The following is a 195,871-nucleotide window of genomic DNA, read 5'->3' as shown; positions in this document are numbered from 1 at the left end:
ACCCACGCCCTCATCGCCCTCGCCAAACTCCACCTCGGCGGCTACAACATCGACCTACCAGGCCGCACCTAACCCACACATCCACCCGGAGAGCCGGAAAGTCGTGCAAGATCCGCGGGCGGCGATCCGGAGGCGGCGGAAGCGAAGGCGCTACGACCGAGGAGACGTTGCGACCGAGGCGCTGCCGACAGAAACGTTGCGACCGAGGCACGGCCGACAGAGACGACGCAGCCGAGGAGACGTCGCGGCCGAGACGATACCGGCAGAGACGACGCAGCCGAGGAGACATTGCGGCCGAGACGATACCGGCAGAGACGTCGCAGCCGAGGAGACGTCGCAGCCGAGACGCCGCCGACAAAGACGACGCAGCCGAGGAGACGTTGCGACCAAGGCGCTGCCAACAGAGACGTCGCGACGAAGGAGACGTTGCGGTCGAGGCCTTGCCAGCGGAGACGTTGCCCGCAGACGGGATGCCATCCGCCTGAGGCTGCCCCCTCTCAAGCTGAGGTTGCTGCGCAGAAGACTCCGCAGCGGCACAACCCCGCAAGATCATCGCCGCCAGGACGGCGCGACCTCGCGAGATCGCGTCAGCTCCGGGTTTCGATCTGGGCGCGCAGTTTCGGGAACTCGGCCTTGATCTGCTTGGCCTTCTTGGAGTGCCACATGATCATGCCGATGCTGCCCTCGTCGGCCCAGCTGCAGATGGCCACCGGCACACCGTCACCGTCGGCGTCACCGCACTTGGCGGCGCCGCCGTACTTGCCGGTGGCGGCGTCGGTCAGGTTGGTGACCTCGAGCCCGCCGCCGCCGATGCCGGTGAAGATCCCGCCGAGCGCCACCCCGGGCAGCGGCACCTCGGTCTCGACGGCGACCGCGATGACGATGTTCTCCTTGGCCGGGTCGCCGTAGAACGCTCCGAACGAGTCACCGGCGGTCGGGTCGGAGGCGATCTCGGCCCGGAACTCCTCGGTGATGTCGTCGAACTCCTCGCCGGTGAGCTTGGGGCGCCCGCCGAGCTTGGCCGGCTCGGTGATCTTGATGGTGGCCTTGGGCGCCTGCGTGGTCGGGTCGATCGCGGGCTCGGCGGTGGTCTCGGTGCGCTTGTCACCCGAGGCGTTCACCGCGTCCTCGGCGTCGGAGGCGTTCTTGCCGATCAGGTAGAGCGAGGTGACGACACCGACGCAGAGCACCAGGAAGAGCGCCACGACGCTGATCACGATGGGCGTGTTCTTCGACTTGCGCGGCGGCTGCGGCGGCGGAGGGAAAGCGCCGTACTGCGGGACCGCGCCGTACGGCTGATTGGGGTCGTATGCGGGCGGCGGCGGCGCCGGGTAAGGCCGGGTGGGATCGGGCTGCTGCCCGTAAGGCGGCGGCCCCCAACCGGCGGGGTTGTGCTCACCGTGGTGCGGCGGGTACGTCATCGACGCTCCAGAAATCGTGAAGTCGATGGATCTTATCGGTGCTCACGGGCCTTACACGGTCCCTCGTCCGGTGACTTCACACACCGGTTCGGCTGGTCCTCGATTTTCCGTTCAGTCCTGGTTTGCCGGGTCGATGATGACGTACGGCCCGCGAATGTGACCTTTTCTCGGAGCCCCTGGCCGCTACTAGTTACTGGCGAGTAGCATTGCCGACACATTTGGGTTCACGCCCGCAAGGAGGCTTGCTGTGCCCCGTGAAGTACGCGAGGTCGTCTTCGTCGACGGCGTCCGCACCCCGTTCGGCAAGGCGGGCGGCATGTATGCCGAGACCCGCGCCGACGACCTGGTGATCCGCTGCATGCGCGAACTGCTCAAGCGGAATCCCAACCTCCCGCCCGAGAAGGTGGAGGAGGTCGCGATCGCGGCCACCACCCAGATCGGCGACCAGGGCCTGACGCTCGGCCGTACCGCCGCGCTCCTCTCCGGCCTGCCGAAGACCACCCCCGGCTACTCCGTCGACCGGATGTGCGCGGGCGCCATGACCGCCGTGACCAATGTCGCCGGCGGCATCGCGATGGGCGCGTATGACATCGCCATCGCCGGTGGCGTCGAGCACATGGGCCGGCACCCGATGGGTGAGGGCGTCGACCCCAACCCGCGGATCCTGGCCGAGAAGCTGGTCGACCCGTCCGCCCTGGTGATGGGCTCGACCGCGGAGAACCTGCACGACCGCCTGCCGCACATCACCAAGGAGCGGGCCGACGCGTACGGCCTCAACTCCCAGATCAAGACCGCCAAGGCGTACGCCGATGGCAAGATCCAGCCGGACCTGGTGCCGGTCGCGATCCGCTCGGCCGAGCTGGGCTGGGGTCTGGCCACCGTCGACGAGGCCCCGCGCCAGACGTCGCTGGAGAAGCTGGCCACCCTGAAGACCCCGTTCCGCCCGCACGGCCGGGTCACCGCCGGTAACGCCGCGGGTCTGAACGACGGCGCCACCGCGGCGATCCTGGCCGACGAGGCGACCGCCCGTGAGCTGGGCCTGCCGGTCGCGATGCGGCTGGTGTCCTACGCGTTCGTCGGTGTCGAGCCGGAGGTCATGGGTTACGGCCCGATCCCGTCGACCGAGAAGGCGCTGAAGAAGGCCGGCCTCACCATCGACGACATCGGCCTGTTCGAGCTGAACGAGGCCTTCGCGATCCAGGTGCTCGCCTTCCTCGACCACTACGGCATCGCCGACGACGACCCGCGGGTCAACCCGTGGGGTGGCGCGATCGCCATCGGCCACCCGCTCGCGTCCTCGGCGATCCGCCTGATGACGCAGCTGGCCCGGCAGTTCGCCGAGCGCCCCGACGTGCGCTACGGCATCAACGCCATGTGCATCGGCATCGGCATGGGCGGCACCACCATCTGGGAGAACCCGTACTGGGAAGGCGCGGCCAAGTGATCGAGAACCCGAACGAGGTAGTCACCAAGGCGATCGTCCGCCTGGTGCAGGTGCCGGGGCTGGCCAAGCCGGCGGCGCTGATCACCCTCGACAACGGCTTCGACTACAAGAAGCCGAACAGCTTCGGCCCGGGCGGCCTCAACTCGCTGGACGAGGCGATCACCACGGCCACCGCGGCGGACCCGGCGTTCATCGCGGTGACCGGCAAGCCGTACATCTTCTGTGTCGGCGCCGACATCACCGGCATGCCGCTGATCAACTCCCGTGAGCAGGCGGTGGCGCTCGGCGAGCTGGGCCACCGGGTGTTCGCGCGGCTGCGGAACAGCGAGATCCCGACCTTCGCGTTCATCAACGGCGCGGCCATGGGTGGCGGTCTCGAGGTGGCGCTGCACGCCCACTACCGGACCGTCTCCACCGGCGCGGCGGCCCTGGCGCTGCCCGAGGTCGCGATCGGCCTGATCCCCGGCTGGGGCGGCTCGCAGATCCTGCCGAACCTGATCGGCATCATCAACGCGGCCACGGTCATCCTGCAGAACCCGCTGACCCAGAAGACGCTGCGCCCGAAGCAGGCCAAGGAGTGGGGTGTCGCGGACGCGCTGTTCGAGGCGGCCGACTTCCTGGAGGACTCGCTGGCCTGGGCGGCGAGTGTGGTCAAGGGTGACATCACGGTCGAGCGCCCGGAGATCGAGCGCAAGGACTGGGACGGCGTCCTGGAATTCGCCAAGGCGGTGCTGGACGAGAAGCTGCACGGCGCGGTCCCGTCCGCCAACAAGGCGCTCGAGCTGCTGGCCCTGGCCAAGACCGCGTCCTTCGAGGACGGCACGGCGGCCGAGACCGAGGCCCTCGCCGACCTGATCATGGGCGACGAGGCGCGGGCCAGCCTGTACTCGTTCGACCTGGTGCAGCGCCGGGCCAAGCGCCCGGTCGGCGTGCCGGACAAGTCGCTGGCCCGCAAGGTCACCAAGGTCGGCATCATCGGCGCCGGCCTGATGGCCTCGCAGCTGGCTCTGCTGTTCCTGCGCCGCCTCCAGGTGCCGGTGGTCCTCACCGACCTCGACCAGGAGCGGGTCGACAAGGGCGTGGGCTACGTGCACGCCGAGATCGACAAGCTGGTGTCGAAGCGCCGGATGGACGAGGGCACCGCCGCCAAGCTGCGCCTGCTGGTCAGCGGCTCGGTCGACAAGTCCGTCTTCGCCGACGCCGACTTCGTGATCGAGGCGGTCTTCGAGAACCTCGACCTGAAGAAGCAGATCTGGGCCGAGTTCGAGAAGATCGTCAAGCCTGAGGCGATCCTCGCGACCAACACCAGTTCGCTGTCGATCAGCGAGATGGCGGCCGACCTCGAGCACCCCGAGCGGGTCGTCGGCTTCCACTTCTTCAACCCGGTCGCGGTGCTCCCGCTCCTGGAGATCATCCGGGGCGAGAAGACCGACGACGCCACGCTGGCCACCGCGTTCGAGGTCGGCAAGACCCTGAAGAAGTCGTCGGTGCTGGTCAAGGACGCCCCGGCGTTCGTGGTCAACCGCCTGCTGACCCGGGTCACCAGCGAGATCTTCCAGGCCGTCGACGCGGGCACCCCGCTGGACGTGGTGAACGTGGCGATGGACCCGCTGGGCCTGCCGATGCGCCCGATCGCCCTGCTCCAGCTGGTCGGCCCGGCCGTGGCGTACCACGTGGGCGAGACCCTGCACGCCGCGTTCCCGGACCGGTACGTGGACTCCGCGAACCTCAAGCGGATCGTCGACGCCAAGCTGCCGGTGATGGTCGACAAGGAGATCAACCCCGAGGTCGTGGCGCTCCTCGAGGTCGGCGACGCCCCGCTGACCGCCGACGAGGTACGCCAGAAGGCGCTCGACGGCCTGGCCGAGGAGATCCGGATCATGCTCGACGAGGGTGTGGTCGCGGAGGCGCAGGACATCGACCTGTGCATGATCCTCGGCGCCGGGTACCCGTTCCACCTGGGTGGCGTCACGCCGTACCTGGACCGCAGCGGCACCGCGGAGAAGGTGACCGGCAAGCGGTTCCTGGCCGACGGGGTGGCGAACCTCCGCGCCTGACGCAGATGGTGCACAAATGAGTGCCCCCGCACCTCGGCAAAGGTGCGGGGGCTTCTCGTTTTCACCCGGTCAGCGGTCATCGCGGCGACGGCTTCGCCGGTACGATCCTCCGACACACAAGCTCTGGAGCATCGATGACGTACCCTCCTCACTCCGGTGAGCCCCAATACGGCCAGCAGCCGCCGCCGTACGGCCAGCAGCCGCCCCCGTACGGGCAGCAGCCCCCACCGCAGTTCGGGCAGCAGCCGCCCCCGCAGCAGCCGTTCGGCGCGCCCCCGCCGCCGCCCGGTTTCGGGGGTTTCCCGCCGGCGCCGATGCCGCCTCCGCGCAAGTCGCGGGTCCTGCCGATCGTCCTGATCTCGCTGGGCATCGTCGCGGTCCTCTGCATCGGCGGGTTCACCGCGCTCTACCTGGTCGGCAAGAACGCGGTCGACGACCTCGCGGCGGTCACCATCACCGAGCCGGCGACGCTCGGCGGCCGGCCGAAACTGGAGAGCCAGGAGTTCGCCGCGATCACCGCGGACATGGAGAAGAGCCTGTCCGCCTACCCCGGGGCGGAGAGCTCGTTCGGCGCCATCTACGGCGACCCGAACAAGGAGGACATGGTCGCCGCCCTGGCCACCAAGGCCCTGATCGCGAACCCGCAGAAGGAGCTGGACGCCTCGTTCGACACGTTCGGCAAGGACGCCCCGGTCAGCGGTCTGACCGCGGCCGACACCGGCACGCTGGGCGGGGTCGCGAAGTGCGGCACCAGCTCGGTCTCCGGCATCGACGTGGCGGTCTGCGGCTGGGCCGACGAGGGCAGCGTGGGCATGGTCATGTGGTTCTTCAAGAAGGCCCCGGACGTGCAGGCCGAGTTCCCGAAGGTGCGCGCCGAGATCGAGACGAAGACCAAGACCAACTGATCCCGGGTACGCAGCGGGGCTGCCCCGGACGCACCGGAGCAGCCCCGTCAAGCGTCGATCAGGTGCTGGACAGCGTGTTGAACTTCGAGTACAGGCTGGTGCCGAGCGGGCACTCCCGGGAGGAGATCGACCCGACCTTCTTCCAGGGACCGGTGAACCAGTTCACCCCGGCGATGCCCTTACAGGCGATGGTGATCTGGTGCGAGCCGGTGCCCCCGGTGCACCTGCTGTAGGCCCCGACCTTCACACCGTCCTCGACGATGTCCGGGGTGGAGCACCCCGACGGGAAGGCGAAGGCCGGCGCGGCGGCGATGCCGATGCCGCCGGTGGCGAGCATGGCGACGGTGGCCATCCGAGCCATCGACCGGCTGACCCTGGTGTTCGTGATTCGCATACAACTGTTCCCCTCGTGAATAACGCCGAGGCCCCCATGAGCACGTTGTTAGCGATCACTATACATTCCGATGCCTCGATGCATTGCCCCGTAACGGTGCTGCTTGAAGGCAGGTTTGCTTTCAGTTCCGGGCGCGGGGAACGCTCGCCGACCCGGCCACCACAGGCGTCGTGTCGGCGGCCGGCAGGGTCACCGTGACCTCCAGCCCGCCGCCCTCCTGGGCCACCGCGCGGACCGTGCCGCCGTGCGCGTCACAGACCGCCCGCACGATCGACAGCCCCAACCCCGAACCCCTCGATCCGGTACGTTCCCAGCCGCCCCGCCGGAACGGCTCGAACAGCCCCGGCACGTCGGCCGGCTCGACCTCGTAACCGGTGTTGCCGACGATCAGCATGGCCCGGCCGCCCGACGACTCGGTCCGCAGCCACAGCCGGCCCAGCAGGTGGTTGTAACGGATCGCGTTCTCGATGAGGTTGCCGGCCAGCCGGTCCAGCAGGCTCGGGTCGCCGACCACCGGGGCCGGCCCGAGCTCGGTGGTGACCTCCAGTTTCAGCCGCTCCGCCTCGGCCTTCACCGCGGACAGCGCGTTCTGCACGCTCAGCGACAGGTCGGCGGGCACCTTGCGGACCAGCCGGCGGCCGGACTGCGCCTCCGACCGGGCCAGCACGAGCAGCGCGTCGACCAGGCCGTTGGCCCGCTCCGAGGCGTTGCGGACCACCTTGGCCATCCGCCGGAACTCGGCCACATCGGCCTCGTCGTCGCTGAGCGTCACGTCGATCTCGGTCCGCATCACCGCGAGCGGGGTCCGCAGCTCGTGCGACGCGTTCGCCACGAACCGTTTCTGCGACTCGAACGCGGCCGCCAGCCGATCGAGCATCGCGTCGAACGTGCGGGCCAGCTCGGCCACCTCACCGTCCGCGCCGGAGTACCGGATCCGCTGGTCGAGCGTCTCCTCACCGAGCCGCTGGGCGGTCTGGGTGACGTCCCGCAGCGGGCGCAGCGCCCGGCCGGTCACCGCGTAGGCCAGCGCGATCCCGACGATGCCGACGGCGGCCAGCGCGCTGAACCCCTTGATCAGCAGCTCCCGGGAGGCCTGCGCGACCATGTCGTCCTGCCAGGCCATCGCCTCGACCGAGGTCCCGTCCCGCAGCGTCACCACCGAGCCCTCGCGCAGCTCGTCGACCGGGTGCAGCGACTCGCTGACCAGCAGCCAGGCCAGCAGCACCAGCACCGCACCGGCGCCGACCAGCAGGATCCCGTTGAGCAGGGTGAGCCGCAGCCGCAGCGTGGGCCGCACGTCGAACCGCAGGCCGCGACTACGGAGTCCGGGGTAGACGGTCACGAGGCCACGACCGGCTCGGGCACCCGGTAGCCGGCGCCGACCACGGTCTCGATCAGCGGCGGATCGCCGATCTTCTTGCGCAGCGTGTTGATGGTCACCCGGACCGTCGTGGTGAACGGGTCGGTGTTGGCGTCCCAGACCCGTTCCAGCAGCTCCTCGCTGGACACCACACCGCCCTTGGCCTTGAGCAGCTCCTCGAGGACGCAGAACTCCTTGTTGGTGAGCTCCAGCGTCACCCCACCCCGGGTCGCCACCCGGCGCGACTGGTCCAGCACCAGGTTGCCGACGCTCAGCACCGGCGGCGCGACCGGGGTGGCCCGCCGGCCCAGTGCCTGCACCCGGGCCACCAGCTCCTTGAAGTCGAACGGCTTGGCCAGGTAGTCGTCGGCGCCCAGCTCCAGGCCCTCCACCTTGTCCTCGACCGAGGAGCTGGCGGTCAGCATCAGCACCCGGGTCAGCGCGCCCGACTCGACCAGGGCGGCGCAGATCTCGTCGCCGTGCATGCCCGGCAGGTCCCGGTCGAGCACGACCACGTCGTACCGGGTGACATACGCCATCTCGTGCCCATCGAGGCCGTCGTAGGCGACGTCCACCGCCATCCCCTTGCGGCGCAACCCCCGGACAATGGCGTCGGCCATGTCCCGTTCGTCTTCCACCACCAGCACCCGCACCGCGACCTCCACACTCGTAGGTGCAGGTTACGTCAGAGGCGCCAGATCGCGATCGACGAATCCAGCTGCCGGCAGACCAGCGCGTTCGCCGAGAACTGACAGTCCCCGGCGATCCGTTCGGCCTGCCCGCGGATCCACACCCGGCCGGTCGTGACGTCGAGGATCCCGTACCTGAGGGCGTATCCGACCGCCTGGTGCCGGTAGACCCAGGCGGTGCCGGGTCTCGGGCCGGGACCGCCGCTGACCCACGGCCCGGCAGCCGTGGTCCGTCCGGTTCGCGGGTCCAGCACGGCCAGGACCGGCGCGGTCTGGCTGGCCTGGGAGACCAGCACCCGGCCGTCGATCACCTCGGTCGCGTCGTACCCGTCGACGTTCGCCACCTCGCGGCCGTCGGCCGGGTCGACGACGCTGAGCCCGTTCGGGAAGCTGATCAGGCAGATCATCGGCCCGCAGTCCTGCGGATACCCGCCCTCCGACAGCACCTCCCCGGTCCGCCGCCAGCGTTCGGCCATGGTCACCTCGTCGTAGGCGATCGTCTCCTCAGCGCCGTACCCGGCCACCAGGAGCCCGGCCGTCGCCCAGAGCACGAAGCCCTCACCCGGTGGCCGCGGGAGCCGGGCGGTTGCGGTGACCGCGCCGGTGTGCCCGTCCCGCACCTCGATCAGCCCGTCGTCGCGCACCGAGAAGAGCCGCGCCGGGTAACCCTCCCAGTAGGCGCCGGTCGACAGCGTCACCTGGCCGCTGCTGCCCGGCTGGTCGAGCGACCAGCGCACGGCCCCGGTCCGCGAGTCGAGGGCACGCCAGATCGACCGGTCCGGTTCGGCGTCGTCCTCGATCAGCACCAGGCCGGTGTCCTGATCGATGCCGTACAGCGATGCCGGCCGCTCCCACAGCGGCTCGCCGCCACCCACACGTGACGCCAGCAGGCCGGACCGGGCCAGCTGCATGTCGTTGTAGGCCACGAGCAGCACGTCGTCACCGATGGCGGAGAAGGTGTAGATGTCCCCGGGCACGGTGGCCCGGAATTCGCCGAGCGGCGTCACCTCGGGCAGCTGGTAGGTCCGGATGACGTAGGTCCGCATCACCGTGCCGATCGGCCCGGCCAGCCCGGCGACGTAGAGCCGGTCGCCGGCGACCTGGAACCGGTCACCCAGTTCGATCGGGAGGACCACCGGGCCGGACGACGGCGGCGGTGGTCCGGCGCCGCCGAGCAGCGCGGCGAGCACGACCGCCAGAAGACCGAGGATCCAGCGGTACGACGGCAGCGGCGGCCGTGGCAGCGCGGACGCCGGTTCCCCGGACGGCACCTCGCCGAGATCGATCAGGGCATCCCGCAACTACCGCCCCCATGTGCACCGGTGCCGGACTCAGATCCGGTAGGCCCAGACCCGCAGACCCCGGACATCCCGACAGACTACGTATCGATCGTCGCCCCCGCAGTCCCCGCCCAGCCCGTCGGCCGTCCCGAGGTACCGCACCTCGGTGGCCCCGGGCAGCACCGCCCCGAACGCCCGGCCGCCGTCCTTCTCGGCCCGCCACAGCAGCAGGGCGTGCGTGTCGAAGCCCTCCACCTCGCCGGTCCAGCCGGACAGGTCGGCGCGGGGCGCCCCGGTCCGGGCGTCGACGAGCCTCTCCGGCCCGTCCGGGTCCGGGCCGCTCATCAGCACCGAACCGGTCCGGGACGCCAGCTCGGCGGTGGCCGGCGCCGACCAGAGGGCCCGGCCGGTCCGCCGGTCCAGCACGCTGACCTCGCGGTCGCCGCCGGTGCAGAGCAAACCCGCGCAGTTGTCCGGTTCCCCTTCGGTGTGCAGGTCACGGGTCCAGAGCCGGTCCAGGGTCCGTACGTCGTACCCCACCTGGAGCCCGGCCTCCGGATAGCCGATCAGGGCCACGTCGTCGAGCACGTCGCTGGTGCCCGGCCCGGCGCCGGCCTCCTCGGGCAGCCCGGTCTCGCGCAGCACCGCACCGGTCCGGGCGTCGCGCAGGCTCAGCCGGTCGGAGGCGGTGATCAGGACGGCCGGCGGGCCGTCACCGGGGGCCGCCTCGGCGGTCACCGAGCCACCGGGCGTGGCGGTCCACAGCACCTCGCCGGTGGCCAGGTCGAGGCCGCGCACCTCGGTCCGGACCGGCGGCTCCACATGCGGCTGCCCGTCGGCCGAGAAGTAGAGCATCCCCGGGTCGCCGGACTCCTGGTCGTAGAGGGTGCCGGGCCGGAAGATCCGGTCGGTGAGAACGGCCAGGCCACCCGGCACCGGGGTGATCCGGTTCGGGGTGGTCCACCGGATCGCCCCGGTGTCCGGATCGAGGATCGTGCTGGACAGTCCGGCGCCGACCAGCAGCAGGCCGCCGATCCGCTGCACCCGGATCGGCCCGAACACGCCCTTCGCCGGGTCGAAGGTGGCGCTGATCGGCACCTCGGCGCTCCACAGCCGGTGCGGGGACGGCTGCGGGTCCCACGCGGTGAGGGTGCGGCTCTGCCCGGCGAGCACGATGGTGAACACCCGGCCGCCGGCGATCTGGATCGTGGACTCGGCGCCGGCCGGTGCCGGGATCAGCCCGAGCGGCCGCCAGAAGGTGCCGCCGGCCGGGGACGCGCCGGCCGCGGCCAGCAGCAGGAGCACCGCCACGGCCAGGCCGAGATGCCGGTAACGCCACGGGGGCGGGGCGCCGCGCCCGGCGAGCCGATCGGGTGGGGCGTCCAGATCCAGCTCGATCAGCGCCACGCCACAACCTTCCCGAGGATCACGCCGGCTCGGCCCGGTAGGCCCAGACGACCAGTTCGCCGTACATCGACCGGCAGATCAGCCGCTGCGCGGCGGACTGGCACTCCCCGGTGCCGGCGGGCAGCTCGGCGAGCACCCGTGGCCGGGACAGGCGCGGGGCCGCGACCGCGACCATGGTACGCGGATCCGCCCCGATCTCCCGGATGACCAGCACCTCCCCGTCGGCGGTGGCCCCGCCGAGCGGCCGCCAGCCGGTCAGGTCGACCAGCACCCGGCCGGTCATCGGGTCGACCAGCCCGGTCGGCGACGCCGGGCCGTCCGCGTAGGCGATCAGCCGCCGCCCGATCGTCTCGATCGACCGCCAGCCGGGCCGGTGCCAGCGCAGGTCGCCGGTCGCCGGGTCGATGGCCCGCACCCCGTCCAGGCCGATCAGGCAGGCCAGCGGGCCGCACGCCTGCACCTCGCGGGTGGTGCCGGCCGGTTCGGTCCACAGCGGCCGCAGCGTCGCCGGGTCGAAGGCGGACACCTCGATGCCGGACGGCCCCGGGTGCCGCAGCAGGATCACTCCCCCGGCCACCAGCGGATTGTCCGGGTCGTAGTTGGCGGCCGGCACCGTCCGCTGCGCGAGCAGGGCACCGGTCCGTCCGTCGTACAGCAGGGCGGTCAGGTCGTCGCGGACCATCAGCATGCGGGCCGCCCCGCCGCCCTGGCCGGGCACCGCCAGCAGGACCGCGGTCGACGGCACGTCGACCCGCCAGCGGGTCTGCCCGGTCTCCGGGTCGAGCGCCACGACGGCCCGTTCCACCCGGCGGCCGGTGCCCGACGACTGGCTGCGCACGCCCTCGACCGAGAACACCAGCCCGGTGCCGTCGAAACCGATCACACTGCGGGTGTTGTGCCATCGCTGGTCGCCTGTCGCCAGAGAGACCGCGGTGGTGCCCGGCTCGGTGCTGCCGGCCCCCCACGGGCGCAGCAGCAGGAGCCCGTCGCCGGACCGCAGCCGGTAGACCGGGACCTTCTGGTCGACCCGCCACTGGAGGTCGCCGGTCGCCAGGTCGTAGGAGGCGAGCACACCGACCGACTGGACCACCAGCTGGCCGGTGCCGGTCACCAGGTACGGGTCGCCGGATCCGATCTCGACCCGGGTCAGCGCGCCCAGCAGCGGGGGCGGCGGCGGGCCGGACGCGGTGAGCGAGAAGAGGACCATCGCCAGGACCACGGCCGGCACCAGCCAGGACGGCATCGTGCGCCGCCCCGGCCGGTCGTACGTGATCGGCTCACCCCGGTCGTAGCCGAGGTCGATGACCATCGGCCCGCTGACGGTGTCCGCACCCATCCGCCAACGGTAACTTTTCAGTAACGAAGTTGCCCAGTCCCTCAGACCCGGATGTCAGGCTCCGCGAGACGGGACACGAAACCGACCACCTCACGGGCCACGTCCTGCGACGTCAGGCCCAGTGCGGAGAGGATCTCGGCACGGGTGCCGTGCGGATGGAAGCCCACCGGCACACCGAAGTCACGCAGCGGCGTGTCCACCCCCGCGTCCCGCAGGGCGCTCGCCACCGCGTCACCGACCCCGCCGGCCCGCACACCGTCCTCCAGCGTCACGACCGCCCGGTGCTGGGCGGCCAGGCCGGTCAGCTCGATCGGCACGGGACGGACCCAGCGCGGGTCGACGACGGTCACCCCGTACCCCTGCTCGGTGATCTTCTCCGCCGCCTCCAGGGCGAGGCCGGCGAACGAGCCCACCGCGACCAGCAGGATGTCCTGCCGCTCGCCCTCGCGGAGCACGTCGATCTGGCCGACCCGGCGGATCGCCGGGGTCTCCGGCGCGACCGCGCCGGTCGGGAAGCGCACGATCGTCGGACCGTCCTCGACCGCGACCGCCTCGCGCAACTCCTCCCGCAGCGTCGCCGCGTCGCGCGGCGCGGCGATCCGCAGCCCCGGCACCACACCGAAGACGCTCATGTCCCACATGCCGTAGTGGCTCGGCCCGTCCGGCCCGGTGATCCCGGCCCGGTCCAGCACGAACGTCACCGGCAGGCGGTGCATCGCCACGTCCAGCAGGACCTGGTCGAAAGCCCGGTTCAGGAAGGTGGCGTAGACCGCGACCACCGGATGCAGCCCGCCCATCGCGAGACCGGCGGCCGAGGTCGCCGCGTGCTGCTCGGCGATGCCCACGTCGTAGGTGCGCTCCGGATATTTCCGGGCCAGCTCGGCGATGCCGGTCGGCTCGGCCATCGCGGCCGTGATCCCCACCACGTCGAGCCGCTCGTCGGCGATCCGGACCAGCTCGTCGGCGAAGACCGCGGTCCACTTCAGCGACGGCTTGGCGGTCAGCGCGCCGGTCTGCGGATCGAACGCGCCCGGACCGTGCAGACAGTCCGCCTCGTCCTGCTCGGCCGGCCGGTAGCCGTAGCCCTTACGCGTCACCGCGTGCACGATGACCGGCGCGTTGAAGCCCTTGGCCCGCCGCAGCGCCGACTCCATGGCCTGCTGGTCGTGACCGTCGACCGGCCCGATGTACTTCAGGCCCAGGTCCTCGAACATCGGCTGCGGGCTGACCGCGTCCTTGATGCCCTTCTTGACCGCGTGCAACACCTCGAAGACCGGCTTGCCCACCACCGGCGTCTGGCCCAGCGCGTCCTTGACCAGGTCGAGCACCTTCTCGTAACCCGGGTTGAGGCGCAGCGTGGACAGGTGGTCGGCGAGGCCGCCGATGGTCGGCGCGTAGGAGCGGCCGTTGTCGTTGACCACGATCACCAGACGGTTGCGCGTGGCGGCGATGTTGTTGAGCGCCTCCCAGCACATGCCGCCGGTCAGCGCGCCGTCACCGACCACCGCGACCACGTGCCGGTCCTCACCGCGCAGCGCGAACGCCTTGGCCAGACCGTCGGCGTAGGACAGCGCGGTCGAGGCGTGCGAATTCTCGATCAGGTCGTGCTCGCTCTCCGCCTGGCTCGGGTAGCCGGTGAGGCCACCCCGCTGGCGGAGCAGGTCGAAACCGTCCTGACGGCCGGTCACGATCTTGTGGACATACGACTGGTGGCCGGTGTCGAAGAGGATCTTGTCGCGTGGGGAGTCGAAGACCCGGTGCATGGCCAGGGTCATCTCGACCACACCCAGGTTCGGCCCGAGGTGGCCCCCGGTCCGTGACACCTTGGCGACGAGGAAGTCACGGATCTCGGCCGCGAGCAGGGTCAGCTGCTCCGCGGTCAGTCGCTTCAGATCACCCGGAGTGGTGATGCTGGTCAGCAGGCCGGCCGGGGTCGAGGGGGAGTCGCTCATGGAGGAAGAGTCTATCCAAGGGGCGCCCGCACGCGACTTGAGCGAACGGACCGTCACCATTCCTCCACACAATCGCGACCTCCCCCGACCGGTGTACAGCCGCACCCCGGGTGGGCAGCGGGCGGAGCCGTCCGGCATCCTGGAGGGAACGCAGCGACTGGCGGCACAGGGATGGTCGAACCATCGGGGAGCTCGTCACGAGGAGTCGACCGCCTGGGCTCCCGGCTGAGGAGTCACACATGTCCACTGCTCGTCTCCTGCCCGGCGCTCCGGTCGCCGAGGCGGTCCTCGACGACGTCAAGGCCCGGGTCGCCAAGCTGAAGGACCGCGGCATCCGGCCCAGCCTCGCCACCATCCTGGTCGGCGACGACGACGCCTCCGCCGGCTACATCCGGATCAAGCAGAAGCAGGCCGCCGAGCTCGGCTTCGAGTCCCCGCACGAGCACCTCAGCGGCGACGTCACCCAGGCCGACCTGCTCAAGGTCATCTCCGGGTACAACGACGACAAGGATGTGCACGGCGTCCTCATCCAGTACCCGATCCCGGCCCACCTGGACTACGACGCGGCCCTGCAGACCCTCGACCCCGACAAGGACGTCGACGGCATGCACCCGCTCAACATGGGCCGGCTCGCCGTCGGCCTGCCCGGCCCGCTCCCCTGCACCCCGGCCGGCATCGAGGCGCTGCTCGCCTTCCACGGCGTCGAGGTCTCCGGCCGTGAGGTGGTCATCCTCGGCCGTGGCGCCACCCTCGGCCGCCCGCTCGCCATGCTCCTCGCCCAGAAACGGCCCACCGCCAACGCCGCGGTCACCGTCGTGCACACCGGCGTCAAGGACTGGCCGCGCTACGCCCAGCGCGCCGACATCCTGATCGCCGCCGTCGGTGTCCCCGGCATCGTCAAGCCCGAGCACGTCAAGCCGGGTTCGGTCGTGATCGGCGCCGGCGTCCGCTACGAGGGCCGCCGCCTGCTGCCCGACGTCGAGGAGTCCTGCGCCGAGGTCGCCGGAGCCATCACCCCACGGGTCGGCGGCGTAGGCCCGACGACGGTCGCGATGCTCTTCCGCAACGCGGTGGCCGCCGCCGAAAGAGCCAACCCCTGATCCGGTACGCCCCAGGCGCCCCCACCCGCATCCCACGCAGCCCCGACCGTGCCCCGCGGCGGGGCTGCCCGCTCAAGGCCTCCAACGCGCCCGCCGGGCTGAAGCGACCCAAGACCACCAGCCGTCGCTGACAACGGTAAACCCACACCCGAAACCACCGTGAACGACGGCCCAGACCGCCAGCCGTCGCCCACCACCGCAAAACCACACCCGAAACCACCGTGAACGACGGCCGGGGCCGCCAGAGACCACCAGCCGTCGCTCACGACGGCAAAACCACACCCGAAACCGCCGTCAGCGACGGCCGGGACCGCCAGCCGTCGCTCACGACGGCAAAACGCGACGCGAAAGCGTCGTCAGCGACGGCTGGCGGTCTGGGGTCAGGTGGGGAGCAGGTGGGCTACGCACTCCACGTGCTGGGTCATCGGGAAGCAGTCGAACGCTCGCAGCTTCTCCAGGCGCCAGCCCAGGGAGGCGAACGTCTTCAGGTCACGGGCCAGGGCCGCCGGGTCGCACGCCACGTAGGCGATCGCCCGTGGGCGGGCGGCGGCCAGGGAACGGACCACCCGGGCGCCGGCGCCGGCCCGTGGCGGGTCGAGCACGACCAGGTCGACCGGTCCGGCCACCCGTCGCCGGGCCAGCGCCACGTCGACCCGGGCCTCGACGATGTCGGCCTGCGGGCGGCCGTCCGAACCGATCAGGCCGGCGAGGTTGGCGCGGGCCGCGGCCACCCCGGTCGGGGACGACTCGACGACGGTGACCCGGCCGCCGGTGCGTTCGGCCAGGGCGGCGGCGAACAGCCCGGCACCGCCGTAGAGGTCCCAGACGGTCTCGCCGACGGCCGGCCGCAGCATCTCCAGCACGGCGTTGACCAGGGTGTCCGCGGCTGACGGGTGGACCTGCCAGAAGCCCTGCGGCGGGATCCGCCACGCGCGGCCGGCGGCGAGCTCGATCACTTCGGCCGGGCCGGAGAGCCGGAACAGCGCGCCGCCTTCCGGGGCTTCGGTGAGGTCGTCGCCGGCGGCCGGGCCGGCTGATCCGGACGGGCGGCCGAGGACCGCCACGTCGCCGCCGGTGGATGCGATCGCCTGGAGGGCGTCGACGTTGGGCCAGTCGTTGGCGAGCACGTCGAGATTCTGGATCGCCGGGTGGGCGATCCGGCAGCGGTCGATCGGCACGACCTGGTGCGACCGGTGCTGGAGCAGTCCGGGGCGGCCGGCGGCGTCGATCGCGTACCTGATCCGGCTGCGCCATCCGAGGAGCTGACCCGGGTCGTCACCCGGGCGGTCCAAGGGTGGCGGCAGGGCTTCCACCCGTACCAGATGATCGGGGTCGAGGCCGGCCAGCCGGACCAGCTGTTCCCGGACCACCTCGGTCTTCCACCGCAGTTGTGCCTCGCCGGAGGCGTGCTGGAGGTCGCAGCCGCCGCAACCGCCGGGGCGGGCGTGCGGGCAGGGTGGGGTGACCCGGTCCGGGGAGGCCTCGTGGATCTCCACGGCATCGGCCCGGAGGTAGCCGCGATGGATCTCGGTGATCTCGGCGGTGACGCGTTCGCCGGGCAGCGCGTGCCGGACGAAGACGACCCGGCCGTGCGGGCCGCCGATCCGGGCGACGCAGTGGCCGCCGTGCGCGGGCGCGCCGACGACGACCTCGACCCGGTCGCCTTCGATGAGATCGGCGTCGGCCGAAAAAGACGAAGGGGCGAGGCTCACGACCGGTCACCGTCCTCGGATTCGAGGCCGCCCTGGACGCGGGGGCCACGGGCGGGCGCCTGGCTGAGCACCCGGTCGAGCTTGTCGAGGTTGCGGTCCTGGCTGGAGCGCAGCTGCCAGGGCACGCTGACCACCATCACACCCTGTTCGAAGAGCAGCCGGCCCTTGATCCGCAGGGCGCTCTGGTTGTGCAGCAGGTTCTCCCACCAGCGGCCGACCACGTACTCGGGGACGAAGACGGTCACCACGTCGCGCGGTGAGGCACGGCGGGTGTTCTTCACGAAGTCGATGATCGGTTTGGTGATCTCCCGGTACGGCGAGTCGACCACCGTGAGCGGCACGGGCAGCTGCCGGCGCTCCCATTCGGCCTGGATGCCGCGGGTGTCGTTGTCGTCGACGTTCACGGTGACCGCGGTGAGCGTGTCCGGCCGGGTCGCCTGCGCGTAGGCGATCGCCCGCAGGGTCGGCTGGTGAACTTTGCTGACCAGCACGATCGCGTGGTTGCGGGAGGGCAGGACGGGCCGCTCGTCGGTCGGTTTGAGCTCTTCGGCGACGCGGGTGTAGTGCCTGTGGATGGCCACCATCAGACCGTAGATGACGATCATGGCGGCGATCGCGATCCACGCGCCGAGCAGGAACTTCGTGATCAGCACGACGATCAGGACGGCGCCGGTGAGGACCATGCCGAAGGTGTTGATCGCCCGGGAGCGGACCATCCGGCGGCGGCGTTGCGGGTCGCGCTGGGTACGCAACAGCCGGTTCCAGTGCCTGATCATGCCGAGCTGGGAGAGCGTGAACGACACGAACACGCCCACGATGTAGAGCTGGATGAGCCGGGTGACCTCGGCCTCGAAGGCCACGATCAGCACGATCGCGGCGACCGCGAGGAAGAGGATGCCGTTGCTGAACGCCAGCCGGTCGCCGCGGGTGTGCAGCTGCCGGGGCAGGTACCGGTCCTGGGCGAGGATCGAGCCGAGCACCGGGAAGCCGTTGAAGGCGGTGTTCGCGGCCAGGAACAGGATCAGGGCGGTGACCGCGCCGACCAGGTAGAGCAGGATCGACCCGCTGCCGAAGACGGTCTCGGCGAGCTGGGTGGTGACGGTCTTCTGGACGTATCCCTCGGAGACCGCGTTCGGGATGATCTGGAGGGTCGGGTTCTCCACGAACTTCAGGTGGGTCGCCTGGGCCAGCAGGATGATGCCGTAGAGCATCACGATCGACAGGCCGCCGAGCAGCAGCAGGGTGGTCGCCGCGTTCTTGCTCTTCGGCTTCTTGAAGGCGGGCACCCCGTTGGAGATCGCCTCGACGCCGGTGAGCGCCGCACAGCCCGACGAGAACGTCCGCAACAGCAGGAACGCGAAGGCGATCTGGGTGAAGTGGTCCTCCTCGGCCACGATCGTCAGGTCCGCGCTGGGCGCCCGCAGATCGTCGCCGAGGATGAAGACCCGGACCAGCCCGGTGAGGATCATCCCGACGATCACGACGATGAAGAGATAGGTGGGTACGGCGAACGCCGCCCCCGACTCCCGGAGCCCGCGCAGGTTGAGCGCGCTGAGCAGCACGATCGCGATGATCGCGATGATCACCTTGTGCTCGGCCACCCAGGGGACCACCGAGCCGAGGTTGCTGACCCCGGACGAGATCGACACCGCGACCGTGAGGATGTAGTCGACCAGCAGCGCGCTGGCCACACCGAGCCCGGCCTTGGGCCCGAGGTTGACCGTGGCCACCTCGTAGTCGCCGCCGCCGGACGGGTAGGCGTGCACGTTCTGCCGGTAACTGGCGACCACCGTCACCATGACCACCGCCACCGCGAGCGTCACCCAGGGCGAATACATGTAGGCGGCCGCGCCGGCGATCGAGAGGGTCAACAGGATCTCGTCGGGCGCGTACGCCACGCTGGAGAGCGCGTCGCTCGCGAAGACGGGCAGGGCGATCCGCTTGGGCAGCAGCGTGTGCTGAAGCTTGTCCGAGCGGAACGGCCTGCCCAGGAGCAGCCGTTTGGCTAGAGAGGTGGTACTTGCCACGAGTGCCAAGCGTACGGGCGGACCTTTCGGCGTGTGGTCCGCCCCGGACAGCGTCCACGCGCGGGGCATGGCAGGCTCACACTCGTCCGTACAGATTCGGGAGGGCACGAACCGTGCACGTGGTCATCATGGGGTGCGGCCGGCTCGGTTCGACGCTGGCCCAGAAGCTCGACGCCCAGGGCCATCAGGTCGCCGTGATCGACCGCGACGCGGAGGCGTTCCGCCGGCTCGGCGACGGTTTCGGCGGCGTCACGGTGAACGGCATCGGCTTCGACCGGGATGTGCTGCGCGCTGCCGGGGTGGAGCGGGCCGACGCGTTCGCCGCCGTCTCCAGCGGCGACAACTCCAACATCATCTCGGCCCGGCTGGCTCGTGAGACGTTCGGTGTCTCCCGGGTGGTGGCCCGGATCTACGACTCCCGGCGCGCGCAGGTCTACGAGCGCCTGGGCATCCCGACGATCGCCACGATCCGCTGGGCCGCCGACCGGATGTACCGGTTCCTGGTGCCGGATCAGCGCATCGAGGTGTTCCGTGACCCGACCAGCGTGGTCAGCATCGTGGAGACGCCGCTGCACCGGGACTGGATCGGCCGCACGGTGAAGTCGCTGGAGGACCGGACCGGCGCGCGGGTCGCCTATCTGGCCCGGTTCGGCATGGGCACCCTGGCCCAGCCGTCGGCTGTGCTCCAGGACGGTGACCAGGTCTACATGCTGGTCACCGACGAGACGGTCGACCAGGTGCTGGACGTCGCTCAGGGCGCCGACAAGGAAGGGAACTGACCGTGCGGATCGCCATCGCGGGAGCCGGCAATGTGGGCCGGTCCATCGCCCAGGAGCTGATCGGCAACGGGCACGAGGTCATGCTGATCGAGCGGCACCCGCGGCAGCTGTGCCCGGAGCGGGTGCCGGAGGCCCGCTGGGTGCTCGCCGACGCCTGTGAGCTGAGCAGCCTGGAGGAGGCCGATCTGGCCGGCTGTGACGTGGTGGTCGCGGCGACCGGCGACGACAAGGCCAACCTGGTGGTGTCGCTGCTGGCGAAGACCGAGTTCGCGGTGCCCCGGGTGGTGGCCCGGGTGAACCGGGCGGAGAACGAGTGGCTGTTCACCGAGCAGTGGGGCGTCGACGTGGCGGTGAGCAAGCCGCGTCTGATGGCCGCCCTGGTCGAGGAGGCGGTGACGGTCGGCGACCTGGTCCGGCTGATGACCTTCCGGCAGGGCGAGGCGAACCTGGTGGAGATCACCCTGCCGAAGGACGCGCCCTACGAGGGCCAGCCGGTCCGGTCGGTGCCGATGCCGCGGGACGCCGCGCTGGTCGCGATCCTGCGCGGCAAGCGGGTGGTGGTGCCGACGCCGGACGACCCGCTGGAGGCCGGCGACGAGCTGATCTTCGTATGCACCAGCGAGGTCGAGGACCAGGTCCGCGCGGTGGTGCTAGGTGACCGGGGTCTCCCGCCGCTGGGCTGACGTCACCCGGTGGATGGCCCAGATCGTGAAGGCGAAGGTCGCGGCGTAGATCGGCCAGCTCACTAGGATCCGGACGATGCCGATCGCGTTCGCCTCGCCGATCTGCCACAGCACGAACTGGATGCCGGCCCGCACGGTGAGCGACACCGCCCACAGCACGGTCAGCCACTGGAAGGTGCGGAACAGCCGGGAATTCTCGAACCAGTCCTGTTTGCCCTTGTTGGCCATGATGCCCCAGGCGTACCCGATGAGGGGTTTGCGGAAGGCGACCGAGACCAGGAGCACCGCCGCCTGGCCGAAGGTGAGCAGGATGCCGGGGAGATAGAAATTCTTGGCATCTCCGGTACGCCACGCGAGCCAGGCGCCGAGCGCGATGCCGAACAGGCCGTTCACCGCGTGCCGGATGGGCTGCCGGCGGGCCAGCCGGACACCGCCGATGGCCAGCGCCGAGCCGACCGAGCCGATGATCGCCCAGAGCAGCGCCTCGCGTTTCTCCAGGCCCAGCGCCTCGAGGCTGAGGATCACGTTGAGCAGCACGAAGGCGAGAACCGGGACGCTCGACTCGATCAGGCCGCGCACACCGCCGAGCTGCTCGGCGATCTGCTCGCTCATCGACGGGAGCTCGTCCTCGTCGTCGGGCTGCTTCACCTCGTGGAGATCCTGCTCCGCGATGATCTCCGCGGCGAGCTTCTCCTCGACCTCGCCGAGCACCCCGGACAGGCGTTCCTCGACCGACTCGTGCGCGACGTGGCGTGGCTCGGTGCCACTCACCGGGGCGCCTCCAGCTCGTAGTAGGGGTTGTAGATCACCTTGCGGTCGTCCCGGATCGCGATCCGGCCTCGCGCGGTGAGCTGACGCCCCGGTTCGATGCCGGCGATGGACCGGCGCCCCAGGAAGACCAGCGTGACCACGTCACTGCCGTCGTAGAGGTCGGCCTCCAGGGTCGGCAGGTTGGTGCGTGGAGTGTACGCCACCGTGCGCAGCCGCCCGGAGACCGAAACGACCTGCCCACGGCGGCACTCACCGGCCGGGACGGCGCCGCACTTGGCGCTGTCCCGCTGGAGCTCCTCCGCGTCCAGCTCCGAGTCGGTCGCAGTCAACCTACTCAGGAACCGCCGTAATCCGGTGCGCTCTTCGGTCGTCATGACTTCGCCGTCACCCTTCGTCGACGTGACGCAGTGTGCGCGTGTATTCGACGACCACGCTACGCCCGAAGCGCCCCGGTGATCTAGGTCACTGAAGCTGATTGCCGTTGGCGCCCTGCTGCGCCGCGGCCTGGCCCTGCTCGGCCATCTCCTTCGGCAGGCGCATCGGCAGCGGCTCGCGCACCGGCCGGGGCTCGTTGTCACGGACCACGACGAGACCGGACAGCACCTCGCCGAGCACGCCCTCACGGCCCGGGTCGGAGGCGGCCGCGCCCTGGTAGAGCGCCCGCACCATCCACCGCGGGCCGTCCACGCCGACGAACCGGACGTCGGCCGGGCCCTCCGGGGTGTTCACCCGGGCGATGAGCTCCACGCCGTACCGCCCGTCGACCTCGCGCGGGCTGACACCGTCGGCGGCCATCGCGCCGGCGATCTCCTCGCGCACCTCGCCCCAGATGCCCTCGGTCTTCGGCGCGGCGAAGACGCCCAGCTGGAGGGCGCTCTCCCCGTCGACCAGGACGACCTGCTCCACACCGCCGTCCGGGTTGGCCTGCACCCGCACCTCGACGCCCTCGATCGCGGGGATCTGGAGGCTGCCCAGGTCGAGCCGCTGCACACCCTCCGGGGCGTACCTGACGTCCCACGGGCCGAACTCGGGCGCCGGCGGGAAACCGTCGGAGGCGAGGCTGTCGGCGAGCGCCCTGGAGGGCGGCGCGTCAGCCGACCGGACGTGCTTCGCGGCACCGCGCTTACGGGAGAACATCACTGCCAGCCTTTCCTTTTCGCAAAGCTCATAGGGCCTGGTGGCCGCCGGTCGAACCGTGGCCGCCCGTGCCGCGCGCGGTGTCGCCGAGGGCGTCCACAGCGTGGAACGCCGCCCGTTCGACCCGCTGGATCACGAGCTGGGCGATCCGGTCGCCCCGGGAGATCTTGACGGTGTTCTCCCGATCGTGATTGATCAGGTTCACCTGAATCTCGCCACGGTAACCGGCGTCGACCGTACCGGGCGCGTTGAGGACCGTCACCCCCAGTCGCGCCGCCAATCCGGAGCGCGGGTGAACCAGGCCCACGAAGCCGTCCGGGAGAGCGATCGCGACACCGGTGCGGACCTTGACGCGGGCGCCCGGGGCGATCTCCGCCTCCTCGGCCGCGACCAGGTCGGCGCCGGCGTCCCCGGGGTGCGCGTAGGCCGGCAGGGGCAGATCCGGGTCGATCCGGAGGACCTGGACGATCACATCGGTCACGGCGGGTGTTCCTTCACTGGGTACTACGGGCGGGGGTACTGCGGGCGGCACCTACCCTGCCATCCTGCCGCGCCCGGCCATGGAGGCGCGCCGTACCCTTCGAGGGTGACACCCGAGTCCCCGGCCCGCACGGTTGCGGCCCATCAGGAACGGCTGAGTCTTCCGTGGTGGGCCTGGCCGGCCACGCTCGTGGCCGGCGCGATCCTGGCCACCGAGCTGATGCTGGGGGTCCCCGAGGTGCCGGTGTGGCTGCCCTACGCGGTGCTGCTCCCGCTCAGCCTGCTGATCCTGGCCCCGCTGGGCCGCTGGCGGGTCGAGGTCACCCCCGGCGAGTTCCGCGCCGACGACGCCCGCCTCCCGGTCGAATTCATCTCCGGCGTGGTCGCGCTGGACGCCGCGGGCAAGCGGGAGGCGCTCGGTGTGGGGTCGCACCCGCTGGCCTTCGTGGTGCAGCGCGCGTGGATCGGCCCGGCCGTGCAGGTGCTCCTCGACGACCCGGACGACCCGACACCCTTCTGGGTGGTCAGCACCCGCCGCCCGGTCGAGCTGGCCACCGCCCTGCTGGAGGTCAGTCGCCGAGCTCGCGCCGAGCGGGCGTGATCAGCTCCGGGGCCGGCTTGCGCAGATCGGCGTGGACGCTCTCGCCGACCTGCCGGGTGGCCCGCCGGTTGAGGTAACTGGCGACCGCCGCCCCGGTGAGCATCGGGCCGAAGGTGGTCAGGTTGCGCCCGAACCGCTTCATCAACGACTTCTGCAGCTCCTTGCGGGCCGCCGTGCCCAGCACCGTGGCCACCCCGACGCCGGGGACCAGCGGGTTCACCCCACGGCGGCCGGACCACGCCTCGACCAGTCGCAGGGCCCGCTCGCCGACGGTCCCGGTGATCGGCCGGCGGTAGATCTCGTGCAGCTCGCCGATGAGCTTGATCTCGATCGCCACCACGGCCACCGTCTCGGTGGCCAGCAGCACGGGCGCCGACAGCAGGGCCGGTGTGGCGACCCACTCGACCGCGGCGATGCCGCCACCGGCCGCGCCCACCCCGGCCGTGGCCCGGGCGGCGTTGCGGATCAGGCGCTCGGCCAGCTCCGTGTCGTCCAGGCCGGGGAAATGCCGGCGCAGGGTCTCCCGGTCCCGGACCGGGATGTGCGGGGCCAGTGCGGTCACCTGGTCGGTCACCCACTGCACGGCCGCCTTCGGCCGGAACAGCCGTCCGGCGCCGCTGCCGCGGACCTGCCCGGCGAGCCGGCCGAGAAGCCGGCGCCGGCCACCGGGCTCCAGGTCGTCCGCGGTGAGGGCCGCGACGGTGCGGCCCGCCTCCGTCGGTGCGGGGGTGGTCTCAGCGGGCACGATCTCGGCACCGGGTTCGGTCGCGCGGTCCGGCTGGCTCATCGTCGTCCTTCCCGTGGTCGTCACCGGCATCTGTGCCCGGTCCAGACCCAGGGTCAAACCCCCTGTCAATCCCCCCGTGAACGCCTTACGCCCGACCGCGGCTACCGCGATCGGGTGATGTGGCGCGCTGCGCGCGAGTGCGCTCAGGCGCACTCGCGGCAGATCAGCTCCCCGTTGCGTTCCACCGCGAGCTGGCTGCGGTGATGCACGAGGAAACAGCGGGAGCAGCGGAACTCGTCGGTCTGCATCGGCAGCACCTTGACGGTGAGCTCCTCGTCGGCGAGGTCGGCGCCGGGCAGCTCGAAGCTCTCCGCCACCTCGACCTCGTCGACGTCCACTGCGCCCGACTGTGAGTCGGCGCGGCGGGCCTTGAGCTCCTCGAGGCTGTCCTCGCCGAGGTCGACCTCATCGCGACGCGGGGCGTCGTAGTCGGTGGCCATCGGTCTTCACTCTCCTGTATCGATGTGTCACTTGGCGTTTGTAACGCCATTGGCAGGGTTTCGGTTCCCGGTTCCGCCGGCCGATTTCTGACACCCCTTCGGGCCTCAGGATCTGCCCCGGTGGGCGCGGAACATTACCGCTGACGCGGCAGGCTTGTACGCACTCCGGCGGCACATTGTTCCCGATGTGACCGAGGCGACATCAAAGTAGGGGCCCCAGCCACTGGATCATCGTCAACGCGCCGGAAGCATTCCCTGTTTCCGCGCCCCTGGCGGACAGACGTTAACCTCTCGACAGGTCCGGGCACCTTACCCGGGTCCGTCCCCCGATCCTGGAGCCGACCCATGAGCTTTGCCCGCGTCCGAGCGCTGGTAGTCGTCGGTGTGCTCGCCGTGGCCGCGGTGGTCTTCGTCGTCGTCACCCTCTTCCGGGACACTCAGCGTGGCAGTGTGAACGGCAGCAACTGCCCGGCCGGGGCGCCGCTGGCCGACATCCGGCTCCCGAACGACCCGGCCGTCGTCAAGATCAAGGTCTACAACGGCACGAGCAAGGCCGACCTGGCCGAGCAGGTCACCAACGAGTTCGCCAACCGGCGCTTCGTCGTCGAGAAGCCGGGCAAGAGCAAGACCAAGGTCGAGGGCGTCGCCGAGATCCGGTACGGCCCGGACACCGTCGGCAAGGCCCAGCTGCTCCGGGCGTACTTCCTGGCCCAGTCGACGATGGTCTACAACGCGAAACGCAAGGGCGACGTCATCGACATCATCATCGGCGACAAGTTCCAGGCGCTGGCCACCACGACCGAGGTGAACCAGTCGCTGGGCGCCGAGGGCGAGCCGACGCTGCCGCCGGGCGCCTGCCTCAAGCCGGTCACCGAGACCACCGAGCCCGAGACCGAGTGACGCGGTCGCGGCCGGCTCCCTCACGGGCCGCCGGCCGCGTCCAGCTCGACCAGCGCGTCGTGCAGCACCGGGAAGATCGCCGGCGGGGCGGCCACCAGCATCCGGTCACCGGCCGGCGCCCCGGAGAGACCCGCCACGATCAGGCCGGCCTCGGTCGCGATCAGCCCACCGGCGGCATGGTCCCAGAGGTTGAGACCCTTCTCGAAGTACGCGTCCAGCGAACCCTCCGCGGTCAGGCAGAGGTCCAGCGACGCCGCGCCGAGCCGGCGAATGTCACGCACTCGGGTGATCAGTTGCGCGAACACCGCCCCCTGATGGGCCCGCCGCCGCGCGTCGTAGCCGAACCCGGTGCCGACCAGGCACTGGTCCAGAGTGGTCCGCTCCGAGCCGCTCAGACGGCGTCCGGCCCGCCAGGCGCCGCCGCCCAGGGTCGCCGTCCACTCGTCACCCGTGGCCGCGTTGACCACCACGCCGGCCACCACCACGCCGTCGCGCTCGGCGGCCAGCGACACCGCGTACTGCGGCAGGCCGTAGAGGTAGTTCACGGTGCCGTCGATCGGGTCGAGGATCCACCGGACGGCGCCGGGCGCCACGTCCAGCGAGTCGCCGTACTCCTCGCCGAGGACGCCGTCGCCAGGTCTCTCCGCCTCCAGGGCCTCGACCACCTGCCGCTCGACCGCCTTGTCGGCCGCGGTGACCACGTCGGTGTCGGTGCTCTTGGTCTGGACGTCGCCGATCGCCTCGGCCCGCATCCTGCGGGCCGTCACAGCCGCCTCCCGGGCGATCCGCACCGCCACGGACAACAACTCGCCGGGTGTCGATACCACCGGAATCTCGCTCACGTATGGGTCCTTTCCGCCGATAGCATTCTCGCGTCAGGCGTCTCTGACGAGGTCGTCGGCCCCCGGCGGCGTGCTGTGGGCGGAGGATCTCGGTAAGCGGCGCTACAATTCACCCCTGCCCACCGCTTCACGGACACGCCACCGGTACGGTCCGTGACCCGGGGGCCCCCACAAACCGACTCCGGCGACGCTCGCCCCCGCGTGCTGCGCTGGACGTGGCCGTGCCCAACCTCATCGCCTCCGGAAGGTCATTCGTGACAGAAGCCCACCAGAACGGTGCCGACGTTCGCTCTCTCACCGAGGCCTTGATCACCCATGCCCAGGGTGCGGGCGGGCAACTCACATCGGCCCAGGTCGCGCACACGCTCGAGTCCGCCGCGGTGAACCCGGCGCAGGCCAAGAAGATCCTGCGCGGGCTGGTGGACGCCGGCATCACGGTCGTGGTCGACGGCTCCGCCAGCACGCGCCGGCCGAAGGTCGCCGCCGCCCGCTCCACCACCCCGGCGTCCCGGGCGACCACCGCCAAGACCGCGCCGGCCAAGAAGGCGGCGCCCGCACCCAAGCAGGCCGCGCCGGCTGTCGGCGGCGACGCCACGCCCGCGCCGGCCAAGAAGGCGGCGCCGGTCCGCAAGGTCGCCGCGGCCAAGGCCGCCGTGCCGGCCAAGAAGGCCGCGCCGGGGAAGGCCGCCGCACCCGGCGAGGAGGGCCCCGGCGAGGAGATCGATCCCGCGGAGCTCGCCGCCGCGGTCGACGACGTGGTGATCGAGGAGGCGCCGGCGATGGTCGCGGCTGCCGCCACCGACGCCGCCAGCTCGGCCACCGACGGCGACTTCGAGTGGGACGACGAGGAGTCCGAGGCCCTCAAGCAGGCCCGCCGTGACGCGGAGCTGACCGCCTCGGCCGACTCGGTCCGTGCCTACCTCAAGCAGATCGGCAAGGTTCCGCTGCTCAACGCGGAGCAGGAGGTCGAGCTGGCCAAGCGGATCGAGGCCGGCCTCTACGCCGCCGAGCGGCTGCGCGCCGCCGACGAGGGTGAGGAGTCGCTCGAGCGCAACTTCGAGCGTGACCTCAAGTGGATCAACCGGGACGGCGAGCGGGCCAAGAACCACCTGCTGGAGGCCAACCTCCGGCTCGTGGTGTCGCTGGCCAAGCGCTACACCGGCCGCGGCATGGCCTTCCTCGACCTGATCCAGGAGGGCAACCTCGGCCTGATCCGCGCGGTCGAGAAGTTCGACTACACCAAGGGCTACAAGTTCTCCACGTACGCCACCTGGTGGATCCGGCAGGCCATCACCCGCGCCATGGCCGACCAGGCCCGCACCATCCGTATCCCGGTGCACATGGTCGAGGTCATCAACAAGCTCGGGCGTATCCAGCGCGAGCTGCTCCAGGACCTGGGCCGTGAGCCCACCCCGGAGGAGCTGGCCAAGGAGATGGACATCACGCCGGAGAAGGTGCTGGAGATCCAGCAGTACGCTCGTGAGCCGATCTCGCTGGACCAGACGATCGGCGACGAGGGCGACAGCCAGCTCGGTGACTTCATCGAGGACTCCGAGGCGGTCGTCGCGGTCGACGCGGTCTCCTTCTCGCTCCTTCAGGACCAGCTCCAGCAGGTTCTGCAGACGCTCTCCGAGCGTGAGGCGGGTGTGGTCCGGCTGCGGTTCGGCCTGACCGACGGGCAGCCGCGCACGCTGGACGAGATCGGCCAGGTCTACGGGGTGACCCGGGAGCGGATCCGGCAGATCGAGTCGAAGACGATGTCCAAGCTGCGGCACCCGTCGCGGTCCCAGGTCCTGCGCGACTACCTCGACTAGGACCTTTGGTCAACTTTCAGTGTCTAATTGGTCACCACCCGTACATCAACGGGTGGTGATCAGACCGTTGTGCAGAAGTGATCGTTGACGTGGCACCCTTGGATCACGGCACACTAGCTGGAACCACGGTGTGATCCCGGTCCCCCCGGGGCACTCTGGGAAGGCTGCAACGGTGCAGGGTGTTGCACGATGTGTGAGCAGTAGCCGAGGAACATGTTCATCGGTGACGAACAGAGGAGGAAGGCGATGACCCCGACTCTCACGCCGTCGGCAGGAAGTCTGGCCGGCCCCGCAGCCGATGAACGGTGCGACCGCTGCAATGCAGCAGGGAAGCTCCGTTTGACCCTGGCGGGTGGCAGTGAACTCGTTTTCTGTGGCCACCACGCCAACCGGTACGCCGAGGACCTGGTGAAGATCGCGGTTCAGTACGCGGCTGACCCCGAGTTCACCTGGCGCGGCGCGGACATGATGTCGAACTCCAGCAACTAGCAGCGGTCCCCCAACCGATACGTGTGACAAGAGCGGGCGCTCCCCCTGCAGGGAGCGCCCGCTCTGCGTGTCAGGCCGCCAGCGCCGCCTCGTCCTCGTCACACAGCCGCACACCGTCGCCGCCGGCCCGCTTGACCGCGTACATGGCCTCGTCAGCGCGTTCCAGAGCGGCCGGCAGCTCGTCGGCGGCCGCCACCGCCACCCCGATGCTCAGGGTCGCCGGGCAGTCCGGGATCGCCCGGACCGCCTCCACCATGCGCTCGGCGACATCCGCGGCGGCGGCCTCGTCGCAGCCGTGGAGCAGTGCCGCGAACTCGTCGCCACCCAGACGTGCCACCAGGTCCTCCGGGCCCGCCTGGGCGCTCAGAGCGGCCGCGATGGCCCTCAGCGCCTCGTCGCCTGCCGCGTGACCCCGGGTGTCGTTGATCTGTTTGAACCCGTCCGTGTCGATCAGCAGCACGGCGCTGCGGCGGCGGGCCGCCTCCGGGGCCGTCCGGGCCTGGTCCAGGGCGTGGTCGAAGGCCCGCCGGTTCGCGATGCCGGTGAGCGCGTCCAGGTCGGCGTCCCGGGCCATCTGCTCGTGCTGGAGGCGCAGCGCCTCCAGGTCGTGCAGGCTACGGGCCGCGTGCAGGGTGTTCTGCCGCTGACGCCAGAGCGCGGCGGCCAGCGAGTCGCCGTACGCCAGGGTCGCCTCGGCGTCGGCCGAGCCCAGGTTCGCCATCAGCACCGCGCGGGTGCGGTGGGTGCTCGCCACGGCCAGCCAGTCCGCGTCCGGCGGCAGGTCGCGGACGGCGTCGGCCATCACCCGCAGCGCCTCCTCGGGGCGGCCGGACCGGCTCAGCGCGACCGCGTAGAACGGCTTGCCGATGGTCATCGCGGCCGGCATGAACCCGCGGGCCTCCAGCCGGGCCAGGTAGATCTCGATGTCGACGGCGGCGCCGGCCGGGTCGTCCCGGTCCGCCCGCGAGCAGGCGGCGTAGAGCAGGGCGTTCTCCCGCCACGCGTCGGCGTCGTCGCCCTGCACCTCGTCGGCGGCCCGCATCGCGTACCGCTCGGCCTCGGCGGTGTGCTCCTCGGCCTCCTCGACCTGGGAGATCTGGTACAGCTCCAGCGCCCACCCCAGGTGCATCTCGGCCAGGTTGAGCAGCCACATGGCCCGGTTGCCGTTCTGGCCGTCGTCGGCGCGGCTCATCTCGTACGCCAGCTCGAACTGAGGTGCGGCCAGCTCGTAGAGACGCAGCTCCCAGTAGCCGATCGCGACCCCGACCAGTGAGTTGACCGCGGCGATCGGCTCCCGCTCCTGAGCGGCCAGGGCCTCGGCGGCCACCAGGTCGCGCAGCACCCGGTCCACGTCGTTCTCGGCCGGGTCCATCTGACCCAGCCGCAGACGCTGCCAGGCCCGGCTGGCCAGGGCGCAGGCCTTCCAGCCGGCGCTGCCCTCCCGCTCGGTGGACGGCAGCATCAGGTCGGCCGCCTCGACCGCGGAGGCCGGGTCCGCCTGCGCGATGAACGACACCAGCCGGACGAAATGCATGCAGGCCGGCCCGTCGACGAGGTCGCCGGTGACCGAACGGAGCACCTCCTCGGCCCGTTCCCGGGCCGCGGCGGCCTCGCCCGTCTGCGCGCGTTCCAGCAGACGTGCCGCCTCGAGCGTGATCTCCCGCATCGGTCCCCTCCCCCGGCGGCATATCGGCCCCGGCGAGACGGATCGGAGAGAAACCCGGTGACCTCAGAACGACTGGATCGTAGCGATTCGCTCCTCGAGCTGCTCGATCGTCGCCTGTGCGCTGGGCGGGCCGCCGCAGATCCGGCGCAGCTCCGCGTGGATCTTGCCGTGCGGCAGGTTCGTCCGGTGGTGGTGGGCCGCCACCAGCGTGTTCAGCTGACGGCGCAGGCTGTTGCGCCGCTCCCCCGCGCTCATCGGCACGACCGGTTCCGGCCGGACCGTCTCGTCCGGCTTGGGCTCCTCCGCCTGACGCCGTTTCTGGGCCGCCATCTGGTCGGCCTGGCGCTTGTTCAGCAGGGTGGTCACCTGGTCCGGGGTGAGCAGGCCGGGCAGCCCCAGATAGTCGGCCTCCTCGGCGGTGCCGGTCCGGGCGCCGGTGCCGAACGACGTGCCCTCGTAGATGACCTGGTCCAGCTCGGCCGTCGCGGACAGCGCCTCGAACATCTTGTCCAGGTCGCCGAGCGCATCCTCGGTCTTCTGCGCGCGCTCCAGGACGTCGTCGTCGAGCCCGTCCTTCTCCTTCGGCGCGCCGATCACGTGGTTGCGCTGCGCCTCCATCTCGCTGGCCAGGCCGAGCAGATGCGGGACGCTGGGCAGGAACACGGTGGCGGTCTCGCCGGGCACCCGGGACCGCACGAACCGGCCGATCGCCTGCGCGAAGTAGAGCGGGGTGGACGCGCTGGTGGCGTAGACGCCGACGGCCAGGCGCGGGATGTCGACACCCTCCGACACCATCCGGACCGCGACCATCCAGCGTTTCTCCGAGGCGGCGAACTCGGCGATCCGGCCCGAGGCGCCCTCGTCGTCGGAGAGGACCACGGTGGCCGCCTCGCCGGTCAGCTCGTGCAGCAACTTCGCGTACGCCCGGGCGGACTGCTGGTCACTCGCGATGACCAGGCCACCGGCGTCGGGCATGCCGTGCTCGCGGATCTTGGTGAGCCGGGCGTCGGCGGCCCGCATCACCTGCGGCATCCAGTCGCCCCGGTGGTCCAGGGCGGTCCGCCAGGCCTGCGCGATCAGGTCCTTGGTCATCGGCTCGCCCAGGCGGGCGGCCAGCTCGTCACCGGCGTTGGTACGCCAGCGGGTCTCACCCGAGTAGGCCATGAACAGGACCGGGCGCACGACCCGGTCCTTCAGCGCGTCGGCGTAGCCGTACACCGAATCGGCCTTTGATCTTTGAATGCCGTCCTGCCCCCGCTCGTAGGAGACGAACGGGATCGGATTCTCGTCGGACCGGAACGGTGTGCCGGTGAGCAGCAGGCGCCGCTCGGCCGGCTCGAAGGCGTCCTTGACGCCGTCACCCCAGGTCCGCGAGTCACCGGCGTGGTGGATCTCGTCGAGGATGACGAACGTGCGGCGGGACAGCGTGCGCCGCTTGTGCACCGCCGGCGCCATGCCGACCTGGGCGTAAGTGAGCACCGCGCCGTGGAAGTCACGCGACGAGTGCACCTCGGAGTTGCGGAATTTCGGGTCGAGCTGGATGCCGACCCGGGCCGCCGCAAGCGACCACTGCGTCTTCAGGTGCTCGGTCGGGCAGACCACGGTGACCGCGTCGCACGTGCCGTCGGCCAGCAACTCGGCCGCGATCCGGAGCGCGAACGTGGTCTTGCCGGCGCCGGGCGTCGCCACGGCCATGAAGTCCTCGGAACGGCGACGGAGATAGGTCACCATCGCCTTACGCTGCCAGTCCCGCAGCGGCGGAAAGATCTCCAGGTTCGGCACAGGCGGGCTCAAGCTGCGGTGATCCCTTCTCCCAAGGAAAAACCCCCGCGATGAAGGGGCGCGGAGGCGGGATCCAGCATAGCCATGGAATGTTGCCGGGTGCCGTCACGGCACCGCGACGGGAGCCGACCATCGCCGGCGCAGCGCGATCAGCCGGACGCCGGTCATCGTGACCGCGGCGATCGCGAGCGGGATCACACCGGTCTGGCCGATCCGGTGCAGGACGGCCACCAGCACGGCGCCGCCCAGGGCGACCACCGCGTAGATCTCTCGTTGCAGCACCACCGGGATCTCGCCGGTGAGCAGGTCGCGGGTCAAGCCTCCGCCGATCGCTGTGAGCATCCCCACCAGGCAGGCGCCGACCGCCGGCACACCGGCTTCGATCGCCTTCAGCGTGCCGGTCACGGTGAACAGCCCGAGCCCGGCGGCGTCCAGCGCCAGCACCGTACGCCGCACCCGGTGCAACGCCGGGTGCAGCCAGAACGCCGCGATCGAGGCGGCCACCGCGGTCACCGCGTAACGCCAGTCGGCGAACGCCAGCGGAGGCGCGGCGCCGATCACCAGGTCACGCAGGATGCCACCGCCGAGCGCGGCCGCGAAGCCGACGAACGCGACACCGAACAGGTCGAGTCGTTTCGCGACGCCGGCCGAGGCGCCCGAGGCGGCGAACACCGCCACACCGATCAGATCCGCGACGAGCAGCGGATATCCGCCCGTCACGCCCCGATCAGGCCTTCATGGCTTCGTAGATCTCCTTGCACTGCGGGCAGACCGGCGATCCGGGCTTCGGCGACTTGGTCACCGGGAACGTCTCGCCGCAGAGAGCTACCACGAAGTTGCCCATGACCGCGCTCTCGGCGATCTTCTCTTTGCGGACGTAGTGGAACATCTCGGGACCGGTGTCGGCGTCCTTGGTCTCCGGACGCTCCAGGATCTGGGTGCTCACGGTTATCTGCCCTTCATGAAATAAGCCAAGCTCCAGCCGACAAGTCTGACACCTCACGCCGGACCGGTCCAACGACAACGCGACCGGTCTCACGTGCGGTCCCGGGATCATGACGACGGCCCGCACCGTACGGTTTACCCCGTGACTGACTTCGCGATTCGATACGGCGAGCACGTGACCCGTGCCCGGCGGGACGGCCGTCCGGTGGTGGCCCTGGAGAGCACGATCATCTCGCACGGGCTGCCGCACCCCGACAACATCCGGGTGGCACGGGAGATCGAGCAGGCCGTCCGGGACAACGGCGCGGTGCCGGCCACCATCGGCATGATCGACGGCGAGGTGATCGTCGGCCTCGAGGACGCCCAGGTGGAGCGGCTGGCGTCAGCCGAGGCGGTGGCCAAGCTGTCGGTGCGCGACCTGGCGATCGCAGCGGCCCGGCGCTCCGACGGCGCGACCACCGTCGCGGCCACCAGCGCGATCGCCGCGGCGGCCGGGATCGGCGTGTTCGCCACCGGCGGGCTCGGCGGGGTGCACCGGGAGGCGAACGTCACGTATGACGAGTCGGCCGACCTGACGGCGCTCGCCCGTACCCCGATCGTCGTGGTCTGCGCCGGGGTCAAATCGATCCTGGACGTAGGCGCCACCCTGGAGCGGCTGGAGACGCTCGGCGTCTCCGTCGCCGGCTACCGGACCCGCCGCTTCCCCGGCTTCTTCATCACCGACGGCGGCTTCGACCTGGACTGGCAGCTCGACTCGCCGAAGCAGGTCGCCGACTTCATCAAGGCCCGCGCCGACCAGGGCGTCGCCGACGGCGCGCTGGTGCTGGCCAACCCGCTGCCGGCCGAGGAGCAGCTGGAGCCGGCCCTGCACGACCGGACCCTGGCGACCGGGCTGAACCTGCTGGCCGAGCAGAACATCACCGGCAAGGCGGTCACCCCGTTCCTGCTGGGCCACTTCCACTCCAGCACCGAGGGCCGCAGTCTGGCGGTCAACATCCGGATCATCCTGCGCAACGCCGCGCTGGCCGCGCAGATCGCGGTGGCCGCGACCGACGGCTCTGCCGCGCCCGTCGGTTTCGCCGTACCGGCATGACCCTCGCCGCTACCGGCGCTTCGGCGGCGGCCGCCGCTTCCGGCACTTGGGCTGCGCCCGCCGGTTTCGGCGCTTTGGTGGCGCCCGCCGGTTTCGGTGTGGCGGCATGATCCTCGTTGTCGGCGACCTGGTCACCGACGTCCTGGTCGAGCACGACGGAGAGATCCGGGCGGGCTCGGACACGGACGCGGCGATCCGGGTCGCCGGTGGCGGCCAGGCCGCGAACACCGCCGCCTGGCTGGCCCACGCGGGCCAGGAGGTGACGTTGATCGCGGCGGTCGGCGACGACCAGGCCGGGCACGACCGGGTGAGCGAACTCACCGCGGCCGGCGTGCGGTGCGCGGTGCAGGTCCTCCCAGGCGTCGCCACCGGCAGCGTGGTGGTGCTCACCGGAGCCGCCGAACGCACCATGATCACCGACCGGGGCGCCTCGCTGCGCATCGAACCGGACCACGTCACCGCCGCGATCACCGGCGCCCCGGCCGGCAGCCATCTGCACCTCTCCGGCTATCCGCTGCTGCACGCGGGCTCCCGTCCGGCGGGCCGGGCGGCCCTCACGGCCGCTTCGCGGCGAGGTCTCACGGTGAGCGTCGACGCGGCGTCCGCGGCCCCCTTGCGCGATGCCGGGGCCGGGGAGTTCCTTTCCTGGGTACGGGGAACCGACCTGCTCCTGTGCAACGCGGACGAGGCCGACGTGCTCGCCGGTCCAGGCCCGGCGGCCGAACAGGCGGGGCGGCTGACCGCGCACGTACGCAACGTGGTGGTGAAACAGGGCGCAGCCGGAGCAGTGTGGGCCGGCCCGGACGGCGTGTTCCCGGTGGCCGCCTCCCCGGTGCCGGTGAAGGACCCGACGGGCGCCGGTGACGCCTTCGCGGCCGGGCTGCTCGGGGCATGGTGCGCGGGGTCGTCACCGTCTGCCGCGCTGCGGGCCGGGGCGGTGCTGGGCGCGCTGGCCGTCTCCCGGGTCGGCGCCCGCCCGGCCCCAGAGCACCCCACTCACCCACCTGCCTGAGTGACGGCTAGCCGGACCTCAGACAGGTAATACGCCACCCATAACCGGTCTGAGGTCCGGCTCGGCACAACCAGCCGGACCTCAGGCACGTTATGAACCCGCCGAGACCTGTCTGAGGTCCGGCTAGCCGTACCGCAGGCGGGTTTGGGGCCGCATGGTGCTGGACGGCAACCTTCTCGGAAAAGCGGGCGAAGCGGACGCCCTTGGTCGGGATCGGGACTCAGTCGGCGCGGCGGCGGGGCTCGTCGATCACCTCGGAGTCGATGGTGATGTAGTCGGGCGCCGGAGGCGGCTCGGTCAGTGCCCGGCGGACGTCCTCGCGGGCGGCCGCGTCGGCGGCGCGCTCGGCCTTGGATTTGGGCGGGCGGTCGTTTGCGATCAGCACGGCCATCCAGGGCAGCAGGACCATCCCCAGGGCGCAGAGGCTCAACCAGAGCGGCAGCAACGGCACCCGGGCACTGATCAGGATCCCGCCGAGGATCAGGCAGAAGGCCCGGACGCTCATCATCGTGACGTAGCGGATCTGGCGGCTACGGAGTTGATCGTCCTGGCTGCGAGCGGCGTCGGTGATCAACACCGGACGCTCCGGATGCTTCTTCACGCGAGGTCTCCGATCGACCTCGTCATCCTCCCACCGGGCGGGCCATCGTGCCCAGCGGGGCGGGACTCAGGCCTCCTTGGCCGCTTTCGCCTCGGCCTTGACCTGCTTCTTGTAGGCCCGGACCTTACCCAGCGACTCGGCGTCGACGATGTCGGCCACCGACTTGTAGGAGCCTTCCTCGCCGTAGCCGCCGGCCGCCTCGCGCCAGCCGTCCGGCCGGACGTCGTAGAGCTTGCCGAGCAGCGCCACGAAGATCTGCGCCTTCTGTTTGCCGAAGCCGGGCAGCGCGAAGATCCGCTTGTAGAGCTCGGCGCCGTCGGCCACGCCGCGCCAGAGGCCGGCGGCGTCCCCGTCGTACTCGTCGGTGATCACCCGGCAGACCTCCTGCACCCGGGCCGCCATCGCCTTCGGGAACCGGTGCAGGGCGGGCGGCTCGGAGAAGACGGCGACCAGCGCCTCCGGGTCGAAGTCGGCCAGCTCGGCGGCGGCCGGCTCGTGCCCGAGCCGCTGCGCCAGCACCCACGGCGAGGTGAACGCCTTCTCCAGGGTGATCTGCTGGTCCAGCACGATCCCGAGGGTCACCGCGAGCGGGTCACGGTTGAGGAGGTCGTTGGCTTCGGCCGGCACCGGCAGGGAGAACGTCACGACCCCATGATGGCAGGTCGGCCAGGGGTCACTTACGCCTGGACCGTCCGCGCCAGGGCTTCGTAGGTGATGATCCGGACCTTGAGCGAGCGGCCGGCCACCCGGCTCAGCTCGCCGACCTCCATCACGTGCTCGGCCACCCTACGCAGGTCGGCCGAGGTGGTGATCGGCCGCCGCAGGCCGAGCGCCTGCACGGACAGGCTCCACAGCCCCTCGGCCATCTGCGGGCCGACGAGGTCCGCCAGCGCCTTCACGGCATCCTGCTCGGTTGGCTGCTCCTGGCCGTGGTTCTCGGCGCGGGGCATGGCGGCACCTCTCGCTTGGCTGGTCCGGTCAGAACAGTTCGATGAGGGGTTCGGCGTCGGTGTGCGAGCCGCCGGTCTGCTCGGCGTGGGTGCTCCGCTGCCGCGACATCACGTGTTTGGCGCGCAGGTCCTCCACGCTGATCATCCGGGCGATCAGCTCCTCCTCGGTGAGGGCGCCGCGGGCGTACGCGGCGACGTCCTCGGTCTGCCGCCGGACGTCGCCGACCGCGTCCGCGACGTGCTCCAGCATCTGCCGGCTGATGTCCTGGAACTGGACGTGCCCGACGGCGCCGGTGGTCTCCGAGGTGAGCGCGGCCGAGCTGCGCTGCACCTGGTCGGCGGCGCTGACCGTGTCCTTGAGGATGCCGGCGACCATCTCCGACATCTCCCGCTGGGCGTTGGCGATGCCGCCCAGCCGGCGGGTCATCGCGGTGTCCTCGCTGCCGGCCGGCAACTCCTGGTCCCGGTCGAACTGGGTGTCGTCGGAGAGCACCGCGTCCAGCTTGGCGGTGAGGTCACCGATGTTCGTGCCGATGCCGTGCGCGGCCTCGGCCGACCGGTGGGCCAGTTTGCGTACCTCGTCGGCGACCACCGAGAAGCCCTCGCCCGCCTCGCCGGCCCGGACCGCCTCGATCATCGCGTTCAGCGCGAGGATGTTGGTGGCCCGGCTGACCTCCTCGATCTGTTTGACGTGCTGGTCGAGCTCACGCATCTGCTCGACCAGCGCCCGGATCTGATGGTCGCGGTGCAGGAAGTACGAGATCAGGCGCCCGACCAGCTGGTCGTTGCTGGTGCTGACCTGGCTCAGCTCGGTCTCGGTCCGGCTGAGGGTGCCGGCGAGTTGCGCCACGTCGCCGGCCATCACCTCCGCCAGTGAGTCGACCTTCACGAGCTGCTGGATGATCGCGTGCGCGGCTTCGCCGGTCTGCTCGATGACGTCACGCACGTGCCCGTCGACCACGTCGCAGTACGACGGGACCGGGTCCAGCGCACCGGCGACGACGTCGGGGAGCAGCCCCGGCTCCTCCGTTTCGGCAGGTGTCAGCGAGAACTTGCGGAGAAGACTTGGCATGCGATACCTCCGTTTCGCCGGTCAGTCGGTCAGTCGGTCAGGCCCCGGGCAGAACCTGCTTGATCACGCCGAGGAGCTGGTCCGGGCCGACCGGCTTGACCAGCCAGCCGGTGGCGCCGGCGGCCTTGGCCTCGGCCCGCTTGGTCTGCTCCGACTCGGTGGTCAGCATGAGGATGGGGGTGAAGCGCATACCCGGGGCCTTGCGGGCCTCGCGGGCGAAGGTGATCCCGTCCATCTGCGGCATGTTCACGTCGCTGATGATCAGGTTCGGCTTGACGCCCTTGCCGAGTTTGTCGAGCGCCTCCTTGCCGTGGCCGGCGGTCTCGACGGCGTAGCCGGCCTTGGTCAGGATCGCCTTGAGGCTCATGAGCATGGTGGCGGAGTCGTCGACGAGCATCACAGTGGTCATGGAGGATCGCTTCCCTGCTTGTTGGCTGGGCCACCGCTCCCCGCGAGCAGTGGCAGCACCTGGGCCGCCAGGAAGGCGTCGTTCGGTGCTGAAGAAATCTTCGGACGGAAAAGCAGCAGGGCCTGGAGTGCGCCGGTGTGCAGATGGTTGCATCGGCGCAGGGAGATCTTCGGCCGCTTGGCGGTACGCAGCCAGCCGGTCAGCTGTTCCACCTCGTCGACCGTGACGACGCCGACCAGGTTGGCGGTCTCCTCATGCAACTCGAGCGGCAAGACCGAGCACCTCCTTCATGTTGAGCACCAGCAGGACCAGACCGTCACCGAGCAGGGCGGTTCCGGAGAACTCGTCGGCGTACGCGAGCAGGCCCTCCATCGGCTTGAGGATCACGTCGACCTCGCGGTGGAACTGTTCGACCAGCAGGCCGACCCGCTGGTTGTTCACGCTGACCACGAGGATCGGCCGGTCGGCGTCGTCGTCGAGCGTCCACGGCATGTCCAGGGCGCGGGCCAGGTCGATCACCGGGACCACTTCGCCGCGCATCATCACCACCTCCTGGTGCAGCACCCGGCTCATCTCGCCGGCCGGGACCCGTACCGTCTCGACGACCAGGTCGACCGGGATGCCGAACCGCTGCCCGGCGACGCTGACCACCATCACCTGGGTGACCGCCATCGACAGCGGCAGCCGCAGCCGGGTGGATGTGCCCTGGCCCAGTTTGGAGCGCATGGTCACGGTGCCGCCGAGCTTCTCCACGCTGGCCCGGACGGCGTCCATCCCGACTCCCCGTCCGGAGAGATCCGAAACCTGGTCGGCGGTCGAGAATCCGGGGCGGAACACCAGGTCGACCGCTTCGGTGTCGGAGAGCGACTCCAGCTCCTCCTCGGAGATCAGGCCTTTCTCGTACGCCTTGCGCTTGACCCGGTCCGGGTCGACGCCCCGCCCGTCGTCGGAGACCTCGACGATCACCGCGTCGCCGTCGGCCACCGCCGCGAGGGTCAGGCGGGCCGCACCGTGTTTGCCGGCCGCGATCCGTTCGTCGGACGGTTCGATGCCGTGGTCGAGGCTGTTGCGCACCAGGTGCACCAGCGGGTCGCCGAGCGCCTCGATGACGTCCTTGTCGGCCATCGTGTCCTCGCCCTCGGTGACCAGCTCGATGGTCTTGCCGAGCCGCCGGCTGAGGTCGCGGACGAGTCGTGGGAACCGGCCGAACGCCACCGACAGCGGCAGCATCCGGACGTCCATCACCGCCGCCTGGAGTTCCTCGGCGATCCGGTGCATGCCGGCGTACTGGTCCTTGATCCGGCGGCTGAGGATCCGGCTGCCGAACTCCTCCTCGGCGGCGTCGGCCAGGAAGGTCAGGCCGTTCTTGGCCACGTTGAGCTCGCCGACCAGCTCCATCAGCCGGTCCACCTTCTCCTGGTCGACCTTGAGGACCCGGGTGCCGACCTGGCCGCCCGGGTCGTCGGCTCGGCCGGCCGGCTCGGCCGGGACCACCATCGGGGCCGGCGGCGGCACCGCGATGTCGGAGGTGTCCGGGATGACGGCCGGCGCCGGGGCCGGGGCGGCCTCGCCGGCGAGCCGGACGACTGTCGCGATCAGCTCGTCCGGGCCGGCCTCGGCCAGGTTCACGGCCAGGCCGAGGGCGCGGGCCGCGGCTGTGACCGCGTGCCGTGCCGACCCCAGCCGGGTGCCTTCGACGGCCGGGCCGTCCATCGTCAGGGTGCGGTGCGCCGCGTGCAGCACGGCGCGGGCGTCGGCGGCCAGCTCCGAGTCGATCATCGGGGTGATCGCGACGGTGACCGGCAGCTCGGTGGTGAGCGGTGGCTCGCCGCTGAGGTGCCTGGTGATCGCGCCGGAGTCCAGTTCGACGATCTGGATCTGGTCGGGGACGTAGCGGAACAGGTACTCCAGTTCGCCGAGGGCGGCCCGGGTGGCCACGACGAACGACAGCATGCAGGTGTACTCGTCGTATTCGTCCGGGTCGGGCCAGGCCGGTGGCTGCACCACGCCGAGCCGTTCCAGGCCGGGCACCTGGCGGACCAGGTGCAGCGGGTCCTCGGCCCGGAAGAAGCAGTCGGTGTCCGGCGTGTAGTAGACGAACCGCATGGTCGACGTGGTGGTGGCGAGCCAGGCGGCGATCTCGGTGAGCCATTCGGCGTCGAACCACGCCAGCCAGTCCGGGGCGGCGTCGATCACCGGCGCCGGCACGCCCACGACTGCCGCGGCGGGCGCGGTGTCGCCGCCGAGCGGGGCGCGCAGTTTGGTGATCAGCCCGGCCGCGTCGGTCCCGGCGCTGGCCGGGAGCCGTTCGTGCGCGGTGACGTGGGCCAGCCAGCCGCGGATCAGGTCGAAGGCGGCCAGCAGGTCGTCGGTCATCTGCGAGTCGAGCCCCAGCCGGCCGCCACGGACCGCGTCCAGCAGGTCCTCGGCGGCGTGGGTGAGCCGGGTCAGCTCGGGGAAGTCGAAGAGGCCGGACGAGCCCTTGAAGGTGTGCGCGGCCCGGAACACCTCGTTGACCAGCTCCGGGTCGCCGGGTACCCGTTCCAGCTGAAGCAGCCCTTCGTCGACCTGGGCCAGCAGGTCGTTGGCCTCGGCGAGGAACTGTGCGAGCAACGGGTTCATGCCGCGTCCCTCCCGGCGGTCAGCATCGTGGCGATCCGGGCCAGCCGCTCGCCGGCCACCGGTTTGACCAGGTAGAGGTTCGCGCCGGCCTGGTACGCCCGGTCGGCGTCCCCGGGCCGGTCCTCGGTGCTGATCATCACGACCGGGGCGGCGGTGCCGACCGTCTCCGAACGGAGCGTCTCGACGCAGGTGTAGCCGTTCATCCTCGGCATGTTCACGTCGACCACGAACAGGTCGAACGAGGCGCCGAGCGCCGCCTCGACCGCCTCCAGGCCGTTCGCCGCCTCGCTCACCTCGAACCCGGCGTCGGTGAGCAGGCTGGAGTGGTAGAGCCGCACCGTGGCGGCGTCGTCGACGACGAGCACCCGGGCTCTGGTCGGGGTATCCGCGGTCATCACTTGGCTCCGCTCGGTCGCTGGTACACGAGGCCCTCCGGCAGGCGGGTCGGCGTGAAGATCGGCGAGATCCGGCTCATCGACTCGGAGTGGCCGAGGAACAGGTAGCCGCCGGGGCGCATGGCGCCGTACAGGTTCTCGGCGGCCCGGCGGCTGGACAGCTCGTCGAAGTAGATGAGCACGTTGCGGCAGAAGATGACGTCGAAGTCACGGAACGCGCGCATCGCGGCGGTGTCGCAGATGTTCACCCGGTGCAGCGTCACGGCGCTGCGGATGCCCTCGTCGACCTGGAAGCGCCCGGATCCGACGGCGACGAAGTACTTGCTCAGCCAGGTCTTCGGCACCCGCTGCACGGACCGTTCGCCGTAGCTGGCGTGGGCCGCCTTGGCGAGCACCTCGCTGTCGATGTCGGCGCCGTGGATCTCGACGTCCACGTGGTCGATCTGGTCCCATTCCTCGAGAAGGCGGAGAGCGATGGAGTACGGCTCCTCGCCGGTCGAGCACGGCAGCGAGAGGATCTTCACCGGCCCGGTGATCCGGCCGGCGCCACCGCGGGCGGCCAGCACGTTCGGCAGCACCGTGCTGAGCATGGCGTCGAACTGGTAGTCCTCGCGCAGGAAGTAGGTCTCGTTGACGGTGAGCTGGTTGATCAGCTCCTGGAGCATGTCGCTCCGGTCGGCTGTCCGCAGCGCCGCGAACCAGCTCGCGAACGTGTCGTACCGGGAGTTGCGGATGCAGGTGTCGATCCGCTTGTCGACGAAGTACCGCTTCGACGGCGTGAAGTGGATCCCGGTGCGCTTGTAGAAGTAGTCGCAGAACCGGGTGAAGTCGGCGTCGGACAACCCCGTGGCGGCAGCGCTCGTCATCACGTCGTCCCGGTCAGCCGGGGCAGCGCCGAGTTCACCGTGAACCGCAGGAACGGGTCGTCCGGGAAGCGCTCCACGGCGTCGCGCAGCAGCTGGGCGTCCTCGGCGGTGGCCGACGGCAGCAGCGCGTCGATCGCCCCGGTCACCACGTTCGGGTGCGGGTCCTCGCAGATCATCCGGACCAGCCAGGTGTGCGCCTCCGGATGTGGCAGGTCGGCCAGCACCATCGCGGTCATCACACGGACGTCGTGGTCGGGGGCGGCCAGCAGGGTCGGCAGCAGCGCCGGGACCGACTGCGGCATGGTCGCGAGCGCCGCCGCGACGGCCGTCCGCAGCAACGCCTCGTCGCTGGCCAGGTGCACCGCGAGCCCGCCGGCTACCTCCTCGGTGTCGCGGGCCGCGAGGGTGGTGAGGATCGACTCCAGGACCCGTGGATCCTCCTCGGCGCCCACCCGGGCCAGTAGCTCCGGCACCGCCTCGGCGGCATCGACCAGGCCGAGCGCGGCCTCCCGCCGGCAGTCCGGATCGGGGTCGTCCAGCTGGCTCAGCAGTGTCTCCGTGTCGGGCGGCTCGGGCCGGACCTCCTCCGGCTGCTGCGGGGTCTGCTTGCGGACGAGTCCCATCGTGCTTCTCTCTTCCTCGGCGCTCAGCGGAAGCCGACCGCTCAGCGGACCCAGTCGGCCAGCTTCTCCGCGATCTCGTAGGACGGCAGCACGACGGTGGCCCCACCCCGGCGGGCCAGTTCCCCCGGCATGCCCCAGACCACGGCTGTCTCCTCGGACTCGGCGATGGTCCGCCCGCCGCCCTCCTTGACCGCGGCCATCTCCTTGGCGCCGTCGTCGCCCATGCCGGTGAGCAGCGCGCAGACCAGCCGGCTGGGATCGATGTAGCGGCGGGCCGAGCCGACCAGCCGGTCCACGCTCGGATGCCAGCGGAACTCGGGCGTGGACGGCACGCTCTTGACGATCAGCCCGTCGGTCCGCCGGGCCACCACCACGTCGGCGTTGCCCCGCCCGATGTAGACGTTCCCGCGCTGCACCGTCATGATCCGGTCGACCTCGTGCACCCGCAGCGCGCAGGTCTCGTCGAGGCGGCGGGCCAGCGCCCCGGTGAACGAGGCCGGGATGTGCTGGGCCACCACCACAGGCGCACCGAGCGTCTCGGGCAGTTGCGGGAGCAGGTCGGACAGCAGCGCCGGGCCGCCGGTGGACGATCCGATCAGGACCAGGTCCACCGCACCGACCGCACCGAGGTCCCGCCCGGGTGGCACGGCGGCGGCCCGCCGGCTGTGCGCCCTGATCCGGGCGGTCAGCCCACCGGCCGGTTTCAGCTTCGCCGCCGAGGCGTTGCGCACCTTGTTGATCAGGTCGGCCGACACCTCGTCGATGTTCAGCGACACCGTGCCGCCCGGCTTCGGCACGTAGTCCACCGCACCGAGCTCCAGCGCCTCCAGCGTGACCAGGGCGTTGTGCTCGGTCAGGGAGGAGACCATCACCACTGGAGTGGGCTGCTCCTTCATGATCCGGGCCAGGCAGGTGAGCCCGTCCATCTCCGGCATGTTGATGTCCAGGGTCACCACGTCGGGCTGGAGGCGGCCGAGCTGTTCCAGCGCGTCCACCCCGTTGCGGGCGGTGTGCACCTCGAACCCGCCGGCCTCCGCGAGGATGCCCTTGAGAGCACGCCGCATCAGCGCCGAGTCGTCGACCACGAGTACGGACGTAGGCACCCCGAGACTCCGATCAGACCCCGACGAGCGCCTCGTCGGCGACCGTGCTGCTCAACTCCGCCGCCTGATCCGCCTGGCCCGCCGCGAGCAGCTGATCCACCTGCACGAGCAGGAGCATCCGCTGCTGATCAGGCAGGTTCGCCACCCGGGACACCACCCGCGCCTGTTCGGCGGAGAGCTCCGGCGCCGGCTCCAGCACGTTGCGGCCGACCCGGGCCACCTCGGCCACCGAGTCGACGATGAACCCGGTCCGGACCCCGCCGATGATCAGCACCACGATCCGCTGCCGCTCGTCGCGCTCGGTCCGGTCCAGCCCGAGCCGGGTTCGCAGGTCCACCACCGGCAGCACGGTGCCGCGCAGGTTGACCAGGCCCTCCACGAAGTCGTACGACTTGGGCACCCGGATCAGCGCCTCCGGCACCCGGATGATCTCCTGCACCGCGTCGACGTCGACGGCGTACTCCTCGTCGTCGAGGCGGAACACCACGAACAGTTCCTCGTCGCCGCGGCCGTCGTCGGCCGCCCGCTCATCGGGCATGTCGGGCTCGTCCTCCTGCCGGTAGTCGGCGATCTCGTTGCGTACCTCCGGCGAGTCGAACATCCGGTTCACGCTCAGCACCGAGACCAGGCGTTTGCCGTCCTCGAGCCGGCACACCGACTCCACCTCGGTCTTGCGGCCCTCACCGGCCACCACGCTCGGTAGCGGGGCGACCAGCTCGTGCGGCACGCGCAGCACCTCGCGGACGGTGTCCATCACCACGCCGACCACGCCGCCGTCGATGGAGACCACCACGATCCGGTTCTGCGGCTCGAGCGGCGTCACCGGCAGCCCGAAGACCCGGCGCATGCTCACCACCGGCAGCAGCCGGCCACGCAGGTCGATCACGCCCAGCACCCGGCTGCCGGCGTTCGGCACGTGGCTCACCGACTCGGGGGCCTGCACGATCTCCTGCACCTGGTCGATCGGGAGGGCGTACTCCTGGCCCTCGACCGCGAAGCTGACCAGCTCCAGGGTGTCGTCGAGATCGGCCTCGACGTCGCCTTCGGCGGCGAGCCGGGTCACCGCGGAGCTGTCCCGGCCGCCCCGCTTCTCCGAGGCGAGCCGGGTGAACTGGGTGCCGATCAGCCGGTCCACGTCCAGCACGGTGGTCATCTGGCCCTCGCCGGACTTGATCACCCCGACCAGCACGTCCGAGTTGACCGTCGACTGCACCGACTCGGCCGACTCCACCTGCTGCGGGTCTATGCTGATCACGCTGGAGACCCGGTCGACGACGAAGCCGAGCGGCACCCCGCCGTCCACCACGATCACCCGGGTGGTCTCGTCGTGCTCGGTCTGTTCCATCGCGCAGCAGATCCGCAGGCTGACCACCGGCAGCACCCGGCCGCGCAGGTTGGCCAGGCCCTCCAGCGACGGCGGGCCGAGCGGCACCTTCACCACGGCCGGCATCCGGATGATCTCCTGGACCCGCTGCATCGGGAAGGCGTACTGCTCCCCCGCCATGTCGAACGTGACGAAGTCGCTGTTCTCGTCGAACTCGTCGTCGGCGAGATCGGTGTCGGCGTCCATGTCTTTCCCCGTCCCGCTCAGGCGGCGTTCTGCAGCTCGTCGGCGAGCGCGGCGATCTCCTCGACCGCGGCCGCGAGTTCCTCGGCGCCCTGGGCCTGTTCCCGGGCCGCGGTGGACGCCTGGCCGGCCAGCTGCTCGGCCTGGTTGGCGGACGACGAGATCTGCTCCAGGCCGGTCTTGACCTGGCCCAGCGTCTCCGCGATGGCCAGGGCCGCCTCGCGGACCTCCTCATTGCCGCCGCGGACCTGCTGCATGTCGCGCTCGATCTCCTCGAGCCGGGCGGTGGTGGCCTTCGCCGCCTCCACCTCGGCCAGCGACAGCCGGCTGGTCTCCTCCAGGTCGGCCCGGACCTCGACGATCCGGTCCTGCACCGCCTTGACCAGGTCCTTGATCCGGTCGGCGTTGTCCGCCGAATCCCGGGCCAGGTTGCGGATGTCGGTGGACACCACGGCGAAGCCCTTGCCGAACTCGCCGGCCCGCGCCGACTCGACCGACCCGTTCACCGCCAGCATGTTGGTCTGGATCGAGACGTTCGCGATGGCGTCCACGATCTTGTCGATCCGCCGGGAGATCTGCTCCAGCTCGGTCACCTTGCGGACGTTCTCGATGCCCTCGCGGGCGGCCGTGCCGATCGCGGTGATCATCGAGTCGACGGCCTGCTTGTTGCCGGCCAGCAGTTCCAGGATCACGTCGGCCCGCTCCACCGCCGCCCCGCCCCGGGTGGACGAGAGCTGGGCGCCCTGCTCGATCTGGTTCACCGCCTCGGCGGTCTGCTGGCCCTTCTCGGCGGCCGTACGCGCACCGGTGTTGATCTCGTTGATCGCGACGTTGATCTGGCTCGCCGCCCGGTTGATCTCCTCGACCGCGGCCGACAGCTCCTCGGCGGCCGAGGCCACCTCCTCGGCGCTCTTGGCGATGTCGGTGCTGCTGCGCAGTGTCTCCGCGACCTCGGCCAGCGACTCGGACGCCTGATCGCTCTGCCGCAGCGCCTGGGTCTGCTGGGCGACCGTCTGGAGCGACTCCTCGCACGCCGCGGACTGCTGCTCGGCCGCCGCGGCGATCTCCTCGGACCGCTGCTTGGCGCTGGCCGCGGCCTTCTTGGCCTGCCCGGCGGCAGCGGCCATCTCGGTCGCCCCGGCCATGATCGTGCCCATGTCGGCCCGGATCGTCTCCAGCTGCGAGGTGATCGTCTTGCCCTTCTCCACCTCGCCCCGGGCCGTCTCGGCGGACGTCTGGACCGCGCCGGCGATCTCGGTGACGCTGCTGCGCACCTCGTCGATCAGGTCACGGATCTGCCGGGCGCTGCGCTCGCTGGTCTCGGCGAGGGTGCGCACCTCGTCGGCGACGACCGCGAAACCCTTGCCGTGCTGCCGGGCGCGGGCCGCCTCGATGGCCGCGTTCAGGGCCAGCAGGTTGGTCTGGTCGGCGATGTGCGCGACCGTCTTGACGATCTCGCCGATCTCGTCGGCCTGCTTCTCCAGTTCGGTGATGGTGGCCACCGACTCGGTCTGCCTGGTCGACGCGCTGTCCACGTTCGCCAGCAGGTTGCTGATCCCGTTGCGGGTCTCGTTCAGCAGGCTCTGGAGGGCGTGGCTCAGGTCGGCCACCTGGCGGGTCGTCGATTCCTGGCTGCTGACCCGTTCCTCGACCTGGTTCATCGCGGCCAGGCTCTCCTGGGTCGCGCCGGACGCCTCCTCGGCGCCGGCGGCGATCTGCTGCATCGCCTCGGAGAGCTGCCGGGAGGCCTCGGAGGCCTGGGCGTTCTGTGCTGAGATCTCGGTGGTGGCGGAGGCGATCCGCTCGGCCGCCTGCTGCTGTTTGGCCACCGAGCGGGCCTGGCGCCGATTCGCGTCCGGGTCGCCTCCCCGGGCCGGGCGGGCCGCCGCCGGCTGACCGGCCGGGCGGGCTGCTCGAGAGGTGTCGGCGCCGCGCCCGGTGGCGGTGCTGGTGAGGGGCATGGGTTGAACTCCCATCTGGGTCCGGTCGATCCGGCGCACGGATGTGCAATTCGTGTGCAAGTCGCCAGGATCGGGGCACGTCGGTCGCTCACCATCGGAGCTCACATTTCGGCGGCCCTCTCCGACCAGGCAAATCCTGGCACCGCCCGAAAGCCCGACGAGGAGATATTCACCGAGTTCACGGCGGCGCCCGGCACCCTCCGGGGCTGACGGACGACTCGGCTACCGTCAGCGGCGTCGCCGAGGACAGCGAAGCGGCGTCACCGAAGACCGGAAACGGCGTCGCCGAGAACGGGCGGGCGATGTCGCCGAGGATGGGAAGTGGAGCACATGCGGGCGCTGGTGCAGACCGTGAGCCGGGCGAGCGTGACCGTGGACGGGACGATCGTCGGCAAGATCGAGGACGGCCTGCTGGTGCTGGTCGGCGTGACCCACGACGACACCCCGGCCAAGGCCGCCGAACTGGCCCGCAAGACGTGGGAGCTGCGGGTCCTGGACGACCGTTCGGCCGCCGACCTGGGCGCGCCGCTGCTGGTGGTCAGCCAGTTCACCCTCTACGGCGACGCGCGTAAGGGCCGCCGGCCCAGCTGGAGCGCGGCCGCGCCGGCCGAGGTCGCCGAACCGTTGATCGAGGAGTACGTGAAAGCACTGCGCGCCCGGGGAGCGACGGTCGAAACCGGCCGCTTCCGGGCGCACATGCTCGTCGAATCGGTGAACGTCGGACCGTGCACGGTCCTGCTGGAGCTCTAGAAGAAGAGCCCGCGGCGTGAGGCGGACTGGCGCAGCCACTGGTCGAGCCGGGACACCCAGTCGATCTGGTCGGCGGTCGCGTAGTCGACGTCGAAGCTGCCGAACGCGTCGTGCCCCTCGGTGAAGACGCCGCCGCGCTTGTCCAGCTCCAGGATCACCTGGAGTTTCTGCGGCGTCGGCAGGAAGGTCAGCTCCAGCTGGTTGATACCGCTCGCGTACTGCGGCGGCGGGTAGAACTCGATCTCCTGATAGAACGGCAGATGCTGCTCCACCCCGTAGACCCGGCCCTGCTCGACATCGGCCTTGCTGAACCGGAAACCGATCTGGAGCAGCGCGTTGAGGATCCGCTCCTGGGCCGGCAGCGGGTGCACGGCCACCGTGTCCAGGTCCGACTTGTCGACCGCGCGAGCCACCTCGAGCTCGGTGGCCAGGCCCATCGTCATACCGTGCAGGTGCTGGCCGTACACCTCGGTGATCGGGGTCTGCCAGGGCACCTCGAATCGGAACGGCACGTCGTGGCGCACGCCGGGCTCCAGTTTGAACGAACCGGTCAGGCGCTGACGGTGGAACTCCTGGTTCGACTGGTACTCACTGTCGCCGCTCTCCACCTCGACCCGGGTCATCAGGCCGATCGCCACATACTCGATGTCGACCGCGTGGTCGCCACCGACCACGTGGACCTGACCCTCGAGGTAACCGCCGGGATAGGTGTTCGGATTGGTCAGCACGGTGTCGACAGACGGGCCGCCAACGCCGAGCGCTTGCATCATTCGCTTGAAGACCACGCAGATCCCCTCCTAGGGCCATGCACATTATCGAGTTCCGGCAAATTCTCCGGTGGCCCGGACACGCACGTTGTCGGTTTGACGACGTCAGGCTTCTCCCCGATTCATGCCACCTGGACGCTGGCCTCACCTCCGCTTAACGCGCCACGGACGAAGCTAGCCCTCACACCGGCACGGATGCGGCTGGTTCGCACGAGACGTTACTCGGGGGAGGGGACTCCAAGTGGTCCTGAACATGAAGGCGTCGGAGTCCATGGCGGCTGAGGACAGCATGACCGACGATGTCGAGCCGCTGGCCGACCTGGACGCCACGGACGAGCGCGGGGTTTCCGCCGACCTGGTCCGTGCCTACCTCAACGGCATCGGCCGGACCCGGCTGCTGACCGCGGTCGAGGAGGTCACGCTCTCCAAGCGCATCGAGGCGGGCCTCTACGCCGAGGAGAAGCTGCCGGCGGCGCCCGCCGACCTGGCGCCTCTTCTGCGGGTCATCGCCGCGGAGGGCAAGGCCGCCAAGAACCACCTGCTCGAGGCCAACCTGCGCCTCGTGGTCAGCATCGCGAAGCGGTACACCGGCCGCGGCATGGCCTTCCTCGACCTGATCCAGGAGGGCAACCTCGGCCTGATCCGCGCGGTCGAGAAGTTCGACTACACCAAGGGCTACAAGTTCTCCACGTACGCCACCTGGTGGATCCGGCAGGCCATCACCCGCGCCATGGCCGACCAGGCCCGCACCATCCGTATCCCGGTGCACATGGTCGAGCAGGTCAACCGCATGGTCCGCTGCCGCCGCGACCTGGCCGCCCAGCTCGGCCGGGAGCCCAGCATCGCCGAGATCGCCAAGGCGATGGACGTGCCGGAGTTCCAGGTCATCGAGCTGATCTCGTACGACCGCGAGCCGGTCAGCCTGGACCAGGCGGTCGGTGAGGACGGCGAGAGCGCCCTCGGTGACTTCGTCGCCGCCGTCGACCCGAACGTGCCCGGTGAGGGCCACACCCAGGGCGAGCTCCGCAGCGAGGTGGAGATCGTGCTGTCCACCCTCTCCGAGCGGGAGTCCGCGGTGATCCGGCTGCGCTTCGGCCTGGACGACGGCCGGCAGCGCACCCTCGACGAGGTGGGCCGCGAGTTCGGGCTCAGCCGCGAGCGGATCCGCCAGATCGAGAAGGTGACGATGCTGAAGCTTCGTGACCCGGAGCGGGCGTCCCGCCTCGAGGCCTACGCCTCCTGATCTAAACGCTTCTCAACCTCCGGGGGCCGGTGTCCGGCCGGGCCCCCGGATCGCCGAACTCGATCGCGGCATGCAGCACGGACCAGCCGTCCGGGCGGGCCAGCACCGGGTTCAGCGTCAGCGACCGGACCCGCGGGTGCTCGTCGGCCAGCCGGCCCACCCGCAGCAGCAGATCGATCAGGGCGGCCCGGTCCACCGGGGTGGACCCGCGGTAACCGTGCAGCAGCGGGGCCGCCCGTGGCTCGTCGACAAGCGCCTCGGCGGCCCGGTCGGTGAGCGGCGCGGCCCGCCACGCCAGATCGCCCAGCAACTCACTGGCGACGCCACCGAGGCCGAAACCGATCACCGGGCCGAACGCCGGATCCTCGACCATCTCCACCGTGCAGGCGACACCCGGCGGCACCATGGTCTGCACCAGGACGTCCGGGCCGAACGCGCCGGCCAGTTCGCCGTACGCCGCTCGTACCCCCGGCTCGTCGGAGACCGCGAGGCGCACCGCGCCGAGGTCGATCCGATGCCGCAAGGCCCCTCCGGCCGCCTTGAGCGCGACCGGGAAGCCCAGCTGGACCGCCGCGGCGATGGCCTCGTCGACGCTGTGCGCGAGCGTCGACGGCAGCACCCGGATGCCGTAGGCGGCGAGCAGGCCGGTCGGTGACTCGGCGGCGACCGCGGCCTCCGCGGCGACCGGATCCACACCGGACAGGGCCGGCATGACCCCGGGCGGGCGGCGCAGCCAGTCGGCGTAACCCATCACCCGGGACAGCGCGCGGACCGCCTCCTCGACCGACGGATACGCGGGCACCCGCGGCGGCGCCTGGCCGAAGACCATCGTCGCGACCGTCGGTTTCTCACCGGCCAGGGCCACACTCGCCAGCGCGGCGGCGAAATCCGCGTCCTCGTCGGCGTGCCGGCCCGGCATCGGCGGCGCGAAGACCACCACCAGCGCGTCCACCGACGGGTCCACGGACGCGTCGGCGAGCGTGTCGGCGAGATCATGGGCGCCCGCCTCCGGGCCGGTGTCGCGCGGGTAACCGTCGGCCACCACCAGCCCGGCCGACCGGCAGGCGACCACCGCCAGCTCGGCCAGCGCCGACGAGTTGCCGACCACCGCGACCCGCCGGCCGGCCGGCAGCGGCTGGTGGGCGAGCAGCATGCCGACGTCGAAGAGCTCCTGGACGGTGTCCACCCGGATCACCCCGGAACGGGCGAACAGGGCGGTCACCGCGTGCGCGTCGGGGCTCGGCGCATCACCCGAGAGGCCCGGCGGGCGGGTCGCCGAGGCCACCGCCACCACCGGTTTGACCCGGCTGATCCGGCGGGCCAGCCGGGCGAACTTGCGCGGGTTGCCGAAGGTCTCCAGATAGAGCAGGACCACGTCGGTGCCCGGATCGTCCTGCCAGTACTGCAACAGGTCGTTGCCGGAGACGTCGGCCCGGTTACCCGCCGACACGAAACTGGACAGGCCCAGACCACGCCGGTCGGCCTCGGCCAGCAGGGCGACACCGAGCGCTCCGCTCTGACTGAAGAAGCCGACCCGCCCCGCCTTCGGCAGGCGTGGTGAGAGGGTGGCGTTCAGCCGTACCGAAGGATCGGTGTTGGCGATCCCGAAGCTGGACGGGCCCACCACCCGCAACCCGGCCGCTCTCGCCGCCTCGACCAGGCCGCGCTGCTGCGCGGCGCCCTCCGGGCCGGTCTCGGCGAAGCCTGCCGAGACCACCACCCCGCCGCCCGCGCCCGCGCGGGCGGCATCCGTCCCGGCTTCCGCCACCCGGTCGGCCGGCACGGCGATCAGGGCCAGGTCGATCGGCACACCGGCGTCGACAGCGCTGCGGTACGCGGTGAGCCCGGCCACCCGGTCGGCGGAGGGATGCACCGGAACCACATGCCCGGTGTAGCCGCCGTCGCGCAGATTGCCGAGCATGTGCGCGCCGATCCCGTGGCCGGTGGCGCTGGCGCCGTAGACGACGATGCCCCGGGGTGCGAGCAGCCGGGCGATCGAGCGGGCCTCGGTCAGGTGCTCGCGGGACTCCTGCACCTCACGCGACTTCTCGGTCGGCTCGATCGGGAAGCTCAGGTGCACCACGCCGTCGGCGTAGCGGCGCTGCACCTGGTAGCCGGTGTCGCCGAAGACCCGCAGCATCCCGTTGTTCTCCGGGAGGACCTCGGCGACGAACCTGGTGATCCCGTTCTCCCGGGCCGCATCGGCCAGGTGCTCCAGCAGCACCGACCCGATCCCCCGGCCCTGATGCGCGTCCTCCACCACGAACGCGACCTCGGCCTCCGGCGAGTCCAGGCCGAGCCGTTCATACCGCCCGACCGACGTGATCCGGCCGTCGGCGAGCGTCACGAACGCCTCCCGGTCACGGTGGTCGACGTTGACGAAACGCTGGAGGTCACGCTCCGGGATCCGGGGGTACGGCGAGAAGTAACGCAGGTAGCGGGTGCGGTCGCTCATCCGGGAGTGGAAGTCCACGATGGCCGGAGCGTCCTCCGGCCGGATCCGGCGCAGGTGGACGGCCGTCCCGTCGGAGAGGAGAACGTCTGCGCTGCGCTCCATGAGTCAATCCCGGGGATCGTGGGGGTCCAGGCCGTGCAGCGGGAAGACCGCGGTCCGGGTGGCGAGAACGGCCCGGTCCACCGGGTCGTCGCTCGTCCCCGGCCAGGACTCCAGCGGGGGCTCGGTCCCGTCGGTCATCGCCTCCGGAATGGTAGCCCCCGGACGGCGGGCGGCGGCCAGCGCGCGCCACCGCTGCGGGATGCGTGTCTCCGGCGCCAGCGGCTCCCCGGTGGCCACCGCGAGCAGGTGCGCCCAGGCCCGCGGAACCACTTCGACAAGTGCGTACCCACCGCCGCCGGTGGCCACCCAGCGGCCGTCGCAGACCTCGTCGGCGAGCGCGCGCATGGCGATGTACGTGGCCCGCTGCCCGTCCACCGACAGCCGCAGGTCGGCCAGCGGGTCGAGCCGGTGGGCGTCGGCGCCGCACTGGCTGATGATGATCTCCGGGGCGAAGGCGCGGACCACCGACGGCACCACCGCGTGGAAGGCCCGCAGCCAGCCGGCGTCCCCGGTGCCGGGTGGCAGCGCCACGTTGACCGAGGTGCCCTCCGCGTTCGGCCCGCCCGTCTCGTCGGCGAAGCCGGTGCCCGGGAAGAGTGCCAGCGGCGACTCGTGCAGGCTGATCGTGAGCACCCGCGGGTCGTCGTAGAAGGCGGTCTGCACCCCGTCGCCGTGGTGCACGTCGACGTCGATGTACGCCACCCGCTGCGCGCCCTGCTCCAGGAGCCAGGCGATGGCCACGGCCGGGTCGTTGTAGACGCAGAAGCCGGCCGCCCGGGCGGGCATCGCGTGGTGCAGGCCGCCCGCCACGTTCACCGCGCGGCGGGCCACGCCGTGCCACACCGCCTGGGCCGCGGCCAGGGTGGCGCCGCAGATCCGGGCGGAGGCCTGATGCATGTCGTCGAAAACGGGATTGTCCGGAGTGTTCAGTCCCCAGCCGGAGAAGAACGGATCGATCGGGGCGATCCGGACCGCGTCCAGATAGTCGACGCGATGCACCCGAGTGAGATCGATCTCACTTGCCTCCGCCGGCACGATCATCTGGACCCCGGGGCGGTCCAGGATGCCCAGGTCCCGGGCGAGGGCCATGGTCAGCTCGACCCGCACCGGATTGAGAGGATGATCGCCCATGTCGTACTCGAGCAGGGCACTGTCCCAGACCACCGCAGTCGTGTCGTCCGCCATGCCCGCCATGCTGCCATGCGCCGGACGTCCCCCGGTCGTGGCGATGTGCTGTTAGCACACCTGTTCCGCCGTCGGGTAGGGTCGTCAGGCACTTGTCCGGGGCGGAGGTCAACCCTGCGCAACGCGGTATTATCGCTGCTGGGAGGGCCGCATCGTGAACGATCTCGTCGATACCACTGAGATGTACCTGCGCACCATTCTCGAGCTTGAAGAAGAAGGTGTGCCCGCGCTTCGCGCCCGGATCGCCGAGCGCCTGCACCAGAGCGGTCCCACGGTCAGCCAGACCGTCGCGCGGATGGAGCGCGACGGCCTCCTCACCGTCGAGGGCGACCGCCACCTCGTGCTCACCGACCTCGGCCGCGCTTCGGCGGTCGCGGTCATGCGTAAGCACCGGCTCGCCGAGCTGCTTCTCGTCAACGTCATCGGGATGCCCTACGAGGAGGCCCACGAGGAGGCCTGCCGCTGGGAGCACGTGATGAGCGACGCCGTCGAGAAGCGGGTCTACGAGCTGCTCAACAAGCCGACCCGCTCGCCGTATGGGAACCCGATCCCCGGTCTCGACCAGCTCGGCGCTCCGGACGACACGGCCGATCTCCTGGTCCACGGCGAGCGCAACCTGGCGTTCCCGGGGCTCACCGGCAGCGTCGTCATCCAGCGCATCTGCGAGAGCGTGCAGACCAACTCGGATGTGCTGCGCCAGCTGCACGCCGCCGGGATCAACCCGGGCACGACGGTGACGGTGGCCCAGGAGCGCGACGGCGTGACCATCGACGGCTCGGCCGGCGACAAGATCCGGCTGCCGCGTGAGGTGGCGTCGCGGGTCTTCGTGGCGGCGCGCTAGTCGCCACGTCGTTTCGTTCGTCAGGCCGGGCGGCTCGGTTGCGCCCGGCCTAGCCGTTCGTTTCACCCGGGGTGGTCGCTCGCTTCGCCCGGCCTAACCGTTCGCTTCGCCCGCCGTGGTCGCTCGTTTCGCCCGGCGTGGCCGTTCGCTGTGGCCGTTCGTTGTGGCCAGTGCGGTGTCCGCCAACCTTCGCCGGGTCGCTCCTCCGCCGCTCGCGGATCTTGCACGAATCTTCACCCTCGCGCCGATCTTGCAGCCCTTTCCACGCCCCGACGGGAATAAAGCTGCAAGGTCTCCCCCGCGTAATGGACCTTGCACGACAAATCACACCCGGACATGAAGAAACGTGCAAGATCGCCGCGAGGGCGGGGAACCACGCAAGATCGCCGCATGGGTGGGGAACTGTGCAAGATCGGCGCGAGGGTGGGGAACCGTGCAAGATCGCCGGGCGCGGGGTCCGGTGAAGGCTGGGGGACGGAGTCCTAGCCGTTCGTTGTGCTCAGGGCCTTCGCCAGCTCCAGGAGCTTCTTGTCCATGTCCTTCACGTCGGCCGCCGTGGCGTCCTTCGCGAAGGTGAAGCGGAGCGTCTGGAGCTGCCTGGCCTCGCTCAGCCAGCCGATCTCCACGGTGGGGCCGTGCCCGCCGGTCGCCTTGGAGTCGAGGCGGTAACCGGCCCGGCCCAGACCGGTCAGTTTCGTCGCCTTCTCCGGCATCCGGGTGTCGAGGAAGATCGTCGCGTTCGCCTTCGTGGTCTCCACGACCGACAGCGCCAGGTCGGGCCAGGGCGCGGAGAGCGTCTGCACCACACAGGTCGAGGTGTCCTCGATCTGGTCGGCGGCGGCCACCGCGAACCGGATGCCGATCATCTGCTCGATGAAGTCGTAATCCCACAGGATGCACGCGCCACCGGCGGACGCGGCCGGCAGTTCGGCCAGGTCCTCGGCTGGCGCGGCCGGAGTCACGATGGTGGCGTCCTCGTCGGCGGAACCGCCGCTGCAGCCGGACACGGCGAACAGCACGGCGGCGCCGAGCGCGGCCAGACGTGTGGGCACTTGCGATCCTCCCCGGGGGCGGGCGCACACACCGTACTGAACGGGAGCCGATCACGGAAGGGGCGGTCAGGGGCCGCCCACATACGGGCAGTGACGACAGCCGCGGGAGCAGCAGGTCCCCCGGGCCGACAGGAATCCGGCGGTCAGCACGAAAAGGCCGGATTCCGGATCGAGATAGCCGGCCTGGCCCGCGTCGAGAGCAGCGGAGTGCGCGGCGAGGATCTCGGCCCGGCGCGGATGGTCCGGCGCGAGGCGGGACGGATGCGGCTCGGTCAGTGGACGGTTCACCTCTCGGACCATATCGCTTGACACTCGCTGTCAAGTAGTAGAAGGATGCTCTCATGGACCTCGCCGGGCAGCTGCTCCGCCTGCTCGACAACCGCCTGCTCGACCCACTGGAGATCCTCCTCGAGGACGACCGGCCGGGCGACGCGATCCGCACACTGCTGCGGCGGCGGGTGACCGAGTGGGCCGAGGTGCTCGAGCACGGCGACGACACCGCCGCGGTCCACGTCATCGCCCGGCTGATCGGCACTCTCTACCCCAGCGACCAGGGCTTTCACCCGCCTGCCGACTGGTGGCGCACCCCGCTCGGGCAGGTCGTGGTCCGGCGGGCCGGGCATCCGTACGCGGTCTCGGTCTCGCTCTCGACAGCCGGCGCGATGCTCGGCATCAGCCGGCAGGGCGTGCACGACCTGGTCCGCCGCGGCCGGCTGCCCCGCCATCCGGACGGCGGCGTGCCCGTCGCCGCCATCCGCGACCGGCTCCGCAACACCCCGCCCACCGAGGAGTCCTGATGATCAACGACCGTCTGATCGACGCCGGCAGCGTGCAGCTCGCCGTCCGTGACTTCGGCGGCGACGACCCACCGCTGCTGCTGGTGCACGGCGCCGGCGGCAACCTGGCCCAGATGACCACCCTGGCCCGGGCGCTGCGCCCGCACCACCGGGTGGTCACGCTCGACCTGCGCGGCCACGGCCGCTCCGCCGACGGCGACTGGAGCTGGGACGCCGCGCTCGGCGACCTCGCCGCCGTCTGCGTCCAGCTGGAGCTGGAGCGGCCCGCGGTCGTCGGCCACTCGCTCGGCGGCATGCTGGCCGCGCTCTGGGGCCAGCGGCACCCCGAGTCGCCAGGCGTCGTCAGCCTGGACGGCAACCCGCCACCCACCCGGCCCGATCAGCTGCCCGGCCTCGACCCGGAGAAGGCCGCCGCCGAACTGGCCCGGCTGCACGCCGTCTTCGACGCCGTCGAGGCCACCGCCGGCCAGGTGATCCCGGCCGACCAGTTGCCCGACCTGGTGGAGCGCCAGCAGATGGCGGCGCGCGACATGGGCGCCAACGAGAAGGTGTGGGTCGAGGGCTTCCGGCGCAACCTGGTCCACCTCGGCGGCGAGACGTCGATCCGCCCGTCAGCCGCGATCACCAGCCAGCTGCGCACCGCGATGAACGAGCTGGACCTGACTCCGGTCTACGCCGCGACCACCTGCCCCGAGCTGGTCGTGCTGCCCACCCGCAACCTGCCCCAGCAGGAGCCGTTCGCCGAGCTGTACGCGGCACACCGCCGTTTCCTGGTCGAGCAGGCGCAGTCGGTCCCGCACCTGCGTCATCTCTCCCTGTCCGACGCCTCCCACGCCATGGTGATCGAGCAGCCCACCCTGCTCGCGAAAGTGATCACCGACTTCCTCACCGAGCATCGATAGGGGGTCTTTTCCGGCGCGGTCCCGCCACATCCGACAATGTGCGTCGACGGGGGTGGGAACACGGTCGGGAAGGAGAGCCGGATGGCCGGCCCGGAGGATCTACAGGCGGAGGCGCGCGCACTGCTGGCGCTGCTGGAGCCGCTGGGACCAGTCATGCCCACCGGCAGCTTCGTCTCGGGGCTGATGGTCTGGCGCGACCTCGACGTGATGCTCACCGGCGGCCCGGAGTTCGGCCCGGCGGAGGTGGTCGAGCTGCTGGGCCGGGCCGTGACGATTCCCGGCCTGACCGGTTTCGATTACCGCGACGAGCGGGGCGACAGGTCACCCACCGGGCTGCCCCGGGAGGAGCGGCACCACGTCGTCCTCACCGTCGGCGAGTGGCGGGTCGACCTCTCCATCTGGCTGAACGACGATCACGCCGACGGCAGCCAGTGGCACCGGGAGCTCGCCGGCCGGCTGACCGACGAGGAACGGCAGGCGATCCTCGCCATCAAGACGGCCTGGCACCAGCGCCCGGAGTACCCGGGTGAGGTCGGCGGCTTCGACATCTACACCGCTGTCCTGGAGCACGGAGTGCGTACCGCTGTGGAGTTCGGTGTCTGGTTGCGAACCAGGGGCAACATCCACTGACCGGGTCAGTCGCCCGTCCGGGCCCGCCGATACCCATGCGTAGGTATCGGCACTCCAGGATGGGCAGAGATGACGCGTTACCGGCTCGGCATGTTCGCTGCTTCGTTGGCGGGGCTCCTGTCCTGCACCGGCCTTGCAACTCCGGCGGCGGCCATGCCCGCCGACGCGCCGCTGCGGATCATGCCGCTCGGCGACAGCATCACCGTCGGGGTCGGATCGCCGGGCAAGAACGGCTGGCGGGCCGACCTCCAGCGGCGGCTGCGGGACGCCGGCGTGTCAGCCGACTTCGTCGGATCGGAGAACGAGGGCACCACCGGCGACCTCGACCACGAGGGGCACGGCGGCTGGACCATCGAGCGGATCGCCGGGATCGTCGACCGGAGCCTGGCCACGTACGAGCCGGATGTCGTCCTGCTGCACGCCGGCACCAACAACATCACCCGGTCCGATGACCCGGTGGCGGCGGCCGGCAAGCTGTCCGCTCTGATCGACCGGATCCAGGCCGGGGTGCCGCACGCGGAGATCTACGTCGCGAAGATCATCGGCACGGCGGTCGCCTCCGAGGTCCCGGCGAACCGGGCCTACAACGCCCTGATCCCCGGCGTCGTCGAGGAGAAGGGTCCGCAGGTGCACCTGGTGGACCAGTCCACGGTCAACGGGCTGGACATCTACGACGCGCACCACCCGAACGAGTTCGGCTACCGCAAGATGGCCTACACCTGGTACGAGGCGATGCGCGACACGCTGCACCCGGAGTGGCCGGGCACCGGGAACCCGTTCAAGGCCCGCCAGGCGTTCCTGTGCCACGCCAAGAGCAAGACGGAACGGGACTGCCGTACCTGGCACCTGCGCCGGGTGATCGTGTCGCAGAAGGACGGTCAGACGGTCACGGCGGAACGCTGGCAGACCGTGCGGACGTTCACCGAGCGGATCCGGGTCTGGGTGCCCGGCCACTACAAGCAGGGACGCTGGGTGCCCGGCCGGTACGTGGTCCAGAACCGCCGTATCAACCGCTGGTCCAGCGTCTGAACACTCCTCGAACGGCCGGTCGCCCTCAGCGGCCGGCCGTTCGCGTGTGGCCGTACCGCTCAGAAATGAACCGCTCGGAAATGAAACGTCCCCCGGACCGTGACGGTCCGGGGGACGTTTTTCTCAGTGCTTCAGGGCTCAGCTGCAGCCCGACGTGGAGCCGCAGCCCTCACAGACGTAGCAGCTGCCGGCCCGGCGCATCTTCGTGCCGCAGGTGAAGCAGAGCGGCGCGTCGGCGGCGTGGCCGGTGACGATCTCCAGCAGCTCGGTCGAGGAGCCGGCCTTGACCGGCGCCGTCTCCGGAGCGGTCGAGGCCTTCACCTCGGCCACCGTGACCTTGGCGTTCGCCGGAGCGGGCGAGACCGGCGCGGAGGCGGCCAGGCCGGCCAGTTCCTCGGCCGCCTCAGCGGCCGCCGCCTCGGCAGCGGCCTGCGCGGTCCGCTCCTTGACGGTGAAGATGCCGAGCTCGGCCCGCGTCTCGTACGGCAGGAAGTCCAGCGCCAGGCGACGGAAGATGTAGTCCATCACCGAGGTCGCCATGCGCACGTCCGGGTCGTCGGTCATACCGGCCGGCTCGAAGCGCATGTTGGTGAACTTGCTGACGAACGTCTCCAGCGGGACGCCGTACTGGAGCCCTATCGAGATCGCGACCGAGAAGGCGTCCATGACACCGGCCAGGGTGGAACCCTGCTTCGACATCTTGAGGAAGACCTCGCCGAGACCGTCGTCCGGGTAGGACGACGCGGTGAGGTAGCCCTTGGCGCCGGCGACCGAGAACGACACCGTCTCCGACGTCCGCTTCTTCGGCAGGCGCTTGCGGATCGGGCGGTACTCGATCACCTTCTCGATGATCTTCTCGACTTCGGCGGCGGGAAGGACCGGGGCCTCGACCTCGGTGGTCTTCTTCTTGGCGGCCGACAGCGGCTGGCCGACCTTGCAGTTGTCGCGGTAGATCGCGAGCGCCTTGAGACCCAGCTTCCAGCCCTGGTAGTGGATCTCCTCGATCTCCTCGACGGTCGCCGTCTCCGGCATGTTGACCGTCTTCGAGATCGCGCCGGAGATGAACGGCTGCACCGCGGCCATCATCTTGACGTGGCCGATCGGGGAGATCACCCGCTCGCCCATGGCGCAGTCGAAGATCGCGTAGTGCTCCGGCTTGAGACCGGGGGCGTCGACGACGTTGCCGTGCTCGGCGATGTGCTCGACGATCGCCTCGACCTGCTCCTCCGGGTACCCGATGCTGCGCAGGGCCCGCGGAACCGTCTGGTTGACGATCTGCATCGAGCCGCCGCCGACCAGCTTCTTGAACTTGACCAGGGCCAGGTCGGGCTCGATGCCGGTGGTGTCACAGTCCATCATCAGGCCGATGGTGCCGGTCGGCGCGAGGACCGAGGCCTGCGCGTTGCGCCAGCCGTTCTTCGCGCCGATCTTGTTGCCGGTCTGCCACTGGCGGGTCGCCTCACGAAGGATCTCGGTGGCGGCGGCGCCCAGCGGGCGGACCTCGTCGTTGGCCGCGGCGTGCTTGCGCATGACGCGCTGGTGCGCCTCGGCGTTGCGGGCGTAGCCGTCGTACGCGCCGACGACACCGGCCAGCTCGGCCGAACGACGGTAGGCGGTGCCCGTCATCAGCGAGGTGATCGCCGCGGCGACGCTACGGCCACCCTCGGAGTCGTACGGCAGACCCGACGCCATGAGCAGCGCGCCGATGTTCGCGTACCCGATGCCGAGCTGGCGGTAGGCCCGGGTGGTGACACCGATGCGCTCGGTCGGGAAGTCGGCGAAGCAGATCGAGATGTCCATCGCGGTGATGATGAACTCGACGCTCTTGACGAACTTCTCCACCTCGAAGCCACCGTCGGCCTTGAGGAACTTCATCAGGTTGAGCGAGGCCAGGTTGCAGGACGAGTCGTCCAGCGACATGTACTCCGAGCACGGGTTGGACGCGGTGATCCGCCCGGTCTCGGGGTTGGTGTGCCAGTCGTTGATGGTGTCGTCGTACTGGAGGCCGGGGTCGGCGCACTCCCAGGCGGCCTGGGCGATGCCACGGAACAGCTTCTTGGCGTCGATGGTCTCGATGACCTCGCCGTCGAGGCGGCCGCGCAGACCGAACTCGGCGCCGTTCTCGTACGCCGTCATGAACTCGTCGCTGACCCGCACCGAGTTGTTGGCGTTCTGGTACTGCACGGAGACGATGTCGGCGCCGCCCAGGTCCATGTCGAAGCCGGCGTCCCGCAGCGCGCGGATCTTGTCCTCCTCGCGCGCCTTCGTCGAGACGAACTCCTCGATGTCCGGGTGGTCGACGTCGAGGATGACCATCTTCGCCGCGCGCCGGGTGGCCCCGCCGGACTTGATGGTGCCCGCGCTGGCGTCCGCGCCGCGCATGAAGCTGACCGGGCCGCTCGCCGTCCCCCCAGACGACAGCAGCTCCTTGGACGACCGGATCCGGGACAGGTTGACACCCGAACCGGAGCCGCCCTTGAAGATCAGGCCCTCTTCCTTGTACCAGTCGAGGATCGAGTCCATCGAGTCGTCGACCGACAGGATGAAGCAGGCGCTGACCTGCTGCGGCGACTTGGTGCCGACGTTGAACCAGACCGGCGAGTTGAAGCTGAACACCTGGTGCAGCAGCATCCAGGTGAGCTCGTGGTCGAACAGCTCGGCGTCCGCCGCGGTGGCGAAGTAGCCGTGCTCCTCGCCCGCCTTGCGGTAGGTCTGCACGACCCGGTCGATGAGCTGCTTCAGCGACCACTCCCGCTCGGGCGTCCCCACCGCGCCCCGGAAGTACTTGGTCGTGACGATGTTCGCCGCGTTCACGCTCCAGAACGCGGGGAACTCGACGCCACGCTGCTCGAAGTTGATCGAGCCGTCGCGCCAGTTGGTCATGACGACGTCGCGGCGTTCCCACTCGACCTCGTCGTACGGGTGAACGCCCTCGCTCGTCCAGACCCGCTCCACTCGCAGCCCCCCGGCCGCCGCGCCGCCGCCGCCGTTGGTCCGGCTGCGCTGGCGACCTGCAGTGATGCCGTCTCCGGCCATATGGATGTGCTCCCCCTCGTTGGTACCGCTACAAATGAGTCGGTAAGAAGTGCCTCGGGCTGAGGCCGGCCGAACTGACGCCTCAGCCGTTCAGCTTGGGTGCGCGTCCCCCGGACCGCGGCGCGACAGGATGTCGCGTCCCGGGCTCCCGGTCGGGGCCGGCTTCGCGCAGCGCGGCGATCTCCTTCTCGAATTCGTCGAGAGAGTCGAACGACTTGTACACGCTGGCGAACCGGAGGTAAGCCACCTGGTCGAGCTCACGTAACGGCGTGAGGATCGCCAGGCCCACGTCGTGGCTGGGGATCTCGGCGGCGCCGCGGGCCCGGACGGCTTCCTCCACGCGCTGCGCCAGCTTCGCGATGGAGTCCTCGTCGACGGGCCGGCCCTGACAGGCCTTGCGCACACCACTCATGATCTTGGTCCGGCTGAAGGGCTCGGTGACGCCACTGCGCTTGACCACCGCGAGGACGGCCTCCTCGACGGTGGTGAACCGCTTGCCGCACTCGGGGCACGATCGGCGGCGACGGATCAGCTGACCGTCGTCGGCCTCACGCGAGTCGACCACGCGCGAATCGGCGTGACGACAGTACGGGCAGCGCACCGCGATCTCCCTCCGGAACCCTCCCGCCGGAGTTTCGGGCATGCCGAAACGCAGCGCCACCAGCCTCAGGGACGACTGGTTGCGCTGTGGATAACCGGTGAGAAGGAAACCCAACCTGTGGATGACTTACATCCGTGTAACCACTAGATGTTGGGGTAGACGCTAGGCCCCGGCGGACGCCGATGCAAGTTCAGCAGTGTGCCGACGCGCCGTATTTTCCGCCTCACCACCTGGGGTGATGACACCATCACGCGCAGCGGCCGGATCGAGCGGAACGACGCGCCGAAGAATCGGGCAGCACACCCGACGGAGATCAAACCGAGGGCACCCCGGACCGCGAGGTCAGCCCTGGGATGCGGAGGTGAGGAGGACGACATACGCCAGCGCGACGGCGGCGAAGAAGAGACTCAGCAGCACCACCCGGCCACGGCGGGTGAGGCGCAGCGGCGGCTCGGCGTGTCGCGCACCACTGACCGTCATGAGAAGACCCCTCTCGGACACCCGTTCGATAGAACGCCCGTACGAGGGTTTATCAGAACGGGGGTACGAAAGTCGAGCCCTGTGGAGCGACACGCCGGGGAAATCTCGTACAGATGTTTGAATATGTCGGACCTGCACACTAGGTTTTCCGAGAAGAGGGGTCAGCCGGACGCACGCCATCCCCACGGCGTCGACCGGCTCCGCGACGCACCACGTGCCGTCAGGCACTTGGCCGACAGGGAGGGCGACGTGTCGACCGAAGACCGCACCAGCCGACAGCAGCAGACCAGGAAGCCCGAGACGGCCCGGCGCCGCACCACGCCGACCAGGTCCCGCGGCTCGGACGCGCCGCAGCTACGCGCGGTCACACCCATCGGTCACGTGCCGGAAGTGGTCGCCTCCGATCTGACCGCGCGCCAGCGGCGGATCCTCGAGTTCATCCGGGACTGGGTGGAGAAATACGGCTACCCGCCGAGCGTCCGTGAGATCGGCGAGGCGGTCGGCCTGGTCTCCCCGTCCAGCGTGGCCTACCAGCTGAAGGCCCTGGAGACCAAGGGCTACCTGCGCCGCGATCCGAACCGGCCACGCGCCGTCGACGTCCGCGCGCCGGGCGAGCTGGTCGACGACGAGGCGTTGCGGGCGGCCCGCCCGCAGCCCGCCTACGTGCCGCTGGTCGGCCGGATCGCCGCCGGTGGCCCGATCCTCGCCGAGCAGTCGGTGGAGGAGTTCTTCCCGCTGCCGCGCGAGCTGGTCGGCGAGGGCGACGTCTTCATGCTCGAGGTCAAGGGCGACTCGATGATCGACGCCGCGATCTGCAACGGCGACTGGGTGGTGGTGCGCCAGCAGCCCAACGCCGAGGCGGGCGACATAGTCGCCGCGATGATCGACGGCGAGGCCACGGTCAAGAGCTACCGCCAGCGCGACGGCCACGTGTGGCTGATGCCGGCCAACCCGGCCTTCGACCCGATCCCGGGCGACGACGCCACGATCATGGGCCGTGTGGTGGCCGTCCTCCGCCGAGTCTGAATAACCACAAACCGGACGCCGGACAATTCCGGCGTCCGGCCCGAACCCGCGAGGCTCACCTCACAGCAGTCAGTCTTTCCTCGGCGGTACGGTCCACGCACCCCCACCCACAAAAAGGCATCCACCCAGCCCCCAGTGCTATCCGAGAACCACCCAACCGGACAGCCGGGACGGGACCTCCTCGCTTGGGCCGGAAGATCGACAGCAACTGCTACTGAAGCTCAGCGAGTCGCTCTTCGACGAACCCCTACCAATGCTGGACGACAGCCGGGACCCTGGGCCGTCGCTGGGCGCTGGAATGTGTGCCGTTTGACCGCGCTGGACAACGGCCGAGACCGCCAGCCGTCGCTGAGCACTGCAATGCGCCCCGCTTAACCGCGCTGAACAACGGCCGAGACCGCCAGCCGTCGCTGAGCACTGCAATGCGTCCCGCTTAACCGCGCTGGACAACGGCCGAGACCGCCAGCCGTCGCTGAGCACTGGAATGTGTGCCGTTTAACCGCGCTCAGCGACGGCCGGTGGGGTCGCGGGAGCACGTGACATGTCGCAGCACCGACGAACAACGACCAGCGCACACAGTCGCCGATCGTGGGCTTCTGTCGTCGTCGGACCAGGGGCGGGCGCACACGCACGGCCGTTCGTGTGCGTTCATCCGTGCCAGGGCGACTACCGGAGCACGCACAACGCCAACGTGTGCGCCTGCCACCGCTCGACCCGGCTGTGTCAGCAACACCGTGCCGCCGAGAGATCAAACCAACCCGGAACGGCCCGGCCAGCCCGGTACCGGCGGACAGACACGGGGCTTGGGCGGTTCTGCTACTGGGTGGGGCGGACGCAGGAAAGGCCGGCAGCACAGTGCGGGGGCGGATGCAGGAAGGCCGGCACCACAGTGCGCGGGTGGACGTGGAAGGCCGGCACCGCAGTGCGCGGGTGGACGTGGAAGGCCGGCACCGCAGTGCGGGGCCGGCCTTCAGGCGGATCGGTTACTGGCGGCCGTCGGAGCCGTTGGGGCGGCCGCCGCCGTATACGCCGTTCGGACGTTGGGCCTGGCCCTGCGGGCCTCTGGGCGGCTGCTGGCCACCGTAAACGCCGCCACCACCGCCTCCGCCGCCACGGCCGGGGGGCTGTTGCGGACCACGCGGGGGCTGCTGCTGCGGGTTACGGGGCGGAGCCTGCTGCGGATTACGGGCCGGATGCTGCTGCGGGCCACCACGGCCCGGCGCCTGCTGCGGACCACGCGGGGGCTGCTGCTGCGGGTTACGGGGCGGAGCCTGCTGCGGATTACGGGCCGGATGCTGCTGCGGACCGCCACGGCCCGGCGCCTGCTGCGGACCGCGCGGAGGCTGACCGGCCGGGCGGGCGTACTGGGGGCCGCCGCCACCCTGCCCACCGCCGCCCTGGCCGCCGGCGCCGCCCTGACCGCCCGAGCCGCCGTAGACCGGGCCGCTGCCACGCTGCGGACCGCCGCCACCGCCCGAGGCCGGGCCGGACTTGGCACCGTAGACCGGGCCGCCACCGCCCGGGCGGCCCGAGCCGTAGGCAGCGCCGCGCTGCGGAGCGCCGCCGACACCGATGAGCTCGGTCTCCGGGTCGCCCTTGGCGATCCCGCCGGACGGCAGGTCGTCGACGGCCGAGGACAGGCCCTGCGGGGACCGGCGGAACCGGACGATCCCGAAGACGCCCGCGCCGACCAGGATCAGGCCGAGGACACCGATGCCGCCGACCATGTAGGTGACGTCGTCGATGGTGAGGTTCGAATACCAGGAGTCGCCGCTGCCGCTCTTGCCGGATTTCTCCGACTTCACCGCGACCGTGGTGGCCGGCGTGTACTCCCGGATGTGGTTGGCGACGTCAGTCTTGCCGCTCATGTCCGAGACCGTGTAGAAGAGCTTGCCGTCGGGGCTGTACGCGATGCCCTCGCCGAGCGGCTCGTTCGGCAGGCCGGTGGTGCGCGGCTCCTTCTTCAGCGCGGCGAGCACGTCGCCGCCCGTCACGTCCCACTCGAGGGCGTCGGTGTAGGTGCGCAGCACCACCTTGGTGGCGCCCTGGCTGACCGCGCCGCCGGTGATCGTCTTGTTGCCGATCCGGGCGATCGGGTTGCCGGCCGTCTCGGTGGCCGAGGGCTGGATCTCGCCGACCCGCGCCATCGGCACCGGGGTCTCGTTGTTCTTCTTCAGCGCGGCGGTCGGCTTGTAGATGCCGGCGGGCGCGCCGATCTCCTTGGTGACGATCATCGGGGTGCCGTCGCCGTCGAAGATGAGCGCCTCGGCGTCGTGCTTGTCCTTGGCGGGGTAGCTGACCCGGTGGATGGTCGCCTCACCGGTGCCGTTGACCGGGATGCTCCAGAGCGCGACGTGCGGGCGCACGTTGTTCGGGTCGTTGCGCACGTTGTTGTCGCCGAAGTCGCCGATCCACAGCGTCCCCCCGTCCGGCGAGAGGACGATGTCCTCGACGTCGAGTGGCGTGCCGTTGAAACCCGACTCCTTGGTCTTCTTGCACTCACGATTGAGGAAGAAGATCTTGGGAGTGACGCCCTCGCGCCCGTCGTTGACGACGACGAAACCGTTCTTGGTGGCCACGATCCCGGAGAGCTCGGTGAGCTGGGTGTCCGCGATCTTGCAGAGCTTCTTGCCGGGCGTCGACTTGGCGCTGACGGTGGGCGCGGGAGTCGGGTCCTCGGCGGACGCGCTGGAGGAGCCGACCATTACCAGACCGATGGCCACGATGGTCGGAAACACGAGACGCCGCATCCGCACAGTGTCGCACGCGACGTCTCGTGCCGGTATTACGTGTGGATCAACACAGGAAACTGCTCCCGTGAAGTCCGATTTACGCGTACTGATCAGCTCCGAAAACCGGACAGCTCGGCAGCGAACTGCTCATCGACGCGCACTGAGAGTTCCGTCCCATCGTCCAGATGCCGGGATTGCAGCACCTGACCGGACCGGTGCACGCGGGCGACCAGGTCACCCCGGTCGTACGGGATGAGGACCCGCATCTCGACCGCGGGCCGGGGCAGCCGGTCGGCGATCGCCTTGTGCAGCTCGGTGATGCCGGCGCCGGACCGGGCGGACACGAAGATCGCCTCCGGCCAGTTCCGCTTGAGCCGGAGCACTGTCTCCTCGTCGGCCGCGTCGACCTTGTTGATCACCAGCAGCTCGGGGAGCTGGTCGGCGCCGACCTCGCTGAGCACCTCGCGGACCGCGCTGACCTGACCCTCCGGGTCCGGATGAGCGCCGTCGACCACGTGCACCACCAGATCGGACTGGCCGACCTCCTCCAGCGTCGAGCGGAACGCCTCGACGATGTGGTGCGGCAGGTGCCGGACGAACCCGACCGTGTCGGAGAGCGTGAACTCCCGTCCGTCCTCCGCGGCGGTGCGCCGGGTGGTCGGGTCGAGGGTGGCGAACAGCGCGTCCTCCACCAGCACGCCGGCCTGGGTCAGCCGGTTGAGCAGGCTCGACTTGCCCGCGTTGGTGTAACCGGCGATGGCCACGGCCGGAACACCGTTGGCGACACGGCGGGAGCGTTTGGTCTCCCGTACCGTCTTCATGGCTTTGATCTCGCGCCGCAGTTTCGCGATGCGGGTGTTGATCCGCCGCCGGTCGGTCTCGAGTTTGGTCTCACCGGGACCACGGGTGCCGACGCCGCCGCCGCCCGAACCGCCACCGGCGCCACCGCCCTGCCGGGACATGGCCTCACCCCAGCCGCGCAGTCGCGGCAGCAGGTATTGCAGCTGGGCCAGCTCGACCTGGGCCTTACCTTCGCGGCTCTTCGCGTGCTGGGCGAAGATGTCGAGGATCAGGGCGGTCCGGTCGACCACCTTGACCTTGATCTGCTCCTCGAGTTTGCGCAGCTGGGACGGGGACAGCTCACCGTCGCAGATGACCGTGTCGGCGCCGGTCATGATGACCACGTCGCGCAGCTCGTCGACCTTGCCGCGGCCGATGAAGGTGGCCGCGTCGGGCTGTTTCCGCCGCTGGATCAGGCCCTCGAGGACCTGGGAACCGGCGGTCTCGGCGAGAGCGGCCAGCTCGGTCAGTGAATTGTCGGCATCTTCCACACTTCCTTCGGTCCACACACCGACGAGGACGACCCGTTCGAGTCGCAACTGCCGGTACTCGACCTCGGTGACGTCGGTCAGCTCGGTGGAAAGACCGGCCACCCGCCTGAGCGAGTGCCGCTCCTCGAGCTCCAGGTCCCCGGTCGTGGGGTCCAGCTCGTCAAGGACGGGTGTCTGGTACGTGTTTCGCAAAAGTGACCTCCTACGTCCGATCGTGGCACGTCACGAGAGCGAACGCATCCGCATAACTCCACCTGACCCACGAGTAACCACCGAGCGGCGAGCCGATATTCCGCAAGAGCGACAATCTGAGGACTCACCCCACCAACGTCGGAGGGAACACCGTGGTGACCACCCGCCTGCCGAGCGCAGGATTCTCGATCACGATCCGCATCGCCGTTACCGCGGACGCCTCGTCCATCGGCCGGCTCACCACCTGTGTGGGTGAAGCCGGGGCGATCGTGACGGCGCTGGACGTGGTGGACTCCGACCCCACGCACGTGCTGGTCGACCTCACCTGCGACACCGCCGACGCCGCGCACGCCGACCAGGTCGTCAAGCAGCTGGAGGAGCAGGACGGCGTGGACGTCCGCAAGGTCTCCGACCGGACGTTCCTGCTGCACCTGGGCGGCAAGATCGAGGTGTCGTCGAAGGTCGCGCTGCGTAACCGTGACGAGCTGTCCCGGGCGTACACCCCGGGTGTGGCAAGGGTCTGCATGGCGATCGCCGAGAACCCGGCGGACGCCCGGCGCCTCACCATCAAGCGCAACACGGTCGCCGTGGTCAGCGACGGCTCGGCCGTGCTCGGCCTGGGCAACATCGGCCCGGCCGCGGCGATGCCGGTGATGGAGGGCAAGGCCGCGCTGTTCAAACGGTTCGGCGGCGTCGACGCCTGGCCTGTGGTCCTCGACACTCAGGACACCGACGAGATCGTGGCGATCGTGAAGGCGATCGCCCCGGCCTACGGCGGCATCAACCTGGAGGACATCGCGGCGCCCCGCTGCTTCGAGATCGAGGCGCGGCTGAAGGAGCTGCTGGACATCCCGGTCTTCCACGACGACCAGCACGGCACCGCGATCTGCGTGCTGGCCGCGCTGACCAACGCGATGCGGGTGGTCGGCAAGCGGATGCAGGACGTCAAGGTCGTCGTGTCCGGCGCCGGAGCGGCCGGCACCGCGATCATGAAACTGCTGATGCGGCAGGGTGTCGGCGACATCATCGCGTACGACCGGAAGGGCGCCCTGCACCGCGGGATGCCCGGCCTCAACGAGTCGATGCAGTGGCTGGCCGACCACACCAACAAGGAGAACTACTCCGGCGACCTGCCCGGCGCGATCGTCGGCGCCGACGTCTTCATCGGCGTCTCCGCGCCGAACCTGCTGACCGGTGACGACATCGCCAAGATGGCCGACAAGTCGATCGTGTTCGCGATGGCCAACCCGGACCCCGAGGTCGACCCGCGGGAGGCCCGCAAGCACGCCGCGATCGTCGCGACCGGCCGGTCCGACCAGCCCAACCAGATCAACAACGTGCTGGCCTTCCCGGGTGTGTTCCGGGGCATGCTGGACGCCGCCGCCGAGGAGTTCACCGAGGAGATGGCGCTGGCCGCAGCCCGGGCCATCGCCGACGTCGTCGGCGAGGACAAACTCAACCCCACGGTGATCATTCCGAGCGTCTTCGACCCCAAGGTCACCCCGGCGGTCGCCGCGGCGATCCGGGCGGTCGTCAAGGGCGGGCCGGTTCCGGCCAACCCCGCTGCGCTTCCGGAGAGCGATCTCGACAAGGCTCCGGAGACGACCTTCTAGGGAGTACGGCTGTCGCGCGCCGGGGTCGAGCGGATCTCCGGCGCGCCGCACCCGTATCCCAGGCCGGGCACCGCCGTGTCACCTCGGGTCAGGCGCCGGCCCAGCCGGTCAGCTCGCCGACCAGGTCGGTGATCAGGCCGGCGACGCCCGCGTCGACGAGGGGCCGCCACTGGGCGATGTCGTTCGGCGTCCACGGCATCACGCCGATCCCGGCCGCGGCCAGGGCGGCCATCGTCTCCGGGCCGTTCAGCACGTCGTCGACCGACGGGTTGCAGTAGGCGACGCCCAGCTCCCGGGACAGCTCGACGGTCTCCGCGTCGAACCGGAACAGCAACAGGCCACGACGGGCGTCCGGGGCCACGTCGCGGACCTTGCGGACCACGTCGGCGTCGAAGCTCTGCAGCACCGTGCGGCCCAGCAGGTCACGCTCGGCGAGCTGGGCGACGATCGACTTGACCTCGTCCAGCGTGGCCGGCGGCTTGATCTCGACGAGCAACTCGACAGGCGACGGCGCCAGCAGATCGAGTGTCTCGGCCAGCGACGGCACCCGCAGCCCGGTGAACCCGGCGCCGAACCAGGAGCCCGCGTCCAGGGCGGCGACCTCGTCATAGGTCAGGTCCCAGACCCGGCCCCGGCCGTTGGTGGTGCGGTTCACCGTACGGTCGTGGATCACCACGGGCACGCCGTCCCGGGTCGCCCGGACGTCGAACTCGACGACCGTGGCGCCGGCCCGGACGGCGGCGTTGAAGGCGGGCAGAGTGTTCTCGGGGGCGACCGTGGAATAGCCCCGGTGCGCGACGCGAGCCAGCATCAGAGCACGGCCGCCGGGTCGACGTCACCGTCGGCGACCAGCACCGCCGGGCCTTCCAGCCACCACGCCCCGTCCGCGTCACAGGTCACCAGGACCCGGCCGCCGAGCACGTCCACCGCCACCGAGCCGGTCGTCAGCCCCGCCTCGCGCAGCGCCACCGCGCCGACCGCGAGCGCGCCGGTGCCGCACGACTGGGTCTCGCCGGAGCCGCGCTCGTGCACCCGCATCCGGACGTGCCGGTCGACCCCGGCCAGCGGCTCGGCGGGCTCGACGAACTCCACGTTCACCCCGGCCGGGAACACCTTCGGGTCGTGCAGCGGGGCCCGGGTCAGGTCGAGGGCGGACAGCTCCACCCCGTCGTGCAGGCCACAGACCAGGTGCGGGTTGCCGCAGTCCACCGCGAGCCCGGGAACTGTCAGATGACCGAGAGTGGCGGTGCTTCCCGCGTACACCCTCGGGGTTGTCATCCGTGCGCTGATCGTGCCGTCACCGACGACGGTGACCAGCACCCCGGCCCTGGTCGCCACCGGCAGGCCCGAAGGGCCGGGTGTGGCCAGCCCTTTCTCCAGCAGATAGCGGACGAAGACGCGGAGGCCGTTGCCGCACATCTCGGCGATCGAGCCGTCGCTGTTGTGGTAATCCATGAACCACTCGGCCTCGCCGGCGAAATCGGCGGCCTCCGGGTGCTTGGCGCTGCGCACCACCCGGATCACGCCGTCACCGCCGATCCCCCGGCGGCGGTCGCAGAGCGCCGCGACGAGCGTCGGCGTCAGCTCCAGCTCGCCGTCGGGGTCCGGCAGGAGGACGAAGTCGTTGCTGGTTCCATGGCCCTTGGTGAAACGCACGCGGCCCATCATCGCGCAAGGTCCAGGGCATGCGCCAACAGCTTCGGGTCGGCGCCGTCGAGCCAGGCGACCGCCGGGTCGCGGCGGAACCAGGACCGCTGCCGCCGCACGAACCGCCGGGTGCCCTGGACCGTGTCCGCTTTCGCCTGGTCCTCGCTGAGCTCGCCGTCGACCTGGGCGAGGGCCTGCTGGTAACCGAGCGCACGCGACGCCGTCCGGCCGTCCCGGATCCCGGTCAGCCCGCGGACCTCGTCGATCAGCCCGGCCGCCCACATCAGGTCGACCCGCAGCGCGATCCGCTCGTCCAGGCCGGCGGTCTCCCGGTCGACGCCGATCTGCACCGACTCGTAGACCGGCCGGGGATCGGGCAGCGACGCGGTGAACGGTTTCCCGGTCAGCTCGATCACCTCCAGCGCCCGGACGATGCGGCGGCCGTTGCTCGGCAGGATCTTCGCGGCCGCCTCCGGGTCCTGCTCGCCGAGCCGGGCGTGCAGCGCGCCGGCGCCGGCGCCGGCCAGTTCCTCCTCCAGGCGCGCCCGGATCGCCGGGTCGGTGCCGGGGAACTCGAAATCCTCCAGGACCGCCCGCACATACAGCCCGGAACCGCCGACCAGCAGCGGCACGCGGCCCCGCTCGAGGATGCCGTCGATCGCCGCCCGGGCCAGCCGCTGGTACTCGGCGACGGCGGCCGGCTCGGTCACGTCCCAGATGTCGAGCAGATGATGGGGAACGCCCTCCCGCTCGGCGAAGGTGAGTTTCGCCGTGCCGATGTCCATCCCCCGGTAGAGCTGCATGGAGTCGGCGTTGACCACCTCGCCGCCCAGCTCGTGGGCGAGAGCGATGCTCAGGGCGGACTTGCCGGCGGCCGTCGGGCCGACCACGGTGACCACTCGTTGACCTGTCCGGAACGGCACGAACCAACCGTAGGACACCGTTGTGTCACGGTCGTCAGCGGGAGCTTTCCCCTAACCGGGTTGGACCTGTGACAATGCGCGAGAAAGAATGCCGATGAGAAGTTGGCACTCCGACTGCGCTGTGGCGGTGGCCACGACCCCGATGCGGGCCGATGACGCCGGGAGAACGAGGATGAGCTCATGAACGACTGGACGACCTTCGGGCGCGTGGATGCCGACGGCACCGTGTACGTGAAGACCGCTGAGGGCGACCGGGTGGTCGGTTCCTGGCAGGCGGGCACCCCTGAGGAGGGGCTGGCCCACTTCGCCAGGCGATTCGCCGACCTGGTGACCGAGGTCGAGCTCGTCGAGGCCCGCCTCAAGTCCGGCGCGGCGGACGCGGCCCACTCACTCAGCAGCGTGAAGCGGCTGCGCGCCCAGCTGGACGAGGCGCACGTGGTGGGCGACATCGACGGCCTCACCGCCCGCCTGGAGCGGCTGGCCACCCTCGCCGACGAGAAGGCCGGCGAGGCCAGGGCCGCCCGCGAGGTGGCCCGGACCGAGGCGCTGGCCCGCAAGACGGCGCTGGTCGAGGAGGCGGAGAAGATCGCCGCCGACGCCACCGGGTGGAAGACGGCCGGCGACCGCCTCAAGGAGATCCTCGACGAGTGGAAGACGATCCGCGGCGTCGACAAGAAGACCGACGGTGAGCTGTGGAAGCGGTTCGCCGCCGCCCGGGACGGCTTCACCCGTCGTCGCGGCGCCCACTTCGCCACCCTCGACGGTCAGCGCAAGCAGGCGCAGACCGCCAAGGAGGACCTGGTCAAGGAGGCCGAGAGCCTGGCCGAGTCGACCGACTGGTCGAGCACGGCCAACCGGCTCAAGGACCTGATGACCGAGTGGAAGGCCGCGCCCCGCGCCGCCAAGGAGGCCGAGCAGCGCCTCTGGGAACGCTTCCGGGCCGCTCAGGACGCGTTCTTCACCAAGCGCAGCGAGGTCTTCTCCGCCCGCGACGCGGAGTACCAGGGCAACCTGGAGAAGAAGCAGGCCATCCTGGCCGAGCTGGAGGCGGTCGACGTCGACGCGGACGCCCGCGGCGCGCAGAACAAGCTGCGTGACGCCCAGGCCGCGTGGCACGACGCCGGCCGGGTGCCGCGGGAGGCGTCCGCCTCGCTGGACCGTCGCTGGCGGGCCGCCGAGGAGCGCATCCGGATCGCGATGGACTCGGCGTGGCGCAAGACCGCCCCGCAGGACAACCCGCTGCTGCGCCAGATGCGCGACCAGGTCGCCGAGGCCGAGCAGCGGCTGGAGCGGGCCAAGACGGCCGGCGACAACCGGCGGATCAAGGAGGCCGAGCAGGCGCTCGCCTCGAAGAAGCAGTTCCTCGCGCTGGCCGAGCAGGCCAACTGAGGTTCATCAGGAGCCTGATTCAACACGCCTGAGGGTCGCCAGTTCGTCCGGGTCGGCATTTCCGCCGGTGCAGACGACGGCGACCCTCTTGCCGTGGAAGAGGGTCGGGCGGCTCAGCACACCGGCCAGGGCGGCCGCGCCGGCGCCCTCGGCGAGGGTGTGCGCGGTGGTGGCCAGCAGTCGCCGGGCGGTGTCGATCTCGTCGTCGGCGACCAGGTGGAAGTCGGCCAGACGCCCCCGCATGATCCGCTGAGGCAGGGCGAAACCGCGCCCGGTGGCCAGTCCGGCGGCGGCCGTGCGGTTGGGGCGCTCGACGAGCTCGCCGGAGCGCCAGGAGTCGTGCCCGGCGGGTGAGGCCGCCGACTGGACCCCGATCACGGCACAGCGCGGCGCCAGGGCGGCGGCGACGAGGCACGCGGCGGCGGCCCCCGTGCCACTGCCGACCGGGACCACGATCGCGTCGAGGTCCGGGTGGGTTTCGAGGATCTCCAGGTAGACGGTGCCGACACCGGCCAGCAACTCCGGCGTGTCGCCGGGACTGATCAGGCGGGCGCCGGTCTGGTCGGCATGCTGCCGGGCCTGCCGTTCGGCCGTCTCCAGACTGTCACCGGCCCGGATCGCCCGGGCGCCCCAGGACTCGACCGCCGCCGCCTTGGATCCGGGCGTGCCGGCCAGCATGAACACCATGCAGTCGGCGCCGAAGACGTGACCGGCGTACGCCAGCGACTGAGCGTGGTTGCCGGTGGACCAGGTGACCGTGCCGCGTTTGCGCTCGGTGTCGCTCATCCCGGCGAGCAGGGTCAGGCCGCCGCGCACCTTGAACGCACCGACCGGCTGGGTGTTCTCGTGCTTGACCAGGACATTCGCTCCCGCGGCCCGGTCCAGGAGCGGGTAGGACCAGAGCGGTGTGGGCGGCAGGTGGTCACGGAGCAGGGCCTGGGCGGCGCGGATGTCGGCGATCGTCGGTTCCATGAGCTGATCGTCGCCCCGCAGCGATCCATAGGTCCAATGTCAATGACCTCGGGAACCCATAGGCAGGATTGATAGGTTGGCCGGATGCTCGACGTCACCCGGCTGACCGTGCTGGCCGCGGTCGCCCGCCACGGGTCGGTCACCGCGGCCGCCCGTGCCCTGCACTACGCCCAGCCGTCGGTCAGCCACCACCTGGCCCGGCTCGAGGCCGAGACCGGCAGCCGGCTTCTCCAGCGGGTGGGCCGGGGTGTGCGCCTCACCGAGGCCGGCCGGCTGCTCGCCGACCGCGCCGAGGAGATCCTGGGGCGTCTCGCCGCCGCCGAGGCCGAGCTGGCTGAACTCGCCGGGCTCCGGGCCGGCCGGGTCCGGCTGGCCGCCTTCCCGTCCGCGCTGGGCACCTTCGTCCCGCTCGCGGCGGCCGGCTTCCGCTCCGCCCATCCGGCCGTCGACCTGCGCTTCACCGAGGCCGAGCCGCCCGCCGCGGTCCGCCTGCTGCGCGGCGGTGAGGTCGACGTCGCGCTGCTCTTCGCCCACCCCGGCGAGTCCGCACCGGACCTCGATGGGCTCCGCCACGAGACGCTGCTCGAGGAGCCGTCCTATCTGGTGGTTCCGGCGGACTGGGCAGGCGACCGGCTCGCCGACCATCGGGACCGGCCGTGGATCGGCGGCTGTGAGCGGTGCCGCAGCCGCCTGATCGCCGCGTGTGCGGCCGACGGGTTCGCGCCGGACATCCGGTTCACCACCGACGACTACGTGGCGGTGCAGGCGCTGGTGGCCGCCGGGATCGGCGCGACCACCCTGCCGGGGCTGGCCCTGGCCGCCCACCGCGACAACCGGGTGCGGGCGGTGCGGCTGCCCGGCCCCGGTCGCCGGGTGTCGGTCGCGGTCCTCGGTGAGCCGCCCGATCCCCCGGCGACCGCGGCGTTGCTCGCCCAGCTCCGTGCCGCTGCCCTCCCGTCCACCCGCGATCTTGTGGAATTCGGTCACGCCTGACGCGCCGCTCGGCGACTGCGGCGCGGCGGGTGGTGGCGGTGGGGGGGTGGCTAGACGGCGCAGCCGTCGGCGGCGGGCGGCAGCGGGGCCGGGACACCGATCGACGGCAGGCCGAGCGAGACGCCCTTCAGCTTCGGGGTACGGCCGGCCTCGAAGGCGTCGCCGGCCCGGGTCCGCCGGTGGCTCAGCGGGTCACCGTCGGCGTTGAGGTGGTGCGGGGCGGCGTAGGTGATCACCGTCTCGACGATGTCGCCGGGACGTGGCGCCCGGTCGCCGGTCAGGTCGCCGGTGGCGAAGTGCACCAGGCGGCCGTCACGGGCGCGGCCGCTCATCCGGCCGGTGCGCTCGTCCTTACGGCCCTCACCGACGGCGACCAGCACCTCGACCTTCTCGCCGACCAGCTTCTTGTTCTCCGACCAGGTGATGTCCTCGAGGGTGGCGATCAGCCGGTTGTAGCGCTCCTGGACAACCGCTTTCGGGACCTGCTCCTCCATCGTCGCGGCCGGGGTGCCGGGCCGTTTCGAGTACTGGAAGGTGAAGGCGCTGGAGAACCGGGCCCGGCGGACCACCTCGAGGGTCTGCTCGAAGTCCTCGTCGGTCTCGCCGGGGAACCCGACGATGATGTCGGTGGTGATCGCCGCGTCCGGCATGGCGGCCCGGACCTTCTCGATGATCCCCAGGTACTTCTCCTGGCGGTAGCTGCGGCGCATCGCCTTGAGCACGGTGTCCGAGCCGGACTGCAACGGCATGTGCAGCGAGTGGCACACGTTCGGCGTCTCGGCCATCGCGGCGATCACGTCGTCGGTGAAGTCCTTCGGGTGCGGGCTGGTGAACCGGACCCGCTCCAGGCCCTCCACCTCACCGCAGGCGCGCAGCAGCTTGCCGAACGCGAGCCGGTCGCCGAACTCGACACCGTACGAATTCACGTTCTGCCCGAGCAGGGTCACCTCGAGGACGCCTTCGGCGACCAGGGCGCGCACCTCGGCCAGGATGTCGCCGGGACGACGGTCCTTCTCCTTGCCGCGCAGGCTGGGCACGATGCAGAACGTGCAGGTGTTGTTGCAGCCGACCGAGATGGAGACCCACCCCGCGTACGTCGACTCGCGCTTGGTCGGCAGCGTGGAGGGGAAGACCTCGAGCGACTCGAGGATCTCGACCTGCGCCTCCTCGTTGTGCCGGGCGCGCTCCAGCATCGCCGGCAGCGAGCCGATGTTGTGGGTGCCGAAGACCACGTCGACCCAGGGCGCCTTCTTGACGATGTCGCCCTTGTCCTTCTGGGCGAGGCAGCCGCCGACCGCGATCTGCATGCCGGGGTTCTTCAGCTTGGTCGGGCGCAGGTGGCCGAGGTTGCCGTAGAGGCGGTTGTCGGCGTTCTCCCGGACCGCACAGGTGTTGAAGACGACCACGTCCGCCGCGTCGGCCTCGGCGGCGCGCACGTAGCCGGCGTCCTCCATCAGGCCGGAGATCCGCTCGCTGTCGTGCACGTTCATCTGGCAGCCGTAGGTGCGCACATCGTAGGTGCGCGGGGCGCCCTGCATCTCGGTAGTCATGGCAATTGACCAGGCTACCCCTCACGCCGCGGCGGGCCGCTCCGGCGTCGGGTCCGGTTTCCACCGCGATCGGTCACAACCGGCCGGGGCGGCACACGCCGGGTCGTGGCCGGTGCAGGGGCGCACATGCCGCCGCTCGGTGCCGTCGTCGGTCTCCCGTTCGTCGGCGTGCACCGCCCGGATCGTGCCGTCGGGCTCGCACAACACGTACCGCGAAGGGTTGAGGGTGTCGTCGGGAAGCAGGACCGCGGCATGCAGCCGGACCGCGACGGCGCTCGCGATGGTCTCCTCGGCGACGCCGGCGGGCGTCAAGTAGATGTCGACCATCGTCGGGAAGTCTCCGCCGACGTGATAGACGTCGCAGAGCAGATCCGCGCCGGCGACCATGCCGTGCACCTGACGTTCCAGAGCGCCGGCCAGCGCACCCATCACCCGGTCCGGATCGACCCGGCCGGAGATGCACCAGTTCCACGGGCCGTCCGCCATAAAGTCCATGGTCCTGACCCCTCTCTCAGCGCATTGGCTGTGTTACCGCTCCGTGACCATTCTCGACACATTCCGATACGGACGGGCCCATAGGGTGTGTCCATTCGAGTGAACCGAGAACGAGCGGATGGACCAGGGGTGACAGGCGAGGCTCTCATCGTCCTTGAGAACGTCAACAAGTGGTTCGGCCCCTTGCACGTGCTACAGGACGTCGACCTGTCTGTCGCGCGCGGCGAGGTCGTGGTCGTCATCGGACCTTCCGGGTCCGGTAAGTCCACGCTGTGCCGTGCCATCAACCGGCTGGAGCCGATCGACTCCGGCACGATCACCTTCGACGGGCAGCCACTTCCGGCCGAGGGCCGTGCTCTGGCGCGGCTGCGCAGCGAAGTCGGCATGGTGTTCCAGTCCTTCAACCTCTTCGCGCACAAGACCATCCTGCAGAACGTGATGCTGGGCCCGGTCAAGGTGCGCAAGGAGAAGCCCGCGGTGGTCCGTGACCGCGCCATGGGCCTGCTGGAGCGGGTCGGCATCGCCAACCAGGCCGACAAGTACCCGGCTCAGCTCTCCGGCGGCCAGCAGCAGCGTGTCGCGATCGCGCGGGCCCTCGCCATGCAGCCCAAGGCGCTGCTCTTCGACGAGCCCACCAGCGCGCTCGACCCGGAGATGGTCGGCGAGGTGCTGGACGTGATGACCTCGCTGGCCCGGGAGGGCATGACGATGGTGGTCGTCACCCACGAGATGGGTTTCGCCCGGCACGCGGCCGACCGGGTCGTGTTCATGGCCGACGGCCAGCTCGTCGAGCAGGCGGCGCCGGAGGAGTTCTTCGCGAACCCGCGGAGCGACCGGGCCAAGGACTTCCTTTCCAAGATCCTCACGCACTGATGCGCCTTCAGAGCCGTCACACAACGACGGCTCTGATCGAAAAGGAGATGAAGTATGCGTTTCACTCGTGCAGCCGTTGTGGCCACCGCCGCGGCTCTGACTTTCGGCCTGACCGCGTGTGGCGGCGACAAAACCGAGTCGGGTGACACCGGCACGACCAAGTCGTTCGCCGCCGGCAGCACCATGGAGAAGCTCAACAAGGCCCAGGCGGTCAAGGTCGGCACCAAGTTCGACCAGCCCGGCTTCGGCCTCAAGGGCCTGTCCGGCAAGCCGGAGGGCTTCGACGTCGAGGTCGCGAAGATCATCGTCAAGGAGCTCGGCATCCCCACGGACAAGATCGAGTTCGTCGAGACGACCTCGAAGATCCGCGAGGACGCGATCGTGAACAACAACGTCGACTTCATCGTCGCGACGTACACGATCAACGACAAGCGCAAGGAGCGCATCGCCTTCGCCGGGCCGTACTACGAGGCCGGCCAGAACATCCTGGTCAAGGCGGACGACGCGACGATCACCAGCCCGGACGCCTTCAAGGCGGGCGACAAGAAGGTCTGCTCGGTCACCGGCTCGACCCCGGCCGAGACCATCAAGACGTACGTCAAGGACGTCGCCACCCAGCTGGTGCTCTTCGACACCTACGACAAGTGCATCACCGCCCTGGACGGCGGTCAGGTCAACGCTGTGACCACGGACAACGTCATCCTCCTCGGCTACATCGCCAAGAACGAGGGCAAGTACAAGCTCGCCGGTGACAACTTCACCAAGGAGCCGTACGGCATCGGTGTGAAGATCGACGACAAGGACTTCCGGTCGTTCATCAACGACACCCTGGAGAAGGCCTACTCCGACGGCAGCTGGAAGAAGGCCTGGGACGACACCGCCGGCAAGTTCGGCGCCGAGCTGGGCACCGCCCCGGCCGTCAACCGTTACTGATCAGCTGATCCCGGGGAGCTTCCGCCCGTGAGCGTTTGGGTAGACAAGTTCGACGTCTTCGCGGGCGGTTTCTGGCTCACCCTCCAGATCTGCGTGCTCGCCGCGATCGGCGCCCTCATCCTGGGCGCCGTCGTGGCGGTGCTCCGCATCTCACCGGTGCCGCCGCTGCGGGCGGTCGGCACCGCGTACGTCACGATCTTCCGCAACATGCCGCTGACCGTGGTGATGTTCTTCGCCGCGTTCGCGCTGCCGGCACTCGGCTCCAACGCCGACTTCCTGCGCATCCCGGGGCTGGACGTGGTCTTCACCCGTCTCGGCACCGACCTTCCGTACTTCCGCTTCGCCCTGATCGCGCTGACCCTCTACACCGCCGCCTTCGTCTGCGAGGCGTTGCGGTCCGGCATCAACGCGGTCCCGCCCGGCCAGGCCGAGGCGGCCCGGTCGCTGGGGCTGACCTTCACCCAGAATCTGCGGTACGTGGTGCTGCCGCAGTCGTGGAAGGCCTCGATCGTCCCGCTCGGGTCGGTCATCATCGCGATGATCAAGAACTCGGCGCTGATCGGCTTCTTCGGCGTCGTCGGTGACCTCTCGCAGAGCGCCGACCAGCTCACCTCGGCCGAGGGTTACGCCTTCATCCCCGTCGCCATCGGCATCTCGATCGGATACCTGATCATGACCGTCCCCCTCGGGGCCCTCCTTGACCGGATCGAACGGCGGCAGGCGGTGGCAGCCCGATGAGCAGCGTCCTCTACGACGTCCCCGGACCGCGTCAGCGGCGGCTCACCCTGATCCTCAGCCTGGTGGCCACGGTTCTGGTGCTGGCCGGCGCGTACTTCCTGATCTACCTGCCCCTGGACGAGAAGGGGCAGTTCTCGATGGAGCTCTGGGGGCCGCTGATCGACCCCTCCAACGAGAACTTCGTCCTGGTCTGGGAACGGATCTGGGTCGGCATCGAGAACACGCTGATCGCCGCCGCCCTGGCCATCGTCGCGTCGCTGATCATCGGGACCCTGCTGGCCATCCTGCGGCTACAGCTCAAGAGCCTGGCCGGACGCCGGTACGCCGGACTGTCCGCCCCGGCCGCCTACCTGCTGCGCGGGCTCGGCAGCGGGCTGGCCGTGCTCACCCGGGTCTGCGTCGAGGTGTTCCGCGGCCTGCCGGTGGTCATCACGATCTTCTTCGTCGCGCGCGGCCTGCCCGAGTTCGGCATCACCCTCGAGACGCTGTGGTACCTGGTGATCGGCCTGACCGTCTACAACGGTGTGGTGATCGCCGAGATCCTGCGCTCCGGCATGGAGGGCCTGCCGTTCGGCCAGCGGGAGGCGGCGGTCGCGATCGGGCTCTCCCCGTTCCAGACCACCACGCTGATCCTGCTGCCGCAGTCCTTCCGGATCATGCTGCCGGCGTTGATCAGCCAGCTCGTCGTGGTCCTCAAGGACACCTCGCTCGGCTTCATCATCAGCTACGAGGAGACCCTGAACATCGGCAAGCAGATCATCGGCGTGCTGAGCAACCCGATCCAGGTCTACTTCGTGATCGCGGTGCTCTTCATCCTGGTCAACTACTCGCTGTCGAAGCTCGCGCAGTACGTCCAGAAGCGGCTCGCCCGCGGCCGCAAGACCGCGAACCTGCCCACCGCTTCCGAGGTCGCCGCCCCGGTCGACGCGGGCGCGAACGTCTGACGCTTACCGGGCCAGCTCCGTCACCCTGGACTCACGGACCACGGTGACCCGGATCTGGCCCGGGTAGGTCAGCTCCTCCTCGATCTGCTTGGCCACGTCACGGGCCAGCACGGCGGCGCCGATGTCGTCGATGTCGTCCGGGCGCACCATGACCCGGATCTCCCGGCCGGCCTGCATCGCGAAGACCTTCTCCACACCGGCTTTGCCGCCGGCGATCTCCTCGATGCGTTCCAACCTTTTGACGTACGCCTCCAGGCTCTCCCGACGAGCACCGGGCCGTCCCCCGGAACACGCGTCCGACGCCTGCGTGAGCACGGCCTCGATGGTCTGCGGCGGCACCTCGTTGTGGTGCGCCTCGATCGCGTGGACGATGTCCTCGTGCTCGCCGTACTTGCGGGCCATGTCGGCGCCGATCAGCGCGTGACTGCCCTCCACCTCATGGGTCAGCGCCTTGCCGATGTCGTGCAGGAACGCCGCCCGCTTCATCGTCGGCACGTCCAGGCCCAGCTCGGCCGCCATGATCCCGGCGATGTGCGCGGTCTCCACCAGGTGCTTCAGCACGTTCTGGCCGTAACTCGTCCGGTACCGCAGCCGGCCCAGCAGTTTCACCAGCTCCGGGTGGATGTTGGTGATCCCGACGTCGACCAGGGCCTCCTCGGCCGCCCGGTCGCACAGCCGCTCCACCTCGTTCTTGGCGCTGTCGAAGACCTCCTCGATCCGGTGCGGATGGATCCGGCCGTCCAGCACCAGTTTCTCCAGCGTCAGGCGGCCCACCTCCCGGCGTACCGGATCGAAGCAGGAAAGAAGAACCGCCTCCGGAGTGTCGTCGATGATCAGGTTGACGCCTGTCGTCGACTCGAACGCCCGGATGTTGCGGCCCTCACGGCCGATGATCCGGCCCTTCATCTCGTCGCTCGGCAGATGCAGGACGCTGACCACGCTCTCCGCGGTCTGCTCGCTGGCGATCCGCTGGATGGCGTCGACCACGATGTGCCGGGCCCGGGTGTCGGCGGTGCTCCGCGCGTCGGTCTCGATGTCCCGGACCAGGATCGCGGCCTCCCGCTTCGCCTGCCCCTCGATCGCCTCGATCAGCTCGGCGCGGGCCGTGTCCGCGGTCAGGCCGGCGATCCGCTCCAGCTCACGGCGCTTCACCTCGTCCGTCTTCGCCAGCTCCGACTCCCGCGAGGTCAGCGCCGACTCCCGCTTCGACAGATCCGACTCCAGGGTGGCGATCCGGCGCTCCCGCTCGACCAGGCGCTCCACCTCTTCGGCGTGCAGCCGCTCCCGCTCGTCGATCCGGCCGGCCCGGCGCTCCACCTCGGCGGCCTGCTCCTTCACCGTCGCGTTCAATAGAGCGATCTCTCGCTCCCCGGAACGACGGGCGGCGGCCCTCAGCTGTTCGGCGTCCGTCTCGGCCTGGCGGTGGGCGTGTTCGAGGATCGTGTCGGCCTCACCGTGGGCGGTCTCCAGAACCCGGCGGGCCTCGGCTCGGGCGGCGTTCGCCTCGGCCTTCGCGGCTGCGGTCTCCGCCCGTACCGAAGCGGCCTTGGCCTTTGCGTCCTCGACCTTCGCCTGTGCGTCGCCGACCGCCTGCTCACGCCGGTCCTGGGCATCCTGCCGATCGGTGTGCAGCACGCGCAACGCACGCGCCCCGAGGACCAGCCCGGCTATCACCGACGCGGCAAGCACGATGATCGCAACCACGAGCACCCAGTCCACGGGGGTCATCTCGCCGCGTCTCCCTTCGCCGCCGACGCTGTGCACGCGCGCGGGCTCTCTGCGGGATGCCCGACCAAGGCAGCTTGACCGCGGGCGGCACCGGGCCCGGGTATCACGCGCTCCGCCTTCGGCTACCCCGAGCCTCCAGTCTCCGTCCGAACGGCCTTCGCCGCCCGGCTGCCGGGCGTGCTTCGCCGCACGTTGCCGCCTGACCTGTCCGGTTCCGGCAGATTCAGGTCCGTCCTTCGGACGTCCGGGTCTCCGGCTCCGGCGTTCCGGCCTGGCGGGCCTTCCGGTCGGCCTTTGCCGCTCGGGTCAGGTTCCGTCCGGATCGGTTTCCGCTCGGATCGGCCTTCCCGTCCGGAACGGCCTACCGGTCGGATCGGCCTTCCCGCCCGGATCAGCCTTTCCGGTCGGATCAGCCTTCCCGGTCGGATCGGCCTTCCCGCCCGGAACGGCTTGCCGGTCGGATCAGCCTTTCCGTCCGGAACGGCTTTCCCGGTCGGATCAGCCTTCGCTCGACTCGGCCTTCCGTTCGGGTCGGCCTCTCGCTTGGATCGGCTTTCCTGCCCGGAACAGCGTGGACGGCACCGGCCGGGCCACCGTGGGCTCGGATTCCGTCGGCTTCGGTCGTCTGGCTCGGCGATCCGGCTCCGCCGGGTCCTCGGGCGCCGGTCGCACATGGCGTCCGTCGTCTGGATTCCCAGCGCGGGGATCGCGCCTGCATCGGATGATCACCGTGCGCCCATCCGAACAGCGTTTCCCTGCGTAGCCTCGCCGCCGCGGTCGTCCCACCGGACGGGAAACGTCGTTACAGTCCGTGGGATATGGCGATGGCTCGAGCGAACATCGTCGCCCGAGACCCCCATCTGATCCCCCGGCCGGCTTCGAAGCCCCGCCAGCGAGCCGCCCACCGGACGCTCGAATCAGGAGTGTGTGGAGTTGTGGGGTTGACCGCCGGTATGTCGCGCCGTCCGCCGCGCGGTCAGCGGCTGACGGAGGCATCCATCGAGCGAAACCCGCCCAAGTGATGCCGTAATGTAATGCGATCTATGTTGTGCCTGTTGCATGCGATGGTCGAACAAACCTTGTGTAACGCGAGGCTAGGTCGCAAGCACCGCTTCGGTCAAGGACTCATGATTCGGCAGCGGATAGGACGTACGGCACAGAGATGCTTACGCCCAGCTCACGATCCCACGGGACAATTCCAGACGTACCACGCGATCGTGCCCTTCCCTCCTCGGCCGTAACCATTATCGCCACCGACACCACAGCCGAAGCGCACGACACGGAGCGTGACAACGACCCGCAGTGACGGAACGTGTCAGCCACCACGACCTCGAAGCCGCCGCGTGATATCGGGCCGAACGGTCACCAGAGGAGCGATCCTCACATCAGGACTATATCGGCGAACGCCCTGGCCACCGGTATCAACGGCCGGGCTCCATAGCCGACGTCACTTCCGGTCCCCGGCGGGAAGCCTCGGGGCCGCACCGAAACCCCGGCGGCGACGCGACTCCGGAGTCGATCGTCGATCGCCACACCAGTCGCCGGTCGGCCCTTGCTCGGCCAGTCGCCACACCGGCCGGTCAGTCGCCGCGCCAGCCGGTCGGTTGCCGGTCGGAGCCTAGGACTGGAGGTCCTCGGCCTCGTCGGCCAAGGCGTCCGCATCGATCGCGTCGGCGAACTCGGCGGCCTCGGCGTCTCGTGCGGCCAGCGCATCCTTTACCGCTCGGATGGCGATCCCGGCCGGGTAGCCCTTCCGGGCGAGCATCGCGACCAACCGCCGGAAGATTGCGTCGGGCGCACCCGTCGCGGTGCGGAGTTTCCGGTCGACCAGGGTCCGGGCGGCTGAAGCCTCGGCCTCGTCATCGACCGCCTCCAGCGCCTCGACCGCGGTCTCCGCGTCGACGCCACGCTGCCGCAGCTCGTTGGCGAGCGCCCGGCGCGCCAGCCCACGACCGTGGTGCCGGCTGGAGACCCAGGCGCGCGCGAAGGCCGCGTCGTCGATGATGCCGACTTCGTCGTAGCGGTCGAGGACCTCGGCGATCACCTCTTCGGAGATCTCCTTGCGGACCAGCACTTTCGCCAGCTCGGCCCGGGTCCTCGGGCGAACCGCCAGCTGACGCAGGCAGATCTCCCGAGCGACCTCGGACTCGCTGCGCGGCGGTTCCGCCCGCGCCGGGGTGTCACCGTCAGGAAACACCCCGGAAGTGGGGGCGCCGCGGCGGCCACGACGCCCCGTGGAACGTCGTGGCTCGTCCGCATCGTCGCCCGCTGTCGTGCCGGCGCCGGTCCGGGGCGGAATGGCATCCCATCCCCGCCCGGACCGTGCGCCGCGCCGTCCGGCCATCGCGGGTTACCGGATCAGAAGTCGACCGGCGGCAGCTCGGGGCCACCGGCGGCATCGCTGGCACCGGCCTGGCCGACACCGAGCTTCTCCAGGATCTTCTTCTCGATCTCGGCGGCGACGTCCGGGTTCTCCTTGAGGAACTCCCGGGCCTTCTCCTTGCCCTGGCCGAGCTGGTCGCCGTCGTAGGTGTACCAGGCGCCCGACTTGCGGATGATGCTCTGCTCGACACCGACGTCGATGAGCGAGCCCTCCCGGGAGATGCCCTTGCCATACATGATGTCGAACTCGGCCTGCTTGAACGGCGCGGCCACCTTGTTCTTGACGACCTTGACCCGGGTCCGGTTGCCGACGACGTCGGTGCCGTCCTTGAGGGCCTCGATACGCCGGACGTCGAGACGGACCGACGCGTAGAACTTCAGCGCCCGGCCACCGGTCGTGGTCTCGGGCGAGCCGAACATGACACCGATCTTCTCGCGGAGCTGGTTGATGAAGATCGCGGTGGTGCCCGAGTTGTTCAGGATGCCGGTGATCTTCCGGAGCGCCTGGCTCATCAGACGGGCCTGGAGGCCGACGTGACTGTCGCCCATCTCACCCTCGATCTCGGCACGCGGCACGAGGGCCGCCACCGAGTCGATGACGATGATGTCGAGGGCGCCGGAGCGGATCAGCATGTCCGCGATCTCGAGAGCCTGCTCACCGGTGTCCGGCTGGGAGACCAGCAGTGCGTCGGTGTCCACACCGAGGGCCCGCGCATACTCCGGGTCGAGGGCGTGCTCGGCGTCGATGAACGCCGCGAGACCGCCTGCCTTCTGTGCGTTGGCCACCGCGTGCAGGGCGACCGTCGTCTTACCACTCGACTCGGGACCGTAGACCTCGATGACCCGGCCGCGCGGCAGACCGCCGACGCCGAGCGCCACATCGAGGGCGATGGAGCTGGTGGGGATGACGGCCATCTGCTGGACCGGCCGCTCCCCGAGCCGCATCACCGAGCCCTTGCCGAACTGCTTGTCGATCTGCGCGAGCGCCAGCTCGAGCGCTTTCTCCCGATCAGGTGTTCCTGCCGCCATTCCCGCCACCCCTGTATTCGACTTCGTGCTCTTCGTCGACGAGCTTTTGTTCACCACGGTCGACACGTTAGGCGAGGGGTACGACAAAATCCTCCGCCCCGTCGTGTGCTGTGGATGACCGAGCCGCTGTGGACAATAGCCGAACACCTGTACGACGATCGAGTGACACGCCAGAACAGGCGTACTAAAAGCTGCTCAGCGCAGCCGGGACGGCACCCGATCGGGGTACGCGGTCACCACGGCGCGCCAGATGGTAGCGGTTTCGACACCGTTAGTGATGGCCTCGTCTATGGTTCGCCCGCCGAGTTCCGTGAAGGAGTGATCGGCCGCGATGCTACGGGCATAGGCGGAGCCGAAGCACTGTTCCAGGCGTTCCCAGAAATCTGTCAAGCGCACCGGAGAAGGGTACCCAGAGGCGGCTCCGCCGCATCTCAGGCGACCGCTGCGGCTGCCACCCGCAGATCGTCGACGAGCCCACGGTAGGCCGTCTCCCGATCATCGGCCCGCAGCACCGCCGACGGATGGATGGTGGCCAGCGCCCGGATCTCCGCGATCGGGAAGTCCTCCGGGTGCTGGGCCGAGGCCGGCCACGGCATCAGCCGCCCGCGCGACCTGGTCACCCGGAAGTCCGGCCCGAGCAGAGCCTTTCCCGCGGATGCGCCGAGGATCACCACCAGCTTGGGCTTGAGCAGTGCGAACTCGGCCACCAGCCAGGGTCGGCAGGCCTCGATGTGGGCCGGGCCCGGCGTCTGGTGGATCCGGCGGCTGCCACGCAACTCGAACCGGAAGTGTTTCACCGAGTTGGTGATGTAGAGGTCGGCCGGGTCGATGCCGGCGTCGTCCACCGCCTCACGGAGCAGGCGGCCCGCGGGTCCGACGAACGGCAGCCCATGCCGGTCCTCGACGTCACCGGGCTGCTCACCGACGAAGACGATCTTCGCGTGCGGAGCGCCGCGGCCGAACACGGTCTGGGTCGCGTTCTCGAAGAGCTCGCACCCCTGACAGTCCGCCGCCGCCGTCTTCAGCTCGTCGATGCTCCGGGGGTGCGGCGGCGCCCACTGCTGCGCCCCGACGGGGGTCTGGGTCCATGGCATTGCACCGTTCTACCCCTATCCCCCGACAAGATTCCGCCCGGACTCCTCCTCCCGGAGGATCGGTCCGGGGGAGGTTCCCGAACGGGTGTCTCACCGCATCAGGGGAGTTCCGGGCTGGGTGCCTCACCGCATCGGGGGGAGGCTCCCCGCCGGGTGGAGGACGGACGCCACCGCCCGAGCCAGCTCCGGCGCCTCCGCCGGGTCCAGAGTGCTGATCGTGATGCGGATCCCGGGTGGGGAGCTCACCCGGAAGTGCGCGCCCGGAGCCACCGCGTAGCCCCGGTCACGGAGCGCCGCGACGGCATGGGTCTCGTCGGGCACCGGGACCCAGACGTTGATGCCGGTGTCGCCGCCCACCTCGACACCCTCGGCCCGGAGCGCGTCGCGCAGGGCCCGGCGACGACTGCCATACGTCCTGGCGGCCCCGCCGACCAGCGCGGTCACCTCGGGATCACGCCACAGCCACAGCAGCATCCGCTGGAGCACGGTGGAGACCCAGCCCATGCCGATCCGCATCCGGCCGGCCACCCGGGCGACAGTGGTCTCGTCGCCGGCCAGGACGGCGATGCGCAGATCGGGACCGAACGGTTTCGAGGCGGACCGGACGAACGCCCAGGAGCCGGTCACCGGGCCGATGCAGTGCGGCGCCCCCTCGGCCAGCTCGGCGGCGTGGTCGTCCTCCACGACCAGCACTCCCGGGTGGCCGCTCAGCAGCTCACGCAGCTGGTGGGCACGCTCGGCGCTCACGGCGGCGCCGGTCGGGTTCTGCGCGCGGACGGTGACGACGACGGCACGGGCACCGGCACGCAACGCGGTGGCCATCGAATCCGGATCTGGCCCGTGGTCGTCGACCGCGACCGGGACGGCCCGCAGGCCGAGCGCCGCCAGCAGATCGATCAGGGCGGCCCAGCCCGGGTCCTCGATCGCGACGGTGTCGCCGGGCCGGAGGTGGGCGTTGAAGGCGCGCTCGATCGAGTCGAGCGCGCCGGAGGTGACGACGATCTCAGCTCCGGCGACCGGAACCCCTTCGGCTAGGAGACGGGGACGCGCGGCGTCGGCCAGCTCGGGCATGGTGACTGCGGACGCGTACCCCTGCGGTGGGTGTTGAATCGCCGCGGCGGCGGCCAGAGCCGGCCCGAGCGATGGCAGCAACCGCAGGTCGGGCTCACCCGCCGAGAGATCCCGCAGGCCGGATGGGATCGGCGCATACAGGCCGGAACGCCGGACGGCCACCGCGGGCCGGGACCGGACCCGGGTGCCGCGGCGGCCCTCGGTCTCGATCACACCGCGCTGCCGCAACTCCTGGTACGCCTTGGCGACCGTCGCCGGGCTGACGTGCAGGGACCCGGCGAGAACCCGCACCGAGGGAAGCGTGGCGCCGGCCACCCAGAACCCCCGGAGCACGCCCGTCTCGATGCTGGCCGAAATCTCGGCGGCGCTGTCGCCACTGACCTGATACTGTTCTGCCACAGATGCGATTCTGTACTAGCACAGATCACCACGCAAGCAGAACACGCCGGGGAGGCCCCGATGACCGACCTCTACGCTCCCACGCCCCGCACGACGGCCACCCGCACCCGTAAGCGGATGCACTACGAGCGGGAGACGGCGCACGCCGTCCTCGACGAGGCGTTCGACTGCGCGGTCGGCTTCGTCGTCGACGGCGAGCCACGTGTTCTGCCCAACCTGCACGTCCGCATCGACGACACCCTCTACCTGCACGGGTCCACCGGCGCCCGGCTCGGCCTGGCGGCCCGCGGCAACGGCGTGCCGGTGTGTGTGACGGTCACCATCCTGGACGGGCTGGTCTATGCCCGGTCCCAGTTCAACCACAGCGCCAACTACCGGTCGGTGGTCGCGCTCGGGACGGCCCGGCCGGTCACCGACGACGCCGAGAAGCTCCGTGTGCTGTTCGCGCTGGCCGAAAAGGTGGGTCAGGGCCGTTCCGCGGACAGCCGGCCACCCACCCGGCAGGAGCTGGCCCAGACCACGGTTCTCGCGCTGCCACTGGCCGAGGTCTCGGTCCGCGTCCGGTCCGGCGGCGTCGGCGACGACCCGGAGGACCTGGCTCTCCCCTACTGGGCCGGCGTGCTCCCGTTGCGGACGGTCGCCGGGCCGCCGGAGACCGATCAGGGCGTCGCCGCCGCGCCACCCGCCTACCTGCCCGGTCACCCCTCGGAGTGGCAGACCCCGGTCGTGCTGGAGGGCCGGCACGTGCGACTCGAGCCACTCACCCCGGGCCATGCGGAGGGGCTGTTCGAGGCGCTCGACGACGAGGAGGTCTGGCGGCACATCCCGTTCCCCCGCCCCCGGAGCGCGGAGGAGCTTCTCACCGGAGACATCCTGGGCGTGCTGCGCGGCCAGTGGCTCGGCCAGCGCTCCGGCTGGGCTCAGATCGACCCGGCCACCGGAGCGGTGATCGGGATGACGACCTACCACGACATCGACACCAACCTGCGGTCCCTCGGCATCGGGCACACCATGGTCGGCCGCAAGTGGTGGCGGACCGGAGTCAACACCGAGGCGAAGCTGATGTTGCTGGAGCGGGCTTTCGACGTGCTCGGCGCCGAGCGGGTGTTCTGGTATACGGACGTGCGCAACGAGCGCTCCCAGCAGGCCATCGCGCGGCTGGGCGCCAGCCGCGACGGGATGATCCGCCGGCAGCGCAGGCGGCCCGACGGCAGCTGGCGCGACACCGTACTGTTCGCGATGACCGCGGACGAGTGGCCCGCCGCCGCCCGGCGTCTCCGGGAGCGGTTGAGCCGCTCCACGACCGAGAGAGGCTGACCGATGCTGGGCATCACCGATTTCTGGACCTATGTGCTCGGCGTGGTCGCGATCATCCTCCTGCCGGGCCCCAACTCGATCTTCGTGCTGTCGGTGGGCGCCCAGCGGGGCGTCCGCGCCGGCTATCAGGCCGCGGCCGGCGTCTTCCTGGGCGACGCGGTGCTGATGATCCTCTCCGCCACCGGGGTGGCCTCGCTGCTGAGCACCTACCCACCCCTGTTCCTCGTCCTCAAGTACGCGGGCGCCGCCTATCTGGGCTGGGTCGGGCTCAACATCATCAGGGGCGCCTGGGGCAAGTGGCGCAACCGTGCGGAGATCGCTCCGGCCGCCGTCGAGGAGCCACCCGCCGAGCTCCAGCGCCCGTTCCGCCGGGCCGCCGTGATCAGCCTGCTCAATCCCAAGGCGATCCTGTTCTTCGTCTCGTTCTTCATCCAGTTCGTCGAGCCCGGCTACGCCCATCCCGCGGTGTCGTTCCTGATCCTGGGCGCCGTGGTGCAGTTCTTCAGTGCGCTCTACCTGACCGCGCTGATCTTCGGAGGCCGGTATCTCGCCGGTCAGTTCCAGCGGCGCCAGCGTCTCGCGACCGGAGCGGCGACAGCGGTCGGCGCCCTGTTCGTGGGCTTCGGCATCAAACTGGCCACCGCCAGCGTCGGCTGAGCCGGCGGCCCGGTTCCACCGCCCCGCTCAGCGCGCGGCGGTCACGGGCGGCTCGAATAGAACGTGCTGCGGATCATCCGGATCTTGGTCAGGTCGTTGTTCCAGGCCTTCTCCGTGGTGGTCCAGCCCAAGACGTAGGCCCGGCTGCCCATGACGAACCAGCGGAAGACGGAGTGACGGGCCGTGCCACTCGGGGAGTCGTGTCGGTACTCCCAATCGGCTGCCTTGTTCAGCAGCGGCACCTGTTCGACGTCGACGAGGGCATAGCCGGGGAGGGCGCCCGAGGAGGCCAGACGGGTCTCCTCGGCACGGGCCACCGCCAGTGGATCGGCGGCGGGATCACGGGCCGCGTCCAGGGTGATCGTCCTGGAGTTGCGCGGGCCACGGAAGCAGTGGGTGGTGCCGACGCGCTGGTAGGTCCATCCGTCCGGCACGGCCATGTGGAAACCGGAGCCGTCGGTGAAGTACGACCAGCCGGACTGGAGCTTCCAGCCGTTCACGCCTCGGGCCGAGCCGTCCAGCGGGGTGACCGGCAGGCCGGCGGGCGGCGCCGCTTCGCAGAGGGACGGCGAGAATGCGGTCGCCGCCGTGGATTCAGCGGGAGGTGTCTCGCCTTGAGGGGCCGGTGAGGCCGGGTCCGGGCCGGCCGACGTGCCGGCGGCCACGGCCGGGGGAACGGCGCCGGTCACGCCTCCAGGACCAGGCGATGGGGAACTCGGGGCGGGGTCGGTTGTGGCGGCCGCGGAATGGTTCGCATCGGTCGACAGCGGTGACGGGAGGAAGACCTGGGGACGGGCTGCGGTCAGATCGACCACGTAGCCGGCCAGGAGGCTGGCTCCGAGCAGGAGGACGACAAGCCCGGTGACGGCCAGGCGGGCCGGGGTCACCCGCACCGCGGCGCGACCCGCCCATCGCCGTTTCCGGGAGCGGGGCGCGCCGGCCGCGCGGGCCGGCTCAGCCACGACGCGGACTGGGACCAGGTCCTGGCCGGACGGCCGGATCGTTCGCGCCGGGCCGGGCTCTTGCGGTGATCCCGCTGGCGGATCGGTGAACGTTTCGTCACCTGCGCGGAGTTCAGCTGGACCCGCTGCGGCGACGCCGGTATAGAGAACCAGTGCGGTACCTGGCGTCTCCGAACGGACCTCTGGCGCGGGAGGAGGCTGGGACACCTCGGTTCCCGGTGTGGTGGCGTCAGCGGCTGCGGACCTGGCATCGGCGCTCGGCGCTGTGGGAGCCAAACCGGCCGGCGCTTCGGCGTTTCCGTCAGGCACTGCCGTGATGTGGTCCGCTGATCCGACGACCTGCCCGGCACCGGGCCGGCGCGGCATTCCCGTGGCGGCGGCCACGGTGGAATCCTTCGCCGGGGGTGGGACTGCCCCGGATGGATGCGACGGGCGCGGCCTCGGGCGATCGTCATCAGACTTCGAAGCGGCCCCGGAGCGGCGCTGCCGAGGTGGGAGGCCGCGGATCGGCCCCGATGTGGGCGCTGGTCGGCGCAGCGGTGGTGGTTGCCCGGACACCGAGGGGGAAGACCGCGAAGCCGAGTCAGGCTGCCCCGGCTCCACCGGTGACGGCGACTGAGGACCAGCCTCCGACACGGATCGATCAGTGGATGGCGCAGACCGATCCGCAGGCGACGTGGAAAGTCTGGAAGGCGACGCGGACGGACCGGGAGACGGCACGGGACGTTCCGTGGAGGGTGCGGGACGGCTGGCGGGTGGTACGGAATGGTCCGTGGGCGGGGGCGTTCGAGGATGCGGAACAGGTTGGGAGTGCGGGCCGGTCACCGTCGCCCGGCCTCGATGCGGTCCGGCAGGTTGGGCCGGCTCAGAAGGCGGCTGGCGACCCGGCCGCGGATCAGCGGGCCAGAACTCGGCAAGCCCAGCCTCCGCTCGCGACGCCTCCGCACGCGACGGCTCGGCGCGTCGCGGCTCGGGCGGCCGGGATCCGGCCCGCAAAGGAGCAGCCCGACCATCATCCGGGCCCGACGGAACGGCCCGGCCAGGACCGGAGGCTGAGGCGGCCGGCCGCTGCGGAACAGCCGCCGGGGAAGCCGATGCCGGCGAACCCGACGAGGGAACCGCCGGGGAGGAGGCCGGCCGCGGAGAACCGGACCGGGACCCAGGCCGGGTGGGCAGGAACGGGATCTCCCGCGGATCACTGAAGACGATCATGCGGAGCCGTCGTTCGATCTCCGGAACGGTCAGGCGTGCGGCCGGCTCGTAGCGCAGCAGGCCGTCCAGGACGGCGGCCAGCGGGCCGGCCCGGAGTGGCGGGTCGGGTGGTTCGGTGGCCAGGGCGGCCAAGGTGGCCATCGCGCTCTCCCGGGCATACGGCGAGTGGCCTTCGACGGCCGCGTACAGGGTGGCGCCGAGCGACCACAGATCGGATTCCACAGTCGAGGCGCCGTTGCGGGCCCGCTCGGGCGAGACATACTGCGGCGAGCCGACGATCAACCCGGGCGCCGTCACCCCGCCGTCATCGACGAACGTGGCGAGACCGAAATCGGTCAGCACCACGCGGCCGTCGGTGCCGATGAGGACGTTGTGCGGCTTCACGTCGCGGTGCAGGACACCGGCCCGGTGCGCCGCGCCGAGCGCGTCCAGCACGGCCAGGCCGATTCGGGCCGCGACCGCCGGCTCGTATGGGCCGTCCTCGTTCAGCACCTGGTAGAGGGAGCGCGACTGGACGTACTCCATGACGATCCAGGACAACCCGGCGGTGTGCACCACGTCGTAGATGCGGACCACGTGGGGATGGCTGAGACGAGCGGCGCTGCGCGCTTCCCGGAGGGTCCGCTCGTGCAGCCTGTGCTGTTCAGCATCGGACATCCACTCGGGCGGAACGATCTCCTTGACGGCCACGTCGCGGTGCAGCATCTCGTCGCGGGCCAGCCAGACCCGGCCCATCCCACCCGCGCCGACCGGTTCCACGAGACGGTACCGACCTGCGACGAGCATCTGCCTGACCGCCATCGGCACCCACCCATCACGTCGAGTATCAGGATAATCAGCCACAGACCGCCCAAGGAATGACGATCACCCAGTCTCCGCTCAGAACATCAAAGATCAGAAAAAACCAGGGGGAGTACGGGCAATCGAGCTCCGCTTCCACGCAAGAGGCATCCACGGGTCCCCGGTGAAGCGCAAACGTCACCAGCCGGAGCGGTACGCCGTACATCTGAAGAAGCGAAAGGTGATCGAACCGGCCGAACCGGGAAATCTCTCGCCGGAGGCGCGCCGGCGCCCCGGTTTCTGTCATACCCCCGAGGCAGGATGTGAGGCGTGCGAGACGTGCTGGAGAGGTTCGGACCGGCCACCAGGGAGTGGTTCACGGCCGCCTTCGCCGCGCCCACCGCCGCTCAGGCCGGGGCGTGGCAGGCGATCGGCGCGGGGCGCAACGCGCTGGTGGTGGCGCCGACCGGGTCCGGCAAGACCCTGGCGGCGTTCCTCTGGTCGCTGGACAGGTTGTCCCGCGAGCCGATCCCCGAGCAGCCCCGGCAGCGGTGCCGGGTGCTCTACATCAGTCCGCTCAAGGCGCTCGCGGTCGACGTGGAGCGCAACCTGCGGGCGCCGCTGACCGGGATCCGGCAGGCGTCCGGCCGGCTGGGCCTGCCACCACCGGAGATCACCGTCGGCATGCGCACCGGCGACACCCCGGCCGAGGAGCGGCGTGGTTTCGCGCGCACCCCGCCGGACATCCTGATCACCACGCCCGAGTCGCTGTTCCTGCTGCTCACCTCAGCTGCCCGGGATTCGCTCCGCGGCGTTCAGACGGTGATCCTCGACGAGGTGCACGCGGTCGCGGCGACAAAGCGTGGCGCGCACCTGGCGCTCTCCCTGGAGCGGCTGGACGCGTTGCTGGAGCGCCCGGCCCAGCGGGTCGGCCTGTCCGCGACCGTTCGCCCGATCGACGAGACCGCGCGGTTCCTCGGCGGCGCGCAGGATGTCGAGATCGTGCAGCCACGCAGCGCAAAGACGATCGAGGTGACGGTCGAGGTTCCGGTGGAAGACATGACCCGCCTCGATGAGGTGCCCGATTCCGATCAGGATGATCCGGGCGCCGGCCGACACACGCCGTCGATCTGGCCGGCCGTCGAGGAGCGGGTTCTCGACCTGATCGAGGCGCACCGGTCGACGATCGTGTTCACGAATTCGCGTCGCGGGTCGGAGCGGCTCTGCGCCCGGCTCAACGAGCTGGCCGCCGAGCGTGCCGATCCGGAGTTCGCGCAGGCCCCTCTCGGCACACGGTCACCGGCCGAGATCATGGCGCAGGCCGGCGGCACTCGTGGCGCGCCACCCGTGGTGGCCCGGGCCCATCACGGCAGCGTCTCCCGGGAGGAGCGCAAACAGATCGAGGAGGCGCTGAAATCCGGGCAGCTGCCGGCCGTGGTGGCCACGTCGAGCCTGGAGCTGGGCATCGACATGGGCGCGGTCGACCTGGTGGTGCAGATCGAGGCGCCGCCGTCGGTCGCGGCCGGGCTCCAGCGCATCGGCCGGGCAGGTCACCAGGTCGGCGCGGTCTCGCGCGGGGTGGTGTTCCCGAAACACCGCGGTGACCTGCTGTCCTGCGCCGTGGTGGCGGAGCGGATGGGCGCCGGCGCGATCGAGGAGCTGCGCTCACCCCGCAACCCGCTGGATGTGCTGGCCCAGCAGATCGTCGCGATGACCGCCCTCGACGAGTGGCAGATCGACGAGCTGGCGGCGCTCGTGCGGCGGGCCGCGCCGTTCGCCGAGCTGCCGTCGTCGGCGTTGCACGCCGTGCTCGACATGCTGTCCGGCCGCTACCCGTCGACCGCGTTCGCCGAGCTGCGGCCACGCCTGGTCTGGGATCGGGCGACAGACGTGCTCACCGGCCGCCCCGGCGCGCAACGTCTGGCCGTGACCAGCGGCGGCACCATCCCCGACCGCGGCACGTTCGGTGTCTTCCTGGCCGGTTCGGAGCGTGCCTCGCGGGTGGGCGAGCTCGACGAGGAGATGGTCTACGAGTCACGCGTCGGCGACGTGTTCCTGCTCGGGTCGACCTCCTGGCGGATCGAGGACATCACCCCCGACCGGGTGCTGGTGTCCCCCGCCCCGGGCGCGCCGGCCCGGATGCCGTTCTGGAAAGGTGATTCGCCGGGCCGCCCGATCGAACTGGGCCGGGCGATCGGCGCACGGCTGCGGTCCCTGGTCCGGGCCGGTGACGAGGCGGCGACGGCCACGCTGCGCGAGTCGGGGCTGGACGAGTGGGCGGCCGGCAACCTGATCTCGTACCTGCGAGAGCAGCGCGAGTCGACGCGGCATCTGCCCGACGACCGGACGATCGTGGTCGAACGGTTCCGAGACGAGCTGGGCGACTGGCGGATGACCGTGCACTGTGTGCTCGGCGCGCGGGTCAACGCGCCGTGGGCGCTGGCGATCGGCCGCCGGCTGGCCGAGCGGTATGGGGTGGACGGCCAGGTGATGCCCTCCGACGACGGCATCGTGGTGCGCCTGCCGGACACCGCGGACGAGCCGCCCGGCGCCGACCTGATCGCCTTCGACCCGGAGGAGATCGTGCAACTGGTCGAGGAGTCAGTCGGCACGTCGGCGCTGTTCGCCTCCCGGTTCCGGGAGTGTGCCGCCCGTTCGCTGCTGCTCCCCCGCCGTGACCCACGTCGTCGCCAGCCTCTGTGGCAGCAGCGGCAGCGGTCGGCGCAGCTGCTCGACGTGGCCCGCGAGTTCGCCGATTTCCCGGTCACGCTGGAGGCGGCCCGTGAGTGCCTTCAGGACGTCTTCGACGTGCCGGGCCTGACCGGGCTGATGCGGGAGATCTCCGGCCGCAAGGTCCGGCTGGTCGAGGCGGAGACCGCACGCCCGTCGCCGTTCGCCAGGTCGCTGTTGTTCGGCTATGTGGGCGCCTTTCTCTACGAGGGGGATGCTCCGCTGGCCGAGCGCCGGGCCGCAGCGCTGGCGCTGGATTCGACGCTGCTCGGTGAGCTGCTCGGCCGGGTCGATCTGCGTGAGCTCCTCGATCCGGCGGTGGTGGCCGAGACCGAGGCCCAGTTGCAGTGGCTCACCACTCAGCGCACCCCGCGCGACGCGGAGGACGCGGCCGAGCTGCTCCGGCTCCTGGGCGACCTGTCGGCCGACGAGATGGCCGTGCGGGGCGTGCCGGCGGAGTGGGTGGATCATCTGGTGGCTACCCGGCGGGCGGTCCGGGTCCGGGTCGCCGGTGAGGACCGGTGGATCGGCATCGACGACGCCGGGCGCTACCGGGACGCGCTCGGAGTGGCGTTGCCGGTCGGGATCCCGGAGGCCTATCTCGAGCCGGTCGCCGACCCGCTCGGTGACCTGGTCGCTCGCTTTGCCCGGACGCACGGGCCGTTCGCCGCGGCGACGTGCGCGGCCCGGTTCGGGCTCGGGGTGTTCGTGGTCGAGCAGGCGCTCAAGCGGCTCAGCGCGACCGGCCGGGTCACCTCCGGTGAGTTCTCCCCGGGCGGCGCGGGAAGCGAGTGGTGTGACGCCGAGGTGCTGCGGATGCTGCGACGGCGTTCGCTGGCCGCGCTGCGGCGGGAGATCGAGCCGGTCCCGCCGCGGGTCCTGGCCACCTTCCTGCCCCGCTGGCAGCAGGTCGGCGGGAACGGCCGCGGGGTGGACGCGCTGGCCGCCGCGATCGAGCAGGTGCAGGGGGTCGCGGTGCCGGCGTCGGCGTGGGAGCGGCTGGTGCTCCCGGCCCGGGTGGCCGACTACGCGGCGCCCCAGCTCGACGAGTTGTGCGCCTCGGGTGAGGTGTTGTGGGCCGGGTCCGGGTCGATCTCCGGTGGGGACGGCTGGGTGACGCTGGCCTATGCGGAGAGCGCGCCACTGCTGCTGCCGGCACCCGACGACGAGTTCGCCGCCGGGCCACTGCATCAGTCGGTGCTCGACGCGCTCGACGGTGGGCAGGCGCTGTTCTTCCGGTCGCTGTCCGATCGGGTCGGCTCAGCCGACGACACCGAGCTGGCCGCCGCGGTGTGGGATCTGGTGTGGGCCGGGCATCTGACCAACGACACGTTCGCGCCGTTGCGGGCCCTGCTCGGCGGCAGTGGCGCACACCGGGCCAAGGCGGCGCCGGCCCGGTCGCGGTACCGGCGTCCGGGACGGCCCAGCATGCCCGCCCGCGGCGGTCCGCCGAACATGGCGGGGCGCTGGTCGCGGCTTCCCGATCGCGATCCGGATCCGACCCGCAGGGCGGCCGCCGTCGCCGACCTGCTGCTCGAACGGCACGGGGTGGTGACCCGGGGCGCGGCCGTGGCCGAGGGGGTGACCGGCGGGTTCGCGGCGGTCTATCCGGTGCTGGCGGCTCTGGAGGAGCGCGGAGCGGCCCGGCGTGGCTATTTCGTCGAGGGGCTCGGGGCGGCGCAGTTCGCGGTGCCTGGAGCCGTCGACCGGTTGCGGGCGCTGAACGAGCCGGATGAGGAGCGGCGTGGTGGCGGGCCACCCGCGGTCGTGCTGGCCGCGACCGATCCGGCCAATCCCTACGGTGCGGCGCTGCCATGGCCGGAGCGCATCGTGGACAGCGGTGACGGTGAGCCGACCGCCAAGGCCGGTCACCGGGCCGGCCGGAAAGCCGGCGCCCTGGTGGTGCTGGCCGGCGGTGACCTGGTGCTCTACGTCGAACGCGGCGGACGGACCCTGCTGTCCTTCACCGACGACCCGGACCTGCTCACCCACGGGGCACACGGCCTGGCCGGAGCGGTGCGGTCGGGCGCGCTCGGCGCGATGTCCGTCGAACGGGCCGACGGCGAGTCGGTGCACGCTTCCCCGCTACGGGACGCGCTGACCACAGCCGGGTTCCGCACCACCCCGAGAGGCCTCCGCCTACGAGCCTGACCACAAACAGCCAGATCCGCCCGCCGAAACGTCGCGGCCCGGAAGTGGACACCGCGGGAGAGCGACCTGGAAGGGGACGCCGGCGGACGCTCGGAGGCGGACAGCAGAACCGTCCGCCGTGAATCAGAGGCGGCCGCCCGGCGGCGGAAGGCAGGCGGCGGGCCGCGGAGATGGCCGGCCTTGCCTGGCCGGCCACCTCCGGTTCAGAGCTTCGGGGCCACCTCGGCGGCCACCAGGTCGATGTGGTCGAGATCGGACAGGTCGAGGACCTGGAGGAACAGGCGGGAGGCGCCGGCCTCGGCGTAGCGCTTGATCGTTTCCACGGCTTCGGCCGGGGTGCCGACGATGCCGCCGTTCGCGCGCATCTCGTCGGCTTCGCGGCCGATCGCGGCGGCCCGGCGGTTGATCTCGGCGTCGTCGCGACCCACGCAGAGCACGGCGGCGGCCGAGTAGGTGAGCGGCTCGGTGCGGCCCAGAGCCTCGGCTGCGGCGCTGACCCGGGCGTACTGGGCGGGGATGTCCTCGATCTTGGAGAACGGGACGTTGAACTCGGTGGCGTAGCGGGCCGCCAGGTACGGCGTGCGCTTCTTGCCGTGGCCGCCGACGATCACCGGCACCGGGGTCTGCACCGGCTTCGGCAGCGCGGGCGAGTCGGTGACCCGGTAGTGCTTGCCGTCGAAGTCGTAGGTGGCGCCGGCCGGGGTGGACCACAGACCGGTGATGATCTCCAGCTGCTCCTCGAGACGGTCGAAGCGCTCGCCGACCGGCGGGAACGGGATGCCGTACGCGGTGTGCTCGCTCTCGAACCAGCCGCCGCCGAGGCCGAACTCGACACGCCCGCCGCTCATCGCGTCGACCTGGGCCACGGCGATCGCCAGCGGGCCGGGCAGCCGGAACGTGGCCGAGCTGACAAGTGTGCCGAGCCGGATGCGGGAGGTCTGCACGGCCAGCGCGGCGAGCGTGATCCAGGCGTCGGTGGGGCCGGGCAGCGGGGACCCGTCGCCCATCCTCAGGTAGTGGTCGGAGCGGAAGAACCCGTCGTATCCGCCGTCTTCGGCGGCCTTGGCGACCCGCAGGAGATCGTCGTGGCTGGCGCCCTGCTGGGGTTCGGTGAAGATCACGAGACGCATTGCTCAACACTGCCACGACGCTCCGGCGCGCCAGTCACGCATCGATCATCGACAGGCAGTAACGTTGGCCACCATGGCCGGTTATGGATGGATCAGCTTCACGACCGATTATGGCACTTTCGACGGCTTTGTCGCCGCCTGCCATGGCTCGATCGCCCGCGTCGCGCCCAAGACCCGAGTGATCGACGTCACTCATCATGTGCCGCCGGCCGATGTCGCGCGCGGAGCCGCCGTCCTGGCGCAGACCGCGCCGCACCTGCCGGACGCGGTGCACCTCGCGGTCGTCGACCCGGGTGTCGGCACGGCCCGCCGGGGCATCGTGCTCACCACGCCGAAAGGGCTGCTCGTCGGCCCCGACAACGGCCTGCTGATCTGGGCAGCCGAGGCGCTCGGCGGGATCACGGCGGCCCACGAGCTGGACAACAAGGACTGGACGTTCGGCGACGTGTCCCGGACGTTCCACGGGCGGGACGTCTTCGCGCCGGCCGCGGCCCGGCTGTCGCTCGGCGCCGCTCCGGAGGAGGCCGGTCCGGCGGTGGATCCGGCCGAGCTGACCCGCCTTCCCGACCCGATCGCGACCATCGGGGACGGCTGGATCGAGGCCGAGGTGCTCACCGTCGACCGGTTCGGCAACGTGCAGCTCGCGGCTGAGGGTTCGGCGCTGTCCGGGCTCGGCTCCGAACTGCTGGTCAACGGCGGCGTCCGGGCTCGGCGCGGCACCACGTTCGCTGATGTGAACGTGGGCGAGCTGCTCGTCTTCGCCGACTCCGCAGACCGGGTCGCGATCGCCGTCAACAACGGCCGGGCGGTGGTCCTGCTCTCGGTCGTTCCCGGCGACATCGTCCGCATCACCGCCCGCTGACCCAGGAGCAACCCGGCTGGCTCTGAGCGCTGACCCTGATGGCTACGTCGCTACCCGATTTTTGGGGATATGCGGTTTTTGGGTTCGGACGGCCTGTAAGGCTCCAGTGTTTCCCTTCGCGGGGCTTCGAGATCTTGCGCGATCCTTCACGCCCGCAGCGATCTTGCACGATCCTTCACGTCCTGGGGTGGGTCATCGTGCAAGGTCCGCATCCTGGCGCGGACCTTGCACGGTTTTCCCTGCCGGGGCATGGAGATACCTGCAAGATCGGCCCTGACATGCAAACTCGTGCAAGATCGGCCCCGGATGCAGATACGTGCAGGATCGGCCCGGATGCGTGCTCGTGCCGGCCCGAGTTTCCGCAGGTAAGCGGTTCCTCGATCAGCCATCAGGGGTCAGCGCTGCCTCGGCGTGCCTGAAACAGCGCTCGGAACCGGCCGGGAGCTGCGGGTCAGATCCGGTGGTGGACCCAGACGTTGGGCTCCACGTAGACGGCGTGATCCTGGGCCGTGTCGCAATGAATCGGGGACAGGGCGCCGGGGACCTCGACCGGACCGGTTCGGTCGAAGGGCAGGCCGGTCCATTCGCGCCACTGCGTCAGTGTTCCCGCATACGTCATGCTGTAGTGCGCGACATTGACGATCCTTGCCCCGGCACGTGCGTGGACCCGCAGCCACGGGTCGATCGGCAGGCCGTCGGGGCGGGTCGCGTGGGCGTACTCATCGATGGGTCTTTGAATGTCCGCGGGTTTTCCGCTGGGCCGGACCGGCGCGACGAGATCGGTGAAGCCGTGCCGGGCGGCGTTGTCGCGCATCGCCTTGAGCATGATGCCGGAGAGACCGGAACCGCGCAGATCAGACCTGATGTTGATTTCCAGGGCGGAGACCATCGTCGGTTTGACGTCGTTGAGCTGGTCGTGCAACGCGGTACGGATCACCCAGTCCCAGCCGCCCTCGGGGAGCCCGGCCGCGATGTCGCCGTCATAGGCGAACGGCACGGAATGCGCCTTGGCCACCGCCCGCCCGGTCTCCCGATCGACCGCGAGCAGCGAGAACTCCGGCCAGAAACGGTCGGCGTAACGGTAGAAGAATCCGCCCGTCGGATCCTTGGTCATGAATTCCGGCCAGCCGCCGTCGAGTTCGTGGTAGAGCTCGGCCCGGTCCCCGATGGGAGCGATATCCAGATCCATACGGGCAGAATTCCAGCCACCCGGCTCCGCGGCATCCGGTTTTCCGGGCACGACGACAGAAACCGGCATACGGCGAGACGAACGGACGCGAGGGCAGAACCGGCACACGGCGAGACGAGCGAGCGCGAGGGCAGAACCGGCATACGGCGAGACGAGCGAGCGCGACGGCAGAACCGGCATACGGCGAGAAGGACGGACGCGACGGCAAGAACGAGCTCGCGGCAGCAAGAACGGGCATGCGGCAGGAAGAACGGGCGCGCGGCGGGGAAGAATGGCGGCATGCCGGAAGGGGACACCGTCTGGAACACCGCCCGCGTGCTGGAGAAGGCCCTGACCGGGGAAACCCTGACCGGTACCGACTTCCGGACGCCCCGGCTGGCCACCACCGACCTGACCGGCTGGACGGTCGCCGAGTCGGCGAGCCGCGGCAAGCATCTGCTGCTGCGCCTGACCCGGGAGGGCCGCCCGCCGCACACCCTCCACTCGCACCTGCGGATGGACGGCGCCTGGCGGGCCTACGCTCCCGGTGAACGCTGGACCGGCCGTCCCGCCCACCTGATCCGGGTGGTGCTGCGCACGGCCCGGTCGGTCGCGGTCGGATACCACCTGCACGAGGTCACCCTGATCCCGACGGTCGGCGAGGACACTCTCGTCGGTCACCTCGGGCCGGATCTGCTGGGCGCCGACTGGGATCCGGCCGAAGCGGTCCGGCGGATCTCCGCGAACCCGTCCGCCACGGTCGCCGAGGCGTTGCTCGATCAGCGGAATCTGGCCGGTGTCGGCAATCTCTACAAGGCGGAGACGCTGTTCCTGCGCGGTCTGTGGCCGTGGACGCCGGTCGCCGCGGTGACCGACCTCACCGGAACGGTCACGTTGGCCCAGAAACTCGTGGCGTCCAACCGGGGCCGCTGGACGCAGACCACCACGGGTTCGCTTCGCAAGGGCGAGACCAGCTATGTGTACGGCCGACGCGCGCAGCCGTGCCGCCGGTGCGGCACGGCGATCCGCAAAGCCGAACAGGACGAACGAGTCACCTACTGGTGCCCGCGCTGCCAGCCCGAGCCCTGACCGACCGCAGTCAGCCCGCAGTGGAACGCGAACCAGGCGTCCGGAATTTGGTGGTCCGCGCTTCGGACAGCTCGCCGAAATCGGCCTCCGGCTGAACCGGCGGCTTGGGCGCCGCAGCGGAAGCAGACGAGCCGGCGGCAGGCTTGGCGGAACCAGAGGAAGCCGAAGAAGACGAGGCGGAAGCCGACGGCGGGGTCGTGGCCGAGAATCCCGGTGTGGTGCGGAACTCGGTGGTCCGCAACTCGGCCAGCCCTTCGGCGATGCCACGGAGCCGGTCGGCCGCGTCGACGAGGCTGAAATACGCCGGATGGCGGCTCTCGGCGACCGGGTGGCCGTCTTCCGCGACGTAACTGGCGGCCGCGGCGACCAACTGCTCATACGCCTCGACGCCCTCGGTGAACTGCTCGGCCAGGCCGGCGTGCGACTCGATCAGCGCGTCACGCTGACCGGGCTGCGCCAACGGGATGGCCCGTTCCACGCTGGCGACCCGCTGACCCAGGTCACGCAGCCACTGCTCGGCGGTGGCCGCCTCCAGCATCGCGGTCTCGCCGGCCCCGGTGAGCCGGCCGGCCAGCCCGACCATGGCCTGCGAGGCCCGGTCGAGCCGGTCCCACGCGTCGGCGATCGCCGAGCCGCGCAACGCATACCTGCCGCGCTGGCGCCGGACCTCCCGCAGCACCGTCTGCCCGGCCGGGAACCGCTGAAGCGCCCTGCTCAACTTGTCCTCGGGGAGCGAGGGCGGCGGGGCTGGAGTCGCGGCGAGCTCGCGATGGTCCTTCCACCGCCACACGGCGAGGACCACCGACGCTCCGGCCGCGGCCGCCCAGCCCGCGTCACCGGCGCCGATCCCCGCGTAGGGCGTGAGGACGGCCGCCGCAGCGGTCAGGCCACCACCCAGCACGCTCCACCGCCGCGCCGAACCCCGCAGCCGCTTGAGCCGCCGGAAGTACCTGGCCCGCTCGTCCACCGTCGCTCCCCCTCGTCTCTGCCGGGACCGGTCAGCCGGCCGCGCTGGTGTCGCCGCGCTTCTGGTTGAGGCTGGCGCGGATCTCGTCGAGACGGGCCACACTCGCCGCGTCGGCGGCCGGGGTGGCGGGCTGCTCGACCGCCGGCTGTGCGGCCGCGCCGCCCAGTTTCTCGCCCGCCATGCTGGAGCGGATCTGCTCGAGACGAGACGCGCCGGCCAGGTCCAGGCTGGACTTCTGCACCTCCAGCATGCGGCCCTCGACCGAGTTGGAGGCCAGCTCGGCCCGGCCCATCGCATTCGCATACCGCTGCTCGATCTTGTCGCGCACCTGGTCCAGCGACGGGGTGTTGCCCGGCGCGGCAAGCTGCGACATCGACTCGAGCGACTTGGCCACGGTCTCCTGCATCTTGGCCTGCTCCAGCTGGCTCAGCAGGCGGGACCGCTCGGCGATCCGCTGCTGGAGGAGCATCGCGTTGTTCTCGACCGCCTTGCGGGCCTGACCGGCGGCGCCGAGAGCCTGGTCGTGGAGGGTCTTCAGGTCCTCCATCGACTGCTCACCGGCGACCAGCTGGGTGGCCAGGGTCTGCGCGGTCTGCTCATACTTCTGGGCCTCGGACTCGTCACCGGCGGCGCGGGCCCGGTCGGCGAGCACCAGGGCCTGGCGCGCCATGCCCTGCAGCTTCTCGACCTCGGACATCTGCCGGGACAGCTTCATCTCGAGCTGCCGCTGGTTGCCGATGACGGCCGCGGCCTGCTGCACGAGCGCCTGGTGCTGACGCTGGGCGTCCTCGATGGCCTGCTGGATCTGGACCTTCGGGTCGGCGTATTCGTCGATCTTCGCGCCGAAGAGCGCCATCACGTAATGCCAGCCCTTGACGAACGGATTCGCCATCTCGTGGTGTCCCCTCAAATGTCGCTCCGTCGGACGCGTCACCGCGGTATCGAATCGGTGACGCCAAACCATCGTGACAGCCGGACGCCAGCCGCGTCACGGGTCCTCGGGGGGATCTCAGGGTCTCCCCTGGCATCGAGGCTACGCTCCCCTGACCTCTCCCGGCGAGGCACGAAAGGCCCGCCATCGAACGGCACGAGAACGGCGCGGCACGAAACGGGCGCGGCACGAAAGCGGCGCGCCACCAAAGCCCCACGGCAGGAATCGGGCGGGGCACGAAAGCGACGCGCCACCAAAGCCCCACGGCACGAAACGGGCGCGGCACGGCGGCGGCGCGCCGCAAGGCCCCACGACACGAAACGGCCCGGGACGAAACAGGCCGGACCACTCCCATGGAGCGGCCCGGCGCAGACGTCTTCATGATCAGGCGGCGTAGACGATGTCCCGCTTCGGTTTCCGGGTCGCGTGCAGCGTCGCCTTCAGTGGCGACTCCTGGCGCACCGAGACCGCGACATCCCCGGCCTTCTCGTCGATGGGGACGAGCACACCCTCCATGTTCTCGGCGAGGGACAGCGTGTTGCTGACCTCACTGAGCAACTCGGAGAGGCGGGCGCCGAGAGCATCGCAGATGGCGGCGAGAAGCTCGCTGGACGCCTCTTTCTGCCCACGCTCGATCTCGGACAGATATCCCAGGCTGACGTTTGCGGCGGTCGACACCTCGCGCAGCGTGCGGTGCTGCCCCTGCCGGCGCGCACGAAGAGCGTCGCCGATAACGCGGCGTAGCAGGACCATGGCACCTCCTCCTGCGGCGGGGCCGCCGGCTGACGCCGGAGGCTTCCCGCAACCGTACCTGGCGTTAGCCGCGCCGACATCCCGCCCCGCCGAATTCCCGGGCCGGGCAGCCCGGGGCGGAACCGGACAACAGACGCATCAATGGAAGTAATCCCAGCTCAGAGACGCGCGGGCGGCTCTTGGAGAGAGTCGGTCAGCAATTGCAGGACGGCCGTCACACTTTCGGTGCGGATGGCCGCGCGGTTTCCGTCCAGTTTCAGCTCGCGCACGGTGGCCCCGGCCGGACCGGCGACCGCGACATAGACCAGCCCGACCGGCTTGCCGTCCTGCGGCTCCGGACCGGCCACCCCGGTGGTCGCCAGGCCCCAGTCGGCGCCGCAACGGGCCCGTGCGCCCTCGGCCAGAGCGGCCGCCACGTCACCGTCGACCGGGCCGCGCTCCGCCAGCAGCACCTCGGGCACATCGGCGAGCCGGGACTTGAGCTCTGTCGCATACACCACGAGGCCGCCCCGGAAGACGGCGCTCACCCCGGGGATCTCGACGACGGTCGCCGCCACCAGGCCACCGGTGAGCGACTCCGCGGTCGCCAGGGTCTCGCGCCTGCCGACCAGCGCGTGCACCGCCGCAGCCGCGGCCACGGACATCTCCATCGGATCTCCTCGGGCTGTCGGGGTCTTACGGCCGGGCGCCGCGCCGCAGCCTGAGCGCCTGGAGGACGTAGTCGGCGCCGGTGACCACGGTGACCACCAGGGCGGCCCCCATCAGCACCACACCGACCAGATGGAACGGCTCCGGCACGGGCCACAGATACCACGCGATGGCGGCGGTCTGCAGCCCGGTCTTGAGCTTGCCACCCCGGGAGGCGGGGATGATGCCGTACTTGATGACCCAGAAGCGGAGAGCCGTCACACCCCACTCGCGGATCAGGATGATCACGGTCACCCACCACGACAGCGGGCCGTAGAGGGAGAGCAGGACCAGGGCGGTGCCGGTGAGCGCCTTGTCCGCGATCGGGTCGGCGACCTTGCCGAACGAGGTGACCAGATGCCATTTCCGGGCGATCCAGCCGTCCGCGAAGTCGGTCGCCGAGGCGATGCAGAACGCCAGACACGCGGCGATCCGCCAGTCCGGGTCGTTCATCTCGGAGACGACGACCAGGACGAGGAAGACCGGCACCAGCACGATCCGGACCACGGTCAGCGCGTTCGCCGCGTTGTAGAGCGACACCACGCGCGGCGCGGGCACCGGCTCGTCGGTCACCGGGTCACCGGGGCGGCCGAGATCATCTCCGTCGGCACCGCGATCAGGTCCACGCCCTCGGTGCCGGTGACGCGGGCGCGGACCAGGTCACCGGGGCGCAGCATCGTCAGGTCGACCCCGTCACCGCCGGCGACCAGGGTGGTGGAGCCGTCGACCTCGGGCGCCTGGTGCTCGGCCCGGCCCTCGATCTCACCATCGTCGATCGAGTCGACCAGCACCTCGACGGTCTCGCCGAGCCGGTCCTCGGCGCGCTGGGCGCAGAGCTCCTCGGCGAGGGCGACCACCTTCGCGTACCGCCGCTTGATCGTCGCGTCGCTCAGCTTGCCGGACAGGCCGGCCGCCTCGGTCCCGTCCTCGTCGCTGTAGTCGAAGACGCCGATGGCGTCGAGGCGCGCCTCGGTGAGGAAGCGGATCAGCTCGTCGACGTCCTGCTTGGTCTCGCCGGGGAAACCGACGATGAAGTTGCTCCGGGCGCCCGCCGCCGGGGACAGCTTGCGGGCCGAGTCGAGCAGCTCCAGGAAGCGATCGGTGGAGCCGAACCGCCGCATCCGGCGCAGCACCGGCTCGCTGGAGTGCTGGAAGGAGAGGTCGTAGTAGGCGGCCACGCCGGGGGTGGTGGCGATCGCCTCGACCAGGCCGGGGCGGGTCTCGGCGGGCTGGAGGTAGCTGGCCCGGACCCGGACGATGCCCTCGACCGCGGCCAGCTGCGGCAGCAGTTTCTCCAGCAGGCGCGGGTCGCCCAGGTCCTTGCCGTAGGACGTGCTGTTCTCACTCACCAGGACCAGCTCGCGGACGCCGGACTTGGCCAGCCACTCGGCCTCGGCCAGCAGCTCCTGCGGGTCACGGGAGACGAAAGCGCCGCGGAAGGCCGGGATCGCGCAGAACGCGCAGCGCCGGTCGCAGCCGCTGGCCAGCTTGAGCGAGGCGACCGGGCCGGTGTCGAGCCGGCGGCGCAGCACCGTGCGCAGGTGGGCCGGGGTGTGCTCGTCGACCGTGGCGTGGCCGGGCACGACCACCTTGGCGGCGTGCCGCTCGACGGGCGTGATGGGGAGCAGCTCGCGGCGGTCGCGCGGGACGTGCGAGACGTGGCTCTCGCCGCGCAGCACGCTCTCCAGACGGTCGGTGATGTCGGTGTAGTCGTCGAAGCCGAGCACCGCGTTCGCCTCGGGGAGGTTCTCGGCGAGCTCCTTGCCATACCGCTCGGCCATGCAGCCGGCGGCGACCACCTTGGCGCCGGTGTCGGCCGCGGCGAGCAGCGTGTCGATCGAGTCCTGCTTGGCTTTCTCGACGAAGCCACAGGTGTTGACGACGACCACGTCGGCGCCCTCGGCGTCGGTGCCGACCTCCCAGCCGCCGGCGTCGAGGCGGGCGGCCAGCTCTTCCGAGTCGACCTCGTTACGGGCGCAGCCCAGAGTCAGCAGGGCGACACGGCGGGTGGGAGGAGTTCCAGACACCCGACAAGGTTACCGGGCGGCCCGGAGACGGCCTTCCTCCGCTCGGCCGGTCCTGGAAACATCCGATTCGCCCGGTGGGCACGAATGTGTGGCGCCGGGTCGATATCGTCCCTCCTCATGTCCACTCTTCGTGATCCACAGCGGCGCGCCGAGCTGTTCCTGGTCGCCTGTCTGCTGGCAGTGGCCTTCGCGGCGCGGTACGCGGGACGCTCGGAGACGACCCGTGACATGCAGATCTTCTTCACCTGGCACGACCAGCTGGAGCGGGCCGGGGGCTGGCGCGGGCTGGGTGAGGCGATCGGCAACTACAACGCGCCGTTCATGTACCTGCTCTGGTTCGCGTCGGTGCTGCCGGTTCCGCTGCTGATCGGGATCAAGCTGGTCCACGCGGTCTTCGACCTGTTGCTGGCGTTCTTCGTGTTCCGGCTGGTGGAGATGCGCCGGGGCCGCCGGGCCGGGATCGCCGCCGCGCTCGTGGTGATCCTGCTGCCGACCGTGGTGATCAACGCGTCGGTCTGGGGGCAGATGGACTCGATCTGGGCGTCGTTCGCGGTCGGCGGGGTGTGGATGCTGGCCCGCGGCCGGGGCTGGTGGGGTGTCGCGCTCTGCACCGTGTCGCTGGCCTTCAAGCCGCACGGGATCTTCATCTTCGCGCTGGTGGCGCTGCTCGTGCTGGCCGGCCGGCTGCGGGTGCGAACGTTGCTCGCGGTGCCGGCCGTCTGGCTGGCGCTGAGCCTGCCGGCGCTGCTGCTGGGCCGGTCGCCGGGTGAGTTGTTCACCATCTACAGCCTGGACCGGCAGGCCGGGATCATCGACGAGCTGACCACCAAGGCGCCGACGATCTTCGCCTTCCTGGAGGGCACCCGGCGGCTGGACACCGCCCGGCACCTGGGTTACCTGCTGACCGCGGCGCTGGTGCTGGGGATCCTCCTGCTGGTGATCGCGCGCCGGGCACGGCTGGACGAGACCCGGATCGTGATGCTGGCGGCGCTGTTCGCGATGCTGATTCCGTTCGGGCTGCCGGGCATGCACGAGCGGTATTTCTATCTGGCCGACGTGCTGACCGTGGTCCTGGTCTTCCACGTGCCCCGGTTGTGGTTGGTGCCGCTGCTGGTCCAGGCGGCCTCGCTGGGCTCCTACACCTATTTCCTGTTCGGCCAGACCCTGGAGCAGCTGGATCTGCGGGTGCTCGCGGCGCTGATGCTGGTCGCGCTGATCGCGGTCGGGCACACCCTGGTCCGGGACGTGCTCGGGGAACGCGCGAGCACGCCTCTACCACCAAAGCCGGTTGATAATACGATGGCGGAGTGACGACACCCGACCATCTGGACGATCTCGACGCCGTGACCGCGCTGGCCGACCGGGTGCGGCGGGCGGCGTACCGGGCGGTGGCCGACGCGGCGCCGGATCCGGCCGGGCGGGACGAGGTGGCCGAGGCGCTCGGCGTGGGCCGCACCTTGGCGGCGTTCCACCTGGACAAACTCGTCGATGCCGGGCTGCTCGAGGTCTCGTACGCTCGCCGGTCGGGCCGGAGCGGGCCGGGCGCCGGACGTCCCGCCAAGCTGTACCGGCTGTCCGCGGCGGAGCACGCGGTGAGCGTGCCGCCGCGCGCCTACCGCAGTGCCGCCGAGTTGCTGGCCGAGGCCCTGGAACGGTCCGGCGCCGAGGAGACCCTCTATCGGGTGGCCGGGGAGCACGGCCGCAAGGCCGGGCCGGCGCCGGACGTCACGACGCTGCTCACCGGCAACGGCTACGAGCCGGCCACCCGCGAGGACGGCCGGATCGAGCTGCGCAACTGCCCCTATCACCGGGTGGCCGAGCAGTTCCCGCCGCTGATCTGCGGGATGAACCTGGCGATGCTCAACGGCCTGCTGGAGGGCGCCGGCCTGGCCGGCGAGTGGTGCGCCCGGATGGATCCGGCGCCGGGCCGCTGCTGTGTCACCGTCTCTAAAAACAAAATCGATTGACTTTAGCTGTACGGCCTGATGAAGTGACCGCATGACGGACTTCCATTTGGCCCAGATGAACGTCGCCAAGCTCCGTGCCCCGGAAGGGGATCCCCTGGTCGCCGAGTTCACGGCCGGCGTCGACCTGATGAACGAACTGGCCGACCGCTCCCCCGGCTTCATCTGGCGGCTCAAGGAGGAGGACGTCGACCTGGCGGCGCTCGGGATCCAGCCGGCGCCACCCGAGATGATCGCCACGATGTCGGTCTGGGAGTCCCTGGAGGCGCTCCGGGGCTACGTCTACCACTCCACCCATCTCGACTACCTGCGCCGCCGCCGGGAGTGGTTCGTCCCCGGCGAGTCGGCGATGGTCCTGTGGTGGGTCGAGGCCGGCCGCATCCCGACGCTCCGGGACGGGCTCCAGCGACTGGCCCTGCTCGGCGCGGAGGGCCCCGGACCGCGCGCGTTCACGTTCCGGCAGCCGTTCCCCGCGCCGGAGCTCAGTCGACCTTGAGCGCGGCCAGCGACTCCTCCAGCTCGTCCGGCTTGATCAGCACGTCGCGCGCCTTGGAACCCTCGGACGGCCCGACGATGCCCCGGGTCTCCATCAGGTCCATCAGGCGGCCCGCCTTCGCGAAACCCACCCGCAGCTTGCGCTGAAGCATCGAGGTCGAGCCGAACTGGCTGGACACCACCAGCTCGATGGCCTGGATCAGCAGCGCCAGGTCGTCGCCGATCTCCTCGTCGATGTCCTTCTTCTTGGCGGCCGGAGCGTCGGTGACGCCCTCGGCGAACTCCGCCTCGCGCTGCTCCCGGCAGAACTTGACGACCGCCGCGATCTCCGACTCGTCGACCCAGGCGCCCTGGATCCGGGTCGGCTTGGACGCGCCCATCGGCAGGAACAGGCCGTCACCGCGGCCGAGCAGCTTCTCGGCGCCCGGCTGGTCCAGGATGACCCGGGAGTCGGCCAGCGACGACGTGGCGAACGCCAGACGGGACGGCACGTTCGCCTTGATCAGGCCGGTGACCACGTCGACCGACGGGCGCTGGGTGGCCAGCACCAGGTGGATGCCGGCGGCCCGGGCCAGCTGGGTGATCCGGACGACCGAGTCCTCCACGTCACGCGGGGCGACCATCATCAGATCGGCCAGCTCGTCGACGATCACCAGCAGATAGGGGTACGGCTTCATCTCCCGCTCACTGCCCGGCGGCGCCTTGATCTCGCCGTTGCGCACCTTGCGGTTGAAGTCGTCGATGTGGCGCACCCCGTTGGCGGCGAGGTCGTCGTAGCGCATGTCCATCTCACGGACCACCCACTCCAGGGCGTCCGCGGCCTTCTTCGGGTTCGTGACGATCGGCGTGACGAGGTGCGGGATGCCCTCGTACGCGGTCATCTCCACCCGCTTCGGGTCGATCAGCAGTAGCCGTACCTCATCGGGGGTGGCTCTGCTCAGAAGCGACACCAACAGTGAGTTGAGGCAGGAGCTCTTGCCGGCGCCGGTGGCGCCGGCGATCAGGATGTGCGGCATCTTCGCGAGGTTCGCGGTGACGAACCCGCCCTCGATGTCCTTGCCGAGCGCGACCACCATCGGATGGTGGTCGCCGGTGGCGGCCCGGGAGCGCAGCACGTCGCCGAGCGACACGTTCTCCGGATCGGTGTTCGGGATCTCCACGCCGACCGCGCTCTTGCCCGGGATCGGGCTGAGGATCCGCACGTCGGGCGACTTCACCGCGTAGGCGATGTTGCGGGAGAGCTGGGTGATCCGCTCCACCTTGGTGCCCGGGCCGATCTCCACCTCGTAACGGGTGACCGTCGGGCCGCGGGTGAAGCCGGTGACCACGGCGTCCACGTTGAACTGTTCGAACACGCCGGTGAGCGCGGCCATGATCTCGTCGTTGGCGCGGCTGCGGGCCTTCGCCGGGGCGCCGACGGCGAGCAGGCTCGGCGGCGGCAGGCGGTAGTCGCCCTTGACCGCCGAGATCTCCAGCTGCTCGGCCCGGGTCGGCGCCGGCGAGTGCTCGGGCGGCTTCTTCCGGCTCTTCGGCATCTTCGGCAGGGCCACCGTGTCGTGCAGGATGATCTCTTCGTCGAAGTCGTCCGGTGGTTCCTCATCGACCAGCGGCGCGACCTGGGCCTGCGAGCCCTGCCGCCGGCGGGCCGGGCGCCTCGGCTTCGCCGGCTCGTCCAGGATCTCGTCGAGATCCACGTCCAGGTCGGCGTCGGGCTCCGGAAGCGGGCGCTCGGTGTGCCGGCCGGAACGGCCGGAGACCAGATCGAGCAGGAGCGCGACGCGCTCCGGGATCTTGGCGATCGGCGTCGCGGTGATCACCAGAAGACCGAAGGCGAAGAGCAACAGCAGCAGCGGTACGGCCACCCAGTCGGTCACCGCACGTTCGAGCAGCCCGCCGACGCCGAAGCCGAGCAGACCGCCGGCCTGGTCGACGGTCGGATTGGCCGATCGCGGGCCGGAGATGTGCAGCAGGGCGGCGGTGGCCACGATGATCGCGGTCCAGCCGACCAGGGTGCGCCCGCGATGCTCCGGATCGACCGGCTGGCGCATCAACCGGATCGAGCCGTAGAACAGCAGCAGCGGCAGGAGCACCGCGAGGCTGCCGAGGAACAGCCGCACCATGTCGGCCACCCAGAGCCCGACCGGCCCGGCGCTGCCCGCCCAGACCGCGACCGCGATCAGGATGGCGACACCGAGCATGAACAGGCCGGCGCCGTCCCGACGGTGCTCGGGCCCGATCGCGCGGGCGCTCGCCGCCTGCCGGCCGGCGCCACGGGCCAGCCAGCCGACCCCGCCGGCCACCCCGAGCCAGAGGCTGCCGAGGCCGCGGGCTATGCCGGGCCCGACCGCGGGCGGCGGCGCCTTACGGACCGCCGGGCGCCGGGCGGCCGGTTTGCGCGCGGCCGCCTTGCCGGTAGCCTTACCCGTCGCTTTACGTGCCGGTTGCTGGGCGCGGTTGACCGCCGCGCCCCGAGTCGTGGACGCGGCGCGGCTCCGGCCCGCCGGAGGAGTTCGGCCCGCCATGGATGTCACCGTAGCCGGGCGGGGCCGCTCTGCCGAGAAGGCGCACCGCGACTGCTTTTCACTTTCCCGGCATTTACCATCGTAAGGTGCAGCCTCTCAGCAACGACTTGATCAAGGCCGCCCTGGACAAGCGCGGCTTCGCGTACTTCGTCGATGCCGACGGTGACATCGCCGGCAACTTCCAGGGCAATCTCATCTACTTCTTCCGCCTCGGCCAGCGGCAGGAGATCCTCCAGGTGCGGGCGATGATGCAGCACGTCTTCTCGGTCGAGGACGTGCCGAGGCTCTACGAGTTCTGCAACACGTGGAACCGGGACCAGCTGTGGCCCAAGGCGTACGTGCAGGTGACCGACGAGGGTCAGGCCATCGTGGTGGGCGAGGTCACCACCGACTGGGAGCACGGCGCCACCCTCGAACAACTCGACCAGGTCATCCTCTGTGGCGTGGCGACCGGCTGCCGGCTCGGCGAAGCGCTTGGAGAGATGAAATCGGGGTCCCCACGCTGAGCGTGAGGACCCCGATCCTGGTCGCCGGATCACGGAGCCCCGGCCGGGCATGCGGTCTCCGTGCCCGGCGGTGGGACCGGTCCGGGCGGCTTCCACGCCCGGACCCGTCCCGGATCAGCGTTACTGGACGTTGAAGCCCAGGCTGTACGAGCCGGTGCCGGAGGTGGCCACCACGACGTACCGGTAGGTGCCGGACCGGCCGGTGAAGGACAGCGTCTTGTCACCGGCGCCGGTGGACTGGGCCACCGTCTTGAACTGGCCGCGGTTGTTCGCCTTCTGCAGCACCAGGTCGAAGTCGGCGCCGGCCGGGGCGTCCAGGCAGGCGGTGTGCGTGCCGGCGCGGGCCCGGTAGGCCCCGCCGTTCGGCTGCGCCTGCGCCGTGCCGGCCCGGTTGATGGTGCCGTCACGCTGGACCGGGAGAGCGTCGCACTCGGACGCCTCCTCGCCCTCCTCCGCCGGCGGAGCGCTGGTCGGCGGCGTGGTCGCCTCGCCGCCACCGGCCTCGCCCTCGGTGGTGACCAGGGTCAGGTTCTGCGCCGCCAGGATCTCGTTGAGCGGCTGGAAGAACGTCTCGCCACCGGCCGTGCAGTCGCCGGAACCGCCCGAGGTCACACCCTGGGCCTGGTCGCCGGAGAGCCACGGGCCGCCGGAGTCACCACCCTCGGCGCAGACGTCGGTACGGGTCAGGCCGGTGACCGTGCCCTCCGGGTACTGGACCGTCTGGTTCTTGGCCAGCACCGTGCCACAGAACGTGCCGGTGGTGGAACCGGAACGACAGATCGCCGCGCCGACCGGGGCCTCGGTGTTGCCGGCCACCGGCAGTTCGTTGCCCTCGAAGTCGTTCACCACCGGACGCGGGGTCCAGTCGTCGTTCACCGCGACGAAGCCCATGTCGGCGTTGCCCGGGAAGACCGAGAACTCGACGGTGCCCTGCGCCTCGTTGTTGAAGCCGGTGGTGGCGGTGCCCTCCTCGCCGCAGTGACCGGCCGTGACGAAACCTGTCGTCACCGAGAAGCCGATCGAGCAGCGGGCCTGGCCACCACCGATGTTGATGAAGTACGGGTCCGCGCCGCGCACGTCGAACAGCGGCTTCGGCTGCGCGTCGCTGATCTTCACGGTCAGCGCCTCGGTGGCGACACCGGCCCGGCGGGCCACCGCGAGCGCCTCGGACTTCTCACCGGGCTGCGCGACCAGGACCACCTTGTTGGTGGGCACGTCGACATACCAGCCGGTCAGGCCGTCGACCTCGGCCGCGGCCGTGTCGAGTTTGGTCTTCAACGCGTCCAGCTCGGCTTCGCTCCGCTTGACCAGCACCGGTACGGCACCGGCGGCCTTCACCGCCGACGCCGCGTCGGAGTCGGTCACCGCGACCTTGAGCGTGGTGCCGTCGGACGCGAGCCATGCGCCCGCGTAGTCCTCACCGGTCTGCGCGGCGAGCGTCGCCGAGACCCCGCCCGCCCACTCCGAGCGGGCCAGCCGGGTGGCCGCCTGTTCACTGTCGAGACCGAGGTCACGTTTCATGGCTGCGAGCAGCTCCGGGGACAGTCCGCCCGGAGTGCTCGAAGCCTTCGACCCGCCGGTCTCTTCGGTGCCGGCGAGCGACGGCAGGGTGAAGGCGACCGCCGCCGCACCCGCCACCGCAACAACCGCCCCTACGGCGATCGCACTGCGCTGCATCTGGAGAACTCCTTCCGCCACAGGTGCCGTGGGGGCGGCACCGTGCCAAGGAGTACGCAGCTCGACTCAAGATGGTTGAAACGGACGCTCACTCTTATGGATTACACAGGAATCTCAGACCTCGACGACCGTCGGGACGATCATCGGCCGACGCCGATAGGCGTCGTTCACCCAGCGGCCCACGGTGCGCCGCACCACCTGTTGGAGCTGGTGGGTGTCGGTGATGCCGTCCTCGGCCGAGCGGTGCAGGGCCGCGGTCAGCAGCGGGACGACCGGGTTGAACGCCTCCGGGTCCTCGGAGAAACCCTTCGCCGAGATGACCGGCTCGCCGACCACCTTTCCGGTCACCGAGTCGATGACCACGGTGGCCGCGATGAACCCGCCGTCACCGAGGATCCGGCGCTCGGTGAGCAGTGACTCGCTGACGTCACCGACCGCGAGACCGTCCACGTAGACATACCGGCTCTTCACCCGGCCGACCACCCGGGCGTGGCCCTCGACCAGGTCGACCACGTCACCGTCCTCGCAGAGCACCACCCGGTCCGGGGCGACCCCGGTCTCGATGCCGAGCTGGGCGTGGGCGCGCAGGTGCCGCCACTCGCCGTGCACCGGCATCAGGTTGCTCGGACGGGTCACGTTGAGCAGGTAGCGCAGCTCACCGGCGGGCGCGTGACCGGAGACGTGCACCTTCGCCGTCTCCTTGTGGACGACCGTGGCGCCGGCCCGGGACAGCTGGTTGATCACCCGGTAGACCGAGGTCTCGTTGCCCGGCACCAGCGAGCTGGCCAGCACGACCGTGTCGCCGGGGGCGATGGTGATGTGCCGGTGGTCGCCGGTCGACATCCGGCCGAGCGCGCTCATCGGCTCGCCCTGCGAACCGGTGGACATGAAGACGATCTCGTCCGGCGGCAGGTGGGTGGCCTCGTCCAGGCCGACCAGCAGGCCCTCCGGGATGCGCAGCAGGCCCAGGTCTCGGGCGATGCCCATGTTGCGGACCATCGACCGGCCGATCAGCGCGACCTTGCGGTCGAACTCCCAGGCCGAATCCATCACCTGCTGCACGCGGTGCACGTGCGAGGCGAAACTGGCCACGATGATCCGGCCACTCGCCTTGCCGAAGATCGAGCTGAGCACCGGGCCGATGTCGCGCTCCGGCGTCACGAACCCCGGGACCTCGGCGTTCGTCGAGTCGGACAGCAGCAGGTCGACACCCTCGGCGCCGAGCCGGGCGAAGCCGGCCAGGTCGGTGATCCGGCCGTCCAGCGGCACCTGGTCCATCTTGAAGTCGCCGGTGTGCAGGACCAGACCCGCCGGAGTACGCACGGCGACGGCCAGCGCATCCGGGATCGAGTGGTTCACGGCGAAGAACTCGCACTCGAACGGGCCGAGCCGCTCCACCCCGCCCTCGCGGACGGTCAACGTGTACGGGTCGAGCCGCCGCTCGGCCAGTTTCGCCTCGACCAGCGCCAGCGTGAACTCCGAGCCGACCAGCGGAATGTCCGGCTTGTGGGCCAGCAGGTAGGGCACCGCGCCGATGTGGTCCTCGTGCCCGTGGGTCAGCACGATCGCCTGCACGTCCTCCAGCCGGTCCAGGATCGGCGCGAAGTCGGGCAGGATCAGGTCGACGCCCGGTTGCTCGACGTCGGGGAAGAGCACCCCGCAGTCGACGACCAGCAGCTTCCCGTCGTATTCGAAGACCGTCATGTTGCGGCCGATGGCGCCCAGCCCACCGAGCGGGATGACGCGCAGGGCGCCCTCCGGCAGCGGCGGCGGCGGACCCAGCTCGATGTGAGCGTTAGTCATACGCAACTTCCTGTCAGAGCACGATGCCGGCCGCGGCGGCATCCTGGCGCAGTTGGTTCAATTCCTCACCGGTCGCGTCGACCAGCGGCGAGCGGACCGGCCCGGCGGGCAGCCCGAGCGCCCCCAGCCCGGCCTTGACCAGCATGACCCCCTGCGTCCGGAAGATGCCCGTGAACAGGGGCAGAGCCGCGCGGTGCAGGGTCAGCGCGGCTGCCGCGTCGCCCCGCTCCCACGCCTCGATCATCTCCTTGGCGATCTTGCCGGTGAAATGCGTCGACGTGCCCACCAGGCCGACCCCACCGACCGAGAGCAGCGGCAGGGTGGCCGCGTCGTCGCCGGAGTAGTAGGCCAGATCGGTCCGGGCGAGCACCTGCGAGCTGGCGACCAGGTCGCCCTTGGCGTCCTTGACCGCGACGACACGCTCGTGCTCGGCGATCCGCACCATCGTCTCGGTGGTGATCGCCGTGCCGGCCCGGTGCGGGATGTCGTAGACCATGATCGGCAGGCCGGTGGCGTCGGCGACCGCGCGGAAGTGCCGCTCGACGCCCGCCTGCGGCGGCTTGCTGTAATACGGCGTCACGACCAGCAGGCCGTGCGCCCCCGCTTTCTCCGCGGCGTGCGCCAGCTCGATGGTGTGGGCGGTGTTGTTGGTGCCCACACCGGCCAGAACCTTCGCCCGGTCCCCGACGGTCTCGATCACGACGCGGAGCAGTTGCTCCTTTTCCGCGTCGGAGGTGGTGGGGGACTCTCCGGTGGTGCCGCTGATCACGAGAGCGTCGTTGCGCTGCTCGTCGACGAGGTGGGCGGCGAGCCGGGCCGCGCCCTCCAGGTCCAGGGAACCGTCCGGGGTGAACGGAGTCACCATGGCGGTCAGCAGCCGGCCGAACGGCCGCGGGTCGTGCGTCATACCTGACAACCTATCGGACGCCCCGGTCACACGTAGAAAGCGGTGAACGGCGCCCATGGGAGGTTACGCAGGATGCTCCAGACCCCCCAGACCGCCATGAATGTGATCATGACGGCCGGACTGATCGAGAGCTCCGGCAGCTTCCACCGGAACAGGCGACGGCCGGCCCACGCCACGTAGAGATAGATCAGGAACGGCACCACGAAGACGAACAGCAGATGATGCCGGGCCGCCGCGGGCAGGTCGCCGTGCAGCAGGAACCACGCGGCCCGGGTGCCGCCGCAGCCCGGGCAGACGAACCCGGTCAGGTATTTCAGCAGGCAGGACGGTGCCTCGCCGGCCCGGGCGGTGGCCGGATCGGAGATCAGTGTGTAGCCCACCGCGGCGCCAGTGCAGGCCAGCACCGCCAGCGGCGCCAGCCAGATCGGCGAACGGGCCGCGACCCGGTTGACGAACCTGGTGATCCGGTCCGGCTCGGGCGCCGGGTAGAGGAACCACTCGGGCGGGACCGGCGGGCCCTGGACCGGCTGGTCGGCGAGCCAGGACGGCAGCTCGGCAACGGTCATGGCCGTCACGCTACACCCGGGACGCCCGCACCCGGCACGCTCGCGCCGGGCGGCGGATCATGACGCCGTCGCGCTCGCGCGAGGTGGATCATGACGCCACCACGCCCGCGCGCAGCGCGCTCGCCAGCGGGGCCAGCAGGTCACCGCGCTCCGGCAGGGTCACCGTGTGCAGGCCCAGCCACCCGGCCAGCCGCCACAGCTCGGCCGCCAGCGCCACAGCGGTCTCCTCCGGGTCGGCGCCGGGCTCCAGCCACGCCGCCGGGATCTGCAACTCACCGGCCCGGCGATCCGCCTTCAGGTCGACGCGGGCCGCGAACCGCTCGCCCAGCAGGAACGGGAGCACGTAGTACCCGTACAGCCGCTGGGGTTTGGGCACGTAGATCTCGATCCGGTAGGTCATGCCGAACAGGCGCTCGGTGCGGGCCCGCTCCCAGATCAGCGGGTCGAACGGGCTGACCAGAGTGGCCGAGGTCACCCGGCGGGGCAGCCGCGCCTCGTGGTGCAGCCACGCCGCTTTCCACCCGGGAACCGTCACCGGCCGCAGCACCCCGGCCTCGGCCAGCTCGGCGATCGCCGCTCGGCAGGGCAGCACCGGAAGCCGGAAATAGTCACGCAGCTCGGCCTCGCCGGCCACCCCGAGCGCCCGGGCGGAGAGCTCCACCAGAGCGCGGAACGCCTCCTCGGGTGACGGGTCGGGAGTGGCCAGGACAGCCGGCGGCAGCACCCGCTCGGGCAGGTCGTAACGCCTGGCGAACGAGGTGGTGCGCTCGGCGGCGGTCACCTGACCGGTGTAGAAGAGCCACTCCAGCGCCTGTTTGACGACCGACCAGTTCCACCCCCAGTGATCCTTGCTCCGCGGAGCGTCGTGCTCGATCTCGGCCGCGGTGATCGGGCCGCGGGACCGGACCTCGTCGAGCACCCAGGCCACCAGCTCCGGCTGCTCCTCGGCGATGCGGCGCATGTTGCCCCAGGCGAACTCCTTGGCCCGGGCCATCCGCCAGCGGAACAGCGGCTGGAGATCGGTGCGGATGAGCGACGCCTCGTGGCCCCAGAACTCGAAGAGCTCACGGGGACGGCGGTAGGCGGCCCGCTCCAGCAACGCCGGCGCATAGGGCCCCAGGCGGCTGTAGAGCGGCATGAAGTGGGCACGCTGCAACACGTTCACCGAATCCATCTGGATCAGGTGCAGGCGGCGCAGCACCCGGCGCAGGTGGCGCATGTCGGTCGCGCCACCCGGACGGGGATCGAGGAAGCCCTGCGCCGCCAGGGTGATCCGGCGGGCCTGGGCGACGGAGAGCTGTTCGGACACGGCCACCGGGGAAGACTAGGTGACGGGTATGACAAAGTTGCCGCCATGGCACTCGGCTTCGTCCGTCCCGCCCGTCCCGAGGACGCGGCGGAGATCGCTCGCATCCAGCTGTCCACCTGGCGCACCGCCTATCGGCGGATGTTCCCGGCGCACGTGCTGGACAACCTCGACGAGGGCTACCTGGCCCGCGGCTGGACCGAGGCGATCACCGCCCCGCCGTCCGCCCGGCACCGGGTCCTGATCGCCGTCGAGCAGGGCGAGAGCTCGTCGCACGTGGTCGGCTTCGCGGCGTCCGGGCCGGCCGACGAGCAGGCCCTGGCACCCGAGGAGAAACCGCTTCCGGAGGACGTCGCGGCCGTCACCGACCTGCTCATCGAGCCGCGCTGGGGCCGTCGCGGGCACGGCAGCCGGCTGCTCGCGGCGGCGGTCGACAACTGGCGTGACGACGGCTTCCGTACCGCGGTGGCCTGGGTCTACGACGCCGACGAGGCGATGCGGAAGTTTCTCGGCTCGACCGGCTGGGAGCCGGACGGCGCGGGCCGCGCCCTGGACGTCGACGACCTTCTGGTGCCGCAGCTCCGGCTGCACGTCGCGGTGACGGAGGCCTGACCTTCGGCCACACCCGTGGAAGTCGACAGGATCGCGGCGGTCAGCCCTCCAGCAGCGGGTCCAGGCCGATGGTCAGGCCCGGCCGGGTGATCACGTTGCGGACCGCGAGCAGCACGCCGGGCATGAAGGACGACCGGTCCAGCGAGTCGTGCCGGATGGTCAGCGACTCGCCGGGGGTGCCGAACAGCACCTCCTGGTGCGCCACCAGGCCGGCGGCCCGGACCGAGTGGACCCGGACCCCGTCGATCTCGGTGCCGCGGGCGCCGAGCTGCTCCTCCTTGGTGGCGTCGGGCATCGGCGGACGGTGCGCCGCGGCCCGGGCATCGGCGATCACCCTGGCGGTGTGCATCGCGGTGCCGCTCGGCGCGTCCAGCTTGCGCGGGTGGTGCTGCTCGATGATCTCGACCGAGTCGAAGTAACGCGCGGCACGGGCGGCGAACTGCATCATCAGCACCGCGCCGATGCCGAAGTTCGGCGCGATCAGAACACCCACCCCGGGCTTGGCGGCCAGCCAGCCGCGCACCTTCTCCAGCCGCGCCTCGGTGAACCCGGACGTGCCGACCACCACGTGGATGCCCTGCTCGACGGCCCAGTGCAGGTTGTCCATCACCACGTCCGGGTTGGTGAAGTCGACCAGCACCTGCGCGCCGGCGTCGGAGGCCTGGAACAGCTCCTCACCGTGGTCGATCATCGAGACCAAGGCGAGATCCTCGGCGGCGTCGACCGCCTTGCACACCTCGAGGCCCATGCGGCCCCGGGCTCCGAGAACACCGACACGGATGGATTCAGCCAGCTCAGTCACACGGTCAACTTAACGCAGCCCACCACGTGGGAGAGCACCGCCCGGACCACGCGGGCGGCGTCCCCACGGCTGCTAGGCGGGCAGTTCGCCGGAATCGAACGGGCCGACCACGGCCAGCGACAACGGCCGGGCGAGCAGATCCGCCGCGACCGCGTGGACCTCCGCGGCGGTGACCGCGTCCACCCGGGCCAGCATCTCGTCGACGCCCATCAGGTCGCCGTGCAGCAGCTCCGACTTGGCCAGCCGGCTCATCCGCGAACCGGTGTCCTCCAGGCCCAGCACGAACGACCCCTTGGTCATGCCCCGCCCGCGGACCAGTTCCTCGGCGGTGATGCCGTCGGTCGCGACCCGGTCCAGCTCGATCCGGATCAGGTCGAGCACCTCACGCGCCTTGGCCGGGGCGCATCCGGCGTAGACACCGAACAGGCCGCTGTCGGCGTACTGCCCGGCGTACGAGTACACCGAGTAGGCGAGGCCGCGCTTCTCCCGGATCTCCTGGAAGAGACGGCTCGACATGCCGCCGCCCAGCACGTTGTTGAGCACGCCCATCGCGAACCGGCGGTGGTCGTGCCGGCCCAGGCCGGGACCGCCCAGCACGATGTGCGCCTGCTCGGTGTCGCGGTGCAGGACGAGGTCGTGGGCCTTGCGGACCCGTACCCTCTTGTCGGCCGCCCGGGGCGCCGCCGGATCGGCCGGGCCGGTGTCCAGCGGGGTGCCCGCCAGGGCCTTGCGCACCAGCCGGACCACGGCCTGGTGGTCGAGGTTCCCGGCGGCCGCGACGACGATCTCCGGGGCCGTGTACCGGCGGCGGTAGAAGCGGTTGATCTGGTCCCGGGTCATCGGCGCGATCGACTCCGGGGTGCCGGAGATCAGCCGGCCGAGCGGGTGATCGCCGTAGATCGCCTCGGCGAAGACGTCGTGCACCTCGTCACCGGGCTCGTCCTCGTGCATGGCGATCTCCTCGAGGATCACGCCACGTTCGGTCTCCACGTCGGCCGGGTCGAGGATCGAGTCGGCCACCGCGTCCACCAGCACGTCCACCGCGAGCGGCAGATCGGCGTCGAGCACCCGCGCGTAGTAGCAGGTGTACTCCTTCGTGGTGAAGGCGTTGGTCTCGCCGCCGACCGCCTCGATCTCCGCGGAGATGTCGAGGGCCGTACGCCGATGGGTGCCCTTGAAGAGCAGGTGCTCCAGGAAGTGCGAGGCGCCGTGCAGCGACGGGGTCTCGTCACGGGAACCGATGCCGACCCAGATGCCGAGAGCGGCGCTGCGGGTGGTCGGGATCGCTTCGGTGATGATGCGCAGGCCACTGGGCAGGACGGTCTTCTTGACGCCGTCCTGGAGGGTCCGGGTAGAGACGCGGGCCGGCCTAGTGGCCGGCCCGCGGTCCTGATCTGTCACAGGTGTTTACTCGCGACGCTCGCCGCGGTCGCCACCGGACGGACGCGACCGGCGACGACGGGGCTCGCCACCACCGTCACGGGGAGCACGCTCCTCGCGGGGCGGCCGGTTCTCCGCGGGAGCCGCGGCGGCAGCCGGGGCCTCCTCGCCCTCCGGGCGCACCTTGTCCAGGTAGATCTTGCCGCGCGCGTCGATGTCCGCGATGGACACCTCGACCTTGTCGCCGACGTTGAGGAAGTCCTCGACCTTGTCGACCCGCTTGCCGTCGCCCACCTTGGAGATGTGCAGCAGGCCGTCACGGCCGGGCAGCAGCGAGATGAAGGCGCCGAACGCGGCCGTCTTCACCACGGTGCCGAGGAACTTGTCGCCGACCTTCGGCAGGGTCGGGTTGGCGATCGCGTTGATCCGCTCGACCGCGGCCTCGGCGGCCGGGCCGTTGGTCGCGCCGACGTAGATCGTGCCGTCGTCCTCGATGGAGATGTCGGCGCCGGTCTCGTCCTGGATCGCGTTGATGGTCTGGCCCTTGGGGCCGATCACCATGCCGATCTTGTCGACCGGGATCTTCACGGTGGTGACCCGCGGGGCGTGCTCGCTCATCGCGGCCGGGCCCTCGATCGCGGCGGTCATCACCGACAGGATCGTGGCGCGGGCCTCACGGGCCTGCTCCAGCGCGCCGGCCAGCACGTCCGACGGGATGCCGTCGAGCTTGGTGTCCAGCTGCAGAGCGGTGACGAACTCGCTGGTGCCGGCGACCTTGAAGTCCATGTCACCGAACGCGTCCTCGGCGCCCAGGATGTCGGTCAGCGCGACGTACTGGGTCTTGCCGTCGACCTCGTCCGAGATCAGGCCCATGGCGATGCCGGCGACCGGCGCCTTCAGCGGCACACCGGCGCTGAGCAGGGCCAGCGTCGAGGCGCAGACCGAGCCCATCGAGGTGGAGCCGTTCGAGCCGAGGGCCTCGGAGACCTGACGGATCGCGTACGGGAACTCCTCGCGCGACGGCAGCACCGGCACCAGCGCGCGCTCGGCCAGAGCGCCGTGGCCGATCTCACGCCGCTTCGGCGAGCCGACCCGGCCGGTCTCACCGGTCGAGTAGGGCGGGAAGTTGTAGTTGTGCATGTAGCGCTTGGTCTTCTCGGGAGCGAGAGTGTCCAGCGACTGCTCCAGGCGCAGCATGTTCAGCGTGGTGACGCCCAGGATCTGGGTCTCGCCGCGCTCGAACAGCGCCGAGCCGTGCACGCGGGGCAGCACCCCGGTGAGGGCGGTCAGCGGGCGGATGTCACGCGGGCCACGGCCGTCGATGCGGACCTGCTCGCGCAGCACGCGCTGGCGCACCTCGGACTTGGTGACCGAGCGGAACGCCGCGCTGATCTCCTTCTCCCGGCCCTCGAACCGCTCGTCGAGCAGCTCGTGCGCCTTCGCCTTGACCAGGTCGAGGGACTCCTCGCGCTCCTGCTTGCCGGCGATCTTCAGCGCCTCGGCGACCTCGGAGCGGACCGCCTCGGAGACGGCCGAGTAGACGTCGTCCTGGTAGTCCAGGAAGACCGGGAACTCGGCGACCGGCTTCGCGGCGATCGCGGCCAGCTCGCTCTGCGCGCGGCACAGCTCGCGGATGGCCGGCTTGGCGGCCTCGAGACCGCTCGCGACGATCTCCTCGGTCGGGGCGGCGGCGCCGGCCGAGATCAGCTTGATCGCGTGCGGGGTGGCCTCAGCCTCGACCATCATGATCGCGACGTCGCCCTCGGCGGTGACGCGACCGGCCACGACCATGTCGAACGTGGCGCGCTCGAGCTCCTCGAGGGTCGGGAAGGCGACCCACTGGCCCTCGACGTGCGCGACGCGGGTCGAGCCGACCGGGCCACTGAACGGCAGGCCGGAGAGCTTGGTCGACATCGAGGCGGCGTTCATCGCGACGACGTCGTAGGGGTGGGCGGGGTCGAGCGCGAGGACGGTCTCGACGACCTGGACCTCGTTGCGCAGGCCCTTGGTGAACGACGGGCGCAGCGGCCGGTCGATCAGGCGGCAGGTGAGGATGGCGTCCTCGGACGGACGGCCCTCACGCCGGAAGAACGAGCCGGGGATCCGCCCGGCGGCGTACATCCGCTCCTCGACGTCGACGGTCAGCGGGAAGAAGTCGAAGTGGTCCTTCGGCTGCTTGCTGGCGGTCGTCGCGGAGAGGACGGTGGTGTCGCCCAACTGGACGATCACCGATCCGGCGGCCTGCTGCGCGAGGCGGCCGGTGGAGAACACGATCTCCCGGGTGCCGAACGAGCCGTTGTCGATGACGGCCGTACGGGATTCGTTGCCGAGAGCGTTGTTCTGCTCTGTCATGAAGTGCGGTACTCCTTCGTCGTGGACCCGGCGGTCAACAGCGCGGTGCAGTGAGCCGGTCTTCGATCGAAGTGCCCAGGGATGAAACCTGGGAACCACTACCGAGGACCGGTGCTGACGGTTGCGACCCGCGCGGGTCCGTGGGGTGGAAATCAGGGGAGCGACCGGAGCCGCTCCCCCGGTGGAACTATCGGCGCAGGCCGAGACGCTCGATGAGCGAACGGTAGCGCTGGATGTCCTTCTTCTGAACGTAGTTCAGCAGGCGGCGGCGCTGACCGACGAGCAGGAGCAGACCACGACGGCTGTGGTGGTCGTGCTTGTGAGCCTTGAGGTGCTCGGTCAGGTCGGCGATCCGCTTGGTCAGCATGGCGACCTGAACCTCGGGCGAACCGGTGTCGCCCTCCTTGGTCGCGTACTCACCCATGATCTTGTTCTTGGTCTCTTGATCGAGCGCCATGTTCTCCGAGATTCTGTGTTGCCGATTGCACGGTTACCCCGCGACCCGCGGCGTCGGGCAGGCAGGCGGGACCGGTGTCGGATATTCCAACGACCGTTCAACCCTACCAGGGGGTCAACTGAGTAACACCCGGGTCTCGGCGACGTCGGCCTCGATCTGGGCCACCAGCGGCTCGATGGCGTCGTATTTACGCTGCTCGCGCAGGTGGGCGACGAAATCGAGGCTCACCCGCTCGCCGTACAGGTCACCGGAGAAATCGAGCACATACGCCTCGACGCGGCGTTCCCGGCCGGAGAATGTGGGATTGGTGCCGATCGAAACGCTCGCCGGCAATCGAGCGCCGTTCTCCCCGCCGCGGGTGAGCCAGGCGGCATAGATGCCGTCGGCCGGAACCGCCGCATAGCGGTGCGTCATCAGGTTGGCCGTCGGATAACCCAGCTCGCGGCCGCGCTGATCGCCGCGGACCACCACGCCCGCCAGGCGGTGCGGACGGCCGAGCGCGGCGGCTGCGGCCCGCACATCCCCGGCGTCGACACAGCTACGGATGTACGTGGAGGAGAACACCAGTCCGTCCTCGGCCACCAGCGGGGCGTCCTCGACGGTGAAGCCGAACGTGCGCCCGAGCGACTCGAGCAGCCCCACGTCACCCGCCGCCCGGTGCCCGAACCGGAAGTTGTCACCGACCACCACGGCCGCGGTGTGCAGCGACTCGACCAGCACGTCGTGCACGAACTCGTTCGGCGTCAGCTGGGAGAAGGCCGGGGTGAACGGCACCACGCACAGCGCGTCCACGCCGAGCGCCTCGATCAGCTGCGCCTTGCGGACCGGCTCGGTCAGCACCGCCGGATGCGAGCCGGGGCGCACCACCTCGGCCGGGTGCGGGTCGAAGGTCATCACCACCGACTGGAGGCCGGAGTCACGGGCCCGTTTCACGGTGTGCCCGATGATCGCCTGGTGGCCACGGTGCACCCCGTCGAAGACCCCGATCGTCACGACCGACCGGCCCCACCCGGACGGGATCGTTTCGAATCCCCGCCATCGCTGCATCGAACGCTCCTCCGCCGACTCTGCCCGCCCTAGCGTATCGATCGTTCAGCCTGCCGGTATCAGCCCTCCACCTCACCCACCTGAGTACGATAAATGGCGAAATGAGCGTCGGGTGGAGTCGCCTCGTACTGCTCGCTGCGGAGGTCACCTTCGCGGTGCTCTTCCTCCGTGCGCTGCTCGGATTCCTCCGCCGCCGCGACCCGCTGCGCCGCGACGTCGCTCTGGTGTTCGCCCCGTTCGTGCTGGTCGTCTGCATCGACATGGCCCGGATGGCACAGGGCACCCTGCCCCGATGGCAGAACGCGATAGGCGCCGCGGCGATCCTGTCCCACCCGTACCTCACCCTCCGGCTGGCCGGGCGCCTGCGATCCGTGCCCCGGGCGCTGACCGTCGCCGTGCTGGTGGGATACCTCACCGTGCTGATCCCGGTCGCCGTGCTGCCCCTGCCGCTCCCGCCCCCGGCCCGGACGCCCGCGGTGCTCTACTTCCTGGCCGTCGAACTGATCGCCGCGGCGCTGCTGTTCGGCGAGGCACGGACCCGGACCGGCGCGAACCGGGCCCGGCTGATGATCGCGGCCGGCGCGACGATCGCCTTCGGATGCGTGATCCTGCTCCGCGGCCGCGGCGGCGACACCCCGATGCGGACGGCGAGCATCGCGCTGGCCCTGATCAGCGCGATCGGCTACCTGATCGCCTTCCAGCCGCCGCGATGGCTGCGGCGCGCCTTCGCCGCCGCGGCCGCCCAGCTGGTCACCGAACGGATGCTGCGCGCGCCGGCCGACTCGCCGGAACAGGTCTGGCAGACCTATGCGGAGATCATGCGGGACCAGACCGGCGCCGACGCGGTCGCCGTCCTCCTGCATTCGACGAGCCAGGGGTACGCACGGATCGCGTACTCGGGTCCGGGGCGGCCCGGCGACGGCCCGATCGAGGCGGACCTGGACCGGCTGGCCCGTGGCCGCGCCCCGATCCGCCTGCGCGACGGCGGGCCGGGGCTGGTCGCCCACTTCGGGGACGGACTGGCCGACGACTTCGTCCGGGTGCTGCGGATGCGGGTGCCACCCGACGTCGAAGGGGCGGTGCTGCTGTTCAACCGGCATCGCAACCTGTTCAGCGAGGACGACCTGCGGCTGCTCGCCGAACTCGGCGGCCAGACCGGGCTGCTGGCCGAGCGGCAGGCGATCACCGCCGAGCTGAGCGCCTCGGTGGCCGCGCTGACCCAGGCCAGTCAGGCGAAGAGCGACTTCCTGGCGAACATGAGCCACGAGTTGCGTACCCCCTTGAACGCCATCATCGGATTCAGTGACCTGATGCGGCTCGAAGAGCCGGAAGGCGACCGTCGCCGGGTGCCCGCCGACTGGGTCGACCACGTGCACAGCAGCGGCCGTCACCTGCTCGGGCTGATCAACGACATCCTCGACCTGACCAAGGTCGAGTCCGGGCGGATGGAGCTGCGCCTGGCCCCGGTCCGGGTCGACACCACGATCGAGGAGCTGCTCACCGGCCTGGCGCCACTGTTCACCGGCAAGCGGCTCGCGATCCGCGCCGACCTGGCCCCGGTGACCGTGCTCGCCGACCGGCTGCGGTTCCGCCAGATCGTCGAGAACCTGCTCTCTAACGCGATCAAGTTCACGCCGGACGGCGGCAACGTCACGATCACCGCCCGCACGGCCGGCGACCGGATCCGGATCGTGGTCGCCGACACCGGCGTCGGCATCGCCACCGCCGACCTGGAACGCGTCTTCGAGGAGTTCCAGCAGGCCGGCGACCCGGAACGGCGGCACTCCGGCACCGGCCTCGGGCTGGCGCTGACCCGGCGGCTGGTCGCCGCCCACGACGGTGAGATCACCCTGGTGTCGGAGCCCGGCCGGGGCAGCGAGTTCACCGTCGAACTGCCGGCCGCGTCCATCGCCGCGCCCTCGGCCCATCCCGGCGCCGGGCCGTACGTGCTGCTCATCGAGGACGACCCGCAGTCGGCCGAGCTGATGAGCACCCAGCTGGGCAACGCCGGCTACCGGGTCGAGGTGGCCGGCACCGGGGAGAGCGGCCTGGCGCTGGCCCGCGAACACCGCCCGGACGCCGTCGTCCTCGACGTCACCCTGCCCGGGATCGACGGCTGGGAGGTGCTGCGCCGGTTCAAGGCCGACCACCGGCTGGCCGGCATCCCGGTCTTCTTCGCCAGCATCCTGGACGAGGCGCCGACCGGGATCGGCCTCGGCGCCCACGACTGGTTCGTCAAACCCGTCGAACAGTCCGCCCTGCTCAGTGCCCTGACCAACGCGATCGCCGCCCGGCCCGTCCCGCGTGTGCTGCTGGTCGACCACGACGACGAGGCCCGCCGCGCCATCGCCGAAGGACTACGGGCCGGCGGCGCCGACGTGGTGGCCTGCGCCGACGCCCGGGACGGCCTGGCGCGCAGCCGTACCGGCGAGTTCGACCTGATCGTCTGTGACATGCAGTCACCCGAGGAGGACGGGTTCAGCCTGCTCGCGGCGATCGAACAGGACCCGGACGGCCGGCATACCCCGGTGCTCGGGCTGAACGCGGCGACCCTCGCCTCCGGGACCTCGCCGCTGATCGCCACGGCCATGGCCGGGAGCGCGGTCGCCGAGGCGCTCATCCGCGGGGGCGGCCCGCCGTCACCGCCCCGGCTGAGCCCGCATCCGGCTGCACGGCGCGGGACCACCCGGGTACCCGAGGTCGCCGTCACGCTCCGCAGCGCAGTCCCGCCCACCGACGCCCGGAGGTCCGAACCGTGAGCGAACCGCACCGCATCCTCCTGGTCGAGGACGAGGAACTCAACCGCATGCTGGTCAAGGCGGTGCTGGCCCGGGCCGCCGTCGCCGCGGTCCGGGACGCCGAACTGGTCGACGCCGCCACCCTGGCCGCCGCCCGGGAACGACTGGCCGACACCGACTTCGACCTGATCCTGCTCGACATCAACCTGCCCGACGGCAACGGCCTCAACCTGGCCCGCGAACTGGCCGCGGCCGGGGTGCCACGGCCGCCTGTCGTCGCGGTCACCGCCAGCGTGCTGCCGCAGGATCAGAAGGCGGCGCTGGAGGCGGGCTGCGACGACTTCCTCGACAAGCCGTACGCCGCCGCCGACCTGGTGGCCACGATCGCCCGCCACCTGGGCTCACCCTGACCTTGTGAGGTTACGGCTGCCCGGCGGGCACAACCGCACAAACATCTGTGGGAGGGCGGCCCTCAGGCGGGGGCCAGGACTATCTCGGCACGGGCCCGGCCGTCCCGTTCGCTGACCACCGCAAGCACCTCGCCCGCCGGGTCGAAGACCGCGTACGGCCCCTCGATGCCCACGGCCGGGAGCGGCCCGCCGTGCCGCAGCACCCGGGTCTCCTCCTCGCTGGCGACACGCTGTGGAAACGCGCGCCGGGCAGCCTCGGCGAGCGGCAGCCCGATCACATCCGGCGCGCGCTCCTCCAGCTCGGCCAGGGTGGACGCGGCCGCCAGGGTCATCCCGCCGACCGCGGTCCGCCGCAGCGCGGTCAGATGCCCGCCGACACCGAGCGCGGCGCCCAGGTCGCGGGCGATGGCTCGGATGTACGTGCCGGACGAGCAGGTCACGTCGATGTCCACATCGATCACGTCGAGGTCGGCGGGCCGCCGGATGTCGAGGACGTCGAGCCGGTGCACGGTGATCCGGCGGGCCGGGATCTCCACGGTCTCACCCTCACGGACCCGCTTGTAGGCCCGCTCACCGTTGATCTTGATGGCGCTGACCGCGCTCGGCACCTGGTCGATCTCACCGACCTGAACGGCCAGACCGGCCCGGATCGCCTCGTCGGTGACGTGCCCGGCCGGGACGGTCGCGGTGACGTCGCCCTCAGCGTCGTCGGTGATCGTCGACGCACCGAGCCGGATCGTCGCGGCGTAGCTCTTCTCCGCACCGATCACATAGGTCAGCAGGCGGGTGGCCCGGTTCACCCCGATGATCAGGACGCCGGTGGCCATCGGGTCCAGCGTCCCGCCGTGCCCCACCCGCCGGGTCTTCGCCAGCCGCCGGATCCGGGCGACGACATCGTGCGACGTCATCCCGGCCGGCTTGTCCACCACGATCAGTCCGTCCGTGTTCACCCGCCCACCCTATTGGTTCCCCCATCCCTACCCCCGCCTCACCTCACCGCCCGCCCCTCACCTCCCCCGCCTCGCCTCCCTCTCGGCCGCCCCGCCCACCTCGCCTTCCCCGCCTCGCCTCCCGTCTCGACCGTCTCGCCCCCGTCTCGACCGTCTCGCCTCCCCCATTCGCGATCTTGTTGACTTCGGGCACACCTGTCCCGCCCTCGAATTTCGCCATTTGTGAAGCGACATTGCAGGTCAGGGCCGCAGCCGAAGTGAATCTTGCATTCGCCCTGGTCAGCACCCTCCCCAACGAGCTCCGCAAGATCACCGCGAGGTCCTACGGCCTCTGGACGGCCGTCCAGAGGCGATACCGGGAGCGGACCGCCGAGGGCGGGCACGCTGGCCGCAGCGGCGGTCAGCGCACACGTTCGCCGATCGTGTGCGCCTGCTTCGCTCTGACGGGGACGGGCGCACACGTTGTGCCGTCCGTGTGCGCCCGTCGTCGTCCCGGCGAGGATGAAATCGCACATTGCCGCATTGTGTGCGCTGGTCGTCGCACCCCCGGCCGAGCGCTGGCGACCGCGTCTAGCGGACCGCGTCTCGCGGAAGGCCGACGACCAAGGCTTGCGACGACGGACACCGGTGCGCCGTCACCCAAACGATCCCCGAAATGGCGAGACTCGAGTGTCCCCGCCGAAGTCAACAAGATCGACACGGGAAGGGGCGGAAGAACCGGAAGGAGGGAAGGCCGGGAAGGGCCGAAGGCCGGGAAGGGCCGAAGGGCGGGAAGGGCGGGTCAGCGGACGGCGCCGGTGATCAGCCAGCGTGGGGAACGCCACCGCCACACCAGACCGGCGAACCGGGCCAGCGTGAACAACCCGAGCCCGGCCCACACCCCGCCGAGCCCGAGATCGAGCGCATAGGCGGTCCAGATCGCCGGAAGGAACCCGAGCAGCGCCGACAGGATCGTCAGGGTACGCAGGAACGCCACGTCCCCGGCCCCGATGAACACCCCGTCCAGCGCGTAGACGACACCTGCGAACGGCAGCAGGGCCACGAACCAGGGCCAGATGATCGCCGCCTGTTCGTGCACCGCCGGGTCCGGGGTGAACCAGCCGGGCACCACCGAGGCCCCGGCCGCCGCCAGCACGGCGAAGCCGACCGCGGCGACCCCACCGGCCAGGGTGACCCGGCGGGCCACGTCACGGGCCTCGTCGGTGGCGCCGGCCCCGAGAGCCGCGCCGACCAGTGACTGGGCCGCGATGGCCACCGCGTCCAGAGCGAGGGCGGCGAAGAACCAGAGTTGCAGGCCGATCTGGTGAGCGCCCACCGCGGCGACCCCGAACCGGGAGGCGACCGCGGTCGCGGACAGGAAGCAGGCCTGGAAGGCGGCGCCCCGGATGAGCAGGTCACGGCCGAGCACCACCTGCCGCACGATGATCGACGGCACCGGCCGCAGCGCGCGGGTCTCGCGGATCAGCGCGATCAGGAAGAGCGCGCCGCCGAGGGTCTGCGCGGTGACGTTCGCGATGGCCGAGCCGGTCAGCCCGAGCCCGGCGCCGTAGACCAGGAGCGGGCAGAGGATCGCGGAGAGCACGTTGGCGCCGAGCACGATCCAGAGCGGGCGGCGGGTGTCCTGGACTCCGCGCATCCAGCCGTTGCCGGCCGCGGCGAGCAGCAGGCCGGGAGCGCCCAGCACGGCGATCCGCAGCCAGTCCGCGGCGGCCTCGGCGGTCGCCGGGTCACCGGCCAGGATCCCGGCGAGCGGCCGGGCGGCGACGATCCCGCCCACAGCGAGGAGCAGGCCGGCGCCGAGTGCCAGCCAGGAGGCCTGGACGCCTTCGGCGACGGCGGCGGCCCGGTCACCGGCCCCGAAGCGGCGGGCGGCACGACCGGTGGTCCCGTACGCCATGAGTGTCCCGAACCACACGGCGAACGACATGACCGTCCCGCCGATCGCGACGGCGGCCAGCGGGAGGGACCCGAGGTGGCCGACGACCGCGGTGTCGACGAGGACGTAGAGCGGCTCGGCGGCCAGGACCACGAGCGCGGGCAGGGCCAGGCCGGCTATCCGGCGGGCCGTCGCGGTGCGCTGTGGCTGGGTGGGCGCATCGGCAGGCGGGCTCATGGCTACCCATGATGCCCGCCCACTGGTAAGGGTCGCAAGACGACCCGTTGCTTACACCTACTGACGCGTGTCCATCGACGTCTGGAGCGCGCGGCGCGCCTGCTCGGCGGAGTCGTCAGTGGGCTTGGGCTTCGGCTTGGCAGCCATGAGAGTTTCCTTCCAGCACGGATTGGTCGAGCGGAGCGTCACCAGCCGGCCCCGGGATCGCCGCGGCCACTGGCCCAGGTGACGCGACCCGGGGCGGTGGTCCCGGGTGGCTCGAGGGCTCGCAGGCGGCATCGGTGGCAGCCGCGGCGAACCAAATCACCGTTCAGGTCCCAAACTAACGTTCAGTCCCGCCGTTGCAGGCCTGGATCCCGCGATCCGGGATGGAAAAGGCGGGCGCCACCCTCCCGGGTGACCCCCGCCACGCAGCGGAAACGGCTGCTAACTCAGGTATTCGTCAACTAGCCGACGCACCGTGTCCATCACGTCGGACGGCTCCCCGTACCCGGTGAAACCGGCCGCCAGCCGGTGACCGCCACCGCCCTGCGAGACTGCCACACCACTCACGTCGACCGCGCCCTTGCTGCGCAACGACACCGACCACTCGCCGGCCGCCACCTGCTTCACCACCACCGACACGTCCGCCTCGGCCACCGAGCGGACCGGGTCGATCAGGGTGTCCAGCACGTACGGCGGCTGCGCGTGCCGTTCCAGGTCGGCCAGCGTCGCGTACGTCCAGACCATGCCCTGCCCGCCGGCCGCGGCCGGCTCCAGGACCGCCCGGCCGAGCACCTCGCCGGTGAGTTTCATCGCACCGAAGGGCTTGCTGTCGAAGATCCGCCGGGAGATCTCCCCCGGCCGGATCCCGGTGGCGATCAGCCGCGCCGCCAGCTCGTGCACCGACACCGTGGTCATGTCGAACTTGAACGAGCCGGTGTCGGTTGCCAGCGCGACGTAGAAGCACTCGGCGATCTCCTGGTCCAGCGGCACCCCGAGACGGCTGAGCAGCCCGTCGGCCACCACCGAGGTCGCCGCCGCGTGCGGGTCGACCAGCCGCACGCCACCGAATCCGGTGTTCGACGCGTGATGGTCGAGGATCACACTGGCCGGCGCGGCCGCGACCCGTCCGGCGAGCGCGCCGAGACGCGACTCGCTCGCCACGTCGAAGACCAGCACCAGGCGCGGGTCAGCGAAGGCGTCCGGTTCGGGCACGAGCAGATCAACACCGGGGAGCTTCTGGTACGGCGTAGGCACCACGAAATCACCGGGGAACGTCGCCCGGACCCGGGTGAACCCCAGGCGTCGCAGCCCGAGCCCGAAACCGAGCATGCTGCCGAGCGCGTCCCCGTCCGGGCTCACGTGGCAGATCAGCTGGATCTCGTCGCCGGGGCCGGCCGCGCGGACCGCCGCCACCGCGGCGGCCCACTGATCGGCGGACGGGCCCTCGGTCACCCCTTGTCCTCGCGGGCGCCGACCGGCTCCGGCTCGTCGTCCTCGAGCTCGTCCTCGTCCTCGCTCTTGTACGGGTCCGGGTCCCCGGCATACGTCGCGCCGGCCGCGATCTGCTGGACCTCCTGGTCCCGGTGCCGGGCCTCGGCCAGCAGGTCGTCGATCTCCTTGACGTGCTCCTGGACGTTGTCCAGCACGAACGTCAGGCTCGGCGAGTGCCGCAGCGCCAGCGCGTGCCCGACCCGGGTGCGCAGCATGCCCTTCGCGCTCTCCAGAGCGGCCGCTGTGGACGCCTGCTCGGTCACGTCACCCAGAACCGTGTAGAAGACCGTCGCCTCGCGCAGATCGCCGGTGATCCGGGCGTCCGTGATCGTCACCATGCCGAGGCGGGGATCCTTGATCTCCCGCACCAGCCTGGCCACCAGCTCCTTGATCCGCTCGGCGTGCCGGCGCGTCTTGGCTGGGTTGGACATATCGCCCACCTCCGACTGTGTATCCCGCGGGTACTACCGCCCCCGCCCAACTGCTGAAGCGTACCCAGGCGCTCAATCGTCGTCGCCGTACAGCCTTCGCTTCACGGAGAGCAGCTCGATCTCGGGGCGCCCGGCCACCTGGTTCTCACAGGTGTCGACGACGGAACGCGCCTGGGACGCTTCCGCCGCCACCACGGCCACCCCGATCTGCGCACGGCCGTGCAGGTCGTGCAGGCCGACCTCGGCGACGCTGACGTCGAACTTCTTCAGCATCGCGATGATCGGCCGGACGTAGGAACGCTTCTGCTTCAGCGAATGCGAGTCACCGGGCAGGAGCAGGTCGAAGATCGCGGTCTCGGTATACATCAGCGAGCAGGCTACTCGGCGGGCCCGCTGTTCAGCGCGGGATTTTGCGGGCCACGATCACGTCACGCTCGATGCCCTGGTCCACCCGGTGCTCCAGCGGCAGGTGCTCGACGATCTCCAGACCGTTGGCGAACAGGATGTCCTCGGCCAGTTCCCGCTTGGCCACCTTGGTGTTCCAGGACAGTCCGATCGCGCCGCCCGGGCGCAGCAGCGGCAGCCATTCCGGCACGGCCCGCTCCAGCAGGTCCAGCGGGCGCCGGGAGATGCCACCGCCGTCGTCGTAGCTGCCGTGCGCCACCCCGTACGGCAGGTCGGCGACCAGCACGTCCGCCACGTTGCCCCGGATCAGGCCCTCCAGCCCGGTGGTGTCGGCGTGCAGCACCGTGACCTTCTGCACGGCGCCGGCCTTGTGATCGTCCTTACTGGCGGCCATCGTCACCTCCAGCCGGCGGGCGGCCCGGCGGCCCTGGCGGCGCATCGGCACCAGCTCGGCGGTGTGCTTGAGCCGCTTGCGCTTCAGCCAGGTCTGGAGGAAGAGCTTGTACGCCTCGACGTCCTTGCCGTCGATCTCCACGCCGATGCCGTCGTAGCCGTACATCAAAGCCTGGTTGAGGGTCGTCCCCCGGCCGCACAGCGGGTCGAGGACGGTGAGGCCGCCGTCGAGCATCCGCCTCGCGGAGGCGGAGGCCAGCAGGGTGAGGTTGAGGACCAGCTTGGTGAACTGCTCGTTGGTCTTGCCCGCATACTTCGGGATCGTGATGAGGTCGCTGTCGTAGCGGGCCAGCGGGGTCAGTGTCAGCGGCCGCAGCAGATCCTCGACCCGCTCGAAGAGGGCGTAGGCGGAGGAGAGATTCGACAGGTACGCGATGTCGGTGTCGCCGAGCTGGGCGTTGAACGTCAGGTACTCCACCCCGCCGATCAGCGACACCTCGATGTCGGCGAGCTCCGACGAGAGGACCGGCGCGAACGCGGCCAGCTCCGCCTGGGACATGCGCGACGCCTGATCGGCGTAGACGCGGTTGGCGGACGGAGCAAGCAGCAAGGCATACCGGGACATGCGGTCATTCTGCCGAGACGGCCCCCGGTGCCTGAGCACCGGGGGCCGTCAACGAGGCGTTCGGGGTTACGCGCGCGGCTTCTCGCGCATCTCCCACGTCTCGATGGTGTCGCCGACCTGCGGGGAGCCGTAGCCGCTCAGGGTCAGACCACACTCGAAGCCCTCGCGGACCTCGGTGGCGTCGTCCTTGAACCGCTTCAGCGAGCTGATCGTGACGTTGTCGGCCACGACCGTGCCGTCCCGGATGATCCGGGCCTTGGCGTTCCGCTTGATCAGGCCCGAGCGGACGATACAACCGGCGATGAGACCGATCTTGGACGAGCGGAAGACCTCGCGGATCTCCGCGGTGCCCAGCTCGACCTCTTCGAACTCCGGCTTGAGCAGGCCCTTCAGAGCCGCCTCGATCTCCTCGATGGCCTGGTAGATCACGCTGTAGTAGCGGATCTCCACGCCGGCGCGGTCGGCCATCTCCTTGACCTTGTTCGAGGCCCGGACGTTGAAGCCGATGATCGTGGCGACCTGGTCGGACGAGGCCGACGCCAGGTTGACGTCGCTCTCGGTGATCGCACCGACACCGCGGTGGATGACCTTGAGCTCGACCTCGCTCGGGATCTCGATCTTGAACAGCGCCTCTTCGAGGGCCTCGACCGAACCCGAACCATCACCCTTGATGATCAGGGTGAGAGCAGTCGTCTCGCCCTTCTCGATCTCGCGCATGATGTCTTCCATCGACTTCCGGCGACCCGAGTTGGCGAAGGTCGCCGCACGACGGCGAGCCTGCCGCTGCTCGGCGATCTGCCGCACGGTGCGGTCGTCCTCAGCCGCGAGGAAGGTGTCACCCGCACTCGGAACCGAGGTGAGACCGAGCACCAGGACCGGACGGGCCGGACCGGCCTCGGCGACCGTGTTGCCGTTCTCGTCGAGCATGGCCCGGACGCGACCGTGCGCACCACCGGCCACGATCGAGTCACCGGCCCGCAGCGTGCCCTTCTGCACCAGGACGGTGGCCACGGCGCCGCGACCCTTGTCCAGGTGGGCCTCGACCGCGACACCCTGGGCGGGGCCGTCGATCGGGGCGGTCAGCTCGAGCGCCGCGTCGGCGGTCAGCAGGACGGCCTCGAGGAGGTCGTCGATGCCGATGCCGGGCTTGGCCGCGACGTTGACGAACATCGTGTCGCCGCCGTACTCCTCAGCGAGCAGGCCGTAGTCGGTCAGCTGCTGCCGGACCTTGTCCGGGTTGGCGTCCGGCTTGTCGACCTTGTTCACCGCGACGACGATCGGCACGTCGGCCGCCTTCGCGTGGTTGAGCGCCTCGACCGTCTGCGGCATGACGCCGTCGTCGGCCGCGACCACCAGGATCACGATGTCGGTCACCTTGGCGCCACGGGCACGCATGGCGGTGAACGCCTCGTGACCCGGGGTGTCGATGAAGGTGATCGCCCGGTCCTCCCCCTGGTGGGGGACGACGACCTGGTAGGCGCCGATGTGCTGGGTGATGCCACCCGCCTCGCCGGCGACCACGTTGGTCTTGCGGATCGCGTCGAGCAGCTTCGTCTTACCGTGGTCGACGTGACCCATGACGGTCACCACCGGCGGACGGGTGACCAGACGGTCCTCCGCCACCTCGGCGTCGAGGTCGATGTCGAACTGCGCGAGCAGCTCGCGGTCCTCGTCCTCGGGGCTGACGATCACGACGTTGAAGCCCAGGTGCTCACCGAGCAGCAGCAGGGTGTCGTCGGACACCGACTGCGTCGCGGTGACCATCTCGCCCAGGTTGAACATCTCCTGGACGAGCGAGCCCGGGTTGGCGTTGATCTTGTCGGCGAAGTCGGAGAGCGACGAGCCACGCGAGAGCCGGACGTCCTGGCCACTACCGCGAGGAGCGCCAGAGCTCATCTGCGGGGCGGACAGGTTGTCGAACTCTTGACGCCGCTGCTTCTTCGACTTGCGGCCACGGGTCGGCCGGCCGCCGGGACGCCCGAAGGCACCCGCCGCACCGCCGCCACGACCGCGGCCACCGGGACCGCCGCCACCGGGACGACCGGGAGCGCCGGCACCGACCGGGCCACCGCCGCCGCCACCGGGACCACCCGGACGGAAGCCACCGCCACCGCCACCGGGACCACCCGGACGGAAGCCACCACCGGCACCGCCGCCGCCACCGGGGCGGAAACCGCCACCGGCGCCGCCGCCACCACCGCGGTAGCCGCCACCGCCACCACCGGGACCGCCACGACCGGCGCCGCCGGGACCGCCCGGACGGCCTGCGCCGCCACCGGGGCCACCACGACCGCCGCCGGGACCGGCGGGACGCTGCGAGGGCATCGAGGCGGGGCTGGGCCGCGGCGGCATCGAGGCAGGGCTCGGCCGCGGCGGCATGCCCGCCTGGTTCGGACGCGGCATCGAGGCCGGCGAGGGACGCGCTGCGCCGCCGCCGGAGACACCGAACGGGTTGTTACCCGGGCCACGCGCGGGCGGGCGCGGAGCGCCGCCGGCCGGACCGGGACGGGGACCACCGGGGGCGCCCGGACCACCCTGACCACCGGAACGACCGGCGGCGGGCGAACCCGGACGGGGCGGAACACTGCCGGGGCCGGGCCGCGGGCCGCCGCGCTGAGCGCCGCCCTCGGTCGTGCCCTGACGGCGCTCGGCATCCCGGGTGCGGGCGGCCTGTGCGGCCTTGACCGCGGCCTCCTGCTCGGCCTTCAGCGCCGAGGCGCGCGCCTCGGCGGCCGCCACCTCGATGTCGTGCGCGCTGGCCGGCTTGGCGACCGGACCGGGCGTGGGGCCCGGACGGCCGGGGACACCCGGCTTGGGACCCGGACGGAACGGACCGGGGGTGGGCGCGGGGGAAGTAGGGCTGTTGGTGGGCGCGCTCGGCGCGGGACCCGGACGACGCGGCGGCTGCGGCCGCCCCATCGGGGGACCCGGACGCGGGGCGCCGGACGGGCCGGGGCCACCAGAGGTGGGCGCACTCGGCGCCGGAGCCGATGAGGACGCCGGAATGGCGCCACCCTGCTCCAGGGCGCCACGCAGCCGGCGGGCCACGGGGGCCTCGACGGTGCTGGACGCGGATTTAACGAACTCGCCCATCTCCTTCAGAGTGGCGAGAACGGTCTTGCTGTCGACCCCGAGCTCTTTGGCGAGCTCGTGTACGCGGGCCTTGCCTGGCACTGCACTCCTCACTTCGAGGTCGTACGAGCAGCGCCCGCACAGACCTCACTCGTGCACTAGAAGCCTGGTCATTTCAGGGACTTCATCGTGTGCTCATCTGGGTCGTCCTACCTTGCTCAGTCGTGACGAGGCGGCGACGCCTCGTCATCGGTGGATCCACACGGCACGGAGACCATGCGGATGTGCTCCGCAAGCAGTTCTGGGTTAGCAAGTCCAGTGAGACGCAACGCACGCCCGAAGGCGCGACGTCGCTCTGCCTGCGCGAAGCAGGCCGGATCGGGATGCAGATGTGCTCCCCGCCCCGGCAGTCGGCGGGCCGGATCGGGCAGAAGCCGGAGGTCTCCCCCCGAATCTGCCGCGACGAACCGCAGCAAACGATCGGCCGGCGCGCGTTTGCGGCAGCCGACGCAGGTTCGCGTCGGGCCGACCGAGAGCAAGTCTACCTCTCGTTCGCGCCGCACGCGTATCCGGTCAGTTCCCCGCCTCGGCCGCATCACGGTCCGAGACTCCGGCCGGCTCGCTGTCCGGACGGATGTCGATACGCCAACCTGTGAGACGGGCGGCCAGCCGGGCGTTCTGCCCCTCCCGGCCGATCGCCAGCGACAGCTGGAAGTCCGGCACGGTCACCCTGGCCGTACGGCTGGCCGCGTCCACCACCTCGACCCGCAGGGCCTTGGCCGGGGAGAGCGCGTTGCCGACGAACTGGGCCGGGTCGTCCGACCAGTCGATGATGTCGATCTTCTCGCCGTGCAGCTCGCTCATGACCGCCCGGACCCGCTGGCCCATCGGGCCGATACAGGCGCCCTTCGCGTTCACGCCCTGCACGGTCGACCGCACCGCGATCTTCGTACGGTGACCTGCCTCACGTGCGATCGCGGCGATCTCCACGGTCCCGTCGGCGATCTCCGGCACCTCGAGGGCGAACAGCTTCTTCACCAGGGCCGGGTGCGAGCGGGACAGGGTGATCTGCGGGCCGCGGAAGCCCTTGGCCACGTGCACCACGATGCAGCGGATCCGGGTGCCGTGCGGGTACGTCTCCCCGGGCACCTGCTCGGACTGCGGCAGAACCGCCTCCAGCTTGCCCAGGTCGACCGTCACGATGTGTTTCTCGGCACGGGCGGCGTCGGCCTGCACCACACCGGTGACCAGGTCGCCGTCGCGCCCCGCATACTCCCCGAAGTGCTGCTCGTCGGTGGCCTCCCGGAGCCGCTGCAGGATGACCTGCTTGGCGGTCATCGCGGCGATCCGGCCGAAGTCGTGTGGTGTGTCGTCCCACTCACGGACCAGGGTGCCGTCCTGGTCGAACTCCTGCGCCAGCACGGAGGCCACACCGCTCTTGCGGTCGATCTCCACCCGGGCGTGGCTCTCCGAGCCCTCGGTGTGCCGGTAGGCGGTCAGCAGAGCGGTCTCGATGGCCGCCAGGATGGTCTCGAACGGGATCTCCCGCTCGCGCTCCAGGGCGCGCAGCGCCGCGAGGTCGATGTTCATTCCTCGCCCTCCCCTTCGTCGTCGTCTTCTTCGTCGTCGGACTCGTCGAACTCGGCTTCGTCCATGCGCTTGAACTCGATCTGGACCCTGCCCGCCCCCAGCTCGGCGTAGCCCAGCTCCCGGATCGTCCCGTCCACGTCGAGCGTCACGCCGGTCTCGCCGGCCGAGATCACCCGGCCGGTCAGCCCGTTGACCGCGACCAGGCGCCCGGTGTTGCGCCGCCAGTGCCGCGGCTGGGTGAGCGGCCGGTCCACCCCGGGTGAGCCGACCTCCAGCTGATACTCCCCGGCCAGCAGCTCGCCACCGGCCTCTTCGGCCGCGTCGAGCGCCTCGGAGATCTGCCGGGAGACGATCGCCACGTCGTCCAGGCTGATGCCGCCGTCGGTGTCGATCAGAACCCGGACCACGTGCCGGCGGCCGGCCCGGGACAGGTTGAGGTCCTCCAGGTCGTAGCCGGCCTTGGTGACGACCGGCTCGACCACCTCGCGGACCCGGGCGCGCGCGGCGGTCAGGTCGACACGGGGTGGGATGGGATTACGGGTCTCCGGCTCCGGCCGGGTGCGGCGGGCGCCGGGGCGACCGCCGGGCCGGGCCCCGGCGCGACCACGCTGCGTCATCGGGCTCGACCTCTCGCTAGCTTTCTCGCAGGAACGACTATATGCCGCCGGGCAGTTCATGGCCCCGCGGCTGACGCGAAGCGTAACGTGCCGACCGGCGGGGCGAAGCAGCGCCGCACCGAATGGTGTTCACTGGCACCGTGCTGACGAACTCACGGCGGAACTTCCTCGGCGTCCTGCTGGGTTCCGCGGCGCTCGCGGGCTGCGGCGTCTTCGACTCCGAGCCCGAGCCCGCTCCCCAGCCGGATGCCTTCCAGCCCCTGCTCGACGAGGCACTCGCGCTGGCCGCGGCGTACGACCGCTTGATCGTCTCGCAGCCCGCGCTGGCCACCCGGCTCACCCCGCTGGCCGAGGACCACCGGGCGCACGCCGCCGATCTGACCCGGCTGATCGGCGCCGCGGTGGTGTCGGCCGCCCCGTCGGCGTCGGCTCCGTCCGCGCCCGCGGACAGCATCGCCACGCTGCGTAAGGCCGAGCAGGCCGGGCAGAAGGCCGCGGCGGCCGCCTGCAAGACCGCCCCGGCGGACCGGGCGATGCTGGCCGGCTCGATCGCCGCGTGCCGCGCGACGCACGCCGAAGCACTGCGCTGACCCGGCCCGGCACGATCCCCGCATGATCGCCGGGGCGCTGCCCTGACCTGACCGGATACTCTTCGCGCGTGACGGAACAACTCGCCGCCGCCCTCGCCGCCGAGGAGGCGGCCATCTATGCCTACGGCGTGATCGGCGTGCACCTGACCGACGCCGACGAGGTGTCCCGGGCCCGCGCCGCCGACCTGGAGCACCGGGCCCGGCGTGACGACCTGATCGACCGCATCGACGAGTTGCGGGCCAGCGCCGCGCCGGCCCCGGCCGCCTATGCGCTGCCGTTCGAGGTGACCGACCGGGAGGGCGCGCTGAAGCTGGCCGTCCACGTGGAGGACGGGGTGGCCCAGGCCTGGCGGGCGCTGCTGCCGGTCACCGAGGGCGACGAGCGCAGCGACGCACTGTCGCATTTGACCGACTCCGCAGTTCGTGCGACCCGCTGGCGGCGCATCGCCGAGGTCACGCCGCTGACAATGGCCTTCCCGGGCCGCCCGGGCTGATGATCACGCCACCCGGCAGAGGGTGGATGCCCGAGAATGGGCCTGTGATCGCCGAGCTCGACACCACCATGCCCCGCGGGTCGCTCGCGATCCGGCTGCGCGACGCCGTGCAGGAGCGCTGGCCGGCCGAGGTCCAGTCGATCGGGCTGTGCGGGTCGATGGCACACGGCGACGACACCGAGAGCAGCGACGTCAATCTGGTCGTCATCACGTTCCGTCCGCGGACCGGGCCGAAACCGGCCCGCCGCAGGGTCGACGGCATCCCGGTCGACCTGCGGGTGACGACCGCCGAGGAGGGGCTGGGCCAGGCCCGGCAGCTGACCACCTACTGGCCGATGCAGGCCGACACCTACATCACCACGTTCCCGCTGCACGATCCGCAGGAGTGGTTCAAGGTGCGGCGGGAGGCCCACCTCAGTCTGCTGGCCGAGGCCCGGCCGATGGAGTTCACCGGCCTGGCCCGGCAGAACTGGGCGATAGCCAACAGCGCGCACGCCCGGGCGGTGCGCCTCACCCAGTGGTATGAGACCGACGCCGCCCTGATCCTGATGGCCGAGGCCCGGCTGCACGCCGCCCTGGTCGCCGGTTTCCTGACCCGCACCTACTTCCGCAACACGGCCGACGCGGTCAAGCACACCGGGGTGGCCGCGGCCGACATGCAGGAGCTCGGGGCGATCCTGCGGTACCAGGCCGAGGAGCTGACCGCCCGCGGCCGCCCGGTCGACGGCCGGCTCGGCGCCCTCTTCGACTAGGGCAGGGTGAGAATCTCGTAACCGTCGTCGGTGACCACGAGGGTGTGCTCGAACTGGGCGGTCCACCGGCGGTCCTTGGTGACGACCGTCCACCCGTCACGCCACATCTCGTACTCGTGGGTGCCGAGCGTGATCATCGGCTCGATGGTGAACGTCATGCCCGGTTCCATCACCGTGGTGAGCTGCGGGTTGTCGTAGTGCGGAATGTACAGCCCGGAGTGGAACGTCTCGCCGATCCCGTGGCCGGTGAAGTCACGGACCACGCCATACCCGAACCGGCGCGCATACGCCTCGATGACCCGGCCGATCGCGTTGATCGGGCGGCCCGGCGCGACCGCGCGGATGCCCCGCATCATCGCCTCACGGGTGCGCTCGACGAGCAGCCGGGCCTCGTCGCTCACGTCACCGACCAGGAAGGTCGCGTCGGTGTCGCCGTGCACCCCGTTCAGGTACGCGGTGACGTCCACGTTGATGATGTCGCCGTCCTCCAGCACGGTGGAGTCCGGGATGCCGTGGCAGATCACCTCGTTGAGCGACGTGCAGCACGACTTGGGGAAGCCCTTGTAGCCCAGCGTCGACGGGTAGGCGTTGTGATCGAGCAGGAACTCGTGCACCACCCGGTCGATCTCGTCGGTGGTCACGCCCGGCTTGCAGTGCTCGCCGGCGAGCTGGGTGGCCTGCGCCGCGATCCGGCCCGCGATCCGCATCTTCTCGATCGTCTCGGTGGACTGCACGTGCGAGCCGCGCCACTGCTGGGGGCGTTTCTTCCCGACGTACTCGGGGCGGACGATCTGTGCCGGGACCGATCGCGCACGCGACTGCTTTCCGGGCACGAGTGGGGCACGTACGGTCATGACGAACAGCCTAACCGGCGGCCGCGGCGCCGACCGGCCCCGTCCTTGCCGGTGCGCGGACCGCTGTGGAATCGTATTCGGCGTGGATCAAGAGGGTGCGGACCCGGGCTTCTCCGCAGTCGGCGAGGTGGCCGGTGACCGGGTCACGGTCACGGTGACCGGCGAGGTCGACATGGCGACCGCCGGGGCGTTGTTCGAGGCGGCCACACCGGGCCGGGTGACCACGGCGACGGTGGATCTGCGGGCGGTCACCTTCTTCGACTCGGCCGCCATCCACACCCTGGTCCGCCTGGCCGACCACTACGCGGGCGCGATCGAGGTGCTCGCCTCCGACCGGGTGCGCCGGGTCCTCGACATAGCCGGCTTGAGCACCCAGCCCTGGCTCAAGGAAGGCTGAGCCGGCAGCTCAAGAAGAGCTGACCGGAGCACCGAGCGGCCGCCGCAGGGTGACCTCGGTGCCTTCGGCGGAGCGGTGCACCGACAGTTCGGTGAGCGCGCCGATCAGCGCCAGCCCCCGCCCACGGAACCCGGCGTCCCCGGCCGGCCGCCAGCCCCCGGTGTCCCGGACCGACACCAGCACCGCGTCCTCGAGCAGCGACGCGGTCACGGTGATCACCGGCTCGGCCGGGTCGACCGGGTGCTCGATGGCGTTCGCGGCCGCCTCGGAGGCCGCCACCACCAGGTCGAACGCGTCCTCCTCGGGCACCTCGTGGGCGGCCAGGAAATCCTCCAGACGGCGGCGCAGCACGGTGAGCAGGCCCGGTTCGGCGGGCAGCCGCAGCACGAACTCGCTGGGCTCGGTCACCTCCAGCGCGACCAGGGCGATGTCGTCGCGCCGGGTCTGCCGGGCGGCCTTGGCCAGCAGCGCGTCCAGCAGGTCGTCGATGTGCTCGGTGGGCTTGGCGACGTCGGCGGTCAGCTCGGCGAGACCGCTGTCGATGCCCTGCCGGCGGTCCTCGATCAGGCCGTCGGTGTAGAGCAGCAGCCGGGCGCCGGCGGTCAGTTCGATCTCCCGGTTCGGGTAGGTGACGTCGCCGAGCGCCCCGATCGGCGGTCCGAGGGCCGGGCCGTACAGGAAGGCGCCCGGCCCGCCGGGCGGGATCAGCACAGGTGACGGGTGCCCGGCTGAGGAGAAACTCATCCGCCGGGTCCGCGGGTCGAACCCGACACAGAGCACGGTCGCGAACTGCCGCCGGCCCAGCGTGTCCACCAGCCGGTTCAGCCGGGACAGCGCCGAGCCGCAGTCGAAACCCTCCAGCAGGTACGCCCGGAGCGCGTTACGCAGCTGCCCCATGCCCGCGGCGGCCTGCACGCCTTTGCCCACCACGTCGCCGATGACCAGGTAGAGCACGCCGTCCGGGCCGGCGATCACGTCGTACCAGTCGCCGCCGACCCGGGCCTCGCTGCTGCCCGGCACGTACCGTCCGGCCACGAGGGCCCCCGGCACCCGCGGCAGCGAATGCGGCAGCAGGCTGTGCTGGAGGGTCGAGGCGATCCGGTGCTCGGTCTCGTAGAGGCGGGCGTTGGCCAGCCGCAACCCGACCAGGCGGGCCAGCTGGGTGAGCACCACCGGCTCGACCGGCACGCCGGGACCGGCCCACACCCGCAGCTCGCCGAGCGGCGGCCCGCTGGTCGCCGGCAGCGGCAGGATCAGGTCTGGCGGGGCGGTTCCGGCGGCGCCGCCGTCACGTTCGGCCCGGCCCTCCGGGGTGGTCAGCACCACCCGGCCGGCCGACGTCATGGCCAGCACGTGCCGGGCCGCGACCTCCAGCACCTCGGCGGTGGTGGGCACGGCGTTGAGCGCGGCGGCCGCGTCGACCAGCCCGCGGAGCCGGCTCACGGTCTCCCGGCGCTGCTGTCCCAGCTCCAGGTTGGCCCGGACCCGCGCGGTCAGCTCCCGGGTGGAGAAGGGTTTGACCAGGTAGTCGTCGGCACCCGCGGAGAGGCCTTCGACCGCGGCCTCCTCACCGGCGCGGGCGGAGAGCACGACGATCGGCACATCCCTGGTACGCGGATCGGCGCGCAACCCGGCGATCAGGCCGAACCCGTCCAGCCGCGGCATCATCACATCGGTGAGCACCAGGTCGAACTGTTGTTCCCGGGCCAGTTCCAGGGCGGCCGTCCCGTCCACCGCGGTGACCACGTCCCAGTACGGCCCGAGCAGCCGGGACACGTGCTCGCGCAGGTCGGCGTTGTCGTCGGCGAGCAGGATGCGGCCGCCGGGCCCGCGGTGCACGGGTTGCGGGGCGGCCGGCCCGTCCCCGGCCCACCAGGTCGCCTCGTCGACCCAGAGCCGGGGCTCGACCGGGTCGCCGGGTGGCGCCGGGTCGTCGCTGATCCGGTCGGCGGGCAGGTGGGCCGAGCCGAACGGGAGCCGGACGGTGAACTCGCTGCCCTGGCCGGGGCGGCTGCGCACGCCCACCGAGCCGCCGTGCAGCCCGGCCAGCTCACGGACCAGCGCCAGGCCGATGCCGGTGCCCTCGTGGCTGCGCGACCAGGCGCCGGTGACTCGGTGGAACCTGTCGAAGAGCAGCGCCTGCTCGGTCTCCGGGATGCCGACGCCGGTGTCGCGGACGGAGAGCTCGGCGTGGCCGTCCCCGGCCCGGACCCGGACCTCGACGACGCCGTCCCGGGTGAACTTGACGGCGTTGGAGAGCAGGTTGAAGACGATCTTCTCCCAGAGCTCGTGGTCGACGTGGACCGGCTCGCCCAGCGGCGGCGTGTCCACGGTCAGCGTCAGCCCGGCCCGTTCGATGGCCGGCCGGAAGGTCCCGGCCAGCCGGGCGGTGTGTTGTGCCAGGTCGGTGGGCCGGAAGACGGCGGCCATCCGCCCGGACTCCATCCGGGAGAAGTCGAGCACGGTGTTGACCAGTTTGAGCAGCCGCAGCGCGTTGCGGTGCACCGGCCGCAGGCGGTCCCGGGGTGGCCCGCCGAGCGCCGGGTCCTCGATCAGATCCTCCAACGGACCGAGGATCAACGTCAGGGGGGTACGGAACTCGTGGCTCACGTTCGAGAAGAAGTTGGTCTTCGCCTGATCGAGGGCGGCCAGCTCGGCGGCCCGGCGGCGTTCCTGCTCGTACGCCCGGACGTTGGCCACCGCCCGGGAGATCTGGGCCGCCGCCAGGTCGAGGAAGTCGCGGTAGTCGCCGTCCAGCGCCAGATAGCGGCTGACTCCGACGACCAGGGCGCCGACCGTGTCCGCGGCCACGCCGATCGGCAGCACCAGCGCCTCGGCCGCGGCGGACGGCACGGGGCCGGCCACCTCGGTCAGCTGGACGAGACCGGGCCGGCCGCTGGTGATCACCGCCCGGATCCGCGGGTGTGGCTCCGGGCCGTCCAGAACCACCGACGCGAACGGCACGTCCTCGGCGTTGCCGGTGAGCACCGCGGCCGCCTCGGCGGCGAGGGCGGTCTGGTCGGGTGAGTCGGCCAGGCGGCGGCCGAGGGCGCTCAGGGTCCGCACCCGGCGTTCGCCGAGGACCCGGGCGGTGGTCTCGGTGACGATGCACAGCACTCCGCCGGGCACACCGTCGGCGGACCGGATCGGGTCGTAGGAGATGTCGAAGTAGGTCTCCTCGACGAACCCGTACCGCTCGATCATGAACAGGTGGTCGCCCGCGTAGAACGACGTGTCGTCGGCGATCACCCCGTCGAACAGCTCACGCAGCACGTCCCAGACCTCGGCCCACAGGTCGCGGCCGGGCCGTCCGAGGAACCCCGGGTGTTTGCTGCCCAGCACTCCGGCGTAGGCGTCGTTGTAGAGCACCACGTGCTCCGGGCCCCAGAAGACGATGATCTGGGCACGGGAGGCGAGCATGGTGGCCACCGCGTCGGCCAGCTCGGGCGGCCAGGACGACGGATCACCGATCGGGGTGGCGGACCAGTCCAGGGTGGACATCCGGGCGCCCATCTCGCCGCCCCGCTCGAAGGCGTTGCGGAGCCGCCTCGGCAGGGCGCCCATATGCATGCCTCCCACACATCCGGTCCGGTCGCACGTTAACACCGGACCGGTGCGCCCGCTCGTCAGGCGGCGACGGCGCGGGCCCGTGCCGAGGCCTCCGCCAGCGCGGCGAAGGCCCGCAGGTCGGAGGTCCGCTCGGGGTGCCACTGCACGCCGAGGGCGAAGGACAGCCCCGGGTGCTCGACGATCTCGATCACCTGGTCGTCGGGGCACCAGCCGACCGGCCGGAACCCGCCCGGGTCGCCGATCGCCTGGTGGTGGAACGAGTTCACGGTGAGGCTGCGGCCGAACAGCCGGTACGCCGCGCTGTCCTCCTCGACGACCACGTCGTGCCGGCCGTAGTCGGAGGCGCCGGCGGCGAGCGGGTCGGTGCCGGCCGCGGCCCGGTGGCGTTCGTGCCCGACCAGGTCCGGCAGGTGCTGGTGCAGCGAGCCGCCGGTGGCCACGGCCATCAGCTGCATGCCCCGGCAGACACCGAGCATCGGCAGGTCGGCCTCCAGCGCGGCGCGCATCAGCATCAGCTCGGAGGTGTCGCGGACCGTGTCGACCTCGGTGGCCGGGTGCCGCGGGGCGCCCCAGTTGGCCGGGTCGATGTCGCCGCCGCCGCAGAAGACGATGCCGTCGAGCGATTCGAGCACGTCGGTGCCCGGGTCGTCCGGGGTGATCAGGACGGCTCGGCCACCGGTGGCGTGCACCGCCTTCACGTAGTTCATCGGCAGCATCGCGGCCAGCAGGTCGTTGCGGCCGTGGTGGATCTGCTCGGCGTAGGCGGTGAGTCCGATCAGCGGTCTGCGCATGCTTGCGTGAGCTCCTTCGATGCCGCCGCCACCAGGGCGCCGAAGAGCCGCCGGTCCCGGCTCACCTCCGGATGCCACTGGACACCGAGCACGAAACGCCGCTCCGGGTCCTCGACCACTTCGGGCAGGCCGTCGGCGGCCCGCCCGGTGACGGTCAGCGAGCCCGGGTCGGCGACGCCCTGGTGGTGGAAGCAGTTGATGGTCAGGTCTTCGCCCATCAGGGCGGCGATTCTGCTCTCCGGTTCGAGGACGACCTGCTGAGAGCCGTAGACGCCCGGCGCCGGCCGGTGCTTCTCGTGGCCGAGCAGGTCGGGCAGGTGCTGGTGCAGGGTGCCACCGGCGGCGGCGGTGAGCAGCTGCATGCCCCGGCAGACGCCGAGGATCGGCAGGTCCCGGTCGAGGGCGCCGCGGAGCAGGGTGAGCTCTCCGGCGTCCCGGTCCGGCTGGAAGACGGTGTGCGGGCCGGGCTCCTGGCCGTAGAGCGACGGCTGGATGTCGGCGCCGCCGGCCAGCAACAGCCCGTCGATCCGGTCGAGCACGTCCGCGTCGAGGTCGTCCGGCGGCAGGATCACCGCGCGGCCACCGGCGAGCCGGACGGCCTCGGTGTAGTCGTACGGGACCAGCGTGGTCGGGAGATCGGTCCAGACGCCCCAGCTGGCGGGCAGCACATAGGACGTTATGCCGATGATCGGACGCATCGCACCACCGTAGTCACAGGCGCGCGGCGCCGGACAACCGACGCCGCGTCACGGGCCCATCTGTCCCACCTACACGGGGATCTGACCCGTACGGGCGGGGATTCGACCCCTTGCACCTTGTTGAGCTGGTGTTTGGGGTCTCCATCCCCACCGTAGCGGGTCGGCAAACCTCACAGCGGAGTTACGTACGCTCCGGTGATACCGCCGTCGACGACGAACTGCGAGGCCGTCATGAACGACGCGTCGTCACTCGCCAGGAAAGCGACCGCGGCGGCGATCTCGTCCGGTTCGGCGAATCGGCCCATCGGGACGTGCACCAGCCGGCGGGCGGCTCGTTCCGGGTCCTTGGCGAAGAGCTCCATCAGCAGCGGGGTGGCGACCGGGCCGGGGCAGAGCGCGTTGATCCGGATGCCCTCGCGGGCGAACTGCACACCCAGCTCCCGGGTCATCGCCAGCACGCCGCCCTTGCTCGCGGTGTAGGCGATCTGCGAGGTGGCCGCGCCGAGCAGGGCGACGAACGACGCGGTGTTGATGATCGAGCCCTTGCCCTGTCGCTGCATGTGCGGGATCGCGTACTTGCAGCAGAAGAACACGCTGGTGGTGTTGACCTTGAGGACGCGCTCCCACGCGTCCAGGCCGGTGACCAGGATCGAGTCGTCGTCCGGCGGCGAGATGCCGGCGTTGTTGAAGGCGATGTCGACCCGCCCGTGCCGCTCCGCGACGCCGTCGAAGAGGGCCTTGACCTGCTCCTCGTCGCTGACGTCACAGGCTACGAACTCGCCGCCGACCTCCTCGGCGACCGCCTTGCCCGCTTTGTCAGAGATATCGACACAAACCACGAAAGCACCCTCAGCGGCGAACCGCCGGGCGGTGGCCAGCCCGATCCCACTGCCGGCGCCGGTGATCACGGCGACCCGGTCCTGCAAACGCTCCACTTAATCTCCCGTAGCCAGGAACACGTTCTTCACGTCGGTGAAGGACAGCAATGCGTCCGGGCCGAGCTCACGCCCGAGGCCGGACTGTTTCATGCCACCGAACGGCGTCCAGTAGCGCACCGAGGAGTTGCTGTTGACGCTCAGCGCGCCGGTCTCGACCGCCCGGGAGACGCGCAGCGCCCGGGCCACGTCCCGGGTCCAGATCGAGCCGGACAGCCCGTACTCGGTGTCGTTGGCGAGCTCGATCGCCTCGGCCTCGTCCCGGAACGGCAGCACGCTGACCACCGGCCCGAAGATCTCCTCCCGCCAGTGCCGGTCTTCTCTGGACGAGGCCAGCAGCACGGTCGGCGGGAACCACCAGCCTGCCTCCGCGGGGGTGGACCCCTGGAAGGCCAGGTCCGCGCCGTCCAGGTAGGACGAGACAGCACTGCGCTGACCGGCGGAGATCAGCGGCCCCATCTCCGACAGATCACTGGCCGGGTCCAAGACCCGGAAATCCCGGACGGCCGTCTCGAACAGCGCCAGGAACTTGTCGTACACCGAGGCCTCGACGAGGATCCGGGACCGCGCGCAGCAGTCCTGGCCCGCGTTGTCGAAGACCGCGCCCGGCGCCGCGGCCGCCGCCACCGCGAGATCCGAGTCCGCGAAGATGATGTTGGCGCTCTTGCCGCCCAGTTCCAGGGTCACCCGTTTCACCTGGTCGGCGCAGCCCGCCATGATCGACTTGCCGACCTCGGTGGACCCGGTGAAACAGACCTTGCGGACCGCCGGGTGGGTGACGAACCGCTGCCCCACGATCGAGCCCTTGCCCGGCAGCACCTGGAACACGCCCTCCGGCAGGCCGGCCTCCAGGGCCAGCTCGCCGAGCCGGATCGCGGTCAGCGGGGTCAGCTCGGCCGGCTTGAGCACCACCGTGTTGCCGGCCGCCAGCGCCGGCGCGAAACCCCAGCCGGCGATCGGCATCGGGAAGTTCCACGGCACGATGATCCCGACCACGCCGAGCGGCTCGTGGAAGGTCACGTCGACACCGCCGGCCACCGGGATCTGCCGCCCGGACAGCCGCTCCGGCGCGCCCGCGTAGTAGTTCAGCACGTCCCGGACGTTGCCGGCCTCCCACCGGGCGTTGCCGATGGTGTGACCCGCGTTGCGTACCTCAAGTTGTGCCAGCTCTTCGAGGTTTTCCTCGACCACCGTCGCGAAGCGCCGCAGAAGCCGGGCCCGGTCCCCGGGCGACACCTGCCGCCACTCACCGAAGGCTTTCCGGGCACGGTCGATGGCGGCATCGGTTTCTTCAAGACCCAGCGACGGTACGGTCGTGAAGACCTCGCCCGTCGAGGGGTTGATCACATCTGTAGTCCCCACGCCAAGATCCTCACACTCAGAGGCGCTCGAATCCACGGCGCAACTCCCAGTCGGTCACCGCCGCGTCGTAGGCCGCCAGCTCCACCCGCCCCATGTTCGCGTAGTGGGCCACCACGTCCGCCCCGAACGCGGTTTCCGCCACCGAACTCCCCTCCCAGAGTGAGGTGGCCTCGCGCAGCGTCCCGGGCACCCGGCCGGCCGTCTCGTCCTGGTAGGCGTTGCCGGCGAACTCGTCCTCCAGGGACAGCCCGTTCTCGATGCCGTGCAGCGCGCCGGCGACCAGGGCGGCGATCGCCAGGTAGGGGTTGACGTCCCCGCCGGGCACCCGGTTCTCCACTCGCATGCCCTGGCCGTGCCCGGCGATCCGCAGCGCGCAGGTCCGGTTGTCGACGCCCCAGCGCAGCGCGGTCGGCGCGAACGAGCCCGGCTGGTACCGCTTGTACGAGTTGATGTTCGGCGCGAAGAGCAGGCTGAACTCGCGCATGGTGGCGAGCAGCCCGGCCAGCACCCGCTGGCCGGTCTCGCTGAGGTGGGCGGGCCCGTCGCCGAGCATCGCGGACTTCCCGTCCGGGCCGCGCAGCGAGAAGTGGATGTGGCAGGAGTTGCCCTCGCGCTCGTTGGGCTTGGCCATGAAGGTCAGCGCCATGCCCTCCTGGGCGGCGATCTCCTTCGCCCCGTTCTTGTAGATCACGTGATTGTCGGCGCTGGTCAGCGCGTCGGCGTAGCGGAAGGCGATCTCGTGCTGGCCGAAGTTGCACTCGCCCTTGGCGCTCTCCGGGATCAGGCCGGCGCCGTACATCTCGTTGCGGATCCGGCGCAGCAGCGGCTCGACCCGGGCGGTGCCGAGCAGCGAGTAGTCCACGTTGTACTGGTTGGCCGGCGTCAGCCCGCGGTAGTTCTTGCTGAACGCCTGCTCGTAGCTGTCCTTGTAGAGCACGAACTCCAGTTCGGTCCCGGCGTACGCGGTCAGCCCGTGCGCCGCCAGCCGGTCGAGCTGGCGGCGCAGGATCTGCCGGGGTGACGCGAGCACCGGCTGCCCGGCGGTGTCGAGCAGGTCGGCGAGGACCAGCGCGGTGCCGGGCTGCCACGGGACCCGGCGCAGCGTGCTGAAGTCGGGCTTCATCACGAAGTCGCCGTACCCGGTGGACCAGGAGGACATCTCGTACCCGTCGACGGTGTTCATGTCCACGTCGACCGCGAGCAGGTAGTTGCATCCCTCGCTGCCGCCGGAGACCACCTCGTCCAGGAAGTACCGCCCGTGCAGCCGCTTGCCCTGCAACCGGCCCTGCATGTCGGTCAGGGCCAGCAGGACGGTGTCGATGCTGCCGTTGTCGACGGAGACGTCGAGTTCCTCGAGATCCATGTGTTCAGTCCTATCAGTCGACGGACTCGCCGTGGGCGGCCTTCTCCAGGAGGTTCTGCTTCGGCCCGGTGAACCACTTCCGGGCCGACGCGAACCACCAGATGGTCGCGGCGCCGAGCACCACCGCCACCGCGACGATCGTGTAGTTGAAGGTCTCCGCGTTGATCGGGCTGCCCGGCGGCAGCACGAAGAGCACGCAGATGATCCCCACCCAGACGATCGCGATCCAGCCGATCGGCGCGCTCCACCTGCCGAGGTTCCACGGGCCGGGCTCGAACTCCGGGTTGAGCCGGCGCAGCAGGACCGGGCCGACGTAGGCGATGTAGAGGCCGATCACCGCGATCGAGGTGGCGGCGAAGTAGGCCACCGTGTTCCAGAGCGACGGCAGCACCAGGATCGTGGAGAGGGTCACGCACAGCCAGATCGAGTTGGTCGGCGTACCCGTGCGGGGATTGACCTTCTTCCAGATCCGCGACCCGGGGATCGCGTCGTCACGGGCGAAGGCGTAGGACATCCGGGAGTTGGCGGTGACCGACGCCATCCCGCAGAACCACTGCGCGACCATGCAGATGAAGAGCAGGAACACGCCGAGGTCGTGGCCGACCGCGTCGATGAAGATCTGCGCCGGCGGCAGGCCGAGCTCGGTGCCGAGCGCGCCCTCGTAGTCCTGGATGGACCAGGTGATCGCGACCAGCAGCACGAAACCGGCGATCACCGAGACCACCACCGACATCACGATGCCGCGGGGCGCCGCGTTGGCCGCGTCGTGGGTCTCCTCGGCGACATGCGCCGAGGCGTCGTAGCCGGTGTACGTGTACTGCGCCATCAGCAGGCCCATGAGGACCGCGTAGACGCCCGCCCCGGCGAAGGTGAACCCGGTCGCGTTGTAGACCTCGGTGAACACCTCGGAGATGGGTTTGTGCTGGTCGGGGACGACCGCCAGGACGCCGACGATCACCGCGACGCCGACCAGGTGCCACCAGGCGCTGACGTCGGAGAGCACCCGCACCAGGTTCACGCCGAAGGTGTTCAGCAGGCCGTGGACGATGATGATGACCAGGAAGATCAGGAAGGTCGAGGTCGCCGTCACCTCCAGCCCGAAGGTGAGGCTGAGGAAGGCCGCCGTGGTGATCGCCGCGCCGAAGTCGATGGCCGCGGTGACCGCGACCTCGCCGAGGAAGTTGAACCAGCCGATGAACCAGGCCCAGGCCGGTTTGTTCTTCTTGGCCAGCGCGGCGGCCCACCAGTAGAGCGCGCCCGCGGTCGGATAGGCCGAGCAGACCTCGGCCATGGCCAGCGCCACGAAGGTGACCATGATGCCGACGAACAGCCAGCCCAGGGTGATCGCGACCGGGCCGCCGGCCTTCATGGCGATGCCGTACGAGGTGATCGCCCCGGCCAGGATGGAGATGATCGAGAACGAGACGGCGAAGTTGGAGAAGCCGGAGAGCCGGCGATGGAGTTCCTGTTTGTAGCCGAGTTGGGCGAGTCTTTCCTCGTCGGTGCTCATCTGGGGTGCCCCCTGCTCGAGAGAGACTGTGACCTGAGCCACTACTGCGGTCATGATCGCTCCGCCGTGTTACGGCAGTCAATGCACAGGGTTAATTGCGTTGCCGCGTCCGGCCCCTGGAGCGATCCTTGATGAGAGCGATCCCTCGGCCGGGATCCGCTGTGGACACCTCTCCGCCGATGGCGGTGCGGGGCGCGGTCACCTCTCTCTTCGTCAGCGCCCGCCCCGTACCGCCATCGCATTGATGAAAGTGTTTTCGCAGCTCGGCAGGCCTTTCACCGAAAAAATCTACAGCGGCGACACTAGAAATTTCTCGGTTGGCGGCCTACATTTGGTGTGTCGGTCACGGCCGACAAGCAACTGGCACAGTCGCTGAGTTGGAGGAGGAGGACGAGATACCGCAGCAACGCGTAATCACGACGTCCCCGGCCCGACAAGAGGTGATCGCAGCCGATGCCCATCACTCCGGTCGACTGCTAGCGGCACGCAGCCGGTCGACCACATGCGCCGGCAGAGTCCGGCAACAGAATTGAAAAGCCAGGGCCCCGGTTACCCGCCGGGGCCCTGGACTATGGCTGGATAGACACCGTGGATCGCGACAGCCCGGTGTTCAGCATGGGCCGCGCCGCCGAGACGATCGGTGTGACGCAGGCCTTTCTCCGTAGTCTCGACGAGGCCGGCCTGATCGAACCGGAGCGTTCGGCCGGCGGCCACCGCCGCTACTCCCGTCACCAGCTCGACCTGGCGGCCCGCGTCCGGATGCTGCTCGACCAGGGATTCCTGCTCGGCGCCGCCTGCCGGATCGTCACCCTCGAGGACCGCCTCGAAGCCGCCCACCGGCACATTCGCGAGCTCGGCGGCACGATCACCCCCGACCAGGACGCGAGCATCCCCACACAGACCCGGCGCGATTGAGCCGTCCTTGCCGATCCGTGGCATGGTCTGGCCATGCCATCGGTGAATCTCGACGACTGGGTACGGCCCGGCCCGACCGCGAAACAGCGGCGCACCGACGTGTGGATCGGTCTGGCCGTCGCCGCCGTCGCCGTGGCCAACCTCTTCCTCTCCCGCAACATCAGCACCGTGCAGGCCGACCAGGTCGCCTCCCTGCCCGAGCAGATCGCCTGGGTGCTGGCCATCACCCTGCCGCTGACGCTGCGCCGGGCGTACCCCGACGTGGTCGCCGTTCTCATCGGCGCCGCCTTCATCGGCGCGCAGGTCCGCGGCTCGCTGGAGCAGCAGGTCACCACGGGCGCGCTGTTCGCGGCGATCTACGCGCTCGGCGCCTGGGGGCGTAACCGGGAACGGGCCCGGATCCTGCGGCTGGTGATCATCGGCGCGATGTTCGCCTGGATCGTCTTCGTCTTCGTGTTCTTCGCCGGCCAGTTCGGCGGCCACGCCGACAAGGCCTCGCTGGCGTTCAACTGGTTCGTGGTCAACTCGGCGTTCTTCGCGTTCGGCTACCTGATGGGCGACGCCGCCTGGCAGCACGTCCGGCGCAGTCACGCCCTGGAGGAGCAGGCCGCCGAGCTGCGGGCCACTCAGGAGCTCGCCGCCGAGCGGGCCGTCCTCGGCGAACGCGTCCGGATCGCCCGGGAGCTGCACGACGTGGTCGCCCACCACGTGTCGGTGATGGGCATCCAGGCGTCCGCGTGCCGGCGCGCCCTGGACAAGGACCCGGCCCGGGCCCGGACCGCCCTCACCGCGATCGAGGAGGGCGCCCGGACCGCGGTCGACGAACTGCGCCGGATGCTCGGCGCGCTCCGGGCGACCTCCGCCGCCGCCACCGAGGCGGTGGTGCCGAACGCCGGCATCGAACGGCTCGAGGAGATCACCGACCGGGCCCGCGAGGCCGGGCTGACCGTCCGGTACGCGGTCTACGGCGACCCGGTGCCGCTGCCCGAGTCGCTGTCCCAGGCCGTCTACCGGATCGTGCAGGAGGCGGTGACCAACACCCTCAAGCACGCGCACGCACGGGTCCTCGACGTCCGGGTCCGCTACCTCAGCGGCGAGCTCGAACTCGACGTCACCGACGACGGCCGGGGTGGCTCCCCGTCCAGCGGCGGGATGGGCCTGGTCGGCATGCGGGAACGGGTGGCGGTGCACGACGGGGCCCTGGAGAACGGGCCGCACCCGGACGGCGGCTACCGGGTGCGGGCGCGGTTTCCGTACCCGGCGGCGGTGACGCTGTGACCGTCTCCGTGCTGCTCGCCGACGACCACCAGCTGGTCCGGATCGGGTTCCGGGTCATCCTCGAGATGGAGGACGACATCACCGTCGTCGGCGAGGCCGCCGACGGCGCCCAGGCAGTCGAGATGGCCCTGCGGCTGCGACCCGACGTGGTTCTGATGGATGTCGAGATGCCCGGTGTGGACGGTCTGGAGGCGACCCGGCGGATCACCGCCGAGGGCGGCCCGTCGGTGCTGATCCTGACCACCTTCGACCGCGACGACTACCTGTTCGCCGCGCTGCGCGCCGGCGCGAGCGGCTTCCTGCTCAAGAACGGCACACCAGAGGCCCTGACCGAGGCGGTACGGGTGATCGCCGCCGGAGAGGCGCTGCTGGCCCCAGCCGTGACCAGGCGCGTCATCTCCACGTTCACCACACCTGACGCCGCCGGGGTACGCCTGGACCAGCTGACCCCGCGTGAGCACGAGGTGCTGGTCCTGCTCGCCGGCGGCGCCACCAACGCGGAGATCGCGGCCACCCTGCGCCTCGGCGAGACGACGGTGAAGACACACGTCAGCCGGGTGCTCATGAAGATCGGCGCCCGGGACCGTACCCAGGCCGTGGTGCTGGCCTACGAGCTGGGCGTGGTCCGCCCCGGCGGCTGAGGGTCCTTCTGGAGGATGACGTCGCGCGCCGGACGACAGCCCATCGACGGTGATCTAGCGTCAAGGTCATGACAACAGTCCTGAACGTGGAGGCCGTGAACCGGTCCTTCGGGGAGCGGCAGGTCCTCAAGGACGTGTCGTTCACGGTGGACTCGGGCCGGCTCACCGGTTTCGTCGGCGCGAACGGCGCCGGCAAGACCACCACCATGCGCATCATCCTCGGGGTGCTCGCCGCCGACACCGGATCGGTGACCTGGCGCGGCAGGCCGATCAGCAAGAACGACCGGCAGCTGTTCGGTTACATGCCCGAGGAGCGCGGGCTGTACCCGAAGATGACCGTCGGCGAGCAGGTCGTCTACCTGGGCCGGCTGCACGGGCTGAGCGCCGCCGACGCCAGGCGCCGCACCACCGCCCTGCTGGAGCGCCTGGAGCTGGCCGAGCGCGCCGGCGACCCGGTGGAGAAGCTGTCGCTCGGCAACCAGCAGCGGGCCCAGATCGCCGCGGCCCTGGTGCACGACCCGGAGCTGCTGGTCCTGGACGAGCCGTTCTCCGGCCTCGACCCGATCGCGGTGGAGACCGTGCTGGCCGTGCTCCGCGAGCGGGCCCGTACCGGCGCCGCCGTCCTCTTCTCCAGCCACCAGCTCGAACTGGTCGAGCGCCTCTGCGACGACCTGGTGATCATCGCGGACGGCACGGTCCGTGCCTCCGGCTCCCGGGCCGGGCTGCGTGAGCAGCACGCGCTGCCCCGCTACCGGATCGAAGTGGACGGTGACGCCGGCTGGATCCGCGACGAGCCGGGCGTGACGCTGCTCGAACTGGACGGCGCGCAGGCCGTCTTCGACCTGACCGACGGCGCCGACGAGCAGGCGGTGCTCCGGTCCGCGCTGGGCCGTGGCCCGGTCCGCTCCTTCGGCCCGGTCCGCCCCTCGCTCGCCGAGATCTTCCGAGAGGTGATCCAGTGACCACCCTGCAGGCCGCCCAGCTGGTCTTCGGGCGCGAGATCCGCGCCAAGCTCCGGGACAAGGCGTTCATCTTCAGCACCGTGTCGTTCCTGGTCGTCCTGATCGCGTCGATCGCCATCCCGGCCATGCTCAACAGCGGCCCGACCAAGGTGGCGGTGGTCGACAGCACGTACGCCGCTCCCCTGCGCGCGGTCCAGCTGGAGGTCCAGGAGGTCACCGATCCGGCCGAGGCCGAGCAGTTGCTGCGCGACGGCGAGGTGGAGGCCGTGGTGCTGCCCGGCCCCAAGGTCGTCGCCATGAGCGACGCGCCGAGCGAGGTGCTGAACGCTCTGAGCACCGTTCCGCCGGTCGAGCTGCTCGAGCCGCCCGCGTTCGACGAGTTCATCTCGATCTTCGTACCGCTGGCTCTGGCCATGCTCTGTTACATCACGTCCCTGCTGTTCGGCCTGCAGATCGCGCAGAGCGTGGTGGAGGAGAAGCAGACCCGGATCGTCGAGATCCTGGTCGCCACCATCCCGGCCAAGGCGCTGCTGGCCGGCAAGATCGCCGCGATGACGCTGCTGGCGTTCGCTCAGATCGCGTTGCTCTCGGTGATCGCGCTGATCGGCACGACGGTGGCCGACCTGGACGCCGGGGCGATCAGCGCCCTGCGGCCGGCGCTCGGCTGGTTCCTGCCGTTCTTCATCCTCGGCTTCGTCATGCTGGCCACGCTGTGGGCCGCGGTCGGCGCGCTGGCCGCCCGGCAGGAAGACCTGGGCAGCACCACCGGAACCGTGCAGATGGCGGTGCTCATCCCGTTCTTCGCGGTGCTCTTCCTGCGGGACAACGACACGGCCCTGACGGCGCTCTCCTACTTCCCGCTGTCCTCGCCGATGGCGATGCCGATCCGGATCTTCGAGAACACGGCGGCCGCCTGGGAGCCGTTCGTGGCGCTCGGGGTGCTGGCCCTGAGCGCGGCCGGGATGCTCGCGATCGGCGCCCGGATCTACCACGGCTCGCTGCTGCGGACCAACGGCAAGACGTCGTTCGCGACCGCGTGGCGGACCCGGAGCACGGTGGGCTGAGCCGGGCGGTGCGGGATGTCCCGGTGGGATATCCCGCACCTCGGCTGAAGTGTTGGACATCACGCCGATCAGCCCGGCAGGATCGAGGTCATGTCGATGCGATGGGGCATGACCGTGCCGTTCGGTGGTGTGCCGCTCTCCGGGCACGCCGCCGTCTTCTCCGCTCTGGCCGACGCGGGCTTCACCGACGCCTGGTCGGCCGAGGTGAACGGCACCGACGGTTTCACGCCGTTGACGCTCGCCGCCGCCTGGGAGCCCCGGCTGCGTCTCGGCACCGCCATCGCCCCGGCCTTCACGCGTGGCCCCGGCCTGCTGGCGATGACCGCCGCCGCACTGGCCGAGGCCGCGCCGGGGCGGTTCCAGCTCGGCATCGGCGCGTCCTCGCCGGTGGTCGTCGGCGACTGGAACGCGGTGGACTTCGAGCGGCCGTTCGCCCGCAGCCGGGACGTTCTCCGGTTCGTCCGGTCGGCTCTCGCCGGTGAGCTGGTCGACGGCGACTTCGACACGTTCTCGGTGCGCCGGTTCCGGTTGGAGCGCCCGCCGGCGACGCCGCCGGGGATCCTGCTGGCCGCGCTGCGTCCGGGCATGCTGCGGCTGGCCGCCGCCGAGGCGGACGGCGTGATCCTCAACTGGCTGTCGGCGGCCGACGTGACCACAGCCCTGGCCGAGACCAAGGAGGCCGGCGCGGGCTTCGACGTGGCCGCCCGGATCTTCGTGGTCCCGACCGAGGACGCCGGCTACGCCCGTACCATCGGCCGTCGCATGATCACCGCCTACCTCACGGTTCCGGCCTACGCGGCCTTCCACCGCTGGCTCGGCCGGGAGGAGCTGCTCGCCCCGATGTGGCAGGCCTGGCAGTCGGGTGACCGCAAGGGCGCCCTGGCCGCGATCCCGGATTCGCTGGTCGACGAGCTGATCGTGCACGGTTCCCCGGCCGAGTGCCGGTCCCGGGTCCAGGCCTACGCCGACGCGGGCGTGACCGTCCCGGTGATGGCGCTGACCCCGACACCCGAGTTGGAGCGCGGCGGCCTGCCCGCCCTCCTCGACCTGATCGCCGCCCTGGGCCGCTGACGTCAGGCGTTGTCCAGCGCCTCGCGCAGGCGTTCCAGCAGCTCGGGCTGGGTGAACGGCTTGGTGATCAGGATGGTGTTGGGTTCCAGGGTGCCCTCGCCGGTGATGAACGGCTGGGCGTACCCGGACATGAAGACGACGGGCAGGCCGGGCCGGGTCTCACGGACGTGCTCGGCAAGCTGACGGCCGTGCATGTGCGGCATCACCACGTCGGTGAGCAGCAGGTCGATGTGCTGGGCCGCATCCTGGACGATCTTGAGAGCTTCCGGGCCGCCGCCCGCGCTGAGCACGTGGTACCCGTTGCGGGTCAGGATGCGCTCGGTGACGGCGCGCAGGGCCTCCTCGTCCTCGACGATCAGGATCGTCTCTCCGCCGCGCTGCAACTGGGTGGGGCCGGCCGGCGCGCTGGCCGCGGCCGGCAGCTCCTGGGTGACCGGCAGCAGGGCGGTGACGACGGTGCCGGCGCCGACCGTGGAGTGCAGGGCCGCGTGGCCACCGGCCTGGGTGATGATGCCGTAGACGGTGGCCAGCCCGAGCCCGGTCCCCTCGCCGGGCGCCTTCGTGGTGAAGAACGGCTCGAAGACGCGTTCCAGCACGTCGGGCGGTATCCCGGTGCCGGTGTCGGCGACCCGCAGGCGCACGTAGCGGCCGGGCGGCGCGGGCGGCCGGATCCCGGCGGCCTCGTCGGCGGCGAGATCCTGGTTGCCGGTGTGGACGGTGAGCGTGCCGCCGCCGGGCATCGCGTCACGGGCGTTGACGGCGAGGTTGACCAGGACCTGTTCGATCTGCCCGGGGTCGGCGAGGACCGGCCACAGCCGCGGCTCCAGGTCGGCGTGCAGTTGGATGTGCTCGCCGAGAGTCCGTAGCAGGAGCTGCTCCACCTCGCGGATCACCACGTTGAGGTCGAGGACCCGGGGCCGGACCACCTCGCGCCGGCCGAACGCGAGCAGCTGGTGGGTGAGCTCGGTGGCCCGGCGGCCGGCCCGCAGCACCTGCTGGAGGTCGCGGGACGCCTGCGGCCAGGCGCTGCCCGGGTCGGCGTCGGCCGCCTCCTGGATCTGCTCGGCGACGAAGCTGGCGTAGTTGAGCATCACCGCGAGCAGGTTGTTGAAGTCGTGGGCGACGCCGCCGGCCAGCTGCCCCAGGCTTTCCAGACGCTGGGACTGCTGGAGCTGGGTCTCCAGGCGTTCCCGTTCGGCGGCCGCGGCGAGGCGTTCCCCTTCGGCCTCCAGCCGCTGCCGTTCGGCCTGGGCCTCGATGCGCTCGCTGACGTCGCGGATGGCGGCCGAGACGATCAGGCCGTCCTCGGTCTCCAGCGCGGAGAGGCTGATCTCGGCCGGGAACTCGGAGCCGTCACGGCGGCGGGCGCGCAGGGCGGTGCCGGAGCCCATCGGCCGCGGGCGGGGGTCGGTGAAGTAGCGGTGCCGCAGGTCCGGATGCCGGGCCCTGGCCGACTCGGGGACGAGCGTCTCGATCGGCTTGCCGAGCAGTTCGCTGCGCTGGTACCCGAACAGCCGCTCGGCCTGGGCGTTGACCAGGGTGATCCGGCCGTCGGCGGCGACACCGACGATGGCGTCCGGCGCGGCCTCCAGCAGGCCCTGGAACTTCAGCTCCCGACGGACCCGGTCGCTGACGTCACGGACCGCGGCGACGACCATGCCGCCGGACTCCAGGGCGGAGAGGGAGATCTCGGCGGGAAACTCGCTGCCGTCCCGCCGCCGGGCGGCGAGCGGGACACCGGCGCCCATCGGGCGGGGACGAAGATCACGGAGGTACGCGAGACGATGCCCCGGATGACGGCCGCGGAATCGTTCCGGAACCAGGAGTTCGATGGTCTGCCCGAGCAGCTCGGCCCGTTCGTAGCCGAACATCCGGACGGTCTGCGCGTTGACGACGGCTATCCGGCCGTCCCGGTCGACCGCGATGATCGCGTCGGGCGCGGCCTCCAGCAGCCCGATCACCACGGCGTCGGAGGGCTCGCTCAAACCGCACCTCGTCCCGTTCGCCGCCTGCATCGTCAGCACCATCGAGGGTAGGGCCCGGCGGACCCTCTGGTGCGGGGTTTACCCAGGTCACGGCGAAGGGGGCACGCCCCGGCGAACCGGAACGTGCCCCCTTCGTCCAGGGCGTTTCACTCGCTTTCGGCGAGGATCGCGTAGAGCTTGCGCTTCGTCTCGTTGAGCACCTCCAGCGCCTTCTGGCGCTGGTCGGCGGTGCCGTTGAAGCCGACCTGCTTGAGCGCGCCCATGATGCCGACCGCCGCGTCGCGGAAGTCCTGCACCTGGGACATGGTGTCGGCGCCGATCTGGGACCACGGCGGGTTCTCCGCGGCGGCCTCGGCCTCGGGCCGGCCGTCCTCGGTGAGCCGGTAGCTCTTGCGGCCGCCCTCGGCGGTGACCTCGATCAGGCCCTCGTCCTCGAGCAGCTGGAGGGTCGGGTAGACCGACCCCGGGCTGGGCCGCCAGATCCCGCCGGTGCGGGCGTCGAGCTCCTGGATCATCTCGTAGCCGTGCATCGGCCGCTCGAGCAGGAGCGCGAGGATCGCGGGCCGGACGTTCTGCCGCCCGCCGCGACCGCCTCGCCGTGGACCCCGGCCGAACTCGGGCGGGGGGAATCCGGGCCCGCCCGGGCCGCCGGGGCCACCGAAGGGGAATCCGGGCGGAAAGCCGAAACCGCGCCTGCGGAACTCGCCGTGCCACCCGTGTCCACCGTGTCCGCGCTCGCCATGCATGTGCCTCATGACCTTCTCCGTTCTGTCGTCGATAGTTAGACGATATATCGGCAATGTGTCGTCGGCAAGGGTTTCTGGGATCGCGGGGTTGCGACACGTGTCGAAGCGCCACCATCTGGCAATCTGGTACCTGTGTTGACGGTGCCCATTCGCCAGCTCGGCGAGCCCGAGCGCGCGGCCGTCGAGCGGATCCTCGACGCCGACCCCTACGCGGGCGCCCAGATCGCGGAGCGCGTGGCCGCACACGGGCTGAACTGGTGGCGCTCCGACGGGCGCATCTACGGCTATGAGCCGCGCCGCCAGATCGAGTCGATCATCTGGTCCGGCGCGCACCTGGTGCCGGTCGGCGCGACCCCACCGGCGACCGCGGCCTTCGCCGATCTGCTCGGCGCCGAGCCACGGATCTGCTCGTCGATCATCGGCCGCTCGGAGGCGGTGCTGGACCTGTGGGACCGGCTCGGTGGCAATTGGGGGCCGGCCCGTGACGTACGGCCGCACCAGCCCCTGCTGGTCACCGACCGGGACGCGGCGGTCCGCCCGGATCCGGCGGTCCGGCTGGTCCGCGCCGGCGAGGTCGACCAGCTCTTCCCGGCCGCCGTGGCGATGTACACCGAGGAGGTCGGGGTCTCGCCGATGCAGGACGACAACGGGCGCGGCTACCGGCGGCGGATCGCCGAGCTGGTGAAGGCGAAACGGGCGTATGCCAGGTTCGAGGGCGACACGGTGGTCTTCAAGGCCGAGCTGGCGATCGTCACCCGGCGGACCACCCAGGTGCAGGGCGTCTGGGTCCACCCGGACCATCGGGGCCGCGGCCTGGGCACGGCGGCGATGGCCGCGGTGGTGGCCGACGCGCTACGCCGGGTCGCGCCGACGGTCAGCCTCTACGTGAACGACTACAACACCTCAGCCCGACGGGTGTACGCCAACTGCGGCTTCGTCTCAGCCGGCAGCTTCGCCACGGTTCTCTTCTGAAACGAAAGAAGGGCCCCTCTCGGGGCCCTTCGAACAATCAGTGCACGGTCACCGTCGGGCCGGGGAGCAGCTCCCGCAGCTCGTCGGGGAGGTCGGCGCCCATCTCGTCGGCCAGCCGGAGCGCCTCCTCGACCAGCGTCTCCACGATGATCGACTCGGGGACGGTCTTGATGACCTTGCCCTTGACGAAGATCTGGCCCTTGCCGTTGCCGGAGGCCACGCCGAGGTCGGCCTCCCGCGCCTCGCCCGGACCGTTGACGACGCAGCCCATGACCGCCACCCGCAGCGGCACCGGGAAGCCGTCGAGGGCTGCGGTGACCTGCTCGGCGAGGGTGTAGACGTCGACCTGGGCCCGCCCGCAGGACGGGCAGGAGACGATCTCCAGGCCGCGCTCGCGCAGACCCAGCGACTCCAGGATCTGGTTGCCGACCTTGATCTCCTCGACCGGCGGCGCGGACAGCGAGACCCGGATGGTGTCGCCGATGCCCTCGGCCAGCAGGGCGCCGAACGCGACAGCGCTCTTGATCGTGCCCTGGAACGCCGGGCCGGCCTCGGTCACACCGAGGTGCAGCGGGTAGTCGCACTGCTCGGCGAGCTGCCGGTAGGCCCGGATCATGACGACCGGGTCGTTGTGCTTCACCGAGATCTTGATGTCGCGGAAGCCGTGCTCCTCGAAGAGCGAGCACTCCCACAGTGCCGACTCGACGAGCGCCTCGGCGGTGGCCTTGCCGTATTTCTCCAGCAGCCGCTTGTCGAGCGAGCCCGCGTTGACGCCGATCCGGATCGGGATCCCGGCGTCACCGGCCGCTTTCGCGATCTCCTTGACCTTGTCGTCGAACTGCCGGATGTTGCCCGGGTTGACCCGGACCGCAGCACAGCCGGCGTCGATCGCGGCGAACACGTACTTCGGCTGGAAGTGGATGTCGGCGATCACCGGGAGCTGCGACTTCTTGGCGATCGCGGGCAGCGCCTCGACGTCGTCCTGGGACGGCACGGCGACCCGGACGATCTGGCAGCCGGACGCGGTGAGCTCGGCGATCTGCTGGAGGGTCGAGTTGACGTCCGAGGTGAGGGTGGTCGTCATCGACTGGACGCTGACCGGAGCCCCGCCGCCGACCAGCACACCCCCGACGTTGATCTGGCGGCTCTGCCGGCGCGGAGCCAGAGGCGGCGGGGGTACCGCAGGCATTCCGAGACTGATCGCGGTCATTGGGGGTAACTCCCGGCCTTCCATGGTGCGTGGACGAGGTGAGCCCGGAGATGGCTCACGGGAAGATCGTAATCGGGTTGATGATGTCAGCGGTCGCCGTCAACAGGGTGAACGCTCCACCGATCAGGATGACCGCGTACGTCAACGGCATGAGTTTGTAGTAGTCCACCCGGCCCGGATCGGGCCTGCGGAGCGCGCGGTACAGCCGGGACCGCAGAGCCTCGAACCAGGCGATCGCGATGTGCCCGCCGTCGACCGGCAGCAGCGGCAGCAGGTTGAACAGGCCGATGAACACGTTCAGCGAGATGAAGACGCCCCAGAAGACCTCGGGCACGCCCCGCTCCAGGGCCTCGCCACCGATCCGGCTGGCGCCGATGACACTGATCGGGGTGTCCGGGTCACGCTCGTCGCCGGTGATCGAGTTCCACAGGGCCGGGATCTTCTCCGGGATGCGGGCCATCGCGCGCATCGAGTTCTCCACGAGGAACCAGTTGTACTCACCGGAGGCCGGGATCGCGGTCAGCGCGTTGTAGTGGATGACCGCGGGCTGGTCGGTGGTCCGGCTGATCCCGGCCACGGCGACCGTGGAGATCGGGCCGGCCGGTTCGTCGATCGGCCGCCGCTCGGCGGAGACCAGGTTGACCGTCGCCTGGCCCGGCTGACCGGCCCGGGTGTACTCGAAGGAGGTCGCCCCGGGCGGCGCGGCCCGGATCGCGTCGGTGAGCTGCCCGTAGTTGGCGACCGGGGTCGCGCCGACCTTGGTGATCACGTCACCGGTCTTCAGCCCGGCCGCCTGCGCGGGGCCGGCGACGGCGCTCGCCACACCGGGCTTGCACTCGGTGCTGGTGTCGCTCAGCGAGGTCGGGACGCACTCGGCCACCCGGACCATGGCGGGCGCGGCCCGCTCCTCGGCGCTGGTCCGCGGCTGGTCCATGTTCGGCAGGCCGATCGCCCACGCCATCACCCAGGCGCCGATCAGGGCCAGCGCGAAGTGCGTGATCGAGCCGGCGGCCATCACGACGGTCCGCTTCCAGACCGGGAACCGCCACATGGCGCGGTGCTGGTCCTCCGGGGCGACGTCGTCGTCCTGCGGCGTCATGCCGACGATCTTGCAGAAGCCGCCGAGCGGGATGAGCTTCAGGCCGTACTCGGTCTCACCCCGGTGGAACGAGAAGATGGTCGGGCCGAAGCCGACGAAGTACTTCGTGACCTTCATCCCGAAGCGCTTGCCGGTGATCATGTGTCCCAGCTCGTGCAGGCTCACCGAGATCAGAATCGTCAGCGCGAAGGCTGCGCACCCCAGCCAGAACAGCATCAGGCTCCTTCAGCCACAGTCTCGATGGTCCGCTGCGCCTGGGCACGCGCCCATGCTTCTGCGGCAAGCACGTCATCGACGGTACCCGGCTCCCCGAAATCCGGGGCCGCTGCCAGCACCTGTTCCAGCGTGTCGACGATGCCCAAGAACGGTAGCCGACCGGAGACGAAAGCGGCCACACACTCCTCGTTCGCGGCGTTGTAGACGGCGGGCCGGCAGCGCCCGTCCCGGCCGGCCTGTTTCGCCAGCTCGACGGCGGGAAACGCCTCGTGGTCGAGGGGCCGCAGCTCCCAGTTGTGGGCCTGGGTCCAGTCCACCGCGGCGGCCGCGTGCGGCACCCGCTCCGGCCAGGCCAGCGCGAGCGCGATCGGCAGCCGCATGTCCGGCGGGCTGGCCTGGGCGAGCGTCGACCCGTCGGTGAACTCGACCAGTGAATGCAGGACCGACTGGGGGTGAACCATCACCTCGATGTCGTCGTAGGGCACCCCGAACAGCTCGTGTGCCTCGATCACCTCGAGCGCCTTGTTCACCATGGTGGCCGAGTTGATCGTGACGACCGGCCCCATGTCCCAGGTCGGGTGCTTGAGCGCCTCCTCGGGTGTGACGTTCGTCAGCTCCTCGCGGCGGCGGCCACGGAACGCGCCGCCGCTGGCGGTGAGCACCAGCCGCCGGACCTCGGCCGCGGCGCCACCGCGCAGGCACTGGGCCAGCGCCGAGTGCTCCGAGTCGACCGGGACGATCTGGCCCTCCTTGGCGATCCGCCGGACCAGCGGCCCGCCGGCGACCAGGGACTCCTTGTTGGCCAGCGCGAGGATCCGGCCGGACTCCAGCGCGGCCAGGGTGGGCGCCAGGCCGAGGCTGCCGACGACGCCGTTAAGCACCACGTCACAGGGCCACCGGGCGAGCTCGGTCATCGCGTCCGGCCCGGCGACGATCTTGGGAAGCTTGAAGTCGCCGGTCGCCCAGCCGCGTTTCTGGGCCTCGGCGTAGAAGGCGAGCTGAAGATCCTGGGTGACCGAGGACCGGGCCACCCCGACCACCTCGACGCCCAGTTCGAGGGCCTGTGCGGCGAGCAGCGCGACGTTGCCGCCACCCGCGCCGAGGGCCACCACCCGGAACCGGTCCGGGTTGCGCCGGACGATGTCGATGGCCTGGGTGCCGATGGACCCGGTGGAGCCGAGCAGTACGAGGTCTCGCATACCGCCCATTCTCGCGGACGGCTATCGGTGCCGGACGTGCGCCCGCACGTATGCCGTGACCTCGGCGGCCTTCTCCGGCGGCAGAGCGCCGGTCGGCACGGCGTAGAAACCGGTCTGCCCGGTCCGGGCGATGAGCAGGCCCGGCGCCTCGTCCAGCCGGTCCACCGCGATCCAGCTGACGAAGAACTCGGTCAGGTCGTTGGTCATCCGGATGCCGCGCTCGTCGATCCGGTACTCGGTGGGCCGGCTGAGCATGCCCTGGACCTTGGCGACCACGGTCCGGACCGTGAGCTCCGGCACCACCAGGATGCAGATCAGGCCGAAGAGCACCGTGAAGATCCGCAGGACGAGCTCGTCGTCGAGCGAGAAGACCAGCCCGAACACGATCAGCAGCGCGCCGGCCAGCCGGAAGAGCCGGAGCTGCCCGCGCATGAACTGCCGGAGCGAGACGAGGAGTTGCTGCCGGGTCGGGTGCGCGGAGAACGAGAAGCCCGTTTCGGTGTCCACGAATGCGAGATCATAGTGATCCGCGGCATCGATCGGGGTATCGATTCGGCGTGCGAAGACTGCTGCGACCGCTGCACGGCAAGGACGTCGCGCTGCACGCGGCCGCGATCACCTTCTACAGCGGCATCGCGGTGGTCCCGGTGGCGCTGCTGGCCATCTGGCTGACCGGGCTGGTGGTGGGCGCGGAGCGCGTACGTCATCTGACCGGACGGACCATGGCCGCGCTGCCGGACCGGATCGGCGCGCCCGGCGCGCTCGCCGCCCTGATCGACGCCGGGCTGACGCTGACGCCGATGTTCGCGCTGGCCAGCCTCCTTCCGGCGACGCTGTACGGCGAAGGCCTGCGCCGCGCCTTCGCCTCCATCGCCCGCCCCGGCGAGAAGCTGGTCGGCTGGCGCGGCCGGCTGCTCTGGCTGCCGCTGCTGGCTGCGGCCCCGGCCCTGCTGCTCTCGCTGCTGCTGGCCCTGCCGACCACGAGCGGCCTGTGGGTACGCGGCGGCTGGTGGTCGGCGCTCGGCGTGGTGCTGTCGTTCCTGGCGATCTGGCTGCTGCTGACCCCGGTGGTGATCTGGGTGTTCCGCTACGTCGCCCCGGGCCGCCCACCGTGGCTCGCCACGATCCTGATCGGCTCGTTCACGGCCGCGAACCTGTCCGGGTTCCTGCACGGGGCGGTGCTGTTCAGCTCACTGCCACTGGACCTGGGGGTGCCGTTCGGGGGGCTGACCGAGGTGGGTGGGGTGGTGGCGATCGGACTGTGGCTCTACCTGTTCCACGTGGTTCTGCTCACCGGTTTCGCGGCGACCCGGGCCGTCGAGCCGCGATTCTCGGATGATTCGACGAGGTCACCGAGCGCGATCAGGAGATAACCTCGCGAACCATGACCCCCATTCCGGACCGTGCCGACGTGGTGATCATCGGAGCCGGTCACAACGCCCTCGTCTCCGCGATCCTGCTCGCCCGCGCCGGGCTCGACGTCGTCGTGCTCGAGGCCGCGGGAGTGATCGGCGGCGCCACCCGCACCGAACACCCCTTCCCCAAGGTGCCCGGCCTCGGCCAGTCGACCGGGTCCTATCTGCTCGGGCTGATGCCGCCGGAGCTGCTGCGGACCCTCGACGTGGACATCCCCGTGCTGCGGCGCGACCCGCACTACTTCCTGCCCGGTGTCGGGGCCGGGTCGCCGTACCTCCTCTTCGGCAGCGACGGCGCCGCCAACCGGGCGCAGCTCAGCGACCGGGACGCGAAGGCCGACGAGGCTCTCGCCGTCGAGATCGGCGCGCTGCGCGCCGATCTCGCGCCGGCCTGGCTCGAGGAGCCGGCGCCGGTCGAGGAGATCGCCGACCGCCACATCCGGCCACAGTTGCAGAGCACCTTCCTTGATCTGGTACGCGGCTCGGTCGCCGACTACCTGGGCCGGTTCGGGTTCGCCAGTGAGCTGCTCGTCGCGATGTATGCGGTCACCGACGGCCTGTCCGGGCTCAACGCGGGACCTGACGATCCGGGCACCGGGCACAACTTCCTGGCGCACAACATGTGCCGGCTGCCCGGTTCGGACGGGACCTGGCTGATCGCCGAGGGCGGCATGGGCACCGTGTCGCGGACCTTCGCCGACGCGGCGCGGGCGGCCGGCGCACGCATCTTCACGGATGCCCGGGTGACTTCGGTCACCGTCGACGGCGGGGCGGCCAGTGGGGTCGTGCTCGCTGACGGGCGGTCGGTCGGCGCCCGGGTCGTTCTCGGCGGCTGTGACCCGTACAAATTGATGGGTCTTGTCCCTGATGGGGTTTTGCCCGTGGAGCTGACTCAGCGGATGGCCGCGGTCAAGCGCACCGGCAGCACCCTCAAGGTCAACCTCGCGCTACGTGACCTGCCGGTCTTCGACTGCCTGCCGCCCGGCGCGCCGTCGCCGTTCGGGTCGACCATCCACCTGCTGCCCGGCGAGGGCTCGCCGATGGCCAACCTGCGCGGCATGTGGGCGGACGTGCAGGCGGGCGTCCTGCCGGCCGAACCGACCATCGAGTGGTATCTGCACACCACCGTCGACCCGTCGCTGCGCGACGAGGCCGGACACCATTCCTCGGCGTTGTTCGTGCAATCCGTCCCCTTCGAGCCGTCTGGCACATCGTGGGACAAAGAGCTTCCCGGGTACGTGGACCGGCTGCTCGCCATCTGCGACAGGTACGCGCCGGGCACCTCGGACCTGGTAGCCGACGTGTTCCCGCTCACCCCGCCGGGGATCGAGCAGCATTTCGGGATCACCGGCGGCCACATCCACCACGTCGACAACACGGTCGCGTTCGACCAGCGGATGCCGTATTTCACCGGCCTGGACGGGCTCTATCACGGCTCGGCCGGGGCGCACCCGGCCGGCAGTGTGATCGGCGCGGCGGGCCACAACGCGGCCCGCCGCATCCTCAAGGACCTGGCCCTCTAGGCCTCTTTGCTCGCCCGGATCTTGTGGCCGACGCCGGTCAGGCATCGGCCACTGGGCAGGTCGAACTTCCAGCCGTGCAGCTGGCAGGTGAGCACGTTGCCGTCGAGGACACCGAAACGCGACAGGTCGGCCTTCAGGTGCGGGCAGCGCCGCTGGACCGTCCAGTCGCCGAACTGGATGTCCTCGGCGTCGACGGCCTTCTCGTGCTCGTCGTACCAGCCCTCGGCGTACTGGAGCCGCTCCTCGGACAGGCATTTGAAGAACGCGTAGACGAACTCGTTGTACTGCCCGATCCGGGCCGCGGAGAAGCGGCAGGACAGGAACAGCGAGTTCACCCAGTCGCCCTCGTCGATGAAGATGAGGTGCTCGATCAGCTCGCGCTGCATCTTGAAGCGATAGCGGACCTTCTCGTCGGCGTACAACCGGACCTGCTTGCCCGGGAAGTCCACCACGATCGACTCGACCTCGTCGCCGTCGTAGGAGACCAGGTCGAAGCGGACCGGGCCGCCGACACCCTTGGCCATGTAGAGGGACTCCTCGAGGAGCGGCTCGATCCGCTTCTTCAGTTCCTTGAGGACGTCGACCTCCGGGTGCCGCCAGGACGCCTTCTCGGCCTCGATGATCGGGCGCTTGCGCTCCCGCATCTCCTCCAGGTGCGCGCGCTTGTTGGCGAAGAACTCGTCGACCGGCGTCGGGTGCGTGGTGTGCTGCCTCGTGCCGCCGTCGGTCAGCTCGGTCACACTGCCGGGCAGCTGGACGACCGCGTTGGTGCCGCCGACCTTCGCATACTCGGTCAGGAACACCGACTGGTCGGGGAAGATGTTGCCCTCGTCACCGTGGATGTCGTTGAACTGCCACAGCTCATCGTCGAGGAAGCACGGCGGGCCGGCGATCGGGAAGACGAAGTCCGCCTTCAGGTCGTCGATGTAACGCCAGGTGCGGTCGAACTGCCGCTCCCGCTTCTGCTTGCCGAACGCGGTCTTCGCATTTTCCGGCAGCTCGTAGACCATCGGGTACCAGATGGCGCCGGAGAACTGGAGCATGTGGGCGTGCACGTGGCCCAGCTCGTTGAACCGGGTCAGGTCGGCCGGGCGGGCGTCGTTCTGGTTCAGAACACGAACCCCGTCATACTCCACCCAGAGCGACGAGTCACCGATCGGGCCGTCGGTCGGGCTGATCAGCGCCTGGATCATCACCTTGAGGCCGCCGTCGAGCTCGTGCACCTCGTCCGACTTCGTCCGCAGGAAGCTGGAGAAGCCCAGCGCCCGCAACTCGTCCTCCAGCTGCGACGTCGGGTACTCCGGCAGCAGGACCGTCGCCTTCTTGCTGATGAACCTCTTCAGGTGCTCCGCGTCGAAGTGGTCCCGGTGCAGGTGGGAGACGTACAGGTAGTCGACGTCACCAAGCGTCTCCCAGTCGAGCTGGGAGTTGTCCGGGAACGGGAACCAGGAGGCGAAGTACGCCGGGTTCACCCACGGATCGCACAGAATGCTGCCGGCAGCGGTGTCGATCCGCATGCTCGCATGGCCGGTGCCCGTGATCCGCACTTTAGATCGCTCCTCTGCTAACTCCGTCTTTTGACCGCCTCGAAACTACAGCCGGGTTGCCGGGTTCCGCCCGTCGACCCCGTGACAGACTGTTTGGCGATTCAACATCGATTAGGAGGTCGCCACCGTGGCTGCGGAAGAACACCACGAGGAGGTCTACGCGCCCGACCAGCTGAAGCCCGGCAACCGCAAGCGGGCTCAGAAGGGCGCGATCATCTCGGCCGCGATCATGCTGCTCTTCTTCTGGGGCAACCAGCAGGGCAACACCGAGAAGGTGTGGCTCGCCGTGATCGCGATCGGCCTGGTCGCCGTCATCATCGGTGACGCGATCCTGCGCCGCAGCGGCCTGCGCCCCAACGACCAGTAAGACCCGGCACAGCGTTTCCGCATTCGACAGCAAAGAGGGGGCCAAGGGCCCCCTCTTTTCGCATGTCCGATCACCGGCGGCGCAGCAGGATGTCCTTCACCTCGCGCAACGCGGCGTCGACCTCGGCCTCGAAGTAGCCGTTCGGCACCAGGCCGAACTGGAGCATGTCGAGGTCGTTCTCGTTCACCGGCATCGGGCCGCGGCCCGTCATCGCCTGGAGAATGCCCTCGAACAACCGGTCCACCTGCATCGGGTCGTAACCGCTGCCGAACCGGCGCGGCTGGAACGTCCGGCGCAACTGGTCCACCCGGTACAGCTCGCCACCCGGCTCACCCAGCGGCGGGCCGAGCTGAGGCTGCTGAGGCTGCTGGGGCTGGCCGTAACCGCCACCACCGCCGTACGGCGGGCCGCTCATCGGGGCGCCGGGCATCGGCGAACCGGGCATGGCCATCGGCGAACCGGGCATCGGAGCACCGGGCATCTGCTGGCCGTAACCACCACGCGGGTCCCGGTCCGGCATCCGGATCTCGGCGGTCATGTCCGTCTTGCCGTGCCGGCCCGCTTCGAAACCGTCGTAGCCACCCTGGTCGTACCCACTCGGGTCGTAGCCGGGCGGCGGGCCGGGACGCTGCGGGAGCTGCGACTGCGGCGGCATCTGCTGGCCGTAGCCGGTCGGCTCGTCATACCGCCCGTACGGGTCCGGGCCGGGCGGCAACTGCTGCTGCTGGCGCTGCGGCATCTGCGGCGGCATCATCCGGTCGTCGCGCATCGGGGCGGGAAGCCGCTCGGTCGGCGGCGACGCCATCTGGGCCGCCGGGTTCATGCCCGGGGCGCCGGGGCCACCGAACCCGCCGGGGCCACCACGACCGGGCATCCCCTGCGGCTGCATGCCAGGGCCGGGCGGGAACCCACCCTGACCCTGCGGGAAGCCCTGCACCTGCGGACCGGGACCGGCCGGCCCACGGTCGAAACCACCGCGGTCGAAGCCCTGGCTCTGGCTCATCGCTGGCGGGCCGGACACCGAACCGGCCGTGAGGCCGCTGCGCATCGAGTCGCGCATCGGGTCGACGGGACGGCCACCCCGCTCCTCGAACTCGGCGAGCTGACGCTCGACCCGGTCGAGGTGCAGGTCGACCTGCCACTCGTCATAGCCGCCGAACCGCACCCGGAAGACGACGTCGTGCACCTCCTGTGCACCGACCGGCGGACCGACCTGCTCCCCGGCCAGGGTCGCCTCGACCCGGTCCAGGAAGGCGTCGACCTCGTCGACCTTGTAGCCACGCCGCAGCGCACGCCTTCGGAAACGCTGCCCCTGACTCGTCACAACGTCTCCCACTCCGCTCGCTGGGACCTGCGCCCAGTCACTGTGCCACCTCCGCGTCGGCTGCGGCGCCCCCTGCGCTCGCGTCCGTCAGCTCACCCGCGGCCAGCTGGCCGCACGCGCCGTCGATCTCCCGCCCCCGGGTGTCGCGAACCGTCGTCGAGACGCCGGCCTCCTGCAACCGGCGCACGAACTCGCGCTCGACCGGTTTCGGGCTCGCATCCCACTTACTACCCGGTGTCGGGTTCAGCGGGATGAGATTCACATGGGCCAGCTTGCCTCTCAGAAGACGGCCGAGCAGGTCGGCACGCCAGGGCTGATCGTTTACGTCCCTGATCAGGGCGTATTCGATGGAAACCCGACGGCCGGTCTGTGCCGCGTAATCAAACGCGGCGTCGAGCACCTCGGCCACCTTCCAACGCTGGTTGACAGGCACAAGCTCATCGCGCAGATCATCATCGGGGGCGTGCAGTGACAGCGCAAGAGTCACAGAGAGCTGTTCAGCGATCAACCGCCGCATAGCGGGCACCAAACCCACCGTGGACACCGTGATGTGCCGTTGTGAGAGCCCCAGGCCCTCCGGAGCCGGCGCCGTCAGCCGTCGCACGGTCTCGATCACCCGTGGATAGTTGGCCAGCGGCTCGCCCATCCCCATGAAGACCACCCGGGACAGCCGCGGCGGCGAACCGGTCACCGCGCCCGAGGCCGCCACCCCGGCCAGATAGACCACCTGGTCCACGATCTCGGCCACCGACAGGTTGCGGGTCAGGCCCTGCTGGCCGGTCGCGCAGAACGGGCACGCCATGCCACAGCCGGCCTGGCTGGAGACACAGGCCGTCACCCGATCGGGGTAGCCCATCAGGACGCTCTCCACGAGCGCGCCGTCGTGCAGCCGCCACAATGTCTTACGGGTCGCGCCGTCGTCGCACGCCTGCTCGCGGATCGGGGTGAGCAGCGTGGGCAGCAGATCCGCGGTCAGCCTGTCCCGGGAGCCGGCCGGCAGGTCGGTCATCTCGGCGGCGTCGCGCACCAGGCGGCCGAAGTAGTGGGTGGAGAGCTGCTTGGCCCGGAACGCGGGCTCGCCCAGGCTCGTGACCGCGTTCTTGCGGGCGGCGAGATCCATGTCGGCGAGGTGGCGTGGGGGCATGCTCGGGCGACGGCGTGTTTTCACCGCGTCTGGCTGATCGGGACTGATCGGGATGACCGGAAGAATCGTCATGGCGTATCCAGTCTCCCACGTCCGCCGAGTAGGTCGCCCACAGCTAGCTCGGCGTGATGATCGAGAAGAGCAGGTACGCGGTCGGGACGGCGAACAGGATCGAGTCCAGCCGGTCCATCAGGCCGCCGTGCCCGGGCAGCAGATTGCTCATGTCCTTTACCTTCAGATCCCGCTTCAACATCGACTCGGCCAGGTCGCCCAGGACCGCCACCACCGAGATGACCGCGCCGAACAGCAGGCCCCAGTGGACCGGAATGTCCAGCAGGAAGAAGAGCAGCGCGCTGCTGCCGATCGCGGCGGCCGTCACCGAGCCGGCGAAACCCTCCCACGACTTCTTCGGACTGATCTTCGGGGCCATCGGGTGCTTGCCGAGGAAGACGCCCGCGGCATAACCACCTGTGTCCGAGAGCACCACGGCGACCAGGGTGCAGATCACCATGAGCGGGCCGTCGTTCTCGTCCATCCGCACCAGCATCGCGGCGAAGCTCAGCAGGAACGGCCCGTAGACGGCGATCAGCACGCTCGGGGTGAAGTCGCGGCGCACCGCCGCCACCCCGTCGGCCAGGCGCCACAACACCGCCGCGCCGACCGTGACCAGCAGGCCCAGGACCAGCGCGTCGGCGCCCTCATACCAGGCCAGGCCGGTCATCAGCACGCTGCCGGCGAGCAGTGGGATCAGTGGCGGGTTGGCCCCGGTGGTGGAGAGGGCGCGGGCCATCTCCCAGGCGCCGATCCCGGAGGCCGCGACCAGGACCGCCAGCAGCGCCATCGGCTGGATCAGCAGTGAGGCGAGAACGACCAGGCCCAGGCTCACGCCGACCGCGATGGCGGCGGGCAGGTTACGGCCGGCCCGGCCGCCGCCCTGTGGCTTGCGGCCCCGTCCGGCCCGGCGACGGCCCTTGCCGCCCTCCCCACGTGGGGCGGCCTCGCTCACCGGCTCCGTCCCGGCATACGCATTCGGTTCCTCTGACTCATGGAAATACGGCGCCGGCACACTCGTGTCGTCGCCGGGGATCTGCCGGGCGCGGGGATCGACGTAAGACATCAGACCTCGGGCGGGGTGGTGGGCGGGAGCGCCGCCGAACGCACTGACAAAGCCTGACCCCTACCTGCTTCTCACTTCACACTTCTCACTGGAACCGTGCAGAGCGTACTGCAAAGGTGACGCTTGAACAGCTCTCGAGATGGCGGGCAATTTAACCGCCTGTGAACCGGCGCTGGCCGAACAGGGGAGAAGCCCGGCCCCTCCGGGGAGGTGTGCCGGGCTTCGACCGATGCTCAGACCTCGAGGAGCTCGGCTTCCTTGTGTTTGACCAGCTCGTCGATGACGGCCACGTAGCGGTGCGTCACGTCGTCGAGTTCCTTCTCGCCGCGCCGGCCGTCGTCCTCACCGGTCTCGCCGTCCTTGACCAGCTTGTCGATCTGGTCCTTGGCCTTGCGGCGCACGTTGCGGATCGCAATGCGCCCGTCCTCGGCCTTACCGCGGGCCACCTTGATCATTTCGCGGCGGCGCTCCTCCGTCATCTGCGGAAGGTGGATGCGCAGCTGCGTACCCTCGTTGTTGGGGTTGACCCCCAGGTCGGAGTCACGGATCGCCCGCTCGATCGGGCCCAGCTGGGACGCGTCGTAGGGCTTGACGATGACCATGCGCGGCTCCGGGACACCGACCGACGCCATCTGCGTCACCGGGGTGGGCGCGCCGTAGTAGTCGACCAGGATCTTGGAGAACATCGCGGGAGTAGCCCGGCCGGTGCGAATGGCGGCGAACTCCTCCTTGGCGTGCTCGACCGCGCTCTCCATCTTCTCCTCGGCCTCGAAGAGGGTTTCCTCGATCACCGGCTCTTCTCGCCTCCTTGCTGTCTTCGGTGGTGCGGGATGTGGGGACGTGGACGCGACTTCAGTCGGCGGTGATCAGGGTGCCGATCCGCTCGCCGGCGCACGCACGCACGATGGTGTCGTCGCCCTCCGCGCCGAAGATCAGCATCGGCAGCTTGTTCTCCTGGCAGAGGCTGAAGGCGGCCTGGTCGGCCACCCGCAGACCACGCAGCAGAACCTCCTGGAAGGTGATGGATTCCAGCTTCTTGGCGCTCGGGTCGACCCGCGGGTCGGCGGTGTAGACGCCGTCGACGCCGTTCTTGCTCATCAGCACCATGTCGGCCCGGATCTCCAGCGCCCGCTGAGCGGTGACCGTGTCGGTGGAGAAATACGGCATGCCGGCGCCGGCGCCGAAGATCACGACGCGGCCCTTCTCCAGGTGCCGGATGGCACGCAGCGGGAGGTAGGGCTCGGCGACCTGGGCCATCGTGATGGCGGTCTGCACGCGCGTCTCGATGCCCTCCTTCTCCAGGAAGTCCTGGAGGGCCAGGCAGTTCATCACCGTGCCGAGCATGCCCATGTAGTCGGCGCGGTTACGGTCCATACCGCGTTTCTGGAGCTCGGCGCCGCGGAAGAAGTTGCCGCCGCCGACCACGACCGCGACCTGGATGCCGCGCCGGATGACGGTGGCGATCTGCTTGGCCAGGGACTGCACCACATCGGGCTCGACCCCGACGTCACCGCCGCCGAACACCTCGCCGGAAAGTTTGAGGACCACCCGCCGTGGGCGCATGGTCGGCAGGTTCTGATCGTCGGCCGTGGCGGACTGCTCGGTCACCATCGTCATGAGACCCGCCTTCCCTTCTCCATCTGTCAAGAGACCTTATGCGACCGGGAGGCCGGGCGCTCAATCGCGTTCCCGACCTCCCGACGCATTGCTTTCGGTGCTGCCTTACTCCTGGCCGACCTCGAACCGGACGAACCGGGTGATCTCGATGCCCGCCTCGGTGGCGATCTGCTTGACCGTCTTCTTGTTGTCGACGACCGAAGCCTGCTCCAGCAGGACGAAGTCCTTGAAGAAGGAGTTCACCCGGCCTTCGATGATCTTGGGCAGAGCCTGCTCGGGCTTGCCCTCCTCACGAGCGGTCTGCTCGGCGACGCGGCGCTCGGTCTCGACGACCTCGGCCGGCACTTCCTCGCGGCTCAGGAACTTCGGCCGCATCGCGGTGATCTGCATGCCGATGCCACGGGCGTCCGAGTCGGCCGCCTCGTCGTTCTTGCCGGAGTACTGCACCAGGACACCGACCTGCGGCGGCAGGTCCTGGGCCTTGCGGTGCAGGTAGACCGCGATGGTGCCGTCGACGATCGTGAACCGGTTGACGACGATCTTCTCGCCGATCTTGGCGGCGTACTCCTCGACGGTCTCGGCGACGGTCTTGCCGTCCTCCAGCGTCGAGGCGAGCAGCGCGGCGGCGTCGGCGACCTTGTTCTGCTCACCGAACTCGACGAACCGCTGACCCAGCGCAACGAAGTCGGGGGTCTTGGCGACGAAGTCGGTCTCGCAGTTCAGCTCGAGCAGCGCGCCACCCGAGTGGGCGACGATGCCGTTCGCGGCGGTCCGGCCGGCCCGCTTGCCGACGTCCTTCGCACCCTTGATGCGCAGGAACTCCACGGCCTTGTCGAAGTCGCCCTCGGACTCCTCCAGCGCCTTCTTGCAGTCCATCATGCCGGCGCCGGTGAGGTCGCGGAGCTTCTTGACGTCCGCGGCGGTGTAGTTAGCCATGACTCTTCTCTCGATGTCAGTCGGTTGACTTACTCAGCGGCGACAGCGGCGGGAGCAGCAGCGGCGGCGGCCGGAGCGGCGGCAGCGGCAGCCGGCTCCTCGGCCTTCTTCTCAGCGCCCTCGTAGAGGTCCCGCTCCCACTCGGGCAGCGGCTCACCGGCGGCCACGGTGCCGGCTTCCGGCTTCTCGTCGGCGCTGGCGCCACGGCCACGGCCGGAGCGGGCGATCAGGCCGTCGGCGACGGCAGCCGCGATGACCTTGGTCAGCAGCTCGGCCGACCGGATCGCGTCGTCGTTGCCCGGGATCGGGAAGTCGACCTCGTCCGGGTCGCAGTTGGTGTCCAGCACGGCGATGACCGGGATGTTCAGCTTCCGGGCCTCGTCGACCGCGATGTGCTCCTTCTTGGTGTCCACGACCCAGATCGCCGACGGCGTCTTGGTCATGTCACGCAGACCACCGAGGGTCTTGGTGAGCTTGGTCTTCTCGCGGAAGAGCTGGAGGGTCTCCTTCTTGGTGTAACCCGCGGCGGTGCCGGTCAGGTCACCCAGGGCCTCGAGCTCCTTCATGCGCTGAAGACGCTTGTACACCGTCTGGAAGTTGGTCAGCATGCCACCCAGCCAGCGGTGGTTCACGTACGGCTGGCCGACCCGCGTCGCCTGCTCGGCGATGGCCTCCTGGGCCTGCTTCTTGGTGCCGACGAAGAGGATGTGGCCACCCTCGGCGACGGTGTCACGCACGAAGCTGTACGCCTTCTCGATGTAGTCGAGGGTCTGGCGCAGGTCGATGATGTAGATGCCGTTGCGCTCGGTGAAGATGAAGCGCTTCATCTTCGGGTTCCAGCGCCGGGTCTGGTGCCCGAAGTGGACACCGCTCTCCAGCAGCTGACGCATGGTCACTACGGCCATGGTTGTTACTCCCTGATCTACCCTGGTTGTCACGCTCACCGGCGGTGAGCGTCCTGGCGCCCGGTCGGTGGCCGCAGTAGGCCCGACAGCATCGGGACCAGGGAGGGCCGCCGCCTGCGGCCGGCGCTGATGATCAGCACTCGGAACCGTAGGAGGGCGCGCGAGGTCGACCGCGCAGGCGGTCGCCGTGGACAAGCATACGCCAAGCCTCTTCTCCCGCCGGTCCGGCCTCGGACCTAGCACACCCGCCCCGGCCCGGCCCCCGCCGTCCACATCACCGGCCGATCCACAGTCCGACGCGCACCGGGCCGGAAAGCCTGTGAGCGTGCCGGTCATGACGACTCAGCGACGGGCGGTCGGCGCCTACGGCGAGCGGCTGGCCGCCCGGCACCTCCAGGAGATCGGTCTCACACTGCTGCGGCGCAACTGGCGCTGCTCCGAGGGCGAGATAGATCTCATCCTGCGCGACGGCGCCGACCTGGTCTTCTGCGAGGTCAAGACCCGGCGCACGGCGGCCTTCGGCACGCCGGCGGCAGCTGTCGATCACCGCAAAGTGCGCCGGTTACGGCATCTGGCCGCCAGATTCCTGACCGACGAGGGAGTACGGGCGGAGCGGCTCCGTTTCGACGTCGTGGAGGTCCTGCCGCAACGCCGGGGCGCCACCCGGATAGTCCACATCCGGGACGCGTTCTGATGGGCTACGCACGGGTCCTCTGCGCCGGGCTGATCGGAGTCGCCGGCCACCTCGTCGAGGTCGAGGCGGACCTCTCCAACGGGCTGCCCGTCCTCCTGCTCACCGGTCTGCCGGACACCGCTCTCAACGAGGCCCGCGACCGGGTGCGCGCGGCGCTCGTCAACTCCGGGTGCGAGTGGCCGAACCGGCGGATCACGGTCAACCTGCTGCCGGCCGCTCTGCCGAAACACGGCAGCGGGTTCGACCTGGCCGTCGCCAGCGCGGTGCTCGCCGGGGCCGGTCAGCTCCCGGCGGAACGGCTCGACGGGGTCGCGCTCATCGGCGAGCTCGGGCTCGACGGGACGGTCCGGCCGGTGCGGGGCGTGCTGCCGATGGTCGCCGCGGCCGCGCAGGCCGGGATCAGCCGGGTGATCGTGCCGGTGGCCAACGCGTGCGAGGCGACAGTCGTGCCGGGTGTCACGGTCCGGGCCGTCGACACGCTGCGCCGGCTGGTCGCGTTCGCCCAGGGCGCCGGGACTCTGCTGGATCCGCCGGCCGTACCGCCGTCGCCTCCGCCGCCCGGGCCGGACCTGGCCGATCTCGCCGGGCAGGAGGTCGGGCGGTACGCCCTGGAGATCGCCGCCGCCGGCGGTCACCATCTCGCGCTCTTCGGTCCGCCCGGCGCCGGCAAGACGATGCTCGCCGAGCGGCTTCCGTCCATCCTTCCGGAGCTCGACGACGAGGCCGCTCTCGAGGTCACCGCCCTCCAGTCGATCGCCGGGGTGCTGCCCGCCGACGGGCGGCTGGTCCGGCGGCCGCCCTTCCAGGCCCCGCATCACAGCTCTTCGCTGGCTTCCCTGGTCGGCGGCGGATCCGGGCTGATCCGGCCGGGGGCGCTCTCCCTCGCCCACCGCGGGGTGCTCTTCCTGGACGAGGTGCCGGAGATGAGCCGGGCCACGTTGCAGGCACTGCGGCAGCCGCTGGAGAGCGGGCGGGTCGTGCTGTCCCGGGCCCGCGGCACCACCGAGTATCCGGCTCGCGCCCAGCTGGTCGTCGCCGCGAACCCGTGCCCGTGCGCCTCACCGGCCGGGGACCAGGCCTGCCACTGTCCGCCCACGGTTCGGCGGCGTTACCTCGGGCGGCTGTCCGGGCCGCTGCTCGACCGCATCGACATGCGGGTCAACCTTCTTCCGGTACGGGCGGCGCAGCTGATGGAGGACTCGGCGCCGGCCGAGCCGTCCGCGGACGTCGCTCGCCGGGTGGCCCAGGCGCGGGAGTCGGCGGCCGGGCGGTGGGCGGCCGATGGGTGGCGGGTCAACGCCGACGTGCCCGGGCCGGTGCTGCGCCGCTCGCCGTGGCGGCTGCCGGGCCGCGACACCGTGGTCCTGCACAGCGCGCTGGATCGGGGCGCCCTGTCGGCCCGTGGTTACGACAGATGTCTGCGGCTGGCCTGGACGGTGGCCGACCTGGACGGACGGTCGCGGCCCTCGGAGGGCGACGTCTGTGAGGCCTACCAGCTGCGGATGGGAGAGGCCGGTGGCCGTGTCCCGAAGTGACTGCCTGCTGGTCTACCCCTTTCCGCCGCTTCTGCGCCCTTCCGCACCTGCGGTACGCCTTCTCGCCGGCGCGCTCCTTCGCCTGTTGTCCGTTCTCCCCCTCGCCCTTTCTTCCCTCGCCCTTTCTTCCCTCGTCCTCCCCTCGCTTTGTCCTGGCCTCGCCCTTCCCCTCCCCTCGCCCCCGTCGTCCCCTTCGCCTTGTACTCCCCACCCTGTCCTCCCTCGCCCTGTCCTCCCCTTCGCCTTGTCCTCCCTCTCCCTTGATCGGAGCGTCGCGTGAGCATCCCGGCATTCGGTTCCTGTTCTCTTGATCGTCTTCCTTCTATGCGACCTTCCTCTCCGCCGTCTTCTCGGCGGCCTCCCTCCCGGCCGTCCGGTCCTCGGCGGCCTCCCTTTCCGCGGCCTCCCTCTCCTCCGCCGTCCCTTTTTCGTCTTTTCTCCCTTGCGCGGAGAGTCGCGTGAGCGTCGTGCCGTCCGGTTCAAGTGGGACTCCCCCGGACGGCGGACCGGAGGATCGGGCGGCCCGTGTCGCGCTCACCTGGCTGGCCGAACCCGGAAACCGGGCCGTCTGGACGCTGGTCGAGCAGGCCGGAGCACCGGCCACCCTGGATCGGCTGCTCAGCGGGGACATCCCGGACAAACGGCTCCGGGCCGCCGTCACCGCCCGCACGGCCGCCGGTGACGCCCGGCGGATGGCGGAGATCGCGATCCGCCGGGCCGACCGGCTCGGCGCTCGTCTCGTGGTGCCCTCCGACGAGGAGTGGCCGCGGCGGATCATCGACCTGGCAGCCCTGGAACTGGACGCCGCCGGCCGGATCAACCACGACACCCGGCCGCCGCTCGGGTTCTGGGTGCGTGGAGCGTGGGCGCTCGGCGAGACGCTGGAACGGTCGGTCGCGATCGTCGGGGCACGAGCCGCGACCAGCTACGGCATCCACGTCACAGGTGAACTGGCGTCGGCGATCACCCAGAACGGCTGGACCGTGCTGTCCGGCGGAGCCTTCGGGATCGACGCGGCCGCTCATCGTGGGGCACTGGCCGCCGGTGGCCGTACCGTGGCGGTCCTCGCCTGCGGGATCGACCGGCCCTACCCGGCCGGGAACACCGCGTTGTTCGACCGGATCGCCGACTCCGGCCTGCTGGTCAGCGAATGGCCGATCGGCGCCGAACCGCTACGGCACCGGTTTCTTTTCTGAACCACGAAGATCATCTATGGGCTTGATTTGCAGTTACGGAGAGTCATTGCCTGCGGGGTTGGCTCCGAGGTGCGTAACCGCTCAGCCGGGCGCCCGGATGTGCCTGCGCCCGGCTGAGCGAGGGGCGGCTCACCGGTCGCGGATCACCGGGATGCCGAGGTCCACCGTCGTGACGGTGGCTGTCCGTCGGTCGAGGTTCGCCAGCTTGGCGCGGGCCGCCTCCAGCGACACTTGCAGGCCCTGGACCTCGCCCAGCCATCCGTTGGCATGCGCCTCGTCCAGGCGCTCCTGCAGGTTGGCGGCGATCTCCTCGAGACGGGGCCGCTGCGTGGGGTCGACCCGCAGCATGGGACACCGGATGCAGGCGTGCTCGTGGTTGCAGGGGGTGCCGTATGGCCTCCCGCAGGTGCCGAGTTCGAGCTTGCGAAGCAGGAAGTGCTCCTGGAACTCCTCCCACTCGGCGTCGGTGGGCTCGCGGTACTCGGCCGAAGGGCGGATGGCCCGCCGCTCGGCGAGGAATGCGCGATAGGCCTGGACGACGTCGTCCTCGAAGACCGCCAGGTAGGCCTGCGTGGTGCTGAGATTTTCGTGACCGAGGAGGCGCGCGGCGATGTGGACGGGCAGGCCGCCGGAGACCGCCTCGGTGGCGAAGATGCGCCGGAAGTCGTGCGGGGTGTAGTGCAGCGGCTTGCCGGCGGCGTCGGTGAGGCCGGCGAGCTTGAGGATGTCGGCGAGATGGTTCTGGACCAACTTCTGGCTGATCACCTCACGGCGCCAGCCGATGACGTGCTGGAACAGGTGCGGCAGCATCGGGCCGGTCGTGCGCTCGTGCGGGTCGTAGCGGGCGACCGGCGGGATGCGGCCGGTCTCGGGGTCGCGGATCCGCTTGATGATCGTGGCGAGAACACTGGCGAGCTCCGGGCTGACCAGCAGTAGACGCTCGCTGTTGGACTTCGAGGGGACGATCTGCAGCAGCGGCACGATCTCGCCCGTGTCGCGCAGTTTGTAGGAGGTCAGCGCCAGATGGGTGATCTCCAACAGTTCTTCGAGGCGGACGCCGGTGTGCCGCAGCGTCTCGAGGATGGCCCAGCCCCAGAAGGCGGCGTTCTCGATGATCGTGAGGTTGAGCAGGTCGCCAGTCTCGAGGTGGACGGCCCAGATGTGTTCTGGGCCGCGCTGCCGGTGGCTGCGGTGTGTGGAGGTCTTGGGTGCGCTGCGCTCATAGCTGACACCGTCATGCGTGAATGTCTCGCCGAGCGCGGTGGCCCGCGCCGCAGAGAGGATCGCCTGGTGGCGGGCGCGGTTGCGTTCGGCGGCATGGACCAGCAGGGGCATCTGGGGGAGGCGTTCCCGGACGCGCTGGTGCATCTCTGCGGTGGCCTTTTTGCGGGCCTTGCCCTGCCCGTCGGTGTCGGCCTTGCGTACGGGGCTGGGTGCGGCGAACGGCGCCCAGGTTGGGTCCTCCAGTGCCCATTCCTGGATGTCGAGGTAGAACGCCCGGACGCGAACCAGGAGCCCAAGCCGGTCGCGGCGTTCGCGCCCGGGGTAGCGAGGATCGGTGACGAACTTGGTGCGCTCCTTCCAGGCCAGAGCGATGTCAGAGGGCAAGTTGATCGAGTCGGCCTCTGGATGATGCTTTTCGATGTCATGCCAGAAGCTTCCGACCAGGTGCCCGACCAGCCCCCGGAAGGAGCCGTAGTCCATCGCCGGCCGCCGTTCTTCGCAGTAGCGAACCAGCAGGTCACGGACCGGCTTGCATCGCAAGCCGAACGCATCGATCAGCTCCGCGGTGGGCCGCTGCCCGACACGGATAGCAGCACGCAGCGTCCGGTCTTCATCGATGATCCCGACACCACGAGCCAACTCCCAGGCGGCATGCAAGCCCGCCAACTGACGGCCGATGGCGCGAACACTCCATGCCCGGGCCACGAAGAAGTCTTCGGGCTCGAGCTGTTCGAGGTCCTTGCCGGTGTGCAGGACGATCTTGCTCAGCGCGACAAGTGGCTGGTTCTCCTGTCGACCGATCATGCCGAGCCGCGTCGCTTCGGCCGCTGCCTGCGCGAACAGTTCCGGGTTGACGGTCTGACGCAACTGGTCGAACAGCGCGTAGGCCTTGTAGCGGTGCAGGAAGGCGTAGCTCGGCCGCAGGACTCGCACCAGTAACAGGCCTCGCATAGCGCAGATCAAGAACTCGTCGGAAACCGCATCAGCGGGATCGCTGGCCTCGGCGACTCGCTCGCGCCAAGACCGGTCATGAACGTCCGCGGCGACCCACCGCGCCTGCCATCCGTCTCCAGGGAAGGTCTGCAGCCACTCCAGGATCTGGCGAGCACCTCGCAGCCAGGCGAGGCGCTCGCGGCCGTTGTCCGGCCACGACGGCAACTTCGGCAGCGCGTTGAGCACCACATCGATGCTGCGCCGGTCCAACTGGCTCAGGGGGTGTTCTCGGGGGACCAGGTTATCGGCAACCGACATCTGCCGCCAGCGCGGTGGCGCCTTGGCCAGAGCAGTGAGCGTCATTGCAGTCCTCCTGCCCCGAACAGCACCGACATGTCACCGGGGTCGTAGGCCGGCCCGACGACCGGCTGCGGCGGTTCGGCCGCCCGGCGTTCCAGCTCGGCGTGGTGTTGCTGCACCCGCTTGATCACCTCGTCCTGGTCGTCTTCCAGATAGATCTGAGTAGTGGTCAGGTGAGCGTGTCCGAGCAGGGTCTGGACGTCGCGCAGCGACAGCTTCTCGTCGCGGGCCATCCGCAGGGCGCAGGTGTGCCGCAGGTCGTGCATCGACCAGTTCGCGCCGAGTAACTTGTTCGCACGAAGCAGGACGGCTCTCAGCGCGTCATACTCCAGCGGGACACGCTGCATCCGGCCATCGACCCGTTGGCGCCGCAGCGTCCACCACAGCGGCTGCTCCGGCCGCAGCCGTCGCAGTTCGGCCAGGTAGAGGCGCAGCCAGACGAAGGCCTCCGGGCTCGCCGGCAGCCACTGCTCAGCGCCGGAGCCCTTGCGCACCACGCGAATGAGCTGGTCCCCCCAGTCGACATCGCAGACTCGCACGCCGAGCAGCTCGTTGGCGCGGGCCGCGGTGCTGACCGCCAGCGTCAGAATGGCTCGGTCACGATGCGAGTCCATCGCCTTGAACAGGTCAAGCCAGGCGTCGTCGGGCATGGCCCGGGGCTTGCGCTTCGGAACCTTGGGGTTGTAACGCAGCCGCCCCTCCGGCCGGAACGGCTCGAGAGGATTGTGGTGAGCGTTCGGCCTGCTCCCGCGCCGGTCACGAGGGACCGGATTGCGCAGGGGACCTCGCCCTTCCTCGATCCAATACTCGTAGAAGGTGCGCAGCACCGCGTTGGAGTGCCGGACGGTTCGAGGCTTGTACTGGTCGCTCTGGTACTCCTTGCGAGTGACCGGGTTGACTGTTCCGGCCGTGGCTGCTGAGGCCTTGCGACGCTTCGCGACGGGCTTGTCAGTGTGCTGCAGCCACAACACGAGGTCCTTGGTCTCGGTCGAGGTAGCCCGGTCCCACGGCACGTCGACCGCCCGCAGGAACCGCCACCACCTCAGCAACGTGTAGGCATAACTGCGCACCGAGCCGGGACGGTTGCCGCGGGCGACGAAGTCGCGCAGGAAGCGGTGAATCGGCTCGACAGGCTCCCCGGAGTCGTCGTACACGGTGAACGGCACCGGCACCACGGCCGGCCCGACCCGGCCCCACTCGGGCATCTTGATGGCCGTGATGTCCCGTTCCGGGCGGTCCAGTAGATCCACGCGGTTGCCTCCCCAGGCCAAAGATCGGTATCTCTGGGTAAGCAACTTCGGGATCACGTCGATGGATACGCTGCGTATACCGAAAGAGTGGGGCAGACCTACAGCGGGGTAGTCCGGTCAACACATCTCATCCGGAACCGGGTGATCGCGGCCGCCACCGCGGGCACGGTCGTCGTCGAGGCGGCCGCACGCAGCGGCGCCGCCCAGACGATGAGCCGGGTGCTCGCGCTCAACCGGCCGGCCATGGTCGTTCCCGGACCGGTGACATCGGCGATGTCGGTCGGATGCCACGAGATCCTGCGAAACAATCCGTACGCACGGGTGGTCACCAACGCCACCGAGGTGCTCGAGGAGGTCGGCCCGATCGGCGAATACCTCGCCGGCACACCCCGCGGACCGGAACGCCGCCACGATCACCTCGACGAGGAGACCGCCCTCGTGCTGGAGGCGCTTCCACCGCACGGCTCGGCCACCCCGGAGGAGCTTGCGGCCGAGGCACGGCTGAACCTGCGCACGGTGCTACGCCGGCTGTCTCTTCTCGAGATCGCGGGGCTTGTCGTGCGTACCGGTGATGGTGTCGCCCTGGCGCCCGCGCCGGGACGGAACCGGCGCGACACCGGCTGATCAGCCAGCCGGCGACGCGCCACAGGCATGGTGGTGACCGGCCCGCCGCCATGCGGCTCCGGGCCGGTCCAGGGTCACCGCGGTGACCTGACGAATCAGTCCTCGGACTCGTCCAGGTCCCGGCGGTGCACCTTCATCCATGCTTCGACGTCCTCCACCAGCCATACCTTGCCCTGCGCAAGGTCGGCGACCGGCTTCGGAAAGTCGGCACGGCTGGTGATCTGGTACGCCCGCTGTCGGCTCACTCCGCCCAGACGGATGCGGATCTCGTGCGCGCCCATGAGGCGGATCGGCTTCACTCCCACATGATCGACCGTAGGCGCGGGACTATTAGTCTCTGACCAAGTTGGTAGGAGACAGCTAGTCCGTGGTCAAGTAAGGTGGTCCTATGCCTAGCAGTCCCCGGCCTAGTGATCGGGTACCCCATCATCCCAACCATCGCCGCGACTGGCGCACCCTGTGGCGCCGCTGTATTTGCGGACTTCAGGCCCCCTGCATCGACCGGTTTCCGCCACCGCCGCCACCGCCCTATCCGCGGTGGGCGCTACCCGTCTCTGACCAGCGGGCACATGGCGGCGGCCGGATTTACCGGTCCCGGTCGGCCCCGTCCGGCGCAACTGCCCCACCCACCACGGAGGGTCCCACCCGCCCGGCGAGCCCGGACGCGCATGTGGGCCGCGCCGGCCGCTTGACCCCAGCTCAGGAGCACCGCGTGAGCCAGGGCGCCCGTCGCCGGACGCGCCGCCACTGAACACCCCGCACCCCATCAGCCGACCACTATCGGGGGAATTCCATGACCACTGCACAAGAATCCGAACACCTGCACGACCGGCCGCATTGGCGATGCCGCGTGTGTGGCCATCCCTGGCCCTGCCCCGAGGCAAAGGCCTGCCTCCTGAAGGAGTACCAGGCGTTTCCCTCACTCTTGAAGATCTACCTGTCGGCCCAGATGTACGAGGCCCTGGACGACTTGACCGCCGCCGACAAGACGCCGCCCTCAAATCTCTACGAACGCTTCCTGGCCTGGACTAGATCCCGGCCACCCACCTGACCCAACCCCGAACCCACCCGGCCAATTGTCAGGCCACTCACCTCATCCGGCCGCTCAACCACCCGAGCCACTCACCTGAACCGGCCACTCACCTGAACCGGCCGCTCATCTGGCCCGGCCCGGCGATTCCGAATTTCTCGGTCCTTCCGGCTAGTCGCGTGATCCTCCCGCGCCCGGACCGCCGAACCGAATCCCACCGAACCGGCCCTGGTCACCAAGGCAGCTTCACGCTCGCCCCCTACACGCCGACACAGCCCATTCCTGGTGGTCGACAGCAGTGATCTGCGTGGTGACTCTCGGCTCGAATCGGGCCACAGATGCCCACGCAGACCGCAGGCCCCAACAGCGCGGTGACATTCGGCCCGATCCGAGCCACAGATGCCCACGCAGACTGCAGGGCCCAGCAGTGCGGTGACATACGGCCCGATCCGAGCCACAGATACCCACGCGGGCTGGTTGGCTCGACGGCCTCGGCCGGGCAGGAGCCGCCGCAGAGTAGGGCGTCCTGTCCGGCGGGAGCTGTGGCGGGTGGGTGGGTCAGGCTCGGGTGCGGCGGGTGTGGCCTCTGTCCTTGTGCCAGGACTCGATCACCAAGTGGTCTGCTGGGGTGCCGACGTAGGTCAGGGCCACCTCGTCGATGTCCAGGCGGAAGAAGGTGGCATCCACGTGTGGGGTGTCCGGTGGGGGTGGGATCACCACGGCCCGGCCGGCGAGTTTGGCGTCTCCCGGGCCCGCCGATGGGTTGTCGGACGGTGGCTCCAGCGTGGGGCTGTGCATCGCGATGCGTGGGTCTCGGCGCAGGTCTCGCAGCTTCACCGAATCCGGCATCGAACCGAACGTCAAGTCGCCGTCGGTGAACTGGGCCTCGGACGCGGAGATCCGGGGTGAGCCGTCACGGCGCAGTGTGGCGATGGTCTTGTTGGTGCCCGCCTCGAAGAGAGCCCGCACACGGGCCGCGAACTCCGGGGCGTCCTTCTCGATTTCCTCCCAGCGTGCCATGACACCGACGCTAGACCCCGGGTACGACAGAAATGCTTGACTGACGACTCTGCTGGATGGACGGTCTGAGGCGATGCGGATACGGGAACTGCACGAGCGACTGCCGATGGCCCTGCGTGCGGCAGTGGACGACTTCGGCCGGCACCTCGCCGTGGTGGAGGGGCGTTCGGAGCACACCGTCCGGGCGTACGTCGGGGATGTGGTCTCGCTTCTTGATCATGCGGCGGCCGAAGGGCGGGGCTCGGTCGCTGATCTGGACATCACGGTTCTCCGTGGATGGCTCGCGGCCCGGATGGGGACGGGTGCGGCCCGATCGTCGCAGGCCCGGCGGGCAGCGGCGGCGCGGGCCTTCACCGGCTGGGCCCACCGCACCGGGCTTTCGCCTGATGATCCGGGCGCCCAACTGGCCAGCCCGCGTGCCCATCGGGGCCTGCCCACGGTTCTGCGGGCCGATCAGGCAGCCGACCTGATGACACCGGCTCGCCGGCCCACCGAGTCCGCGCAAACCGACAAACCGACCCCGGAGCCCGGTGAGGGGAGACCGGAGGTCCCGGCCGGTGCAGCCGAAGCCGTGCCCGACACCCCGGAGGCCAGGGCCGATACAGCGGAGGCCGGACCCCGAATCGGCAAGTGGGGGCGGGAAGCCCCGAACGGCGAGGCGGCGAACGGGAAGGCGGCTGACGGAGACGGGCTGGAGATCCGGGATCGGGCGGTTCTCGAACTGCTCTATGCGACCGGGATCCGGGTCGGGGAGCTCTGTTCGCTGGATCGGGCCGATGTCGATCACGCCCGGCAGGTGGTGCGGGTGTTCGGGAAGGGGTCCAAGGAACGGGCCGTCCCCTTCGGGCATCCGGCACGCCGCGCCCTCGACGCCTGGCTGCGCCTCGGCCGGCCCGGGCTGGTCAACCGGTCCAGCCGGGACGCGCTCTTCCTCGGTGTGAAGGGCGGCCGCCTGCAACCGACCGTGGTGCGGCGCATCGTCGCGGACGCCGCCCGGGCCGCCGGACTGCCGCACACCAGCCCGCACGATCTGCGGCACTCGGCGGCCACGCATCTGCTGGACGGCGGCGCCGATCTGCGGGCGGTACAGGAGCTCCTGGGGCACAGTTCGCTGGCGAGCACCCAGATCTACACACATGTGTCGACCGAGCGGCTGCGTGCGGCCTTCAATCAGGCGCATCCACGGGCCTGACATCGTACGATCCACAGCATGAGCGCCCCGGCCGGAGCACCACCGCAACCGATTCCCGGGGCTCGGCTCCTGTTCTCGCTCGATCCGGCGGTGTCCTATCTGAACCACGGCTCGTTCGGCGCGCTGCCGATCAGCGTGCAACGTGCCCAGCACCGGCTGCGCGACGAGATGGAGTCCAATCCGCTGCGCTTCTACGCCGTCGGCCTGGAGGACCGGATCGTCCACAGCCGACGTCACCTGGCGGCGTTCCTGGGAGCGGATCCGAACGGCAGCGCGCTGATCCAGAACACGACGGCCGCGGTGTCGATGATCCTCCAGTCGGTACGGCTCGGCCCGGCCGACGAGGTGCTGCTGACCGATCATTCATACGGCTCGGTCACCATGGCCGTCCGCAGCCGCTGCCGCCGGGCGGGCGCCAGCGCACGGACCGTGGCGGTGCCGCTCGGGCTGCCGGCCGGGGAGGTGGTGGCCCGGATCCGGGCGGCGCTGCGACCCGGCCGCACCAGGTTGCTGGTCGTCGACCAGTTGGCGTCGGCGACGGCGGCTCTCTTTCCGGTACGCGAGATCGTCGCCGCCGCCCGTGAGCATGACATCCCGGTGCTGGTGGACGCCGCACACGTGCCGGGCATGCTGCCTGTCGACGTGTCCGCGATCGGCGCCGACTTCTGGGTGGGGAACCTGCACAAGTGGGGCTGGGCGCCACGGGGCACGGCTCTGCTCAATGTGGCGCCGGCCTGGCGTCGCCGCATCGAGCCACTGGTCGTGTCGTGGGCCCATGACGAGGGTTATCCGAACGCTGTCGAGTTTCAGGGCACCATCGACTACACGCCGTGGCTGGCCGCGCCGGCCGGGGTCTTCACCCTGCGGACACTCGGGCCGGAGGTCGTCCGGCAGCACAACGAGGCGCTCGTCACGTACGGCCAGAGGGTTGTCGGTGAGGCCCTCGGCCTCGCGCCCGCCGAACTGCCGCACCCCGGCGGGCCCGGGGTGGCGATGCGGGTGGTGCCGCTGCCGGCCGGTCTGGCGACGACTGCGCCGGAGGCTCAGGCGCTGCGGCAGCACATCGCCGACAAGCTGGCCACCGAGGTCGCGGTGAACGCGTGGGGCGGCCGTGGCCTGCTGCGGCTGAGCGGCCAGATCTACAACCGCCCGGAGGAGTACGACGTGTTCGCCGATCGCCTTCCCGGCTTCCTCGCCGAATATCAGCGCTGAGCAGGAGGCGGCCGCGCGAAGCGGCCTCACCGGGGGCCGAGCGGCAGCAGGCGGACCCGGCCGAGACCGAGCAGCATCAGCGGGTCGAGATAGACGTCACCGCGGCGAAGGCCCCAGTGCAGGCAGGCCGCCTGCGGGCACCCGGGATGTCCGGCCTCGATCGACCCGATCGCATCCCCCGCGGCGACCACGTCACCGGTCCGGACGGTCGCGATCACCGGCTCGTACGTGGTACGCAGCCCACCCACATGAAGGATGCTGACGACACCCCGCCCGGCCACCACTCCCGCGTAGACGACAGCGCCACCACCGGCGGCCCGCACCGGCGCGCCCGCGACCGCGCCCAGGTCGACGCCACGATGACCGGCCTGCCACGGCTCAGGCGGCGGATCGAACCGCCGGAGCACGGCCGGCGGCAGCACCGGCCACTGGTACGACGGCGCCGCCCAGAACGTGGGCAGCAGAAACAGGACGGCTGTGAGAACAGGCATGCCGCCGAGACTGCCGGGCCGGAACCCGGGCCGCGACCGCCCCTGTGGACAGCCGCCGACTGTGGATGAGCGTCAGCCGCCGAACCCTGGCTCGTCCGGCAACGAGATGTCCGGCTTCTCCAGCTCCTCGACGTTGACGTCCTTGAACGTCATCACCCGCACGTTCTTCACGAAACGGGCCGGGCGATACATGTCCCACACCCAGGCGTCGTGCATCTCGACCTCGAAATACACCTCGCCGTCAGAGTTGCGCACGTGCAGGTCGACCTGGTTGGCCAGGTAGAACCGGCGCTCGGTCTCCACCACGTAGGAGAACTGGCGGACGATGTCGCGGTACTCCCGGTAGAGCTGCAGCTCCATCTCGGTCTCGTACTTCTCGAGATCCTCTGCGCTCATCGTGTCTCGCCCTCCATGGCACTATCTTCCCCCACCGACGGCGACGGCTGAGGCTGCTCGCTCGACGCCACGCCGACGGTACCCTCAGCAGCCTCCGGAATCAGCAGCGGCTGGGTAACGGATACGTCGAACAGCGCGGCTGGCGGCTCGGCCGGGCGGCGCGCCCGTGGGGGCCGGTTGCCGCGGCCGGATGCCGCGGCGACGTTCACATACGAGAAGCGGTGCTCGGAGCACGGCCCGTGGGTGGTCAGCGCGGTGCTGTGCTCCTCGGTGATGTAGCCCTTGTGCACCGCGAAACCGTAGTCCGGGAACTTCTCGTCGAGCTCGACCATCAGACGGTCCCGGGTGACCTTGGCCAGGACACTGGCGGCGGCCACGCAGGCGGCGACCCGGTCGCCCTTCCAGACGGCGAGGCCCGGAACGCCGAGGCCGTCGACCGGGAAGCCGTCGGTCAGCACATACTCCGGGCGGACGTCGAGGGAGGCCAGCGCCCGGCGCATCGCGGCGAGGTTGCACACGTGCAGGCCACGGGCGTCGACCTCGGTCGGCGGGATAATCATCACGGACCAGGCGAGGGCCTTGGCGACGACCTGCTCGTACACCCGCTCCCGGGCGGCCGGGGTCAGCAGTTTCGAGTCGGCCAGGCCGGGGATCTCACCGCGCTTGCCCTCGGGCAGGATCGCGGCGGCGGCCACGAGCGGGCCCGCGCAGGCGCCACGGCCGGCCTCGTCGGCGCCGGCCACATGCCGGAAGCCACGACGCTGAAGCGCCTGCTCCAGGGCATACAGCCCGGCCTCACGGCGAACGACGGTGCGCGGCGGCGCGAGCATCAGAAATCCCCGGTCACGGCAGCGACGGCACGCACGAGGGCCGGCACCGAAAAGCCGGCAAAGGTGTGCGCCTGGTCCGGCTTCAAAGATCCGGCAGCGGTACGCACGAGGGCCGGCACCGGAACGGCGATGACGGAACGTGTCGGGGCCGGCATCTCAGGTGTCCTCGGTGACGGCGTCGACGGTGAGGCCGCGCAGCAGGTCGGCCAGGTCGGCCGGGTAGATCTCCTCCTGGCTCGCCTCGATCTCGGCGGCCGACCACCAGCGGTGCTCGGTGATGGTGCGGCGCTCCTCCTCATCCATCCCGGCGGTGTCGACCTGCCAGTCGGGCACCCTCAGCAGGTAGAAGTCCTGCGCCTGCCGATACTGCCGGCCGTCGTAGGAGAACTCGGTCACCTCGTGCCGGACCGGCTCGCCCAGCTGGTCGGGCGCAGCCCGCAGCCCGGTCTCCTCGAACAGCTCACGGGAGGCGGCGGCGACAGTCGTCTCGCCCGAATCCAGGCCGCCGCCTGGCGTGAACCACCAGCGCAGCCCGGGCCGCGCCGGGTCGCCGCCGTGCAGGAGCAGGACGCGCCCGGCCAGGTCGACCAGGAGGACCCGGCCGGCGCGGCGGTTTATCACCTCGGTCACGCGACCAAGCCTATTGCGCGAGTGTTACTTGCCCGCGTCGGGGATGGCGTCGAACTCGTCCGGGACGGAGAGCCAGGTGGCCCGGCCGACCGGCCAGAAGATCGTGAAGGCCCGGCCGACGACCGAGTCGATCGGCACCGTCGCCTCGTTGATCTTGCCGGCGTCGTCGGTGGCGCTGCTGTCGTTGTAGTGCTGGAGCGAGTCACCCGACGCCTCCCGGTGGTCGCCCATCACCCAGAGACGCCCGGTCGGCACGGTGATGCTGAATTCGCGGCTGGCGACCTGGTTACGGGTGCCGTCGGACTCGACATACACATACGGCTCGTCGAGCGACGTGCCGTTGATCTTCAGGCGGCGCTGGGGGTCGCAGCACTCGACCTTGTCGCCCGGCTGGCCGATGACCCGCTTGATGAAATCCTCGCCCTCGGTGCCGGACTGCCACACCGACGGGGCCTTGAAGACGATGATCTCGCCCCGGCGCGGCTCACGGAAGTCATAGACGAGCTTGTTGACCAGCACCCGGTCCCACAGTTCGAGGGTGTGCTGCATCGACGGCGACGGGATGTAGAACGTCTGCAGCACGAAGGCGCGCACCAGGACAGCGACGAGGATCGCCACGCCCAACAGGATGGGAAGCTCACGCCAGAA

The 195,871-nt window shown here is 70.6% G+C and carries 174 protein-coding genes, 4 pseudogenes and 1 riboswitch (1 of these 179 running past the window's edge); of the genes and pseudogenes, 60 read left to right on the top strand and 118 right to left on the bottom strand.

The features are described from left to right. Positions 1 to 587 precede the first annotated feature (587 nt). Positions 588 to 1,421: a hypothetical protein gene (locus tag AB0E94_RS10025; RefSeq protein ID WP_360324548.1), complete on the bottom strand. Its 834-nt coding sequence runs from the start codon at positions 1,419 to 1,421 to the stop codon at positions 588 to 590. Between the two features lie 247 nt (positions 1,422 to 1,668). On the opposite strand from AB0E94_RS10025, the gene AB0E94_RS10020 reads away from it, so the two are divergent. From AB0E94_RS10020 to AB0E94_RS10010, 3 genes are all read left to right on the top strand, one after another. Continuing rightward, on the top strand, positions 1,669 to 2,865 hold the full coding sequence (locus AB0E94_RS10020; RefSeq protein ID WP_360324546.1) for a thiolase family protein: 1,197 nt from the start codon (positions 1,669 to 1,671) through the stop codon (positions 2,863 to 2,865). Continuing rightward, entirely contained in the window at positions 2,862 to 4,922 is a 2,061-nt protein-coding gene (locus AB0E94_RS10015; RefSeq protein ID WP_360324544.1) for a 3-hydroxyacyl-CoA dehydrogenase NAD-binding domain-containing protein, read from the top strand. The genes AB0E94_RS10020 and AB0E94_RS10015 overlap by 4 nt, the downstream gene beginning before the upstream one ends. A gap of 134 nt (positions 4,923 to 5,056) precedes the next feature. Further along, complete coding sequence (locus AB0E94_RS10010; RefSeq protein ID WP_360324542.1) at positions 5,057 to 5,827, top strand: hypothetical protein; 771 nt, start codon at positions 5,057 to 5,059, stop codon at positions 5,825 to 5,827. A gap of 58 nt (positions 5,828 to 5,885) precedes the next feature. Here AB0E94_RS10010 and AB0E94_RS10005 read toward each other — a convergent pair whose 3' ends face one another. From AB0E94_RS10005 to dxs, 7 genes are all read right to left on the bottom strand, one after another. Beyond that, positions 5,886 to 6,221, bottom strand: coding sequence for a hypothetical protein (locus tag AB0E94_RS10005; RefSeq protein WP_360324540.1), 336 nt, complete (start codon positions 6,219 to 6,221; stop codon positions 5,886 to 5,888). A gap of 121 nt (positions 6,222 to 6,342) precedes the next feature. After that, positions 6,343 to 7,563: a HAMP domain-containing sensor histidine kinase gene (locus AB0E94_RS10000; RefSeq protein ID WP_360324538.1), complete on the bottom strand. Its 1,221-nt coding sequence runs from the start codon at positions 7,561 to 7,563 to the stop codon at positions 6,343 to 6,345. After that, the gene (locus AB0E94_RS09995; RefSeq protein ID WP_360324536.1) at positions 7,560 to 8,234 is read right to left on the bottom strand and encodes a response regulator transcription factor; all 675 of its coding nucleotides are present in this window, start codon (positions 8,232 to 8,234) and stop codon (positions 7,560 to 7,562) included. The genes AB0E94_RS10000 and AB0E94_RS09995 overlap by 4 nt, the downstream gene beginning before the upstream one ends. A gap of 32 nt (positions 8,235 to 8,266) precedes the next feature. Continuing rightward, positions 8,267 to 9,571 carry a hypothetical protein gene (locus AB0E94_RS09990; RefSeq protein ID WP_360324534.1) on the bottom strand — a complete coding sequence of 435 codons (1,305 nt, stop codon included), beginning with the start codon at positions 9,569 to 9,571 and terminating at the stop codon, positions 8,267 to 8,269. Positions 9,572 to 9,601: 30 nt separating this feature from the next. Then, positions 9,602 to 10,957: a PQQ-binding-like beta-propeller repeat protein gene (locus tag AB0E94_RS09985; RefSeq protein WP_360324532.1), complete on the bottom strand. Its 1,356-nt coding sequence runs from the start codon at positions 10,955 to 10,957 to the stop codon at positions 9,602 to 9,604. Positions 10,958 to 10,976: 19 nt separating this feature from the next. Further along, positions 10,977 to 12,293, bottom strand: coding sequence for a PQQ-binding-like beta-propeller repeat protein (locus tag AB0E94_RS09980; RefSeq protein WP_360324530.1), 1,317 nt, complete (start codon positions 12,291 to 12,293; stop codon positions 10,977 to 10,979). 41 nt (positions 12,294 to 12,334) lie between these two features. Continuing rightward, positions 12,335 to 14,245 carry a 1-deoxy-D-xylulose-5-phosphate synthase gene (dxs, locus tag AB0E94_RS09975; RefSeq protein ID WP_360324528.1) on the bottom strand — a complete coding sequence of 637 codons (1,911 nt, stop codon included), beginning with the start codon at positions 14,243 to 14,245 and terminating at the stop codon, positions 12,335 to 12,337. A 143-nt stretch (positions 14,246 to 14,388) separates the two neighbouring features. Beyond that, positions 14,389 to 14,471: riboswitch (ZMP/ZTP riboswitch) on the top strand. Between the two features lie 13 nt (positions 14,472 to 14,484). Between dxs and AB0E94_RS09970 the strand changes: the two genes are divergently transcribed. Continuing rightward, a complete protein-coding gene (locus AB0E94_RS09970) occupies positions 14,485 to 15,345 on the top strand; it encodes a bifunctional 5,10-methylenetetrahydrofolate dehydrogenase/5,10-methenyltetrahydrofolate cyclohydrolase (RefSeq protein ID WP_360324526.1) in 861 nt (286 codons plus the stop codon). 380 nt (positions 15,346 to 15,725) lie between these two features. On the opposite strand, the gene AB0E94_RS09965 is transcribed toward AB0E94_RS09970, so the two are convergent. Continuing rightward, complete coding sequence (locus AB0E94_RS09965) at positions 15,726 to 17,057, bottom strand: TRAM domain-containing protein (protein ID WP_360324524.1); 1,332 nt, start codon at positions 17,055 to 17,057, stop codon at positions 15,726 to 15,728. After that, on the bottom strand, positions 17,054 to 19,084 hold the full coding sequence (locus tag AB0E94_RS09960; protein WP_360324522.1) for an APC family permease: 2,031 nt from the start codon (positions 19,082 to 19,084) through the stop codon (positions 17,054 to 17,056). The genes AB0E94_RS09965 and AB0E94_RS09960 overlap by 4 nt, the downstream gene beginning before the upstream one ends. 113 nt (positions 19,085 to 19,197) lie before the next feature. Here AB0E94_RS09960 and AB0E94_RS09955 point away from each other — a divergent pair, with 113 nt between their 5' ends. Then, a complete protein-coding gene (locus tag AB0E94_RS09955; protein WP_360324520.1) occupies positions 19,198 to 19,863 on the top strand; it encodes a TrkA family potassium uptake protein in 666 nt (221 codons plus the stop codon). Beyond that, positions 19,860 to 20,546, top strand: a complete 687-nt coding sequence (locus AB0E94_RS09950; RefSeq protein ID WP_177320006.1) for a TrkA family potassium uptake protein — start codon at positions 19,860 to 19,862, stop codon at positions 20,544 to 20,546. The genes AB0E94_RS09955 and AB0E94_RS09950 overlap by 4 nt, the downstream gene beginning before the upstream one ends. On the opposite strand, the gene AB0E94_RS09945 is transcribed toward AB0E94_RS09950, so the two are convergent. From AB0E94_RS09945 to dut, 4 genes are all read right to left on the bottom strand, one after another. Beyond that, on the bottom strand, positions 20,514 to 21,317 hold the full coding sequence (locus tag AB0E94_RS09945) for a DUF3159 domain-containing protein (protein ID WP_360324518.1): 804 nt from the start codon (positions 21,315 to 21,317) through the stop codon (positions 20,514 to 20,516). The two genes, AB0E94_RS09950 and AB0E94_RS09945, sit on opposite strands and share 33 nt — an antisense overlap. Then, entirely contained in the window at positions 21,314 to 21,691 is a 378-nt protein-coding gene (locus AB0E94_RS09940) for an OB-fold nucleic acid binding domain-containing protein (RefSeq protein WP_317790681.1), read from the bottom strand. The genes AB0E94_RS09945 and AB0E94_RS09940 overlap by 4 nt, the downstream gene beginning before the upstream one ends. 88 nt (positions 21,692 to 21,779) lie before the next feature. After that, on the bottom strand, positions 21,780 to 22,454 hold the full coding sequence (locus AB0E94_RS09935; protein ID WP_360324516.1) for a DUF3710 domain-containing protein: 675 nt from the start codon (positions 22,452 to 22,454) through the stop codon (positions 21,780 to 21,782). A 28-nt stretch (positions 22,455 to 22,482) separates the two neighbouring features. Then, complete coding sequence (gene dut, locus AB0E94_RS09930) at positions 22,483 to 22,935, bottom strand: dUTP diphosphatase (RefSeq protein WP_360324514.1); 453 nt, start codon at positions 22,933 to 22,935, stop codon at positions 22,483 to 22,485. Between the two features lie 105 nt (positions 22,936 to 23,040). Here dut and AB0E94_RS09925 point away from each other — a divergent pair, with 105 nt between their 5' ends. Beyond that, the gene (locus AB0E94_RS09925; protein ID WP_360324512.1) at positions 23,041 to 23,535 is read left to right on the top strand and encodes a DUF3093 domain-containing protein; all 495 of its coding nucleotides are present in this window, start codon (positions 23,041 to 23,043) and stop codon (positions 23,533 to 23,535) included. On the opposite strand, the gene AB0E94_RS09920 is transcribed toward AB0E94_RS09925, so the two are convergent. Beyond that, entirely contained in the window at positions 23,504 to 24,322 is an 819-nt protein-coding gene (locus AB0E94_RS09920) for a hypothetical protein (protein WP_360324510.1), read from the bottom strand. The genes AB0E94_RS09925 and AB0E94_RS09920 overlap by 32 nt on opposite strands. Positions 24,323 to 24,465: 143 nt before the next feature. Continuing rightward, on the bottom strand, positions 24,466 to 24,762 hold the full coding sequence (locus AB0E94_RS09915; protein ID WP_045743100.1) for a DUF4193 domain-containing protein: 297 nt from the start codon (positions 24,760 to 24,762) through the stop codon (positions 24,466 to 24,468). Positions 24,763 to 25,107: 345 nt separating this feature from the next. Here AB0E94_RS09915 and AB0E94_RS09910 point away from each other — a divergent pair, with 345 nt between their 5' ends. After that, positions 25,108 to 25,662, top strand: coding sequence for a LytR C-terminal domain-containing protein (locus AB0E94_RS09910; protein WP_360324508.1), 555 nt, complete (start codon positions 25,108 to 25,110; stop codon positions 25,660 to 25,662). 20 nt (positions 25,663 to 25,682) lie between these two features. On the opposite strand, the gene AB0E94_RS09905 is transcribed toward AB0E94_RS09910, so the two are convergent. Then, entirely contained in the window at positions 25,683 to 26,504 is an 822-nt protein-coding gene (locus tag AB0E94_RS09905; RefSeq protein ID WP_360324506.1) for an inositol monophosphatase family protein, read from the bottom strand. Positions 26,505 to 26,758: 254 nt separating this feature from the next. Here AB0E94_RS09905 and AB0E94_RS09900 point away from each other — a divergent pair, with 254 nt between their 5' ends. Both AB0E94_RS09900 and AB0E94_RS09895 read left to right on the top strand, forming a co-directional pair. After that, entirely contained in the window at positions 26,759 to 28,318 is a 1,560-nt protein-coding gene (locus AB0E94_RS09900; protein ID WP_360324504.1) for an RNA polymerase sigma factor, read from the top strand. A 246-nt stretch (positions 28,319 to 28,564) separates the two neighbouring features. Next, entirely contained in the window at positions 28,565 to 28,807 is a 243-nt protein-coding gene (locus AB0E94_RS09895; protein WP_093619976.1) for a hypothetical protein, read from the top strand. Positions 28,808 to 28,877: 70 nt separating this feature from the next. On the opposite strand, the gene AB0E94_RS09890 is transcribed toward AB0E94_RS09895, so the two are convergent. From AB0E94_RS09890 to AB0E94_RS09875, 4 genes are all read right to left on the bottom strand, one after another. Continuing rightward, positions 28,878 to 30,473: a GGDEF domain-containing protein gene (locus AB0E94_RS09890; protein WP_360324502.1), complete on the bottom strand. Its 1,596-nt coding sequence runs from the start codon at positions 30,471 to 30,473 to the stop codon at positions 28,878 to 28,880. Positions 30,474 to 30,536: 63 nt separating this feature from the next. Next, complete coding sequence (locus tag AB0E94_RS09885; RefSeq protein ID WP_360324500.1) at positions 30,537 to 32,267, bottom strand: DEAD/DEAH box helicase; 1,731 nt, start codon at positions 32,265 to 32,267, stop codon at positions 30,537 to 30,539. A 93-nt stretch (positions 32,268 to 32,360) separates the two neighbouring features. Then, complete coding sequence (locus tag AB0E94_RS09880; RefSeq protein ID WP_360324498.1) at positions 32,361 to 32,975, bottom strand: trimeric intracellular cation channel family protein; 615 nt, start codon at positions 32,973 to 32,975, stop codon at positions 32,361 to 32,363. 7 nt (positions 32,976 to 32,982) lie between these two features. Beyond that, positions 32,983 to 33,207, bottom strand: a complete 225-nt coding sequence (locus tag AB0E94_RS09875) for a DUF3039 domain-containing protein (protein ID WP_360324570.1) — start codon at positions 33,205 to 33,207, stop codon at positions 32,983 to 32,985. Between the two features lie 135 nt (positions 33,208 to 33,342). Here AB0E94_RS09875 and AB0E94_RS09870 point away from each other — a divergent pair, with 135 nt between their 5' ends. Both AB0E94_RS09870 and AB0E94_RS09865 read left to right on the top strand, forming a co-directional pair. Then, positions 33,343 to 34,293 (top strand): pseudouridine-5'-phosphate glycosidase, encoded by a 951-nt coding sequence (locus AB0E94_RS09870; RefSeq protein WP_360324496.1) that lies wholly within the window; start codon positions 33,343 to 33,345, stop codon positions 34,291 to 34,293. Between the two features lie 106 nt (positions 34,294 to 34,399). After that, positions 34,400 to 35,305: a sugar kinase gene (locus AB0E94_RS09865; RefSeq protein ID WP_360324494.1), complete on the top strand. Its 906-nt coding sequence runs from the start codon at positions 34,400 to 34,402 to the stop codon at positions 35,303 to 35,305. A 220-nt stretch (positions 35,306 to 35,525) separates the two neighbouring features. Here AB0E94_RS09865 and AB0E94_RS09860 read toward each other — a convergent pair whose 3' ends face one another. From AB0E94_RS09860 to AB0E94_RS09800, 13 genes are all read right to left on the bottom strand, one after another. Further along, complete coding sequence (locus AB0E94_RS09860) at positions 35,526 to 35,906, bottom strand: DUF3099 domain-containing protein (protein WP_360324492.1); 381 nt, start codon at positions 35,904 to 35,906, stop codon at positions 35,526 to 35,528. 66 nt (positions 35,907 to 35,972) lie between these two features. Then, a complete protein-coding gene (locus AB0E94_RS09855) occupies positions 35,973 to 36,551 on the bottom strand; it encodes an HhH-GPD-type base excision DNA repair protein (RefSeq protein ID WP_360324490.1) in 579 nt (192 codons plus the stop codon). 32 nt (positions 36,552 to 36,583) lie between these two features. Beyond that, entirely contained in the window at positions 36,584 to 36,856 is a 273-nt protein-coding gene (locus AB0E94_RS09850; RefSeq protein ID WP_360324488.1) for a hypothetical protein, read from the bottom strand. 28 nt (positions 36,857 to 36,884) lie between these two features. Beyond that, positions 36,885 to 37,928: a methyl-accepting chemotaxis protein gene (locus AB0E94_RS09845; protein ID WP_360324486.1), complete on the bottom strand. Its 1,044-nt coding sequence runs from the start codon at positions 37,926 to 37,928 to the stop codon at positions 36,885 to 36,887. Positions 37,929 to 37,965: 37 nt separating this feature from the next. After that, positions 37,966 to 38,337, bottom strand: coding sequence for a response regulator (locus AB0E94_RS09840; protein WP_317790663.1), 372 nt, complete (start codon positions 38,335 to 38,337; stop codon positions 37,966 to 37,968). Next, the gene (locus AB0E94_RS09835; protein WP_360324484.1) at positions 38,334 to 38,609 is read right to left on the bottom strand and encodes a hypothetical protein; all 276 of its coding nucleotides are present in this window, start codon (positions 38,607 to 38,609) and stop codon (positions 38,334 to 38,336) included. Before AB0E94_RS09835 ends, AB0E94_RS09840 begins: the two co-directional genes overlap by 4 nt. After that, entirely contained in the window at positions 38,590 to 40,959 is a 2,370-nt protein-coding gene (locus tag AB0E94_RS09830; RefSeq protein WP_360324482.1) for a chemotaxis protein CheA, read from the bottom strand. Before AB0E94_RS09830 ends, AB0E94_RS09835 begins: the two co-directional genes overlap by 20 nt. Then, a complete protein-coding gene (locus tag AB0E94_RS09825; protein WP_360324480.1) occupies positions 40,956 to 41,354 on the bottom strand; it encodes a response regulator in 399 nt (132 codons plus the stop codon). Before AB0E94_RS09825 ends, AB0E94_RS09830 begins: the two co-directional genes overlap by 4 nt. Beyond that, entirely contained in the window at positions 41,354 to 42,220 is an 867-nt protein-coding gene (locus AB0E94_RS09820) for a protein-glutamate O-methyltransferase CheR (RefSeq protein ID WP_360324478.1), read from the bottom strand. The genes AB0E94_RS09825 and AB0E94_RS09820 overlap by 1 nt, the downstream gene beginning before the upstream one ends. Further along, entirely contained in the window at positions 42,220 to 42,843 is a 624-nt protein-coding gene (locus AB0E94_RS09815) for a HEAT repeat domain-containing protein (protein ID WP_360324476.1), read from the bottom strand. Before AB0E94_RS09815 ends, AB0E94_RS09820 begins: the two co-directional genes overlap by 1 nt. A 41-nt stretch (positions 42,844 to 42,884) precedes the next feature. Next, positions 42,885 to 43,946, bottom strand: a complete 1,062-nt coding sequence (gene cheB, locus AB0E94_RS09810) for a chemotaxis-specific protein-glutamate methyltransferase CheB (protein WP_360324474.1) — start codon at positions 43,944 to 43,946, stop codon at positions 42,885 to 42,887. A gap of 13 nt (positions 43,947 to 43,959) precedes the next feature. Then, positions 43,960 to 45,516, bottom strand: a complete 1,557-nt coding sequence (locus AB0E94_RS09805; RefSeq protein ID WP_360324472.1) for a chemotaxis protein CheW — start codon at positions 45,514 to 45,516, stop codon at positions 43,960 to 43,962. A 17-nt stretch (positions 45,517 to 45,533) separates the two neighbouring features. Beyond that, the gene (locus AB0E94_RS09800) at positions 45,534 to 47,474 is read right to left on the bottom strand and encodes a methyl-accepting chemotaxis protein (RefSeq protein ID WP_360324470.1); all 1,941 of its coding nucleotides are present in this window, start codon (positions 47,472 to 47,474) and stop codon (positions 45,534 to 45,536) included. A gap of 330 nt (positions 47,475 to 47,804) precedes the next feature. Here AB0E94_RS09800 and dtd point away from each other — a divergent pair, with 330 nt between their 5' ends. Further along, positions 47,805 to 48,224 carry a D-aminoacyl-tRNA deacylase gene (dtd, locus tag AB0E94_RS09795; protein WP_360324568.1) on the top strand — a complete coding sequence of 140 codons (420 nt, stop codon included), beginning with the start codon at positions 47,805 to 47,807 and terminating at the stop codon, positions 48,222 to 48,224. Here dtd and AB0E94_RS09790 read toward each other — a convergent pair. Then, entirely contained in the window at positions 48,221 to 49,009 is a 789-nt protein-coding gene (locus AB0E94_RS09790; protein WP_360324468.1) for a sporulation protein, read from the bottom strand. The two genes, dtd and AB0E94_RS09790, sit on opposite strands and share 4 nt — an antisense overlap. A gap of 253 nt (positions 49,010 to 49,262) precedes the next feature. Between AB0E94_RS09790 and sigB the strand changes: the two genes are divergently transcribed. Then, positions 49,263 to 50,234, top strand: coding sequence for an RNA polymerase sigma factor SigB (gene sigB / locus AB0E94_RS09785; protein WP_360324565.1), 972 nt, complete (start codon positions 49,263 to 49,265; stop codon positions 50,232 to 50,234). A 1-nt stretch (position 50,235) separates the two neighbouring features. Here sigB and AB0E94_RS09780 read toward each other — a convergent pair whose 3' ends face one another. Together AB0E94_RS09780 and AB0E94_RS09775 are read right to left on the bottom strand one after the other, a co-directional pair. Further along, complete coding sequence (locus tag AB0E94_RS09780; protein ID WP_360324466.1) at positions 50,236 to 52,791, bottom strand: GNAT family N-acetyltransferase; 2,556 nt, start codon at positions 52,789 to 52,791, stop codon at positions 50,236 to 50,238. A gap of 3 nt (positions 52,792 to 52,794) precedes the next feature. Beyond that, positions 52,795 to 53,976 (bottom strand): acetoin utilization protein AcuC, encoded by a 1,182-nt coding sequence (locus tag AB0E94_RS09775; RefSeq protein WP_360324464.1) that lies wholly within the window; start codon positions 53,974 to 53,976, stop codon positions 52,795 to 52,797. A 151-nt stretch (positions 53,977 to 54,127) separates the two neighbouring features. Here AB0E94_RS09775 and AB0E94_RS09770 point away from each other — a divergent pair, with 151 nt between their 5' ends. Further along, positions 54,128 to 54,817, top strand: a complete 690-nt coding sequence (locus AB0E94_RS09770; protein WP_360324563.1) for a metal-dependent transcriptional regulator — start codon at positions 54,128 to 54,130, stop codon at positions 54,815 to 54,817. Positions 54,818 to 55,299: 482 nt separating this feature from the next. Here AB0E94_RS09770 and AB0E94_RS09765 read toward each other — a convergent pair whose 3' ends face one another. Both AB0E94_RS09765 and AB0E94_RS09760 read right to left on the bottom strand, forming a co-directional pair. Then, on the bottom strand, positions 55,300 to 55,869 hold the full coding sequence (locus tag AB0E94_RS09765) for a hypothetical protein (RefSeq protein ID WP_360324462.1): 570 nt from the start codon (positions 55,867 to 55,869) through the stop codon (positions 55,300 to 55,302). 66 nt (positions 55,870 to 55,935) lie between these two features. After that, a complete protein-coding gene (locus AB0E94_RS09760) occupies positions 55,936 to 56,157 on the bottom strand; it encodes a DUF5522 domain-containing protein (protein ID WP_360324460.1) in 222 nt (73 codons plus the stop codon). 53 nt (positions 56,158 to 56,210) lie between these two features. Here AB0E94_RS09760 and AB0E94_RS09755 point away from each other — a divergent pair, with 53 nt between their 5' ends. From AB0E94_RS09755 to AB0E94_RS09740, 4 genes are all read left to right on the top strand, one after another. Further along, complete coding sequence (locus AB0E94_RS09755; RefSeq protein WP_360324458.1) at positions 56,211 to 56,666, top strand: hypothetical protein; 456 nt, start codon at positions 56,211 to 56,213, stop codon at positions 56,664 to 56,666. Beyond that, entirely contained in the window at positions 56,666 to 57,568 is a 903-nt protein-coding gene (locus AB0E94_RS09750; protein ID WP_360324456.1) for an alpha/beta hydrolase, read from the top strand. Before AB0E94_RS09755 ends, AB0E94_RS09750 begins: the two co-directional genes overlap by 1 nt. A gap of 81 nt (positions 57,569 to 57,649) precedes the next feature. After that, positions 57,650 to 58,198, top strand: coding sequence for a hypothetical protein (locus AB0E94_RS09745; protein WP_360324454.1), 549 nt, complete (start codon positions 57,650 to 57,652; stop codon positions 58,196 to 58,198). A gap of 69 nt (positions 58,199 to 58,267) precedes the next feature. Continuing rightward, positions 58,268 to 59,227 carry an SGNH/GDSL hydrolase family protein gene (locus AB0E94_RS09740; protein WP_360324452.1) on the top strand — a complete coding sequence of 320 codons (960 nt, stop codon included), beginning with the start codon at positions 58,268 to 58,270 and terminating at the stop codon, positions 59,225 to 59,227. Between the two features lie 138 nt (positions 59,228 to 59,365). Here the strand turns inward: AB0E94_RS09740 and AB0E94_RS09735 are convergent, their stop codons facing one another. The 3 genes from AB0E94_RS09735 to AB0E94_RS09725 form a co-directional block, all read right to left on the bottom strand. Next, positions 59,366 to 62,263 carry a vitamin B12-dependent ribonucleotide reductase gene (locus tag AB0E94_RS09735; protein WP_360324450.1) on the bottom strand — a complete coding sequence of 966 codons (2,898 nt, stop codon included), beginning with the start codon at positions 62,261 to 62,263 and terminating at the stop codon, positions 59,366 to 59,368. Positions 62,264 to 62,345: 82 nt separating this feature from the next. Next, entirely contained in the window at positions 62,346 to 62,864 is a 519-nt protein-coding gene (nrdR, locus tag AB0E94_RS09730) for a transcriptional regulator NrdR (RefSeq protein WP_093619981.1), read from the bottom strand. 342 nt (positions 62,865 to 63,206) lie between these two features. Continuing rightward, entirely contained in the window at positions 63,207 to 63,344 is a 138-nt protein-coding gene (locus AB0E94_RS09725) for a hypothetical protein (protein ID WP_360324448.1), read from the bottom strand. Positions 63,345 to 63,593: 249 nt separating this feature from the next. Here AB0E94_RS09725 and lexA point away from each other — a divergent pair, with 249 nt between their 5' ends. Next, positions 63,594 to 64,370 (top strand): transcriptional repressor LexA, encoded by a 777-nt coding sequence (gene lexA, locus AB0E94_RS09720; protein ID WP_360324446.1) that lies wholly within the window; start codon positions 63,594 to 63,596, stop codon positions 64,368 to 64,370. A gap of 983 nt (positions 64,371 to 65,353) precedes the next feature. Here the strand turns inward: lexA and AB0E94_RS09715 are convergent. Continuing rightward, entirely contained in the window at positions 65,354 to 67,120 is a 1,767-nt protein-coding gene (locus AB0E94_RS09715; protein WP_360324444.1) for a hypothetical protein, read from the bottom strand. A gap of 92 nt (positions 67,121 to 67,212) precedes the next feature. Continuing rightward, a complete protein-coding gene (gene hflX, locus AB0E94_RS09710; RefSeq protein ID WP_360324442.1) occupies positions 67,213 to 68,625 on the bottom strand; it encodes a GTPase HflX in 1,413 nt (470 codons plus the stop codon). 152 nt (positions 68,626 to 68,777) lie between these two features. On the opposite strand from hflX, the gene AB0E94_RS09705 reads away from it, so the two are divergent. After that, positions 68,778 to 70,238 (top strand): NAD-dependent malic enzyme, encoded by a 1,461-nt coding sequence (locus tag AB0E94_RS09705; protein ID WP_360324440.1) that lies wholly within the window; start codon positions 68,778 to 68,780, stop codon positions 70,236 to 70,238. Between the two features lie 88 nt (positions 70,239 to 70,326). Here AB0E94_RS09705 and AB0E94_RS09700 read toward each other — a convergent pair whose 3' ends face one another. Genes AB0E94_RS09700 through miaA form a run of 3 tightly spaced genes read right to left on the bottom strand, consistent with a single transcriptional unit; the run spans position 70,327 to position 72,808 of the window. Continuing rightward, positions 70,327 to 71,049 (bottom strand): glycerophosphodiester phosphodiesterase family protein, encoded by a 723-nt coding sequence (locus AB0E94_RS09700; protein ID WP_360324438.1) that lies wholly within the window; start codon positions 71,047 to 71,049, stop codon positions 70,327 to 70,329. Further along, positions 71,049 to 71,894, bottom strand: coding sequence for a diaminopimelate epimerase (gene dapF, locus AB0E94_RS09695; protein ID WP_360324436.1), 846 nt, complete (start codon positions 71,892 to 71,894; stop codon positions 71,049 to 71,051). Before dapF ends, AB0E94_RS09700 begins: the two co-directional genes overlap by 1 nt. A gap of 8 nt (positions 71,895 to 71,902) precedes the next feature. Beyond that, entirely contained in the window at positions 71,903 to 72,808 is a 906-nt protein-coding gene (miaA, locus tag AB0E94_RS09690; protein ID WP_360324434.1) for a tRNA (adenosine(37)-N6)-dimethylallyltransferase MiaA, read from the bottom strand. Between the two features lie 180 nt (positions 72,809 to 72,988). On the opposite strand from miaA, the gene AB0E94_RS09685 reads away from it, so the two are divergent. Beyond that, on the top strand, positions 72,989 to 74,197 hold the full coding sequence (locus AB0E94_RS09685) for a DUF349 domain-containing protein (RefSeq protein ID WP_360324432.1): 1,209 nt from the start codon (positions 72,989 to 72,991) through the stop codon (positions 74,195 to 74,197). A 6-nt stretch (positions 74,198 to 74,203) separates the two neighbouring features. On the opposite strand, the gene AB0E94_RS09680 is transcribed toward AB0E94_RS09685, so the two are convergent. Then, positions 74,204 to 75,169, bottom strand: a complete 966-nt coding sequence (locus AB0E94_RS09680; protein WP_360324430.1) for a pyridoxal-phosphate dependent enzyme — start codon at positions 75,167 to 75,169, stop codon at positions 74,204 to 74,206. Between the two features lie 84 nt (positions 75,170 to 75,253). Here AB0E94_RS09680 and AB0E94_RS09675 point away from each other — a divergent pair, with 84 nt between their 5' ends. Then, positions 75,254 to 76,162 (top strand): LysR family transcriptional regulator, encoded by a 909-nt coding sequence (locus tag AB0E94_RS09675; RefSeq protein WP_360324428.1) that lies wholly within the window; start codon positions 75,254 to 75,256, stop codon positions 76,160 to 76,162. A 50-nt stretch (positions 76,163 to 76,212) separates the two neighbouring features. On the opposite strand, the gene miaB is transcribed toward AB0E94_RS09675, so the two are convergent. Together miaB and AB0E94_RS09665 are read right to left on the bottom strand one after the other, a co-directional pair. Continuing rightward, positions 76,213 to 77,712 carry a tRNA (N6-isopentenyl adenosine(37)-C2)-methylthiotransferase MiaB gene (gene miaB / locus AB0E94_RS09670; RefSeq protein WP_360324426.1) on the bottom strand — a complete coding sequence of 500 codons (1,500 nt, stop codon included), beginning with the start codon at positions 77,710 to 77,712 and terminating at the stop codon, positions 76,213 to 76,215. Between the two features lie 21 nt (positions 77,713 to 77,733). Continuing rightward, positions 77,734 to 78,198, bottom strand: a complete 465-nt coding sequence (locus AB0E94_RS09665) for a hypothetical protein (protein ID WP_360324424.1) — start codon at positions 78,196 to 78,198, stop codon at positions 77,734 to 77,736. 138 nt (positions 78,199 to 78,336) lie between these two features. On the opposite strand from AB0E94_RS09665, the gene AB0E94_RS09660 reads away from it, so the two are divergent. The 4 genes from AB0E94_RS09660 to AB0E94_RS09645 are packed head-to-tail and all read left to right on the top strand — an operon-like array spanning position 78,337 to position 81,695. Continuing rightward, positions 78,337 to 79,080, top strand: coding sequence for an amino acid ABC transporter ATP-binding protein (locus tag AB0E94_RS09660; RefSeq protein ID WP_360324422.1), 744 nt, complete (start codon positions 78,337 to 78,339; stop codon positions 79,078 to 79,080). A 54-nt stretch (positions 79,081 to 79,134) separates the two neighbouring features. Continuing rightward, on the top strand, positions 79,135 to 80,013 hold the full coding sequence (locus AB0E94_RS09655; protein ID WP_360324420.1) for a glutamate ABC transporter substrate-binding protein: 879 nt from the start codon (positions 79,135 to 79,137) through the stop codon (positions 80,011 to 80,013). 27 nt (positions 80,014 to 80,040) lie between these two features. Further along, the gene (locus AB0E94_RS09650) at positions 80,041 to 80,751 is read left to right on the top strand and encodes an amino acid ABC transporter permease (protein WP_360324418.1); all 711 of its coding nucleotides are present in this window, start codon (positions 80,041 to 80,043) and stop codon (positions 80,749 to 80,751) included. Next, positions 80,748 to 81,695, top strand: coding sequence for an amino acid ABC transporter permease (locus tag AB0E94_RS09645; protein ID WP_360324416.1), 948 nt, complete (start codon positions 80,748 to 80,750; stop codon positions 81,693 to 81,695). The genes AB0E94_RS09650 and AB0E94_RS09645 overlap by 4 nt, the downstream gene beginning before the upstream one ends. A gap of 3 nt (positions 81,696 to 81,698) precedes the next feature. Here the strand turns inward: AB0E94_RS09645 and rny are convergent, their stop codons facing one another. From rny to AB0E94_RS09615, 6 genes are all read right to left on the bottom strand, one after another. Further along, positions 81,699 to 83,423, bottom strand: coding sequence for a ribonuclease Y (rny, locus tag AB0E94_RS09640; RefSeq protein ID WP_360324414.1), 1,725 nt, complete (start codon positions 83,421 to 83,423; stop codon positions 81,699 to 81,701). 1,618 nt (positions 83,424 to 85,041) lie between these two features. Next, entirely contained in the window at positions 85,042 to 85,767 is a 726-nt protein-coding gene (locus AB0E94_RS09635; protein ID WP_360324412.1) for a regulatory protein RecX, read from the bottom strand. A 14-nt stretch (positions 85,768 to 85,781) separates the two neighbouring features. Then, on the bottom strand, positions 85,782 to 86,834 hold the full coding sequence (gene recA / locus AB0E94_RS09630; protein ID WP_360324410.1) for a recombinase RecA: 1,053 nt from the start codon (positions 86,832 to 86,834) through the stop codon (positions 85,782 to 85,784). Between the two features lie 195 nt (positions 86,835 to 87,029). Next, positions 87,030 to 87,230, bottom strand: coding sequence for a DUF3046 domain-containing protein (locus AB0E94_RS09625; protein ID WP_360324408.1), 201 nt, complete (start codon positions 87,228 to 87,230; stop codon positions 87,030 to 87,032). Positions 87,231 to 87,265: 35 nt separating this feature from the next. Next, complete coding sequence (locus AB0E94_RS09620) at positions 87,266 to 87,928, bottom strand: UdgX family uracil-DNA binding protein (RefSeq protein WP_360324406.1); 663 nt, start codon at positions 87,926 to 87,928, stop codon at positions 87,266 to 87,268. 123 nt (positions 87,929 to 88,051) lie between these two features. Further along, complete coding sequence (locus AB0E94_RS09615) at positions 88,052 to 89,398, bottom strand: aminotransferase class I/II-fold pyridoxal phosphate-dependent enzyme (RefSeq protein WP_360324404.1); 1,347 nt, start codon at positions 89,396 to 89,398, stop codon at positions 88,052 to 88,054. Between the two features lie 60 nt (positions 89,399 to 89,458). Here AB0E94_RS09615 and AB0E94_RS09610 point away from each other — a divergent pair, with 60 nt between their 5' ends. Together AB0E94_RS09610 and leuE are read left to right on the top strand one after the other, a co-directional pair. Next, a complete protein-coding gene (locus AB0E94_RS09610) occupies positions 89,459 to 90,715 on the top strand; it encodes a bifunctional pyridoxamine 5'-phosphate oxidase family protein/GNAT family N-acetyltransferase (RefSeq protein ID WP_360324402.1) in 1,257 nt (418 codons plus the stop codon). A gap of 3 nt (positions 90,716 to 90,718) precedes the next feature. Further along, positions 90,719 to 91,372, top strand: coding sequence for a leucine efflux protein LeuE (leuE, locus tag AB0E94_RS09605; RefSeq protein ID WP_360324400.1), 654 nt, complete (start codon positions 90,719 to 90,721; stop codon positions 91,370 to 91,372). Between the two features lie 41 nt (positions 91,373 to 91,413). Here leuE and AB0E94_RS09600 read toward each other — a convergent pair whose 3' ends face one another. Further along, on the bottom strand, positions 91,414 to 92,334 hold the full coding sequence (locus AB0E94_RS09600; RefSeq protein ID WP_360324574.1) for a hypothetical protein: 921 nt from the start codon (positions 92,332 to 92,334) through the stop codon (positions 91,414 to 91,416). A gap of 1,275 nt (positions 92,335 to 93,609) precedes the next feature. Continuing rightward, a pseudogene (locus AB0E94_RS09595) lies at positions 93,610 to 94,281 on the bottom strand (serine/threonine-protein kinase); the annotation flags it as partial. 375 nt (positions 94,282 to 94,656) lie between these two features. On the opposite strand from AB0E94_RS09595, the gene AB0E94_RS09590 reads away from it, so the two are divergent. After that, entirely contained in the window at positions 94,657 to 99,207 is a 4,551-nt protein-coding gene (locus tag AB0E94_RS09590) for an ATP-dependent helicase (RefSeq protein WP_360324398.1), read from the top strand. A gap of 203 nt (positions 99,208 to 99,410) precedes the next feature. Here AB0E94_RS09590 and AB0E94_RS09585 read toward each other — a convergent pair whose 3' ends face one another. Then, positions 99,411 to 100,337, bottom strand: coding sequence for an LLM class F420-dependent oxidoreductase (locus AB0E94_RS09585; protein ID WP_360324396.1), 927 nt, complete (start codon positions 100,335 to 100,337; stop codon positions 99,411 to 99,413). A 73-nt stretch (positions 100,338 to 100,410) separates the two neighbouring features. Here AB0E94_RS09585 and AB0E94_RS09580 point away from each other — a divergent pair, with 73 nt between their 5' ends. Beyond that, positions 100,411 to 101,199, top strand: a complete 789-nt coding sequence (locus AB0E94_RS09580) for an SAM-dependent chlorinase/fluorinase (RefSeq protein ID WP_360324394.1) — start codon at positions 100,411 to 100,413, stop codon at positions 101,197 to 101,199. A 451-nt stretch (positions 101,200 to 101,650) separates the two neighbouring features. On the opposite strand, the gene AB0E94_RS09575 is transcribed toward AB0E94_RS09580, so the two are convergent. Continuing rightward, complete coding sequence (locus AB0E94_RS09575) at positions 101,651 to 102,388, bottom strand: N-acetyltransferase (RefSeq protein WP_360324392.1); 738 nt, start codon at positions 102,386 to 102,388, stop codon at positions 101,651 to 101,653. 279 nt (positions 102,389 to 102,667) lie between these two features. Between AB0E94_RS09575 and AB0E94_RS09570 the strand changes: the two genes are divergently transcribed. Beyond that, positions 102,668 to 103,456, top strand: a complete 789-nt coding sequence (locus AB0E94_RS09570; protein ID WP_360324390.1) for a DNA-formamidopyrimidine glycosylase family protein — start codon at positions 102,668 to 102,670, stop codon at positions 103,454 to 103,456. A gap of 214 nt (positions 103,457 to 103,670) precedes the next feature. On the opposite strand, the pseudogene AB0E94_RS09565 reads toward AB0E94_RS09570, so the two are convergent. The 6 genes and pseudogenes from AB0E94_RS09565 to rimO form a co-directional block, all read right to left on the bottom strand. Next, a pseudogene (locus AB0E94_RS09565) lies at positions 103,671 to 104,423 on the bottom strand (hypothetical protein); the annotation flags it as partial. 31 nt (positions 104,424 to 104,454) lie between these two features. After that, positions 104,455 to 105,315 (bottom strand): PspA/IM30 family protein, encoded by an 861-nt coding sequence (locus AB0E94_RS09560; protein ID WP_360324388.1) that lies wholly within the window; start codon positions 105,313 to 105,315, stop codon positions 104,455 to 104,457. 423 nt (positions 105,316 to 105,738) lie between these two features. Then, a complete protein-coding gene (locus AB0E94_RS09555; RefSeq protein WP_360324386.1) occupies positions 105,739 to 106,107 on the bottom strand; it encodes a helix-turn-helix transcriptional regulator in 369 nt (122 codons plus the stop codon). 158 nt (positions 106,108 to 106,265) lie between these two features. Further along, complete coding sequence (locus tag AB0E94_RS09550; RefSeq protein WP_360324384.1) at positions 106,266 to 106,757, bottom strand: CinA family protein; 492 nt, start codon at positions 106,755 to 106,757, stop codon at positions 106,266 to 106,268. A gap of 25 nt (positions 106,758 to 106,782) precedes the next feature. Continuing rightward, complete coding sequence (gene pgsA / locus AB0E94_RS09545; RefSeq protein WP_360324382.1) at positions 106,783 to 107,367, bottom strand: CDP-diacylglycerol--glycerol-3-phosphate 3-phosphatidyltransferase; 585 nt, start codon at positions 107,365 to 107,367, stop codon at positions 106,783 to 106,785. After that, positions 107,364 to 108,821 (bottom strand): 30S ribosomal protein S12 methylthiotransferase RimO, encoded by a 1,458-nt coding sequence (rimO, locus tag AB0E94_RS09540; RefSeq protein ID WP_360324380.1) that lies wholly within the window; start codon positions 108,819 to 108,821, stop codon positions 107,364 to 107,366. Before rimO ends, pgsA begins: the two co-directional genes overlap by 4 nt. 117 nt (positions 108,822 to 108,938) lie before the next feature. Between rimO and AB0E94_RS09535 the strand changes: the two genes are divergently transcribed. The 3 genes from AB0E94_RS09535 to AB0E94_RS09525 are packed head-to-tail and all read left to right on the top strand — an operon-like array spanning position 108,939 to position 111,281. Continuing rightward, on the top strand, positions 108,939 to 110,132 hold the full coding sequence (locus AB0E94_RS09535; RefSeq protein ID WP_360324378.1) for a glycosyltransferase 87 family protein: 1,194 nt from the start codon (positions 108,939 to 108,941) through the stop codon (positions 110,130 to 110,132). Continuing rightward, positions 110,129 to 110,788 (top strand): helix-turn-helix domain-containing protein, encoded by a 660-nt coding sequence (locus AB0E94_RS09530; protein WP_360324376.1) that lies wholly within the window; start codon positions 110,129 to 110,131, stop codon positions 110,786 to 110,788. Before AB0E94_RS09535 ends, AB0E94_RS09530 begins: the two co-directional genes overlap by 4 nt. 31 nt (positions 110,789 to 110,819) lie before the next feature. Continuing rightward, positions 110,820 to 111,281 carry a DUF3291 domain-containing protein gene (locus AB0E94_RS09525; RefSeq protein ID WP_360324374.1) on the top strand — a complete coding sequence of 154 codons (462 nt, stop codon included), beginning with the start codon at positions 110,820 to 110,822 and terminating at the stop codon, positions 111,279 to 111,281. Here AB0E94_RS09525 and AB0E94_RS09520 read toward each other — a convergent pair. Further along, positions 111,268 to 113,802 carry a DNA translocase FtsK gene (locus tag AB0E94_RS09520; RefSeq protein ID WP_360324372.1) on the bottom strand — a complete coding sequence of 845 codons (2,535 nt, stop codon included), beginning with the start codon at positions 113,800 to 113,802 and terminating at the stop codon, positions 111,268 to 111,270. The genes AB0E94_RS09525 and AB0E94_RS09520 overlap by 14 nt on opposite strands. A gap of 86 nt (positions 113,803 to 113,888) precedes the next feature. On the opposite strand from AB0E94_RS09520, the gene AB0E94_RS09515 reads away from it, so the two are divergent. Beyond that, the gene (locus tag AB0E94_RS09515) at positions 113,889 to 114,308 is read left to right on the top strand and encodes a YbjN domain-containing protein (RefSeq protein WP_360324370.1); all 420 of its coding nucleotides are present in this window, start codon (positions 113,889 to 113,891) and stop codon (positions 114,306 to 114,308) included. A gap of 120 nt (positions 114,309 to 114,428) precedes the next feature. On the opposite strand, the gene AB0E94_RS09510 is transcribed toward AB0E94_RS09515, so the two are convergent. The 5 genes from AB0E94_RS09510 to AB0E94_RS09490 all read right to left on the bottom strand — a co-directional run bounded on the left by AB0E94_RS09510 (position 114,429) and on the right by AB0E94_RS09490 (position 120,576). Then, the gene (locus AB0E94_RS09510) at positions 114,429 to 115,985 is read right to left on the bottom strand and encodes a S1 family peptidase (RefSeq protein ID WP_360324368.1); all 1,557 of its coding nucleotides are present in this window, start codon (positions 115,983 to 115,985) and stop codon (positions 114,429 to 114,431) included. Between the two features lie 114 nt (positions 115,986 to 116,099). After that, complete coding sequence (locus AB0E94_RS09505; RefSeq protein WP_317790599.1) at positions 116,100 to 117,788, bottom strand: ribonuclease J; 1,689 nt, start codon at positions 117,786 to 117,788, stop codon at positions 116,100 to 116,102. A gap of 13 nt (positions 117,789 to 117,801) precedes the next feature. Continuing rightward, positions 117,802 to 118,695: a 4-hydroxy-tetrahydrodipicolinate synthase gene (gene dapA, locus AB0E94_RS09500; RefSeq protein ID WP_360324365.1), complete on the bottom strand. Its 894-nt coding sequence runs from the start codon at positions 118,693 to 118,695 to the stop codon at positions 117,802 to 117,804. A gap of 26 nt (positions 118,696 to 118,721) precedes the next feature. Further along, entirely contained in the window at positions 118,722 to 119,261 is a 540-nt protein-coding gene (locus tag AB0E94_RS09495) for a DUF2752 domain-containing protein (protein WP_360324363.1), read from the bottom strand. Positions 119,262 to 119,349: 88 nt separating this feature from the next. Continuing rightward, entirely contained in the window at positions 119,350 to 120,576 is a 1,227-nt protein-coding gene (locus tag AB0E94_RS09490) for a crosslink repair DNA glycosylase YcaQ family protein (RefSeq protein WP_360324361.1), read from the bottom strand. A 39-nt stretch (positions 120,577 to 120,615) separates the two neighbouring features. Here AB0E94_RS09490 and AB0E94_RS09485 point away from each other — a divergent pair, with 39 nt between their 5' ends. Further along, entirely contained in the window at positions 120,616 to 121,179 is a 564-nt protein-coding gene (locus tag AB0E94_RS09485; protein ID WP_360324359.1) for a GNAT family N-acetyltransferase, read from the top strand. A gap of 40 nt (positions 121,180 to 121,219) precedes the next feature. On the opposite strand, the gene dapB is transcribed toward AB0E94_RS09485, so the two are convergent. From dapB to AB0E94_RS09460, 5 genes are all read right to left on the bottom strand, one after another. After that, positions 121,220 to 121,981 (bottom strand): 4-hydroxy-tetrahydrodipicolinate reductase, encoded by a 762-nt coding sequence (gene dapB, locus AB0E94_RS09480; RefSeq protein ID WP_360324357.1) that lies wholly within the window; start codon positions 121,979 to 121,981, stop codon positions 121,220 to 121,222. A 72-nt stretch (positions 121,982 to 122,053) separates the two neighbouring features. Beyond that, entirely contained in the window at positions 122,054 to 123,298 is a 1,245-nt protein-coding gene (locus AB0E94_RS09475) for a pitrilysin family protein (protein ID WP_360324561.1), read from the bottom strand. A gap of 90 nt (positions 123,299 to 123,388) precedes the next feature. Then, positions 123,389 to 125,713, bottom strand: a complete 2,325-nt coding sequence (locus AB0E94_RS09470) for a polyribonucleotide nucleotidyltransferase (protein ID WP_360324355.1) — start codon at positions 125,711 to 125,713, stop codon at positions 123,389 to 123,391. A gap of 187 nt (positions 125,714 to 125,900) precedes the next feature. Continuing rightward, positions 125,901 to 126,170 (bottom strand): 30S ribosomal protein S15, encoded by a 270-nt coding sequence (gene rpsO / locus AB0E94_RS09465; RefSeq protein ID WP_317790591.1) that lies wholly within the window; start codon positions 126,168 to 126,170, stop codon positions 125,901 to 125,903. A 114-nt stretch (positions 126,171 to 126,284) separates the two neighbouring features. Continuing rightward, entirely contained in the window at positions 126,285 to 127,217 is a 933-nt protein-coding gene (locus tag AB0E94_RS09460) for a bifunctional riboflavin kinase/FAD synthetase (RefSeq protein ID WP_360324352.1), read from the bottom strand. Positions 127,218 to 127,318: 101 nt separating this feature from the next. Here AB0E94_RS09460 and AB0E94_RS09455 point away from each other — a divergent pair, with 101 nt between their 5' ends. Next, positions 127,319 to 129,976 carry a response regulator gene (locus AB0E94_RS09455; RefSeq protein WP_360324350.1) on the top strand — a complete coding sequence of 886 codons (2,658 nt, stop codon included), beginning with the start codon at positions 127,319 to 127,321 and terminating at the stop codon, positions 129,974 to 129,976. Then, the gene (locus tag AB0E94_RS09450) at positions 129,973 to 130,365 is read left to right on the top strand and encodes a response regulator (RefSeq protein ID WP_360324348.1); all 393 of its coding nucleotides are present in this window, start codon (positions 129,973 to 129,975) and stop codon (positions 130,363 to 130,365) included. Before AB0E94_RS09455 ends, AB0E94_RS09450 begins: the two co-directional genes overlap by 4 nt. 62 nt (positions 130,366 to 130,427) lie before the next feature. Here the strand turns inward: AB0E94_RS09450 and truB are convergent, their stop codons facing one another. The 10 genes from truB to rimP form a co-directional block, all read right to left on the bottom strand. Beyond that, on the bottom strand, positions 130,428 to 131,315 hold the full coding sequence (gene truB, locus AB0E94_RS09445) for a tRNA pseudouridine(55) synthase TruB (protein WP_360324346.1): 888 nt from the start codon (positions 131,313 to 131,315) through the stop codon (positions 130,428 to 130,430). 781 nt (positions 131,316 to 132,096) lie between these two features. Beyond that, positions 132,097 to 133,428 (bottom strand): MATE family efflux transporter, encoded by a 1,332-nt coding sequence (locus tag AB0E94_RS09440; RefSeq protein WP_360324344.1) that lies wholly within the window; start codon positions 133,426 to 133,428, stop codon positions 132,097 to 132,099. A gap of 426 nt (positions 133,429 to 133,854) precedes the next feature. Next, positions 133,855 to 134,865: a bifunctional oligoribonuclease/PAP phosphatase NrnA gene (locus tag AB0E94_RS09435; RefSeq protein ID WP_360324342.1), complete on the bottom strand. Its 1,011-nt coding sequence runs from the start codon at positions 134,863 to 134,865 to the stop codon at positions 133,855 to 133,857. Beyond that, positions 134,862 to 135,335, bottom strand: a complete 474-nt coding sequence (rbfA, locus tag AB0E94_RS09430) for a 30S ribosome-binding factor RbfA (protein WP_360324340.1) — start codon at positions 135,333 to 135,335, stop codon at positions 134,862 to 134,864. The genes AB0E94_RS09435 and rbfA overlap by 4 nt, the downstream gene beginning before the upstream one ends. A 72-nt stretch (positions 135,336 to 135,407) precedes the next feature. Further along, positions 135,408 to 135,701 (bottom strand): DUF503 domain-containing protein, encoded by a 294-nt coding sequence (locus AB0E94_RS09425; protein ID WP_360324338.1) that lies wholly within the window; start codon positions 135,699 to 135,701, stop codon positions 135,408 to 135,410. Positions 135,702 to 135,732: 31 nt separating this feature from the next. After that, on the bottom strand, positions 135,733 to 136,758 hold the full coding sequence (locus AB0E94_RS09420; protein WP_360324336.1) for an SAM-dependent methyltransferase: 1,026 nt from the start codon (positions 136,756 to 136,758) through the stop codon (positions 135,733 to 135,735). Positions 136,759 to 136,824: 66 nt separating this feature from the next. Further along, positions 136,825 to 139,932, bottom strand: coding sequence for a translation initiation factor IF-2 (infB, locus tag AB0E94_RS09415; RefSeq protein WP_360324559.1), 3,108 nt, complete (start codon positions 139,930 to 139,932; stop codon positions 136,825 to 136,827). A 116-nt stretch (positions 139,933 to 140,048) separates the two neighbouring features. Further along, on the bottom strand, positions 140,049 to 140,426 hold the full coding sequence (locus AB0E94_RS09410; RefSeq protein ID WP_360324557.1) for a YlxR family protein: 378 nt from the start codon (positions 140,424 to 140,426) through the stop codon (positions 140,049 to 140,051). After that, positions 140,404 to 141,420, bottom strand: coding sequence for a transcription termination factor NusA (nusA, locus tag AB0E94_RS09405; protein WP_360324334.1), 1,017 nt, complete (start codon positions 141,418 to 141,420; stop codon positions 140,404 to 140,406). Before nusA ends, AB0E94_RS09410 begins: the two co-directional genes overlap by 23 nt. Then, a complete protein-coding gene (rimP, locus tag AB0E94_RS09400) occupies positions 141,417 to 142,037 on the bottom strand; it encodes a ribosome maturation factor RimP (protein ID WP_360324332.1) in 621 nt (206 codons plus the stop codon). The genes nusA and rimP overlap by 4 nt, the downstream gene beginning before the upstream one ends. Positions 142,038 to 142,177: 140 nt before the next feature. Here rimP and AB0E94_RS09395 point away from each other — a divergent pair, with 140 nt between their 5' ends. From AB0E94_RS09395 to AB0E94_RS09385, 3 genes are all read left to right on the top strand, one after another. Beyond that, positions 142,178 to 142,627, top strand: a complete 450-nt coding sequence (locus AB0E94_RS09395; protein ID WP_360324330.1) for a hypothetical protein — start codon at positions 142,178 to 142,180, stop codon at positions 142,625 to 142,627. A 68-nt stretch (positions 142,628 to 142,695) separates the two neighbouring features. Continuing rightward, positions 142,696 to 143,121, top strand: a complete 426-nt coding sequence (locus AB0E94_RS09390; RefSeq protein ID WP_360324328.1) for a ferritin-like domain-containing protein — start codon at positions 142,696 to 142,698, stop codon at positions 143,119 to 143,121. 44 nt (positions 143,122 to 143,165) lie between these two features. Beyond that, entirely contained in the window at positions 143,166 to 143,873 is a 708-nt protein-coding gene (locus AB0E94_RS09385) for a nucleotidyltransferase domain-containing protein (RefSeq protein WP_360324326.1), read from the top strand. Here the strand turns inward: AB0E94_RS09385 and map are convergent. Next, positions 143,870 to 144,727, bottom strand: coding sequence for a type I methionyl aminopeptidase (gene map / locus AB0E94_RS09380; protein ID WP_317790576.1), 858 nt, complete (start codon positions 144,725 to 144,727; stop codon positions 143,870 to 143,872). The genes AB0E94_RS09385 and map overlap by 4 nt on opposite strands. Before the next feature lie 82 nt (positions 144,728 to 144,809). On the opposite strand from map, the gene AB0E94_RS09375 reads away from it, so the two are divergent. Continuing rightward, complete coding sequence (locus AB0E94_RS09375) at positions 144,810 to 145,124, top strand: STAS domain-containing protein (protein WP_360324324.1); 315 nt, start codon at positions 144,810 to 144,812, stop codon at positions 145,122 to 145,124. 9 nt (positions 145,125 to 145,133) lie between these two features. Here the strand turns inward: AB0E94_RS09375 and AB0E94_RS09370 are convergent, their stop codons facing one another. The 7 genes from AB0E94_RS09370 to AB0E94_RS09340 all read right to left on the bottom strand — a co-directional run bounded on the left by AB0E94_RS09370 (position 145,134) and on the right by AB0E94_RS09340 (position 155,353). Further along, positions 145,134 to 148,688, bottom strand: coding sequence for a SpoIIE family protein phosphatase (locus AB0E94_RS09370; protein WP_360324322.1), 3,555 nt, complete (start codon positions 148,686 to 148,688; stop codon positions 145,134 to 145,136). Between the two features lie 62 nt (positions 148,689 to 148,750). Next, positions 148,751 to 149,485, bottom strand: coding sequence for a gamma-glutamyl-gamma-aminobutyrate hydrolase family protein (locus AB0E94_RS09365; protein ID WP_360324320.1), 735 nt, complete (start codon positions 149,483 to 149,485; stop codon positions 148,751 to 148,753). Continuing rightward, positions 149,470 to 150,183 (bottom strand): gamma-glutamyl-gamma-aminobutyrate hydrolase family protein, encoded by a 714-nt coding sequence (locus AB0E94_RS09360; protein ID WP_360324318.1) that lies wholly within the window; start codon positions 150,181 to 150,183, stop codon positions 149,470 to 149,472. Before AB0E94_RS09360 ends, AB0E94_RS09365 begins: the two co-directional genes overlap by 16 nt. Before the next feature lie 170 nt (positions 150,184 to 150,353). After that, positions 150,354 to 151,118 carry a 3-oxoacyl-ACP reductase gene (locus tag AB0E94_RS09355; RefSeq protein WP_360324316.1) on the bottom strand — a complete coding sequence of 255 codons (765 nt, stop codon included), beginning with the start codon at positions 151,116 to 151,118 and terminating at the stop codon, positions 150,354 to 150,356. Then, entirely contained in the window at positions 151,119 to 152,480 is a 1,362-nt protein-coding gene (locus AB0E94_RS09350; RefSeq protein ID WP_360324314.1) for an aldehyde dehydrogenase family protein, read from the bottom strand. A gap of 16 nt (positions 152,481 to 152,496) precedes the next feature. Further along, positions 152,497 to 153,843, bottom strand: a complete 1,347-nt coding sequence (locus tag AB0E94_RS09345; protein WP_360324312.1) for a glutamine synthetase family protein — start codon at positions 153,841 to 153,843, stop codon at positions 152,497 to 152,499. 13 nt (positions 153,844 to 153,856) lie between these two features. Next, positions 153,857 to 155,353, bottom strand: a complete 1,497-nt coding sequence (locus AB0E94_RS09340; protein WP_360324310.1) for an amino acid permease — start codon at positions 155,351 to 155,353, stop codon at positions 153,857 to 153,859. A 588-nt stretch (positions 155,354 to 155,941) separates the two neighbouring features. Here AB0E94_RS09340 and AB0E94_RS09335 point away from each other — a divergent pair. From AB0E94_RS09335 to AB0E94_RS09310, 6 genes are all read left to right on the top strand, one after another. Continuing rightward, positions 155,942 to 156,268, top strand: a complete 327-nt coding sequence (locus AB0E94_RS09335) for a MerR family transcriptional regulator (RefSeq protein WP_360324308.1) — start codon at positions 155,942 to 155,944, stop codon at positions 156,266 to 156,268. A 33-nt stretch (positions 156,269 to 156,301) separates the two neighbouring features. After that, on the top strand, positions 156,302 to 157,546 hold the full coding sequence (locus AB0E94_RS09330) for a sensor histidine kinase (RefSeq protein ID WP_360324306.1): 1,245 nt from the start codon (positions 156,302 to 156,304) through the stop codon (positions 157,544 to 157,546). Continuing rightward, positions 157,543 to 158,187: a response regulator transcription factor gene (locus AB0E94_RS09325; RefSeq protein ID WP_360324304.1), complete on the top strand. Its 645-nt coding sequence runs from the start codon at positions 157,543 to 157,545 to the stop codon at positions 158,185 to 158,187. Before AB0E94_RS09330 ends, AB0E94_RS09325 begins: the two co-directional genes overlap by 4 nt. 68 nt (positions 158,188 to 158,255) lie before the next feature. Beyond that, on the top strand, positions 158,256 to 159,149 hold the full coding sequence (locus tag AB0E94_RS09320) for an ATP-binding cassette domain-containing protein (RefSeq protein ID WP_360324302.1): 894 nt from the start codon (positions 158,256 to 158,258) through the stop codon (positions 159,147 to 159,149). Next, a complete protein-coding gene (locus AB0E94_RS09315; protein ID WP_360324300.1) occupies positions 159,146 to 160,213 on the top strand; it encodes an ABC transporter permease in 1,068 nt (355 codons plus the stop codon). Before AB0E94_RS09320 ends, AB0E94_RS09315 begins: the two co-directional genes overlap by 4 nt. A gap of 108 nt (positions 160,214 to 160,321) precedes the next feature. Next, on the top strand, positions 160,322 to 161,284 hold the full coding sequence (locus AB0E94_RS09310; RefSeq protein ID WP_360324555.1) for an LLM class F420-dependent oxidoreductase: 963 nt from the start codon (positions 160,322 to 160,324) through the stop codon (positions 161,282 to 161,284). A gap of 2 nt (positions 161,285 to 161,286) precedes the next feature. Here the strand turns inward: AB0E94_RS09310 and AB0E94_RS09305 are convergent, their stop codons facing one another. Both AB0E94_RS09305 and AB0E94_RS09300 read right to left on the bottom strand, forming a co-directional pair. Further along, a complete protein-coding gene (locus tag AB0E94_RS09305) occupies positions 161,287 to 163,269 on the bottom strand; it encodes a PAS domain S-box protein (RefSeq protein ID WP_360324298.1) in 1,983 nt (660 codons plus the stop codon). A gap of 146 nt (positions 163,270 to 163,415) precedes the next feature. Next, entirely contained in the window at positions 163,416 to 164,024 is a 609-nt protein-coding gene (locus AB0E94_RS09300; RefSeq protein ID WP_360324296.1) for a PadR family transcriptional regulator, read from the bottom strand. A gap of 123 nt (positions 164,025 to 164,147) precedes the next feature. Here AB0E94_RS09300 and AB0E94_RS09295 point away from each other — a divergent pair, with 123 nt between their 5' ends. Further along, positions 164,148 to 164,987 carry a GNAT family N-acetyltransferase gene (locus tag AB0E94_RS09295; RefSeq protein WP_360324294.1) on the top strand — a complete coding sequence of 280 codons (840 nt, stop codon included), beginning with the start codon at positions 164,148 to 164,150 and terminating at the stop codon, positions 164,985 to 164,987. A 37-nt stretch (positions 164,988 to 165,024) separates the two neighbouring features. Here the strand turns inward: AB0E94_RS09295 and ispG are convergent, their stop codons facing one another. From ispG to AB0E94_RS09275, 4 genes are read right to left on the bottom strand one after another with little or no spacing between them, the layout of a single operon-like run. Continuing rightward, entirely contained in the window at positions 165,025 to 166,197 is a 1,173-nt protein-coding gene (gene ispG, locus AB0E94_RS09290; protein ID WP_360324292.1) for a flavodoxin-dependent (E)-4-hydroxy-3-methylbut-2-enyl-diphosphate synthase, read from the bottom strand. A gap of 55 nt (positions 166,198 to 166,252) precedes the next feature. Then, a complete protein-coding gene (locus AB0E94_RS09285; RefSeq protein ID WP_360324290.1) occupies positions 166,253 to 167,512 on the bottom strand; it encodes a site-2 protease family protein in 1,260 nt (419 codons plus the stop codon). Then, a complete protein-coding gene (dxr, locus tag AB0E94_RS09280) occupies positions 167,512 to 168,720 on the bottom strand; it encodes a 1-deoxy-D-xylulose-5-phosphate reductoisomerase (RefSeq protein WP_360324288.1) in 1,209 nt (402 codons plus the stop codon). The genes AB0E94_RS09285 and dxr overlap by 1 nt, the downstream gene beginning before the upstream one ends. A gap of 12 nt (positions 168,721 to 168,732) precedes the next feature. Then, positions 168,733 to 169,218 (bottom strand): YcxB family protein, encoded by a 486-nt coding sequence (locus AB0E94_RS09275; RefSeq protein WP_360324286.1) that lies wholly within the window; start codon positions 169,216 to 169,218, stop codon positions 168,733 to 168,735. Positions 169,219 to 169,268: 50 nt separating this feature from the next. On the opposite strand from AB0E94_RS09275, the gene AB0E94_RS09270 reads away from it, so the two are divergent. Continuing rightward, entirely contained in the window at positions 169,269 to 170,084 is an 816-nt protein-coding gene (locus tag AB0E94_RS09270; protein ID WP_360324284.1) for a YhjD/YihY/BrkB family envelope integrity protein, read from the top strand. Between the two features lie 11 nt (positions 170,085 to 170,095). Then, on the top strand, positions 170,096 to 171,649 hold the full coding sequence (locus AB0E94_RS09265; RefSeq protein ID WP_360324282.1) for an NAD(P)/FAD-dependent oxidoreductase: 1,554 nt from the start codon (positions 170,096 to 170,098) through the stop codon (positions 171,647 to 171,649). Here the strand turns inward: AB0E94_RS09265 and AB0E94_RS09260 are convergent. Beyond that, complete coding sequence (locus tag AB0E94_RS09260; protein WP_360324280.1) at positions 171,646 to 173,196, bottom strand: Rieske 2Fe-2S domain-containing protein; 1,551 nt, start codon at positions 173,194 to 173,196, stop codon at positions 171,646 to 171,648. The two genes, AB0E94_RS09265 and AB0E94_RS09260, sit on opposite strands and share 4 nt — an antisense overlap. Positions 173,197 to 173,323: 127 nt before the next feature. Here AB0E94_RS09260 and AB0E94_RS09255 point away from each other — a divergent pair, with 127 nt between their 5' ends. Next, complete coding sequence (locus AB0E94_RS09255; RefSeq protein ID WP_360324278.1) at positions 173,324 to 173,563, top strand: DUF2631 domain-containing protein; 240 nt, start codon at positions 173,324 to 173,326, stop codon at positions 173,561 to 173,563. Positions 173,564 to 173,633: 70 nt separating this feature from the next. On the opposite strand, the gene AB0E94_RS09250 is transcribed toward AB0E94_RS09255, so the two are convergent. The 7 genes from AB0E94_RS09250 to rpsB form a co-directional block, all read right to left on the bottom strand. After that, the gene (locus AB0E94_RS09250; RefSeq protein WP_360324276.1) at positions 173,634 to 174,887 is read right to left on the bottom strand and encodes a DivIVA domain-containing protein; all 1,254 of its coding nucleotides are present in this window, start codon (positions 174,885 to 174,887) and stop codon (positions 173,634 to 173,636) included. Between the two features lie 37 nt (positions 174,888 to 174,924). Then, positions 174,925 to 176,103: a 23S rRNA (adenine(2503)-C(2))-methyltransferase RlmN gene (gene rlmN / locus AB0E94_RS09245; RefSeq protein WP_360324274.1), complete on the bottom strand. Its 1,179-nt coding sequence runs from the start codon at positions 176,101 to 176,103 to the stop codon at positions 174,925 to 174,927. 43 nt (positions 176,104 to 176,146) lie between these two features. Then, positions 176,147 to 177,148 (bottom strand): phosphatidate cytidylyltransferase, encoded by a 1,002-nt coding sequence (locus tag AB0E94_RS09240; protein ID WP_360324272.1) that lies wholly within the window; start codon positions 177,146 to 177,148, stop codon positions 176,147 to 176,149. Positions 177,149 to 177,381: 233 nt separating this feature from the next. After that, entirely contained in the window at positions 177,382 to 177,939 is a 558-nt protein-coding gene (gene frr / locus AB0E94_RS09235; protein WP_360324270.1) for a ribosome recycling factor, read from the bottom strand. Between the two features lie 61 nt (positions 177,940 to 178,000). Next, complete coding sequence (gene pyrH / locus AB0E94_RS09230) at positions 178,001 to 178,711, bottom strand: UMP kinase (RefSeq protein WP_317797342.1); 711 nt, start codon at positions 178,709 to 178,711, stop codon at positions 178,001 to 178,003. A gap of 159 nt (positions 178,712 to 178,870) precedes the next feature. Further along, on the bottom strand, positions 178,871 to 179,701 hold the full coding sequence (gene tsf / locus AB0E94_RS09225) for a translation elongation factor Ts (RefSeq protein WP_360324268.1): 831 nt from the start codon (positions 179,699 to 179,701) through the stop codon (positions 178,871 to 178,873). A 29-nt stretch (positions 179,702 to 179,730) separates the two neighbouring features. Next, complete coding sequence (gene rpsB / locus AB0E94_RS09220; RefSeq protein WP_360324266.1) at positions 179,731 to 180,606, bottom strand: 30S ribosomal protein S2; 876 nt, start codon at positions 180,604 to 180,606, stop codon at positions 179,731 to 179,733. 334 nt (positions 180,607 to 180,940) lie between these two features. Here rpsB and AB0E94_RS09215 point away from each other — a divergent pair, with 334 nt between their 5' ends. The 3 genes and pseudogenes from AB0E94_RS09215 to AB0E94_RS09205 all read left to right on the top strand — a co-directional run. Next, a complete protein-coding gene (locus AB0E94_RS09215; RefSeq protein ID WP_360324264.1) occupies positions 180,941 to 181,300 on the top strand; it encodes a YraN family protein in 360 nt (119 codons plus the stop codon). After that, the gene (locus AB0E94_RS09210; RefSeq protein ID WP_360324262.1) at positions 181,300 to 182,835 is read left to right on the top strand and encodes a YifB family Mg chelatase-like AAA ATPase; all 1,536 of its coding nucleotides are present in this window, start codon (positions 181,300 to 181,302) and stop codon (positions 182,833 to 182,835) included. The genes AB0E94_RS09215 and AB0E94_RS09210 overlap by 1 nt, the downstream gene beginning before the upstream one ends. Positions 182,836 to 183,302: 467 nt before the next feature. Continuing rightward, positions 183,303 to 184,025: pseudogene (locus AB0E94_RS09205) on the top strand (DNA-processing protein DprA); the annotation flags it as partial. Positions 184,026 to 184,160: 135 nt separating this feature from the next. Here the strand turns inward: AB0E94_RS09205 and AB0E94_RS09200 are convergent. Continuing rightward, entirely contained in the window at positions 184,161 to 186,551 is a 2,391-nt protein-coding gene (locus AB0E94_RS09200; protein WP_360324260.1) for a site-specific integrase, read from the bottom strand. Then, entirely contained in the window at positions 186,548 to 187,798 is a 1,251-nt protein-coding gene (locus AB0E94_RS09195; RefSeq protein ID WP_360324258.1) for a site-specific integrase, read from the bottom strand. Before AB0E94_RS09195 ends, AB0E94_RS09200 begins: the two co-directional genes overlap by 4 nt. A gap of 126 nt (positions 187,799 to 187,924) precedes the next feature. On the opposite strand from AB0E94_RS09195, the pseudogene AB0E94_RS09190 reads away from it, so the two are divergent. After that, positions 187,925 to 188,422, top strand: a pseudogene (locus AB0E94_RS09190) (DNA-processing protein DprA); the annotation flags it as partial. 95 nt (positions 188,423 to 188,517) lie between these two features. Here the strand turns inward: AB0E94_RS09190 and AB0E94_RS09185 are convergent. Next, a complete protein-coding gene (locus tag AB0E94_RS09185; protein WP_109591457.1) occupies positions 188,518 to 188,703 on the bottom strand; it encodes a DNA-binding protein in 186 nt (61 codons plus the stop codon). Between the two features lie 644 nt (positions 188,704 to 189,347). Between AB0E94_RS09185 and AB0E94_RS09180 the strand changes: the two genes are divergently transcribed. Further along, complete coding sequence (locus AB0E94_RS09180; RefSeq protein WP_360324256.1) at positions 189,348 to 189,473, top strand: hypothetical protein; 126 nt, start codon at positions 189,348 to 189,350, stop codon at positions 189,471 to 189,473. A gap of 537 nt (positions 189,474 to 190,010) precedes the next feature. Here the strand turns inward: AB0E94_RS09180 and AB0E94_RS09175 are convergent. Further along, positions 190,011 to 190,472 carry a pyridoxamine 5'-phosphate oxidase family protein gene (locus AB0E94_RS09175; RefSeq protein ID WP_360324254.1) on the bottom strand — a complete coding sequence of 154 codons (462 nt, stop codon included), beginning with the start codon at positions 190,470 to 190,472 and terminating at the stop codon, positions 190,011 to 190,013. Between the two features lie 73 nt (positions 190,473 to 190,545). Here AB0E94_RS09175 and AB0E94_RS09170 point away from each other — a divergent pair, with 73 nt between their 5' ends. Further along, complete coding sequence (locus AB0E94_RS09170; protein WP_360324252.1) at positions 190,546 to 191,664, top strand: tyrosine recombinase XerC; 1,119 nt, start codon at positions 190,546 to 190,548, stop codon at positions 191,662 to 191,664. Between the two features lie 18 nt (positions 191,665 to 191,682). Next, positions 191,683 to 192,876 carry an aminotransferase class V-fold PLP-dependent enzyme gene (locus tag AB0E94_RS09165; RefSeq protein WP_360324250.1) on the top strand — a complete coding sequence of 398 codons (1,194 nt, stop codon included), beginning with the start codon at positions 191,683 to 191,685 and terminating at the stop codon, positions 192,874 to 192,876. A 26-nt stretch (positions 192,877 to 192,902) separates the two neighbouring features. On the opposite strand, the gene AB0E94_RS09160 is transcribed toward AB0E94_RS09165, so the two are convergent. The 5 genes from AB0E94_RS09160 to lepB form a co-directional block, all read right to left on the bottom strand. After that, the gene (locus tag AB0E94_RS09160; protein WP_360324248.1) at positions 192,903 to 193,367 is read right to left on the bottom strand and encodes a M23 family metallopeptidase; all 465 of its coding nucleotides are present in this window, start codon (positions 193,365 to 193,367) and stop codon (positions 192,903 to 192,905) included. Positions 193,368 to 193,439: 72 nt separating this feature from the next. Continuing rightward, on the bottom strand, positions 193,440 to 193,763 hold the full coding sequence (locus AB0E94_RS09155; protein ID WP_067505225.1) for a DUF2469 domain-containing protein: 324 nt from the start codon (positions 193,761 to 193,763) through the stop codon (positions 193,440 to 193,442). Further along, the gene (locus tag AB0E94_RS09150; protein WP_360324245.1) at positions 193,760 to 194,593 is read right to left on the bottom strand and encodes a ribonuclease HII; all 834 of its coding nucleotides are present in this window, start codon (positions 194,591 to 194,593) and stop codon (positions 193,760 to 193,762) included. The genes AB0E94_RS09155 and AB0E94_RS09150 overlap by 4 nt, the downstream gene beginning before the upstream one ends. Before the next feature lie 156 nt (positions 194,594 to 194,749). After that, a complete protein-coding gene (locus tag AB0E94_RS09145; protein WP_360324243.1) occupies positions 194,750 to 195,223 on the bottom strand; it encodes an NUDIX domain-containing protein in 474 nt (157 codons plus the stop codon). A 24-nt stretch (positions 195,224 to 195,247) separates the two neighbouring features. Continuing rightward, on the bottom strand, positions 195,248 to 195,871 hold the 3' portion of the coding sequence (lepB, locus tag AB0E94_RS09140; RefSeq protein WP_360324241.1) for a signal peptidase I. The gene runs 36 nt beyond the window's last position; the window shows 624 of its 660 coding nt (coding positions 37-660); its start codon lies off the right edge, out of view — the gene reads right to left on this strand; its stop codon occupies positions 195,248 to 195,250.

Source organism: Actinoplanes sp. NPDC026670, assembly GCF_040638175.1.
GTDB lineage: Bacteria > Actinomycetota > Actinomycetes > Mycobacteriales > Micromonosporaceae > Actinoplanes.
This window is presented reverse-complemented; position numbering and strand designations above follow the sequence as displayed.

Bases quoted from the DNA above. Each gene is read 5' to 3' on its own strand.
- AB0E94_RS10025 (WP_360324548.1), bottom strand. From the start codon at position 1,421: ATGACGTACCCGCCGCACCACGGTGAGCACAACCCCGCCGGTTGGGGG.
- AB0E94_RS10010 (WP_360324542.1), top strand. From the start codon at position 5,057: ATGACGTACCCTCCTCACTCCGGTGAGCCCCAATACGGCCAGCAGCCG.
- AB0E94_RS10005 (WP_360324540.1), bottom strand. From the start codon at position 6,221: ATGCGAATCACGAACACCAGGGTCAGCCGGTCGATGGCTCGGATGGCC.
- AB0E94_RS09980 (WP_360324530.1), bottom strand. From the start codon at position 12,293: ATGGGTGCGGACACCGTCAGCGGGCCGATGGTCATCGACCTCGGCTAC.
- dxs (WP_360324528.1), bottom strand. From the start codon at position 14,245: ATGAGCGACTCCCCCTCGACCCCGGCCGGCCTGCTGACCAGCATCACC.
- AB0E94_RS09970 (WP_360324526.1), top strand. From the start codon at position 14,485: ATGTCCACTGCTCGTCTCCTGCCCGGCGCTCCGGTCGCCGAGGCGGTC.
- AB0E94_RS09940 (WP_317790681.1), bottom strand. From the start codon at position 21,691: ATGACGACCGAAGAGCGCACCGGATTACGGCGGTTCCTGAGTAGGTTG.
- AB0E94_RS09935 (WP_360324516.1), bottom strand. From the start codon at position 22,454: ATGTTCTCCCGTAAGCGCGGTGCCGCGAAGCACGTCCGGTCGGCTGAC.
- AB0E94_RS09920 (WP_360324510.1), bottom strand. From the start codon at position 24,322: ATGAGCCAGCCGGACCGCGCGACCGAACCCGGTGCCGAGATCGTGCCC.
- AB0E94_RS09915 (WP_045743100.1), bottom strand. From the start codon at position 24,762: ATGGCCACCGACTACGACGCCCCGCGTCGCGATGAGGTCGACCTCGGC.
- AB0E94_RS09910 (WP_360324508.1), top strand. From the start codon at position 25,108: ATGAGCTTTGCCCGCGTCCGAGCGCTGGTAGTCGTCGGTGTGCTCGCC.
- AB0E94_RS09895 (WP_093619976.1), top strand. From the start codon at position 28,565: ATGACCCCGACTCTCACGCCGTCGGCAGGAAGTCTGGCCGGCCCCGCA.
- AB0E94_RS09890 (WP_360324502.1), bottom strand. From the start codon at position 30,473: ATGCGGGAGATCACGCTCGAGGCGGCACGTCTGCTGGAACGCGCGCAG.
- AB0E94_RS09865 (WP_360324494.1), top strand. From the start codon at position 34,400: ATGATCCTCGTTGTCGGCGACCTGGTCACCGACGTCCTGGTCGAGCAC.
- AB0E94_RS09850 (WP_360324488.1), bottom strand. From the start codon at position 36,856: ATGCCCCGCGCCGAGAACCACGGCCAGGAGCAGCCAACCGAGCAGGAT.
- AB0E94_RS09845 (WP_360324486.1), bottom strand. From the start codon at position 37,928: ATGCCAAGTCTTCTCCGCAAGTTCTCGCTGACACCTGCCGAAACGGAG.
- AB0E94_RS09840 (WP_317790663.1), bottom strand. From the start codon at position 38,337: ATGACCACTGTGATGCTCGTCGACGACTCCGCCACCATGCTCATGAGC.
- AB0E94_RS09830 (WP_360324482.1), bottom strand. From the start codon at position 40,959: ATGAACCCGTTGCTCGCACAGTTCCTCGCCGAGGCCAACGACCTGCTG.
- AB0E94_RS09825 (WP_360324480.1), bottom strand. From the start codon at position 41,354: ATGACCGCGGATACCCCGACCAGAGCCCGGGTGCTCGTCGTCGACGAC.
- AB0E94_RS09820 (WP_360324478.1), bottom strand. From the start codon at position 42,220: ATGACGAGCGCTGCCGCCACGGGGTTGTCCGACGCCGACTTCACCCGG.
- AB0E94_RS09815 (WP_360324476.1), bottom strand. From the start codon at position 42,843: ATGGGACTCGTCCGCAAGCAGACCCCGCAGCAGCCGGAGGAGGTCCGG.
- AB0E94_RS09805 (WP_360324472.1), bottom strand. From the start codon at position 45,516: ATGGACGCCGACACCGATCTCGCCGACGACGAGTTCGACGAGAACAGC.
- AB0E94_RS09800 (WP_360324470.1), bottom strand. From the start codon at position 47,474: ATGCCCCTCACCAGCACCGCCACCGGGCGCGGCGCCGACACCTCTCGA.
- dtd (WP_360324568.1), top strand. From the start codon at position 47,805: ATGCGGGCGCTGGTGCAGACCGTGAGCCGGGCGAGCGTGACCGTGGAC.
- sigB (WP_360324565.1), top strand. From the start codon at position 49,263: ATGGCGGCTGAGGACAGCATGACCGACGATGTCGAGCCGCTGGCCGAC.
- AB0E94_RS09780 (WP_360324466.1), bottom strand. From the start codon at position 52,791: ATGGAGCGCAGCGCAGACGTTCTCCTCTCCGACGGGACGGCCGTCCAC.
- AB0E94_RS09775 (WP_360324464.1), bottom strand. From the start codon at position 53,976: ATGGCGGACGACACGACTGCGGTGGTCTGGGACAGTGCCCTGCTCGAG.
- AB0E94_RS09755 (WP_360324458.1), top strand. From the start codon at position 56,211: ATGGACCTCGCCGGGCAGCTGCTCCGCCTGCTCGACAACCGCCTGCTC.
- AB0E94_RS09750 (WP_360324456.1), top strand. From the start codon at position 56,666: ATGATCAACGACCGTCTGATCGACGCCGGCAGCGTGCAGCTCGCCGTC.
- AB0E94_RS09745 (WP_360324454.1), top strand. From the start codon at position 57,650: ATGGCCGGCCCGGAGGATCTACAGGCGGAGGCGCGCGCACTGCTGGCG.
- AB0E94_RS09740 (WP_360324452.1), top strand. From the start codon at position 58,268: ATGACGCGTTACCGGCTCGGCATGTTCGCTGCTTCGTTGGCGGGGCTC.
- AB0E94_RS09735 (WP_360324450.1), bottom strand. From the start codon at position 62,263: ATGGCCGGAGACGGCATCACTGCAGGTCGCCAGCGCAGCCGGACCAAC.
- AB0E94_RS09725 (WP_360324448.1), bottom strand. From the start codon at position 63,344: ATGACGGTCAGTGGTGCGCGACACGCCGAGCCGCCGCTGCGCCTCACC.
- AB0E94_RS09715 (WP_360324444.1), bottom strand. From the start codon at position 67,120: ATGCGGCGTCTCGTGTTTCCGACCATCGTGGCCATCGGTCTGGTAATG.
- AB0E94_RS09700 (WP_360324438.1), bottom strand. From the start codon at position 71,049: ATGCTGGCTCGCGTCGCGCACCGGGGCTATTCCACGGTCGCCCCCGAG.
- AB0E94_RS09685 (WP_360324432.1), top strand. From the start codon at position 72,989: ATGAACGACTGGACGACCTTCGGGCGCGTGGATGCCGACGGCACCGTG.
- AB0E94_RS09680 (WP_360324430.1), bottom strand. From the start codon at position 75,169: ATGGAACCGACGATCGCCGACATCCGCGCCGCCCAGGCCCTGCTCCGT.
- AB0E94_RS09675 (WP_360324428.1), top strand. From the start codon at position 75,254: ATGCTCGACGTCACCCGGCTGACCGTGCTGGCCGCGGTCGCCCGCCAC.
- miaB (WP_360324426.1), bottom strand. From the start codon at position 77,712: ATGACTACCGAGATGCAGGGCGCCCCGCGCACCTACGATGTGCGCACC.
- AB0E94_RS09665 (WP_360324424.1), bottom strand. From the start codon at position 78,198: ATGGCGGACGGCCCGTGGAACTGGTGCATCTCCGGCCGGGTCGATCCG.
- AB0E94_RS09655 (WP_360324420.1), top strand. From the start codon at position 79,135: ATGCGTTTCACTCGTGCAGCCGTTGTGGCCACCGCCGCGGCTCTGACT.
- AB0E94_RS09645 (WP_360324416.1), top strand. From the start codon at position 80,748: ATGAGCAGCGTCCTCTACGACGTCCCCGGACCGCGTCAGCGGCGGCTC.
- rny (WP_360324414.1), bottom strand. From the start codon at position 83,423: ATGACCCCCGTGGACTGGGTGCTCGTGGTTGCGATCATCGTGCTTGCC.
- AB0E94_RS09635 (WP_360324412.1), bottom strand. From the start codon at position 85,767: ATGGCCGGACGGCGCGGCGCACGGTCCGGGCGGGGATGGGATGCCATT.
- recA (WP_360324410.1), bottom strand. From the start codon at position 86,834: ATGGCGGCAGGAACACCTGATCGGGAGAAAGCGCTCGAGCTGGCGCTC.
- AB0E94_RS09620 (WP_360324406.1), bottom strand. From the start codon at position 87,928: ATGCCATGGACCCAGACCCCCGTCGGGGCGCAGCAGTGGGCGCCGCCG.
- AB0E94_RS09610 (WP_360324402.1), top strand. From the start codon at position 89,459: ATGACCGACCTCTACGCTCCCACGCCCCGCACGACGGCCACCCGCACC.
- leuE (WP_360324400.1), top strand. From the start codon at position 90,719: ATGCTGGGCATCACCGATTTCTGGACCTATGTGCTCGGCGTGGTCGCG.
- AB0E94_RS09585 (WP_360324396.1), bottom strand. From the start codon at position 100,337: ATGCGTCTCGTGATCTTCACCGAACCCCAGCAGGGCGCCAGCCACGAC.
- AB0E94_RS09580 (WP_360324394.1), top strand. From the start codon at position 100,411: ATGGCCGGTTATGGATGGATCAGCTTCACGACCGATTATGGCACTTTC.
- AB0E94_RS09575 (WP_360324392.1), bottom strand. From the start codon at position 102,388: ATGGATCTGGATATCGCTCCCATCGGGGACCGGGCCGAGCTCTACCAC.
- AB0E94_RS09570 (WP_360324390.1), top strand. From the start codon at position 102,668: ATGCCGGAAGGGGACACCGTCTGGAACACCGCCCGCGTGCTGGAGAAG.
- AB0E94_RS09560 (WP_360324388.1), bottom strand. From the start codon at position 105,315: ATGGCGAATCCGTTCGTCAAGGGCTGGCATTACGTGATGGCGCTCTTC.
- AB0E94_RS09555 (WP_360324386.1), bottom strand. From the start codon at position 106,107: ATGGTCCTGCTACGCCGCGTTATCGGCGACGCTCTTCGTGCGCGCCGG.
- AB0E94_RS09550 (WP_360324384.1), bottom strand. From the start codon at position 106,757: ATGGAGATGTCCGTGGCCGCGGCTGCGGCGGTGCACGCGCTGGTCGGC.
- AB0E94_RS09535 (WP_360324378.1), top strand. From the start codon at position 108,939: ATGTCCACTCTTCGTGATCCACAGCGGCGCGCCGAGCTGTTCCTGGTC.
- AB0E94_RS09525 (WP_360324374.1), top strand. From the start codon at position 110,820: ATGACGGACTTCCATTTGGCCCAGATGAACGTCGCCAAGCTCCGTGCC.
- AB0E94_RS09520 (WP_360324372.1), bottom strand. From the start codon at position 113,802: ATGGCGGGCCGAACTCCTCCGGCGGGCCGGAGCCGCGCCGCGTCCACG.
- AB0E94_RS09510 (WP_360324368.1), bottom strand. From the start codon at position 115,985: ATGCAGCGCAGTGCGATCGCCGTAGGGGCGGTTGTTGCGGTGGCGGGT.
- AB0E94_RS09505 (WP_317790599.1), bottom strand. From the start codon at position 117,788: ATGACTAACGCTCACATCGAGCTGGGTCCGCCGCCGCCGCTGCCGGAG.
- dapA (WP_360324365.1), bottom strand. From the start codon at position 118,695: ATGACGCACGACCCGCGGCCGTTCGGCCGGCTGCTGACCGCCATGGTG.
- AB0E94_RS09495 (WP_360324363.1), bottom strand. From the start codon at position 119,261: ATGACCGTTGCCGAGCTGCCGTCCTGGCTCGCCGACCAGCCGGTCCAG.
- AB0E94_RS09485 (WP_360324359.1), top strand. From the start codon at position 120,616: ATGGCACTCGGCTTCGTCCGTCCCGCCCGTCCCGAGGACGCGGCGGAG.
- AB0E94_RS09470 (WP_360324355.1), bottom strand. From the start codon at position 125,713: ATGACAGAGCAGAACAACGCTCTCGGCAACGAATCCCGTACGGCCGTC.
- rpsO (WP_317790591.1), bottom strand. From the start codon at position 126,170: ATGGCGCTCGATCAAGAGACCAAGAACAAGATCATGGGTGAGTACGCG.
- AB0E94_RS09460 (WP_360324352.1), bottom strand. From the start codon at position 127,217: ATGCAGCGATGGCGGGGATTCGAAACGATCCCGTCCGGGTGGGGCCGG.
- AB0E94_RS09455 (WP_360324350.1), top strand. From the start codon at position 127,319: ATGAGCGTCGGGTGGAGTCGCCTCGTACTGCTCGCTGCGGAGGTCACC.
- AB0E94_RS09440 (WP_360324344.1), bottom strand. From the start codon at position 133,428: ATGAGCCCGCCTGCCGATGCGCCCACCCAGCCACAGCGCACCGCGACG.
- rbfA (WP_360324340.1), bottom strand. From the start codon at position 135,335: ATGTCCAACCCAGCCAAGACGCGCCGGCACGCCGAGCGGATCAAGGAG.
- AB0E94_RS09425 (WP_360324338.1), bottom strand. From the start codon at position 135,701: ATGTATACCGAGACCGCGATCTTCGACCTGCTCCTGCCCGGTGACTCG.
- AB0E94_RS09420 (WP_360324336.1), bottom strand. From the start codon at position 136,758: ATGTCCCGGTATGCCTTGCTGCTTGCTCCGTCCGCCAACCGCGTCTAC.
- AB0E94_RS09410 (WP_360324557.1), bottom strand. From the start codon at position 140,426: ATGCGGCCGAGGCGGGGAACTGACCGGATACGCGTGCGGCGCGAACGA.
- nusA (WP_360324334.1), bottom strand. From the start codon at position 141,420: ATGAACATCGACCTCGCGGCGCTGCGCGCCCTGGAGCGCGAGCGGGAG.
- rimP (WP_360324332.1), bottom strand. From the start codon at position 142,037: ATGACGCAGCGTGGTCGCGCCGGGGCCCGGCCCGGCGGTCGCCCCGGC.
- map (WP_317790576.1), bottom strand. From the start codon at position 144,727: ATGACCGTACGTGCCCCACTCGTGCCCGGAAAGCAGTCGCGTGCGCGA.
- AB0E94_RS09370 (WP_360324322.1), bottom strand. From the start codon at position 148,688: ATGGGCGCCCTGCCGAGGCGGCTCCGCAACGCCTTCGAGCGGGGCGGC.
- AB0E94_RS09365 (WP_360324320.1), bottom strand. From the start codon at position 149,485: ATGCGCAGACCGCTGATCGGACTCACCGCCTACGCCGAGCAGATCCAC.
- AB0E94_RS09360 (WP_360324318.1), bottom strand. From the start codon at position 150,183: ATGCGTCCGATCATCGGCATAACGTCCTATGTGCTGCCCGCCAGCTGG.
- AB0E94_RS09345 (WP_360324312.1), bottom strand. From the start codon at position 153,843: ATGGATCTCGAGGAACTCGACGTCTCCGTCGACAACGGCAGCATCGAC.
- AB0E94_RS09340 (WP_360324310.1), bottom strand. From the start codon at position 155,353: ATGAGCACCGACGAGGAAAGACTCGCCCAACTCGGCTACAAACAGGAA.
- AB0E94_RS09330 (WP_360324306.1), top strand. From the start codon at position 156,302: ATGCCATCGGTGAATCTCGACGACTGGGTACGGCCCGGCCCGACCGCG.
- AB0E94_RS09320 (WP_360324302.1), top strand. From the start codon at position 158,256: ATGACAACAGTCCTGAACGTGGAGGCCGTGAACCGGTCCTTCGGGGAG.
- AB0E94_RS09310 (WP_360324555.1), top strand. From the start codon at position 160,322: ATGACCGTGCCGTTCGGTGGTGTGCCGCTCTCCGGGCACGCCGCCGTC.
- AB0E94_RS09300 (WP_360324296.1), bottom strand. From the start codon at position 164,024: ATGAGGCACATGCATGGCGAGCGCGGACACGGTGGACACGGGTGGCAC.
- ispG (WP_360324292.1), bottom strand. From the start codon at position 166,197: ATGACCGCGATCAGTCTCGGAATGCCTGCGGTACCCCCGCCGCCTCTG.
- AB0E94_RS09285 (WP_360324290.1), bottom strand. From the start codon at position 167,512: ATGCTGTTCTGGCTGGGGTGCGCAGCCTTCGCGCTGACGATTCTGATC.
- dxr (WP_360324288.1), bottom strand. From the start codon at position 168,720: ATGGGCGGTATGCGAGACCTCGTACTGCTCGGCTCCACCGGGTCCATC.
- AB0E94_RS09265 (WP_360324282.1), top strand. From the start codon at position 170,096: ATGACCCCCATTCCGGACCGTGCCGACGTGGTGATCATCGGAGCCGGT.
- rlmN (WP_360324274.1), bottom strand. From the start codon at position 176,103: ATGACGATTCTTCCGGTCATCCCGATCAGTCCCGATCAGCCAGACGCG.
- AB0E94_RS09240 (WP_360324272.1), bottom strand. From the start codon at position 177,148: ATGTCTTACGTCGATCCCCGCGCCCGGCAGATCCCCGGCGACGACACG.
- pyrH (WP_317797342.1), bottom strand. From the start codon at position 178,711: ATGCGCCCACGGCGGGTGGTCCTCAAACTTTCCGGCGAGGTGTTCGGC.
- tsf (WP_360324268.1), bottom strand. From the start codon at position 179,701: ATGGCTAACTACACCGCCGCGGACGTCAAGAAGCTCCGCGACCTCACC.
- rpsB (WP_360324266.1), bottom strand. From the start codon at position 180,606: ATGGCCGTAGTGACCATGCGTCAGCTGCTGGAGAGCGGTGTCCACTTC.
- AB0E94_RS09215 (WP_360324264.1), top strand. From the start codon at position 180,941: ATGACGACTCAGCGACGGGCGGTCGGCGCCTACGGCGAGCGGCTGGCC.
- AB0E94_RS09210 (WP_360324262.1), top strand. From the start codon at position 181,300: ATGGGCTACGCACGGGTCCTCTGCGCCGGGCTGATCGGAGTCGCCGGC.
- AB0E94_RS09200 (WP_360324260.1), bottom strand. From the start codon at position 186,551: ATGACGCTCACTGCTCTGGCCAAGGCGCCACCGCGCTGGCGGCAGATG.
- AB0E94_RS09185 (WP_109591457.1), bottom strand. From the start codon at position 188,703: ATGGGCGCGCACGAGATCCGCATCCGTCTGGGCGGAGTGAGCCGACAG.
- AB0E94_RS09175 (WP_360324254.1), bottom strand. From the start codon at position 190,472: ATGGCACGCTGGGAGGAAATCGAGAAGGACGCCCCGGAGTTCGCGGCC.
- AB0E94_RS09170 (WP_360324252.1), top strand. From the start codon at position 190,546: ATGCGGATACGGGAACTGCACGAGCGACTGCCGATGGCCCTGCGTGCG.
- AB0E94_RS09165 (WP_360324250.1), top strand. From the start codon at position 191,683: ATGAGCGCCCCGGCCGGAGCACCACCGCAACCGATTCCCGGGGCTCGG.
- AB0E94_RS09160 (WP_360324248.1), bottom strand. From the start codon at position 193,367: ATGCCTGTTCTCACAGCCGTCCTGTTTCTGCTGCCCACGTTCTGGGCG.
- AB0E94_RS09155 (WP_067505225.1), bottom strand. From the start codon at position 193,763: ATGAGCGCAGAGGATCTCGAGAAGTACGAGACCGAGATGGAGCTGCAG.
- AB0E94_RS09150 (WP_360324245.1), bottom strand. From the start codon at position 194,593: ATGCTCGCGCCGCCGCGCACCGTCGTTCGCCGTGAGGCCGGGCTGTAT.